Origin of the sequence: Povalibacter sp., assembly GCF_036520495.1 — a bacterium.
Classification (GTDB): Bacteria; Pseudomonadota; Gammaproteobacteria; order Steroidobacterales; family Steroidobacteraceae; genus Steroidobacter.
This window is the reverse complement of sequence record NZ_DATDJO010000068.1, coordinates 1-230,686: the sequence shown is the minus strand read 5'-3', so window position 1 is coordinate 230,686 and position 230,686 is coordinate 1. Positions and strand designations below refer to the sequence as shown.

The 230,686-nt window shown below is 61.9% G+C and carries 209 protein-coding genes, 1 tRNA gene, 1 other RNA gene, 3 pseudogenes and 2 riboswitches (1 of these 216 cut by a window edge); of the genes and pseudogenes, 114 read left to right on the top strand and 100 right to left on the bottom strand.

The genetic code is table 11. The annotated features are described in order from the left end of the window. The 3 genes from VIZ63_RS24310 to VIZ63_RS24300 all read right to left on the bottom strand — a co-directional run. Positions 1-830 carry the 5' portion of a YhjD/YihY/BrkB family envelope integrity protein gene (locus VIZ63_RS24310; RefSeq protein WP_331612414.1) on the bottom strand. It extends 475 nt beyond the left edge of the window, so only the first 830 of its 1,305 coding nucleotides appear in the window; the start codon lies at positions 828-830; the stop codon falls past the left edge of the window. Positions 831-918: 88 nt separating this feature from the next. Next, positions 919-1,971: a sensor histidine kinase gene (locus VIZ63_RS24305; RefSeq protein WP_331612413.1), complete on the bottom strand. Its 1,053-nt coding sequence runs from the start codon at positions 1,969-1,971 to the stop codon at positions 919-921. Positions 1,972-2,031: 60 nt separating this feature from the next. After that, complete coding sequence (locus VIZ63_RS24300) at positions 2,032-2,931, bottom strand: phosphoribosylaminoimidazolesuccinocarboxamide synthase (RefSeq protein ID WP_331612412.1); 900 nt, start codon at positions 2,929-2,931, stop codon at positions 2,032-2,034. A 143-nt stretch (positions 2,932-3,074) separates the two neighbouring features. On the opposite strand from VIZ63_RS24300, the gene djlA reads away from it, so the two are divergent. Together djlA and rpe are read left to right on the top strand one after the other, a co-directional pair. Then, positions 3,075-3,869 (top strand): co-chaperone DjlA, encoded by a 795-nt coding sequence (gene djlA / locus VIZ63_RS24295; protein WP_331612465.1) that lies wholly within the window; start codon positions 3,075-3,077, stop codon positions 3,867-3,869. A 31-nt stretch (positions 3,870-3,900) separates the two neighbouring features. Then, entirely contained in the window at positions 3,901-4,581 is a 681-nt protein-coding gene (gene rpe / locus VIZ63_RS24290) for a ribulose-phosphate 3-epimerase (RefSeq protein WP_349261271.1), read from the top strand. 175 nt (positions 4,582-4,756) lie between these two features. Here the strand turns inward: rpe and crp are convergent. Then, positions 4,757-5,392: pseudogene (crp, locus tag VIZ63_RS24285) on the bottom strand (cAMP-activated global transcriptional regulator CRP); the annotation flags it as partial. A gap of 108 nt (positions 5,393-5,500) precedes the next feature. Beyond that, positions 5,501-6,169 (bottom strand): 2-polyprenyl-3-methyl-6-methoxy-1,4-benzoquinone monooxygenase, encoded by a 669-nt coding sequence (gene coq7 / locus VIZ63_RS24280; protein ID WP_331612410.1) that lies wholly within the window; start codon positions 6,167-6,169, stop codon positions 5,501-5,503. A gap of 144 nt (positions 6,170-6,313) precedes the next feature. Between coq7 and rplM the strand changes: the two genes are divergently transcribed. From rplM to VIZ63_RS24260, 4 genes are all read left to right on the top strand, one after another. Continuing rightward, positions 6,314-6,742, top strand: a complete 429-nt coding sequence (rplM, locus tag VIZ63_RS24275) for a 50S ribosomal protein L13 (protein ID WP_331612409.1) — start codon at positions 6,314-6,316, stop codon at positions 6,740-6,742. Positions 6,743-6,753: 11 nt separating this feature from the next. Beyond that, the gene (gene rpsI, locus VIZ63_RS24270; protein WP_331612408.1) at positions 6,754-7,146 is read left to right on the top strand and encodes a 30S ribosomal protein S9; all 393 of its coding nucleotides are present in this window, start codon (positions 6,754-6,756) and stop codon (positions 7,144-7,146) included. Between the two features lie 18 nt (positions 7,147-7,164). Beyond that, positions 7,165-7,238, top strand: a tRNA-Gln gene (locus VIZ63_RS24265). A gap of 298 nt (positions 7,239-7,536) precedes the next feature. Beyond that, positions 7,537-8,556 (top strand): quinone-dependent dihydroorotate dehydrogenase, encoded by a 1,020-nt coding sequence (locus tag VIZ63_RS24260; protein ID WP_349261270.1) that lies wholly within the window; start codon positions 7,537-7,539, stop codon positions 8,554-8,556. A 170-nt stretch (positions 8,557-8,726) separates the two neighbouring features. Here the strand turns inward: VIZ63_RS24260 and rpiA are convergent, their stop codons facing one another. The 6 genes from rpiA to VIZ63_RS24230 form a co-directional block, all read right to left on the bottom strand. After that, a complete protein-coding gene (gene rpiA / locus VIZ63_RS24255) occupies positions 8,727-9,383 on the bottom strand; it encodes a ribose-5-phosphate isomerase RpiA (protein WP_331612406.1) in 657 nt (218 codons plus the stop codon). Positions 9,384-9,671: 288 nt separating this feature from the next. Further along, a complete protein-coding gene (locus VIZ63_RS24250) occupies positions 9,672-10,133 on the bottom strand; it encodes an EVE domain-containing protein (RefSeq protein WP_331612405.1) in 462 nt (153 codons plus the stop codon). 19 nt (positions 10,134-10,152) lie between these two features. Then, positions 10,153-10,737, bottom strand: a complete 585-nt coding sequence (locus tag VIZ63_RS24245; protein WP_331612464.1) for a 5-formyltetrahydrofolate cyclo-ligase — start codon at positions 10,735-10,737, stop codon at positions 10,153-10,155. A gap of 135 nt (positions 10,738-10,872) precedes the next feature. Beyond that, positions 10,873-11,058, bottom strand: a non-coding RNA gene (gene ssrS / locus VIZ63_RS24240) — 6S RNA. 72 nt (positions 11,059-11,130) lie between these two features. Beyond that, on the bottom strand, positions 11,131-11,439 hold the full coding sequence (locus VIZ63_RS24235; RefSeq protein ID WP_331612404.1) for a cell division protein ZapA: 309 nt from the start codon (positions 11,437-11,439) through the stop codon (positions 11,131-11,133). Further along, positions 11,436-11,666, bottom strand: coding sequence for a TIGR02449 family protein (locus VIZ63_RS24230; protein WP_331612403.1), 231 nt, complete (start codon positions 11,664-11,666; stop codon positions 11,436-11,438). Before VIZ63_RS24230 ends, VIZ63_RS24235 begins: the two co-directional genes overlap by 4 nt. A 104-nt stretch (positions 11,667-11,770) precedes the next feature. On the opposite strand from VIZ63_RS24230, the gene VIZ63_RS24225 reads away from it, so the two are divergent. The 10 genes and pseudogenes from VIZ63_RS24225 (at position 11,771) to VIZ63_RS24185 (ending at position 22,514) form a co-directional block, all read left to right on the top strand. Next, the gene (locus VIZ63_RS24225; protein ID WP_331612402.1) at positions 11,771-12,391 is read left to right on the top strand and encodes a UPF0149 family protein; all 621 of its coding nucleotides are present in this window, start codon (positions 11,771-11,773) and stop codon (positions 12,389-12,391) included. A 38-nt stretch (positions 12,392-12,429) separates the two neighbouring features. Next, positions 12,430-13,737: a Xaa-Pro aminopeptidase gene (pepP, locus tag VIZ63_RS24220; protein ID WP_331612401.1), complete on the top strand. Its 1,308-nt coding sequence runs from the start codon at positions 12,430-12,432 to the stop codon at positions 13,735-13,737. Beyond that, entirely contained in the window at positions 13,734-14,972 is a 1,239-nt protein-coding gene (ubiH, locus tag VIZ63_RS24215) for a 2-octaprenyl-6-methoxyphenyl hydroxylase (protein WP_331612400.1), read from the top strand. Before pepP ends, ubiH begins: the two co-directional genes overlap by 4 nt. Further along, a complete protein-coding gene (locus VIZ63_RS24210; protein ID WP_331612399.1) occupies positions 14,969-16,213 on the top strand; it encodes a UbiH/UbiF/VisC/COQ6 family ubiquinone biosynthesis hydroxylase in 1,245 nt (414 codons plus the stop codon). The genes ubiH and VIZ63_RS24210 overlap by 4 nt, the downstream gene beginning before the upstream one ends. A 107-nt stretch (positions 16,214-16,320) precedes the next feature. Next, positions 16,321-17,433, top strand: coding sequence for a cyclopropane fatty acyl phospholipid synthase (cfa, locus tag VIZ63_RS24205; RefSeq protein WP_331612398.1), 1,113 nt, complete (start codon positions 16,321-16,323; stop codon positions 17,431-17,433). A gap of 12 nt (positions 17,434-17,445) precedes the next feature. Next, positions 17,446-19,116: an acyl-CoA dehydrogenase family protein gene (locus VIZ63_RS24200; RefSeq protein WP_331612397.1), complete on the top strand. Its 1,671-nt coding sequence runs from the start codon at positions 17,446-17,448 to the stop codon at positions 19,114-19,116. A gap of 107 nt (positions 19,117-19,223) precedes the next feature. Beyond that, positions 19,224-20,762, top strand: a complete 1,539-nt coding sequence (locus VIZ63_RS24195; protein ID WP_331612396.1) for an inactive transglutaminase family protein — start codon at positions 19,224-19,226, stop codon at positions 20,760-20,762. A gap of 10 nt (positions 20,763-20,772) precedes the next feature. Beyond that, entirely contained in the window at positions 20,773-21,762 is a 990-nt protein-coding gene (locus VIZ63_RS24190; protein ID WP_331612395.1) for an alpha-L-glutamate ligase-like protein, read from the top strand. A gap of 60 nt (positions 21,763-21,822) precedes the next feature. Beyond that, a pseudogene (locus VIZ63_RS25735) lies at positions 21,823-22,332 on the top strand (hypothetical protein); the annotation flags it as partial. Between the two features lie 32 nt (positions 22,333-22,364). Continuing rightward, positions 22,365-22,514 (top strand): hypothetical protein, encoded by a 150-nt coding sequence (locus tag VIZ63_RS24185; RefSeq protein ID WP_331612394.1) that lies wholly within the window; start codon positions 22,365-22,367, stop codon positions 22,512-22,514. Positions 22,515-22,534: 20 nt separating this feature from the next. Here VIZ63_RS24185 and VIZ63_RS24180 read toward each other — a convergent pair whose 3' ends face one another. After that, positions 22,535-22,873 (bottom strand): 4a-hydroxytetrahydrobiopterin dehydratase, encoded by a 339-nt coding sequence (locus VIZ63_RS24180; RefSeq protein WP_331612393.1) that lies wholly within the window; start codon positions 22,871-22,873, stop codon positions 22,535-22,537. A 124-nt stretch (positions 22,874-22,997) separates the two neighbouring features. Then, a complete protein-coding gene (ispG, locus tag VIZ63_RS24175; protein WP_414703834.1) occupies positions 22,998-24,296 on the bottom strand; it encodes a flavodoxin-dependent (E)-4-hydroxy-3-methylbut-2-enyl-diphosphate synthase in 1,299 nt (432 codons plus the stop codon). A gap of 213 nt (positions 24,297-24,509) precedes the next feature. Further along, positions 24,510-24,598, top strand: a riboswitch (glycine riboswitch). A 22-nt stretch (positions 24,599-24,620) separates the two neighbouring features. Next, positions 24,621-24,727: riboswitch (glycine riboswitch) on the top strand. 66 nt (positions 24,728-24,793) lie between these two features. Between ispG and gcvT the strand changes: the two genes are divergently transcribed. The 7 genes from gcvT (at position 24,794) to VIZ63_RS24140 (ending at position 33,760) form a co-directional block, all read left to right on the top strand. Beyond that, entirely contained in the window at positions 24,794-25,876 is a 1,083-nt protein-coding gene (gene gcvT, locus VIZ63_RS24170) for a glycine cleavage system aminomethyltransferase GcvT (protein WP_331612391.1), read from the top strand. Between the two features lie 85 nt (positions 25,877-25,961). Further along, a complete protein-coding gene (gene gcvH, locus VIZ63_RS24165; RefSeq protein ID WP_331612389.1) occupies positions 25,962-26,357 on the top strand; it encodes a glycine cleavage system protein GcvH in 396 nt (131 codons plus the stop codon). A gap of 58 nt (positions 26,358-26,415) precedes the next feature. After that, positions 26,416-27,774, top strand: a complete 1,359-nt coding sequence (gene gcvPA / locus VIZ63_RS24160; protein WP_331612388.1) for an aminomethyl-transferring glycine dehydrogenase subunit GcvPA — start codon at positions 26,416-26,418, stop codon at positions 27,772-27,774. Next, complete coding sequence (gene gcvPB / locus VIZ63_RS24155) at positions 27,774-29,222, top strand: aminomethyl-transferring glycine dehydrogenase subunit GcvPB (protein ID WP_331612387.1); 1,449 nt, start codon at positions 27,774-27,776, stop codon at positions 29,220-29,222. Before gcvPA ends, gcvPB begins: the two co-directional genes overlap by 1 nt. A 17-nt stretch (positions 29,223-29,239) precedes the next feature. After that, the gene (locus tag VIZ63_RS24150) at positions 29,240-29,602 is read left to right on the top strand and encodes a diacylglycerol kinase (protein WP_331612386.1); all 363 of its coding nucleotides are present in this window, start codon (positions 29,240-29,242) and stop codon (positions 29,600-29,602) included. A 130-nt stretch (positions 29,603-29,732) separates the two neighbouring features. Beyond that, positions 29,733-32,570 carry a trypsin-like peptidase domain-containing protein gene (locus tag VIZ63_RS24145; RefSeq protein WP_331612385.1) on the top strand — a complete coding sequence of 946 codons (2,838 nt, stop codon included), beginning with the start codon at positions 29,733-29,735 and terminating at the stop codon, positions 32,568-32,570. A 146-nt stretch (positions 32,571-32,716) separates the two neighbouring features. Then, positions 32,717-33,760: an L-threonylcarbamoyladenylate synthase gene (locus tag VIZ63_RS24140; protein ID WP_331612384.1), complete on the top strand. Its 1,044-nt coding sequence runs from the start codon at positions 32,717-32,719 to the stop codon at positions 33,758-33,760. A 214-nt stretch (positions 33,761-33,974) separates the two neighbouring features. Here VIZ63_RS24140 and VIZ63_RS24135 read toward each other — a convergent pair whose 3' ends face one another. Continuing rightward, entirely contained in the window at positions 33,975-35,477 is a 1,503-nt protein-coding gene (locus tag VIZ63_RS24135) for an AAA family ATPase (RefSeq protein ID WP_331612383.1), read from the bottom strand. Positions 35,478-35,827: 350 nt separating this feature from the next. Here VIZ63_RS24135 and VIZ63_RS24130 point away from each other — a divergent pair, with 350 nt between their 5' ends. The 5 genes from VIZ63_RS24130 to VIZ63_RS24110 all read left to right on the top strand — a co-directional run bounded on the left by VIZ63_RS24130 (position 35,828) and on the right by VIZ63_RS24110 (position 39,716). Continuing rightward, positions 35,828-37,060, top strand: coding sequence for a type III PLP-dependent enzyme (locus tag VIZ63_RS24130; RefSeq protein ID WP_414703836.1), 1,233 nt, complete (start codon positions 35,828-35,830; stop codon positions 37,058-37,060). Positions 37,061-37,233: 173 nt separating this feature from the next. After that, positions 37,234-37,941, top strand: coding sequence for a 2-phosphosulfolactate phosphatase (locus tag VIZ63_RS24125; protein WP_331612381.1), 708 nt, complete (start codon positions 37,234-37,236; stop codon positions 37,939-37,941). Further along, a complete protein-coding gene (locus tag VIZ63_RS24120; RefSeq protein ID WP_331612380.1) occupies positions 37,938-38,279 on the top strand; it encodes a DMT family protein in 342 nt (113 codons plus the stop codon). Before VIZ63_RS24125 ends, VIZ63_RS24120 begins: the two co-directional genes overlap by 4 nt. A gap of 19 nt (positions 38,280-38,298) precedes the next feature. Then, the gene (locus tag VIZ63_RS24115; RefSeq protein ID WP_331612378.1) at positions 38,299-39,150 is read left to right on the top strand and encodes a VOC family protein; all 852 of its coding nucleotides are present in this window, start codon (positions 38,299-38,301) and stop codon (positions 39,148-39,150) included. A 167-nt stretch (positions 39,151-39,317) separates the two neighbouring features. After that, positions 39,318-39,716, top strand: coding sequence for a TfoX/Sxy family protein (locus VIZ63_RS24110; RefSeq protein ID WP_331612377.1), 399 nt, complete (start codon positions 39,318-39,320; stop codon positions 39,714-39,716). A gap of 92 nt (positions 39,717-39,808) precedes the next feature. On the opposite strand, the gene VIZ63_RS24105 is transcribed toward VIZ63_RS24110, so the two are convergent. Next, positions 39,809-41,890, bottom strand: coding sequence for a thioredoxin domain-containing protein (locus VIZ63_RS24105; RefSeq protein WP_331612376.1), 2,082 nt, complete (start codon positions 41,888-41,890; stop codon positions 39,809-39,811). Between the two features lie 40 nt (positions 41,891-41,930). Between VIZ63_RS24105 and VIZ63_RS24100 the strand changes: the two genes are divergently transcribed. From VIZ63_RS24100 to thyA, 3 genes are read left to right on the top strand one after another with little or no spacing between them, the layout of a single operon-like run. Then, on the top strand, positions 41,931-43,166 hold the full coding sequence (locus VIZ63_RS24100) for a class I SAM-dependent rRNA methyltransferase (RefSeq protein WP_331612375.1): 1,236 nt from the start codon (positions 41,931-41,933) through the stop codon (positions 43,164-43,166). Between the two features lie 25 nt (positions 43,167-43,191). Further along, on the top strand, positions 43,192-44,061 hold the full coding sequence (gene lgt / locus VIZ63_RS24095) for a prolipoprotein diacylglyceryl transferase (RefSeq protein WP_331612374.1): 870 nt from the start codon (positions 43,192-43,194) through the stop codon (positions 44,059-44,061). Between the two features lie 3 nt (positions 44,062-44,064). Further along, complete coding sequence (thyA, locus tag VIZ63_RS24090; RefSeq protein ID WP_331612373.1) at positions 44,065-44,859, top strand: thymidylate synthase; 795 nt, start codon at positions 44,065-44,067, stop codon at positions 44,857-44,859. A 30-nt stretch (positions 44,860-44,889) separates the two neighbouring features. On the opposite strand, the gene VIZ63_RS24085 is transcribed toward thyA, so the two are convergent. Beyond that, positions 44,890-45,120, bottom strand: a complete 231-nt coding sequence (locus VIZ63_RS24085) for a hypothetical protein (protein ID WP_331612372.1) — start codon at positions 45,118-45,120, stop codon at positions 44,890-44,892. On the opposite strand from VIZ63_RS24085, the gene VIZ63_RS24080 reads away from it, so the two are divergent. The 6 genes from VIZ63_RS24080 to VIZ63_RS24055 all read left to right on the top strand — a co-directional run bounded on the left by VIZ63_RS24080 (position 45,104) and on the right by VIZ63_RS24055 (position 49,317). After that, positions 45,104-45,595: an SET domain-containing protein gene (locus VIZ63_RS24080; protein ID WP_331612371.1), complete on the top strand. Its 492-nt coding sequence runs from the start codon at positions 45,104-45,106 to the stop codon at positions 45,593-45,595. The genes VIZ63_RS24085 and VIZ63_RS24080 overlap by 17 nt on opposite strands. Before the next feature lie 20 nt (positions 45,596-45,615). Beyond that, positions 45,616-46,113, top strand: coding sequence for a dihydrofolate reductase (locus VIZ63_RS24075; RefSeq protein WP_331612370.1), 498 nt, complete (start codon positions 45,616-45,618; stop codon positions 46,111-46,113). Further along, entirely contained in the window at positions 46,106-46,480 is a 375-nt protein-coding gene (locus VIZ63_RS24070; RefSeq protein WP_331612369.1) for a YkgJ family cysteine cluster protein, read from the top strand. The genes VIZ63_RS24075 and VIZ63_RS24070 overlap by 8 nt, the downstream gene beginning before the upstream one ends. Before the next feature lie 94 nt (positions 46,481-46,574). Next, complete coding sequence (rluF, locus tag VIZ63_RS24065; RefSeq protein WP_331612367.1) at positions 46,575-47,276, top strand: 23S rRNA pseudouridine(2604) synthase RluF; 702 nt, start codon at positions 46,575-46,577, stop codon at positions 47,274-47,276. Positions 47,277-47,330: 54 nt separating this feature from the next. Then, positions 47,331-48,245, top strand: coding sequence for a GGDEF domain-containing protein (locus VIZ63_RS24060; RefSeq protein WP_331612366.1), 915 nt, complete (start codon positions 47,331-47,333; stop codon positions 48,243-48,245). 280 nt (positions 48,246-48,525) lie between these two features. Further along, complete coding sequence (locus VIZ63_RS24055; protein ID WP_331612364.1) at positions 48,526-49,317, top strand: DUF899 domain-containing protein; 792 nt, start codon at positions 48,526-48,528, stop codon at positions 49,315-49,317. Positions 49,318-49,352: 35 nt separating this feature from the next. On the opposite strand, the gene glmS is transcribed toward VIZ63_RS24055, so the two are convergent. The 7 genes from glmS to VIZ63_RS24020 form a co-directional block, all read right to left on the bottom strand. After that, positions 49,353-51,173, bottom strand: a complete 1,821-nt coding sequence (glmS, locus tag VIZ63_RS24050; protein WP_331612363.1) for a glutamine--fructose-6-phosphate transaminase (isomerizing) — start codon at positions 51,171-51,173, stop codon at positions 49,353-49,355. A 189-nt stretch (positions 51,174-51,362) separates the two neighbouring features. After that, the gene (locus VIZ63_RS24045; protein WP_331612362.1) at positions 51,363-51,635 is read right to left on the bottom strand and encodes a hypothetical protein; all 273 of its coding nucleotides are present in this window, start codon (positions 51,633-51,635) and stop codon (positions 51,363-51,365) included. Positions 51,636-51,738: 103 nt separating this feature from the next. Then, positions 51,739-52,125, bottom strand: a complete 387-nt coding sequence (locus VIZ63_RS24040; protein WP_331612361.1) for a hypothetical protein — start codon at positions 52,123-52,125, stop codon at positions 51,739-51,741. A 114-nt stretch (positions 52,126-52,239) separates the two neighbouring features. Then, positions 52,240-53,085, bottom strand: coding sequence for a PhzF family phenazine biosynthesis protein (locus VIZ63_RS24035; RefSeq protein WP_331612360.1), 846 nt, complete (start codon positions 53,083-53,085; stop codon positions 52,240-52,242). Positions 53,086-53,325: 240 nt separating this feature from the next. Continuing rightward, positions 53,326-54,705 (bottom strand): NAD(P)/FAD-dependent oxidoreductase, encoded by a 1,380-nt coding sequence (locus tag VIZ63_RS24030; protein WP_331612359.1) that lies wholly within the window; start codon positions 54,703-54,705, stop codon positions 53,326-53,328. An 8-nt stretch (positions 54,706-54,713) separates the two neighbouring features. Further along, a complete protein-coding gene (gene kynU, locus VIZ63_RS24025) occupies positions 54,714-55,994 on the bottom strand; it encodes a kynureninase (RefSeq protein WP_331612358.1) in 1,281 nt (426 codons plus the stop codon). Positions 55,995-56,001: 7 nt separating this feature from the next. Beyond that, positions 56,002-56,514 carry a 3-hydroxyanthranilate 3,4-dioxygenase gene (locus VIZ63_RS24020; protein ID WP_331612357.1) on the bottom strand — a complete coding sequence of 171 codons (513 nt, stop codon included), beginning with the start codon at positions 56,512-56,514 and terminating at the stop codon, positions 56,002-56,004. A 168-nt stretch (positions 56,515-56,682) separates the two neighbouring features. On the opposite strand from VIZ63_RS24020, the gene VIZ63_RS24015 reads away from it, so the two are divergent. Then, positions 56,683-57,363, top strand: coding sequence for a hypothetical protein (locus VIZ63_RS24015; RefSeq protein ID WP_331612356.1), 681 nt, complete (start codon positions 56,683-56,685; stop codon positions 57,361-57,363). Positions 57,364-57,366: 3 nt separating this feature from the next. Here the strand turns inward: VIZ63_RS24015 and VIZ63_RS24010 are convergent, their stop codons facing one another. The 7 genes from VIZ63_RS24010 to VIZ63_RS23980 form a co-directional block, all read right to left on the bottom strand. Next, a complete protein-coding gene (locus VIZ63_RS24010) occupies positions 57,367-58,209 on the bottom strand; it encodes a symmetrical bis(5'-nucleosyl)-tetraphosphatase (protein ID WP_331612355.1) in 843 nt (280 codons plus the stop codon). A 92-nt stretch (positions 58,210-58,301) separates the two neighbouring features. Further along, the gene (gene apaG, locus VIZ63_RS24005; RefSeq protein WP_331612354.1) at positions 58,302-58,682 is read right to left on the bottom strand and encodes a Co2+/Mg2+ efflux protein ApaG; all 381 of its coding nucleotides are present in this window, start codon (positions 58,680-58,682) and stop codon (positions 58,302-58,304) included. 103 nt (positions 58,683-58,785) lie between these two features. Further along, positions 58,786-59,232, bottom strand: coding sequence for a universal stress protein (locus tag VIZ63_RS24000; RefSeq protein ID WP_331612353.1), 447 nt, complete (start codon positions 59,230-59,232; stop codon positions 58,786-58,788). A 49-nt stretch (positions 59,233-59,281) separates the two neighbouring features. After that, positions 59,282-60,079, bottom strand: coding sequence for a 16S rRNA (adenine(1518)-N(6)/adenine(1519)-N(6))-dimethyltransferase RsmA (gene rsmA / locus VIZ63_RS23995; protein ID WP_331612352.1), 798 nt, complete (start codon positions 60,077-60,079; stop codon positions 59,282-59,284). 5 nt (positions 60,080-60,084) lie between these two features. Continuing rightward, complete coding sequence (pdxA, locus tag VIZ63_RS23990) at positions 60,085-61,080, bottom strand: 4-hydroxythreonine-4-phosphate dehydrogenase PdxA (protein WP_331612351.1); 996 nt, start codon at positions 61,078-61,080, stop codon at positions 60,085-60,087. Between the two features lie 78 nt (positions 61,081-61,158). Beyond that, complete coding sequence (locus VIZ63_RS23985) at positions 61,159-62,469, bottom strand: peptidylprolyl isomerase (RefSeq protein WP_331612350.1); 1,311 nt, start codon at positions 62,467-62,469, stop codon at positions 61,159-61,161. Between the two features lie 131 nt (positions 62,470-62,600). Beyond that, entirely contained in the window at positions 62,601-64,787 is a 2,187-nt protein-coding gene (locus VIZ63_RS23980; RefSeq protein WP_331612349.1) for an LPS-assembly protein LptD, read from the bottom strand. 173 nt (positions 64,788-64,960) lie between these two features. Here VIZ63_RS23980 and VIZ63_RS23975 point away from each other — a divergent pair, with 173 nt between their 5' ends. After that, entirely contained in the window at positions 64,961-66,010 is a 1,050-nt protein-coding gene (locus tag VIZ63_RS23975) for an aminoglycoside phosphotransferase family protein (protein WP_331612348.1), read from the top strand. Further along, positions 66,007-66,681 (top strand): N-acetylmuramate alpha-1-phosphate uridylyltransferase MurU, encoded by a 675-nt coding sequence (gene murU / locus VIZ63_RS23970; RefSeq protein ID WP_331612347.1) that lies wholly within the window; start codon positions 66,007-66,009, stop codon positions 66,679-66,681. The genes VIZ63_RS23975 and murU overlap by 4 nt, the downstream gene beginning before the upstream one ends. A 3-nt stretch (positions 66,682-66,684) precedes the next feature. On the opposite strand, the gene VIZ63_RS23965 is transcribed toward murU, so the two are convergent. Further along, positions 66,685-67,365 carry a Fe2+-dependent dioxygenase gene (locus VIZ63_RS23965; RefSeq protein ID WP_331612346.1) on the bottom strand — a complete coding sequence of 227 codons (681 nt, stop codon included), beginning with the start codon at positions 67,363-67,365 and terminating at the stop codon, positions 66,685-66,687. 62 nt (positions 67,366-67,427) lie between these two features. Further along, the gene (locus VIZ63_RS23960) at positions 67,428-69,767 is read right to left on the bottom strand and encodes a TonB-dependent siderophore receptor (protein WP_331612345.1); all 2,340 of its coding nucleotides are present in this window, start codon (positions 69,765-69,767) and stop codon (positions 67,428-67,430) included. A gap of 195 nt (positions 69,768-69,962) precedes the next feature. Between VIZ63_RS23960 and VIZ63_RS23955 the strand changes: the two genes are divergently transcribed. The 9 genes from VIZ63_RS23955 (at position 69,963) to VIZ63_RS23915 (ending at position 77,793) form a co-directional block, all read left to right on the top strand. Continuing rightward, positions 69,963-70,577, top strand: a complete 615-nt coding sequence (locus VIZ63_RS23955) for a TonB family protein (protein WP_331612344.1) — start codon at positions 69,963-69,965, stop codon at positions 70,575-70,577. A 637-nt stretch (positions 70,578-71,214) separates the two neighbouring features. Then, the gene (locus VIZ63_RS23950; RefSeq protein ID WP_331612343.1) at positions 71,215-71,748 is read left to right on the top strand and encodes an energy transducer TonB; all 534 of its coding nucleotides are present in this window, start codon (positions 71,215-71,217) and stop codon (positions 71,746-71,748) included. Positions 71,749-71,822: 74 nt separating this feature from the next. Next, positions 71,823-72,578, top strand: coding sequence for a MotA/TolQ/ExbB proton channel family protein (locus VIZ63_RS23945; RefSeq protein ID WP_331612342.1), 756 nt, complete (start codon positions 71,823-71,825; stop codon positions 72,576-72,578). 35 nt (positions 72,579-72,613) lie between these two features. Further along, positions 72,614-73,051, top strand: coding sequence for a biopolymer transporter ExbD (locus VIZ63_RS23940; protein ID WP_331612341.1), 438 nt, complete (start codon positions 72,614-72,616; stop codon positions 73,049-73,051). A gap of 33 nt (positions 73,052-73,084) precedes the next feature. Next, entirely contained in the window at positions 73,085-73,513 is a 429-nt protein-coding gene (locus tag VIZ63_RS23935) for a biopolymer transporter ExbD (RefSeq protein ID WP_331612340.1), read from the top strand. Between the two features lie 202 nt (positions 73,514-73,715). Further along, on the top strand, positions 73,716-74,894 hold the full coding sequence (locus VIZ63_RS23930; RefSeq protein WP_331612339.1) for a tetratricopeptide repeat protein: 1,179 nt from the start codon (positions 73,716-73,718) through the stop codon (positions 74,892-74,894). A gap of 165 nt (positions 74,895-75,059) precedes the next feature. Next, the gene (gene lipA / locus VIZ63_RS23925; RefSeq protein WP_349261268.1) at positions 75,060-76,067 is read left to right on the top strand and encodes a lipoyl synthase; all 1,008 of its coding nucleotides are present in this window, start codon (positions 75,060-75,062) and stop codon (positions 76,065-76,067) included. A 19-nt stretch (positions 76,068-76,086) separates the two neighbouring features. Continuing rightward, positions 76,087-76,752, top strand: a complete 666-nt coding sequence (gene lipB, locus VIZ63_RS23920; protein ID WP_331612337.1) for a lipoyl(octanoyl) transferase LipB — start codon at positions 76,087-76,089, stop codon at positions 76,750-76,752. A 51-nt stretch (positions 76,753-76,803) separates the two neighbouring features. Further along, the gene (locus VIZ63_RS23915) at positions 76,804-77,793 is read left to right on the top strand and encodes an NADPH:quinone oxidoreductase family protein (RefSeq protein WP_331612336.1); all 990 of its coding nucleotides are present in this window, start codon (positions 76,804-76,806) and stop codon (positions 77,791-77,793) included. A gap of 54 nt (positions 77,794-77,847) precedes the next feature. On the opposite strand, the gene VIZ63_RS23910 is transcribed toward VIZ63_RS23915, so the two are convergent. From VIZ63_RS23910 to VIZ63_RS23865, 10 genes are all read right to left on the bottom strand, one after another. Beyond that, positions 77,848-78,117 (bottom strand): DUF493 domain-containing protein, encoded by a 270-nt coding sequence (locus VIZ63_RS23910; protein ID WP_331612335.1) that lies wholly within the window; start codon positions 78,115-78,117, stop codon positions 77,848-77,850. A gap of 11 nt (positions 78,118-78,128) precedes the next feature. Further along, positions 78,129-78,995, bottom strand: a complete 867-nt coding sequence (locus tag VIZ63_RS23905; RefSeq protein WP_331612334.1) for a D-amino acid aminotransferase — start codon at positions 78,993-78,995, stop codon at positions 78,129-78,131. Positions 78,996-79,011: 16 nt separating this feature from the next. Next, on the bottom strand, positions 79,012-80,241 hold the full coding sequence (locus VIZ63_RS23900) for a D-alanyl-D-alanine carboxypeptidase family protein (RefSeq protein ID WP_331612333.1): 1,230 nt from the start codon (positions 80,239-80,241) through the stop codon (positions 79,012-79,014). Between the two features lie 131 nt (positions 80,242-80,372). Then, positions 80,373-81,074, bottom strand: coding sequence for a septal ring lytic transglycosylase RlpA family protein (locus VIZ63_RS23895; protein WP_331612332.1), 702 nt, complete (start codon positions 81,072-81,074; stop codon positions 80,373-80,375). A gap of 168 nt (positions 81,075-81,242) precedes the next feature. Continuing rightward, positions 81,243-82,217 carry a lytic murein transglycosylase B gene (gene mltB, locus VIZ63_RS23890; protein WP_331612331.1) on the bottom strand — a complete coding sequence of 325 codons (975 nt, stop codon included), beginning with the start codon at positions 82,215-82,217 and terminating at the stop codon, positions 81,243-81,245. 36 nt (positions 82,218-82,253) lie between these two features. Further along, positions 82,254-83,396 (bottom strand): rod shape-determining protein RodA, encoded by a 1,143-nt coding sequence (gene rodA / locus VIZ63_RS23885; RefSeq protein WP_331612330.1) that lies wholly within the window; start codon positions 83,394-83,396, stop codon positions 82,254-82,256. Positions 83,397-83,411: 15 nt separating this feature from the next. Next, positions 83,412-85,394, bottom strand: coding sequence for a penicillin-binding protein 2 (mrdA, locus tag VIZ63_RS23880; RefSeq protein WP_331612329.1), 1,983 nt, complete (start codon positions 85,392-85,394; stop codon positions 83,412-83,414). Positions 85,395-85,505: 111 nt separating this feature from the next. Then, positions 85,506-85,985 carry a rod shape-determining protein MreD gene (mreD, locus tag VIZ63_RS23875; protein WP_331612328.1) on the bottom strand — a complete coding sequence of 160 codons (480 nt, stop codon included), beginning with the start codon at positions 85,983-85,985 and terminating at the stop codon, positions 85,506-85,508. Positions 85,986-86,027: 42 nt separating this feature from the next. Continuing rightward, entirely contained in the window at positions 86,028-87,011 is a 984-nt protein-coding gene (mreC, locus tag VIZ63_RS23870) for a rod shape-determining protein MreC (RefSeq protein WP_331612327.1), read from the bottom strand. Between the two features lie 113 nt (positions 87,012-87,124). Continuing rightward, positions 87,125-88,168, bottom strand: a complete 1,044-nt coding sequence (locus VIZ63_RS23865; RefSeq protein WP_331612326.1) for a rod shape-determining protein — start codon at positions 88,166-88,168, stop codon at positions 87,125-87,127. A gap of 143 nt (positions 88,169-88,311) precedes the next feature. Between VIZ63_RS23865 and gatC the strand changes: the two genes are divergently transcribed. The 7 genes from gatC (at position 88,312) to metH (ending at position 98,829) form a co-directional block, all read left to right on the top strand. Further along, positions 88,312-88,602 (top strand): Asp-tRNA(Asn)/Glu-tRNA(Gln) amidotransferase subunit GatC, encoded by a 291-nt coding sequence (gatC, locus tag VIZ63_RS23860; protein ID WP_331612325.1) that lies wholly within the window; start codon positions 88,312-88,314, stop codon positions 88,600-88,602. A gap of 56 nt (positions 88,603-88,658) precedes the next feature. Next, the gene (gatA, locus tag VIZ63_RS23855; protein WP_331612324.1) at positions 88,659-90,122 is read left to right on the top strand and encodes an Asp-tRNA(Asn)/Glu-tRNA(Gln) amidotransferase subunit GatA; all 1,464 of its coding nucleotides are present in this window, start codon (positions 88,659-88,661) and stop codon (positions 90,120-90,122) included. 106 nt (positions 90,123-90,228) lie between these two features. Beyond that, positions 90,229-91,671, top strand: a complete 1,443-nt coding sequence (gene gatB, locus VIZ63_RS23850; RefSeq protein ID WP_331612323.1) for an Asp-tRNA(Asn)/Glu-tRNA(Gln) amidotransferase subunit GatB — start codon at positions 90,229-90,231, stop codon at positions 91,669-91,671. A 432-nt stretch (positions 91,672-92,103) separates the two neighbouring features. Then, positions 92,104-93,033, top strand: coding sequence for an Hsp33 family molecular chaperone HslO (gene hslO, locus VIZ63_RS23845; protein WP_331612322.1), 930 nt, complete (start codon positions 92,104-92,106; stop codon positions 93,031-93,033). A 158-nt stretch (positions 93,034-93,191) separates the two neighbouring features. Beyond that, entirely contained in the window at positions 93,192-94,097 is a 906-nt protein-coding gene (locus VIZ63_RS23840; RefSeq protein ID WP_331612321.1) for a metalloregulator ArsR/SmtB family transcription factor, read from the top strand. Between the two features lie 38 nt (positions 94,098-94,135). Continuing rightward, on the top strand, positions 94,136-95,053 hold the full coding sequence (metF, locus tag VIZ63_RS23835; protein WP_331612320.1) for a methylenetetrahydrofolate reductase: 918 nt from the start codon (positions 94,136-94,138) through the stop codon (positions 95,051-95,053). A 50-nt stretch (positions 95,054-95,103) separates the two neighbouring features. Then, positions 95,104-98,829 carry a methionine synthase gene (gene metH, locus VIZ63_RS23830; RefSeq protein ID WP_331612319.1) on the top strand — a complete coding sequence of 1,242 codons (3,726 nt, stop codon included), beginning with the start codon at positions 95,104-95,106 and terminating at the stop codon, positions 98,827-98,829. Between the two features lie 147 nt (positions 98,830-98,976). On the opposite strand, the gene VIZ63_RS23825 is transcribed toward metH, so the two are convergent. Further along, on the bottom strand, positions 98,977-99,408 hold the full coding sequence (locus tag VIZ63_RS23825) for a thioesterase family protein (RefSeq protein ID WP_331612318.1): 432 nt from the start codon (positions 99,406-99,408) through the stop codon (positions 98,977-98,979). A 145-nt stretch (positions 99,409-99,553) separates the two neighbouring features. On the opposite strand from VIZ63_RS23825, the gene VIZ63_RS23820 reads away from it, so the two are divergent. From VIZ63_RS23820 to VIZ63_RS23810, 3 genes are all read left to right on the top strand, one after another. Further along, a complete protein-coding gene (locus tag VIZ63_RS23820) occupies positions 99,554-100,270 on the top strand; it encodes a CoA transferase subunit A (RefSeq protein ID WP_331612317.1) in 717 nt (238 codons plus the stop codon). Between the two features lie 40 nt (positions 100,271-100,310). Next, positions 100,311-100,946: a 3-oxoacid CoA-transferase subunit B gene (locus VIZ63_RS23815; RefSeq protein ID WP_331612316.1), complete on the top strand. Its 636-nt coding sequence runs from the start codon at positions 100,311-100,313 to the stop codon at positions 100,944-100,946. A 174-nt stretch (positions 100,947-101,120) separates the two neighbouring features. Continuing rightward, on the top strand, positions 101,121-102,245 hold the full coding sequence (locus VIZ63_RS23810) for a zinc-dependent alcohol dehydrogenase family protein (protein ID WP_331612315.1): 1,125 nt from the start codon (positions 101,121-101,123) through the stop codon (positions 102,243-102,245). Positions 102,246-102,251: 6 nt separating this feature from the next. Here VIZ63_RS23810 and VIZ63_RS23805 read toward each other — a convergent pair whose 3' ends face one another. Next, entirely contained in the window at positions 102,252-106,121 is a 3,870-nt protein-coding gene (locus tag VIZ63_RS23805) for a BTAD domain-containing putative transcriptional regulator (protein WP_331612314.1), read from the bottom strand. Positions 106,122-106,421: 300 nt separating this feature from the next. Here VIZ63_RS23805 and VIZ63_RS23800 point away from each other — a divergent pair, with 300 nt between their 5' ends. After that, entirely contained in the window at positions 106,422-107,828 is a 1,407-nt protein-coding gene (locus VIZ63_RS23800) for a tetratricopeptide repeat protein (RefSeq protein ID WP_331612313.1), read from the top strand. A 46-nt stretch (positions 107,829-107,874) separates the two neighbouring features. Here VIZ63_RS23800 and zapE read toward each other — a convergent pair whose 3' ends face one another. From zapE to VIZ63_RS23765, 7 genes are all read right to left on the bottom strand, one after another. Then, entirely contained in the window at positions 107,875-108,957 is a 1,083-nt protein-coding gene (zapE, locus tag VIZ63_RS23795) for a cell division protein ZapE (RefSeq protein ID WP_331612312.1), read from the bottom strand. A gap of 51 nt (positions 108,958-109,008) precedes the next feature. Next, entirely contained in the window at positions 109,009-110,640 is a 1,632-nt protein-coding gene (locus tag VIZ63_RS23790; protein WP_331612311.1) for an electron transfer flavoprotein-ubiquinone oxidoreductase, read from the bottom strand. A 33-nt stretch (positions 110,641-110,673) separates the two neighbouring features. Beyond that, the gene (locus tag VIZ63_RS23785; protein WP_331612310.1) at positions 110,674-112,077 is read right to left on the bottom strand and encodes a pitrilysin family protein; all 1,404 of its coding nucleotides are present in this window, start codon (positions 112,075-112,077) and stop codon (positions 110,674-110,676) included. After that, on the bottom strand, positions 112,074-113,459 hold the full coding sequence (locus VIZ63_RS23780) for a M16 family metallopeptidase (RefSeq protein WP_331612309.1): 1,386 nt from the start codon (positions 113,457-113,459) through the stop codon (positions 112,074-112,076). Before VIZ63_RS23780 ends, VIZ63_RS23785 begins: the two co-directional genes overlap by 4 nt. Before the next feature lie 40 nt (positions 113,460-113,499). Continuing rightward, complete coding sequence (locus tag VIZ63_RS23775) at positions 113,500-114,267, bottom strand: SDR family NAD(P)-dependent oxidoreductase (RefSeq protein ID WP_331612308.1); 768 nt, start codon at positions 114,265-114,267, stop codon at positions 113,500-113,502. A gap of 14 nt (positions 114,268-114,281) precedes the next feature. Then, the gene (locus VIZ63_RS23770) at positions 114,282-115,043 is read right to left on the bottom strand and encodes an SDR family oxidoreductase (RefSeq protein WP_331612307.1); all 762 of its coding nucleotides are present in this window, start codon (positions 115,041-115,043) and stop codon (positions 114,282-114,284) included. A 214-nt stretch (positions 115,044-115,257) separates the two neighbouring features. After that, positions 115,258-116,415: an isovaleryl-CoA dehydrogenase gene (locus VIZ63_RS23765; protein ID WP_414703833.1), complete on the bottom strand. Its 1,158-nt coding sequence runs from the start codon at positions 116,413-116,415 to the stop codon at positions 115,258-115,260. Positions 116,416-116,473: 58 nt separating this feature from the next. Between VIZ63_RS23765 and VIZ63_RS23760 the strand changes: the two genes are divergently transcribed. After that, positions 116,474-117,292 (top strand): FadR/GntR family transcriptional regulator, encoded by an 819-nt coding sequence (locus VIZ63_RS23760; protein ID WP_331612305.1) that lies wholly within the window; start codon positions 116,474-116,476, stop codon positions 117,290-117,292. A gap of 111 nt (positions 117,293-117,403) precedes the next feature. On the opposite strand, the gene VIZ63_RS23755 is transcribed toward VIZ63_RS23760, so the two are convergent. Both VIZ63_RS23755 and VIZ63_RS23750 read right to left on the bottom strand, forming a co-directional pair. Continuing rightward, positions 117,404-118,582 (bottom strand): acetyl-CoA C-acyltransferase, encoded by a 1,179-nt coding sequence (locus tag VIZ63_RS23755; RefSeq protein WP_331612304.1) that lies wholly within the window; start codon positions 118,580-118,582, stop codon positions 117,404-117,406. An 88-nt stretch (positions 118,583-118,670) separates the two neighbouring features. After that, the gene (locus VIZ63_RS23750; RefSeq protein WP_331612303.1) at positions 118,671-119,465 is read right to left on the bottom strand and encodes a lysophospholipid acyltransferase family protein; all 795 of its coding nucleotides are present in this window, start codon (positions 119,463-119,465) and stop codon (positions 118,671-118,673) included. Between the two features lie 236 nt (positions 119,466-119,701). Between VIZ63_RS23750 and xerD the strand changes: the two genes are divergently transcribed. Next, positions 119,702-120,649, top strand: coding sequence for a site-specific tyrosine recombinase XerD (gene xerD / locus VIZ63_RS23745; RefSeq protein WP_331612302.1), 948 nt, complete (start codon positions 119,702-119,704; stop codon positions 120,647-120,649). 193 nt (positions 120,650-120,842) lie between these two features. Beyond that, complete coding sequence (locus VIZ63_RS23740; RefSeq protein ID WP_331612301.1) at positions 120,843-121,589, top strand: DsbC family protein; 747 nt, start codon at positions 120,843-120,845, stop codon at positions 121,587-121,589. 74 nt (positions 121,590-121,663) lie between these two features. Here the strand turns inward: VIZ63_RS23740 and fdxA are convergent, their stop codons facing one another. Together fdxA and VIZ63_RS23730 are read right to left on the bottom strand one after the other, a co-directional pair. Further along, positions 121,664-121,987: a ferredoxin FdxA gene (gene fdxA, locus VIZ63_RS23735; RefSeq protein WP_331612300.1), complete on the bottom strand. Its 324-nt coding sequence runs from the start codon at positions 121,985-121,987 to the stop codon at positions 121,664-121,666. Between the two features lie 134 nt (positions 121,988-122,121). Then, on the bottom strand, positions 122,122-122,682 hold the full coding sequence (locus VIZ63_RS23730) for an NUDIX hydrolase (protein ID WP_331612299.1): 561 nt from the start codon (positions 122,680-122,682) through the stop codon (positions 122,122-122,124). 288 nt (positions 122,683-122,970) lie between these two features. On the opposite strand from VIZ63_RS23730, the gene VIZ63_RS23725 reads away from it, so the two are divergent. Further along, entirely contained in the window at positions 122,971-123,261 is a 291-nt protein-coding gene (locus VIZ63_RS23725) for a hypothetical protein (RefSeq protein WP_331612298.1), read from the top strand. A 53-nt stretch (positions 123,262-123,314) separates the two neighbouring features. Here VIZ63_RS23725 and VIZ63_RS23720 read toward each other — a convergent pair whose 3' ends face one another. Next, a complete protein-coding gene (locus VIZ63_RS23720; protein WP_331612297.1) occupies positions 123,315-123,644 on the bottom strand; it encodes a hypothetical protein in 330 nt (109 codons plus the stop codon). A 271-nt stretch (positions 123,645-123,915) separates the two neighbouring features. On the opposite strand from VIZ63_RS23720, the gene VIZ63_RS23715 reads away from it, so the two are divergent. Continuing rightward, complete coding sequence (locus tag VIZ63_RS23715) at positions 123,916-124,602, top strand: TIGR04211 family SH3 domain-containing protein (protein ID WP_331612296.1); 687 nt, start codon at positions 123,916-123,918, stop codon at positions 124,600-124,602. 81 nt (positions 124,603-124,683) lie between these two features. Continuing rightward, positions 124,684-125,409 (top strand): HD domain-containing protein, encoded by a 726-nt coding sequence (locus VIZ63_RS23710; protein ID WP_331612295.1) that lies wholly within the window; start codon positions 124,684-124,686, stop codon positions 125,407-125,409. Between the two features lie 91 nt (positions 125,410-125,500). Here the strand turns inward: VIZ63_RS23710 and VIZ63_RS23705 are convergent, their stop codons facing one another. Beyond that, the gene (locus VIZ63_RS23705) at positions 125,501-126,283 is read right to left on the bottom strand and encodes a glycine zipper 2TM domain-containing protein (protein ID WP_331612294.1); all 783 of its coding nucleotides are present in this window, start codon (positions 126,281-126,283) and stop codon (positions 125,501-125,503) included. Between the two features lie 571 nt (positions 126,284-126,854). Here VIZ63_RS23705 and VIZ63_RS23700 point away from each other — a divergent pair. Continuing rightward, positions 126,855-127,535: a DUF4328 domain-containing protein gene (locus VIZ63_RS23700; RefSeq protein ID WP_331612293.1), complete on the top strand. Its 681-nt coding sequence runs from the start codon at positions 126,855-126,857 to the stop codon at positions 127,533-127,535. A 144-nt stretch (positions 127,536-127,679) separates the two neighbouring features. Next, a complete protein-coding gene (gene tsaA, locus VIZ63_RS23695) occupies positions 127,680-128,510 on the top strand; it encodes a tRNA (N6-threonylcarbamoyladenosine(37)-N6)-methyltransferase TrmO (RefSeq protein WP_331612292.1) in 831 nt (276 codons plus the stop codon). Positions 128,511-128,554: 44 nt separating this feature from the next. Here the strand turns inward: tsaA and VIZ63_RS23690 are convergent, their stop codons facing one another. From VIZ63_RS23690 to VIZ63_RS23660, 7 genes are all read right to left on the bottom strand, one after another. After that, positions 128,555-129,022 carry a putative toxin-antitoxin system toxin component, PIN family gene (locus VIZ63_RS23690; RefSeq protein ID WP_331612291.1) on the bottom strand — a complete coding sequence of 156 codons (468 nt, stop codon included), beginning with the start codon at positions 129,020-129,022 and terminating at the stop codon, positions 128,555-128,557. 18 nt (positions 129,023-129,040) lie between these two features. Next, positions 129,041-129,697, bottom strand: coding sequence for a DUF3313 family protein (locus tag VIZ63_RS23685; RefSeq protein ID WP_331612463.1), 657 nt, complete (start codon positions 129,695-129,697; stop codon positions 129,041-129,043). Continuing rightward, positions 129,637-129,879 (bottom strand): hypothetical protein, encoded by a 243-nt coding sequence (locus tag VIZ63_RS23680; RefSeq protein ID WP_331612290.1) that lies wholly within the window; start codon positions 129,877-129,879, stop codon positions 129,637-129,639. The genes VIZ63_RS23685 and VIZ63_RS23680 overlap by 61 nt, the downstream gene beginning before the upstream one ends. 615 nt (positions 129,880-130,494) lie before the next feature. After that, positions 130,495-131,283: a GGDEF domain-containing protein gene (locus tag VIZ63_RS23675; protein WP_331612289.1), complete on the bottom strand. Its 789-nt coding sequence runs from the start codon at positions 131,281-131,283 to the stop codon at positions 130,495-130,497. Further along, positions 131,276-132,766 carry an ATPase domain-containing protein gene (locus VIZ63_RS23670; protein ID WP_331612288.1) on the bottom strand — a complete coding sequence of 497 codons (1,491 nt, stop codon included), beginning with the start codon at positions 132,764-132,766 and terminating at the stop codon, positions 131,276-131,278. Before VIZ63_RS23670 ends, VIZ63_RS23675 begins: the two co-directional genes overlap by 8 nt. Further along, positions 132,763-133,242 carry a hypothetical protein gene (locus tag VIZ63_RS23665; protein WP_331612287.1) on the bottom strand — a complete coding sequence of 160 codons (480 nt, stop codon included), beginning with the start codon at positions 133,240-133,242 and terminating at the stop codon, positions 132,763-132,765. Before VIZ63_RS23665 ends, VIZ63_RS23670 begins: the two co-directional genes overlap by 4 nt. A 517-nt stretch (positions 133,243-133,759) precedes the next feature. After that, positions 133,760-133,993 (bottom strand): hypothetical protein, encoded by a 234-nt coding sequence (locus tag VIZ63_RS23660; protein ID WP_331612466.1) that lies wholly within the window; start codon positions 133,991-133,993, stop codon positions 133,760-133,762. On the opposite strand from VIZ63_RS23660, the gene VIZ63_RS23655 reads away from it, so the two are divergent. After that, positions 133,886-134,740, top strand: coding sequence for a HAMP domain-containing sensor histidine kinase (locus VIZ63_RS23655; RefSeq protein WP_331612286.1), 855 nt, complete (start codon positions 133,886-133,888; stop codon positions 134,738-134,740). The genes VIZ63_RS23660 and VIZ63_RS23655 overlap by 108 nt on opposite strands. A gap of 152 nt (positions 134,741-134,892) precedes the next feature. On the opposite strand, the gene VIZ63_RS23650 is transcribed toward VIZ63_RS23655, so the two are convergent. After that, the gene (locus tag VIZ63_RS23650) at positions 134,893-135,642 is read right to left on the bottom strand and encodes a sulfite exporter TauE/SafE family protein (protein WP_331612285.1); all 750 of its coding nucleotides are present in this window, start codon (positions 135,640-135,642) and stop codon (positions 134,893-134,895) included. A gap of 208 nt (positions 135,643-135,850) precedes the next feature. Here VIZ63_RS23650 and VIZ63_RS23645 point away from each other — a divergent pair, with 208 nt between their 5' ends. The 3 genes from VIZ63_RS23645 to VIZ63_RS23635 all read left to right on the top strand — a co-directional run bounded on the left by VIZ63_RS23645 (position 135,851) and on the right by VIZ63_RS23635 (position 141,842). Next, complete coding sequence (locus VIZ63_RS23645; protein ID WP_331612284.1) at positions 135,851-136,549, top strand: DUF899 domain-containing protein; 699 nt, start codon at positions 135,851-135,853, stop codon at positions 136,547-136,549. A 920-nt stretch (positions 136,550-137,469) separates the two neighbouring features. Continuing rightward, positions 137,470-139,491, top strand: coding sequence for an AAA family ATPase (locus VIZ63_RS23640; RefSeq protein ID WP_331612283.1), 2,022 nt, complete (start codon positions 137,470-137,472; stop codon positions 139,489-139,491). Between the two features lie 227 nt (positions 139,492-139,718). After that, positions 139,719-141,842, top strand: coding sequence for an ATP-binding protein (locus tag VIZ63_RS23635; protein WP_331612282.1), 2,124 nt, complete (start codon positions 139,719-139,721; stop codon positions 141,840-141,842). Positions 141,843-142,163: 321 nt separating this feature from the next. On the opposite strand, the gene VIZ63_RS23630 is transcribed toward VIZ63_RS23635, so the two are convergent. Both VIZ63_RS23630 and VIZ63_RS23625 read right to left on the bottom strand, forming a co-directional pair. Beyond that, complete coding sequence (locus VIZ63_RS23630; RefSeq protein WP_331612281.1) at positions 142,164-142,538, bottom strand: response regulator; 375 nt, start codon at positions 142,536-142,538, stop codon at positions 142,164-142,166. Further along, positions 142,535-146,071: a chemotaxis protein CheB gene (locus tag VIZ63_RS23625; RefSeq protein WP_331612280.1), complete on the bottom strand. Its 3,537-nt coding sequence runs from the start codon at positions 146,069-146,071 to the stop codon at positions 142,535-142,537. The genes VIZ63_RS23630 and VIZ63_RS23625 overlap by 4 nt, the downstream gene beginning before the upstream one ends. A gap of 572 nt (positions 146,072-146,643) precedes the next feature. On the opposite strand from VIZ63_RS23625, the gene hfq reads away from it, so the two are divergent. Then, positions 146,644-146,847, top strand: a complete 204-nt coding sequence (gene hfq, locus VIZ63_RS23620) for an RNA chaperone Hfq (RefSeq protein WP_331612279.1) — start codon at positions 146,644-146,646, stop codon at positions 146,845-146,847. Positions 146,848-147,126: 279 nt separating this feature from the next. On the opposite strand, the gene VIZ63_RS23615 is transcribed toward hfq, so the two are convergent. Together VIZ63_RS23615 and VIZ63_RS23610 are read right to left on the bottom strand one after the other, a co-directional pair. Then, positions 147,127-148,113 (bottom strand): Ku protein, encoded by a 987-nt coding sequence (locus tag VIZ63_RS23615; protein WP_331612278.1) that lies wholly within the window; start codon positions 148,111-148,113, stop codon positions 147,127-147,129. Then, positions 148,106-148,885 (bottom strand): Ku protein, encoded by a 780-nt coding sequence (locus tag VIZ63_RS23610; protein WP_331612277.1) that lies wholly within the window; start codon positions 148,883-148,885, stop codon positions 148,106-148,108. Before VIZ63_RS23610 ends, VIZ63_RS23615 begins: the two co-directional genes overlap by 8 nt. Before the next feature lie 492 nt (positions 148,886-149,377). Here VIZ63_RS23610 and VIZ63_RS23605 point away from each other — a divergent pair, with 492 nt between their 5' ends. Then, the gene (locus VIZ63_RS23605; RefSeq protein ID WP_331612276.1) at positions 149,378-149,977 is read left to right on the top strand and encodes an alpha-ketoglutarate-dependent dioxygenase AlkB; all 600 of its coding nucleotides are present in this window, start codon (positions 149,378-149,380) and stop codon (positions 149,975-149,977) included. A 178-nt stretch (positions 149,978-150,155) separates the two neighbouring features. On the opposite strand, the gene VIZ63_RS23600 is transcribed toward VIZ63_RS23605, so the two are convergent. From VIZ63_RS23600 to VIZ63_RS23590, 3 genes are all read right to left on the bottom strand, one after another. Then, positions 150,156-151,475, bottom strand: a complete 1,320-nt coding sequence (locus tag VIZ63_RS23600) for an NAD(P)/FAD-dependent oxidoreductase (protein ID WP_331612275.1) — start codon at positions 151,473-151,475, stop codon at positions 150,156-150,158. Between the two features lie 6 nt (positions 151,476-151,481). Further along, complete coding sequence (locus tag VIZ63_RS23595) at positions 151,482-151,793, bottom strand: hypothetical protein (RefSeq protein WP_331612274.1); 312 nt, start codon at positions 151,791-151,793, stop codon at positions 151,482-151,484. Positions 151,794-152,041: 248 nt separating this feature from the next. Continuing rightward, the gene (locus tag VIZ63_RS23590) at positions 152,042-152,167 is read right to left on the bottom strand and encodes a hypothetical protein (protein WP_331612273.1); all 126 of its coding nucleotides are present in this window, start codon (positions 152,165-152,167) and stop codon (positions 152,042-152,044) included. Positions 152,168-152,652: 485 nt separating this feature from the next. Here VIZ63_RS23590 and VIZ63_RS23585 point away from each other — a divergent pair, with 485 nt between their 5' ends. Then, positions 152,653-153,660 (top strand): ATP-dependent DNA ligase, encoded by a 1,008-nt coding sequence (locus VIZ63_RS23585; RefSeq protein ID WP_331612272.1) that lies wholly within the window; start codon positions 152,653-152,655, stop codon positions 153,658-153,660. 229 nt (positions 153,661-153,889) lie between these two features. Here VIZ63_RS23585 and VIZ63_RS23580 read toward each other — a convergent pair whose 3' ends face one another. Continuing rightward, complete coding sequence (locus VIZ63_RS23580; RefSeq protein WP_331612271.1) at positions 153,890-154,486, bottom strand: hemerythrin domain-containing protein; 597 nt, start codon at positions 154,484-154,486, stop codon at positions 153,890-153,892. A 423-nt stretch (positions 154,487-154,909) separates the two neighbouring features. Next, positions 154,910-155,152: a hypothetical protein gene (locus tag VIZ63_RS23575; protein WP_331612270.1), complete on the bottom strand. Its 243-nt coding sequence runs from the start codon at positions 155,150-155,152 to the stop codon at positions 154,910-154,912. Positions 155,153-156,364: 1,212 nt separating this feature from the next. Between VIZ63_RS23575 and VIZ63_RS23570 the strand changes: the two genes are divergently transcribed. From VIZ63_RS23570 to VIZ63_RS23535, 9 genes and pseudogenes are all read left to right on the top strand, one after another. Then, positions 156,365-156,793 (top strand): hypothetical protein, encoded by a 429-nt coding sequence (locus tag VIZ63_RS23570; protein WP_331612269.1) that lies wholly within the window; start codon positions 156,365-156,367, stop codon positions 156,791-156,793. A gap of 64 nt (positions 156,794-156,857) precedes the next feature. Beyond that, positions 156,858-157,310 carry a tetratricopeptide repeat protein gene (locus VIZ63_RS23565; RefSeq protein ID WP_331612268.1) on the top strand — a complete coding sequence of 151 codons (453 nt, stop codon included), beginning with the start codon at positions 156,858-156,860 and terminating at the stop codon, positions 157,308-157,310. Positions 157,311-157,526: 216 nt separating this feature from the next. Continuing rightward, positions 157,527-157,820: pseudogene (locus tag VIZ63_RS25730) on the top strand (DUF4259 domain-containing protein); the annotation flags it as partial. 106 nt (positions 157,821-157,926) lie between these two features. Continuing rightward, the gene (locus tag VIZ63_RS25535) at positions 157,927-158,373 is read left to right on the top strand and encodes an HIT family protein (protein WP_349261262.1); all 447 of its coding nucleotides are present in this window, start codon (positions 157,927-157,929) and stop codon (positions 158,371-158,373) included. 911 nt (positions 158,374-159,284) lie between these two features. Then, positions 159,285-159,839 carry a cysteine hydrolase family protein gene (locus VIZ63_RS23555; RefSeq protein ID WP_331612266.1) on the top strand — a complete coding sequence of 185 codons (555 nt, stop codon included), beginning with the start codon at positions 159,285-159,287 and terminating at the stop codon, positions 159,837-159,839. An 18-nt stretch (positions 159,840-159,857) separates the two neighbouring features. Beyond that, positions 159,858-160,427, top strand: coding sequence for a demethoxyubiquinone hydroxylase family protein (locus VIZ63_RS23550; protein WP_331612265.1), 570 nt, complete (start codon positions 159,858-159,860; stop codon positions 160,425-160,427). 1,067 nt (positions 160,428-161,494) lie between these two features. Then, positions 161,495-162,349 (top strand): LytTR family DNA-binding domain-containing protein, encoded by an 855-nt coding sequence (locus VIZ63_RS23545; protein WP_331612264.1) that lies wholly within the window; start codon positions 161,495-161,497, stop codon positions 162,347-162,349. Between the two features lie 95 nt (positions 162,350-162,444). Continuing rightward, on the top strand, positions 162,445-164,250 hold the full coding sequence (locus VIZ63_RS23540) for a PQQ-dependent sugar dehydrogenase (protein ID WP_331612263.1): 1,806 nt from the start codon (positions 162,445-162,447) through the stop codon (positions 164,248-164,250). Positions 164,251-164,513: 263 nt separating this feature from the next. Beyond that, positions 164,514-164,945, top strand: a complete 432-nt coding sequence (locus tag VIZ63_RS23535; protein WP_331612262.1) for a YybH family protein — start codon at positions 164,514-164,516, stop codon at positions 164,943-164,945. 367 nt (positions 164,946-165,312) lie between these two features. Here VIZ63_RS23535 and VIZ63_RS23530 read toward each other — a convergent pair whose 3' ends face one another. Continuing rightward, positions 165,313-165,978: a hypothetical protein gene (locus VIZ63_RS23530; protein WP_331612261.1), complete on the bottom strand. Its 666-nt coding sequence runs from the start codon at positions 165,976-165,978 to the stop codon at positions 165,313-165,315. A 249-nt stretch (positions 165,979-166,227) separates the two neighbouring features. On the opposite strand from VIZ63_RS23530, the gene VIZ63_RS23525 reads away from it, so the two are divergent. Both VIZ63_RS23525 and VIZ63_RS23520 read left to right on the top strand, forming a co-directional pair. After that, entirely contained in the window at positions 166,228-168,774 is a 2,547-nt protein-coding gene (locus VIZ63_RS23525) for a TonB-dependent receptor (RefSeq protein WP_331612260.1), read from the top strand. A gap of 191 nt (positions 168,775-168,965) precedes the next feature. Beyond that, positions 168,966-171,104 carry a prolyl oligopeptidase family serine peptidase gene (locus VIZ63_RS23520; protein ID WP_331612259.1) on the top strand — a complete coding sequence of 713 codons (2,139 nt, stop codon included), beginning with the start codon at positions 168,966-168,968 and terminating at the stop codon, positions 171,102-171,104. Between the two features lie 65 nt (positions 171,105-171,169). Here the strand turns inward: VIZ63_RS23520 and VIZ63_RS23515 are convergent, their stop codons facing one another. From VIZ63_RS23515 to VIZ63_RS23485, 7 genes are all read right to left on the bottom strand, one after another. Beyond that, entirely contained in the window at positions 171,170-173,026 is a 1,857-nt protein-coding gene (locus tag VIZ63_RS23515; protein ID WP_331612258.1) for an asparagine synthase-related protein, read from the bottom strand. Between the two features lie 9 nt (positions 173,027-173,035). Further along, complete coding sequence (locus VIZ63_RS23510; RefSeq protein ID WP_331612257.1) at positions 173,036-173,740, bottom strand: lasso peptide biosynthesis B2 protein; 705 nt, start codon at positions 173,738-173,740, stop codon at positions 173,036-173,038. Positions 173,741-174,497: 757 nt separating this feature from the next. Beyond that, positions 174,498-175,427: a transposase gene (locus VIZ63_RS23505; RefSeq protein WP_331612256.1), complete on the bottom strand. Its 930-nt coding sequence runs from the start codon at positions 175,425-175,427 to the stop codon at positions 174,498-174,500. A gap of 11 nt (positions 175,428-175,438) precedes the next feature. After that, positions 175,439-176,347 (bottom strand): phytanoyl-CoA dioxygenase family protein, encoded by a 909-nt coding sequence (locus VIZ63_RS23500; RefSeq protein WP_331612255.1) that lies wholly within the window; start codon positions 176,345-176,347, stop codon positions 175,439-175,441. An 11-nt stretch (positions 176,348-176,358) separates the two neighbouring features. After that, a complete protein-coding gene (locus VIZ63_RS23495; protein WP_331612254.1) occupies positions 176,359-176,982 on the bottom strand; it encodes an acyl-homoserine-lactone synthase in 624 nt (207 codons plus the stop codon). Between the two features lie 110 nt (positions 176,983-177,092). Then, on the bottom strand, positions 177,093-177,866 hold the full coding sequence (locus VIZ63_RS23490; RefSeq protein ID WP_331612253.1) for a LuxR family transcriptional regulator: 774 nt from the start codon (positions 177,864-177,866) through the stop codon (positions 177,093-177,095). A gap of 626 nt (positions 177,867-178,492) precedes the next feature. Continuing rightward, positions 178,493-179,752, bottom strand: a complete 1,260-nt coding sequence (locus VIZ63_RS23485; protein ID WP_414703835.1) for a ferredoxin reductase family protein — start codon at positions 179,750-179,752, stop codon at positions 178,493-178,495. Between the two features lie 266 nt (positions 179,753-180,018). Here VIZ63_RS23485 and VIZ63_RS23480 point away from each other — a divergent pair, with 266 nt between their 5' ends. Both VIZ63_RS23480 and VIZ63_RS23475 read left to right on the top strand, forming a co-directional pair. After that, positions 180,019-180,567, top strand: a complete 549-nt coding sequence (locus tag VIZ63_RS23480) for a DNA starvation/stationary phase protection protein (protein WP_331612251.1) — start codon at positions 180,019-180,021, stop codon at positions 180,565-180,567. Positions 180,568-181,074: 507 nt separating this feature from the next. Then, on the top strand, positions 181,075-181,380 hold the full coding sequence (locus VIZ63_RS23475; RefSeq protein ID WP_331612250.1) for a DUF2934 domain-containing protein: 306 nt from the start codon (positions 181,075-181,077) through the stop codon (positions 181,378-181,380). Between the two features lie 130 nt (positions 181,381-181,510). Here VIZ63_RS23475 and VIZ63_RS23470 read toward each other — a convergent pair whose 3' ends face one another. Beyond that, a complete protein-coding gene (locus VIZ63_RS23470) occupies positions 181,511-183,136 on the bottom strand; it encodes an AAA family ATPase (protein ID WP_331612249.1) in 1,626 nt (541 codons plus the stop codon). A 477-nt stretch (positions 183,137-183,613) separates the two neighbouring features. On the opposite strand from VIZ63_RS23470, the gene adhP reads away from it, so the two are divergent. Then, positions 183,614-184,639, top strand: a complete 1,026-nt coding sequence (adhP, locus tag VIZ63_RS23465) for an alcohol dehydrogenase AdhP (protein WP_331612248.1) — start codon at positions 183,614-183,616, stop codon at positions 184,637-184,639. An 11-nt stretch (positions 184,640-184,650) separates the two neighbouring features. Here adhP and VIZ63_RS23460 read toward each other — a convergent pair whose 3' ends face one another. Continuing rightward, positions 184,651-187,161 (bottom strand): cation-translocating P-type ATPase, encoded by a 2,511-nt coding sequence (locus VIZ63_RS23460; RefSeq protein WP_331612247.1) that lies wholly within the window; start codon positions 187,159-187,161, stop codon positions 184,651-184,653. 244 nt (positions 187,162-187,405) lie between these two features. Here VIZ63_RS23460 and VIZ63_RS23455 point away from each other — a divergent pair, with 244 nt between their 5' ends. From VIZ63_RS23455 to VIZ63_RS23445, 3 genes are all read left to right on the top strand, one after another. Further along, on the top strand, positions 187,406-187,828 hold the full coding sequence (locus VIZ63_RS23455; RefSeq protein ID WP_331612246.1) for a cytochrome c: 423 nt from the start codon (positions 187,406-187,408) through the stop codon (positions 187,826-187,828). Continuing rightward, complete coding sequence (locus VIZ63_RS23450; protein ID WP_331612245.1) at positions 187,803-188,309, top strand: cytochrome c; 507 nt, start codon at positions 187,803-187,805, stop codon at positions 188,307-188,309. The genes VIZ63_RS23455 and VIZ63_RS23450 overlap by 26 nt, the downstream gene beginning before the upstream one ends. A 516-nt stretch (positions 188,310-188,825) precedes the next feature. Next, on the top strand, positions 188,826-189,257 hold the full coding sequence (locus VIZ63_RS23445; RefSeq protein ID WP_331612244.1) for an Hsp20/alpha crystallin family protein: 432 nt from the start codon (positions 188,826-188,828) through the stop codon (positions 189,255-189,257). A gap of 151 nt (positions 189,258-189,408) precedes the next feature. On the opposite strand, the gene VIZ63_RS23440 is transcribed toward VIZ63_RS23445, so the two are convergent. Together VIZ63_RS23440 and VIZ63_RS23435 are read right to left on the bottom strand one after the other, a co-directional pair. Then, complete coding sequence (locus tag VIZ63_RS23440) at positions 189,409-190,032, bottom strand: response regulator transcription factor (protein ID WP_331612243.1); 624 nt, start codon at positions 190,030-190,032, stop codon at positions 189,409-189,411. A 14-nt stretch (positions 190,033-190,046) separates the two neighbouring features. After that, positions 190,047-190,868: a HAMP domain-containing sensor histidine kinase gene (locus tag VIZ63_RS23435; protein ID WP_331612242.1), complete on the bottom strand. Its 822-nt coding sequence runs from the start codon at positions 190,866-190,868 to the stop codon at positions 190,047-190,049. Positions 190,869-191,022: 154 nt separating this feature from the next. Here VIZ63_RS23435 and VIZ63_RS23430 point away from each other — a divergent pair, with 154 nt between their 5' ends. After that, positions 191,023-191,361, top strand: coding sequence for a TraR/DksA C4-type zinc finger protein (locus VIZ63_RS23430; protein ID WP_331612241.1), 339 nt, complete (start codon positions 191,023-191,025; stop codon positions 191,359-191,361). Positions 191,362-191,508: 147 nt separating this feature from the next. Then, positions 191,509-193,035 (top strand): ATP-binding protein, encoded by a 1,527-nt coding sequence (locus VIZ63_RS23425; protein WP_331612240.1) that lies wholly within the window; start codon positions 191,509-191,511, stop codon positions 193,033-193,035. On the opposite strand, the gene VIZ63_RS23420 is transcribed toward VIZ63_RS23425, so the two are convergent. The 3 genes from VIZ63_RS23420 to VIZ63_RS23410 form a co-directional block, all read right to left on the bottom strand. Continuing rightward, the gene (locus tag VIZ63_RS23420; protein WP_349261266.1) at positions 193,024-193,995 is read right to left on the bottom strand and encodes a zinc-dependent alcohol dehydrogenase family protein; all 972 of its coding nucleotides are present in this window, start codon (positions 193,993-193,995) and stop codon (positions 193,024-193,026) included. The genes VIZ63_RS23425 and VIZ63_RS23420 overlap by 12 nt on opposite strands. 94 nt (positions 193,996-194,089) lie before the next feature. Next, positions 194,090-194,764, bottom strand: a complete 675-nt coding sequence (locus VIZ63_RS23415) for a phosphoribosyltransferase (protein WP_331612238.1) — start codon at positions 194,762-194,764, stop codon at positions 194,090-194,092. Positions 194,765-194,908: 144 nt separating this feature from the next. After that, positions 194,909-195,709, bottom strand: a complete 801-nt coding sequence (locus VIZ63_RS23410; protein WP_331612462.1) for a CHAD domain-containing protein — start codon at positions 195,707-195,709, stop codon at positions 194,909-194,911. A gap of 216 nt (positions 195,710-195,925) precedes the next feature. Here VIZ63_RS23410 and VIZ63_RS23405 point away from each other — a divergent pair, with 216 nt between their 5' ends. The 5 genes from VIZ63_RS23405 (at position 195,926) to VIZ63_RS23385 (ending at position 199,331) form a co-directional block, all read left to right on the top strand. After that, positions 195,926-196,207 (top strand): hypothetical protein, encoded by a 282-nt coding sequence (locus tag VIZ63_RS23405; RefSeq protein WP_331612237.1) that lies wholly within the window; start codon positions 195,926-195,928, stop codon positions 196,205-196,207. A gap of 56 nt (positions 196,208-196,263) precedes the next feature. Continuing rightward, positions 196,264-196,485 (top strand): hypothetical protein, encoded by a 222-nt coding sequence (locus VIZ63_RS23400; RefSeq protein WP_331612236.1) that lies wholly within the window; start codon positions 196,264-196,266, stop codon positions 196,483-196,485. After that, positions 196,482-196,634 carry a hypothetical protein gene (locus VIZ63_RS23395; protein ID WP_331612235.1) on the top strand — a complete coding sequence of 51 codons (153 nt, stop codon included), beginning with the start codon at positions 196,482-196,484 and terminating at the stop codon, positions 196,632-196,634. The genes VIZ63_RS23400 and VIZ63_RS23395 overlap by 4 nt, the downstream gene beginning before the upstream one ends. A gap of 503 nt (positions 196,635-197,137) precedes the next feature. Continuing rightward, entirely contained in the window at positions 197,138-198,586 is a 1,449-nt protein-coding gene (locus tag VIZ63_RS23390) for an ATP-binding protein (RefSeq protein ID WP_331612234.1), read from the top strand. Between the two features lie 58 nt (positions 198,587-198,644). Further along, entirely contained in the window at positions 198,645-199,331 is a 687-nt protein-coding gene (locus tag VIZ63_RS23385) for a hypothetical protein (RefSeq protein WP_331612233.1), read from the top strand. 221 nt (positions 199,332-199,552) lie between these two features. Here VIZ63_RS23385 and VIZ63_RS23380 read toward each other — a convergent pair whose 3' ends face one another. Beyond that, a complete protein-coding gene (locus tag VIZ63_RS23380; RefSeq protein WP_331612232.1) occupies positions 199,553-199,963 on the bottom strand; it encodes a hypothetical protein in 411 nt (136 codons plus the stop codon). A 321-nt stretch (positions 199,964-200,284) separates the two neighbouring features. Between VIZ63_RS23380 and VIZ63_RS23375 the strand changes: the two genes are divergently transcribed. Next, positions 200,285-200,731 (top strand): hypothetical protein, encoded by a 447-nt coding sequence (locus tag VIZ63_RS23375; protein ID WP_331612231.1) that lies wholly within the window; start codon positions 200,285-200,287, stop codon positions 200,729-200,731. A gap of 54 nt (positions 200,732-200,785) precedes the next feature. On the opposite strand, the gene VIZ63_RS23370 is transcribed toward VIZ63_RS23375, so the two are convergent. After that, positions 200,786-201,199 (bottom strand): UrcA family protein, encoded by a 414-nt coding sequence (locus VIZ63_RS23370; protein WP_331612230.1) that lies wholly within the window; start codon positions 201,197-201,199, stop codon positions 200,786-200,788. Positions 201,200-201,287: 88 nt separating this feature from the next. On the opposite strand from VIZ63_RS23370, the gene VIZ63_RS23365 reads away from it, so the two are divergent. Beyond that, positions 201,288-201,455, top strand: coding sequence for a hypothetical protein (locus VIZ63_RS23365; RefSeq protein WP_331612229.1), 168 nt, complete (start codon positions 201,288-201,290; stop codon positions 201,453-201,455). Between the two features lie 333 nt (positions 201,456-201,788). After that, a complete protein-coding gene (locus VIZ63_RS23360) occupies positions 201,789-204,620 on the top strand; it encodes an ATP-binding protein (protein ID WP_331612228.1) in 2,832 nt (943 codons plus the stop codon). A 536-nt stretch (positions 204,621-205,156) separates the two neighbouring features. On the opposite strand, the gene VIZ63_RS23355 is transcribed toward VIZ63_RS23360, so the two are convergent. The 4 genes from VIZ63_RS23355 to VIZ63_RS23340 all read right to left on the bottom strand — a co-directional run bounded on the left by VIZ63_RS23355 (position 205,157) and on the right by VIZ63_RS23340 (position 211,008). Then, positions 205,157-205,759: a response regulator transcription factor gene (locus VIZ63_RS23355; protein ID WP_349261265.1), complete on the bottom strand. Its 603-nt coding sequence runs from the start codon at positions 205,757-205,759 to the stop codon at positions 205,157-205,159. Positions 205,760-205,791: 32 nt separating this feature from the next. Beyond that, positions 205,792-208,911: a sensor histidine kinase gene (locus tag VIZ63_RS23350; protein ID WP_331612226.1), complete on the bottom strand. Its 3,120-nt coding sequence runs from the start codon at positions 208,909-208,911 to the stop codon at positions 205,792-205,794. A gap of 128 nt (positions 208,912-209,039) precedes the next feature. Beyond that, a complete protein-coding gene (locus tag VIZ63_RS23345; RefSeq protein ID WP_331612225.1) occupies positions 209,040-210,245 on the bottom strand; it encodes a cytochrome P450 in 1,206 nt (401 codons plus the stop codon). Positions 210,246-210,459: 214 nt separating this feature from the next. Then, entirely contained in the window at positions 210,460-211,008 is a 549-nt protein-coding gene (locus VIZ63_RS23340; protein WP_331612224.1) for an acyl-CoA thioesterase, read from the bottom strand. Positions 211,009-211,462: 454 nt separating this feature from the next. Between VIZ63_RS23340 and VIZ63_RS23335 the strand changes: the two genes are divergently transcribed. The 5 genes from VIZ63_RS23335 to VIZ63_RS23315 all read left to right on the top strand — a co-directional run bounded on the left by VIZ63_RS23335 (position 211,463) and on the right by VIZ63_RS23315 (position 215,141). Beyond that, positions 211,463-212,086 carry a LysE family translocator gene (locus tag VIZ63_RS23335; RefSeq protein ID WP_331612223.1) on the top strand — a complete coding sequence of 208 codons (624 nt, stop codon included), beginning with the start codon at positions 211,463-211,465 and terminating at the stop codon, positions 212,084-212,086. A 33-nt stretch (positions 212,087-212,119) separates the two neighbouring features. Continuing rightward, positions 212,120-212,296, top strand: a complete 177-nt coding sequence (locus VIZ63_RS23330; RefSeq protein ID WP_331612222.1) for a hypothetical protein — start codon at positions 212,120-212,122, stop codon at positions 212,294-212,296. 458 nt (positions 212,297-212,754) lie between these two features. Then, positions 212,755-213,234, top strand: coding sequence for an AraC family transcriptional regulator (locus tag VIZ63_RS23325; RefSeq protein ID WP_331612221.1), 480 nt, complete (start codon positions 212,755-212,757; stop codon positions 213,232-213,234). 113 nt (positions 213,235-213,347) lie between these two features. Further along, positions 213,348-214,145, top strand: coding sequence for an alpha/beta hydrolase (locus VIZ63_RS23320; protein WP_331612220.1), 798 nt, complete (start codon positions 213,348-213,350; stop codon positions 214,143-214,145). A gap of 99 nt (positions 214,146-214,244) precedes the next feature. Then, a complete protein-coding gene (locus tag VIZ63_RS23315) occupies positions 214,245-215,141 on the top strand; it encodes an MBL fold metallo-hydrolase (RefSeq protein ID WP_331612219.1) in 897 nt (298 codons plus the stop codon). A gap of 380 nt (positions 215,142-215,521) precedes the next feature. Here the strand turns inward: VIZ63_RS23315 and VIZ63_RS23310 are convergent, their stop codons facing one another. After that, positions 215,522-216,040, bottom strand: a complete 519-nt coding sequence (locus VIZ63_RS23310; protein ID WP_331612218.1) for a cytochrome c — start codon at positions 216,038-216,040, stop codon at positions 215,522-215,524. A gap of 291 nt (positions 216,041-216,331) precedes the next feature. On the opposite strand from VIZ63_RS23310, the gene VIZ63_RS25530 reads away from it, so the two are divergent. From VIZ63_RS25530 to VIZ63_RS23280, 7 genes are all read left to right on the top strand, one after another. After that, the gene (locus tag VIZ63_RS25530; protein ID WP_349261261.1) at positions 216,332-216,451 is read left to right on the top strand and encodes a helix-turn-helix domain-containing protein; all 120 of its coding nucleotides are present in this window, start codon (positions 216,332-216,334) and stop codon (positions 216,449-216,451) included. 144 nt (positions 216,452-216,595) lie between these two features. Further along, positions 216,596-217,531: an alpha/beta hydrolase gene (locus VIZ63_RS23305; protein WP_331612217.1), complete on the top strand. Its 936-nt coding sequence runs from the start codon at positions 216,596-216,598 to the stop codon at positions 217,529-217,531. Between the two features lie 124 nt (positions 217,532-217,655). Then, a complete protein-coding gene (locus tag VIZ63_RS23300) occupies positions 217,656-219,233 on the top strand; it encodes a GMC family oxidoreductase (protein ID WP_331612216.1) in 1,578 nt (525 codons plus the stop codon). Positions 219,234-219,489: 256 nt separating this feature from the next. After that, positions 219,490-219,900 (top strand): hypothetical protein, encoded by a 411-nt coding sequence (locus tag VIZ63_RS23295; protein ID WP_331612215.1) that lies wholly within the window; start codon positions 219,490-219,492, stop codon positions 219,898-219,900. 607 nt (positions 219,901-220,507) lie between these two features. Next, positions 220,508-221,719, top strand: a complete 1,212-nt coding sequence (locus VIZ63_RS23290) for an efflux RND transporter periplasmic adaptor subunit (RefSeq protein ID WP_331612214.1) — start codon at positions 220,508-220,510, stop codon at positions 221,717-221,719. A gap of 11 nt (positions 221,720-221,730) precedes the next feature. Continuing rightward, positions 221,731-222,933 carry an ABC transporter permease gene (locus VIZ63_RS23285; protein ID WP_349261264.1) on the top strand — a complete coding sequence of 401 codons (1,203 nt, stop codon included), beginning with the start codon at positions 221,731-221,733 and terminating at the stop codon, positions 222,931-222,933. Continuing rightward, positions 222,926-223,642, top strand: a complete 717-nt coding sequence (locus VIZ63_RS23280) for an ABC transporter ATP-binding protein (protein WP_331612212.1) — start codon at positions 222,926-222,928, stop codon at positions 223,640-223,642. The genes VIZ63_RS23285 and VIZ63_RS23280 overlap by 8 nt, the downstream gene beginning before the upstream one ends. Before the next feature lie 61 nt (positions 223,643-223,703). Here VIZ63_RS23280 and VIZ63_RS23275 read toward each other — a convergent pair whose 3' ends face one another. The 4 genes from VIZ63_RS23275 to VIZ63_RS23260 form a co-directional block, all read right to left on the bottom strand. Beyond that, positions 223,704-224,006 (bottom strand): hypothetical protein, encoded by a 303-nt coding sequence (locus VIZ63_RS23275; protein WP_331612211.1) that lies wholly within the window; start codon positions 224,004-224,006, stop codon positions 223,704-223,706. 141 nt (positions 224,007-224,147) lie between these two features. Continuing rightward, positions 224,148-225,269 carry an ABC transporter permease gene (locus VIZ63_RS23270; protein ID WP_349261260.1) on the bottom strand — a complete coding sequence of 374 codons (1,122 nt, stop codon included), beginning with the start codon at positions 225,267-225,269 and terminating at the stop codon, positions 224,148-224,150. Between the two features lie 3 nt (positions 225,270-225,272). Then, positions 225,273-228,026 (bottom strand): ribosome-associated ATPase/putative transporter RbbA, encoded by a 2,754-nt coding sequence (gene rbbA / locus VIZ63_RS23265; protein ID WP_331612210.1) that lies wholly within the window; start codon positions 228,024-228,026, stop codon positions 225,273-225,275. Beyond that, positions 228,023-229,066, bottom strand: a complete 1,044-nt coding sequence (locus tag VIZ63_RS23260; protein ID WP_331612209.1) for an HlyD family secretion protein — start codon at positions 229,064-229,066, stop codon at positions 228,023-228,025. Before VIZ63_RS23260 ends, rbbA begins: the two co-directional genes overlap by 4 nt. Positions 229,067-230,686: the final 1,620 nt, after the last annotated feature.

Here is a 230,686-nt window from a genome sequence, read left to right as displayed (position 1 = left end):
TGCACCCAGATCAGCGCGACGATCACGATGGCGAAGCCTGCGTAGATGACCATCGTGCCGCTGGATCCCTTGACGAAGGAGGCGAGGATCATGCCCATCGCCACCCACGCGAAGCCGGCGACGGCGCCGCCGATCAACGCCGGCACGACGCGCACTCGCGTATTCGGAATGAATGCGTACAGGAACGTGAACACGCCGACGACCAGCAGATATGGGCTGAGCGTTCCCAGCAGCGCCAGCAGCCAGCCGAACGGCTGGTAATGCGAGATCGTCTGCATCACTGAACTGCTGTTCACGGAGGCGAGCAGACCGATGGCGCCGACGAGCACGGCCGGGCCGATCACCATCACGCTCAGATACTCGCTGAAGCGTCGTCCGAAGCTGCGCGGTTGATCGACGCGCCAGACGAAATTGAAGCTCTCTTCGACCTTCTGCACCATCGAGATCACGGTGTAGAGCAGGAAGATCAGGCCGATGGAGCCGAGCACTCCGCCGCGCACGTTGTCGACGAACTCCATCACCTTGGCGGTGATGTCGTAAGCCTTGTCTCCCAGCGGTTCCAGGAAGGTGTAGAGCACCGGTTCCAGTTCGCGGTGATATTCCAGGCCCTTGAGCACGGAAAAGGACAGGGCAATGAGCGGCACGATCGACAGCAGCGTCGTGTACACCAGGCTCATCGCGCGCAACGTGAGATCGTCGCGCAGCACATCGCGAATCAGCGCGTAGGGATAACGCAGGATGCGGGTGAGCTGCCAGATCGGCTTGCCGATCAGCGATTCGGGTGGTTCGAACAGCCAGTGTTCGATGCGCGAGGCCAAAGCGTCGATCATCACGCAGCCAGCCTGACATGCGGCTTGCCGGGCGGCAAGCGAGAGACGCTGCAGCGTCGCAGGACAGTCGGTTCAATCTGCAGCGCCGTCATGGGCGCGGCGGCGGACCCAGAGTGAAGTAGAACGTCGCGCCGTGATCGGGCTGCGCTTCTGCCCAGATCCGTCCGCCGTGCCGCGCGACGATCCGCTGTACCGTGACGAGCCCGATGCCTGTGCCCGGAAAATCCGAGTCCGCATGCAGGCGCTGGAACGGCCCGAACAGCTTGCCCGAATACGCCATGTCGAATCCGATGCCGTTATCGCGCACGAAGAAAACCCGTTCCGGCCCGCTTTGCTGACAGCCAATCGTGATCTGAGCGTGCTCGACGTGGCCTGTGTATTTCCAGGCATTGTCGATCAGGTTTTCCATGGCGATGCGCAGCAGTCGCGTGTCTCCCTCGACCATCATGTCGGGCGCAATGGTGAGGGTGACTTCGCGTCCCGGATAGAGATCGCGAACCGTGGCCGCTGCTTCGGACGCGATCTGAGTCAGGCTCGCCGGCCGCAACGTCATTTCACTGCGACTGATGCGTGACAGACTCAGCAGGTCGTCGATGAGCGCCGACATGCGCAGGCTGGCATCGCGGATGCGTCGCAGGTAGTCGAGGTTCTTCTCATCGAGCTCGGGAGGTGCGCTCTCGACCACGATCTGGCTGAACCCCGACATGCTGCGCAGGGGAGCGCGTAAATCATGGGAAACGGCGTAAGCGAACGCCTCGAGCTCGCGATTCGCCGACTCCAGCTGCAGGGTTCTGGCGGCGACCCGGTGCTCGAGGTCCGCATTCATGCGTCGCACCTCTTCCTGCGATTCGAGCAGCCGGCGTGTCGACTGCCGCGCATTGCGTTCATACCGCCGCAGCAGAATGTAGAGGAGGGTGGCGGAACCGAAGATGTACAGCCAGCCCTTGGTAGTCTGCATCTGCAGAATCGCCTCAGGAGGAATCTGCAGCCAGACCAGTGCGCGATCCGTGAAGAAGATCCAGAGGATGCCGAAGACCAGATAGGCGAGTGCAACGGTCAGCGGCATGTGCCGCATGCGCGGCGATTCGAGCGGCAGGGCAGCGGCGGAGTCTGGAATACCGGTCGACGCGGGTTCAGTCACGTGCTGCCTCCGAACGGTGGTGCGCTTGACGGGTAGCCGCTGCGCAGAACGAAATGATCCTCAGGTAATCAGGCGGCGTAAGGCCTCAGCGTACTTCTCGCTGGTCCTGGTCAGAATCTCGGCCGGCAAGGCGGGGGCGGGAGCGCGCTTGTTCCAGTCGAGGGTCTCGAGATAGTCGCGCACGAACTGCTTGTCGAAGCTCGGCGGGCTGCTGCCGACCTGGTACGTATCAACCGGCCAGAATCGTGAGGAGTCCGGTGTCAGCGCTTCGTCGATCAGCGTCAGGTGACCAGCCTCGTCGACGCCGAACTCGAACTTGGTGTCGGCGATGATGATGCCACGCTTCAGCGCGTACTCGGCGGCGAAGCCGTAGAGTGCCAGCGACGCCGCGCGAATCTGTTCGGCCAGGCCCTGGCCCACGGTCGTTACCACTTTCTCGTAGTCGATGTTCTCGTCGTGCTCGCCCTGCGGCGCTTTACTCGACGGCGTGAACAGCGGCTGCGGCAATCGATCCGCCTGTCGCAGGCCATGCGGCAGGGAGATTCCGCACACGATGCCTGTCTGCTGATAGTCGCGCCAGCCCGAGCCGATCAGGTAACCACGCACCACTGCTTCGATCGGCAAGGCCCTCAGGCGCTTCACGACCATGCTGCGATCGGCAATCAATGCGCGCTCCGCGGCATCGGGGACGGCGCGCTCGAGCGGGTAGGCGGTCAGATGATTCGGAATCAGGTGCTGCGTTTTGTCGAACCAGAAACGCGAAATGCGCGTCAGAACGCTGCCCTTGCCGGGAATCGGATCGGGCAGCACGACATCGAATGCGCTCAGTCGATCGGTGGTCACGATCAGCATGTGCTCAGCGTCGATGGCGTAGATGTCGCGCACCTTCCCCTCATGAATACGCTTCAGGGAGGTCAGGTTCGAGTGCAGCAGCGGGGGGGATGCGGTGGTCGCGGACATCGGGAGACCTTGCGTGTGTGCGGTCGTAAGAATCGCGGTCCGGCAATCGGGCCGCTGCTAACATTGAAGATGCTGTCAGCCGCAGCGATTGTCGCAGCGGGTAGGGTGAGCTTCAAGTTTCGACAGTCGAGGTGCAGTTGAACATGATGTGGCAGGGCAAGGCATTGGGAGCGGTCGTTGGCATATTCGCCGCCGGTCCCGTGGGTGTCCTGTTCGGTGCATTCATCGGTCATCTCTTCGATGTCGAAGCGGAAACGCGTCTGCGTGGCTCGCGGCCGCGCGAAACGGCGATCGGCGTCCAGGAGGCGTTCTTCCGCGCTTCATTCCAGGTGATGGGGCATATTGCCAAAGCTGACGGTCGGGTGTCGGAAGAAGAAATCCGCGCCGCCCGCGCGATGATGGGCGAACTGCGCCTGGGCGAGCGCGAAGTGCGACTCGCCATCGAACTGTTCAGGCAGGGCAAGGCAACCGATTTTCCACTCGAAGCCACGCTGCAGCAGCTCCACCGGGCCTGTCGGAACCGTCCCGACCTGTGCCGCATGTTCATGCAGATCCAGTTGCAGGCCGCATTGTGGAGCGGTGGGGTGCATCCGTCGGCTCGGCGGGTTCTCACTCGCGTTGCTAATGCGCTGGATGTTTCGGCCTACGAACTGGTGCAGATGGAGGCGCTGCTGCGGATGCAGCGGTCGACACGTCAGTCGGGCGAGGCGCGTAGTGCTGTCGATCGCACTGCGCAGGCCTACGAAGTGCTCGGCATGCAGCCGTCGGCGTCCGACGCGGAGGTCACCAAGGCCTATCGCCGGCTCATGAACCAGAACCATCCGGACAAGCTGCACGCCAAGGGCCTGCCGGAATCGATGATGAAAGTGGCAGAGGAAAAGACACGGCAGATTCGCGCGGCCTACGAAGTGCTGTGCGCTGCGCGTGGCATGAAATGAGTATCGTCGGAGCATTGCAATGAGTTCACAGATCAAACCCTGGATCGCACCCTCCATCCTGTCCGCCGATTTCGCGCGGCTCGGCGAGGAGGTGCGCGCGGTGCTGGACGCCGGCGCCGACAGCATCCACTTCGATGTGATGGACAATCACTACGTTCCCAATCTGACGATTGGTCCGCTGGTCTGCGAAGCGCTGCGCAAGCATGGCATTACTGCACCCATCGACGTGCACCTGATGGTGCGTCCCGTGGATCGCATCATTCCCGATTTCGCGGCAGCGGGCGCCACGTGGATTTCGTTTCATCCGGAAGCGAGCGAGCACGTCGATCGCACGCTCTCGCTGATTCGCGAGCACGGCTGTCGTCCGGGCCTCGTGTTCAATCCGGCGACGCCGCTGAACTGGCTCGATCACGTCATCGACAAGGTCGACATGATCCTGCTGATGTCCGTGAATCCCGGCTTCGGCGGTCAGAAGTTCATCCCGACGGCGTTGCAGAAACTGCGGCAGGTTCGTGAGCGCATCAAGGCGAGCGGGCGCGAAATTCGCCTGCAGATCGATGGCGGGGTGAAGGTCGACAATATTCGCGAGATCGCCAGCGCCGGCGCCGACACCTTCGTCGCAGGATCAGCGATCTTCGGTGCGAAGGATTACAAGGCGACTATCGAGGCGATGCGGGCAGAAATTGCGAAAGCGGGCGAGGGGGCTGGCTGAGTCAGCGACCGGGACACTGATGAAGTGTCCCGGTACCAGACGGGACGATTTACTCGTCGTCCTCGTCGTCGAAATCCTCGTCTTCGTCTTCATCGACGCGACGATTGTTGGCGACCGGGGCGCGACCGGCAGTAGCGGCGGCCGCTGCCAACGGTGGCTTCGTCTTCATCTTCGGACGGGCGCCATAGACCACGATGGTCTTGCCGGTGGCGCGCAGCAGGCCCTGATCTTCGAGCACTTTGAGCACGCGTCCCGCCATTTCGCGCGAGCATCCGACCAGTCGCGAAAGCTCCTGACGGCTGACCTTGATCTGCATGCCTTCCGGATGCGTCATGGCGTCGGGTTCGCCGCACAGGTCCATGATTGCGTGAGCAACTCGCCCGGTGACGTCGACGAAGGCCAGGTCGCCGAGCTTGCGATTGGTGCGATCGAGGCGCGTGGCAAGCTGGGTTGCGAGTTCAAACACCAGGCCGGGGCTTTCGGCAGCGAGCTGACGGAAGCGGGGGTAGGTCATTTCGGCCAGCTCGCACTGCTGGCGGGTGCGGACCCAGGCGCTGCGCGTTGGCTGTTCGTAGAACAGGCCCATCTCGCCGAAGAACTGTCCCTTGTTGAGGTAGGCGAGAACCATCTCGTTGCCTTCCTCATCCTCGATCATGACTTCAACGGAACCGCTGACGATGTAGTAGAGGACGTCGGGCAGATCGCCCGCGTGGATCACCACCGTTTTCGAAGGCACCGTGCGAATGCGGCAGTAGCTCAGAAATCGGTTGATCGCTGGTATGTCGCTCAATGGCCGTGCGCCCTCTTCCATTAGTCACCCCTGGTGCTGTCGTGATTAGCTGGGCAGTTCGATGCGAATTCTATTGCCGAACTTTTAATACAGTATGCAGTGTCACCGCAAGTTTCTGATTATTCGTGACTAGATCCAGCGGGCGGTCCGTGTCATCACTCCGGCCGTCAGTTTCATGAGGGCTCGTGTCAGTGGCGGGAGTGCGGCGCCACCGGCCTGCATGGCGTTGTGTCCGTGCCGGGCTTCATCGGCGCTCATCTGATTGACGATCTCTCGTGTGCGTCGATCATCATGGGGCAGCTCTGCGAGGTGACCTTCGAGGTGCTCGACCACCTGGCGTTCGGTCTCGGCCACGAAGCCAAGGCTCGTTCGGTCTCCCGCGAGGCCCGCGAGTGCGCCGATCGCGAACGAACCGGCATACCAGAGCGGATCGAACAGGCTCGTGCGGCCACCCAGTTCACCGATGCGCTGTGAGCACCACGCGAGATGATCGGCCTCTTCGCGGCCGGCTTCGAGAAGAGATTCGCGCAGGACGGGATTGCGGGCTACGAGGGCCTGCCCCTGATAAAGAGCCTGCGCTGCCACTTCCCCCGAATGATTGATGCGCATCAGGGAGATGACCTTGCGGCGGGTCGCGGGTTGGTCGACTGTGTCGTCGATCCCATCCGCGGGGTAGGAGCGGGTAGACTGATGGACCCTGAAAAGGGTCCGTAGTCCCTGATCTGCGGGTTCGACCAGCCGATCGATCAGGGAAAGTACCCGGTCATTGCCGGATTCGGGGGGCGGTACTGTGATCATGGGCTCATTATATATATCGATATATATGTCGACCTTTACGCCACTCGGGCGGCTTCGTTTTCGATCGGTTTGCAATGCCCGGAGTCGTCCATTAGACTTGCCGGCCTTTTCGCCCCCAGGGCAGAGATTTTCCCGGAGAATTCAATGAGAACCGTATTCGCCAACGAGGCGACGGTGCGCCGCGACTGGTTCGTCGTGGACGCGTCAGGCAAGACGCTCGGCCGTCTGGCAACGCAACTTGCCATGCGTCTGCGCGGCAAGCACAAGGCTTCCTATACGCCGCACGTGGACACGGGCGACAACATCATTGTCCTCAATGCGGGCAAGGTGCACGTCACCGGCCAGAAGCTGACCGACAAGTTCTATCACCACCACACTGGCTACATGGGCGGCCTCAAGACCACGAGTCTCGAGAAGCTGTTGCAGAAGCACCCGGAGCGCGCGATCGAGTTCGCGGTGAAGGGGATGTTGCCGAAGAACACGCTCGGCCGGAAGATGTTCAAGAAGCTGCATGTATTTGCCGGTGGCGAGCACCCGCATGCTGCTCAGCAACCGAAAGCGCTCGAGATCTAAAGGCATACCACATGGCAGTTTCGACGAATTACGGCACCGGCCGTCGCAAGACCTCAACCGCTCGCGTTTTCCTTCGTGCGGGCGCGGGCAGCATCACGGTCAACGACCGTCCGCTCGACGAATTCTTCGGCCGCAAGACCGCGCGCATGATCGTGCGTCAGCCGCTGGAACTCGTGCAGCTCGACACCAAGTTCGACGTCAAAGTCACGGTCAAGGGCGGTGGTACGACCGGCCAGGCCGGTGCGATCCGTCACGGTCTGACCCGCGCCTTGATGGAATATGACGAGACCCTGCGCAAGCAGTTGCGCGATGCCGGTTACGTCACTCGCGACGCCCGCGAAGTCGAACGTAAGAAGGTCGGTTTCCGCAAGGCACGTCGCGGTACGCAGTTCTCGAAGCGTTAATCGCTTTGATCCGCACCTTGGGGGATCGTCTAGCGGTAGGACTACGGACTCTGACTCCGTCAACCTAGGTTCGAATCCTAGTCCCCCAGCCAAACAAAAAGGGCCCGGTCTTCCGGGCCCTTTTTCGTTTGGCTGATCTGACTGGGTTGAGGCATAGGGGATCCAGGTTCGACCAATTCGCAACCGCGAATTGAACACCGCGGCGATCGGCGGATCTTCGCGCTGGCCCCGGCGGGGTGAGTGCAAAGCACGAATCATCCTGGTCCCCCCGCGCGGCGAGTCGGGCTCGATGCCCGGTTCGCTGCTCTCCGGTTGAAAGCTGCATTGGAAGTCATGATTCACGCGGATCCTCTCCGCATCAAACTCGCCAACCCACCGAAGTTTCACCGCATGTCCGTCGATCTCTATTCCGCGCTACGCCCTCTGTTCTTCGCGATCGCCCCCGAGCGTGCCCATGCTCTGGCGTTGTCTTCACTCGATCTCATGCATCGCTTGCATGTGCTGCCTGGCGTGACCAATGCAGCTGCGGCGCGTGTCGAGTTCATGGGGCTGTCCTTTCCCAATCGCATTGGTCTCGCCGCGGGCCTCGACAAGAACGGTCGCCATATCGATGCACTCGGGGCACTTGGTTTTGGTTTCATCGAGATCGGCACGGTCACGCCCCAGCCGCAGCCGGGTCAGCCATTGCCTCGCGTCTTTCGGTTGCCGAGGCAGCAGGCGCTGATCAACCGCATGGGTTTTCCGAATGAAGGTGCCGACGCAGTCGTTGGCCGATTGATGCGACGCAAGTATCGCGGCGTTCTCGGAATCAACATCGGCAAAAATGCGTGGACGCCGCTGGAGAGCGCCATCGACGACTACGTCACCTGCTATCGCAAGCTGGCGCCACATGCCGATTACGTCACAGTGAATGTCTCCTCACCGAATACGCAGGGACTGCGTCAGCTGCAACAGGTCGACAACCTGCGACCGATCCTCTCGGCGCTGATGGAGGAGCGGCATACGCTCTCGGTGCAGCAGGGTCGCACGGTGCCGTTGCTTGCCAAGGTATCGCCTGACTTGTCAGAGGATGAGCTGAGGGCGATCGCACACCTGCTGATCGAGTTGAACGTCAGCGGCATCATCGCGACCAACACCACGACGACGCGACCTCCTGAGGTCGCCAGCGCGTCGTCGGAAGCCGGAGGATTGAGCGGAGCGCCCATGCTGGGACTTGCTCAACGAGCCGTTGCCATCCTCAAGGCGGCTGCGGGAAACCGTTTGACCATCATTGGTGCCGGCGGTATCGGGTCATCGTCCGACGCGATCGGTACGTTGCGTGCCGGGGCTGATCTCATTCAGATCTACTCGGGTCTGATCTATCGCGGACCCGGACTGGTCCGCGAGTTGCGCGAAGCGATTCGCAGCTAGGCGAGTGCGCTCACCCCGAGAGCTACGGCAAGGAATCCCACGGGGAGCGCGGGGTAAAAGGACATGCGCTGTCTGACGGGATTTCTTGCGGACCCACGGAAATCTTCGGCTGTCCTTCCTCGCCAGTCCTTACTGCGGCGCTTGATGAAGCGCCATCGTGCCTGGAGGGATCAGGGCAGGATTTTCGGGCCTGCGTCAGTGCCCAGGATCAATACATCGGCGGGTCGACGCGCGAACAGTCCTACCGTAACGACCCCCGTGATCTGGTTGATCGCATCCTCCGTGGCAATCGGGTCCGTGATCCGCAGGTCATGCACGTCGAGAATCTGGTTGCCGTTGTCGGTGATGACGCCTTCGCGCCAGAGTGGTCGCCCGCCGAGTGCCCGCAGGCGCCGGGCTACGTAGGAGCGCGCCATTGGAATCACTTCCACCGGTAAGGGGAACCTGCCGAGCACGTCCACCAGCTTCGAATCATCGGCGATGCAGACGAAGCGGCGCGACGCTGCGGCTACGATCTTCTCTCTCGTCAGTGCGGCACCGCCACCTTTGATCAGGCGTAGCTGACCATCCGACTCATCGGCGCCGTCGATATAAACGTCCAGGTCACCCGTCGAGTTCAGGTCGAGAACATCGATGCCGTACTTCTTCATTCGCTCGGTCGAGGCTTCCGAACTCGACACGGCACCCCGAATGCGCAACTTCTGCGCAGCCAATGCGTCGATGAAGTGATTGACGGTGGAGCCGGTACCGACGCCGATGACTGAGTCCTCTTCGACGTAGGCGAGGGCGGCGACGGCTGCCTGCTGCTTCTTCTGATCGGCGTTCATGACTCTGATCTCGCTGCGCGCATGTGCGTGAAATGCCGGTTTTTCCAGCTCCGAAAACGACTGTGCCCGCTTTCGCGGGCACAGTCTTCATCTACATCAACAAGAAGCAAACTTACTTCTTCTTGGCAGCCTTCTTCTTGGTTGCCTTCTTCTTTGCTGATTTCTTAGCTTTAGTTGCCATAGTCATTAATCTCCATGTCGAGTTAGTCCGGGCGCAGTATATACATAAATTGAAAATGGCTAGCAAGAGGTGTATGCGAAATTGTTGTTCGGGTCACAACGCGATGCTCATGCGAGCGATGCGATGAACTCGAATTCGACCTTCGTCACTGGTGTAACGGAGAGTCGATTGCCTCGCTTCAATACGATCATGTTCTTCAGTTTGCCCTGCTCATGCTTGCGCAGTGCTTCGAGCGAGACGACCTCATCGAACTTGCGTTCGAGCTGCACGTCGACCGAATACCAACGTGGGTTGTCGCGCTTGCTGCCCGCATCGTAGTGATCGTCTTTCGCATCGAAGGCCGATGGGTCGGGATAGCCTTCACGGACGATCTTCACGATACCCGCCACGCCGGGAACAGCGCAGCTCGAGTGATAGAAGAATGCCAGGTCGCCCTTTTTCATCTCGCGCAGGTAGTTGCGCGCCTGGAAATTGCGAACTCCGTCCCATCCCGTCGTGCTTTTCTTTGCGGCGGCGAGGTCGTCGATACTGAAGGTGCCGGGTTCGGACTTCATCAACCAGTAGTTCATGGGCTTCTCGATATGCGTTTCAGGCGAAAGGACGATGTGAAGGGTAGAAGGCGCGCTCGGTGACGACCGCATCGAGCGGAACGTCCCAGGGTTGGGGGCTGAGGATCGGCACTCGTTGGAAATCGTAAGCGATACCGATCAGCTTCGGCCTGCGCCAGCGACGACCCGAGCGCAGATGATTCAGGCGTCGATCGTAGAAGCCGGCGCCGCTGCCAAGGCGCCACCCTCGTACATCGACTGCGACCAGCGGCAGGAGTACGGCATCGAGTCTGCGTACGGCGATCCTTGGGGATGTGCGCAGTTCAGGTTCGTATATGCCGAAGCGGTTGCGACGCAGCGGCTGACCCGCATCGAAGCGCACGAACTGCATCGAGCCCTTTTCTATGCTCACGATGGCAGGCAGATAGAGCCTGCAACCCGCCCGACGCGCACGAGTGATCACTTGAGCCAGGTCGATCTCTGCCCCATGCGCCAGGTAGACGGCGATGTGAGCGCCGGGTCGCAGGATTCTTTTGCGGGAGAGGATGCTGGCGAGGGACCGGGCAGCTGCGGCGCGAGTCGATGCGGGTAGCGCGCGTCGGCGCTTACGCATTTCGAGGCGCATTTCTCGGCGAATTTCCTGGCTCACTTGGTGGTGCGTCTCGCGGCGCAGGTTGCCGCGGTCGTCGGTCGCTGTGGAGTCACCGCACGCGACCGACTGAATGCCAGGGTTGGATGTCTTCATCCAGAGAGGAGGGCGGCGCCACCCGCATGTGCCGTTGGTGCCATTGCTCTCGACACGGAGCAATAGGTGGGGCGCAGCCACGTCAGATCAGGCTTCCCGTCGGAGACGGACATGCTCAATACCGACGCTATGCCGCACCCCTGGGTATTAACGTTAGGGTCGAGAGGTTTCCCGACACCGTGTCGAACACCGCAGGCGGCGCCATAGAAATCAAAAAACAAACAAGCTGCAGACGATCCGGGTTCCTCCTGATGAGGGCGTACCGGGCCATTACTAGTCTAGCTGACCCTTGGCGAGCGTCGCTTCGACCCGTTCGCGCATCTGGCGCACCCGGGGAGTGACTTCACCATTACCACCACCGTCCTGCTTGCGGATGCGCAGCAGTTCGTTGGCCAAGTTCAGTGCCGCCATCACCGCAATGCGATCCAGTCCGATGATATTGCCGGCGTCGCGTATCTCGCGCATCTTGAGATTGAGATACTCGGCCGAGTCGAGAAGTTCCGAGCGCTCCTCGGGCAGACAGGCGACCTGGTATTCCTTTTCGAGAATCCGGACGCTGACTCGTACCGTTCGATCGTTCATGCGCCGTGCTCCATCGCCTTGAGGCGGCCGATCATGGCTTCGACCCGCGTGCGCACCTGCTCGTTCTTCTGCAGCAGATTCGCGCGCTCGGTCGTCAGTCCATCGAGACGCTGTCGCAGCGCCCGATTCTCTTCCCTGAGCTGCGCCACGACGGTGACGAGTTCTCCGAGCCGTTGCTCGAGGAGTTCCAGTTCACGGTCGGCGGCATTTGGTCTGGATTCGCTCACGGCCCGATTATGCGGCGGCGAAGAACGCACGGTCAAACGCATGATTGATGCTCGTATATGCGGCGAAGAAACGCTGGCGCGACGACCAGTGATACCATAACCCCATGTTGCATGTGACATTCCCCGAAATAGTGAGCGTGATGCAGGGCGCAGGTTCGACGGTTTCTGTCGCCGAAGGGCATGGATGCCTGTGCGGCGCGCTGTGTATCAGCGATGACTGCACGCTCGAACGCTGGCTGGAAGAACTGATTCCGGAGGAAGAGGGCGTTCCCGTCGCGGACGATATCAAGCAGACCATGTACCTGCTGTACGCCGATACATTGCGCGCGCTGCGCGGCGACGAGATGGATTTTCAGCCGTTCCTGCCCGACGATGCCGTAGCGCTCGAGCAACGCACGACCGCGCTGTCGCAATGGTGTCAGGGATTTCTTTATGGACTGGGTACTGCCCGTCCGCTGCAGCCGGAACGAATGCCCAAGAGCATCGATGAAGTCCTGCTGGACTTCACCAGCATCAGTCGCGCAGAAGCCGATCCGAGCGGCGATGCGGAAGAGGACGAAGAGGCCTATACGGAAGTCGTCGAGTACATTCGCGCCGCGACGCAGCTGATCCATGACGAGCTCGATGCGGTGCGCAGCGATAGCGACGTCCCGTCAGACGATGACGGTCTGGACGATGGTCCGGACGATGATCTCGATGACGAATTCGAATCCCGGCAGCATTGATCCCCCAGGTTCGCGACGCCCGTCCGTTCAAACACTGCATGCGTAAAACCGAATTTGCCCGCCGCCGCCGTCAGCTCATGAAAATGATCGGCAAGGGCGGCATTGCCATTCTGCCAGCGGTTCCCGAAAGCACTCGCAATAGCGACGTCCTGTATCACTACCGCCCCGACAGCGATTTCCACTACCTGACGGGCTTTGGTGAGCCGGAGTCGGTGGCCGTATTGATTCCGGGCCGGACTCACGCCGAGTACGTCCTGTTCGTGCGCGACCGCGATCCGACGCGCGAAACCTGGGATGGACGTCGCGCCGGACCGGAAGGGGCGACGCGGGACTACGGCGCGGACGATGCATTTCCCATCGCCGACATCGACGACATTCTTCCCGGCCTGATGGAGAACTGCTCGCGGGTCTACTACACGATGGGTCTGCACCAGGATTTCGATCAGCGCGTGATCGGTTGGGTGAATCAGCTCAAGAACCAGGGTCGTAGCGGTGTGCAGCCACCTCAGGAATTCGTCGCGCTCGATCATTTCCTGCACGACATGCGGCTGTACAAGACGCGGCCGGAGCTCGAGGCAATGCGTCATTCCGCCCGCATCGCTGTCGCGGCGCACAAGCGCGCCATGCAGTTCACTCGCCCGGGACGGATGGAATACGAAGTAATGGCGGAACTGCTGCACGAATTCCGGCGCAGCAATGCGGATATTTCCTACCACCCGATCGTCGGTGGCGGCGCCAATGGCTGCATCCTGCACTATCACGAGAACTCGGATGAGCTGAAGGATGGCGACCTGCTGCTGATCGACGCCGGCTGCGAGTACGAGTTGTATGCCTCCGACATCACCCGCACGTTTCCGGTCAGCGGGCGGTTCACGCCCGAGCAGCGCGCCCTCTACGACGTCGTCCTGGAGGCGCAGCATGCGGCCATTGCCAAGACCAGGCCCGGCAATCACTGGAATGATCCGCACGATGCAGCGGTGAAAGCGATTACGCAGGGGCTGGTGAAGCTGGGGCTGCTGAAGGGCAAGGTGCCCAACCTGATCCGCGATGGCGCGTATCGCAAGTTCTACATGCATCGCACCGGTCACTGGCTCGGGATGGATGTGCATGACGTCGGCGACTACAAGGTCGGTGAGCAGTGGCGCGTTCTCGAACCCGGTATGGCCATGACGGTCGAGCCGGGCGTCTACATTCCGTCCGGAACGCCCGGTGTCCCGAAGCGTTGGTGGAACATCGGTATCCGCATCGAGGATGACGTCGTCGTGACTTCTGATGGGTGTGAAGTGCTGACGGAAGGACTGGTCAAGGACGCCGACGGTATCGAAAAGCTGATGCAGGCCGCATGAAGGTCGACGTCGCCATTGCCGGCGGGGGACTCGTAGGCGCCAGTCTCGCGCTGGCGCTCTCCGCGTTGAAGCTCAAGGTCGTGCTGATCGAGGCGCATCCCTTCGGCAGTGTCGATCAGCCGAGCTTCGATGATCGCACCACGGCGCTGTCCAATGGCAGCCGCCGGATTTTCGAGGGGATCGATGTCTGGCCCCTGATCGAGCGCGAGGCCACGCCGATCAAGCGCATTCACATCTCCGACCAGGGGCGCTTTGCCTTCGCGCGGATCGATGCGCAGGAACAGCACCTTCAGGCGTTGGGCTTTGTCGTCATCAACCGGATCATGGGTGCGGCACTGTGGCAGCGATTGCAGGAGGAGGCCGTCACCTTGCTGGCGCCAGCCCGCGTCGTCAGCTCGGAGCTGAAGGGCGCCTGTCGCGAGTTGCGGTGCGAAACCGGTGCCGACGCCTCAGTGACCATCCAGGCCAGGCTGGTCATCGCGGCAGACGGAGCGAAATCCGTTGTGCGCGAATCCGCGGGCATCGGCGCCACGACCTGGGACTATCAGCAGCACGCGCTCGTGACCAACGTCTTCACGCAGCGTTTCCACGACTACGTGGCCTACGAACGCTTCACGCCCGAAGGACCGCTTGCATTGCTGCCGGTGTCGGAGGGGCGGGTCGGTCTCGTCTGGAGCTTCAGTCCCGGCATGGCGGAGCAGGTGCGTGACCTGAGCGATGCCGAATTTCTCGATCGACTGCAGCAGGCGTTTGGCTTTCGCCTTGGCCGCTTCACGCGCGTCGGCACACGCCACCTGTATCCCTTGTCGCTGACGCGCGCCGATGAACACGTGGCGCCGCGTCTGGCGGTCGTCGGCAATGCGGCGCAGGCGCTGCATCCCATCGCAGGACAGGGTTTCAATCTAGGCTTGCGCGATGCCGCCAGTCTCGCTGAAGTTCTCGCTGATGCGCTGGACGCCTCGGGTCAGGCGGCCGAGTTCGATTGTGGCGACGGGCTGCTGCTGGAGCGCTATCGCGGCTGGCGCGCCGCGGACCGCGAGAAGATCGTCGGATTCACCGATGGGCTGGTTCGTCTGTTCACGCAACCACTGGGCCTGGCGAAGCTGGCGCGCAACGTCGGCCTGCTCGCATTTGATCTGCTGCCTGCAGCCAAGGATGCGCTGTCACAACTCTCGCTCGGCGCCGCAGGTCGCATTCCACGTCTGGCGCGCGGCGGTCGTCTGAGGCCTCCATGAAACCTGACTTCGACCTGCTGGTGATCGGTGGCGGCATGGTGGGCGCCTGCTTTGCGGCGCTGGCAGCCAGCGATCCGGAATTGTCGCGCCTGCGGATTGCCGTGCTCGAAACGCATCCGCCGACCAAGCCGCCGGTCGGCGCTGATGTGGATCTGCGCGTGTCTGCAATCTCGCGCGGCTCGCAGCGAATCCTCGAGTCCATCGACGCCTGGTCCCGCATTCCACCGCAGCATGTCTCCGCCTACTCGGAGATGACAGTGTGGGATGCGCGTGGACGACCGCGCGGCGCGGGTTCGTTGCATTTTTCGGCGGCGCAGACCAGCGAGCCGAGTCTCGGCGCCATCGTTGAAAACCGACGCGTGCAATGGGGTATCTACGAATCGCCTGCCATGCGCAGTCGCGTCACGTTACTGCGCGCGGAGCTCGCCGGACTGCAGGTCAATGTCGATGAAGCTTTCGTCACGCTGGCAGACGGACGTCGAATCGGCGCGGAGCTGATCGTCGGTGCCGATGGCGCGGGGTCGCTGAGTCGCAAGCTGGCGGGCATCGAAACGCGCGGCTGGGAGTACGATCAGCATGCCTTCGTGACGCACGTCAGCACGGAATATCCGCACGCGCGCACGGCGTGGCAACGCTTTCTTCCGTCCGGACCGATCGCCTTCCTGCCGCTGGCCGATGGCCGCAGTTCCATCGTGTGGACGACGACACCCGATCACGCACAGTTCCTGGTCAGTTGCGAACCGGAGCAGCTGGCGAGCGAGCTGACAGAAGCGCTGGGCGGTGCGCTCGGGCAGGTCGGCGTTTCGGGTCCGCGAGCGCAGTTTCCCTTGCGGCTCACGCACGCCCTTCAGTACTGCAAATCACGTTTCGTATTAGTGGGCGACGCGGCGCATGCCGTGCATCCACTGGCGGGGCAGGGAGTGAATCTCGGTTTTCTGGACTGCGCTGCCCTGGTCCAGACACTGTCGTGCGAGCTGGCTGGCGGCAGCAAGCCGACGGATCTTGGCGAGACGCGGGTGCTGCGTCGGTACGAACGTTGGCGCCGCAGCGAGAACGCACTCGCCCTTGGATTGATCGACGGGCTCAACCGCCTGTTCAGTAATTCGAGTTCCCTGCTCGGATGGGCGCGTCAGGCCGGGTTGTCGGTCGTGGATCGAAGCGCACTGGCCAAGCGCTTCTTCATCGGCAGGGCCATGGGCACCGGTGGCGATGCGCCAGCCATCGTGAATCGCGCGCGCTGATCTCCCCTGCTTGACACGTGGCTACGGCCGGAGTGAGGCTGTAATCCACGCGCGTCGCGACCCGCAGTCGCCGACGTCACCGACTCTCTGAGCTTCGGGACGGCCCTATGACTTCATATCGTGCCGCTGTCGAATCGCTGTTGAACGGGACCAATGTCGCCATCGACGGCGTTCACCCCTGGGATATCAAAGTCCGCGATCCCGGCTTCTTTCGTCGTGTCCTGTCGCAGGGTTCGCTCGGCGTCGGCGAGGCCTACATGGATGGTCAATGGGAGTGCGAACGGCTCGATGAAATGCTGTTCCGCGTCTTCCGTGCGCAGGCTGATCAGCACTTGCCCACGTTGCGCCAGTTCTGGGCCGCGCTGGTGGCCACCGTCATGAACCCGCAAACGCCCCGCCGATCGTTCCAGGTCGGCCAGAAGCACTACGACATAGGCGACGATCTGTATTCGCGAATGCTGGATCCGCGCATGATCTACAGCTGCGCTTACTGGAAAGATGCGCAGACGCTCGAGGCGGCGCAGGAGGCCAAGCTCGATCTGGTGTGCCGCAAGCTGCGGTTGGAGCCGGGGATGAGGGTTCTGGATATCGGTTGCGGCTGGGGCGGCGCCGCGCAGTTCGCGGCGCAACGTTATGGCGTCAGCGTGACCGGCGTGACCGTGTCGAAGAATCAGGCGGCGGCCGCCACGGAACGCTGCAAGGGACTGCCCATCACGATTCTGCTCCAGGACTATCGCGGCCTGACCGGTCAGTTCGACCGCATCTATTCGCTCGGCATGTTCGAGCATGTCGGCTTTCGTAACTACCCCACCTATTTTTCGACGGCTGAGCGGTTGCTGGAGCGCGATGGGCTGTTCCTGCTGCATACGATCGGCAGCAACACGACGCAGGAAGCGAACGATCCCTGGATCGAGCGCTATATTTTTCCAAACTCGCTGCTGCCCTCGATGGCGCAGATCGCGCGTGCGGCGGAGGGGCATTTCTGCGTGGAGGATTGGCATTCGTTCGGAGCCGACTACGACAGGACGCTCCTCGCCTGGTTCGATCGTTTCCGCGTCGCCTGGCCGGAGCTGTCGGGGAAATATGGCGAGCGCTTCAGGCGCATGTGGGAGTTCTGGCTGCTCTCATCAGCCGCGGCTTTCCGGGCGCGGCGTACCCAGTTGTGGCAGGTGTTGCTCTCGCCTCGCGGCGTCGCCGGTGGACTGGCGGAAATCAGGTAGCGACCCATGGTCATGCCCGATCTCTTTATCCAGTCGCCGCCGCGCCTCGGCAATCAGTACAGTGACGATGCTTTTCTGCGTTCCTGGCTGCGACGCAAGTTGCCAGTCGAGGTGCTGCAGGACATCGAAGGTGAGCTGCAGCAGATGGGTGCGGTGACAGGCGATGAACTCTATCGCCTGCAGCTCGATGACCGGCTGCGCGAACCGGCATTGACGCAATGGGATGCCTGGGGCAATCGCGTCGACCGGATCGAAGTCACGTCGCTATGGCAACGCGCTGCCGACATCGCGGCCCGTAGCGGCCTCATCGCCATTCCTTACGCACGCAGGCACGGACGCTTCTCACGCATTCACCAGTTCGCCCTCGCGTATCTGTTCCATCCCTCGTCCGATGTTTACACCTGTCCGCTCGCAATGACCGACGGTGCGGCGCGCACTTTGACGGTCACAGGCAACACCCGTCTGATCGAACGCGCCGTGCCGCATCTCACGAGCCGTGATCCGGCGCAGGCGTGGACCAGCGGCCAGTGGATGACGGAGTCCACCGGCGGCTCCGACGTGGGCTTGTCCCTGACGCAGGCACGTCGCGAGTCCGACGGACGCTGGCGTCTCTACGGCAAGAAATGGTTCACATCCGCCATCACCTCGCAGATGGCGTTGACCCTGGCGCGACCCGAAGGCAATGGTTCCGGCGGCTCTGGCCTCGCCATGTTCTATGTCGAGACGCACGGTCCCGATGGCCGGCCGAATGGTATTCGCGTCGAGCGACTCAAGGACAAGCTGGGGACGCGCAAAGTGCCGACGGCCGAGTTGTTGCTCGACGGAGCATGGGCAGAGCTGGTAACGGCGGATCCGCGCAATGGCACCCGCGCCATCGAACCCATGCTGGTGGTTACGCGGGCCTGGAACAGCGTGACCTCGGTGGCGTTCATGCGCCGCGCGGTTGCGCTGGCGAAAGCCTATGCCGCACAGCGCCGGGCATTCGGAGCGACGCTCGATGCATTACCGCTGCACGTCGACACCCTGGCGGGGCTGGAGGTAGAGACACGCGCAGCGTTCCTGCTGGCGTTCGAACTGGTCGAACTCATCGGTTGCCAGGAAGCGGACGACATCGACGAGCAGCAACGTGTGTTGCTGCGGCTGCTGACCCCTATTGCGAAGCTGCTGACGGCGAAGCAGGCGGTGGCGACCGTGAGCGAGGCGATCGAAGCCTTTGGCGGCGCCGGTTACGTCGAGGACACGGGCCTGCCGCAGCTGCTGCGCGACACGCAAGTCCTGCCGATCTGGGAAGGCACGACCAACGTGCTGGCGCTGGATGCGCTGCTGCGCGGCGATGCGGCAACGGGACTTGAGGCCTTGGGCGAACGTGTCTCGTCGTGCCGCTCGCAGCTCCAGGATCCCGAACTCGCACGTCTCGTGAACGTTGCCGGCGATGCGCTCGTTCACGTGGGCGCCTGGGTGAGTCGCAACGGCGATGCGGCAGTGTTGCAATCTGGCGCACGGCGCGTGGTCATGACGATTGGCCGCGCATGGCAGCTCCTGCTGCTGGTCGAGCATGCGCACTGGAGTCTGGAGACGGAGCACGAACGGTTGGGCATCGCTGCTGCCACCCGTTTCGCGTCGACGCCGATCGATCTGCTGGCTGATATCTCTCCCCGGGACTCTCGCGACTTGCTCGCCTGAGTAGCGACGCCGTTTGAGGCGGCCGCGTAAACCCGTTACGCTCTCGCCCGCCTTGCAGCAGGCACAAGTCGTCGCGATCGGGGATACCAGGCAATGCACACGCCTGAATGAACAACCGTCATATCTACTTACTCGCAGCGCTACTGACGACGCTCGCTCTGTCCCTGTTCGCGTACAAGGCGAAGGTGCTTGGCTTTCCCGTCATGCCGAAGTCCCAGACCCAGATCTGGACGATCGAGGCGGCGGTCTCGTTCACGCCGGGTCCGGCCGCTGTCAAAGTCACTTTGCGCGTCCCTGCGCTGACTCCCGGCTATTCGCTGATGGATGAGAACTTCATCTCGCGCGGTTTCGGTGTCACGACGCGACCCGCACCTGCAGGTCGTGAAGCGCAATGGGCCGTGCGCGAAGCCAGCGGCGAGCAGACCGTCTACTACCGTGCACTGGTTTATCGGGATCCCGCTCGCAAGGCCGAGGATACGACGCCGCCATTCCCGGAGGTGCCACGGCTCGATCAGGCCTCGCGCATCGCGATGGAAGGACTGATCGCGGATGTGCGCCGTCAGTCGGCCGACGTGGCCAGTTTCACCACCGAACTGCTGCGCCGGATCGGGCAGGGCCAGAACGATGCGTACGTGCGCCTGTTTCTGGACCGCACCGCGACCGTGGCGGATCGCGCGCACCTGGCCACGATCTTTCTGGCCGGCGCCCAGATTCCAGCGCGCATCGCCCACGGCGTCGCCTTGCGTGAGCGTTCAGGGCCGGTGCAGCCGGAGGTGCTGCTCGAAGTTCACGACGGGGTGGAATGGCTGTACTTCAACCCGCAAACGCTGCAGCAGGGGCTGCCGCCCGACTTCCTGATCTGGTGGCGCGGCGATGAGAGCATCGCCAGCATCGAGGGCGGGTCGAATCTCGATGTCTCGCTCGCAGTTCAGCAGAGCCTGCTGGATGCCATGCTGGTGGCGGAACGCCGCGCGGAGCGCAGCGGTTCGCACTCGGCCGAGTTCTCGCTGTTCTCGCTGCCGATCGCCACGCAATCGGTTTATGCCGTGCTGCTGATGATCCCTGTCGGCGCACTGGTCATCATGGTTCTGCGCAACTTCATCGGTATCAAGACGTTCGGCACCTTCATGCCGGTGCTGGTGGCGCTGGCCTTTCGCGAGACACGGTTGCTCTGGGGCGTGGTGCTGTTCGCGATCATCGTGTCCCTGGGCCTCTTGATCCGCTTCTATCTGGAAAAACTGCGATTGCTGCTGGTGCCACGGTTGACCTGCGTGCTCACGGTCGTCGTGCTGCTGATGGCCGGCATCAGCGTGCTGAGTCATCGTCTGGGATTGCAGCCCGGTCTGTCGATCGCACTGTTCCCCATGGTCATCATCGCCATGACCATCGAGCGCATGTCGATCGTCTGGGAGGAGCGCGGCGCCTATGAAGCCATGCAGGAAGGTGTCGGCAGCCTGATCGTGGCGGCCGTTGCGTATCTAGTCATGGGGATTTACTGGCTGGAACACCTCGTATTCGTGTTTCCGGAAATGCTGTTGCTGGTCATTGCGGCCGCATTGTTGGTGGGGCGCTACACGGGTTATCGCTTGCTCGAGCTGCGTCGTTTCAAGGCCCTGAAGATCGAAGGCGCGGAGCTGAAGTCGTGAGGCGCACGCCGTGCTGAGTCGATACCGCTCACTTCGCGATGCCGGCGTGCTCGGCCTCAACCGGCGCAATGGCGACTACATCTTGAAGTTCAATCCGCGGCGGCTGTACCCGCTGGTGGACGACAAGCTGCAGACCAAGCGGCTGGCATTGCAGGCAGGGATTGCCGTGCCCGAGTTGTACGGCGTCATCGAAACCCAGCACGACATCCGCCGACTTCCCGAGATCGTGCGCGACCGGCCTGAATTCGCGCTCAAGCCGTCGCATGGCAGTGCCGGTGATGGCATCGTCGTCGTGGCGGGGCGCAGTGCCGGACGCTATCGAACGATCAGCGGCGCGCTGCTGGATGACGAGTTCCTGTCGCATCACCTGTCGAATGCGATCAATGGCCAATTCAGTCTGGGCGGCGTGCCTGACGTCGTGATCGTCGAATACATGGTGCGATTCTCGGCGCTGTTCGAACGCATCAGCTTTCAGGGCGTTCCCGACGTGCGCGTCATCGTCTTTCGTGGATTCCCGGTCATGTCGATGGTTCGCCTGCCGACACGCGGATCGCACGGCAAGGCAAACCTGCACCAGGGTGCCGTCGGCGCGGGGATCGATATCGCCAATGGCGTGACGCTGGATGGCGTGCTCGGTACCCAGGTCGTCACGCATCATCCCGATACGTCCAACGCCATCGCCGGCCTGCAGATCCCGGACTGGGACACCATCCTCGATATCTCGGCGCGCAGCTACGAACTCACCGGATTAGGTTACATCGGCGTCGACATCGTGCTGGATCGCGATCTCGGCCCGCTGGTGCTGGAACTGAATGCGCGGCCGGGGCTTGCGATCCAGATCGCCAATCGGCAAGGATTGCTACGCCGGTTGCAGCTGTGTGAACAACGAGCAGATTTTTCGGCGTCGCCGGCACAGCGCATCGAATTTGCCAAGAGAGAATTCAGTCATCCGGTCGGACCGATCATGGAACCGGCCGAGATGACCGTCGATGCGGCATGAGCTGAGTGATTGGGTGGACAAGGGAGGCATAAAAATGAACAGGTTGTTCGCAGCCGTCGCGTGCGTGGGCAGTTTCATGGCTGCTCCCGTACTCGCGGCAGACTCGGGTTTCTCTTTCGGCGCCTTCGGCGGCAGGCGGATTACGAGTTCCATCGACCTGCGCCAGTCATCATCGGGAATCCCACGCTGAGTTTGAATCCGGATGTGATTCTCGGCGGGAGGATATCGCCGATTCCGTCGGTCCCCAACTCAGGTCTCGTCTTTCTTCCAGCGGGTTGGTTGCCGATCAGCGAGGGTGACGACGCAACCGCGTGGGGTGTAACGGCAGGCTATCGCCTCATGCGCTATGCAGCGGTTGAGTTGACGTATCTCGATCTGGGCGAACTGAAACAGTCGGTTCCGATATTTGCGGGCACGCCATTCCAGCCGAGTGAGTTCCGCCAGCAGTTGCGGACCTCTGGCCCTGCGCTCTCCGCTATTGGCACGTTGCCGCTCGGTGCGGGCTTCAGCCTCTACGCCCGAGTCGGCGTCCTGTTTGCAGACATGCAGGCGAAGACCAGTACCGCGGGCCTTTCCGACGAACCGCGTTCAGCTCGCAAAACATGCTTTGGGGTGCGGGCGCTCAGTACGACTGGGGCGATCACTGGTCGGTCCGTGTGGATTTCCAGCGATTCGAGAATCTGGGTGAAGACTTCGAGCCGGTGAAAACTGACGTCGATCTGCTGACGCTCGGCGTGCTCTATCGTCTCTGACTCGTCGCAGCACTCCTCAGCTACTGTCTCGGCAGCGCGTCGACCTTCGCTGCGCAGATGAAGTCGTTCTCGCACAGCCCATCGATGGCGTGGGTCGAGTATTTCATCCGGCAGTAGCCATAGCCCACCTCGAGATCGGGGTGATGGTCTTCGGCGTTGGCGATATGCGCCACGGCATTCACGAAACTCATCGTGTGATAGAAGTTCTTGAACTTCCAGTCGCGATGCAGGCTCTTGCCATCATCGGACAGGCGCCACTCGGGCTGCAGTTGTTTCAGCAGCGACTCGGCCTCGATGCGGCCTATGGGCTCGACGCCGCCTTCGCAGGGGACGCATTTCTTATCGACTAGTCCTGTCATATCCAAGTACTCCGGATAAGAAGCAAGAACTCCACGGGGAACACGGGGATCACAGGGCCTGAGGAGTCAGATGATCGGACTCTTGACCCCGTGCTCCCCGTGGAGCTCTTTGTTTTGCTGTTTCCTAAATCGTCCTCGCCGCGTATGAACGTGCGACGTAGTCTTCGACCAGGGTCTGGAATTCTTCGGCGATGTGATCGCCCTTCAGCGTCGGACCTTTCTCGCCATCGATGTACACAGGTGCGACCGGGCGCTCGCCCGTGCCGGGCAGACTGATGCCAATGTTGGCGTGCTTGCTCTCGCCGGGGCCGTTCACGACACAGCCCATGACAGCCACCGTCATTTCTTCGACGCCGACGTAATGCTTGCGCCACTCGGGCATCTGATGCCGGATGTGTGTCTGGATCTTCTGCGCCAGTTCCTGGAAGTAGGTCGAGGTCGTGCGGCCGCAGCCCGGGCACGCAATGACCATCGGCGTGAACGAGCGCAGCCCCATGGTCTGCAGGATTTCCTGCGCCACGATGACTTCCTGGGTGCGATCGCCGTTGGGTTCAGGCGTCAGTGACACACGAATGGTGTCGCCGATGCCTTCCTGCAGCAGCACGCTCATGCCGGCCGTCGAGGCCACGATGCCCTTGGACCCCATGCCTGCTTCCGTCAGGCCGAGGTGCAGCGCGAAGTCGCAGCGCCTGGCCAGGTTGCGATACACCGAGATCAGATCCTGCACGCCGCTGACTTTGCAGGAAATGATGATGTGGTTCTGCGGCAGTCCGAGTTCGATCGCACGCTTTGCGGACTCCAGCGCCGAGACCACGAGCGCCTCGCGAGTCACATTGCGCGCATCGAGCGGTTCAGCCTGCTTCGAGTTCTCATCCATCAACCGGGTCAGCAGATCCTGGTCGAGGCTGCCCCAGTTGACGCCAATGCGCACGGGCTTGTTGTTCTGACAGGCGACATCGATCATTTCGGCAAACTGCGGATCGCGCTTGCTGCCGCGACCGACATTGCCCGGATTGATGCGGTACTTGGCGAGTGCTTCTGCACAGCCAGGATGTGCCTTGAGCAGTTTGTGTCCGTTGAAATGAAAGTCACCGACGATCGGCACGAATACACCGGCCTTCGCCAGGCGGTCACGGACATGCGGCACCGCGGCGGCGGCCTCATCGGTATTCACCGTGACGCGCACGAGTTCCGATCCGGCGCGGGCCAGATCGCGAATCTGCTGCACTGTCGACTCGATGTCGGCGGTATCGGTGTTCGTCATCGACTGGACGACGATGGGTGCAGTCCCGCCAACGGTGACGGAACCAATGCGAACGGGAATGGAGGAGCGGCGGGTCACGGTGTAGTCGAGGAGTCGGGGAGGGGACGAAATTGTAACGCACAGATGCAGTTGTGCCGTAAATGTCATCGTGCGCTGCACATCAGCGACCCAAGATTGAAGAAGAGATCTCCACGGGGGACTCGGGGATCACGGGGTAAAGGATGACGGATCAGGAATTGATCAGACCTTCCTGGAGAGAGTTTGTCTCGGCCCCGTGTTCCCTGTGTCCCCCGTGGAGATCCTGCTCCGATTCGATCGGGTAAATTCCCGGGCAAGCCCATAAGGCCTCGGCTACCATACCGCCACCCATCGCAAGGTGCGGCCGGAGAGAGCGAGTTTCAGTCTCGCCGCCGAAGGCGCAACCGCCCGGAAACGCTCAGGCAAATGAACGGCGCATCATGTAACGACTTACTCAGTCGTTGCTCGAGGGGCTCTGGAGAGTAGTCGCGTCATCCAAGACCCGGCTCACCGAAGGGGAGAGGCGACTGCAGGTTGCCGGATCTCTCAGGTCGCAGGACAGAGGGGCGCTGGATCGTGATCAACGGTCCGACGCAGCCTATGTTTTTTCAGCGAACTCGTGTTCACCGGAGCGCCCGATGGGATTCAAGACACCTCTTTACGATACGCACGTCGCGGCCGGCGCTCGCATGGTCGACTTCGGCGGCTGGGACATGCCCGTCAACTACGGCTCCCAGATAGAAGAGCATCACGCCGTGCGCCGTGACGCCGGCATGTTCGATGTCTCCCACATGCTCATCGCGGACGTCACCGGTGCGCGGACCCGCGACTACCTGCGCTATGTGCTCGCGAACGATGTCGCCAAGTTGAAAGAATCCGGCAAGGCGCTCTACAGCTGCCTGCTCAACGAGGCCGGCGGGGTCGTCGACGACCTGATCGTCTACTACATCAATGAGAACTGGTTCCGCGTCGTCGTCAATGCAGGTACGCGGGACAAGGATATCGCCTGGCTGAAGCGTTTCTCGGGTCCGTTCGGTGTGGATATCCAACCGCGGACCGATCTGGCCATGATCGCCGTGCAAGGCCCGAACGCACGTGCGAAGACCGCTGCGTTGCTCGGCTCGCATGCCGCTGCGGCGCAGGACCTCAAAGCATTCGTCGGCCGCGAGTTGGGTCCTTATTTCGTCTCACGAACCGGCTATACCGGTGAAGACGGTTGGGAAATCGTGCTCCCGGTCGGTGATGCATCCGGATTCTGGGCCGACCTCAAGGCGGCCGGCGTTGCCGAATGCGGTCTCGGTGCGCGCGATACGTTGCGCCTCGAAGCAGGCATGAACCTGTACGGCAACGACATGGATGAGAACGTGTCGCCGCTCGAGTCCGGTCTCACCTGGACCGTCGCATTCGATCCTCCGGAGCGCGATTTCGTCGGTCGCGCTGCGCTCGACGCCCTGAAGAAGGGCGGTGTGCCGCGCAAGCTCGTCGGCCTCGTACTGGAAGATCGCGGCGTACTGCGCGGTCATCAGAAAGTCGTCGTCCCCGGCGTGGGCGAAGGTGAACTGACCAGCGGCACGTTCTCGCCGACTCTCGAACGCTCCATTGGATTCGCGCGTGTTCCCGCTGCCACCGGCGGGCAGGTTCAGGTCGACATTCGCGGCAAGCTGCTCAATGCGCATGTCGTGAAATACCCGTTCGTCAGGAACGGCAAAGCATTGATTTGAGATTCATGGGTGGCGAAGGTCATTGCTCCTTCACGCCCGTGTCACCTTCGTCACTTTCGTCATTTTTTTTCCGCAGGAAAAAACCATGTCCTCCATTCCCGCCAACCTGAAGTATCTGGATTCCCACGAATGGGCCCGGCTCGAGAGCGATGGCACCGTGACCATCGGCATCTCCGATCATGCGCAGAGCGCACTGGGCGATCTCGTGTTCGTCGAGGTGCCTGAAGTCGGCAAGAGCCTGAACAAGGGCGGGGCTGCCGCCGTCGTCGAATCCGTCAAGGCCGCATCCGACGTGTACAGCCCGATTTCCGGTGAAGTGATTGCATCCAACGAATCGCTCGGCTCGGCGCCGGAGCTGGTCAACCAGGATCCCTATGGCGAGGGTTGGCTGTTCAAACTGAAGCCCAGCAACAAGGGCGAACTCGATCAGCTCCTTGATGCCACGGCCTACGGCGAGGCACTGGAAGCAGAAGGGCACTGAGCCATCGCCCGGCGCTTCGCTTTCGATTATCAACTGTCAATTATCAACTACTTCCGTCATGCCCTTCATTCCCCATACCGACTCCGACGTCCAGGAAATGCTGGCCGCGATTGGCGCGCCGGCGATCGACTCGTTGTTCGAAGAAATCCCAGCGAACCTGCGTATCCAGTCGCTTGCGGGCATTCCCGAAGCGCTGACCGAAATGGAGATCGGCCGGCTCATGCAGACACGCGCACTACGTGACGGCAGGCCACTGAACTTCATCGGCGCTGGTGCCTACGAGCACCACATTCCCGCAGCCGTCTGGGCAATCGTTACGCGTGGTGAGTTTTACAGCGCGTACACGCCGTATCAGGCCGAGGCCAGCCAGGGCACGCTGCAGCTGCTGTATGAATATCAGACGATGATGGCGAGTCTGACGGGCATGCAGGTGTCGAATGCATCGTTGTACGACGGTGCATCGGCGCTCGCCGAAGGCTGCCTCATGGCCGTACGCGCGCATCGCAAATCGAAGTCGGCGCGAATTCTGGTCCCCACCACCGTCAATCCGACCTATCTCGAAGTGTCGAGGGCGATTGCCGAAGGGCAGCGGCTGAATTTCGAAACGGTTCCGTACACGCCCGGCTCCGGTACGACGGCAGCGGCGGCCTTCGATGCCTACAAGGGGCAGGACATCACTGCGGTGGTGATCCAGCAGCCGAACTTCTTCGGTCTGCTCGAAGACGTCGATGCGATCACCGACTGGGCGCATGCGAACAATGCGCTGGTGATCGCGGTGGTCAATCCGCTGTCGTTGGCAATCCTCAAGCCGCCGGGCGAGTGGGGTGCGAAGGGTGTCGACATCGTGGTGGGCGACGGTCAGCCGCTGGGCGTTCCCCTGTCATCGGGCGGTCCATACTTTGGCTTCATGACGACGCGCATGGAATACGTGCGCCAGATGCCGGGCCGAATCATCGGCCGCACGGTCGATCTCGATGGCAAGCCTGGCTTCACGTTGACACTGCAGGCGCGCGAACAGCACATCCGCCGCAGCAAGGCGACGTCCAACATCTGTACGAACCAGGGGCTGCTGGTCACCGCAGCGACCATTCACATGTCGCTGCTCGGAGCGACGGGGCTCGAGCAGGTGGCGGCCTCGTCGCAGTGCCAGACGTCGGAGCTGGTCAAGGCGCTGACGAAGGTGCAGGGTGTGAAGCTCGTGTTCAGCGGTCCACGCTTCCACGAGGCCGTGCTGCAGCTCGATCGCCAGGTCGACGAAGTCCTCGAAGCGCTCGCTCAACGCGGCGTCATCGGCGGTTACGACCTGTCGCGCAGCTACCCCGAACTCGGCAATGCACTGCTGGTCTGTGCCACCGAAACCCGAACGAACGAAGACATTGCGGTCTATGCGAAGGCGTTGGCCGAGGTGATGAAGTGATGCGCGAACCCCTTATTTTCCAGCACTCCCGCACCGGTCGCAGTGCTGTCGCCCAGTATCCGCACGATGCGAAGGCCGACGTACCGGAAGCGCTGCGGCGCAAGCAGCCTGCGAAGCTGCCCGAGGTGTCGGAGTTGCAGGCAGTGCGTCATTTCACGCGTCTGTCGCAGTTGAACTTTTCCATCGACACGCACTTCTATCCGCTGGGCTCGTGCACGATGAAGTACAACCCGCGCGCGTGTAATCAGTACGCGATGCTGCCCGAGTTTCTGTCGCGTCATCCACTGGGTCCGAATTCCGCTGGACAGGGCTTCCTCGCCTGCATGTATGAATTGCAGGAGATGCTCAAGGAAGTGACGGGCATGAAGGGCGTGTCGCTCACGCCGATGGCCGGCGCCCAGGGCGAATTTGCGGGTGTGGCGATGATTCGCGCGTACCACAAGGCACGCGGCGATCTCGATCGTACCGAGATCATCGTCCCCGACGCCGCGCACGGCACCAATCCCGCAACCGCCACCATGTGTGGCTGCAGCGTGATCGAAATTCCGTCGCTGTCGAACGGCGACATCGATCTGGATGCACTCAAGCTGGCCGTCGGTCCCAGGACCGCCGGCATCATGCTGACGAATCCGTCGACGCTGGGTGTGTTCGAGCGCCGTATCGAAGAAGTCGCGCGCATCGTCCACGAAGCCGGCGGCCTCTTGTACTACGACGGTGCCAATCTCAACGCCATCCTCGGCAAGGTGCGCCCGGGCGTCATGGGCTTCGACGTGATTCACATGAACCTGCACAAGACGTTCTCGACGCCGCACGGCGGCGGCGGTCCGGGCTCGGGCGCCGTCGGCGTCAATCAGCGCTTGCTGCCGTTCATGCCGATCCCCGTGGTGGGCAAGGAAGGCGATGTTTATCGCTGGCTCGATGAGCGCGATCTGCCGCAGACCATCGGCCGCCTGTCGGCGTTCATGGGCAATGCGGGTGTGTTGATCCGCGCCTATATCTATATGCGGATGCTCGGCCGGGCAGGCATGCAGCGGGTTGCCGAGTTCTCGGCGCTGAACGCGAACTACATGATGGCGCGGCTGAAGCAGGCGGGCTTCGATGCGGCGTATCCGGATCGACGCGCCAGCCACGAATTCATCATTACGGTGAAGCGACAGGCGAAAGAACTGGGCGTGAATGCGATGGATTTTGCCAAGCGCCTGCTCGATTACGGCTTCCATGCACCGACGACGTATTTCCCGCTGCTCGTGCCGGAGTGTCTGCTGATCGAGCCCACCGAGACCGAGAGCAAGCAGGAGATCGATGCATTCGTCGATGCGCTCGTGGCGATCCAGAAGGAAGCGGAAGAGGATCCGGCAAAGGTCAAGGGTGCCCCGTATACTCTGCCGGTGCGTCGCCTGGACGATGTGAGGGCGGCCAAACAGCTCGACCTCGTCTATCAGGCATAGTTTTTACGCGGAGTTCTATGGATCGGCCGAAACTCTCCGGCTTCCGCCGGTTGCTGCTTGCGTTCGTCAATTCATGGAAAGGATTCAAAGGGGCCTTCCGCTTCGAGGCGGCCTTCCGTCAGGAGGTCGCCCTCGCCGTGGTGCTGATTCCTCTCGGGGTATGGCTGGGTAAGACCGGAATCGAGCGCGCCCTGCTGCTCGGTTCCGTCGTCATCGTCCTCATCGTCGAGCTTCTCAATACGGGTATCGAAACGGTCGTCGACCGGATCGGCCTGGAACGCCACGAATTGTCAGGGCTCGCCAAGGATGTCGGGTCCACTGCAGTGCTGTTCTCGTTCGGGCTGCTGCTCATCGTCTGGGGCTTCGTCCTGTTCGGCTGACTCACGATGTCAGCCATTCGATGGAACCCGGGCCGGAAGATCTGCACTAACTGGTAGTGCTCCCACTTGCATACCGTGCGCCGTCCCGGCGATAAGACCAACCACGTCATCAAGACTGACAGAATTCCACATGAAAAAAGTCCTTGGCGCTGCCTGCCTGCTGCTCGTTGCTTCTCATCTGCTCGCTCAGGAGGACGCGCCACCGCCGGCGGCCGCACTGGTGCCCGTGCCGCAAGTCGAGGATTCGCGCTGGACCCGTACGCTGGAACGCGTCGCCAGCGGCGTTGTGACCATCCAGGTCGATCAGACGCGCGCCTTCGATACGGAATGGAACATGTCGAGCCAGGCGACGGGCTTCGTGGTCGATGCGAAGCGCGGGCTGATTCTCACGAATCGCCATGTAGTGACGCCGGGCCCGGTCACCGCGCAGGCCGTGTTCCTGAATCGCGAAGAGGTCACGCTGTATCCGGTTTATCGCGATCCGGTGCATGACTTCGGGTTCTATCGCTACGACCCGTCGAAGCTGCGCTTCATCAAGCCCACCGAACTCAAGCTGCATCCGGACGGTGCGCAGGTCGGGCGCGAGATCCGCGTGATCGGCAACGATGCGGGCGAACAGTTATCGATCCTCGCGGGCACGCTGGCGCGACTCGATCGCGAGGCGCCGAACTACGGCCTCGGCAAGTACAACGACTTCAACACGTTCTACTACCAGGCGGCGTCCAGCACCTCGGGCGGGTCGTCCGGCTCGCCGGTGATCGATGTCGAAGGCCGCGTCGTGGCGCTGAACGCAGGCGGCAGTTCGCAGGCGGCTTCGAGCTTCTATCTGCCGCTCGACCGCGTCGCACGCGCGCTGAAACTGGTTCAGGACGGCAAACCGGTGCCGCGCGGCACGCTCGAAACGGTCTTCAAGTACACACCCTACGATGAAGTGCGACGTCTGGGTCTGCGTCCCGGGACGGAAGCCGACATGCGCCGCAAGTTCCAGAACAACACCGGTCTGCTGGTCGTCAGCGAAGCGCAGGTCGGATCAGCCGCGGAAAAAATACTGGAGCCGGGCGATCTGTTGATCAAGGTCAACGACGCGCTCGTCGGTGGCTTCGACGATCTGGCCGAAGTCCTCGACAGCGGCGTCGGCAAGAGTGTGAAGCTCTCCCTCGAGCGCGGCGGCCAGCCGCTCGAGAAAGTGATGACGATCGAAGACCTGCATGCCATCACACCCGATCGCTACCTCGAATTCGGCGACGCTGTCGTGCATACCCTGTCGTGGCAGCAGGCGCGTCATATCAATTCGCCGATTCGCGGTGTCTACGTCGCCAATCCCGGTTATGTGCTCGGGGCGGCGGCCGTGCCGCGCGGCGCGGTGATCACGGAAATCGGCGGCAAAAAGGTGGATGTGCTGGCCGACTTCGAGGCGGCCATATCGCCGATGAAAGATGGCGAGCGGGTCACGGTACGGTTCTTCACCCTCGACGATCCGTCCACTGCGCAATGGCGCGTCATCCGCATGGATCGCCGCTGGTTTCCGGCGCGCTCGTGCCATCGGGACGATGCGCAGGGCGTCTGGCCGTGCGACACGTGGCCTGAAGACGGTGTCGCAGAGCCACCGAAGCCTGCGTCCACCAGCTTCGCCAAGGCGGCGGATCCGATCGTCAATCGACTGGCGCCATCCATGGTGCTGGTGAACTTCGATATGCCGTATTCCGTCTCCGGCATCACCGAGCGCAGCTACTACGGCACGGGCGTCATCGTCGACGCGCAACGTGGGCTGGTCGTCGTCGACCGCAATACCGTGCCCGTGGTGATCGGCGATGTGCGGCTGACGTTTGCGGGCACGATCGAAGTGCCCGGCCGGGTCGAGTACGTCCATCCGCTGCACAACCTCGCGATGATTTCCTATGACCCCGCATTGATCGGCACGACGCCGGTGCACTCGGCGGTATTCAAGGCGACCGATGTGCAGCCCGGCGAGCAGGTGTGGGCGGTCGGCGTGCGTCCTGATGGCAAGGTTCAGTCGCGCACGGCCACGGTGGCTTCCGTCGATCCCGTGTCCTTCCCGCTGTCGCGAACGTTCCAGTTCCGGGATACGAATCTGGAAACCATCAAGTTGATCAACGGGCCCGACGATTACGACGGCGTGCTCGCCAACAAGCAGGGCGAGATCGTCGCGACCTGGGCCAGCTTCGCGTACGAGGCGGGCCGGGAAATCGCCCAGGAAAACCGGGGCATACCGGCCGAGCAGATTCTCGAAATGCTGCCGCTGGTCCGCAGCGGCGCAACGCTGCATTCGCTCGAGGCGGAACTCATTCCCGTCCCATTGGCCGGCGCGCGCAAGCTGGGCCTGACCGATCGTTGGGTGCAGCGTCTCGAGCAGCACAGTCCGGACCGTCGTCAGGCGCTCAGCGTCTCGCGCCTGGTGGGGGGCTCTCCGGCATCGAAGCTGCTGCGCTCGGGCGATCTGATTCTGGATATCGATGGCGTGATCGTGAATCGCTTCCGTGAAGTCGAGCGCGCGGTGCAGAAGCCGCAGGTTCGCATCACTGTGCTGCGTGACAAGGTCGAGCAGGTCATCGAGGTACCGACGGTCGCGCTCGGCGGGCGCGATCTCGACCGCATCCTCGTATGGGCTGGCGCGGTATTGCAGGAACCGCATCGCGCACTTGCGGCGCAGCGCGGCATTACTCCCGACGGCGTATTCGTCGGTTACTTCTCGTACGGTTCACCGGCGACCCGCTATCAGTTGTGGGCAGGGCGGCGAATCGTCGAAGTCGACGGCCAGCCGACGCCCGATCTCGATCACTTCATCAAGGCCGTGGCGGGGCGTCCGGATAAATCGTCGGTGAGACTGCGGACGATGTCGTGGAACGGTTCGATCGACGTGATCACGCTCAAGCTCGACAACCGTTACTGGCCGGCCTACGAGCTCAAGCGCACGCCCGCTGGCTGGACGCGCACATCGCTCGAGTGAATGCAGTGAACCAGGTAACGTCCTGCTGCCGGTAAATTCCCGAATGGCAGGTCAGGGCGCTGCGTGGTTTGTCGGAATCCCGACGCTCGCAGCGCTCACGGCCGATTAGTAGCCGACCTCACGGGTGGCCTTGCTATGATGCCTGCATGGTCATCGGACGAGTGCTGCAGGAACAGGTGCAAGAGGCGGTCGAGGCGCTGCGTGAAGGCGATCTCGTGGCGTTTCCGACGGAAACGGTCTACGGGCTCGGCGCCAATGCCAACAACCCGGATGCCGTCCGCAAGATCTTCCGCCTGAAGGGCCGTCCCTCCACGCATCCCGTCATCGTGCATATCGATCATCCGCGCTACCTGCAGCGCTGGGTGCGTGACATGACGCCGGAAGCCAAGAAGCTGGCCGACGCATTCTGGCCGGGTCCATTGACGCTCGTAGCCAAGCGCGCACTCGCCGTGAACGACGTCATCACCGGCGGCCAGGACACGGTGGCCATTCGCGTCCCGAACCATCCGATCGCCCAGCAATTGCTCAATGCATTCGGCGGCGGCATCGCCGCGCCGTCCGCGAATCGTTACGGCCACGTCAGCCCCACCCGTGCCGAGCACGTGCGCGAAGAGTTCGGTGACGAACTGAAACTCGTCCTCGATGGCGGCGACTGCAAGGTTGGACTGGAATCCACCATCGTGTCGTGCCTGGGCGACGGTCCGCGTGTGCTGCGACCAGGCAGCATCAGCCTGAGTCAGTTGCGTGCTGTGGCGCCGAACATCCAGACCGGGCCGAATCCAGCCGCGCCGCGCGTGCCGGGCTCGACGACACGCCACTATTCACCGCAAACGCCGGTCAATGTCGTGCCGAGCCGGCGCCTGGACGTCGTCATTGACGAACTCAGCGGCGAACACGAGAAGGTAGCGGTGCTGGCCATGCGCCCGCCCGCAAAAACCACGCGCTACATGACCTGGATCAATGCCGGCATTCGTCCCGACCTTTACGGACGTCAGCTGTACGCCAATCTGCGCACGCTGGACAAGTCGGGCGCCAAGATCCTCCTCGTCGAGGAAGTGCCGGAAGGCGAGCGCTGGGACGCGGTCCGCGATCGCCTCAAGCGCGCCGCCTCTGCCGAAAACATCGTTACCTACGATCAGGACATTGCCGCCTGGGTGGCGGATTTCGGTGACGAAGGCGAGATGGTCTGAGTGATGGCGGATGGCCGCCTGCGTCGGCAAGGAGGCCTGACGGCAAGCGGGCCGGGCAGGAAAGCCGCGAGGACGCGGCAAGCCCGACGTTCACTACGCGAGCCTCCATATCTCCTTCTGCATTTTGACTGCCGCGCTTCGCGGCCCGCCTGCTGCGCTTCGCAGCCTGCTTGCCGTCTGGCCGTCCTGCTCGCAATGCGAGCCTGCTCCAGCGCTAGTCCGCCGCCACTGTCCTCTCCGCAGCCCAGGTCTGCAGTTCCGCGATTCTCTCCGCCATCACCACCGAGAGCGGTCGCGTCGACTTCAGTTCGTTGAGTACGTGGGAGGCGCCGGCATCCACATCGCCGGCATGGGCCGCGTAGAGCGCGGATACCACAGCCTGTTCGATCTCGGCGCCCGAAAAGCCGTCGCACGCTGCCGACAGCTTCTCGATGTGCTCCTCGCTGAGGTGCAGCGAACGTCGACCCGCGTGAATGCGCAGGATGTCGGACCGCACCGCCGGCTTCGGCAGGTCGACGAAGAAGATTTCGTCGAAGCGACCCTTGCGGATCAGTTCCGGGGGCAGGGCGGAGATGTCGTTGGCGGTGGCGATGACGAAGACGCGCGTTTTTTTCTCCGCCAGCCACGTCAGGAAACTACCCAGCACCCGGCGTGAGGTGCCGCTGTCACCGTCGCTATTGGCGATGCCTTTCTCGATCTCGTCGATCCACAGTACGCACGGCGACATGATGTCGGCGGTGGCCAGGGTCTCGCGCAGGTTGCGCTCGGATTCACCCTGATACTTGTTGTGGAGAGCAGCGAAATCCAGGCGCAGCAGCGGCACGCCGTAGATGCCGGCAGCCGCACGGGCGGCCACGCTTTTGCCGCATCCCTGCACGCCGAGCAGCAACAGGCCCTTGGGCGAGTCGAGGTGCGGCGCGGAACCATCGAACGCCGGCCGGCGCTGCTTCAGCCAATCCTTCAATCGCGCCATGCCGCCGAGATCGGCAAATTCTGCGGTGTCGTACTCGAAGCTCAGGACGCCGCTGCGGTTGAGAAGGGCGTACTTGGCCTGCATCAGGCCCGGCAGGTCGTTCGCCTGCAGCGCACCGTCGTCGAAGATGGCCTTGCGCGCCAGACGCTCGGTGTCGGTCGTCGACAACCCGCTGAGATTCTCGATGAGCAACTCCAGCGCCTTGCGGTCGGAGCGCACGCGACTGCCGTGGGTCCGGGCCCAGTCCCCTGCCACCTTCTCGACGATGCTCTGGCGCTCGGCGCGGTCCGGGAAGGCGAGATGGAAGCGGGCGGTGAAGTGCTCCAGCTCGCGCGGCAGGGACAGCTCGTGACTGATCAACACCAGTGTGCGCGGCGTCTGCGCATATCCCTGGCAGATGTCCTTGAGCAGCCGCACGTTGATGGGGTCGCTGAGGAACGGGTGGAAATCCAGCAGCACGTAGATGCCGCCCTTGTCGGTTGCGCGGATGGATTTGAGGACGTCCGTCGGCTCGGAATTGTGCTTCTGCGCACCGCCCAGATCGATGTCGATGCGGCGCAGTCCGTCCGTCACAGTCCACTGGAAGACGGGCGTATGCGACGGTCCCTGAAGCTTGACGGCGAGGCTTGCGAGCAGCGCGAGCGCGCGCGGTTCGTCGCGGGTTTCGATGAGCACCAGCGGAATCCGGCTGCGCAGCAGCGTCGCGAGCTCCGTGCGTGTGTCTGGCGGGACGGGTGCGGTCATGTGTTGCTGTGTCTGCGGGAACGGTCGCCCGGCGCTAATCCTGCGGAATTCACGTGAGCATAACGTTGCCTCGCCGGCGCGCCCGGGGCCGGCGCGAAAATCTGCGACGCAGTTCTTGCATCACGGATCATTTTTGATACATTGCGCGCGCCTGTGTAAGAGAGCACTCAGAGTCCTTGGTATCCGGGTTCGTCGGAGCAAGGGTCCCCCGGAAGAGGGATATCGCGAAAGCTGCAAGTGCCGCTCGACCAGAACTTGTGAGAGTGATCGGACGTTGATTGAAGTCTGTTGCTCTTGTTGGCTCGGTTGTTCGGTTTCAAGGCTTTTCGCTTTAGAGGTGCACCTACGTGTTGCCACGTGCCGCTCGTCAAACACACACGGTTTCTCCCGCCCACGCCTTCGATTCGACCACGCTCACGGAGAGTGAGATTCGTGGCCTCGCGGCCCGATTCGGCTCGCCGCTGCTGGTGGTCGATTGCGAACAGGTGCGTGGGCAATATCACTCATTGAAGGCCGCGCTTCCAGGCGTCGACCTGCACTATGCATTGAAGCCGCTGCCGCATGCCGCGGTGGTCGCCTGCCTGCGTGACGAAGGCGCGTTCTTCGACCTCGCCACGACCGGCGAAGTCGAACTCGTGAAGGCTCAGGGCATTCCTGCCGAGCGCTGCATCCACACGCACCCGATCAAGCGCGACAGCGACATCCGCGACGCGCTGCGCTTTGGCGTGAAGATCTTCGTGGCCGACAATCCGGACGAGGTCCGCAAGTTCGCCCGCTATCGCAAGCGTGCGGAACTGTTGATCCGCGTGTCGTTCCGCAGCCCCGACGCCGTCGTCGACCTGTCGCGCAAGTTCGGCTGCGAGCCGGGCGCCGTGCTTGGAATGATCGAGCAGGCCCGCCGACTGGGCATCCGCGTGCGTGGCCTGTCGTTCCACGTGGGTTCGCAGGCGACCGAGCCGACCAAGTACATCGAGGCCATTCGTGCCTGCACGGACCTGATCGCCGAGGCGTTGCTCGCCGGCCTGCCGTCGCTCGACATCCTCGACATCGGCGGTGGCTTCCCGGTGTCGTACAACGAGGAAGTGACGCCGATCGACGAGTTCTGCCGTCCGATTCGCGAAGAACTCGCGAAGTTGCCGGCTCATGTCCGGGTGATTGCCGAGCCGGGCCGGTTCATCGCCGCGCCGGCGGCCATCGCCATCTCGAGCGTCATGGGCAAGGCGAAGCGCGACGGTCGCTGGTGGTATTACCTGGACGACGGTCTGTACGGCTCGTACAGCGGTCAGTTGTTCGACCACGCCAAGTACCCGGTCACGGCGCTGCGTCAGGAAGGTGAGCTGTTCCCGAGTGTGCTGGCGGGGCCGACGTGCGATTCGATCGACGTGATCGACGACGACATCCAGCTGCCGGAGCTCGAAGTCGGCGATCTGGTCGTCGGCCGCATGATGGGTGCTTACACCTGGGCGAGCGCGACCGACTTCAACTTCTTCAAGCGCGCCAAGGTCGTCGTGATGCACGAACGGCCGGCGGATGCGAAGCGAGTGGTCTCGCTGAAGTCGGCTGCGGGCCGCAGCGCCGCCTGACGTCCTGCGGGGCGTGATGTTCTGAAGGCCCGGCACAGCAATGTGCCGGGCCTTTTTGTTGTCCCAGGCTGACGGCGGTCATGTGTTCATCTGCTAGGCTTCTGACGTTCAGCGGCGAAGTGGGGCGTAGCGTGAGAGAAAGCGGGTCAGCGCATCGCGCACCGGACGTTCGCGTGGTCGACTTCGTCGACGGGGCGCGCGAGGCGCTCGGCCTGGCCGTCGTCATCGACGTGTTCCGCGCGTTCTCCGTCGCGTGCTACGCGCACGCGCAAGGTGCATCCAGAATCATCCCGGTGGCTTTGATCGAGCGGGCCCGCGAACTGCGCGCCGCCATCCCGGATTCACTGCTGATTGGTGAGCGCCATGCGCGGCCGTTGCCGGGATTCGATTGCGGCAATTCGCCTACTGAGCTCGCGCAATTGGATCTGCAGGGTCGCACGGTGATCCACACGACACATTCCGGCACCCAGGGCCTGACTCAGGCACTCAGGGCTGACGGGGTTATTTCCGGGTCACTCGTGAATGCGGGGGCGATCGTGAACTACATCCGCAGCCGCGGTTTCGAGCGCGTGACATTGGTGCGTATGGGGCATGAAGCCCGCGAGCGCTGTGCCGAGGACGATCTGTGTGCAGACATTCTGCAGCAGCGTCTCGCTGGCGGCAGTCCCGACGTCACGCAGGTTCGCGAACTGTTGCGGGCGGCAGAGAGTGCGCGCAAATTTTTCGATCCGGAGGCGACCTGGGCGCCGGAACAGGATTTCGAATTGTGCACCCGGGTCGATGTCTTCGATTTCGTGTTGCAACTACAGGTGCAAGCGCCGGTGCCGTATCTGAAGGCAATCGCCGTGCGCTCAGCGGATACCACGGAGAGCATTGGATGAGTCCTGTCGTCCGCACGATCATTCTGCTGACGCTCTCGAATGTCTTCATGACATTCGCCTGGTACGCCCATCTCAAGCACATGAACCAGAAGCCGTGGATCGTCGCGGCGCTGGTCAGCTGGGGTATCGCGCTGTTCGAGTATCTGCTGCAGGTTCCGGCGAACCGCATCGGTTACACGGTCATGACGCTGCCGCAGCTCAAGATTCTGCAGGAGGTCATTACGCTGACCGTGTTTGTGCCGTTCGTACTCATCTACATGCGTCAGCCGCTGAAGCTCGATTACCTGTGGGCGGCGCTGTGCATGCTGGGCGCGGTGTATTTCATTTTCCGCAAGTGATGCCTGTCGAGAAAGGACGATGACTACTGCCATTCACCGCCTGGTCGAATCGTGTCGCCGCGGCGATGACCCATCGGTCGTTACGCGCATGGCGTCCGGATGGGCGGTGATGGGGCGGCGGCAGGTGTTGCGTGGTTACTGCCTGCTGCTGCCGGATCCGGTGGTGCCGCATCTCAATGCGTTTCCTGCCGCTGCGCGCGAGCAGTTCATGATGGACGTGTCCGTGCTCGGCGAGGCGGTGCAGCGCGCCACCGGTGCGTTGCGGATCAACTACGCGATCTTCGGCAACCTGGAGCCGGCGTTGCACGCGCACGTGCACCCGCGCTATGTCGACGAGCCTGAAGCCATGCGGACGGGAAATCCCTGGTCGTACGACTGGTCACAGGCCCCAATGTTCGATCCTGCTTTGCACAGTGAGCTGCGTGACCTGATTCGTCATAACGTGCAGACACAGATTCAGGAGCGCGCGAGAGAGAGATCCGCGCCGGGCGCGCTGCATCACCTCGATCTCACGGTGTCGGATATGCAGCGATCGACTGCATTCTACGATCGCTGGCTGCCGATGATGGGGCTGCGGCGGATTGCAGATTGTGCCGAGGGGCCATTGTGGCGCGGAGAACAACTGGAACTGGGATTGCAGCAGACGAAGTCGTCCGTACTGCACGATCGCAGCGCGCCCGGTTTGCACCATCTGGCGTTCGCAGCGGCGGATCGCGATGCTGTCGTACGCCTGTACGAGGCGCTGTGTATGGGTGGCGCGACAGTGCTTGATGCGCCGGCGGAGTATCCGAGTTATGCGCCGGGGTATTTCGCTGTTTACTTCCCGGACCCCGACGGTATCAAGTTGGAGTACGTCTTCACTCCCGCATAGTGTGAAGGGTGTGTGTTTACACGCTGCCTGTGCAAGGTACACTTTCGGTCCTGCGACGCAGGACACGGAGCGTCGCCCAGTGAACGGCTGTCAGCGCAGCTGTTGAAGAACAAGCTCCAATCGCGCACAGCGGTGCGTGAGCAGTACCAGGAAGTGGGGTGCTCGATATGCGGATCAAATCGAGCCTTGCCGATCATGTGGCAGAGCAGCTGTCATTTCTCGGCACGATCTCGAATCGTGCGATTTTCGGCGCGGTAGGCATTTTCATCGACGATCGTCTGTTGGGGATCGTGTCGGACGATGTGCTGTACCTGCACACCGGGCCATCGAACTGCGACGATTATCTGTCGCGCGGCTGCCTTCAGTTCAAGCCGTACCCGAACGCCTACAACCTGACGACGGATCATCATCAGGTGCCCGACGAGATTCTCAACGATCCGGCGATGCTCAAGGCATGGGGCGAGCGCGCGTTAAAGGCCGCCATCGAGGCAGCGCGCATCAAGCAGCTTGCAGGCATCGAGCGCTCACGACACGCGAAGCAGGCGAAGAAGAAAAAAGACAAGTAGACGGAAAATTGACAATGGACAGTTGATAGTTGTGGAGTTGAAGAGTCGGAGACTTCTCTGTAACTATCAATTTTCAACTATCAACTGCATCATCAATTTCCGTTCGTCAGCGCCACGAGCGCACTCAAGGAACGCAGCGGCTCCGAACAGGTCATGCCGCGACAGATATAAGCCACGGTCTTCGGCATCGCGGCCTTCGACAGCAGGGCAGCAGGCAGATTGACTGCATCCGCTGGAATCGCGAACGTCAAGCGACGGGGCGCATAGATCTTCGCCAGCTCGTCGCGCCATGCCGCCGCTTCGGCGCCGCGCACAATGATGATCTCTGGTGGTTCGAGATGTTCGTCGAGCGCTATCAGCATTGCCGCATGCCCATGCGGATAACGTTCCACCGACGGCCACGCGGCGCGCAACGTGCGCGCGGCAGCATCGAGGTAGCGGGTTTCACCCAGCAACAGTCCCAGGCGCGTCAGTGACTGCGCCGCCAGGGCATTGCCGGAAGGAATGGCTTCGTCGGCAAACGAGCGTGACCGATGGATCAGCGCTTCGTGATCGTCCGCCGTGAAATAGAACCCGCCTTGCTCTTTGTCCTCGAACCTCGCGAGCAGGATGTCGGCCAGATCGATCGCGAACTGCAGGTGCTCGCTGCGCCAGCAGGTCTGCAGCAGTTCGAGTACGGCATCGAGCAGGAACGCATGGTCATCGAGGTAGGCGGGAAAGCGCGATTGCCCATCCTTGTGGACGGCCAGCAAGCGGCCATCGCGCCACAGATGCATGCGGATGAAATCGAGTGCGCGTGTGGCGGACTCTGTGAGATCCGGTCGTTGCAGTGTGCGCGCAGCGATGGCCATGCCGGCGATCGCAAGGCCGTTCCACGCCGTCAGTACCTTCTCGTCGCGACCTGGCCAGATCCGCTGGTTGCGTACGGCGAGCAAAGTTGAGCGCGCTGCATCGAGCCGGCGCTGTGCCTCGTCGACAGGAATCTGCAGCTCCGCGGCGATGTCTTCCAGCGAACGATATACGTGCAGATGCCATGCGCCCTCGAAGTTGGCCTCGTGGTCGAGACCGAATCGGCGCGAGAACACCTCATACGCTGGCGGTGGCAGCAGCTCGCGAACCTCCGCATCGTCCCAGACATAGAACCTGCCTTCGTGACCTTCCGAGTCGGCATCGAGCGTCGACCAGTAGCCGCCGGCCGGCGATTGCAGATCGCGAATGATCCAGTCCGCCGTCTCGTTGGCAATGCGTCGAAACAGCGGATCGCCCGTGGCGATCGCGCAGTGTGCGGCGAGGGCCAGCAGCGGACCGTTGTCATAGAGCATCTTTTCGAAGTGCGGGATCATCCAGTACTGATCGACCGAATAGCGGGCGAAGCCGCCGCCCAGTTGATCGTAGAGGCCGCCTTCGGCCATGCGCGTCAGCGTCAGGGTTGCCATGTAGAGCGCGCGCAGATCGGGCTCGTCGCTCGTCGCCGATGCGCGCCACACGCGCAGCAGGAAGGCGATGTTGGTCGGATGGGGGAACTTGGGTGCGCCGCCGAAGCCGCCGTACTCTGAATCGAACTCGCGCGCCAGCATCTCGCGCGCCACCACCATCGGTTCAGCGGTCAGCGCGGTCCCGGCTGGCGCAGCCGGGGGTGAGAGTTCTGCAAATGCTGTCTGCAATGCCTGGCTTTGCTGCGCAATATCCGCGGCGCGCGTGCGATGGAATTCTGCGACCCGCCGCAACAGGTCCTCGAATGCCGGCATGCCCTGACGCGACTCTTTCGGAAAATAGGTACCACCGAAGAATGGTTGCTGATCCTGTGGCGAGAGGAACATCGTCAGTGGCCAGCCGCCGCCGCGCTGAATCAGCATCTGGTGGGCGATCTGGTAGATCTTGTCCAGATCCGGGCGCTCCTCGCGATCGACCTTGATGTTGACGAACAATTCGTTCATGACCGCGGCCGTGGCCGGATCGTCGAACGACTCGTGCGCCATCACATGACACCAATGGCACGCGGAATAGCCGATTGACAGCAGGATCGGTTTGTTCTGCTGCCGCGCCAGTTGCAGCGCTTCCGCGCCCCAGGGATACCAGTCCACGGGATTACCCGCATGCTGCAGCAGGTAGGGGCTGGTCTCGAGGGCCAGGCGATTGGTGTGGCCGCTGCCGGAAGTGTTCGACGGGTGCATGAGGAGAGCGTCACTCAGCTAGAATCGACGCACTATAGCGATGAACACACTCAACACCACCCATACGGCCGATCCGGCCGACATACCCGAGCTGCGCCTCAAGCGCGGCGAGGACCGACGTATTTCCGCGGGACACCTGTGGGTGTTTTCCAACGAGGTCGATACCGCACGTACGCCGCTGACTGCGTTCCAGCCCGGCGCGCTCTGTCGCGTCGTCAGCGATCGTGACAAGTTCCTCGGCTACGGTTACGTCAACCCGCATTCGCTGATCAGCGCGCGCATTCTTGGGCGGGACCCTGCTTTGCTGTCCGGCAAATCACCCATCCAGTCATTGCTCGTGCACCGCCTGCAGGTCGCCTTGTCCCTGCGGCGGGCGTTGTATGAGCGGCCGTTCCACCGGCTCGTTTACGGCGAGTCCGACGCACTGCCGGGCCTGGTGCTGGATCGCTTCAATGACGTCATCGTCGGGCAGATCGCTACCGCCGGGATGGAAGCGCTCAAGGGCGAGATCGAAGCAGCCGTCCGCAAGGTGCTGGCGCCCGCCGCCATGCTGTGGAAGAACGACAGCGGCGCGCGTGAAATGGAAGGGCTGCCAAGCTACGTCGAAACAGCGTTCGGCGATGTGCCTGATGCGGTGACGGTCGAAGAGGGCGGCGTCGGCTATCGGGTACCGATGAGCGAGGGACAGAAGACCGGATGGTTCTACGATCAGGCCGCCAATCGCCTGGCGCTGCGCAAGTACGTGGGCGGCGCCCGTGTGCTCGATGTTTTCAGTTATCTAGGTGCCTGGGGATTGGGCGCACTGCGTGCGGGTGCAACCGAGGTCACGTGCGTCGATTCGTCCGCGCCGGCACTGGAACACCTGCAGGCCACTGCGAGGGCAAACGGGCTCAAGCCCAACGTGATGCGCGGCGATGCCTTCGATGTCATGGAATCGCTGCACGCCGAGAAGCGCCGTTTCGACGTGGTCGTGATCGATCCGCCGGCCTTCATCAAGCGTCGCAAGGACATTCCGAAGGGCGAGGCGGCCTACAAGCGTCTCAATCAGTTGGCGATGCAGTTGCTCGAACGCGAAGGCGTCCTGGTTTCCTGCTCGTGCTCGTACCACCTCGAGCCCGACAGCCTGGTCGCCGCGATTCAGCGCGCAGCGCGTCACGTTGGTCGTTTCGTGCAGATCGTCGAAGTGGGCGGGCAGGCGCCCGATCATCCGATTCATCCGGCGATCGCGGAAACACGCTATCTCAAGGCGTATTTCTGTCGCGCCGTCCAAGAGTGATGCGGCAGCAACCATCGAGTCAGGAATGATCCAGTATCCCGCGATCGATCCGATCATCGTCTCCCTCGGCCCGCTGGCGATCCGTTGGTACGGCATGACCTATGTCATCGCTTTTGCGGTGGCCTGGTGGCTCGGCCGCCGGCGCGCGGCGCAGCCGGGATCGACCTGGAAGCCGACCGACGTCGACGATGTGATCTTTTACGGTGCGCTTGGCGTCATCCTCGGCGGCCGTATCGGCTGGGTGCTGTTCTACGGGTTCGAGCGGCTGCTCGACGACCCGCTGATGCTCCTGCGCATCTGGGAAGGCGGCATGTCGTTCCACGGTGGCCTGATCGGCGTGATCATCGCGCAACTGCTGTTTGCGCGGCGGCAGCGGCGCAGCGTCGTCGATGTCCTCGATTTTCTCGCGCCGTTACCGGGCATCGGCATTCTCGCGGTGCGTTGCGCCAACTTCATCAACGGCGAGTTGTGGGGCAAACCGACGCAGGCGCCGTGGGGATTCATCGTCGACCCCGCCACGCTGCATCCGGCTCAGCGGGCCGAAGCGCTGCGCATGTGCGACCGCTTCAACATCGACCCGTGCGTCCTGCACGTTCACGCCTCTCAGCTCTATGAGGGGCTGCTCGAAGGCCTGGTGCTGTTCGTGATTCTCTGGATCTACACCTCGAGGCCCCGGCCGCGCCTTGCGCCGGCGGGACTGTTTCTGCTCTGCTACGGCGTATTCCGCTTCGGAGTCGAGTTCGTGCGCGTGCCAGACGAAAATCGCGGCTACCTGCTGTTCGACTGGCTCACCATGGGCCAGATACTCTCGACGCCGATGATCGTGGCCGGTCTCATCATGATGATCGTTGCCTATCGCCGGAACGAGCCGAGCGGCAATTTCGTGGCGAAGTGATCCATGCGCCCTTATCTCGAACTGCTGCGCCACGTCCGTGAAACAGGCGTCCGCAAGGACGATCGGACCGGTACCGGCACCTTGTCGGTGTTCGGTTATCAGATGCGTTTCGATCTGGCCCAGGGCTTCCCGCTGCTGACGACCAAGAAGCTGCACCTGCGCTCGATCATTTATGAGTTGCTGTGGTTCCTGCGGGGCGACACCAACGTCAAGTACCTGCGTGACCACAACGTGACGATCTGGGATGAGTGGGCCGACGAGCGCGGCGAACTCGGGCCGATCTACGGCAAGCAGTGGCGCTCCTGGCCTGCACCGAACGGGAAGGTCATCGACCAGATCAGTCGGTCGGTCGACCTGATCCGGCGCAACCCTGATTCGCGCCGCATCCTGGTCAGTGCCTGGAACGTGGCCGAGCTGGAGCAGATGTCGCTGACGCCCTGCCATGCGCTGTTCCAGTTCTGGGTCGCCAACGGCAAGTTGTCCTGCCAGCTCTATCAGCGCAGCGCCGACATTTTCCTGGGCGTGCCATTCAATATCGCCTCGTATGCGTTGCTCACTCACATGTTCGCGCAGCAGTGCGATCTGCAGGTGGGCGACTTCGTCTGGACCGGCGGTGATACGCATCTGTACCTGAATCATCTCGATCAGGCCGACGAGCAGTTGCAGCGCACGCCGTACGCCACGCCGCGGCTGGTCATCCGGCGCAAACCACCGTCGATCTTCGAATACGAATACGAAGACTTCGACGTCGTCGATTACCAGGCGCATCCGGCCATCAAAGCCCCGATCGCCGTGTGAGACCGGGCCGGCGGGTCTGCGGGCCGCTGGTCAGAGAAGAATCCCCACCCATTGGTTGAAGTTCATGCCAAAGAAATCGCCTCCGAAGAAAGCTCCGCCGAAAAAGGCTCCACCGAAGAAAGTCAAGAAGGCTCCAGCCAAGAAGGTTCCGCCCAGGAAGGCTCCGCCCAAAAAGGCTCCGCCGAAGAAGGCGCAGCGCAGCAAGCCACTCAGGAAATCCCAGCCTGCGTTCGCAACCTCGCCATTGATCGAGGCGCGCAACTCGCCGATCCATGGCCGGGGCGTCTATGCCATCCAGCCGATCAAGAAAGGCGCCCGCATCATCGAATATCTCGGCGAGCGCATCTCGCACGGCGAGGCGGACAGCCGCTATGAAATGAAGGCCGACGATGACGGTCACACGTTCCTGTTCGTCGCCAGCAATCGCACCGTGATCGACGGCGGCGTGAACGGCAATGACGCGCGCTTCATCAATCATCACTGCAATCCGAACTGCGAGACCGTCATCGAAGGCAGCCGCGTGTTCATCGATGCGGCACGCAGCATCAAGGCGGGTGAAGAGCTCGGGTATGACTACCAGCTCACCTGGGACAGCACCGACGAGCCCGAGGAACTTGCGCTCTACGCCTGCCGCTGCGGTGCCAAGCGGTGCCGGGGCACCATGCTCGATCGCGAGCCGCTGGATAAAAAGAAGGTCGCCAAGAAGACCAAGAAGACCAAGAAGAGCAAGCGTTGAATTAGCCAGTCAGCCACCGCATGTCCTCTCTCACCATCGTCGTCGCCGCGGCCGAGAACAACGTGATCGGCCGCGGCAATCAATTGCCCTGGCGGCTGCCGGACGATCTGAAGCGCTTCAAGGAAATTACGATGGGCAAGCCCGTCGTAATGGGTCGCAAGACCTGGGAATCGATCGGCAAGCCGCTGCCCGGGCGCACGAATATCGTGGTCTCGCGGCAGCCTGACCTGAGCATCCCGGGCTGCGTAGTGGTCGGATCGATGAATGCCGCGCTGGTGGCGGCCCGCGGCGCGCCCGAGATCATGCTGATCGGCGGCGCACAGCTGTATCGCAACGCACTGACCATGGTTCATCGCATCCACCTGACCCGCGTGCATGCGGGCCTCAATGGCGATACGCTGTTCCCCATCCTGGACCCTGCGCAATGGCGCGAAACCGTTGTTGCGACGCATCCTGCCGACGAGCGTCACGCCTACTCATTTACTTTCATCACCCTCGATCGCATCCCTCATGAGTGACAAACTCCGCTTCGATTGCAGCAAGTGCCCGGGCTATTGCTGCAGTCACGAGCGCATCGCAGTGAGCGAGTACGACATCGCGCGACTCGCGAAGCATTTCGGTCTGACGAACGCCGAGGCGAAGCGGCGCTTCACGTATCACTACAAGACCAAGGAAGCGGACGAACAGATCCTGCGACACCAGCGCGATCACGTGTACAAGAGCATCTGCCGCTTCTTCGACACGGAAGAGCGTCGCTGCACGGTTTACGAAGCGCGTCCGAATGTCTGTCGCAAGTACCCGTACGGCACCCGCTGCGGTTACTACGAATTCCTGAAGTTCGAGCGCGAACACCAGGACGATGATGAGTTCATTCCGTCGGCATGAGAGGCAAGTTGATAGTTGAGAGTTGATGGCGAAGAGGCAGGACTCAGAGTCCTCACGCTTTCAACTATCCACTATCAACTATCCACTTCCCTTCATGCGTCTCAATAAGTTCATCAGCGAGACTGGCGCCAGTTCACGGCGCGAGGCCGACGGCTGGATCGAGGCCGGTCGCGTGACCGTCAACGGTCAGGTGGCGACTCTCGGTACCAAGGTCGAGGAGGGCGATGTCGTCTGCGTCGACGGGCGCCAGATTGGCGCTGCGAAGCAGCACGTCTACATCGCGCTCAACAAGCCCGTGGGCGTGACCTGCACGACCGAGCGTGACATCCGCGGCAATATCATCGACTTCGTGCGTCACCGCGAGCGCATCTTCCCCATCGGTCGCCTCGACAAGGATTCGGAGGGGCTCATCCTGCTCACGAATCACGGCGACATCGTCAACGAGGTCCTGCGTTCGGAGAACGAGCACGAGAAGGAATACCTGGTCACCGTGGATCGCCCCGTGACGGAGATCTTTCTCGACGGCATGGCAAGCGGCGTCCGGATCCTGGGCACGGTGACCAAGCCCTGCCGCATCCGCCGCGAAGGCCCGGCCACCTTCCGGATCATTCTCACCCAGGGCCTGAACCGCCAGGTACGACGCATGTGTTCGTTCTTCGGTTACAGGATCGTGCGCCTGCAGCGCGTGCGGATCATGCATATCGAGCTGGGTGCGCTGCCGATCGGCCGGTGGCGCGACCTGACCCGTGATGAGGTTCGCGGATTGCTCCGGGACTCGGGACTCACGACCGGCTAGCCCCAATGGTCCGCTGGCGATCTGCGGCAGGGAGCATTACCCTTGCCGCCAGTCATGGCAGCCTGTTCGAATCGCGTGGATTCCGAATACGACCTCAAAACCCGCGTCACCGGCCTGGATTCGCTGCCCTTGCCGCGATCGGGAGCGGACTGTCTGGTCGTCATCTACTCGCCTGCCCATGCCGAACTTGGCCGACGGCATATTCTCGACCGGCCGGTCACGACGATCGGTCGCGGCCGCGACAACGATATCGTGCTGCCCAGCGACTGCGTCTCGCGCCGTCATGTCCGCCTGGAACATCGCCCCGAGGGACTGGTGCTGGTCGATCTGGAGTCCACCAATGGCACGTTCGTGAACGACGATACCCGCGCCAATGGCGAACACCCCCTCAAGCGCGGTGATCAGCTCAAGGTCGGCGATACCATCTTCAAGTTCCTGTCCGGTTCCGACGTCGAATCGCAATATCACGAGATCATTTTCCGCATGACCGTCACCGACGGTCTGACGAATCTGTCGAACCGCAAGCAGCTCGACGCGATGCTCGCGGAAGAGATTCCCCGCGCGCTGCGGCACGGGCGGCATCTGGCCGTGCTGATGCTCGACATCGATCATTTCAAAAGCATCAACGACACGCATGGGCACCTGACCGGCGATTCGGTGCTGCGCGGACTGGCGTCGATCCTGCAAAAACGGCTGCGGCCGAACGACAAGCTGGGCCGGTACGGCGGCGAGGAGTTCTGCGCCATCCTGCCGGAGACCGATCTGCCGAATGCCGTCTTCATCGCCGAAGAGCTGCGCACGCTGATTGCCGCGCACAAATTCGCCGCGGAGAGCAAGGAAGTCCAGGTGACGATCTCCATCGGCGCGGCCGTGCTCCATGGAGAGATGCAGCCTGACGGCTTGTACAAGCGTGCGGACGACAAGCTCTACGAGGCCAAACGCAGCGGTCGCAACAGGGTTTGTTACTGAAGCGTGCCGAGAGATCCGCAGCGCAAGTAGTTCAGTGGGGCCTGCGGATACCGAGGACTGCTACCAGTCCTGCAGATGATTGGCGCACGGCGCCTTGTACCCATGCAGGCAAGTGCTTGCCTCATCCTCGAAGTGTTCGACACATATCCCGCCACACTTGTCACTCCCACCCTTCGATGTCCGGCGGCAACACTGTCCCGAGACCAGACGGCGTCGATCGGGATTGAGCGGTGATGCGTTCCCCCCGAAGACACCAGAGCGCGTGAATTCGGAGGTGGAGATGAGTACGACGAGATCACCAGAGCAGGGCCGGGAAGACGGCCATCAGATCATGAACTCGCCTGCGATCGTGTCGCAGCAAGAGTGGGAGGCGGCGCACGCACAGCTTCTCACCAAGGAAAAGGCGCTGACACATGCCCGCGACGCGCTCGCCGCTGAGCGACGGCGGATGCCTTGGCTTGCCGTGGGAAGGCCTTACATGTTCGACGGGCCCAACGGCAAAGTGAGTCTGCTCGAGCTGTTCGAAGGCCGCCGTCAGCTCATCGTCTACCGCGCTTTCTTCGAGCCCGGCGTTCATGGCTGGCCGGAGCACGCGTGTGTCGGCTGTTCCATGGTGGCCGACCAGGTCAGTCATCTCGCTCATCTCAACGCACGGGACACGACGCTCGTGTATGCGTCCCGTGCACCGCAGGCGGACATCGCCCGTCTGAAGGCGCGGATGGGTTGGGACAGAATTCCCTGGTACACCATCACCGACAGCTTCGACACCGACTTCGGCGTGAGTGAATGGCACGGCCATAACGCATTCATCCGCGACGGCGAGAAAGTGTTCCGCACGTATCTGATCAACAGCCGTGGCGACGAAGCAATAGGCACGCTCTGGAGTTACCTCGATATGACGGCGCTCGGACGTCAGGAAGTGTGGGAGGACTCGCCGGCCGGCTACCCGCGGAGCCGGCCCTACAAATGGTGGAACTGGCACGACAGTTACGTTCCGGACGCCGCGCCCGATCCGAAGTGGGTCGAGGTGTCGGATGCCGGAGAGGCTGCCTTCCGGGAACACGATGAGTAGCTCGTGTGAGCGACTGATCGCTCACACGATTCGTCTCATTCCACCGTCACCGACTTCGCCAGGTTGCGCGGCTGATCGATGTTGCGATCACGCGCCAGAGCGACGTGATAAGCGAGCAGCTGCAATGGAATGCTGACGAGCAGGGGATCGAGTGCGGGCTCCGACTTCGGCACTTCGATGGTCGCATCGACGTTCATCGGCAAGGGATCGCCGGGCTGTGTGATCACGAACGTCGGGCCGCTGCGCGCCCGGATCTCCTCGATGGTGGACAGGTTCTTTGCATAGAGATCGTCGCGGGGCATGATGACGACGGTCGGTGTCTGCGGGCTGATCAGCGCCAGAGGGCCGTGTTTCAGTTCGGATGCCGGATAGGCTTCCGCATGCAGATAGCTGATTTCCTTGAGCTTCAATGCTCCTTCCATGGCGATGGGGTAGCAGGCCGCCCGGCCCACGAAATACGCGTTCTCGTACCTGGCGAAAGTGCGCGCCAACGTCGCAATCCGCGCCTCCTGATTGAGGATGGTGGCCACCTGATCGGGTAATGCCTGGAGCGCCGTCAGCAGGCGCGCGCCCTGGGCCGTCGACAGATCCTTGAGTCGTCCGAGGTGAATGGCCAGCAAGGCGAAGGCGACGACCGTGCAGGTGAAGGTCTTGGTGGACACCACTGCGATTTCCGGACCCGCGTGCAGATAGATGCCGCGGGCGCATTCGCGGGCGATGCTGCTGCCGACGACATTGACGATGCCGAGCACGCGTCCGCCTTTGCGTTTCACTTCCTGTACGGCGGCCAGGGTGTCGAACGTCTCGCCGGACTGGCTGACCGCGATATACAACGTGTCCTGCTCGATGACCGGATTGCGGTAGCGAAACTCCGAGGCCGGCTCGGCGTTGGCGGGAACGCGCGCCAGTTGTTCGATCAGGTGAGCGCCCAGGCTGCCGGCGATGAACGCCGAACCGCAGCCGAGGATCTTGATGCGCTTCACTTCCAGCAATTCGCGAGCGGCCATCTCCAGTCCGCCGATGTGCGTCGTCTGGAAGCGCGGCTCGAGACGTCCGCTGAGAGTGCGGCGGATCGCCTCCGGCTGTTCCGCAATTTCCTTGCGCATGTAGTGCGCGAACTCGCCCTTGTCGAAGGCCTCGTCGGACCACGTGATCGTCAGGGGTGTTTTGGCGGTCGCACCGCCGTCGAGTGTCGAGGTTGCATAGCCATCGGCCCGAACTACGGCCAGTTCACCGTCGTCGAGATGGACGACGCTCTGTGTATGACGAACCAGCGCGGCGGGATCCGAGGCCACGAACATTTCGTGATCGCCGATGCCGATGACGACAGGGCTGCCGTTGCGCGCAATCACGATGGAATCCGGTCGCTGTGCGTCGAGGACGGCGATACCGTAGGTGCCGGTGACCAGTTTCAGAACGGCTCGCAACGAGTCTTCGAGCTTGTCTGTCGGGAACGTGGCGAGCAGGTGTGCGATGACTTCCGAGTCGGTCTCGGAACGAAAGACCACGCCGGACGCCTGCAGCTTCGCACGCAGCGAGCCGGCGTTTTCGATGATGCCGTTGTGGACGATGGCGAATCGTCCCGTCGCATCGGTATGCGGATGCGCATTGGCATCGCTCGGCTCGCCATGCGTCGCCCAGCGCGTGTGGGCAATGCCCGTCGTGCCTTTGATGCGTTCCGGCAGGATGCGCTCCAGATCACGCACCTTGCCCTTGGTCTTGATGACCTGCAGCTTGTCGTTACGCGCCACTGCAAGACCCGCGGAGTCATAGCCGCGATATTCGAGTCGATGCAATCCTTCCATCAGGATCGGCGCGGCGTCGCGCTTGCCGATGTAACCAACGATTCCGCACATCAATTGCCTCCGGCGGCCAGGCGGCCAACTGGGTTACTGGCCGACTGGCCAGCGGTACAGGATCACTCTGGCCACCAGACCAGCAGACCAGCAGGCCAGTCAGCCAGCTAGCAAGTTGGCCAGTTGGCCAGTTGGCCAGCAGACCATCTAGCCAGCAGACCAGCTAGCCAGCAGACCAGTTAGCCAGCGTCACCCATAAATCACCCGTCTGATCTGTCGTTCGCTGAAGTCGGACGCGCGGAATCGCCATTGCGTGAGTTCGGTTGCGAGCCGGGAAAAAATCTCGGTGTTGGAGCAACCGCTCGACTGCAATTCCCGGTGGCGTCGTCGAATGAAGTCCTCGGGCGTCTCGTCCAGGAAGTTCAGGACTTCATGCACGACACGCGTGGCTTCGGCGGGCGTCAGTCGGGTCGTCCGGCTCAGGTACGCGATGAGTTCATCGAGGTCGGTCTGATCCGGCATGGGCGCGCACTCTGCCTGAGGAGCTGGGAAATCCTCAACCAGTTTGCCCGAATACGGGCAGGATCAGGCCTGAAACGAGAGGCGGATCGGCACGCCCGCGTCATTACTGACTGTTGTGGCTCAGGTAGAGATAGATGTAGCCGGTGACGAACAGGACGGTCAGGCCGCCAGCGAACAGCACCCCGGCACCTGCTGCCATGATCGACAGGATTCCCGGGGCATCTGTCGGCGTTGCGCCGCACAGCATGATGAGGGCGAATGCAGACGCGCAGTTGCACGACCACTTCAGCAGATAGCCGGGAAGATAGACGCGCATCCGCCGGTTATGCAGATAGGCGGCAGACCGTGCAAAGCGATCGCCCGTCGATGCATTCTTGAACAGCCAGAACGGCCACAGATACCGGAACAGAACCTGCGCAAACGGCATGTCGTCGTAGGCCGAAATCTGCGCCGCCGTCGTGCGTGTGGGAGGGGCAACTTGCTGCGTCATTGGCCTCATCCTCTGTCGAACACCGTCGCCGGACGGTGTGTCGACGATAGATGGATGAGTCGTCGCGTTGGTTCCGTAGTTATCCGTATCCCGAAAGGCTACTCAAGGCCTGGCTCAAAGGACGATCGAGCCGCGGCCGATCTCGATGGCATCACCGCTGACCAGAATGCGGCGGTCCTCAGTCACATCGAGAAACAGCGTCGATGGGCGACAGGCGTACTCGCCCTGCGAGATCTGGAATCGTTGCGGCAGACCACGCCCGGTCGCGATCATCCAGCCACCCAGGTTCGCTGTAGCGGAACCGGTCGCGGGGTCCTCCAGGATGCCGCCGTTGCTGGGAAAGAAGTAGCGCGCGAGCAGTCGCCTCGCTGCAGTTTCTGCAAAGACATACGCGTTGGATTGACCTTCCTCGTTGGTGATCGCGGCGAGTTGCTCGATCATCGGTCGTGCACGACGCACCGCCGCTTCGCTGCGCAAAGGAATGACGAGTTGCTCCTTGCCGGCCTTCACCCACAGCGGGGCATCGCCAATGTCGTCGTCATCCAGCCGCAACGCAGCAGCGAGTGCGTGACGTGGCAGGCGGACTTCGCGCCACGTCGCCAGGTTGGCCTGCAAGGTCCAGCGATTGCCCACAGCGCTGACTGGAATGATTCCCGCGCGCATCTCGAGCGTCAGCGAATCGCCGCCACGTTTCAGCGCGCGACAGACGAAGGCCGTACCGAGCGTCGGATGGCCGGCGAACGGCATCTCGAAATCCGGCGTGAAAATCCGCACGCGGGCATTGGCCTGTGTCGAGGGCAGGATGAAAGTCGTCTCCGACAGATTGAACTGTCGGGCCAGCGACTGCATGGACGCGTCGTCGAGTGTCGAGCCATCCTCGAAGACGCACAACGGATTTCCCGTGAATTTGTCCTCGCCCTGCGTGAAGACGTTGATGATCCGGAACGCGAGTGAAGTCATGCGGCACCTCTCTTCGGCAGGTGCGCAGTGTGGTGGATGTTGCAACGGCGGGTAAATGCACAGTGCTGCGCTGGCAACGCCGACACAGGCAGGAGGAGCCGGGTTTCACACGAAGATCACGGAGGGCACGGAGTTTCGAAGGCAGAGAACGCAGAGATCCACTGTCGTCTTCTTCGTGTAGGAAGCGGCTTCAAGAATACCGATCCTCTCGATCTCCGTGACCTGCGTGTGAATCCTTCCTCACGTCCCCGCAATCGGTTCCAGGCGCTGCTGGATGAGCTGTGCCGCGAGATCGAAGTCGATCTGGTCGAGCGTGGTCACCTTCCGGGTGAGCAGATCGAGGATCTCCTGCTGGATGCGGCCGCGTTCGTAGGCGAGCGCATAGGGAATCGAGTCATGAAACATGACCATGGAATAGCGGGGCACGAAACGATCCGGAAAGCGCAGCTCGAGTTGCAGCGACAGGGTTTTCTGCAGCTGAAATTTCGGGTGACGCACGCTGTCGCGCATCTCTTCGTAGTTCTCCAGCGCCATGGTGGCGATGGCGTCGGTATGCGGATGGCGTGTGCGATCGAATGCCGCGAAAGCCTCGTCCCAGTTGGAGTGCTGCTGCAGCAGGGTGTCGAGTTCGCTGCAGTCCTCGAACGCGCAGTTCATGCCCTGGCCATGAAAGGGTGTGATCGCGTGCGCGGCATCGCCGATGAGCAGCAGCCGGTCCTGATGCGACCAGCGCTCGCTGCGCACAGTGGCCATGCTGCCAGTCGGATGTTCCAGGAATTCCCTGGCGAGCTGCGGCATGAGCAGTGCGGCGTCCGGGAAGTGACGCTGGAAGAAGGCATTGATGCCGGGCTCGTCCTGCAGCGTGGCGAAACTCTCCGGACCCTGCCGCGGCAGGAACAGGGTCACGGTGAAGCTGCCGTCGATATTCGGCAGGGCGATCAGCATGAACCCGCCGCGCGGCCAGATGTGCAGGGCGTTCTTGTGGAGGCGATGGTTGCCGAACGTGTCGGCTGGCAACGTCAGCTCCTTGTAGCTGTGCTCGAGCCAGTCTTCGCGAACGCGGCTTTCGAGGCCGTGCGCCAGGGCGCCGCGTAGCGGTGATCCGGCACCGTCGGCGGCGATGACCCGATGCAGCGGCAATTCCCAGGAGTTGCCATTGCTTTCGTCACGCATCAGCAGACGCTGCGCACGCAGATCCACATCCACCGAACGCTGTCGGAAATGCAGTTCCACACCGACGGCCTCGGCAGCGTCGAGCAGCAGGCGGTTCAACCCCGGTCGCGAAACGGAGTAGATCACTTCGTGATCGTGCTGCCCGTAAGGCAGGAAGTTCTGGGCGCCGTCGGGCAGATGCAGCAAGCGGCCGGGCATCGGGATCAGCAGCGGCAGAATCTGCTGCATCACGTCCGCCCGTTCGAGCGCCGCTATGCCGCGTGCCGCGAGCGCCAGGTTGATCGAACGCCCCGCGGGAATGACTTCGCGACGCTGATCCGGCAGGCGTTCATACACGCGAACACGATGACCGCGTCGCGCCAGCAGGATCGCCAGCAGCGTGCCGGCGAGCCCCGCGCCGATGAGGGTGATGGGCGAATCGTCGGCAGCAGAGGGGGTGCTTGGCATGCGCTGGTTCAAGTCGGTTCGTCGAGCGATGCCGCCAGCGCCTCGACGAACTCCGACGCTTCGATGAAGGTGTTGTAGAGCGGCACTGGCGCCACGCGGATGACATCGGGTTCGCGCCAGTCGCAGATATAGCCGCGCCGGGACAGATCCCGATGCACGGCACGGGCTTCCGCGGCAGTTCGCTGCAGGCGCAGCGACAGCTGGCAGCCGCGTGCCGCTTCACTGGCAGGCGTCAGGATCGACACCGCGTGCGGCAATCGTTGCTGCAGCATCCCGGCTAGAAAGCCAGTAAGCGCGATCGATTTGGCGCGCAGGCGCTGGATGCCCGCGGCATCGAACAGCGCGAGCGACGCGAGCAGCGGCGCGGCGGCGAAGATCGAAGGATTAGACACTTGCCAGCCTTCGGCGCCGGGCAACGGCTGGAATGCCTCCGGCATGTCGAAGCGCGATGCCTTGTCGTGACCCCACCACCCTGCGAAGCGCGGCAGATCGAACGAATGCGCATGACGTTCATGCACGAAGCAGCCGCCGATCGCACCCGGTCCACTGTTCAGGTACTTGTAGCTGCACCACACCGCGAAGTCCGTATTCCAGTCGTGCAACTGCAACGGCACGTTGCCGATGGCATGCGCCAGGTCGAATCCCACGGTCGCTCCCTGGGCGTGCGCACATTGCGTAATGGAGGCCATGTCGAAGCACTGGCCGCTCAGGTATTGCACGCCGGGCAGCATGACCGTGGCGATGCTGCGGCCTTCGCGTTCGATCAGCGTGCAGATGTCTTCATTGCGCAGGGAGACTTCGCCGGGACGCGGCGCGATTTCGATCAGCTGGGTGCCGGGATCCAGTCCGCGCTGCGCGATCTGCGAAGCGACGGCATAGCGATCGGACGGAAAGGCGCTCTTTTCGATGAGGATGCGCGAGCGCTGCGGCGTGGGCCGATAAAAGCTCGTGAGCATCATATGCAGGTTCGCCGTCAGCGAATTCATCGCGACGACTTCCGACTCGAGCGCCCCGGCGAGCCGCGCCAGGCCCGGCGCGAGTCGTTCGTGATAGGTCAACCACGGCCGCGCTGCTTCGAAATGACCTTCGACGCCCAGAGTGGCCCAGGCGGCCAGTTCTTCGTTCAGGATCTGCGCGGCGCTCTTTGGCGCGAGCCCGAGCGAATGGCCGCAGAAATACACCGCGGGGGAGCCGTCCTGCCGGACGGGTAGATGAAACTCGGCGCGAAAAGCGGCGAGTTCATCGTGCGCATCGAGTCGTTGCGCCGTATCGCGATCGACGCGAGTCATGTCCGGTTCATCGCGGCGGTGCCACAGTGCCGCAGGCCTGGCACGTGCGGTTCTGCAACGAGCTGTGGAAGCGTTCGAAGACTGGCGGCAATTGGTGCTCGATATCGCTGATGTGCAGGTATTCGGCGTACAGCGGGTATTGACAATAGTTGCAATACCAGAGGAAGCCGTCCTGTTCTTCGGGGCGCCGCTGGCGTTCGATCACGAGCCCGACGGTATTGGCGAAGCGTTGCGGCGAATGCGGCACGCGCGCGGGCAGCAGCAGGATCTCGCCTTCGTTGATCGGGATGTCGACTCGTGCGCCTTCCTGGATGGTGCGCAGAACCATGTTGCCTTCGAGCTGGTAGAAGAATTCTTCGCCCGGGTCGTCGTGATAGTCATCGCGGCTGTTGGGACCGCCGACGACCATGATGATGAACTCGGATTCGTGGAAGACCTGCCGGTTGCACACGGGCGGCTTCAGGAATTCGCGATGGGTATCGATCCAGTCGCGAAAATTGAAGGCTTTGAGTGCTTTCATCCAGCGTCTCCGGCAAAGGCGGGGTGACGGTCCGGGTATATCATCGCCGCAGTCGAGCGCATTACCTGGACAGACCGCGCGAGTATAGCCGCCCATGCTGCGCGAGGCGACGCAAGGTGGGTTCGCATGGTTGCGTGCGCAATCGGTTGCACGCAAGGAGACGGAATGATGAACATCAGAAAAAAGACGATGGGGGGAGGTCGTTCGGTGCTGGCGCTGATGGTGGGCATTGCGCTATGGATCGATGGGCTGGCCGCCGCCACGCCTGCGGACGCCCCGGTCGAAGAAGTCCAGGCTATCTGGAAGACACAGCAGATCAGCTTCTACTTTCACAGCATCACCACCTTCTATGCGTGTCAAAGCCTGGAAAGCCGGGTGGGTACGCTGCTGGCCGAACTCGGTGCCAACAAGGACGTCAAGGTGCGGGCGACGAGCTGCTTCGGCAACGAAATTGCGCGCTCTCCCCATCTCAGAATTACGGTGACGTCGCCCGTCGAGGCCACGCCCGAAGCGTTGGCGGAACTCGAGAAAACGCGCAGCACGCGCGAACTGACTGCACGCGTGCGCGGCGAGCGTGCGAGTGAGGCGACCGAGCAGTTTCCGGCGTACTGGAAGCCCGTATCTCTGTCTCGCGGCAGTCTGCGGCTGGAGCCGGGCGACTGCGAACTCATCGATCAGTTGAAGCGCAATGTATTGCCCAAGCTTGCGATCCGGATCGTCAAGGATGGACTGTCATGCAGTCCGAACCAGATTTCGCCAAACCAGCCCCGGCTGGAGGTCGAGGCGTTGACGATGATGCCCAGGGCAGACGACAAGGCTGAGGCACTTCCCGGGAAGGGTGACCAGTAGCGGCTATTCGCTCTGCGGCGACAACCCGGAAGAACGGCAGGGCACGGTAACGGGCGGTTGCCGTTGATCCAGCCGCACAGCACACAGCGTGCTGCCCCAGACGCAGCCGGTGTCGATGCTGAGCACGCCGTCGCCATCGTGGTAGCCCAACGCCGACCAGTGACCGCAGACGATCCGCAATTCGCGCGATCGCCGCTTCGGTGCACGGAACCACGGATAGAGATGCGCCGGGGTATCCGCCAGCGTACCTTTGAATTTCAGATCGAGATCGCCGTCGGCGCTGCAGAAGCGCAGTCGCGTGAGGCAGTTCGTGATGAAACGCAGCCGTTCGAATCCCTGCAGATCCTCCGACCAGCGGCGCGGCTGATCGCCATACATATTGGCGAACAGCGCGCGTGCGCTATTCACATCGCTCAACGCGTGTTCGAGTTCGCGAGCGCACGACTGTGCCGTAGCGAAATCCCACTGTGGCGGCAGTCCGGCATGAATCATCGTGAAGCCGAGCGATGCATCGTGATGCAGCATCGGACGTAGTCGCAGCCAGTCCAGCAACTCGTCGCGATCCGGTGCGTCGAGAATTTCCTGCAGCGTGTCTTTACGCTTCAGTTTTTCAGTGGGCGACAGTGCAACCGCAAGCAGGTGCAGATCGTGGTTGCCGAGCACCGCAATCGCGGCGTCGCCGAGCGCGCGGACTTTACGCAATACATCGAGTGAACGCGGCCCACGGTTGACGAGGTCGCCGACCAGCCAGAGCCGGTCACGGGCAGGATCGAAGCGCAGAAGGTCCAGCAATTCTTCGAATTCGTCGCAGCAGCCCTGAATGTCGCCGATGGCGTAGGTGGGCATGGGCAGAAGGTGCTAGGTGCTAGGGACTAGGCGCTGGGGATTGCAGGAAGGGAAGTGCATTTCGGCTAGTCACCTGGAGCCTGGGGCCTTTCCTAGTGCAGCATCCCCGGCATCGCCAGCCGGACCGGCGCGATCGGCGCATCGAAGTGCGCGCCGTCGTCTGCCACCATCTGGTAACTGCCTTGCATGGCGCCGACGGGTGTTTCGAGTACTGCGCCGCTGGAGTAGCGGAATCCCTGGCCGGGCATCAGGTAGGGCTGTTCGCCAACGACGCCTTCGCCGCGCACTTCCTTGACCTTGCCGTTCGCATCCGTGAAGACCCAGTGCCGCGTCATCAGCCGCGCCGGAACTTCACCTTCGTTGCGAATGGTGATGGTGTACGAGAAGACGTAGTGGCTCTCGTCGGGCTTCGACTGATCGTCGACGTAGTTGGTGCTGACGTCGACGCGGATCTTGTGGCGGCTCTCGGTCATGATGACGGACAAGTGATGCGGCGGGCTGATTGTAGCAGCGCGCGGTATCCGTCATTGCCCCGAAATCGGGGACGGCATGAGACGAATTTTATGTAATCCCTGGCTACGGGACCCGCACAGCCAGCACGTCGCAAGGCGCCGCGTGCAGCACGGTGTCCTCGGTGAAGTTGAGGAGGATGGCCAGCCCGTGACGCTCGCGGCTGCCGAGCACGATCAGGTCAGCGCCCATGCGCTGCGCCGTGCGCACGATTTCCGACTTGATGCTGCCGGTCTCCACGAGTTGCTGGGATTGCGGCAATGATTGTTGCTGCGCCAGTTCACCGAGTTTGGTGCGGGCCCGATCGACGAGTTCGCTTTCGATCTGCACCGCCGGCAGCAGCGCCTCGCCCATCGGTTCCACGGGTACGTATTCGACGACGTGCAGCAACGTGATTGCGGAGTCGTAACACTTGGCAATGGCCTTGGCACGCTCGACGACCAGCGGACTGTTGTCGGAGAGGTCCACTGCCAGCAGGATTTTCCGGTATCCGGTCGTGGTGGCTGCTGTCATGGCTGCTCCTTGAGTTGCGTGGCGCGGGGCAGCCGTGAGTATAAGCGCGTCAGCTGTGAACGGGTGCCCGGGCAGGCAAGGCGGCCAGGGCAGCGAAGTCCGCCGGTGCAATCACTTCCGCGCGTGCGCCCGGATCGACGCCTGCACTGAGAATCTGTTCCGCGCTCAAGAGCGACTTCAGCGCGTTACGCAAGGTCTTGCGCCGTTGCGAGAAGGCGGCGGCAACGACCGCTGCAAAGCGTTGCGCATCCGCGATGACGAAGGGCGGCTGGGGATGTGGTGCCAACCGCACGAGTGTCGACATGACGCGCGGCGGCGGCCGGAAGGCGCCAGGGCCGATGTCGAACAGCGGTTCGATCCGCAACCAGGGCGCCAGCATCACGGAGAGTCGACCGTAATCGTCATCGCCGGCACCGGCGGCCATTCGGGCGACGACTTCCTTCTGCAGCATGAAGTGCATGTCGTGAATGTGGTGGCGCTGCGCGATGAGCCGGAACAGCAGCGGTGTGGAGATGTTGTAGGGCAGGTTGCCCACCAGGCGCAGCGGCACGTCGCGCAGCGAGCCGAAATCGAACCTGAGCGCATCGGCTTCGTGAATCTGCAGAATGCCACGCTTCTGCGTGGTGTCGGACGTGATCTCGCGCAGATGCCGAATGGCATCACGATCGATTTCGACCGCATCCAGCTGGTTGAGGCGTTGCAGCAGCGGCAGAGTGATCGCACCGAGGCCAGGACCGATCTCGACCATCGGGTCGTCGGGCTGCGGCGCGATGGCATTGACGATGCGTGCGATCACGCCCGGGTCGTGCAGGAAGTGCTGGCCGAAACGTTTGCGGGCGACATGCATGGAATTCAGCTCGCGGTCGGCCGTTGGATTGTCATTTCGATGGCCATCTCGATGGCGGCGATGAGGCTGCCGGCATCCGCCTGTCCGGTGCCCGCCAGCGATAGCGCCGTGCCGTGATCGACCGAGGTGCGCACGATGGGCAAGCCCAGCGTGACGTTCACGGCATTGCCGAAGCCGGCGTACTTGAGCACCGGCAGTCCCTGATCGTGATACATCGCGAGCACTGCATCGGCCTTTGCCAACTGGTGTGGTGTGAATGCCGTATCCGCGGGAACCGGGCCGATAAGGTTCATTCCCTGCGCAACGAGATCCGCGATCACCGGTGTGATCACTTCGATTTCCTCGCGCCCAAGGTGACCGCCTTCGCCTGCGTGAGGGTTCAGGCCGCACACCATGATGCGTGGTGCCGCGATGTGAAAGCGCTGGCGCAGGTCGGCGTCGAGAATGCGCAGCACCTGTCGCAGCAGTGCGGGCGTGATCGCCGGGCTTACGGCAGTCAACGGCAGGTGCGTCGTGGCGAGCGCCACACGCAGCGTGGAAGAGGCCAGCATCATGACGGGCAGCACTGCATGCGTGCGCTCCGCCAGGTACTCGGTATGACCCGAGAAGGCGATGCCAGCGTCGTTGATGATGCTCTTCTGTACAGGGGCCGTGACCATCGCATCGAAAATGCCGCTCAGGCAGCCGTCGGCTGCGATATCGAGCAGTTGCAGAACGTAACGCGCATTGGCGACATCGAGTTTTCCCGCCAGCACTTGCTGCTGCAGCGGCACGTGGAGCACCTGCAGCGTATTGGCCGGTGCTGGTAATCCGGGAGTGTCGAGACCGACACGCGCGATGCGTAGCGGGCGCTGCAGCTGTTGAGCCCGTTCTGCGAGCAGATCGGCGTCAGCGGCGATCACTATCCCGCATGGCCAGGATCGTTGCGCCACCTCGATGCAGAGGTCGGGCCCGATTCCAGCAGGTTCACCGGACGTGAGGATGAGGCGTGGCTGAGTCATGAAGCATGCAACGACTCGGCGCTGGTCCGGGATGCGTCAGGCGGCCTGCGTCATCCCCAGCGCCGGCCGTACCGGATGTCACATCCGGTAGTCGACGAAGGCTTCGTCGCGCAGGCGGCGCAGCCAGAGTTCGGTTTCTTCTTCGGCCTTCGATTCGCGCAACTGCGCGTACACCTGCTGTCGCTGCTTGTCTTCCGTCACATCGTGCGTGCGCCGGCCGAGCAGCTGGATGATGTGCCAGCCGTACTGGGTGCGGAACGGCTTGCTGATCTCGTTCTCGCTCAGCTCGTTGAGCTGTTTCTCGAACTCGGGAACGAAGGTGCCCGGGCCGGCCCAGCCAAGATCGCCGCCGTCCGCGGCGGAGCCTGGATCCTGCGAGGTGACCGCAGCGATGGCGCCGAAGTCCTCACCGCCGGTGAGCACGCGCGTGCGGATGTCGTTGAGTTTCTGTTCGAGCGTCTGATCGTCTTCGAGCGGGTTCGGGGTGAGCAGGATGTGCCGCGCATGCATTTGCGTCACGACAGCTTGCTCGGTACCGCCACGGGTTTCGTTCAGGCGGAACAGGTGGAAGCCGCTGGGTGTGCGGATGGGCTGGGAAATCTGGCCCGGCTGCATCTTGACGACCTGATCCGTAATGATGGAGGGAAGCTGCGAGCCCCGGCGCCAGCCCAGTGAGCCGCCTTCGATATTGGTCGCGCTGTCGGAGTAGGTAAGCGCCAGCTGCGCGAAATCCTCTCCTGCCTTGGCCTTCTCGTAGGTTTCCTGCATGCGCTTCTCGCGGGCCTCGATCTGTTCCGGTGTCGCCGTCACCGGGACCGAAATCAGGATGTGCGAGATGTTGTACTCGGTGTTCTGGTTCGGGGAGTTCTTGGCGCGCGCCATGGCCTGGTCCATTTCACGCGGCGAAATGTTGATGCGCCCGATCACATCGCGCTGGCGCAGCATCTGCAGCGTCATCTGGCGACGGATTTCGTCGCGATAATCGCGATAGTTCACACCCTGCTGCTCCAGCATGCGCGGCAGGTCGGGGAAGGCGATGCCATTGTTGCGCGCAATGTTCTCGAGCGCGCCGTTCAGCATTTCGTCGGAGATCTGCAGGCCGAGCTTGTCGGCCCGCTGCATCTGGATTTCTTCCACCACCAGGCGTTCGAGAATCTGGCGGCGCAGCACGTTGCGGGGCGGCAGCTCGGTGTTCTGCTGACGCAGGCGCGCGGTGATCTCCTCGGTCTGCTGGTCCAGCTCACTATTGAGGACCACACCGTCGTTGACGACGGCGGCGATCCGGTCGAGCGGCACACCGCTGGTCGACAGATCGCGCGTCTGTGCGAGCGCATCGACGGATACCAGCAGGGACAACGCCAGGAGGGCAACGGAGAGAGCGTTTTTCATGGGCTTCAGGTCGGTCACGCAGCGGCTTCGCGGCGCAGGTCAGTGGACATTCCGGAGGCGCATCCCGCCGGTTGATTACTCAGTCTGGGACTTGCCCGGCCTGGGACTGGATCGGCACTCGATTCAAAGGCTTAGTTCGACTCGCCCGGCCGGTTGATCGAGTATCCCCGAATCGAGCGTTCCAGGAAAGCATCCGCGCCCACTCCGACACTGGATAACCCGTTAAGTTCAAGCTGCACCAGGAAGCTGGTGTCCACATCGCCGTCCCGGTTGCTGACGTAACGGCGGCCAACGAACCGCAGGCGCCAGCAGCAGGAGCGGTACTCCAAGCCCGCGAACTGGTCGAGCGTCGTGTTTTCCTCGAGCGAATAGACCATGCGCGCATAGGCGCCCCAGCGGTCGCCAATCGGCCAGGCCACGGAGCCATCGACCTGCTCGATATTGTCGCGGCGGAAGCGATAGCCGAGGTTCGCGACCCGGTCGACTTCCGGGCGGTACTGAAGATTGATATCGCCTTTCTCGGAGCGCATGTCGCCCGGATCCCATTGCACACCCATGCTGACGTTCCAGTCCTTGAACGTCGTCAGTTCCAGTTCGGCGACGATATCCGAGGATTCGGTGTCGTCCAGCGGCATGCCGGGAAGCGTCACCGTGGGTTCGTCGAAGTAGATGGCCTGGCCGATCGTGCCGGCGATGAACTGCTGTCCCGTGGCTGTATCGAGCAGCCGCGAGGTGAAGCCGATGCTGACCTGGTTGGCATTGCTCAGTCGGTCGGCGCCGATGAATCGATTGGTCCGGAACAGTTGCACGGGATTCAGGTCGGGTTCGTCCGTGTCGAAGACCGGCAGGGCGTCCTGATTGCGGTAGGGCACGTACAGATAAAGAGCGCGCGGTTCGAAGGTCTGCAGGCGCTTGCCACCTTCGCCCCAGTTCTTTTCGAAGGCGATGCCACCATCGAGGCTGAATATCGGTGCCGAGCGACGCGGAGAGCGATCGGCGCCCGGCGCGGTGTCGTCCAGATCGTAAGCCGTGTAACGCCAGCTCGCGGCGGGTTCGAGGTACAGGCCTGCTCCGCGCAGCGGCATCCGCAGTTCCGGGGCGACATCCAGGCGCATTCCGGTGACGCCATCGTTGCGCAGGAAGTTCGACAGTTCGCCGTCGAAATTCAGCGTCAGGCCGAACGGCTGTCCGGGTGCATGGGCATGTACTGCGAGTTGCGGCAGCAGCGTGTAGGGGCGATCGAAATCATCGATGGTCGAATCGATCACCTGGAAATTCTGTGCCAGCAGCGAGGCGAACCAGGTGTGGTCCAGATAGATCAGGTTCGCCGAACGATTGAGGTAGCTGGCGCTCGTGCCTTCGGGGCCGAGGCCGAAGTCCTCGAACCAACGATTGTCGCTGACATTGGCGGCATCGATGTTGAGCCGCAGGTGCTGGGAGAATTCGGACTGATCGGCGAAGTGCGCGAGCAGGCGCGAATCGCCGAACTCCTGATCGTCGGGCAGGTAATCCGCCGTCAGCGTGCCGCGTCCGAACGGCGAGAGGTAGCGCAATTCGCTGTCCAGCCGCGCGCCGCGCTTCGAGTACCAGGTCGGCAGAAGAGTCGCGTCGTACTCAGGCGCGATGTTCCAGTACCAGGGCACACCGATCTCCGTGCCGCTGCGCGAGGAGGTGCCGAAGGTCGGAAACAGAAAGCCGGTCTTGCGCTGATCGCTCACCGGAAACGAAATGAACGGCGTGTACAGGATCGGTATGCCCTTGAAATCCAGGCGCACGTTGCGCCCCGTGCCGATCCCCGACTTCTGGCTGATATCGATGTCCGATGCCTTCAGGATCCAGTCGTCATTGCCGAGCGGGCAAGTGGTGTAACGCACGGCATCGAGACTGAGCTCGCCGTCCTTGTTCGCACGGATGCGGGCGGCGGAACCGCGGGCCGGTTGCGCTGGAAGCTCGAATTGCGCTCCCTCGAACGTGACCGAGCCGTTCGGATCGAAGTCTGCGCTTGAGCCCTGAACTTTCATGCCAGGGTCCGAATAGGTGACGCCGCTGCGCGTCGAGAACGTCTGCTTTTCGGGATCGTAGGTGGCGTCGGAGGTTTTGATCTCGCGATCGCCCTGCTTGATGCCGACGTCGCCTTCCAGGTTCCACAGACCTTCGCGCGTAGCCTCGAAGCTGTCCATTTCGAGCTGGATGTCTTGCTGCTCGTCTGGAGCAGTCGTGGCGGGTAGCGCGGCTGCCGATTGCAGTTTCACCGGCTCCGGGCAATCCTCACCCATGGCCGGGCCGGGCAGGACGCAAACGCCTGACACAGCCAGCATCGTCGGCGTGAGGGTACGAAGGCGACGAAGAAGTGCATGTGTTGTCGAACGTGGGCCTGGCATCGGCAGCGATTATAGTTACGACCGTCTCCAGGGTTTCAGATTATTTGGGTATGGGGCTGCAGTTGGTTCGAGTGTCATGAGGAAAAGAGAATTCATGAGCGGGTGCATTCGTGATTAGCGTTGATGATGGGGCGCAGGCCGATCCACGACTCGAGCAACTCCAGCGATGGTTGTCGGTATTGTTCGGATCGCGGGACTTCGGCATCGCTCCGGCCTCGGCGGATGCCAGCTTTCGTCGCTACTTTCGTGTAACGCGCAACGGCCAGAGCTGGATCGCGATGGATGCGCCGCCCGAAAAGGAGAACATCGAGCCGTATATCCGCGTCGCGAACATGCTGGTCGCGGCCGGTGTCAATGCCCCGCACATCATCGAGACGAATATCGCCGAAGGTTTCCTGCTGAATTCGGATCTCGGCGGCCGGACCTATCTGGCCGAGATCGATAGCGGCGGCGATGCCGACCGGCTGTATCACGACGCCATGGATGCGCTGGTGCAGATCCAGGTCAATGGCCGCGAGCACGCCGTGGAGCTGCCTGCGTACGACGACGCATTGCTGCGTCGGGAAATGACACTGTTTCCGGAATGGTTCTGGGGCAGGCACCTGCAATTGACGCTGGATGCCGCGACTACAGCGGGCCTGCAGGGCGTATTCGATGCGCTGACCGCTGATGCGTTGTCGCAGCCGCGGGTCTTCGTACATCGCGATTACCACTCGCGGAATCTGATGGTCGGCGGCGGCAAGCTCGGCGCCAATCCAGGCATCCTGGATTTCCAGGATGCCGTGTACGGGCCGGTGACCTACGACCTCGTGTCGCTGCTGCGTGACTGCTATGTCGCATGGCCGATCGAGCGTGTGCATGGGTGGCTAGTGCGATTCCGTGATGTCGCGAAGGCAGCGGGCGTCGATACCGGATCGGACCAGAAGGCGTTTCTGCGTTGGTTCGATTTCATGGGCGTACAGCGGCACCTCAAGGCGATCGGCATCTTTGCGCGTCTGTGGCACCGCGACGGCAAGTCCGGCTATCTGAAAGACATTCCACGCACCTTGAACTATGTGCGCGTCGTCAGTGGCAGCTATCCGGAACTGCAGTTCCTGCGTGAGCTGATCGATGGGCGGGTCATGCCCTTGCTGAATCAGGCGACGCCGGCGCTGCGATGAAAGCGATGATCCTGGCCGCAGGGCGCGGCGAACGGATGCGGCCGTTGACCGACTCGGTACCAAAGCCCCTGCTGCCGGTCGCCGGCAAGCCGCTGCTTCAGTATCACATCGAGGCGCTCGCGGCGGCGGGCATCACAGACATCGTGATCAATCTCGCGTGGCTCGGTCATCTCATTCGCGAAGCCCTGGCAGACGGTTCGCGGTTCGGCGTGCGTATCGCATACAGCGACGAAGGCGATGCTGCGCTCGAAACCGGTGGCGGTATCTTCGAGGCGCTGCCCCTGCTGGGACCAGAACCCTTCCTGGTCGTGAGTGGCGATATCTGGACGGACTGTTCGCTTGCGCGAGTCAGCAAGAGCCTCGCTGCGAGCGATGTTGCGCATTTCGTCGTGGTGCCGAACCCGAAGTTCCATGCGCGCGGTGATTTCGCCCTGAAGGACGGTCGGCTGGTGGCAGCCGGCGAACGCCTGACTTACGCCAACATCGGCATATTTCGCAGCGAATTTTTCGCGGGCTGCAGCCGGGGGCGCTTCCCACTGGCGCCACTGATGCACGAATGGATCGGCAAGGGCAGGGTAGGCGGGGAATTGCACCACGGGCGCTGGTGTAACGTCGGCACGCCAGAGCAGTTGCAGGAACTGGATGCTTCCTTGCGCGCAGACCGACGCTGAGGCTTAGATCTCGGCCCAGCGTCGCAACAGATTGTGATAGACGGCGGTGAACTGCACGGCGCTCGGATGATTGGGTGATTCGCGATTCAATCGCTGGATCGCCAGATCCATGTCGAATAGCAGCGCGCGCTCGCCATCGTCGCGCACCATGCTCTGAATCCAAAAGAATGAAGCCACGCGTGCGCCTCGTGTAATCGGCAGCACTCTGTGAAGGCTGCTCGCCGGATACAGCACCATGTGGCCCGCGGGCAGCTTGATGGTCTGCGGCCCGTACATGTCCTCGACGATCAGTTCGCCGCCGTCGTATTCCGCGGGGGCGGACAGGAACAACGTCGCGGAAAGATCCGTGCGGATGCGATGCGGTGTGCCGCGGATCTGTCGCACGGCGTTGTCGACGTGAGTGCCGAACGAATGCCCGGCGCTGTAGCGGTTGAAGAGGGGAGGAAGGATTTTCGACGGCAGCGCTGCGGACACGAACAGCGGATTGCGCTCGAGCGCTGCGAGGATGACTTCACCGAGTCGGAGCGCCAGCGGTGAGCCCTCGACCAGTTGTTCGTTGTCCTTGACGCGCCCGGACTGGTGACCTGCCGTTACGCGGCCATCGATCCACGCAGCAGTGTCCAGTTGCTGTCGTGTTTCGGCGACCTGCTCAGCCGAAAGCACGTTGGGGATGGCGAGAATCACGGCGGCAGCTTACTAGGGTCATGAGCGAATATTGGGGCTCGGGCCTGTCGCCCAGCGGCCGATCAGAAGCTGTAATTCGCGGCCAGGACGAAGGACCGGGCCTCGCCCGGAGTCGCCCACGCCTGTTCCTGGGTTCGTACGCGCACCAGGTACTCCTTGTCGAACAGGTTGTTGGCATTCAGCTGGAGATCCAGGTTGCGCGTGACACCCCAGCTCACCATGGCCCGATGCACGATGTAACCCGGCGCGGTGTAGAGCGGTCCGTTTACATTTGTCGAGCTGTGCTGGGTCACGTAGACCTCGTCCTGGTAGGTCAGTCCGTAACCCACCTGAATGCGATAGGGGAGGTCATACGCTGTCCACAGACTGAGTGCGTTCCTGGGTACATTCGTCAGCGGGTCGCCCCTGGTGTAGTCCTCACCGCGCGACGAGGCAAAGGCAGAGGCGCCCTGCAGCACTTCGCTGTCGAGATACGTGTAGTTCAGAACCGCAGCCCACTTGTCATTGATCTTGCCGGCGAAGCCGACGATGAAACCATCCACGCGCGCTTCACCGTCCAATTGCTGCTGGCCGGAGGGATTTCCCGGGTTGCCTGGATCGTTGACGCGATAGTTGGTGCGCTCGTTTCTGAAAATCGAAGCCGTTGCCAGCAGGCGCGCCTCAAACAATTCCCATTTGATGCCCAGCTCGTAATTGACGGCTTCCTCCGGATCGGTCGTGCAATTGGCATTGCCCTGCAGCTGACCTACGTTGCTGGGTGACTGTATGAGCTGGCAGGAGCCGTTCACCGACGCTTTCGACGGTGTCTCCGAATTGCCGTAGGCCACATAGATGCTGCCGGTTTCGACCGGCTTGTAGACCAGCCCGACACGATAGGAAAACAGCTTGTCGGCATTCTCGGCCGGTGGGCTGGCAGTGCGTACGCCATCGGTTGCGTATGCGACAGTCGTCGTGTTGCCGTCGTTGTTCTCATAGCGCACGCCGCCATTCAGTTCCCAGTGGTCGCTGAAGCCGAGTGTGTCGAAGACGTAGATCGCCTGATTGTCCAACTCGCCATCCTGCGTCTGTGATCGCACGTAGTTTCGCGGCCCCCCATAAAGGTGGTCGGGATTCTCGATGCTCATCAGTGGCAAAACGGGATTCGGGGTCGCACCGCCCGGATTGCGCAGGACATTACCCGTATCGAGATCGTAGGTTTCGTGCGAAATAGCGAAGCCTGCGACCAGGGTGTGCGCCACGGAGCCCGTGCTGAAGGTCTTGGTGAAGTCAGTCTGGTTCACGATGAGCGTATTGGTCGTGTCGCGCACATTGCCACGCGGGCCGCTGGGCTGATAAGAGCCGGGTGGCAGGCCGGCAGCACACGCTGCGCCTGACGGCGCCGTTGCGGATGCGAGGCAGAAGGTGCCCTGCGGCGGATCGACGATGGCCATCTGATCGACTTCAGCCCAGCGAGTCAGATTGCGAACCGAGAACGTGTTGTCGAAGCGGTGATCGAGCACAGCGGTAAAGCTGTCGACATCGATCTCCTGGGTGTCGATATTGCTGTAGCCGTAGTAGTTGCTGTATTTCGCCCCGGGCATGGTGTGGCCACGGAAAGTGGGCACACCGTACTGAGGTGTGTTTTCGTCTTCCTGATGCAGATACGCCAGTGATAACGACGTATCGGTGCCGAGACCGAAGGCAATCGAAGGCGCCGCACCCCAACGCCTGTTCTCTTCGACGTCGCGTCCCGGCACGTCGTTCTGGTGGGCCATGACGTTTAATCGCACGGCAGTGCTCTCGCCAATGGTCTGATTCACGTCACCGGTAATGCGTCCATAGGAATCCGTACCCGCAGCAGCCCCGACCTGATTGAATGGGTTGAGGGTGGGAGTCTTGTTGACCAGGTTGACTGTGCCGCCAACGGCACCGGCGCCCGAATACACCGAGTTCGCGCCGTTGATCACTTCCACCTGCTCGAGATTGAACGTATCCGAGCGCGTGTACTGCGCGCTGTCGCGAATCCCATCGGTGGTGATGTCGTTGCTGCCGGCGAACCCCCGCAGTGTCAGGCTGTCGCCGTAGCCGCCACCGCCTTCACCGGCGCCGAATGTGATCCCGGGGACCGTGCTGAGTACGTCGCGCAGCGATAGCAGCTTCTGATCGTCGATCACCTGCCGCGTGACCACCATGATGTTCTGGGGGATGTCGATCAGCGGTTCGGAGTACTTCGGCGAGGAGACGACATCAGCCTTGTACGAGGTTGCTGCCTCTTCTTCTGCCGCCGCCGCACCCACCGAAATTTTTGGCAACTGCTGTGGCTTTGCGGTCTCCGCAGACAGAGCATGCATCGACGTTGTCTGTAGAGATGCGAGGACGGCAGCAGCCAGCGGCGTACGCCGCGACACGTTCGAAATCCGCATGGACAGAAGCTCCCTGAAGGGTGGTGAGGGCAGCGTTCGCTTCTTCCTCCAGGCGAGCAGCTGTCCGATCGAGGGATTGCCAATAGGAATATAAGTGAGAAGCATTCGCGTTTGCAATGGACCTGCGAATGGGTGCATGATTCGATGAGCTGGCAGTCTGGCAATGTTCGCCAAGGTCATTAAAGAGTCATTCGAGTGCTTCGTCAGAACCGCTCTCGTCATGTGACCGTTGCCGCGGCGATCTTGTCCGCCCATATAGCCGTGATCTATGGGCTGCTCTCTATTGCTCCTCGTCTCGAACTGGGTCTCGAATCCACACCGGTAGCGGTACGCTTTATTTCTGCGCCGGCAACACCGAAGCAGTGGACCCCACCAGAGGTTAAGGTCGTCGTTGCGAACATCATTGCTCCCATACCGGAAGCTCCGTTGATTGAAATCCCGGTGGGACCACCCTCCGAGCAGGCGCTAGGTGTCGCTGTGCGAACTGATGTGGCGCCGACCGAAGGTGACTCGGCGACACCCAGGCTGATTTCGAGTGTCGAGTATCTGCGCGAACCCGTGCCACGCTACCCGCCCGCGTCGCGCAAGCTGAGAGAGCAGGGCCTGGTAATACTAAGAGTGCTTATCGATGAGCACGGTGTCGCATGCAGCATCGAAATCGAAACATCCAGCGGCTTCAGCAGACTGGATCATGCGGCGCGTGAAGCGGTGGAGCGTGCGGCGTTCCGCCCTTATGTGGAAGACGGTTCACCGCGGCGTGCGTCCGTCCTCATTCCCATAGAGTTTTCACTGAACCGCAGTTCAGCGTGACCCTGCAATAATCGTCATATTCCGGTCATTGCGCAGTGCGACAGCACCGTTGTTCAATGACAGCCATTGCGGAACAAATGTTGCCGATAGTCAGTCCTATGGGATCAGCCGTCTGGGATCAGCCGTTGGCAAGCATGTTGAGAGATCAGCGAAAGAGCTGCCTTCGATGCCTGAGCCTTCGGCAAATTCGCAGTCGTCTTGACTCGTTTTGATGCCCTCCCAGCGAGTAACTTGCCAAAGCGGTGCGTGCAAAATTGATGACGACGAATTCAAATTTTGAGGTAACGATTCCTTCTCTCCAGTGCTTGCCTTCCTTCGGGAAACTTTATACCTTGCGCGGCGTTCTGCGGTGTGCGTGGACTGTAATGTCAATCCCTTTAAAGGGATGCGCAGGCATTAAGTCGACCCAATCGACCCGGGGAACGGGACGTATGCGTTAGACGCATATGCGGGCGACACCAAGATAACGGTTACGCATTCAGAATTTACGGGGCTGATTCAGACTCCGTTATTAATCCGAGCGCACAGCATGGCCTACGCACCAGCAGCAACGTCATCTTTCCTCACCCGACGCGGGATCGTCTTCCTGTTAATCGTCGCCCTGCACGCGGCCTTCCTGTGGCTACTTGCAAGCGGTATGTCCCACCGAGTGATCGAAGCGGTGCTTGGTCCGATCGAAACCCGAATCATCGAGGACGCGCCGGTGCCGGAAGATGAACCGCCACCGCCGCCGCCCAAGATCGAAACTCCGCCTCCATTCGTGCCGCCACCTGAAGTGGCGATCGAAGTCCCAATGGACGCTGCGCCGACGACTGCAATTCGTCAGACTACGACGCAGGCTCCAGTTGCGCAGCCACCACCGGCTCCGGCTCCGGTAGCGGTGGCGCGTACGGCGCCGAAGTCAGATGCTCGCCGTCCGCTCACGCAGCCGGAATACCCGCCGTCATCGCGTCGTGCAGGCGAGACCGGCACAGTCGTTCTCGAAGTCTATGTGCTGGAGAACGGACGTGCCGGTGACGTCAGGATCAAGCAGTCCAGCGGCTTCCCGAAGCTCGACGAGGCTGCGGTGCGTGAAGTAAAGCGCTCATGGCGTCTGGTGCCAGGAACAGAGAATGGCAAGCCGACTCCGATGTGGGGTCAGTTCGCTGTTACGTTCAAGCTCACGGATTGACACACGGCATAGTTTTAGCGGTTTCCTAACTCTCAACTCAGGTCACAGGCTTTCTAAGTAGAGGACATTGTTCCATGGCTCCAGCAACATCCAACCAGGTCGCAGAAAACCCCTTTGGCCTTGAGGCGTTCTACAGGCAGCTCGATACAGTCGGCACAGGCGTGCTGTACCTTCTGGTCATCATGTCGCTTGCCTCCTGGTACGTCATTCTCACCAAGTTGTGGGATCAGCGTCGCCTTCGCAAAGACTACGTCGAAGTGCACAAAGGCTTCTGGACCGCCGGCAATCTGCGCGACGGCATCAGCAAGCTCAGCAAGGAAAGTGCATTCAAAATGGTTGCTGAAGACGGCGTCCGCGCTGCCCAGCATCATGAAGGTCGTCTGACGGATCAGATCCCCCTGCACGAATGGATCACGGTCTCGCTGTACCGCTCGACCGACTCGGTCACCAGCCGTATGACCAATGGTCTGTCCCTCCTCGCCACCGTGGGTTCGACTGCACCCTTCGTCGGTCTGTTCGGTACGGTGTGGGGTATCTACAACGCCCTCATCTCGATCAGCTTGGCCGGTCAGGCCAGCCTGGACAAGATCGCCGGCCCGATCGGTGAAGCACTGATCATGACCGCGCTTGGTCTGTTCGTCGCCGTTCCTGCCGTCATGGGCTACAACTGGTTGCTGCGTCGCAATAAGGACATCTCCGAGAAGCTGAAGTACTTCACGGCCGACCTGCATTCCTACCTGGTGAGCGGCGCACGCGTCGAAGGCGCGTCTTCAGGTAGTGCTGCTCGTCCCGCTGCAGGTGCTCCTGCCGCTGGCGCGGTCAGAAAGTAAGGGTTCGTAAACTCCCCTTATTCCGGAGCTGAACGATGAGTGCATTTACGGACCTCAATACACATGTGGACGAAGACGATCGTCCAATGAACGAAATCAACACGACGCCGCTTGTCGACGTCATGTTGGTGTTGCTCATCGTGTTCATGATCACCATTCCGGTGATCACGAAAACGGTTCCGCTCGACTTGCCGCAGGTTCGCAATCAGCCCACGCAGACCAAGCCCGAGAACATCAGCATCGCCGTGAACCGGGATGGCCAGGTGTTCTGGAACGCGGGCCTGGTCGCCGACAACAATGAGCTGTTGAACAGGCTGAAAGAAGTGGCCGTGCTTGTGCCTCAGCCCGAAGTCCATGTTCGCGCGGACCAACGTACCAAGTACGAGTACGTTGGCCGCGTGATCCTGGATGCTCAGCGGGCCGGAATCATGAAGGTTGGCTTCATCACTGAGCCGGACTCAGGCGGTCGTTGACCTGCCTTCAGATAGAAAACCGAGGTAACGACTATGGCAATGAATGTAGGCGGCGGCGAAGAAGGCGCGCCGATGATGGAAATCAACACGACGCCGTTGATCGACGTCATGTTGGTGTTGCTCATCATGTTCATCATCACGCTCCCGGTTATGACGCATGCGGTAAAGCTGGACATGCCGCGTCCAACGCTGAATCCACCGCCTCCGCCCAATGAGGTGCTCGAGCCGATCCGTCTCGATATCGATTGGGACGGTTCGATCATCTGGAATGGTTCGCTCGTGCAGCTTTCGACGCTCGAGGGCTACTTCCAGGTCGAAGCAGCGAAGAATCCTCAGCCGGAGCTCCACGTGCGCCCTGACCGTCGTGCCAATTACGATACGGTGGCCAAGGTGCTGGCGATGGCGCAGCGGAACGGGATGCAGCGAATCGGCTTCGTCGGTAACGAACAATTCCTGAACTGACGTTGCCGGACATTTCCCGACGGGGTGAACTTCTTCACCCCGTCGTTCGTTTCAGGGGCTGTTAAGCATTGAATCGCGAGTATCCACTTGCGATGCCAGATCGCCAGATACAGACAATTTGGGAAGCGCTATGACCCGAGTAAGAAGCATTGCAGCTGCCATCAGCGTAGCTATCGGAATGATCTCCACCGCAACTGTCGTTATGCCAGCGGCTGTACAGGCTGCCGAGCAGGAGAAACCGAAACTCAGTAAGGCTGTTGCCACTCCGCTCGCGGCTGCGCAAAAGGCCATGGCGGCCAAGCAGTGGGACGCAGCGCTCGCTGAAATCAAGAAGGCCCAGTCCGTCGAGAAGCGCACGCCGGCTGAGGACTACCAGATCGACGAATTCCTGGGCTATATCCTCGTCCAGCAGAAAAAGTACGGCCAGGCAGCGCCGGTCTTCGAGCGGATGTTGAATTCGGGATTGGTGCCGGCGGATCAGGTGAACGATCGCACCAAAGCCGTCGCCCAGATGTATTTTCAGGAAAAGGACTATCGCAAGTCCTCCGAGTGGGCCAAGAAGTGGCTCGCCAAGAACCCGGCTTCCGAAGACATGTCCGTGCTCCTCGGCCAGGCTAATTACCTTCTCGAAGACTACAAGGGTGCTGCGACCGTGATGTCCGGCGTCGTTGCGAACGCCGAAAAGGCGGGGCAGGTCCCGAAGGAAAACTACATCCAGATCGTCCTGAGCTCGCAGTTCAAGCTTGATAACAAGGACGGTGTGGCGGAAGCCCTGAAGAAGATGGTTCGCTATCATCCGAAGCCGGAATACTGGGATCAGCTCACTGACGTCTATCGCCGCAAGCAGAATGGCGATCGCGTAACGCTGGGCTACTACCGGCTCATGAGCGACGTCGGTGCTCTCAAGGCCAAGGGTGACTACGTCGAAATGTCGCAGCTCGCAATCGAAGCAGGCGTGCCTGGCGAAGCCGAGCAGACCATGCAGAAGGGCATGGATAGCGGTGTCCTGAAGACCGACGACAAGACCGAGCAGGGTCGTTTCACCCGTCTTTACGACGCGGCGAAGAAGCAGGCGACCGCGGATCGTGCATCGCTGGCTCAGCAGGCCAAGGAAGCTGAGAAGGCTCCCCAGGGTCAGGCAAGTGTCGGCCTGGGTCAGGCGTACATCAGCTACGGCATGTATGACGAAGCAATTGCCGCGATTCAGGCGGGCATCAAGAAGGGCGGCGTCACCGACCTGGACGAAGCCCAGGTCAGCCTCGGACTGGCGCAGATGAAGAAGGGCCAGAAGGATGCTGCCCGTCAGTCGTTCAAGGCCGTCAAGGCCGATGGCAAGTGGGCGGATCTGGCCAGTCTCTGGACGCTCCGCACGTACTCCTGAGCGACGACTCGAGACTCCTTCTCCTGAAAAGCCCGGCTCTCGCCGGGCTTTTCATTTGGGGAACCCTGTCGCGGCCGTTAGAATGCCGGTCCACCGACGGTTTCGACACTGCGCACCCTCGTGACTCAATTCAAAGGTATCCCCATCGTTCTCTCCGCTGACGATCTGCCGGTTCCGGCCGCTCGCAGTGGCGAGAAATACCGCACGCCGCAGGGATTCTCCGCCATCAAGGACGGGATCAAGGCCGCTGCAGGTTCCGATCCTCTGGTGCTCGGCCGCAAGCCACAGTGGCTGCGAGCGCCGATGCCTGCGGGTCCCAAATTCGATGGGGTGCGCGCCTTGGTCAAGGAACACCGACTCGCCACCGTGTGCGAGGAGGCCAAGTGCCCGAACATCGGCGAGTGCTGGAATGCCGGCACGGCAACGATCATGTTGATGGGCGCAGTGTGCACCCGGGCCTGTCGTTTTTGTTCGGTCGATACGGGCAATCCGCGGGGCTGGCTGGATCAGGAAGAGCCGCGCAACAGCGCGCGCACCGTGGAGCTGATGCGTCTGAAGTACGTCGTGCTCACGTCGGTCAACCGCGATGATCTGGACGACGGTGGCGCCGCGCATTTCGCTGCCTGCGTGCGCGAGATCAAGCAGAAAAATCCTGCGACGGCGGTCGAAGCGCTGACTCCGGATTTCCAGGGCAATCTCACGGACGTGGAAACCGTGGTTGGCAGCGGTCTCGAAGTGTTTGCCCAGAATGTCGAGACAGTGCGGCGATTGACGCATCCCGTGCGCGACCCGCGCGCCAGTTACGAGCAGACGCTGAAGGTTCTCCAGCACGCGAAGAAATTCCGTCCTGATGTACTTACGAAGACGAGCCTCATGCTGGGTCTCGGTGAGACAGATGACGAGATCGCCGACACGATGGACGATGTCCGCGCTGCCGGTGTCGACATCCTGACGCTGGGCCAATATTTGCGGCCGACGCCGAATCACCTACCGATCGAGCGCTGGGTCACGCCGGAAGAGTTCGAGCGCTATCGCGAATGGGCGCTGGCGAAAGGATTCCTCGAGTGTGTGTCCGGACCGCTCGTCCGGTCGAGCTACCGCGCGGAGCGGGCGCTGGAGCGCAACAACGCAGGTCTTGGCGACAAGCGGTCAGCGGCGCTCAACAACGGTTGATCCGCAACGTGCAGCCGTCATGACCCTCCGTGCTGTGGCGAGCGATCCAGGTGCTTCCAACGTGCAGATTCGCTGGCTGGGATGCGCGGAGTACGAGCCCACCTGGCGCGACATGCAGTCCTTCACGGACACGCGCACGGACGCCGACGCCGACCAGCTCTGGTTCCTCGCACATCCGCCCGTTTTCACGTTGGGAATGAACGGCAAGCACGAGCATGTGCTCGCGCCGGGTGATATTCCGTTGGTACAGATCGACCGCGGTGGCCAGGTCACTTATCACGGCCCCGGACAGCTCGTCGTCTATCCGCTGATCGATGTCAGAAGACTCGGGATCGGCGTGCGTGATCTAGTCGTCGCGCTCGAGAATGCAGTCATTGCCTTTTGCGCAGAGCGGAACGTTACGGCGCTGGGACGTCGTGATGCGCCTGGTGTCTATGTCAACGAACGCAAACTTGCGAGTATCGGTCTACGGATACGTCGCGGCTGCAGCTATCATGGCCTCGCGCTGAATGTCTCCATGAACCTGGAACCGTTCCGCCGCATCAATCCTTGCGGGCTCGCGGGTCTGCAAGTCACCGATCTCGAGGCGCAGGGAATCGCATTGAGCGTGCAGGACGCTGCCCGCCAGCTGGCACCGCACCTGCTCCGTGAACTGGGTTTATCGGACGCATCGACCTGGGTGTGATCGTCCCGCCGGTTCACGCATCGGCCACGTTTCATCAGTCGGGAAATCGTCATGCGCGCAGTCGTTCTTCGCAGCTACGGACCGCCTCCCCAGATCGGCGTTGAGGACGTTCCGGCTCTGTCCTTGCCGCCTGGCCATGTGAAGCTTCGCGTCCATGCAGTGGGCTTCGGTTTTCCCGACGCGCTGCAGGTCGCTGGCAAGTACCAGGTCAAGCCAGACGTGCCGTTCACCCCCGGCAACGAAACAGCCGGCGTGGTCACGGAGGTCGCCTCGGACATCCTGCATATCCAGCCCGGCGCGCGCGTGCTGGCGATGGCCTCCACCGGCGGTCTGGCCGAAGAATGCGTGGTGAATGCCGCCAATCTGATTCCGCTGCCTGACTCCATGAGCATGAGCGCCGCCGCGGGATTCCTCGTCAACTACGGCACGACTTATCACGCGCTGGTACAACGCGCGAACCTCAAAGCGGGCGAGACCTTGCTCGTGCTGGGCGCTGCAGGTGGTGTAGGCATCACGGCCATCGAAATCGGCAAGGCGCTGGGTGCGCGCGTGCTGGCCGCGGCGAGCTCGGATGAGAAGCTGGCGCTGGCAAAGGAGCGCGGGGCCGATGCGGTGTTCAACTACACGAAGGACACGATCAAATCGAAGGTCATGGAGTTCACGGCGGAGCGCGGTATCGACGTCGTCTACGATCCGGTCGGCGGCGACTACGCCGAACAGTGCGTGCGCAGCATGGCCTGGAACGGTCGTTATCTGGTGATCGGGTTCGCTGGCGGCAAGATCCCGTCGATCCCCCTCAATCTGGCGCTACTGAAGGGCTGCTCACTGGTCGGAGTGTTCTGGGGAGCGCACACGCGGCGCGAGCCCGAGATTCACGCAGCCAATCTGAAGGCGCTGTTCCAGCTCTTCGAGGAGGGCAGGATCAAGCCGCACATCACCGAGATGAATGGCCTGGACAGCTTCACGCAGGCTCTGGATCTGCTGAATGGTCGACGCTCGACTGGCAAGGTCGTCATCCGCGTCGCTTCAAGCGAGGAATGAGCGGAGGAGCGTTTTCACGGGAAACCGCGGAGATATCCCGGTTTCTCGCTCTCCCTACAGCGCCACCAGCACCCGTTCGCAGGATGTGAGGTCCTGGTAGATCGCATCGAGCTGCGCCTTGCTTTGCGCGTTGATCGTGCAGGTGAGGCTCAGGTAGTTGCCATCCTTGCTGGGGCGCTCCTCGATCTTGTCCGGCAGTACCGCCCCCGCGTGTTTCTGCACGATGCCGAGGACCAGGCTGCGAAAATCATCGCTATGCCGTCCCATGACTTTCAGCGGGAAGTCGCAGGGGAACTCGAACAGGGTATCGGTTGGATTCGACATGGGATCTCCCGTCACAGTGCACGCGTGCCGGCGAGCTGAAGACGTGATTGCTCGAACGCCGCGTGGATTTTCTGCCAAAGCGGACCGGGTTTTCCGCTTCCGATGGGGTTGCCGTCGACGCTTGTGATTGGCGCTATGTCGCGCGTTGCTGCCGATATCCACACTTCGTCGGCGGCCAACAGTTCGGCGAGGGCAATGGCGCGGATCTCGACGGGCATCACGCCCGTCGCAAGTTCCAGCGTCGCATCGCGCGTCGTGCCGGGAAGAATGCGATGGCTGTTCGGTGGCGTCACCAGGACGCCATTGCGCACGATGAAGACGCTGGTGGACGCACCTTCCAGCACTTCGCCATCGCGGGTGATGATCGCTTCCTGCGCGCCCGCATCCGCTGCCTGCTGTTTCATCAGCACATTGGCCAGCAACGCGGTGGTCTTGATATCGCATCGCCCCCAACGAAAGTCCTCGACTGTGATCGCGCTGAGTCCCTGTGCGCGTTGTTCGGCGGTGAATGTCGGCAGCTGGGACGCGAGTGCGAACACGGTCGGCCTAACCTGCGCCGGAAACGTATGATTGCGACCGAACTCCATGCCGCGCGTGACCTGCACGTAGACATACATGGTGCCGCCGCCGTTGCGCTCGATCAGAGCTTCGAGCAGCGCCAGCCACTCTTCGTGGGAGTGCGGAGACGGTATGCGGATCTCACTCAGACTGCGCGCCAGCCGATCGAAATGTTCGCGAAACCGGAACATGCGGCCGTCGAACACCGGCAGCACCTCATAGACGCTGTCGCCGAACAGAAAGCCGCGGTCGAGCGGTGAAATCCTTGCCTCCTGCAGGGGCAGGAAATCGCCGTCGAGATAGCAGACCTGAAATGGCATGTCGGAGTCCGTTGGCTCAGTGCATCCAGAGTTTCACGTCGTCGATGATGCGTCCGAAGAAGCCGGCTTCCTGCACTTCCGCGAGCGGATGCAACGCATAGGTGGCAATGGGCCGGCCATTCTGGAGGACGCGCAGCTTGCCGACGGTGCGTGAGGGGGAAAGCGGGGCGAGCAGCGGCTCGGGGACGTCCGCCGCCGCGCTCAGGGTGTTTTCCTGGCCGCGCGGGAAGGTCACATAGACATCCTCGATCACACCTATGCTGGCTTCATCGGCCGCGCCTCTCCAGACGCGGGTAGAGACGACTGTTTCACCGGGAGTGAACAGCCGTCGGGTCTCGAAGAAGCGAAATCCGTAATTCAGCAGCGCCGAGCTCGCGTCTTCGCGCGCGCGGATGTTGGGAGAGCCCATGACCACGGACACGAGTCGCATGTTGTCGCGCTTCGCGGAGGACACCAGGCAGTAGCCTGCGCTTTCGGTGTGGCCGGTTTTGAGTCCGTCGACCGTGGGATCACGGTCGAGCAGGCCGTTGCGGTTGGGCTGCGTAATGTTGTTCCAGGTGAACTGACGCTGCGAATACCACTTGTAGTACTCGGGATATTCGCGGATCAGCGCGGCGGACAGCATGCCGATGTCCCGCGCGGTCGTGTAGTGCTCGGGGCCGGGCATGCCAGGTGAGTTCTGGAAGTGTGTGCTCGACATGCCGAGCTTCTGCGCATACTGGTTCATCAGATCGACGAACACCGGTTCGCTGCCGGCGACATGCTCGGCGAGCGCCACCGTTGCATCGTTACCCGATTGCACGATCATTCCCTGGATCAGATTCTCCACGCTCACCTGCGTGCCCACGTTCACGAACATCCGCGAACCTTCCTGCGAACGTGCGTACGGACTGATCGTGACCATGTCGTGGAGGGTGATGCGACCATCCTTGAGTGCGTGAAAGACCGCATACGCCGTCATCAGCTTTGTGAGGCTGGCGGGCTCCATGCGTTCGTTCTCATTGCTGGCGGCGAGGATCTGGCCGCTGACGTAGTCCATCAGAAAATAGCCGCGAGCCTTCACTTGCGGCGCCGCGGGAATCGGCAGCGGCGCGGTGGTGGCAGGTGGTGCGGCAAGGATATTCGGAAGCTGCGCCGCGACGCTGGTCGTCTGCGTGGGGGTCGAGGAGTCCGAACAGGCGCTGAGGACAAAGGCGGAAGCTGCGATGAAACTCGCCAGCAACGTGCGACGGAGGCATTCGGACATGATCGAGATCACCATTTCTGCTTGAGCTGAGGCCGGGCGGATTCTAACCAGCGCAGTCAGCGGAATGTAGACAAATCCGGCCTGCAAAATGGCGGGACGATGGCGGCAAAATGGCTGAATCCTGGCCGTCGTCAGTCGAGCGCAAGGCGGGCATCGGCGATGCCGAGCGATTTCAGGCGCGCGATGATGCGATCGAATTCGCCCACGGTAGGGATAGGGCCGATGCGGACGCGATACATGGGCTTGCCGTTGATCGCATCGGTCCGCACGAATCCCTTCGAGACACCCTGGGAGCGCAGCTGCGCCACCAGGTTGGCGGCGTTGTTCTCAGCGCTGAACGCTCCTGCCTGCACGTACATCTCGTTGGTAGGCGCGATCTGGGAAGTATCTGTGCCAGGCGTCAGCGCGCGAACTTCGACGAACGTGGTGCCGTCGCGCAGCATGTCGAGCTTGGCGGCTGCGGTGTACGACAGGTCGATGATGCGACTGTCCTTGAACGGGCCGCGATCATTGACCCGCAACACGACACTACGGCCGTTCTTCAGATTGGTCACCTGCACGTAGGACGGCAGCGGCAGGGTCTTGTGGGCCGCCGTCATGGCGTACATGTCGTATGGCTCGCCGTTCGAAGTAGTGGCCTCGTGAAACCCCGGGCCATACCACGACGCTACGCCGCGCTCGAGATAGCCCTCGGCGGTCGGCAATACGAAGTAACGCTTGCCCAGAACGTTGTAGAACGGTGGATTGCCGCGTGCCGAGCGTGGCTCGGGCTTGGGAATGGCATCGGGGATGGCGCCGAGATCCTTCGGCGGTGGCACCGTCGGCGGTGGCACAGGGACATGCTTCGGTTCGCCCGGTGCGCGCGGCGGGCGTGGCGTGGGTGTCGTACAGCCCGCGAGAATGGCCGCGATCAATGCAAGAGCCGATGCGCACCGCAGCGCTGGACGCCAGACTGTCCGGGGTGGATCGTCGTTGGGTCGCATCCCCGCGGCGAAGTGCATTTATCGCGACGCTCCGGCGACGGCGTCGCCAAGATCGTGAACGGCCATCGCGTACATGGTGCTGCGGTTGTAGCGCGTGATGACGTAGAAGTTGTTGAAACCGACGCGGTACACGGGACCGTCCTTGCCTTGCGCGACCACGAGCATCGCAGGCGCGTCGTCAGGCATGCGCGTTTCGAACTGCACGCCTTTGGTCCGCAGCGACTGGACGGTTTCGTTCATGTCGATTTGGTTCGTGTTGAACTGGCTGAGGTCGGTATCTTTCAACGACGCCGCAACGACGACTTCGGCGTTCTTCTGCCAGCCGAAGGCCCGCAGATAGTTGGCCACGCTGCCGATGATGTCGTCCCAGTTCGACCAGAGATCGCGCCGTCCGTCGCCGTCGGCATCGATGGCGTACTTGCGATAGCTGCTCGAAATGAATTGCGGCGAACCCATCGCACCGGCATACGAGCCCAGCGCTGTCAGCGGATCCACTGCCTCTTCGCGAGTCAGGAGCAGGAACTGCTGCAATTCACTGCGGAAGAAGGCGCCGCGCGGCGGATAGTCGAACGCGAGGGTGGCCAGCGCGTCGATGACGCGGAATCTGCCGGTGATTCTGCCGTACGAGGTCTCGACGCCGAGAATACCCAGCACCGTGTTCGCCAGCTGCGGGTCGTCGATCGCCTCGAGACGGTCCGGATGCTCGTCGCGAAAGCGCGTGCCGTACTGGATGCGCAGAGCGTTGATGAACTGCTGCCGGTACTCGTGCCATGGAACGACGCGTTCGGCCGGTCGGCTGATGGCATCGAGAATGTTCTGCCTGGTCTCGGCCCGCGCCAGCAGTGTCGTCAGGTCATCGCGATCGAACTCGTAGTCACGATGCATCTCGTCGATGAATTCGCGCACCTCGCTGCGGTTGCTGTCGAGCGCGAGTGCGGGACTGCTCAGTGCGAGGCACGCAAGAATGGTGGCGGCTGGAGGCGATTGAATCACGTCGTTGGGACAGCGTTGAGGTTCAAAGGTTGCAAGTCATCGACCCACGAGTTTGCGCTTGGCACACAGCGACATGAGGATGCCGAAGCCGGCCATGAGGGTCACCATCGAGGTGCCGCCGTAACTGATCAGCGGCAGGGGGACGCCGACGACGGGCAGGAGTCCCGTCACCATGCCGGCATTCACGAACACGTACACCGCGAAAGTCAGGGCCAGGCTGCCTGCAGCGAGTCGGGAAAATGTGTCCTGTGACTCCGCCGCGAGATACAGCGAGCGACCGATCACGAACAGATACAGCGCGATGATGGTCCCGAGGCCGATGAGACCCCATTCCTCGCCGATCACGGCGAAGATGAAGTCGGTCGAGCTTTCGGGCAGGAACTCGAGCTGCGCCTGGCTGCCATTCAGATAGCCCTTGCCGAACAGGCCACCGGATCCGATCGCAATCTGCGACTGGATGATGTGATAGCCGGAGCCGAGCGGATCGGTCTGCGGATCGAGAAAGGTCAGTACGCGCTGCCGCTGGTAGTCATGCAGCAGATATTCCCAGGCGACATACACCGTTGGAATCAGCAGTGTGACTACACCGGTGATGAGTTTTCCGGAAAGGCCCGCGAGCAGGATGACCATCGCCCCGCCGGCCGCCACCAGCAGCGAGGTACCCAGGTCCGGCTGTTCTGCGATCAGGATCGTCGGTACCAGGATCGCGACGGCGACGATGACCACCGATGCAAAGCTTGGCGGCAACGGCCGTTCGTTGAGATACCAGGCGCAGGCAAGCGGCACCGCAATCTTCATGAGTTCGGACGGCTGGAAGCGCACGAAACCCAGATCGAGCCAGCGCTGCGCACCCATCGCGATGTGGCCCGTTACCATCACGACCAGCAAAAGTATCAGGCCCAGCAAGTAAGCCCACGGCGTCACGCCGCGGATCAGGCGCGGCGGAATCTGCGCGAGCATGACCATCGCCAGCAGAGCCAGCGCGAAGCGCGCGAGCTGGGCTTCGAGCATGCCGAAGCTGCGACCGGAGGCGCTGAAGCCCACGACGATGCCGATGCCGGCGAGCATCGTCAGCGCGATGAACAACGGTCCGTCGAGATGCAGTGCGAACAGCAGGCGTGCCGAACCTGTCAGCGTGCGCTGCGTGCGCGAGGAGTCGAGTGATGAGCCGATTTCCATGGAGTTGCGTCGCTGTCAGTCAGCCCGTGCCGGCCGTGAAGCCGCGCGTTGTGCAGCGGCAGCCGCTGCGGCCTTGCGCTTGGTTTCCTGCTCTTCCCACTGTTCGGGCGTGAGGAGGTAGGAGTCGACGATACGACGAGCGATCGGGCCGGCAAAGGCGCCACCGCCGCCCGGTGCATTTTCGACGACGACGGCGACCGCGATCTTCGGCATGGGAGCGTCGGCGGGCGCGAAAGCGACGAACAACGCATGATCGCGCAGGTGTTCCTGCAGCTCACCGGCCTTGCGCACGCGTTGATTGGCTGCGGCCTTGAAGACCTGTGCGGTGCCGCTTTTGCCGGCGATCTGGTAAGGCAGGTTGACGCTCAGGGCGCGCGCCGTGCCGTAAGGCGCGTTCGTCACGTCGATCATGCCCTTGATCACGACGTCCCAGGCGCCAGGATCGGCCGTCTTGGCCGGCGGGAGCATCACGGGCGGCAGCTTCTTGATCTCGCCGGTTCTCACATTGCGGATGGCGCCGACCAGTCGCGGCTGGAAGCGCTCGCCGCGCGCGGCAATCGTCGCGGTGAAATGCGCGATCTGCAGCGGCGTTGCAGACATGTAGCCCTGGCCGATGCCGACGCTGATCGTATCGCCGGGATACCAGACCTTCATTTCGGGCTGGCGGAAGTTGTTCCGCTTCCAGGCCGTCGACGGCAGGATGCCGGTCTTCTCGCCGGGAATGTCGATTCCGGTCGGCGAACCCATGCCGAACTGCGCAAGGTAGTCGTGAATGTGGTCGATACCCAGCAGGTTGGCGACGTCGTAGAAGTAGACGTCGCACGAGGTGGCGATCGCCTTGCCCATGTCGACGGTGCCATGGCCGCCCTTGTCGAAGTTCCAGTCGCGCCACGGCCGGCTCACGCGCGGCAGACGGAAAAGGCCGCGGCAGAATTCGGTGTGCTGAGGCGTCACGACGCCATACTCCAGCGCTGCGAGCGCCATCAGCGGTTTGATCGTCGAGCCCGGTGGATACACGCCGCGCAATGCGCGGTCGAACATCGGTCGCTCGGGATTGTCGGTGAGCGCGACGTACTGGGCACGGCTGAGTCCGCGCGCGAACAGGTTCGGGTCGAAGGCCGGCGTGCTGACGAAGGCCAGGATGTCGCCGTTGGACGGATCGATGGCGATGGCGGAGGCGCGCTGGCCGCGCAGCGATTCTTCCGCGATCTGTTGAACGTGCTGATCGATCGTCAGGAACAGATCGTTGCCCGCGATCGGCTCCTTGCGCACCAGATCTACCTGGGAGCGGCCGATGCGGTCGACCGAGCGGCCCTGCGCGTTGACCAGCAACTGCTGCAGTCCGGTCGTGCCGTGCAGCTCTTTCTCGTATTGCTTCTCGACGCCGTTCTTGCCGGTCAGCGTGCTGCCAGCGTAGTCGTCTATGTTCAGCGACTTCTTGTCGTCCTCGCTGATCGCACCGACGTAGCCAATGGCATGCACGCTGCTTTCGCCCAGAGGATAGAAGCGCGTGAGTCGCGGTGTGATGTCGACGCCAGGATAGTCGTAACGCCGTGCCGCGAACCGGGCCAGTTCCTCGTCGTTCATCTGCAGCTTGATGGGCACGGCGTCGAAGATGCGACGGCCGCGGATGTCCTTCTTGAGCGCCGGAATGTCGTCCGCATCGATCAGGCCGATGCCGGCCAGTCCCTGCAGCGTTACGTCCAGGTCGGGGACCTGTTCGCGGCGCAGCTCGAGCTGATAGGAGGGCGCATTGGTGGCGAGCGGCACGCCGTTGCGATCGAGGATCAGCCCGCGATTCGGCGGAATCGGCTCGATCTTGATGCGGTTGCCCTGTGACAGATTGACGAAGTAGTCGTACTTGACGACCTGCAGCCAGACCAGGCGGGCGATGACCGCGCAGATGGCCAGAGCAATGAGGATGGCGGCCGCGATTGCGCGCTGGACGAACAAGCGCTGTTCGGCGTGATGATCCTTGATGCGGACGGGACGGGACATAGATGTAAAAACGCTAACTGGCGTACTGGCCAACTGGCCAGCTGGCCAGAGGCGGTGTGGTCTCTTCCGGCCAGCTGGCCAGTTGGCCAATTGGCCGGTTGGCCTCCAGGATCATCGTCTCGCCCTGCTCCAGCTGTCGAGGATACCGACGAGCAGCGGCCACAACAGCGCGCCGGTGACGACGGGAGTCCAGCGCATCCAGTCGGTGACAGCGGGGCCGATGATGCCGTCGATCCAGAAGACGATGAATTCGTACAGCGCCAGCAGCCAGAAGACCGTGAACGTCTGGTGGTAGATGGGATACAGACGCATGCGCAGCTGCAGCTTGTGGGTCAGGTACGCGATGAGCAGGTAGGCGATGGCATGCTGGCCGAAGAGCGGTCCCTGCACCACGTCGATGGCGAAGCCGCACATCCACGCGAACATCAGTCCAGCGATACGCGGGGCGCTCAGCGACCAATAGATGACCAGCAGCAGCAACAGCGGCGGCTTGGCCTGGTTCACCAGTTCGGGCAGCGGTGCGATGGCGAAGATCAGCGCCATCAGAGTCGTGATCGTGATTCGCAGCCCGCTTGATCCACTGTCAGCCATGGCTGCGTTCTTCTTGCGGGATGAGCAGGGCCGGGAGATGCATCATGGAGGTGGCGGTGTCGTGGGTGCGGTCGTTGCCGGCGTTGCAGTCGTCGGCGCAGTCGTTGCAGAAGCGGCGGATTCCACCGAGGGTATCGCTGCGGGTGCGAGCGTGGGGGGCGTAGCGGGCTGCACCGGCAGTGTTGCGGGGTCGACCCACAGCAACAGCACTTCGCGCGAACGGTCGAGCTGCGCAAGGGGGCGCGCTTCGACCACCGCAAAGGTTGCCGACGGGTCGCGCTCGACCTTGGTGATCATGGCCACCGGATAGCCCGCGGGAAAAATTCCGTCGAGGCCGGACGACACCAGCAGATCGTCCGGCTTGACGTCGGACTCGATGGTGAGGAAGGGGAGGGTCAGTCGATTGATATCGCCGCTGCCCACCGCGATGGAGCGGATGCCATTGCGGTTCACCTGCACGGGCGTCGCATGCTCGTCGTCGCTGATCAGAATGACTTCGGCGCCGATGGCATCGACGCGCGTCACCTGGCCCACGATGCCGAAGGCATCGAGAACCGGCTGGCCCTTGAAGACGCCATCCTGGGAGCCTTTGTTGATCCGCACGCGGTGACGGTAAGGGTCGAGGTCCACGCGCATGATCTCGGCAATCAGCGTCCGCTCGCCCATGCCTTGCGAGGCATTGCGGATCGCGCGCAACCGACGGTTCTCTTCAGTCAGCGCATCGAAGCGCAGCAGCTTCACGCGGGCAGCGCGCAATTCTTCCGAGAGTTGCGTGTTCTCGGTTCGCAGGCGGCCGCGATCGGAAAAACCACCTGTCATCCAGTCCCACAACTGCCCGGGCAGTTGCACCACGGCGTAGAGCGGGTTGACCGCGGTGTGCAGCCACGAGCGTGTCACGTCCATGTAGCCGCCGCGATGGTCGAACACCATCAGCGCGATGGATGCTACGGCGAGAACGAAGAAACGGGCTCCGAGCGGTGGTCCTCGACCGATGATCGGGCGACTGTCGGAACTGAGGGTGACCACTGATGAGGCTGCTGGCGGCTGGCTACTGGCCGTTGGCCAGAGAGGAGGGAAGCAGGGCGGTCACTGAGGAACGCCCTGCCATGGAATCACGAGAAGCGATGAATGCCCGGCAATCATTCCAGGTTGAACAGAGCTGGACCGTGCTCGTCGATCAGCTCGAGCATCCGACCGCCGCCGCGGGCAACGCAGGTGAGCGGATCTTCCGACACGACGACAGGCAGGCCGGTTTCCTCCATCAGCAGCTTGTCGATATCGCGCAGCAATGCACCACCGCCCGTAAGGACGATGCCGCGTTCCGCAACGTCGGCGCCGAGTTCGGGCGGCGTCTGTTCGAGTGCGACCTTCACCGCGCCGACGATGCCGGCCAGCGGTTCCTGCAGTGCTTCGAGGATTTCGTTGGAGTTCAGCGTGAAGCTGCGCGGCACGCCTTCCGAGAGATTGCGGCCCTTCACCGAGATTTCGTTGACCTGCTGGCCGGGGTAGGCCGAGCCGATTTCGATCTTGATCTTTTCCGACGTCGCTTCGCCGATGAGGATGCCGTAGTTGCGACGGACGTAATTGATGATCGCGTCGTCGAAGCGGTCGCCGCCGATGCGGACCGACGATGCGTAGACGATGCCGTTCAGGGAAATGACCGCAACTTCAGACGTGCCGCCGCCGATGTCGAGGACCATCGAGCCACGGGCTTCGTGGACCGGCAGACCGGCGCCGACGGCTGCGGCCATGGGTTCTTCGATCAGCCGCACCCAGCGCGCACCGGCGCCTTCTGCTGATTCCTGAATCGCGCGACGCTCGACCTGGGTCGAGCCGTAGGGTACGCAGATCAGAACGCGGGGGCTCGGACGCATCATGCGATTGCCGTGCACCTTCTCGATGAAGTACTGCAGCATCTTTTCCGTGATGGTGAAGTCGGCGATGACGCCGTCCTTCATCGGGCGGATGGCAGTAATGTGTCCCGGCGTGCGGCCGAGCATGTTCTTGGCTTCCTGACCGACGGCCTCGATCTTCTTGCCGGCACGGCCAGGTTCTTCGCGAATGGCAACGACCGACGGCTCGTTCAGAACGATGCCACGACCGCGCACGTAGATCAGAGTGTTTGCAGTACCGAGATCAATCGACAGGTCGTTCGAGAAATAGCCGCGTAGGTTCTTGAACATGGTTGTTGTGCAGGCGAACGACAGGGGCAAAAAAGGTGCGGTACTCTATCAACGGGTAGGAATTTGCACAAGGCGAGGTGTATGATTACGCGCGCTTTTTTCCGGGATTTTTCCCTGTTTTTTGTCCTTCGCGGAAACCGTCAATGAGCCTAACCCGTAAAGACGTCGAGAACATCGCTCATCTCGCGAGACTTGCGATCACGGAAGCCGAGATGCCCGAGTACGTCGACCGATTGTCGAAGATTCTGCACATGGTCGAGCAGCTCGACGCAATCGACACATCGAGCGTCGAGCCGATGGCGCACCCGCTCAAGGGCCAGGTGCAGCGCCTGCGGGCCGATGAAGTCGTCGATAGCGACCAGCGCGAGAAGTACCAGCGCAATGCCGTCCGGGTCGAAGCCGGCCTGTACCTTGTGCCTAAAGTCATCGAATGAGCCTGCCGCTGGACCGCTACAGCGCCCGACCGATCACTGCCAACGCCACTTAGACAATGACAGAACTACACCATCTGACGCTTGCTGAACTTGCCGTGGGCCTCAAGGCGCGCCGGTTTTCGAGCGTGGAGCTGACGCAGCACTTCCTGTCGCGCATCGAGCGCTTCAATCCGGCATTGAATGCCCTGATCACGGTCACGGGCGAGCAGGCTCTGCAGGCCGCGGCGAAGGCGGATCAGCGCCTCGCTTCCGGAGCTGCCACGCCAATGACGGGCCTGCCGATCGCCCACAAAGACATCTTCTGCACGGACGGCGTGCTGACCACCTGCGGTTCGAAAATGCTCTCGAACTTCATTGCGCCGTACGATGCAACGGTCGTCGATCGACTGTCGCAAGCTGGCGTCATCACGCTGGGCAAGGCCAACATGGACGAATTCGCCATGGGCTCGTCGAACGAGACGAGCTGGTATGGCCCGGTGAAGAATCCCTGGGATCTCACGAAAGTCCCCGGTGGCTCGTCAGGCGGCTCCGCTGCCGTCGTCGCCGCTCGCATGGCACCCGCATCGACAGGTACCGACACGGGCGGATCGATTCGCCAGCCCGCCGCGCTGACGTCGCTGACCGGCATCAAGCCAACGTACGGGCGGGTGTCGCGGTACGGAATGATTGCCTTCGCATCGAGCCTGGATCAGGCGGGCACGCTGACGTTGTCGGCCGAGGATGCGGCGATGATGCTCGGCGCCATGGCCGGGTTCGATCCTCGCGATTCGACGAGTGTCGATGCACCCGTCCCGGACTACACGGCCTCACTCGACCAGCCGCTCGCCGGTCTGAAGATCGGCCTGCTCAAGGAATTCTTCGAGAAAGGGCTCGATGAGGCGAACGGCAAACTGGTTCGCGATGCGCTCAAGGTCTACGAGGCGCTGGGTGCGAAACTGGTGGAAGTCAGTCTGCCGAACCTGCCGCTGTCGGTGCCGACCTACTACGTCGTTGCGCCTGCCGAGTGCTCATCGAATCTGTCGCGTTTCGACGGTGTGCGCTTCGGCTATCGCTGCGAGAAGCCGGTGGATCTGCTGGATCTCTACAAGCGCTCGCGAGGCGAGGGCTTCGGTGCCGAGGTCAAGCGCCGCATCATGACGGGCACTTATGTGCTGTCGGCTGGTTACTACGACGCTTACTACCTCAAGGCGCAGAAGATCCGTCGCCTCATCGCCGATGATTTCGAACGCGCCTTCGGCGAAGTCGACGTGCTGATCGGACCGACGTCGCCCACACCGGCCTTCGATATCGGCGCCCAGACCGACGATCCGATCACGATGTACCTCAACGACATCTACACGATCGGCGCGAACCTCGCAGGTCTGCCGGCCATGTCGATTCCCTGCGGCTTTCTCGGCGGATTGCCGGTGGGGTTGCAGATCATCGGGCCGCATTTCGCCGAAGCGAAACTCCTGAATGTGGCGCACCGCTACCAGCAGGAGACGCAGTGGCACAAGCAGATCCCCGCCGGCTACGAGTAGCCGGCGAGGCGCTAGGGCCTAGGCGCTAGGCTCTAGTTCAAGAGGTGAGTTTTTGTTCCTGATCCGACTAGTGCCTGGCGCCTAGTCCCTAGAGCCTAAGAGAACCATGTCCTCTTTCGAAACCGTCATCGGCCTTGAAATCCACGCCCAGCTCGCGACGAAGACCAAGATCTTCTCGAGCGCATCGACCGAATTCGGCGCAGCGCCGAACTCGCAGGCGAACCTCGTCGACCTGGGTTATCCCGGCGTCCTGCCCGTGCTGAACCAGGAAGCGGTGCGCATGGCGACCAAGTTCGGACTGGCGATCGGTGCGACGGTGGCGCAGCGTTCGGTGTTCGCACGCAAGAACTACTTCTATCCCGATCTGCCGAAGGGCTACCAGATCAGCCAGTACGAGAAACCCATCGTCGAGAAGGGGCAGATGGACATCCTGCTGGAAGACGGCACGCTCAAAACGATCGGCATCACCCGCGCGCACCTCGAAGAGGATGCGGGCAAGTCGCTGCACGAGGATTTCCACGGATTCAGCGGCATCGACCTGAATCGCGCCGGCACGCCGTTGCTGGAGATCGTGTCCGAGCCCGACATGCGCTCGGCGCGAGAGGCCATCGCATACCTGAAGAAGATCCACACGCTCGTGCGCTATCTCGAGATCTGCGACGGCAACATGCAGGAAGGTTCGTTCCGTTGCGACGCCAACGTGTCGGTGCGGCCGGTCGGTCAGGAGAAATTCGGCACGCGCTGCGAGATCAAGAACCTCAACTCGTTCCGCTTCATTGAAAAGGCGATCAATTACGAAGTCGTGCGCCAGATCGACATCATCGAAGGCGGCGGCACCATCCGTCAGGAAACGCGTCTGTACGATCCCGACAAGGGCGAGACGCGGGCGTTGCGCTCGAAGGAAGAAGCCAATGACTATCGTTACTTCCCCGATCCGGACCTGCTGCCGGTCGTCGTCGACGCCGCATTCATCGAAGGCGTGCGCAGCACGCTGCCGGAGCTGCCGGACGAGAAGGCCGCGCGTTACATCCAGAAGTTCAGCCTGTCTGCCTACGATGCCGGTGTGCTGACCGCGAGCCGCGAGATGGCGGATTTCTACGAGGCAGTGCTGGCGGCACTCGGCGCCGGCAACGAGAAGCTCGCGGCGAACTGGGTCATGGGCGAACTCTCCGGGGCGCTCAACAAGGACAGCATCGACGTCACTGCATCGCGCATCGACGCCAGCCGCCTCGCCGGTCTGCTGAAGCGCATCGTGGATGAGACGATTTCCGGCAAGATCGCCAAGGAAGTCTTCGAGGCGATGTGGGTCGAAGGGAAGGATGCCGACGCCATCATCGAGGCGAAGGGTCTCAAGCAGATCACCGACACGGGCGCCATCGAGAAGGTCATCGAGGAGATCATGGCGGCCAATCCGAAGCAGCTCGCTGACTATCGTTCGGGCAAGGACAAGCTGTTTGGATTCTTCGTCGGCCAGGTCATGAAAGTGACCGCGGGCAAGGCCAATCCGGCGCAGGTCAATGAGCTGCTGAAGAGCAAGCTGGCGGGCTAGCGAAGAGCGCCGGCTGGTGAGATCGCTCGCCAGCCGGTTTCTGCATCAGAACTTGTACGACAGTCCGAACGACAGCACTGGCCAGTACTTGAGGTCGTCAGCGGTGGCCTGCAATTCGGCCTGCGCGGCGGCAGCGTCGCTTTGATGCTGCCACACAACACCGGATCGACGCCGGCGCTGCAGGTGACTGCAGCCTGATATCAGGGAAGCCGGTGAAGGTGACGCCAAGTCTGCCGTGAATGAGAAGTGGCTGTCCTTGCTCCGGATGCTTGAGTTGCTATTGCGCAAATGAGCAGCGATCCGCGCGGCGCGCTTGCGGAGGGTGGAGATGCTGAGTGCTGGTTGGGGGTTTCCCGCAGCCGTCATTGGCTCTGGAATTGCCACGCCGACGCCCCATAATCATCCTGCCGCTGCGTAGCTCCTGGTTCATTCATGCACGATCGCGACTCACTCCATCGTTTCCTGTTCGAGCATTACCCGATCCGCGGACATATCGTGCATCTCGATGCAGCGTGGCGTGCGCTCCTCGAACATCACGACTATCCCATCGCTATCCGCAAGGCACTCGGGGAGGCAGTGGCCGCTTCCGTGTTGCTGGCGGCGACGCTCAAGTTCGAAGGCACGCTCAGTCTGCAATTGCAGGGCGACGGTCCCATGCACCTGTTGCTGGCCCAGTGTTCGAATGAATTGGGTGTCAGGGCCGTGGCGCGCTATCGCGAGAGTCCGGAAATCACGGATCCCAATGCGGATCTGCTGGCATTGGCAGGCACGGGCAAGCTGATGGTCACGCTCGAGAACGAAGACCTCTCGCAGCGCTATCAGGGCATCGTGCCGCTCGAAAGCGGCGGTCTCACCGCCAGCCTGCAAGGCTACTTCGAGAATTCCGAGCAACTGCCAACGCGCCTGTGGCTGCACGCAGACGACACGGGTGTGTCGGGAATGCTGCTGCAACGGTTGCCGGACGCCAGCTTGTCCTCGCGCGGTGGCCCGGTGCTGGCGGGCGAGACGCGTCCGGATTTCGACGATGCCTGGCATCGCGTGCAGCTGATGGCCGACACCCTCAAGCCGGCCGAGTTGCTCGATCTGAACGACCGGGAGATCCTGCGACGGCTCTTTGCCGAGGATGACGTGCGGATCTTCGACACGTCCCCGGTGTTTTTCCGCTGCCGTTGCTCACGGGAGCGGGTGGTCGGAATGTTGCGGGGTGTCGGGGCGGACGAGATCCGGTCGGTCCTGCAGGAGCGGGGGAGCGTCGAAGTCCGCTGCGATTTCTGCAATCGCGCCTACCAGTTCGATCCGGTGGACATGGAACAGATCTTTGCTGGCGCACCGCCCGGTGGTGCCAGTGCGTCGATTCATTAAGGCCAATAACCACAAGCAGATGAACGGACTGTCCCGGTAATCCGAGAGACAGTCTTTCTTCCTGGTAAACGAGGCATATACCTCTGCGCCCTTGCTGGCGCGCCAGGGTGCGGCGTACTCTCGCCGACACATAAACATTTCCTTATGTCCTTATCTGCATGGGCTTGTCCTTCCAACCCGCGATTACTGTCCTGAAAGCGGCCGCCGAGCCGACCCGGCTAAGGCTGCTGGCCCTGCTGGCGCGCGCCGAGCTGACCGTCGGGGAGATCTGCGAGATCGTCGATCAGAGCCAGCCGCGCATTTCGCGGCATTTGAAGGTGCTGAGCGACGCCGGGTTGCTCGATAGATTCCGGGAGCAAAGCTGGGTTTACTACCGCACGCCGTCACGCGGCGCGGGGCGCGAGACCGTCGAACAGCTCCTTACCTTCGCCAAAGACACCGATGAAGTGCTCCTGCGGGACCAGCGGCGGCTGAATGCCGTCATCGGCGAGCGCGGACGGCGCGCTGCGCAGGTGGCCCAGTCGTTGGCGCTGCCGGTGGAAGTCGATCGCATCCTCGTTGCGGAACTGGGTGCCGAACCCATCGGTGCGCTGCTGGATGTCGGTACCGGGTCGGGGCATGTGCTTGGTTTGCTGGCAGGCAAGGCAGATCGCGCCGTCGGCATCGATATATCGAGCGACGCCCTGCGCGTCGCGCGCACTCACGTCCATGGCGCCGGTCTCAGCCACTGCGAACTGCAGCGCGGCGATATGTATGACCTGCCATTCAGCGCACCGTTGTTCGATACAGCGATTGCCGATCGCGTCCTCGCTCAGGCCGAGCGCCCGGTCGCCGCGTTGCTGGAAGTAGCCCGCACGCTCAGGCCCGGCGCGCGGCTGATCATCGTCGAAGACTTCGAGCACCTCGCTGCCTCGACGTCCAAATCCAATCCGATTGCAACGCTGCGCGCCTGGTTGTCGAAGGCGGACTTCGAGTGTGATCGCATTCATCCGGTGGACACGGAGCACGACCTGCTGGTCGTCGCAGTGGCGCGCCGCATTTCACCTGTCCACGTGGCCGCCTGATTCGCGGTCCGTTTCAAAGAACGAGAAGGAATCCAGTCATGTCTGCGGAACAACTCAAGGATCGCATCACCAACGGACTGGCGAATCTGCGCGGCCGGCCGATCGTGTCGTTCGAGTTCTTTCCTCCCAAAGACGAGCAGATGGAAAAGACGCTGTGGGAGTCGATCCAGCGCCTGACGCCGCTGCAGCCGCGCTTCGTGTCGGTGACCTATGGCGCCGACGGTTCGACCCGTTCGCGCACACACAACATCGTGACGCGCATCCAGAGCACGACGTCGCTGACGGCAGCTCCGCATCTGACCTGTGTCGGGGCGCCGCGCGAGGAAATCCTCGATATCGCGCGTGAGTACTGGGCGCACGGCGTGCGTCACATCGTGGCATTGCGCGGCGATCCGCCGCAGGGGTCGACGACCTATGTGCCGCATCCCGGCGGCTTCGCGTACGCAGTCGATCTGGTGCAGGGCCTCAAGTCCGTCGCCAATTTCGAGATCTCGGTCGCCGGCTACCCGGAAGTGCATCCGGAGGCGCCGAGCGGTGTCTTCGATCTGGACAATCTCAAGGCCAAGATCGACGCCGGTGCGGATCGCGCGATCACACAGTTCTTCTTCGACACCAGCTGTTTCCTGCGCTTTCGCGACCAGTGCGCGGCCGCCGGCATCAAGGCGTCGATCGTGCCGGGTATTCTGCCCATTACGCGCTTTCCGCAGCTGCAGCGCATGGCGAAGACCTGTGGGGCCGGAGTGCCGGACTGGCTCGCCGACCGTTTCGATGGACTGGATCAGGATGCGGACACACGCCGCCTGATCGCCGCGGCCGTCGCCATCGAACAGGTGCAACAGCTGCAGCGCGAAGGCGTCGACGAGTTCCATTTCTATACGCTCAACCGCTCCGAACTCACCTTCGCCATCTGTCACGCGCTTGGTGTAAGACCCGCCGCCCTTGCCGCTGCAGGCTGATGCGGCTTCCTCTGCCCCTAGTCCCTAGTCCCTAGTCCCTGGCCCATCCTATGACCCGCAACGAACGAATCGCCGCATTCCGTCACCTCCTCACCGAACGCATTCTGGTGATCGACGGCGCCATGGGCACGATGATCCAGAATCGCAAGCTCACCGAAGCGGATTATCGCGGCGAGCGCTTCAAGGACTGGAAGTCGGATCTCAAGGGCAACAGCGATGTGCTGGTGCTGACGCAGCCGAAGATCATCGGCGAGATTCACACCGAGTACCTCGAGGCGGGCGCCGATATCGTCGAGACGAATACATTCACGGCGAATTATTCCTCCCAGGCCGACTACGGCATGGAAGACCTGGTCGCCGAGATCAACTTCACCGGCGCCCAGATTGCACGCAAGGCGGCCGACGATTTCTATGCGAAGACGGGTGAGCTGCGCTTCGTGGCGGGTGCACTCGGTCCGACGAACCGCACAGCGTCGCTGTCGCCAAGCGTGACCGATCCGGGATTCCGCAACATCGACTTCGACCAGCTCGCCGCCACCTACCTGATCGGGGCGCGCGCCTTGATCGAAGGCGGCGCCGATCTGTTCCTGATCGAAACCATTTTCGACACACTCAATGCCAAGGCAGCGATCTTTGCCATCGGTCGGGCAATGGAAGAAGCTGGTGTGGATCTGCCCGTCATCATCTCGGGCACCATCACTGACGCGTCGGGTCGGACATTATCGGGACAAACCACCGAGGCGTTCTGGAACTCGGTATCGCACGCCAAGCCCATCGCGATCGGTCTCAACTGCGCACTCGGTGCCAAGCAGCTGCGGCCTTATATCGAAGAGCTGTCGCGCATCGCGGATACCTATGTGAGTGCCTATCCGAATGCCGGCCTGCCCAATGCGTTCGGCGAGTACGACGAAGCGGCCTGCGAAACCGCCGAACTGATCCGCGAGTACGCGACCAGCGGACTGGTGAACATCGTCGGTGGTTGCTGCGGCACGACGCCGGACCACATCCATCACATTCGCGAAGCCATCCAGGGGATCGCGCCGCGCCAGCCGCCCGTGATCGAGCCACGCTGCCGGTTGGCGGGACTCGAGCCATTCAACATCGGCGCGGACAGTCTGTTCGTCAACGTCGGCGAGCGCACGAACGTCACCGGTTCGGCGAAATTCCGCAAGCTCATCGAGGCCGACGACTACAACGCCGCGTTGGACGTGGCCCGCCAGCAGGTCACCAGCGGCGCGCAGATCATCGACATCAACATGGATGAGGGCATGCTGGATTCGGAAGCCGCGATGGTGCGCTTCCTGAATCTGATCGCCTCCGAGCCGGATATTTCCCGTGTGCCGATCATGATCGACTCGTCGAAATGGTCGGTCATCGAAACGGGTCTGAAGCGCATCCAGGGCAAGGGCGTGGTGAACTCGATCAGCCTCAAGGAGGGCGAGGAGGCTTTCCTGGAGCACGCTCGCAAAGTTCGTGCTTATGGCGCCGCTGTCGTCGTCATGGCCTTCGACGAGAAGGGCCAGGCCGACACCGTCGAGCGCAAAGTCGAGATCTGCAAGCGTTCCTACGACGTGTTGACGCAGAAGGCTGGCTTCCCGCCCGAAGACATCATTTTCGACCCGAACATTTTCGCGGTCGCCACCGGCATCGAGGAGCACAACAACTACTCGGTCGACTTCATCGAAGCCACGGCGAAGATCCGCAAGGCGTGTCCGCACGCGCACATCAGCGGTGGCGTCAGCAACGTCTCGTTCTCGTTCCGCGGCAACGACCCGGTTCGCGAAGCGATGCACTCGGTCTTCCTGTATCACGCCATCAAAGCCGGCATGACCATGGGCATCGTGAATGCCGGCCAGCTGGCAATCTACGAAGGCATCGGCGCGGAACTGCGCGAGCGCGTCGAGGACGTCATTCTGAACCGCCGTGCCGATGCGACGGAGCGCCTGCTGGAAATCGCTGGTCGCTTCAAGGGTGGGGCAGGGCAGAAAAAGGTCGAAGACCTGGCGTGGCGCAGCCTGCCTGTGGTGAAGCGCCTCGAACATGCGCTGGTCAAGGGCATGGACGAGTTCGTGATCCAGGACACCGAGGAGGCGCGCCTGCAGTTCGAGCGTCCGCTGCACGTGATCGAAGGTCCGCTGATGGACGGCATGAACGTCGTCGGCGACCTGTTCGGCGCCGGCAAGATGTTCCTGCCGCAGGTCGTGAAGTCGGCGCGCGTCATGAAGAAGGCCGTCGCGCATCTCATTCCCTTCATCGAGGAAGAGAAACTGGCCAGCGGCAACGTGTCGCGCTCCAACGGCAAGATCGTGATGGCGACTGTCAAAGGCGACGTCCACGACATCGGCAAGAACATCGTTGGCGTCGTGCTCCAGTGCAACAACTTCGAGGTCATCGACCTCGGTGTGATGGTGCCCTGTGAGCGGATCCTGGAAACCGCACGCCGCGAAGGCGCAGACATGATCGGTCTCTCCGGCCTGATCACGCCGTCGCTGGATGAGATGGTGCACGTCGCGCGCGAAATGCAGCGGCAAGGGTTCGACAAGCCGCTGCTGATTGGCGGCGCGACCACGTCGCCTGCGCATACGGCGGTGAAGATCGATCCGCAATACAAGGGTGTGGTCGTCTACGTGAAGGACGCGTCACGGTCGGTCGGTGTCTGCCAGCAGCTGATGACGCCGGAAACCAAGGCCGAGTTCGCGACGAAACTGAAGGCCGATCACGCCATCCGACGTGAGCAGCATGCGGGCAGGAAAGTGAAGGGGCCGCAGCTGACGATCGCACAGGCTCGCGCCAACAAGTTCAAGGGTGGCTGGGATACCTACGAACCGCCGATTCCCAAGTTCCTGGGCATCCGCACCTTCGACGATTATTCGTTCGAAGATCTGACGCGCTACATCGACTGGATGCCGTTCTTCAACGCCTGGGAGTTTGCCGGCAAGTTCCCGGACATCCTTACCGATCCGGTGGTGGGCGAGCAGACGAGCAATCTGTACGCCGATGCGCGCCGCATGCTCAAGCAGGCCGTGCGCGAGCGATGGCTGACTGCGCGTGCCGTCGTCGGTCTGTTCCCCGCCAACAGCGTCGATGACGACGATGTGGAGATCTATACCGACGAATCGCGTACCCAGGTTCTGCACCGGCTGCATTTCCTGCGGCAACAGAAGGGCAAGCCCGACGGGCAACCGCACGACTGTCTGGCGGACTACATCGCGCCGCGGGATTCAGGACGTCGCGACTACATCGGATCGTTTGCAGTGACCGCGGGCATCGGTATCGAGCCGCACCTGGAACGTTTCGCAGCGGCGTACGACGACTATTCCAGCATCATGCTCAAGGCACTCGCCGATCGTTTCGCGGAAGCATTCGCCGAACGGTTGCATGAACGCGTGCGACGTGAATTCTGGGGTTACGCACCCGAGGAACGTCTGAACAACGAACATCTCATCAAGGAAGAGTACCGCGGCATTCGTCCGGCTCCGGGATATCCCGCGTGCCCGGATCACACCGAAAAGGCGACGTTGTGGAAGCTGCTCGATCCGCAGGCGAATGCCGGGATCACCATCACGGAGTCGTTCGCCATGTATCCGACCGCGGCGGTGAGCGGCTGGTATTTCTCGCATCCGGGCTCACGCTACTTCGCCGTCGGCAAGATCGACCTCGATCAAGTCCGCAACTACGCCGCCCGCAAGAAGATCACGCTGGAAGAAGCCGAGCGCTGGCTGTCACCGAATCTGGGGTACGACCCCGATGCGAAGTCGGGCGCTGACGCGGCGTGAGATAAGGCAAAGACAAGGGCACAAAGGAGCACAAGCAAGAACACAAAAGAGCACAAAGGAAAAAACTTCGTCAGCATGCAAGCTATTCGAATTTTTTCGTGCTCGTTGTGTCTTTTGTGCTCCTGTGTGTGCCTGCATCCTCGGGTCTTATAACCTCTCAAGCGCCGCACGGATGACGGGAGGGATCGGCACCGGGCGGCGGGTCTTCTGATCGACGTAGACGTGGACGAAGCGGCCGATGGCGGAAGGATCGGTGTCGGTGCCACGAAATACCACCAGCTGGTACACCACGCTGCTGTTGCCCAGTTTCTCCAGCCGCATGCCGATGTGGAGTACATCGGGGAAGCTGATCTCCTTCACGTAACGGCAGCTCGTCTCGGCCACGATGCCGATGGCCGACAATTCCCGCGTGTCCGAGGCCGTGGCTTCCATCAGGTAGCCGTTGACTGCCGAATCGAAGTAAGAATAGTAGGCGACGTTGTTCACGTGGCCGTAGTGGTCGTTGTCCATCCAGCGCGTCTGCATCGGTCGCAGGACCTTGAATTCGCCGCGCTGGGGAAGGGGTTGGTTCGCTGACATCGCTGGTCTCGTTGTTCGGTCCCTGACATAGTCCGGGGGCGATTGTGCCAGTCACCGGCGCCAAGCGGGAGCCACGCGATGCCGGGCTGTGGGTATAATTCCCTGAACGATGAATTCGAGCGATGAATAACAGGGGGTCGATTCGATGGCTACTTCGTCCAAGGTGTACGCGAATGCGCAGGACGCGCTCGCCGGGGTCGTACGAGACGACCAGACCGTCATGTCCGGTGGTTTCGGACTGTGCGGCATCCCGGAGAATTTGATCCTCGCTTTGCGCGACTCGGGCGTCAAAGGTCTGACAGTCATCTCCAACAATGCGGGCGTCGACGACTTCGGTCTCGGCCTGCTGTTGAAGACACGACAGATCAAAAAAATGGTCTCGTCGTATGTCGGTGAGAACAAGGAATTCGAGCGCCAGTATCTGTCGGGCGAGCTCCAGCTCGAATTCAATCCACAGGGCACGCTGGCCGAGCGCATTCGTGCGGGCGGGGCGGGCATCTACGGTTTCTATACCCGCACGGGAGCCGGTACGCTCGTCGCCGAAGGCAAGGAACAGCGCGTCGTGAACGGCGAGACGTTCGTTCTCGAAACGGGTCTGGTGGCGGACGTGTCGCTGGTGAAGGCCTGGAAGGGCGACACCGAAGGCAACCTCATCTATCGCAAGACCGCCCGCAACTTCAATCCGATGATGGCGTCGGCGGGTCGGGTAACGGTCGCGGAAGTCGAGCATCTGGTCGAAGCCGGTACGCTGGACCCCGATCAGATTCATACGCCGGGCATTTTCGTCCAGCGCATTTTCCAGGGCACGAACTACGTGAAACGAATCGAGCAACGCACGGTGCGCAAGCGCGCCGCAGCGTGACTCTTACGTTTCCTCAACCCAAGTTTCCTTCGGAGTAGTCATGGCCTGGACTCGAGATGAAATGGCGGCTCGTGCCGCCCGCGAATTGCGTGATGGTTTCTATGTGAATCTCGGTATCGGAATTCCGACACTGGTGGCGAACTACATTCCGCCGGGAATGAAAGTCGTGCTGCAGTCCGAGAACGGCATGCTGGGCATGGGCCCGTTCCCGTTCGAGGGCGAGGAAGATCCCGACCTTATCAACGCCGGCAAGCAGACCATCACCGAGCTGCCGATCTCCTCGTATTTTTCGTCATCGGACAGCTTCGGCATGATCCGCGGCGGCCATATCGATCTGTCGATCCTCGGCGGCATGGAAGTAAGCGAGCAAGGCGATCTTGCCAACTGGATGGTGCCCGGCAAGATGGTGAAGGGCATGGGCGGCGCGATGGACCTCGTCGCCGGCGTCAAGCGCGTCGTCGTGGTCATGGAGCACAACTCGAAAGATGGCGCGGCGAAATTCAAACCGCAGTGCGATCTGCCGCTGACTGGTGCGAACGTGGTCGACATGATCATCAGCGACCTCGCCGTCTTCGCGCGTCCCGATCGCAGGTCACCTTTCAAATTGCTCGAACTCGCCCCCGGCGTCACAGCGGACGAACTCAAGGCCAAGACCTCGGCGAACTTCGTGACCTGAGAAGCAGAGTAACCGCAAAGAACGCATAGAACGCATAGAACGCATAGAACGCATAGACAGCGGGAAACACCCCGCAAAAGAACGCAAGGCCGCGGGCCATTTGCGGCTATTTTCTTCCATCTATGCGTCCTGTGCGTTCTATGCGGTTACGTTCTATGCGGTTACTCTTTATGGATGAAGACTCGAGTCGCCATCCTGAATGAAGCCGGCTTGCCGCGGCCCTACGCGCAGAGCCGACCGTTGCAGATCGTCGAAGTGGATCTCGATCCGCCCGGCCCGCGCGAAGTGCTGGTGCGCATGCGTGCCGCGGGCCTGTGCCATTCGGACCTGTCAGTCATCAATGGCGATCGTCCCCGTCCGCTGCCGATGGCGTTGGGACACGAAGGCGCGGGAGAGGTGGTCGACGTCGGCGCCCAGATCAGTGATCTGCAGGTCGGTGATCATGTCGTCGCCGCCTTCGTGCCGTGTTGCGGCACGTGCGAGCCCTGCGCCAGCGGACGGCCTGCATTGTGCGAACCAGGTTTGCGCGCCAACACCGCAGGCACGCTGCTGCAGGGCGATCGCCGCCTGCATCAGGGGGCGGTCACCATCAATCATCATCTCGGTGTCTCCGCGTTCGCCGAATACGCGGTCATGGCGCGCGAATCGCTGGTCAAGGTCGATGCGACGCTGCCATTCGATGAGGCCGCTATCTTCGGCTGTGCCGTCATGACTGGTGTTGGCGCCGTCACGAATACGGTGCAGCCGCCACCCGGCTCCAGTGTGGCTGTGGTCGGTCTGGGTGGCGTGGGGCTGTCCGCGCTGCTCGGGGCGAGACTCGTCGATGCGGCGATGATCGTCGCCGTGGACTTCAGCGAGACCAAGCTGGCGCTGGCGCGGGAGTTGGGCGCGACTCACACGGTCAATGCCGCAGCGACCGATGCGGCCGAACAGATCCGCGAACTGTCAGGCGGCGGCGTGCATTTCGCCTTCGAGATGGCGGGAGCGGTGAAGGCGATGGAGCTGAGTTACCGCATCACGCGTCGCGGCGGTACGACGGTGACCGCGGGTCTGCCCAATCCGCAGCACATTTTCGCGGTCCCTCACGTGGGCATCGTCGCGGAGGAACGCACGATCAAGGGTAGTTACCTCGGCAGCTGCAATCCGGCACGCGACATTCCGCGCTACATCCAGATGTATCGCCAGGGACGGTTGCCGGTCGACAAGCTGCTGAGCGAGCACCTGCCGCTGGAAGACATCAATGCGGCCTTCGATCGGCTGGCGGATGCCCAGGCCGTGCGTCAGATCGTCACTCTCTGACGCGCGTCATACCTGGACACTGCTGAGTCTGCTCAGCGCGGCATCGATGCCTGCGAGCGGCAGGCGCAGATCGAGCGAGTTGCATTGCGATCGCAGTTCCTGCAGTTCGCGGGCGATATCGTGGTGGCGATGTCCCCTGCCCAGGTCAGCCAGGCAACGACCGCGCTTGATGAGCAGTTCAGTCCACACCAGCGGTTCGTCCTGCGTGTAGGCCGCCAGGGCATCCGCGTAGCGATGCGCATCCGACCACAGACCCTCGCGCACGCTCACTTCGATGGCGTGAAAATAGAACTCGAAATAGCTGTGGCTGACACAGCCGGACGCCAGGAGCTCTTCCCCCTCGCGCAATGCCTGCCGGCGTTCTTCCGCGAGCGTCGTCGTACGTGCCAGGACGCCGAGCAGCGCGGGACCGCAGTAATTCATGCTGGTGGCGCGGCTGAGTTGCAACGCTTCGCGCACCAGTTCGTCGGCTTCGCTGCGACGTTCCCGCGCGAGCTGGCAACTGGCCTGCAGGCTCATCGCTTCGGCCTGGAAGCGGCGCGCGCCGAGTTGTTCGGCAAGGTCCCTGGCGCGCCTGGCGAAGCCGTCGCTGACATCGATCCGTCCGCGCATCAGCATGGCCCATGACGTGACGAGTTGCGTCAGCAGTTCGCTGCGTGCGTCGCTGAGGCGGCGTGACAGTTCCAGCGCTTCGTCCAGTGATTGATCCGTGCATGCCGCGTCCCCGCAATACAGTCGCGTGAGCGCCAGCATCGGCAGGTTGGCCATGCGCACGGCCGGAAGATTGTGATTGCGCGACTGGGTGAGGCAGCGGGCGAAGTATTCGCTCGCAGTGCGCATCCGGCCTCGCTGATACCAGGCATCGCCGAGTCCACTGTAGGCGCCTGCCAGGTCGGCCGGCGAATTCGACGCGGAGGCCAGTTGCATCGCGCGTTCGTGTTCGCGCAGACAATCCGCGATGCGCCCCAGCGGAAAGCAGAGATTGCCCCGCAGCGTACTGATCCGGACCCGTACCTGGATATCGTCGTTGTCGCCGAGCGCATTCTCTGCACGATCCAGGGCCTTCAGGGCCTCGATGTGCCGGTCCATGACCCGCAGCGCCGATGCCACGCCGATCCACGCGTCCACCTGCCTGCGTTGATCGGACGCGAAGTCGATGGCTTCGCGGAAGGCGGCGAGCGCGTCATGAGTTCGCCCCAGTGTCAGCAGCAGTTCGCCCAGCAGACATTGCGTGCGATGCAACTGCGAGGGATCACGTGCCACCGTGCAGGCCTTGTTGGCGAGCATCAGGGCGCGTTCGAAACGCGATGCCGTCTGTTCCGATCGTGCGGCGGTGAGATAGGCGGTCGCGGCATCCGGATCCTCCGCGGCGGCGAGGTGGTCGGCGCACAGGGCCAGATCGTGAGTCGCGAACCAGTCGGCCGCACGCCGGTGCAGTTCGCGGCGTCGCGAACGCAAGGTCGATTCGTAGATGGCGTCGCGAAACAACGCGTGGGTGAACTCGAAGTCGTCGTCCTCGCGCAGCAGCGCTGTCTGGATCAGCGCCTGCGGCGTGAAGTCGGTGTCGTCGATGAGCCTGCGCAGGGCGGCGCTGGAGAATCGCTGTCCCAGGACGGCCGACGCCTGGAGGGCATCGCGATCCGGTTCCGACAGCCGCTCGGCGCGAGCCAGGATCAGTGCACGGACCGATCCGGGCAGGCAGTCATGACCATCGAATGCTGCACGGAAGAGCTGATCCAGGAACAGTGGATTGCCTTCGGCCCGCGAGATGCAGGCGGCCACCACCTCGGGCGACAGATTGGCGTAGTGACTGGCCAGGGTCTGCGCCTCATCGTCCGCGAGCGGTGCGAGGTCGACAGTTGTGACCGGACAGCCGCGAGCGCGTGCGCGCCACACTGCACCGATCGGATCTCCCTCCGGCCGTGTCGTCATGATCAGCAGGGCCGGGCAGTGCGCAATGATCGCTGCGATCTCGCCGAAACGCGCGAGCTCATCCTGATCGGTCCAGTGCACATCCTCGATGACGAGCAGCAGCGGCGATCGACTGGCTGCCGATTCGATCAGGTGCGCCAATGCCAGACATCGTCCACGCTGGCGCGTAGCCGTATCCATGGCGTTCTCGAGCGCTGCGAGTTCGCTGTCGAGCGGCGCATCCACCAGGTCGCTGAGAAAAATCAGTTGATCGATGCCGCCCTGGTTTGCCTGAATGACCTTGGCGACGGCGGCCGCTCGTGCTTCGCCAGTTGCTTCCGCGCCCAGGCCGAGCAGGCTGAGTGCGAGAGTCGTCACCGGTCTGCGGCCAGGGGACTGTCCGAAGTCGAAAGCCCCGGAGGCATGCACAGCGGCATCCGTTTCGCGGACAGCCGCGATCACCGCGTGAATCAGTCGGGTCTTGCCGATGCCGGCCTCGCCGCGCACCACGACGGCCCGGCCATGCCGGCCCGATCCGCAGCGATCGAACATCGCCACCAGCATCGCAAGTTCAGGACGCCGTCCGACCAGCGGTGCGTGTCTGCCATGGCCATCGTCCCGCAGCGATTGCAGCAGCCACACGCCTTCATTGTCAGGTGAGCCAGTCCCGGACAGCGCCTCCGCATCGATCATTGCGCCGAGCGAATTGTGGATCGTCGGGGCAATGCAGATGCCGTCATCCGTCGCGAGCGATGCCAGTGTGTGGGCCGTATGGATCGGCCGTCCCGTCAGTGGGAACAGAGCCGGACTCACGAGCACCTGGCCCTGCGCAATGCCCATGCGCAGCGACAGGTCTTGCGGCAGACACCAGTGTCCGTCGTTCACGCTTTGCCGCAGCGCCAGGCTGGCGCGCACGGCTTGTTCGGCTTCGTCGCCGCGCACCTGCGTCGCACCGAAGACGACCAGCACACTCGATCCGACACGCCGATCCGCACAGCCCTGGTACTGCGCGGCGATGGCTTGTACGCGCTCCTGGAAATCCAGACCGATACGGTGTGCGTCTTCCGGCTCCAGCGTGGCCTCGAGTTCGATCAGCCCTTCCAGACGCACGACCAGTACTGCCGCATCGCGCAGTCCGGTGCGGCGTACACCAGTGGACGCGTCGATTCGCGCAGGCGCGGCCTCGGTGTGCTGCAGTTCCAGCGACTCCATGGTGGCAGGTACAGCGGCGGTTCTGCGTCGCCGCATGAGTTCACGGTACAACTGCTCCGTGGCAGGCTCGGGTGCGACGTCCAGCTCACGGCGCAGGATGTCGCGACAGATCTGGTATTGCCGCAGCGCATCGGCATAGGCATGGCGCCGTGCATGCAACTCCATCAGCGTGCGGTGCGCGGCCTCGTTGAGCGGTTCGAGCGAGACCAGTCGCGCGCTCGCGCTCAGCGCGCCCTCGACATCGCCCTGCGAGGAACACAGCACTGTCAGTTTCTGCAACGCCTCGGCGAGCTGACGTCGCAGCGACTGTCGCTCCGTGCTGAGCCACTCGTCATAGGCGGTGGATTTCGCATCCATGCCTTCGAGGAAGTCGCCACGATGATGCGTCAGTCCGTCCTGGAGCGCTGTGCGCGTGCCCATCGACAGCGACCTGCGCAGCTGCGCGATATCCGTGTTGATCAGGCCAGGCTCCAGCCGCAGCGAATCGGCATCGCTCACCAGCGCGGATTGAGTGTCGGCCGGCAGGACTTTGCGAACCGCCGCCAGCGCCTGGCGCAGGCTCGTGCGCGCGAGTTCCTCGTCCGCTTCTTCCCATAACAGGGCGGCCAGCCGATCGCGGCTGTGTGCTTGCCCGGCCCCCGCTGCCAGAAAAGCCAGCAGGGCGCGGCCCTTGCGCGAAGTGATGCGGATTTCCATGCCAGCCGTGTCGCGCACGGCGAAGCGTCCGAGCAGTTGCAGCACCAGTTGCGTCAAAGAAGACCTCCCTGATCCCACATCATCGGCCTGGCGTGGCTCTGCCGCTGCTGCGGTTGGAGTCGATCCGACCCTGACTTTGGTCAGGTGCAGCTGCGTGCTGTCATCCCCCCGAAGGCGAGGATCCATCTTCCAGAGAATGGATCCTCGCCTTCGCGGGGATGCTTTGCGCCGGGCGATTCGCCCTGCGCAGAGCATTTTCACGCTTTTTTCACGGCTGTCGAGACTGACGACTCACGCGGCCCGGCTACAAAGGCTGCCACGAGGCTGGCAACGGGTGCCGGCAGGAGGGATTCGGGTATGACGCTTCTTGATTCACGCGGTATGACGGTGTCGACACACAGTCGTGAGGCATTGCAGCAATACGAACAGGCCGTCGAGCTCTCAGCCGGTTACTACGTCGATCCGATGGCAACGATCCGGGTGGCACTCGACGCCGACCCGGACTTTGCCATGGGTCACTGCCTGCGGGCGGCGCTCGTTGTCATGTCGACGGATCGATCAATGGTGCCGATGCTGGGTGCGAGCGTCGAGGCGGCCGAAGCCATCGGTCGGCGCGCCAACGACCGCGAGCGCATGCATGCGGCGGCTGCGCGGAAGTGGTTGCAGGGCGACTTCGCTGCATCGGTCCGGGCGTACGGCGACATCGTCGTCGAGTATCCGCGCGATCTGCTGGCTTTGCAGGTCGCGCATGTCGGCGACTTCCTCATGGGTTCCTCGACCATGCTGCGCGATCGCATTGCGCATGTCCTGCCGTACTGGGACAACTCGGTGCCCGGGTATGGCTTCGTGCTCGGCATGCATGCCTTCGGTCTCGAAGAATGTGCGGCATATTCACAGGCCGAGGACACCGGTCGTCGGGCTTTGGCGATCAACCCCCGCGATCCCTGGGCGGTGCATGCGGTCGCCCATGTCATGGAGATGACGGGGCGGGTCCGCGAAGGTATCGACTGGCTGACGAGTCGCGAAGATCATTGGGCGCACGACAACGGCTTCGCATTCCACAACTGGTGGCACCTTGCGTTGTACTACCTGGACACCGGTGACGTCGGTCGCGTGTTCGAGTTGTTCGATCGTCGTATCCGGCCGGTGGCGTCGGCGGTACCGATGGAAATGATCGATGCGTCGGCACTGTTGTGGCGTCTGCATCTGCGCGACATCGATGTCGGCCCGCGCTGGCTGGAACTGGCACAGTCCTGGGAAGCATTCGCCGAGCAGGCGTACTACGCCTTCAACGACGTGCACGCGGTGATGGCATTCGTCGGTGCGGGACGATTCGATCTCGCGCAACGCACGATCGCCGCACTCGAGCGCAAGGCAACGGGCACCGATACCAACGCGATGATGTCACGCGACGTCGGCTTGCCGCTGGCGCAGGCATTGCTGGCCTTCGGCATGGATCGCTACAACGACGTGATCAACCTGCTGGCGCCGGTGCGCACGATTGCGCATCGCTTTGGTGGCAGTCACGCACAGCGGGATCTCGTGCATCTGACCCTGGTGGAAGCCGCACTGCGTTCCGGCAATGCGCGTCTGGCGCGAGCGCTAGCTGCCGAGCGGACACAGCTGAAGCCGGCGAGCCCCTGCAACTGGCAGCTGACCGCACGTGCACTGGATCTGGCCGGTGATTCGATGGGTGCGGTGAAAGCCCATGAGAAAGCCGAGATTCGCCGCAAGGTGCAGCTGGGTCTGCGGCAGGTGGCGTGAGGAGGAGGCGAACGAGAGCGAGGGCCGAGGGGCTAGGGGCTAGAGCTTACGGCTTGTGCGGTCGCGCCAGATATTCCTGTGACTGCATCTCGATCAGTCGGCTGCCGGTGCGCTCGAACTCGAAGGCGAGTTTCGATCCGCGATAGAGCGCCGTGACGGGAGCCGCCGAGGAAATGATCAGTTTGACGCTACGGTCGTAGAATTCGTCGATCAGCGTGACGAAGCGGCGCGCCTGGTTGTCGAGTTCGGTGGTCAGTACGGGGATGTCGCTCAGCACGACCGTATGAAAGCAGCGGGCGAGTTCGATGTAATCGGCTTGCCCACGCGGTCCATCGCAGAGCTCCTTGAAATCGAACCAGACGACATCTTCGGCCAGCCGTATCGGGTGCAGTCTGCGGTGGTTCAATGTCAGTGTGGCATGCGCGCCCGCATCGCCGGCCACGGCTTCGAACAACTGCGCGATGGCCGCGGGAGTCGCGGGATCGTTCGCATCGAAGGCCGTCGATGCACGCTCGAGTGCACGCATCCGGTAGTCGGTGTCGCTGTCGACATGCACGACGTCGGTGTTTTCCTTGAGCAGTCGAATGGCGGGAAGGAATCGTGCGCGCTGCAGTCCTTCCTTGTAGAGATCGTCGGGTGGCACGTTGGACGTTGCCACCAGTGTCACGCCGCGATCGAACAGTCCGCGGAACAGATTACCCAGCAGCATGGCATCGCCGATGTCGGCGACGAACAGCTCGTCGAAGCACAGCACACGGGTCTTCTTCGCGATCTTCTCGGCGACGAGTTCGAGCGGATCGGCGCGGTCCTTGTGCTTCTTCAGTTCGTCATGCACCGATTGCATGAAGCGATGGAAGTGACTGCGCTGTTTGTCCTTGAACGGCAGGCTATGGAAGAACTGATCCATCAGCCACGTCTTGCCGCGACCGACACTGCCCCAGATATACAGGCCGCGCTCGAGTTCGCGCTGGTTGCCGGCGAACAATCCTTTCAGCAGCCCCCTCGGTTTCGGCTGGATGAGCCGTGAGCGCAGCTCATCGAGCAGCGCCACGATCCGTTCCTGCACCGGATCGGGCTGGTAGCCGAGGCGGGCGCATTCGCGCTCGTAATGGGCAGCGACGCTGTCCATCAGGTCTGCAGTTCCGCCAGATCGCGGCAAGGTTGCAGTGTCTTTGTGCGCTTACAGATTCTGATAGTTCGGCCCGGAACCGCCTTCCGGCGTCGTCCACGTGATGATCTCGTACGGGTCCTTGATGTCGCACGCCTTGCAGTGAACGCAGTTGGCTGAGTTGATCTGCAGCTTCTTGCCCTTGTCGCCATCGGGGACCATTTCGTAGACGCCAGCCGGGCAGAAGTTCTCGCACGGATTGCCGTACTCGACCACGCAGCGGGTCGCGCAGATGGATGTATCGGCGACCTTCAGGTGAATGGGCTGCGCTTCATCGTGCACGTTGCCCGCGAAGAACACGGAGGCCAGGCGATCGCGTGGCGGCAGGGAGCGGTCCGTCCAGCCGCGATCCGGCGAGGCGTAGTCGCCCAGTTTTTCCAGCGCCGACCAGTCCGCGGTGTTCTTCAGGGTCCAGGGCGTCTTGCCCTTGAGCAGCGATTCGATACCGCCGTTCAACATGGCGAAGTAGAGACCATTCTTGAACGCCGGTTTGAAGTTGCGGACCGAACGCAGTTCCTGGTGGCCTTCCGATGCGCGCCAGCGCGCGTCGAAGCCCTCACTCTTGCCTTGCTCGGCGAGGTGTTCGGCCGCGAGCATGCCCGAGCGGATCGCCTGGTGAATGCCCTTGATCTTGAAGACGTTGAGCGTGCCGCCGGCATCGCCGATGATCAGGCCGCCCGGCATGTCGAGTTGCGGCAGCGACTGATAGCCGCCGGCAGCGATCGTGCGTGCGCCGGCAGACAGAATTTCTCCGCCTTCGAGCAGCGGCTTGATGCGCGGATGATTCTTGAATTGCTGGAACGCCTCGAATGGCTTGAGGCGGGGATCCTTGTAGTTGAGCCCGACGACATAGCCCACGTACACGCGATCGCCGTCCAGGTGATACAGGAAGCTGCCCCCGTAGGTCTGCGTGTCGAGTGGCCAACCGAAGGCGTGTTCGATGCGTCCGGGCTTGACGCGTCCGGGAGGCAACTGCCACAACTCCTTGAAGCCGAGACCGAACGTCGGCGGATCGGCCTTCGCCTTGTCGCGCAGATCGAATTTCTTGATGAGTTGCTTCGCGAGCGAGCCGCGCGCGCCTTCGGCGATCACGGTCGTGCCGGCGTGAATTTCGATGCCCGGCGTGAAGTTCGGACCCGGTTCGCCGTTGCGCTCCAGTCCCATGTCGCCGATGCGCACGCCTTTCAGCGCGCCATTGTCGTCATACACGGCGTCGGCCGCGGCATAGCCGGGGAAAATATCGACGCCGAGCGCTTCGGCCTTCTGCGCGAGCCAGGGCGTGAGCTGGCCGAGCGAAATGATGAAGTTGCCGTGATTGTTCATCGGCGACAGATTCACCGCCCAGTTCGGTAGCTTGTACGAGCCCGTCTTCGTCATCAGGCGCACGTCGTCTTCGGCAGCCGGCACCTTCATTCCGGTGTATTCGGCGCGCCATTCCGGCAACAGCTTCTCGAGCGCTGCGGGTTCAAGCACCGCACCCGACAGCGAATGGGCGCCCACCGCGGACGCTTTTTCGAGCACGCAGATGTTCAGGTCGCTCTTGAGCTGCTTCAGTCGGATCGCGCACGCGAGGCCGGATGGGCCCGCACCGACGATGACGACGTCGTATTCCATTACTTCTCTTTCGATCGTGGCTTCACTCATACGTGCTTCTTGGATGGCGTATCGATGTGGCTGTTACTTGTCTGTTTGCCGGGCTGGGGCATCGCGCAGCGAAGGGATGGCGTCGAGCTGCGGCCGTACGGTCTTGAGGTCGCCAACGACGACGACAGACATTGCGGCGGGATCCAGATGATCCCTGGCGGCCTTCGTGACCTGTGCGGGCGTCACTGCGTACATACGCTGCGGAAATGTCGTCAGCCAATCCGGTGGCAGACCCTGGAGATCGATCTGCATCAGCTGGCCGATCAGGCCGCCGCGTGTCGCGGTGGACATGACGAAGACGCCGTTACGGTAGTTCTTGATAGCGGTGAGTTCGGGGTCGGTCGGCGACTCGACGCGCAGCAGCTCGATTTCCTTGAATACCTCCGCAACCGAAGGTCCCGTCGATGCCGATTTCACGTCGGCATTCTCGATCCACGTGACCTCGTGGTACTTCGTTTCCAGGCCGCTGTTGGGCGAGTAGGCCCAGCCTTTGTCTTCGCGCAGGTTCATGGTGATGCGCGACATGAGCACGCCGCCGAGCAGCGAGTTGGTCACGGACAGCGCCATGAAATCGGGATGGCGCATGTCGACGACGCGCTTGCCGATCCGCAGCGTCGACTGGGGTGCGTCGGGACGGTCGATCAGCTTGACCTGGCGAGGACCCGGGCTTGCCGGTGCGAGTTCGAGCGGGGCAGGGCCTTCGCGCCATGACCCGAGGCTGGTGCGGATCGCCTGCTCGGCCTTCGCGCGGTCGAACTTGCCGGCGACATAGACCTGCGTACGCCGTGCGCCGAAATTGCCGTCGTAGTACTTGCGAACGTCACCGATCGAATAGCCCTGCAGCTGTTCCTGCGTGGGAAACACCCTGCCGTACGGATGGTCGGGATACAAAAGCGCGGCCATCGCCGCACCGGCGAGCGCCTGCGGCTGAGTGAGCGCGACGCTGAGATTGCGTGAGTAGTCCTGACGGATGCGGGCCAGCTGGTTCTCCGGCAGCTTGGGCTGCGTGAGGATTTCGGCGAGCAATGCGATGGCGTCGGGAACGTATTCGCCGAGGACATCCAGCTGCAGGTATGTCTGATCCGGACCGGCGCCGATGCTCACTCCACCGCCCATCAGCGTGGCTGCGTCGGCGATCTGCTGTGCCGTCCGCTGGTTCGTGCCTTCCTTCAGCAGGTCGGCGGCGAGATCGGCGAGCCAGGTCTGTTCGCCTTCGTTCAGATTCCCGGTGCGCACCGTGATGGAGATCGTCGCCTTGGGTACGACGCCAAAGTCGACGAAGGTCGCCTTGAGGCCGTTTGGCAATGCCAGTGTCGTTGGCGTCGGAAGCTGGAATGCACGAGGAGGGCCCGGGCGCGGCGGTGCGTCCTGTGCCATGACCGGGTGGGTTGCCAGTGCGGCGAGAGCGCCGACGAATACGCATTGCAGCCGGTTCATTGCGCGACCTCCGCCGATGTCTTGCCGGGCTCGACCAGCAGCACGGTGCGGTTGCCTCGGCGCAGGTATTCCCGGGCCGTCTTTTTCACCAGAGCCGGCGTGACCTTTGCGAACTCCGCTTCGATGCGGTTGATGCGCGCCGGGTCGTCATCGAAGAGGGCGAAGCACGCGAGCAGATCGACGAGTCCCAGTCGCGTGCTGGAGCCGACCAGATCGTAGAGCTGTGAACGGATCGTGCGGCGTGCGCGATCCAGTTCCGCCTGCGTCACCGGCTCGTTGCGGATGCGTTCGATGTTTTCATCGAAGGCCGCGAGAATCTGGTCCGTGGTGGTGGAGGGATCGTGAATCAACGACGCCGACCACAGCATCGGACCGCTGTAGTTGAACATGTTGCCCAGCAGGTTGATGCCGCCGGACACGCTGTCGGTGTAGCCGCGTTTCTGTACCAGATCCTGATACAGGCGGGACGACTCTCCCTGCAGCAGCAGTTCGTCGATCAGGCCGAAAGCGAAGTGCTCGGGCGTCCAGCGCTTCGGCACGTGATAGCCGATGGCGAGGGCAGGGCGCGGAGCGAGTGCGTCGGTCTGGCTGGCGCGCTTTTCCCTGGCCTGGCGCGGCTCGGAAATATCCGGCAGCGCAGGCGCGGAACCGCGCGGGATGTTGCCGAAGTACTGCTCGATCCACTTCCTTGCCTGCGGTCCTTCGAAATCGCCGGCGATGACGAGGACGGCGTTGCTGGGGACGTAGTAAGTCTTGAAGAAGGCGCGGGCATCTTCCAGCGTCGCGGCGTCGATGTGCTGCAGGTCGCCGTAGAAGTTATGCGCGTTGTACCAGTTGGTGTTGGCGTACTGCGGCAACTGCAGCCACGGGAATCCGCCGTAAGGCTGGTTCAGTACGTTGACCTTCACTTCCTCTTTGACCACGCCCTGCTGGTTCACCAGGTTTTCCTGAGTGATGTCGAGGCTGCGCATGCGATCGGCTTCCGCCCAGAGCATGGTTTCCAGCGCATTCGAGGGGAAGGCTTCGAAGTAGTTGGTGAAGTCGAAGCGCGTCGAGCCGTTCAGCGTGCCGCCCAGTCCCTGCACCAGTTTGAAGAACTGTCCCTTGGCGAGATTCTTCGAGCCCTGGAACATCAGGTGCTCGAAGAGGTGCGCAAAGCCCGTGCGATCCTTGGGTTCGATGCGAAAGCCGATGTTGTAGTAGATGCCGATGGTGGCCACCGGCACCGAGTGATCCTCGGAAAGCACCACGCGCAATCCATTGCCGAGCTTGTAGTACTCGACGGGAACGTCCAGCGCCGCGACCGGCGCTGCGTCCTTCGCCATCGCCGGTAATGCGTTCGCGGCGAACACCATGAACAGGCAGATGACGAAATTTTTCATCGGGTTGTTTCCATTGGATCGTGCAGGGCGGTGCGTGAGATCACTTCGGCGACATGCGGATCGCGCCGTCGAGGCGAATGGTTTCGCCGTTCAGCATCGAGTTCTCGCAGATGTGCGCCACCAGCGCAGCATATTCATCGGGACGACCGAGACGCGACGGGAACGGAACCTGCTTGCCCAGCGAGTCCTGCGTTTCCTGCGGCATGGCAGCCATCATCGGCGTCTTGAAGATGCCGGGCGCCACGGTCATGACGCGGATGCCGAGCGACGACAGATCGCGCGCCATCGGCAGCGTCATGCCGACGATGCCGGCCTTGGAGGCGGAGTAGGCGATCTGACCGATCTGGCCATCGAACGCGGCAACCGAGGCAGTCATGACGATGACGCCGCGCTCGCCTTCTTCGTTCGGCGTATTCGCCTGCATGATCGCTGCGGCAGCCTTGGCCACCTGCATGGTACCGATGAGGTTGACCTCGATCACCTTGCGGAAAGCATCGGACGGAATGGCGCCTTCCTTGTTGATAGTGCGACGGGCCGTGGCGATGCCTGCGCAGTTCACGGCCACGTTGAGCCCGCCCATCGCGCTGTGCGCGGCGGCGATCGCGGCGTTCACAGCGGATTCGCTGGTGACGTCGACTTTCTCGAAGCGTGCGTTGCTGCCGAGCGCCTTGACGGAGGCTTCACCGGCTTCCTGGTTGACGTCGAGCAGTGTCACCTGGCCGCCGGCAGCGACGATACGTGCTGCGACTGCATTGCCGAGACCCGAAGCACCGCCTGTGATGACAGCGCGCACCTGATTCAATTTCATGCGTGATTCCTCGATTAAATACGTTGCCCGCCATCGAGTTCGATGACGCGCCCAGAGAAAAAGTCGTTCTCGGCGATGAACAGCGCGGCGTGCGCCATTTCGGCGGGCTCGGCCATGCGCTTGAGCGGCACGGCGCCGACGGCGCGTTCGATCATTTCTGGCCGCATCGCGTCGAGAATATCCGTGCGGGTGAAGCCGGGTGCAATGGCGCCGGCACGAATGCCGTAACGCGCCAGTTCCTTCGCCCACACCACCGTCATTGCCGCCACGCCAGCTTTGGCGGCGGAGTAGTTCGACTGGCCCATGTTGCCGGCGCGGGAGATGCTCGATGTACTGATGATGACGCCGCCGTTGCCCAGCGTGATCATGCGTACGGCCGCTTCGCGTGCGCCGAGAAACACGCCGGTCAGGTTCACGTCGATGACGGCCTGCCATTGATCCTTCGACATCTTGCCGACGACCTTGCCATCCTGGACTTTGACCAGCAAGGCATCCTTGGTGATGCCGGCGTTGTTGATCATCACGTCCAGGCGGCCGAAGTCGTTGACGACGGCGTCGAGCGTGGCGCCGACATCGTCCTCGCGGCTCACATTGCAGGTGTAGGTGCGGGCTTGCACGCCGTTGGCTTCGCACAGCGCGCGAGTGGCGTCGAGATCGGCCTGGTTCAGGTCGAGAAGTGCAATGTTGGCCCGCTTCTGCGCGAACGCCAGTGCCATGGCGCGACCGATGCCGCGCCCACTGCCGGTAATCGCCACCAACTTCCCGTCGAGCTGCATTGCCTAACCTCAAACCTCTGCAGGGCGCCGGATGGTAGCCGCTTTCTTGCGACGCACAAAGCCCCCGGAGCCATCGATTGCATCATGGAGAAAACAAGGCGAATCCTCCAGACCAGACGGGCTGACCCGTCAGGCGTGGGCGACGGAGGATTTGCTGCGCGCAACACAGGGGCAGGCGATTCCCACCCCTGGATCGAGCGCGATCGAGCTGCGGTCATGCGCTGGCTTCGAACAGCTCGCGCCCAATCAGCATGCGGCGGATTTCGCTGGTGCCGGCGCCGATCTCGTAGAGCTTCGCATCGCGCAGCAGGCGACCGGTCGGATAGTCGTTGATGTACCCATTGCCACCGAGAGTCTGAATGGCCTCCAGCGCCATCCACGTGGCGCGCTCCGATGCCTGCAGGATGCAACCCGCAGCGTCGAACCGTGTGACCTGCCCGCGATCGCACGCGCGCGCGACGGCGTACACATACGCCCGGCACGCATTCATGCCCGTGTACATGTCGGCGACTTTTCCCTGCATGAGCTGGAACGTGCCGATCGCACGGCCGAACTGCTTGCGCTCGTGAACGTACGGCAGTACGTAATCGAGACAGGCACGCATGATCCCGAGCGGACCACCGGCGAGGACCACACGTTCGTAGTCGAGGCCGCTCATCAGCACCTCGGCGCCGAAGCCTTCCTTGTGCAGGACATTGGCCGCAGGCACGAAGCAATCCTTGAACACGAGTTCACAGGTGTCCGAGCCACGCATCCCGAGCTTGTCGAGCTTCTGCGCCGTGCTGAAGCCCGGCATGCCGCGCTCGATGATGAACGCAGTGATGCCGCGCGCAGCGAGGGAAGGATCGAGCGTTGCATAGACGACGAGCGTCTCGGCAACGGGGCCGTTGGTGATCCACATCTTGGAACCATTGAGCACGAAGCCGGCGTCGCGCTTTTCAGCGCGAGTGCGCATACCCACGACATCGGATCCTGCGCCGGGTTCGCTCATCGCCAGCGCACCGACATGCTCACCGGAGATCAGCGCCGGCAGGTACTTCTGCTTCTGGGCAGTCGTGCCCCAACGCCGCAGTTGATTCACGCAAAGATTGGAATGGGCGCCGTAGGAGAGGCCCACCGAGGCGGACGCGCGGCTGATTTCTTCCATCGCGATGACATGGGCAAGGTAGCCCATGCCCGCGCCGCCGTATTCCTCTTCTACCGTGAGCCCATGCAGGCCGAGTGCGCCCATTTCGGGCCACAGTTCCCGCGGAAACTGATTGTTGCGATCGATGTCCGCAGCGAGCGGCGCAATACGGTCGCGCGCGAACTGCGCGATTGTGGTTCGCAGGGTATCGATGTCATCGCCAAGTCCGAAGTCGAAGTCTTCCACGCAGAGCCTCATGGGCAAGAGTTGTGAACAATGTCCCATTGTCGGACAATCCGTCACCATGTCAACGCGCACAAAACCTGTTTCCCGTGCCAAGCCCCGCCGCGGCAATGCAGCAACGGCCGTGCAGGCCGATGCAGTTGTCCCGCTCGCAACCAATCTTTTCGAGCCTGTGGAGCGCGAACCCGCGTACTTCCGGGTCTCCGCTGCGATCGAAGCGAAGATCCTCGGGCGGGTGCTGAAGGGCGGCGATTTATTGCCGCCGGAGCTGGATCTCGCGCAACAATTTCGCGTGCATCGTTCGACGGTGCGCGAGGCGCTGCGACAACTGGAGAACTCCGGTTTGATCACGCGGCCGCCCGGCGCCAAACGGATGGTGGTCAGTCGTCCGCACGCCGACAAGGTTGCATCAGGCATGCGCCAGGCGCTGGTGCTGCATGAGGTCACGTTCGTCGATGTCTGGGAAGCGATGATGATCATCGAACCGGAAGTGGCGGCGTTGGCGGCGACGCGGCGCACGCAAGCCGACATCGAGGCGTTCGTGCGTGTCAGTCAGGCGTTCGCGTCCACCAGCCAGTCAGAACCGGCGGTGGATCTCGTGGTGGATTTCTTCGAATTGCTGGGTGTCTGCGCGCGCAACCATGTGCTGGTGCTGGCCAAGCATTCGCTGGCGCAGGTGCTGGCGCCTTCACTGGCGCAGATGGTCGATCGGGTGCCGCAGGCGCGCTCGCGCATCATCGCGGCCCAGCAGAAAATCATCAGTGCATTGCAGAATCGCGACGCTGACGAAGCGCGCAAGTGGATGTCGAAACATGTCCGCGACTTCAGGCGCGGTTATGAAGTTGCGGGAATCCCACCCGGGGCGGTGGTGTCAGCCTGAATCTGCGGAAAGGCGCAGAGCCGCAAAAGACCGACTGAAAGACCGCTGAAGATCGAAAGTACGGGAGATTTCTCTCCCGTACTTTCGAAGTGCTTTGCGGCTTCTGAACGCTCAGACCAGTTCGATTGCCAGGGCAGTCGCTTCGCCGCCGCCGATGCACAGCGAGGCCATGCCGCGCTTGCCGCCACGATCCTTGAGCGCATGTACGAGCGTCGTCAGGATGCGTGCGCCGGTTGCGCCGATCGGGTGACCCAGCGCGCAGGCGCCGCCGTTGACGTTGACGCGTGCGTGATCGAGGCCGAGGTCATGAATCGCCGCCATCGCCACGACGGCGAAGGCTTCGTTCACTTCGTACAGATCGACATCGCCCGCCTTCCAGCCCGTCTTGGCCAGCAGGGACTTCATCGCGCCGACGGGGGCGGTGGTGAACCACTCCGGTGCCTGCGCATGACTGGTGTAGCCGACGACTCGCGCCAGCGGCTTCAGGCCGCGCTGCTTCATGAGCGTTTCGCTGATCAGTACCAGCGCGGCGGCGCCATCCGAAATCGATGACGAGCTGGCAGCGGTCACCGTGCCGTCCTTGTTGAACGCCGGCTTCATCGTCGGGATTTTCTTGATGTCGCAGCCGAAAGGCGTTTCGTCCTGTTCGAGCACGCGCTCGCCTTTGCGATCCTTGATCGTGACCGCGGCGATTTCGCGCTTGAACTTGCCCTGCTCGATGGCGGTGAGAGCGCGTTGCACGGATTCAGCGGCGAAAGCGTCCTGCTGTTCGCGCGTGAAGCCGTACTTGAGCGCGGTCTGATCGGCGAAGTGGCCCATTGCCTTGCCGTCGAAGGGGCTCTGCAGACCGTCGAAGAACATGTGGTCGAGAATCTCGCCGTGGCCCATGCGCAGGCCGGCGCGAGCCTTGGGAATCAGGTACGGCGCATTCGTCATGGATTCGATGCCGCCGGCGAGCACGGCATGCGCGGATCCGGCGCGGATCTGATCGCACGCCATCATCACGGCCTTCATTCCCGAACCGCACATCTTGTTGACGGTCGAGACCGGTACGCTGAGCGGCATATTGGCGGCCAGCACGGCCTGGCGACCAGGAGCCTGGCCGATACCCGCCATGAGTACACAGCCGATGATGGCTTCTTCGATCTGCTCGGCGCTCAGGCCCGAGTCATCGATGGCGGCACGAATCGCGGCAGCGCCAATCTGCGGTGACGTCAGTGGCGCAAGCGCGCCCTGAAAGGAACCGATGGGCGTGCGGCGGGCCGATGCAATGAAAACTTCGTCGCTCATGCGTATATCCCGGTCAGCTGGATCAATGTAAGGAGGCGGGCTTGTAACCAATGCTGCAAGGGGCGGTCAAGTTCTCCCTGCAGCAAAGTCATCCTTTGCGTGGCGTCTGCAGATCGGCGAGCCCATCGCTTTCGCCAAGATCGGGCTCGTTCAACGCAGCAAGGATTCGCGCGCGCGCAACATCACGAGTCATGGTGATAGTTGCAGTGGAATCAAGGTCCGCGGGCGCGCGCACCGCTGGCAGGATGCAGATCTCGATCCGTCCCGGACGAGGCAGGAAGTGGCCGCTTGGCAGGATGTGGCGCGTGCCGCGGATTGCCAGGGGAACGACCGGCAGTTTGGAGCGCGCAGCGATCGCGAAGGCACCGGTATGAAACTTCCCGAGGCCAGGCTGCGCGACGAAGGTTCCTTCCGGAAAGAAGGCCAGAGCCTGACCGGAATCCGCCGCCTTGATGAGGCGGCGCGCATCCATGCCGCCGGCATGTCGGTTGAACCGGTCGACGAATTCCGCGCCGATGCGCCGCAGCAGCAATCCGGCCAGGGGCACGCGACTGACTTCTTTCTTGATCACGAAGCTGAAGCGTGCCGGCAGCATGCCTTTGAGAACGACGCCGTCGAGATAGCTCGCGTGATTGGCGACGACTACGCACGGTTCGTCGGGCAGTTCCTCTGCGCCCAGCACACGGATGCGGATGCCGGCGACAGCAAAAAAGCTGCGCGCCGTGAAATGCGCGATCGAGCGACGCGCCTTGATGTTCAGTCCGGGCACCAGGGTGACGAGGATGAGGGTCGCCGATCCGAACATCAGGAAAAGGAGGAGTGCATAGACGCCGTAAACGGCCTCGAGCAGGCGGTAAAGCAGGGGCAGTGGATTCAACGACATCGTGTCGGCATGTGCTCAGGAGGTTGATATCTCAGGGATTGAGGCGCGGCGTCGCTATCTTTGCGGCGTCACACCGCGGATTTTCTGTGAACTGGTTCTCTTTATGTAAACACCAAAATCGTTCTGTGATAACAGTCACTCCTTCAGGAGGGAACGCCTACGCATACTGGCCGCACTGCAAGTCCGGGCAGCACCGATTCCGATCAGGTGTCCGCTTGCGCAATCTGCCCAAGGCGATGAGTACCGTTACGAAAGCATCAGTTTACGCGAGGTCTGGCGAAGGCACGCCCGAGACGCCATCCCTGCCGGCAATCGACCGCTTCCTCGATGCCGTGTGGATGGAGCGTGGGCTGTCGCCCAATACGTTGTCCGCGTATCGCGCGGATCTCACGGCGCTCGATCGCTGGTTGCAGGTACGTGGCGGCACTGCCGTCGGCGCCAAGCGCCCCGATGTTCTCGCGTTCATTGCCTGGCGTGTCGAAGCGGGCGCGCGTCCGCGCTCGACGGCGCGTCAGTTGTCCAGTTTTCGTCGTTTCTACCGTTATCTGGTGCGTGATGGCGCGATCACCGAGGATCCGACCGCACAGATCGCGATGCCGAAAATCGGCCGTTCCTTGCCAAAATCGCTGACCGAAGAAGAAGTCGAAGCGCTGCTGGCGGCTCCCGAGGTCGAACAGCCTCTGGGTCACCGCGATCGCGTCATGCTGGAGGTGCTGTACGCCACCGGACTGCGCGTTTCCGAACTCGTGAATCTCAGGGCCGGCCAGGTCAACATGAACCAGGGCGTGCTGCGCATCGTCGGCAAGGGCGACCGCGAACGGCTGATTCCGCTCGGCGAAGAAGCCGTGGAATGGCTGCAGAGATTCATCGGTGGTCCGCGGCTCGAGATCCTGCTCGAACGCCAGACCGATTTCCTGTTCCCGACCCGTCGCGGCGATCGTATGACGCGCCAGGCGTTCTGGCACATCATCAAACGCTATGCGCAAAAGGCCGGCGTGCAGAAGGCGTTGTCGCCGCACACCTTGCGACATGCATTTGCAACCCATCTGTTGAATCACGGCGCCGACCTGCGTGTGGTGCAGATGCTGCTGGGTCATAGCGATCTGTCGACGACCCAGATCTACACTCACGTTGCCCGTGAGCGCATGAAAGATCTGCACGCGCAACATCACCCGCGCGGCTGAGCGGGTGGCCCCTCGATAAGCTCGTCCCTGTCGCGGATCGGCTTACGTCCGGTCTGCGCACCATGCCGGTCGTTGGGGCAGGGTTCGATCCTGTGCATCCCTGCTAGACTGCGCCGCCCCCCCCCCAACGCTTAATGAACCCCGACGGCCTTTCGCTATCCAACCGATGTATCCGCCGTCATCTGGAGTGTCGATGAGCAAGCTGATCAGCCATGTTTGCGCCCTGGTGTTGTTCGCTGTGAGTACTGCCGTGCTCGCCGCCGACACCGACAAAGCTGCCGAGGCCCGTACGGCCATTGCAGCAAAATTTCCTGGCGTGAAGCCTGACCAGATCAAGCAGTCACCGGTGCCGGGGGTCTACGAGGTGGGCATGGGCGCCGATACCGCGTATGTCAGCGCCGACGGCAAATTCCTGTTCAGCGGCGATCTGTACGAAGTCGAAAGCCGTACCAACCTGACGGAAGCGGGTCGTGCAGTGTCGCGCGGCAAGACGCTCGCGAAACTGGATGAGCGCGAGATGATCGTCTTCGGGCCCGCCGCGGCGAAGCACACGATTACGATTTTCACTGATGTGGAGTGCGGGTATTGCCGCAAGCTGCATGGCGAGATCGATCAGCTCAACAAGCTGGGTGTGCGGGTGCGTTACCTGGCGTATCCGCGAGCCGGCCCCGGCACGGACGACTGGGCCAAGATGGAAGCTGTCTGGTGCTCCAAGGATCGCAATAGCGCCATCACCAAGGCGAAGCAGGGGCAGCCTGTCGATGCGAAGTGCGCCGCCAATCCAGTCGCCAGGCAGTTCGAGCTGGGTGAGGAAATGGGCGTCCGCGGCACTCCAGCCATTTTCACCACATCGGGCGACTACATTGGCGGGTACCTGCCACCCAAGGACATGCTTCGCGAACTCGATCAGCTGAAGGCCGGGGTCGCCAAGACCAAGTAAGCCGACTCAACCTTTCCGGACAAGAAAAAGCCCGCAGCGATGCGGGCTTTTTTGTGGTCGATCAGGCGTGTCGGCTAGCGTTCCAGCAGTTTCAGCTTGTCCGGCTTGCCGTCCCAGTCCTTCGCGTCGGTCGGCGCGGCTCCCCGCTCGGTGATGACGGGCCAGGCTTTGGACAGCTCGGCATTCAGTTCCTTGAAGTGCTCCTGACCGGCCGGCAGTTCTTCCTCGGAGAAAATCGCTTCGGCCGGGCATTCCGGCTCGCACAGCGTGCAGTCGATGCATTCGTCCGGGTCGATCACCAGGAAGTTGGGTCCGACGTGGAAGCAGTCGACGGGGCAGACTTCGACACAGTCCATGTACTTACACTTGATGCAGTTTTCTGTGACGACGAAGGTCATCGATGGCTCCGGCCGAAGGGATTGCGGCAAACGCCGCAGTGAGGTCGGTATTGTGCCAAAGTGGGGCGGTCGATAGAAGCTGGAATGGCGTCGCCGCGGAAATGCGGCGGGGATTTCTTCGGTCTTCCTCGACGTCAGCGGTCTCGGGTGATCACTTTGCCATCCTGCCAGTCGATGTCGCGAAAGTGTGCGTCTTCCCGCCCCGCGCGCCGGTCGTCCAGATAGCGACGCAGCGCGAAGTCGACGCTCAGGAATGCCATGTCCTGCCAAGGAATGTCGGCTTCGTCATAGAGCTGGACCTCGAGGCTCTCCGGCCCCACGCCGAAATTCGTATCGAGCAGTCGCGCGCGAAACATGATGTGAACCTGGTGCGCGCGAATCACGTTGACGATGGCCAGCAGCGAGCCGATCTCGACGTTGGCGAGCGCTTCTTCCATCGCCTCGCGGGCAGCACCATCCTGCAGCGCTTCGCCGTTTTCCATGAAGCCGGCCGGGATGGTCCAGTAACCGCGCCGCGGCTCGATGGCACGCTTGCAGAGGAGGATTTTTCCCTGCCACTCCGGTACGCAGCCCGCGATGATGCGGGGATTCTCGTAGTGGATGGTCTTGCAGGCCGTGCAGACGTAGCGCGGCAAGTGATCGCCATCCGGGATGAGCCGCTCGACGGCTGCGCCGCAGTTGGAACAGAACTTCATTGGCGATGATTGCCTAGCACGACGGCATGGTAGCAACTTCGTCCATGCCGCGAAATTTGTCTCGTCATCGGCTGATCCCGATGCACATGCGCGTCCTGTCCGGATCGAGGCGAGAGATCCAGCGGAGCCAGCTCGCCATCGCTGTGAGTATGCGAGTTGCCGAGGCGAAGACCCGGCCGTATAAAGGCTTCGCTGGGCATCGAATAACAACGAATCGTCAGCGGCTAGCGGAGATCATAAATGGGGTCCACCCCATCGAATCCAGTGCTGCGGCACCGAGCTCGTCCCTTGTGGTTGCGATTCATTCTGTCGTCTGTCTGGGTGATCGTGCTGCTGATCATCCTGATGCTCGGAATGCGGATCACCACGGACATGGGCCTCATCGGGTTTGCAATCGCGATTGCAGCGTTCCTCGCCCACATGGCGGCCGGTATATACGTAGGTGTCGTCGATCTGACGCCGCGGCCGCGCGGTCTGGTGGCGGCACAGCGATCGGATTTCGCAGCCGAGCAGTCAGACGAGAATCGGCAGGTGGTGGACCCGCCGGTGACCAATTCCAGGCGGGAGCTCGTTGACTGAGGCTGGGCGTGCGCGCCACGTGATGCGGCGAAACGGTCGACTGCCGCGCGGCTTCAGTCCCAGATCGCGCTCACCCAACTGCTCAATTTCGAGGACCAGTCGGCCGGCTTCTCGCAGGCATAAGTCGAGGTCAGGTAGCCCTGCGAGTCCTTGCGGCTGACGGCCCGGCACTGATTCCTGGCGATCACGACTTCCAGCGCTTCGCGCGATCCGCAATGCAGCTTCTGTTCATAGCCGGAAAGCGCTCCCTCCTTGTTCGAGAGCTGCACGAGGCTGCCGAGGTTGTTGCAGGCGGCTTGGGACGGGACGCCGGTCGCCTCGATCATCTCGACATGGCCGGAGGCTTGAGAAATCAACAGGACGACGAGGTAAAGGTCGCTCACGTAGGGATCTCTTTGCAGCAGTCAGTTCCGACAGCTTACGGTCGGGATTCATCGCAAAATGTGAGTTCGATCGCGAACCTGGCCGGCGCCACCGCGACGTGCTCCACGAAATCGGATCAATGTGGGTTGCCTCATCAACAGTGAGTGTCGGCGGGAACAGGCCGATCGGTCGGTCAATTTTCGGATCCGGTAGCGACGTGGCTCTCCCGCGGCCCAGGTTGCCCATTGGTTCTGACTCTGAAAACATCGCCCGCATGAAAACCCGTCAACCATGTCACTTCGTGCTCATCGCATCAGCGCTGGCCATGTGTCCCTGGGACGCCATTGCTCAGGATGCGCTGAACCGCAGCCTGGGGCGGAGCAGGCGCAAACATCGGAGCTGCCCCGACGATATGTCTCGGACAAGCTCGTTCTGACCGTCTACGCCGAGCCCGAGCCGGCCAGTGCGCGTGTCGCGACCATCGAGACGGGAGATGCGGTCGATGCGATCGCAAATAGTGGCAGCTACATGCACGTGCGTCTCGAAGACGGTCGCGAAGGCTGGGTCGGCGCCAGCTATCTGACCAGTGAAATGCCCGCGTCCGCACGCTTGCGCGAGCTGCAGAACAGGCAGAAAGATGCGGGAACGTCCGCAGAGAAGAAAGCGGTTGATGAGATTGCGCGGCTGAAGAACGAGGCCGCGGCATTACAGTCGCAACTGAACCAATTGCAGGCAGCGACGGTGACAGCAGCGGCGGCTTCCGAAGTAGCACCCGCCCAGGCGAAGATCGCTCCGCAGGTCGCCAGCGAGAACCAGGGCGAGCGCCAACCCAGGACGGAGCGGCGGGAAAATCGCTGGAATACCGTGTGGAACCGGTCGTTCGCTTTCGTGCTGGCCATTGGTGTGGGATTCACTGCCGGCTACCAATCGCTCGCTCGCAGGATTCGCAAGCGCTACGGCGGACTGAAGATCTACTAGAACTTCCGCCCCAGCATAGGTCGGTGACGGTGTCCGCCGCGTGGCCACAACCAGCAGTTCGCAATCGAGGAGGGCAGTCGCATGTCAGTGAGCAGTCAGAAGCGCTTCGCGTATCCGGTGGCCCTGGGGTCGTTGATCGCGCTCATCGCGACTGTCGGTATCGAAACTACGGCCTGGTCCGCGGAGGCTGCGAAACCCACGATCGAGAGCACGGGAGACTGGCGCGCCGACGTGCTTCGATTCGCGCAAGTCAATTTGAAGCATCCGGCATGGGGTGCATCGCATTCGGTCCGTGACTACGAACTCGCCAGGGAGCTGGCGGCGGCAGATGGAGTCACGCTTGATGACGATGTGCTCTACGCGGCGGCCTACTTGCACGATGTGGCAGCGTTCGCGCCCTTCAGCAAGGCGGGCGTGGATCATCAGGACGAGGCGGCGAGCATCGTGGAGTCGATGCTCGCGGGCACGGGTTTCCCGATGTCGAAGATCGAGGCGGTTCGCGGTTCGATACGCACGCACATGTACGGGCGTGATCCCACCGGGCCCGAGGCCATCTATCTCCACGATGCGGACGCACTCGACTGGCTCGGTGCAATCGGCGTCGCGCGTGTCTTCGGACTGGTCGATCCGAATGGCGGTGCTCCGGATGGACCGACGGTCGTGAAGCGATTGGAAAGCAATCTCGCGCAGGTGCCTGCGCGTATCGTTTCGAAAGCGGGCAAGGCGCGTGCTCCGCAACGCGTGCGTGAGCTCGAGGAGTTCCTGCGTGACCTGCGTTCTGAATCGGCGGATTTCCGGTCGCTCTAGCGGCGACTGATGTGTCGGGCTGCGGTTCATGCCCGCGTGCCGGATGGGTCTGCTGGCCATCCCGCCAGCAGACCACCGGTCCAAGGTGGCTTTACTTGCTCGCGACCACGAAGCCTTCGCTCAGGGCAATCGTGAGCTGAGAGCCCGCTGGCAGCTGCACTTCCGTGCCTGTGTTTCTTGCGACGACGGCGCCGGCTGCGCCGCCGAGAAGGCCGCCGATCACCTTGCCCTTGGTGCCGTCCTTGATCTGATGGCCGATCACCGCACCGGCAGCTGCGCCGCCGATGATCTTCGCTGCGTCACGACCTTTCTCGCTGTTGCCCGTTTGCTGGATCTCACCGCGAATCGGCACGCTGCGTCCATCGCCCAGTTCGAGCTGATCGAAGCGCAGAGCAATCGTCGGCACCGCACTGATGGCGCTGCTGCCGGAGACGACGCCGGTAATCGTGCCCGTGACGCGCGAACCTGCTGGTGCCACGCGACGATCATTGCTCATCAGATCGGATACCAGACGTGCCGCAAACGCATCGCCAATCCTGGCTGTCTTCGTCGACAGCACCGAGTCGAGTGCGACGAGCAGTTGTGTGCCGGCCCGAACTTCGAGCGGCGGCTGTGCCGTTACTGGAGTCGTCGCTGGCGCGCTCGCCGCTGCTGCCGGTGCTGACCGTGCTGCCGATGCGGCAGCAGCCTGGCGCGCCTGCGCCGCCTTCTTCGCGGCTGCCTCTTTGGCAGCAGCTTCCTTGGCAGCAACTGCTTCGGCGGCTTCGCGTTCAGTCGCTTGAGCGGCAGCCTGACGAGCCTCTTCCTGTTGTTTGATTTCAGCTTCGCGCTGAGCGAGCTGTTGTTCGCGCGCTTCGAGCTCAGCTGCCTTCACGGCAGTCTGTTCGGCGGCGGTTTGCGCTGACTGCGAAGAATCGCTCGAACCGCAGCCTGCAAGCGCCACTGCAACTGCGCAACTCAACACGGAAACATGTAGACCACTAAACTTCATCAGATACTCCTCGGTACGGGAACAGGTCGCGTGTGATTTTACTGGCGACAAAAAATACGGTACTGCGACGCGGTGTCCCGGCACGCGCGTCACGCTATTCGATGCGAGTGCACACAGTAGCGTGATCCACCGTGGTGTTGCCAAGCACTTCATGAGTAGAAGTCGCCCGCTGCAGACAAGTTCGGCGAAGGGCGCGGTGTCAAGCAGTGAGCGGATGAAAATAGTCTGCGCGCTGCCGTGTCGGCTCTGGCCGTTTCCTGGACACGATGGGGACAGATCTGGCGTTTCAGACCCCGACTTTTCCCGGACGCTGGGCGTACGAGGGAATTGCGGCTGCGGAGCCGCGAAAATCAGGCCCGCTTATGTGATCAATTGCTCCGGCCCTCGCGCGAACCGTCTATACAAGAACGACAGTCAGTGGGTCTGACACAACCAGATACGTGGCGGGATAAAAATGGATTTCACGAAACTGACGAATTGGACCGTCCGGCTTCTCTATCTTCAGATCGCGATCAGCGTCATCGGCCTCATCACAGGGGCCATGGAACATAGTGTTCTGCGCGACATACAGAACGGCAACTTCGTCGCTGAGACAGAGCTCATACAGGCGGGGGAGGCCAGCGATACTCGGCAAGGAATTGTCGGCGGCTGCCAATTCCTCATCTATATCGTCTCTGGCATCTGGATTCTTCGGTGGATCTACGTCGCCAGTTCGAATGCGAGAGATCTGGCAGCCGGTGCCATGAAGTTCTCTCCCGGCTGGGCCGTTGGCTGGTATTTCATTCCCTTCCTGAATCTGTGGAAGCCGTATCAAGCCATGAAGGAGATCTGGCGTGTCAGTGCGAATCCGCGCAATCCGGATGCCGAGCCGGATTCCGGGCTGCTCGCTTCCTGGTGGTTTTTCTACATCGTGTCTTCGCTGAGCGGGAACGCAGCCTTTCGCCTGTCGTTGCGCGCAGATGAAATCCGCGAACTGCTCGCGGCAAACTTCGCAACGCGAGTGTCGGACATCGCCGGCATTCCGCTCGCCATCCTCTTCATGGTCGTGGTCCGTCGCATGCATGCCAATCAGGAGTTGGCTCGAGCGGCGACGGATGCTGCGGAGCCAGGGAGCATCGTGAGCACGACGGCTTGAAGCGGCCATCGTTCACTCGGCATAAAGACGAAGCCGTAGTAAACCGAGTCTCGGAGGATGGATGAAAGACTCCTGGAAGCCTTAGTGTGTATCTGCTGCTGACTGCTTGCGACTGAAACGACGACGTTGGCGTATCCTGCGCCCATGTCTTCGCTGCAAAACACAGATCTGTCGCGCCTCGTTCTCGAGCCCATCGGCATCGTCCGCAGTTCGCTCGTCACCAAAGTCGAAGCGGCGCGTCAGCCGCGGGCCGCGCAGGGTGCGCCTGCGCGCATCGAACTGCTGCCGGGCCGTAATTTCGAACACGCACTCGACGATCTCGCGCGCTGGAAATGGATCTGGGTGATCTTCTGGTTCCACCACAATCCCGGTTGGCGTCCCAAGGTGTTGCCACCCCGAAGTACCACGGGCCGCAAAGGCGTCTTCGCGACGCGCTCGCCATACCGGCCCAACCCTATCGGCCTGTCAGTGGTGCGGTTGGACAAGGCGGACGGCTTGAATCTTCATGTCCTCGACTCCGACATGCTCGACGGCACACCCGTTCTCGATATCAAGCCGTACATCGCTTACACGGACTCCCATCCTGATGCAGGCAACGGCTGGCTGGATGATGCTGAACCCGTCAGTGGCTCGGCGCAGCCAGCAGATCCGGTGACCGCCTATGCAGTGACGTTCGAGCCGGTGGCCACCGAACAGGGGCAGTGGATCGAAGCGCGTACGGGCCTCGCGCTCGAGGAACGAATCCGCTCAACACTCACGCTCGGCCCGGAGCCGCATCCGTACCGGCGCATCCGTCGGCTGGATGACGGGATGCAGCTTGCGGTCAAAGAGTGGCGCATTCGCTTCAGCGTCGAGGGACGCGAGGTGCGCGTCATCGCGATCGCGTCCGGGTTTCGTGCGTCACAGCTCGCATCAGACGAGAACGATGCAGGGCTGCGGGTGCATCGGGAGTTTCGGGAGCGGTGGGGTGGGTAGCTTTGGTATGAGCAGCGTGCGAGGGTTGCCGCGCTCCTGATGAGTCACGGTTGAAACAACGGCAGATCCGCCAGAGTCAGGATGGCGACTGCGAATCTCCGCGCCTTTTTTCGCAGTTTCAGCACAGCTTTGTCTTTGGTGACGAGGCCGTCCGCGCGTGCGTGATAGGCGAGGGCGAGGAATGTCTCGTCGTCGCGGTCACGACAGCGCGGGAAATGAGGCGGCAGCAGCAGATCGTCGCGACTGTAGCCGTCGGGCATCGATGTCACGGCTGCCACGGCACGATAGCGATCCAGCACTTGCAGTTGCGCGGTGGCGGCGAGGTGGCATTGCGGATATGCGAGCACGCGTTCCAGTTCGTCGAGTGCATGCTGGTGAACGAGCGCCCGCACGCGCCGCGCCTCTATCGCCGCCGCCAGATCACGCGTCGCGGAATCGTGGAACACCAGCCAATCGAGAACGATGTTCGTGTCCAGCACCAGTCGGGACGGCGATAGGTTTTCAGATGGCATCCCTGAAGTTTTGCATATTTACACTGCTGCAAGACCTGAGTCTGCGGTGGGCCTGGCCTGGCGCCGACCGTGCATCCGCATTGTCCTGTGACGCAGCATGCAGGCATGAGTGGCTGATGCCGCGTAACGACTGACCGCTACCTGGCCGGTGCGCTGGCGCGAGCCATCCTGAAGATGCGTACTCAGCAGGTCGGCCCATTTTTTCAGCATGCGATCGGCATCTGAACGATTCGTGACACTGTTGCGTACGCTGACGAAGCCCATGTCGCCGACTTCCTCGGCATCGTAGATGCGCGCCAGTAGCTCGCTGGTGACTGAATCATAGAGTTCCAGGAACAGCGTTGCCTGGCCGGCCGAAGCCGAGAACGTGTGGGTGATGCCGGGCTGCATGGTATCCGGCGCTTGCACCTCGAGATTGATGATGGCGGGCCGCAGGATCAGAACGTCGGGGCCGGTGGTCGTGACCACGGCCATGCCCTTGGCCGTCAGTTCCCTGGTCCATACCTTCTTGAATTCGTCCGCCAGTTCAGTCTTGGTCCTTTCCATGTCGCTGTCCGACAGCTTGAACGGGTCCATGCTGTCGTTCTGATCGCGTTTCCAGTTCTTGCGGAATGCTACGTAGCAATCGAGGACGGCGAACTTCGTGTAGCCGCCGAAGGTGACGCCATCGCGCAGATAGACTGCGAGACCTTGGTCCTGGGCACGAGCTTCAAACCTTCCGGCGTTTCTTCCGGCAATTTTTTTCTGGCATCGGCCGTGTCGCTGAAAGCTGCCGCGCCGAGGGCCAGCGCAATAGTGAGGAGTCCGGCCAGCAATCGAGTCCAGTCAAGTCGAACGACAGCTGTTGGACGGATCATGACGGTGCCTGTTGATGAGTTAACACAGGTCGGCGCCGCGAACTCTGCCTCTCCGCGGATGGTGGCGCCATGAGTACATAGGGCAGTGGTGTCGCGAATGTTGCTTGACGGGAGGCGGGCTGTCCGCCAATTCCGTCGACATGGCTCAAAGGATGCGCCTCGGATGATGCGTTCCTACGACGTCGCCTCCCAAACCAACAATGGCCTATGCAGTGACGTTCGAGCCGGTGGCCACCGAGAGGCGCAGTGGATCGAGACGCGTACGGGCCTCGCGCTCGGCCCGGAGCCGCACCCGTACAGGTTCATTCGTCGGGTGGATGCCCGGATGCAGCTTGCGGTCAAGGAAGGGCTCATTTGAGTCAGCGTCGAGGGAGCGCGACGTGCGCGTCATCGGTATCGCGTCGGGATTCAGAGCGTCGCAGCTTGCCTCTGACGCGAACGATGTCGGGCTTCAGGCACACCGCGAGTTTCGCGCGCGCTGACGCTCGCGCAATGAAACCGCTCGTACAGTGGTTGGGACGGGTCATTGGCATGAAGCTAGCCACCCGACCGTGTTATCGCGCCTGCTCGGAGGGATGGCGGACCTATATCAATGGCTGCCTGCGTGATCCTTGTTTAGTCGCTGGCCGTGTGCTCATTGAAAAAGTCGAAACTGCTTCCCGCCTGCCTCTTCGCGCGGTACATGGCAGTGTCAGCCCGGTCGATGAGCGTGCTCGCGTCCTTACCATCCTCCGGGTACACGGCAATGCCGATGCTGGCGATCAAATCGATCTCGTACCCGTCCACTTTGGCAGGCGCGGCAAATGCGGCAAGAATCTTCTCGGTGATCAGCGCTGCATCCGTCGCTTGCGAGATTTCCGACATCAGCACCAGGAACTCATCTCCCCCATGACGAGCCACTGTGTCGGAATTGCGCACCACCGACTCCAGGCGACGTGCCACCAGTTGCAGCGTGGCGTCGCCGACCGCATGGCCCAGCGTGTCGTTGATTTTCTTGAAGCCGTCGAGGTCGATGAACAGAACGGCGACACGCGTTCCATGCCGCTTTGCCAGAGCGATCGCACTTTCCATTCGATCGAGCATCAATGCTCTGTTCGGTGTGTCAGTCAGCGTATCGCGCTGTGTGGAGCGCGCGAGGTCGCTCAGGCTGCTCACGGCAGCATCGGCGATGCCCTCTGCGTGCAGCGCCGCGAGAACGAGTTTCTCGTTGGCCTCCCGCAGTTGAACCGAACGCTCCGCCGTTATCCCCCGCTGCACGTCGGTGAGCTCTTGCCGCAAATGCGCCAGCTCTACACGTATGCTGTCCGCCTGCTCGTTGAGCAGTGCAAGCGTCTGCGCCGCGTCGACGTTCTGTCGTCGGGCTGCTCCATCGGCCGCACGTTGCTCGTCGTCGAGATCAGTCATCGTCAGCACTGCCGGGGTCGCGTACCCGGCCGCGCCGGGTAGGCCGACCGCCGAGCAAGCCCTCATAGCTCACGAGCTTCTGCCGGATCTTGATGCCGTCGTTATCGATGTCGAACAAGCGTAGATCGTTCGAGTGGTTGCTCGCGCGCACCTTCACTACGGCCATGACCCGTTTCAACTGGCTTTCGACTTCAATGTAACGCTGGACGATGATCGAGTCGGTCAGGAAAGCAGTGCCATACGGGCTGAAACGCAGATCGTCGTACCGGTCTTCCAGCTCCGAGGTCATCAGTACGGTGGCACCGGTGGTGGCCAGCGCCGATATCATGCGCGCTAGAGACTCACGAAAGTCATCGCGGAATGTGGGCGCCAGCGCCAGCTCGAACCCGGACAGCGAATCGATGACGACGCGGCTCGCCTTGAGGCGATGAATCTCTGCGATGAGCAGAGCTGTAATTTCGTCGACGGACACGTTCAAGGCGCGCGTATCGATCACACCTACACGGCCGCTGTCGATGAGTTCGGTGATCGCGTGCCCTCGGGACTTGTTTGGACGCTGCTCGAAGGCGGCAATGACGCCAGTTTCCCCGCGACGCCCGCCGTCTTGCAGAAACGCCCCCGCAAGAATGCTCTTGCCGGACCCCGAGGGGCCGGCGACCAGCAAGGAGTAGCCGCGCGGTAGACCCCCGCCGAGCATCTCATCCAGCTCCGGGACGCCGAGGCTCAATCGGGTCGGTACCAGCGATGCCGGGTCCGAGTCAGCTCCTGAGTTCACACCCAGGGGGGGCGGTGCGAATACATGGATGCCGCCGGGAGTGATGCGGAACGTGTGAAGTCCGGCGAGCGTTGCGGCTCCCCGCATCTTTGCGATTTCCATTTTTCGAACCACGGAATTGCGGTGAACGCTCTGGCGCAGCCAGATCATTCCATCGGCAACAGTGAAGACGGGGTTCGGATCGTTCTCCGCAAAATATTCGCCGATGAGGAACGTCGTGGCCTGCCAACTCGTCATGAGAGTGCCGAGCTGCTGGATGAACTGTTGCAGGCCGAGGAACGAGTTCTTCCCACTTTGCTCCGCGAGAACCACTGAGCGAAACGAATCGATGAACACCAGCGATGGAGCGTACGTCTCGACTTCGCTCGAAATCCGTCTGAGTACCTGGCCCAGGTCGCCAGAAGCTATGTCCTCGCTGAGATTGAAGAAGTGGACTGAGCGGTTGACCTGCTTGCTATCGAAGAAATCGAACTGCTGTTGATAGCGGAGCATTTTCAGCGGCGGCTCGCCCAGCACCGTGAAGTAAAGGGCAGGTCGCTGCGCAGTGGCCATTGCAAACATCATCTGGTGAGCAAGCGTCGTTTTGCCGGAGCCCGGCGATCCGGCGATGATGTTGAACGAATACTCCGGAAGGCCACCGCCGAGAATCTCGTCGAGTCCCGGTACGCCAGTGTGCAGGCGGTTGATCAGAGCTTTGCCGATTGTCATGACGAAGTTTCCTGCACGGCGCCGTCGCTTGAAGGGGTGTCGGGAACGGAGCGGAGCAGGCGCTCTGTCAGCGACTCGCCGATCAGATTGGTCAGAAGATCGACGAATTTCTGCAGCAGAGCATCATTCGTCGCGATCGCGGTCTCGCTTGACTGCCGTTCCAGCGTAGCGCGTAGCGCGCCGAAGTCACTGGGGGCATCCACGTCCGCGTGCGCCGTCAGCAAAGCGGTATGCGTCGGGACAGTCAGGAGGAGGCTGCGTCTCAAAAGGGCTGTAACGCCACGGTGGCCGATGATTGGAGACAGAGCAGCATCGACATCGGACCACATCGACACCGCCCTGTCAGCGATGCGCCGGGCATCGGCACCGGTCGCAGCGAGTTGCGTCAGGCTCGAACGGGCATGTTGTACGTAGTTCGGCATGACGACCGTTTGATTGGCTTTGTGCTTTTGCTCCGGAAACGGCAGAAAAAGCATTGCCCGATGAGCGAATCGGCCAACGCGTCGGCCAACGCGACAGATGAAGCCTGCGCATTCTGACGGATAGACGAAGCCGATGCCTCGGTAACTCCCGCCATGTCTGTGGTCGTGCCGATTTGCAGGGTTTCACTCAGATGGCTGAAGGCGCCAAGAGCGTACTGTAGACCTGACTGGTCACAGGCAGATCAACGCTGACTGCCTATTGTAGTTCCACCATACGCTGCCTATTGTGGTCCCAACGTGCGTGCGGCGCCTCGGCCAGCGCCCATTCGCTCGCAATAGTCACCCGACGGACTTCTCAGGGGGCATCAGGGTCAATGGACGAGCTGCATAAGTAAGGAAGCATGAGATGGGACAAACGATCTTCGAGGCTGATCAAGGGCGAGCCTATACCGACGCCAGCCTGGGAGCAGAACGCGCAACATCGGATATGGATGATCATGCGCACGCTGTGGACTCGCGACGAATACTCGATGACCTCATCGAGCGCGATCGCATATTCGCTGACACCAGATTATCCAGGTTCCGCGACGGCGCTGACCGCACCGTTTCGCGCGAGCGGTCCGAAGCGCCTTCTGTCGATCCAAAGGTCTCCGACGAAAGAGATTCTGCTGATCAACTCAAAAAGGTCGAGCGGGAAATGGCGGACATGATGCTGCTGCGCGAGCGGCAGCGATCCGATGTCGCAGTCGAAGCGGAACGCCGCGAACACGACGCTCTGCGAGTCGACATGCGGCATCTCCGACAAGCGACAGATGATCGGTTGTCATACGAGCGACAACGGGCAGACAGCACAACGGAGGCTCTGATACGCGCCCGGGCCGCAAGTGGGCCAGGAAATGAAGTGCTGGCGATGGTGTCGCATGACCTGCGCAGCCCCTTGAACGTGATTTCACTCAACACTGAAAGGATCGCCGCGACGACGTTGGAGCCCGCGACGCGCACTTCAGCCAATTCTGTGATGCGGGGCGTGGCGCGCATGGAGCGGCTTCTTTGCGATCTGCTCGACCTCGCACGGATCGAATCAGGCACGCTGAGTATCGTGCGGCGGAAACACGACGTCGGTGCGCTCCTGCTCGAAGTATTGCGAACCTATGAGCCGATGTTCGCGAGCAGAAATATAACCTTCACGGTCGAGATACCCGTCGGCAGCGTCGACGCATTCTTCGACCACGACCGCATCGTGCAGGTACTGTCGAACCTGCTCGGCAACGCCATGAAGTTCACGCCAGGCGGAGGTGCTGTCAATCTGCATGCGGGGCGACAACCGGGTCACGTCGCGTTCGCGCTGTATAACGACGGTCCCGGCATCTCGCCTTTGGCGTTGCCACACATATTCAAGCAGTTCTGGCAGGTCGATGACAATTCGCGTCGTGGTCTGGGTCTTGGATTGAACATCTCTCGTGCGATCGTCGAGGCTCATGGAGGCCGGATATGGGCGGAGAGTGACATCGGCAAGGGTGCAATGTTTCGCTTCACGCTCCCAATCCGCTGAGATCTGACGAGCGGATCCCGGGCTGGATGGCAGACGACAGCAACGACCGTCGTAAAGTCGTCGGCACGAGTACCTTCTCGCGCTTCCGGAGATGCCGGGAGTTCTCATGTGCCGCATCGGCAGCAGCGCGCAATTGCTCAGTGCTCGCGCTCCTACGACATCGCTTCCCAAAGCAACTGCGCGCCCACCAGGATCATGAGCGAGTAGATGAGCGTGTAGAACTTCTCTGCGTTTACCCTGCGCACGAGCCACACGCCTGCCAGCGTCGAGGCGACCGCGATGGGCGTCAGTACGGCCGCTGTGATCAGGTTCGCGCGCGTGAATTGTCCAAGCGCGAAATAAGCTGGAACCTTCAGCCAGTTGATCACACCGAAAAAGATCGCTGTCGTGCCTACCAGGATGGGTGGTGGCAAGCCCTTGGGCAGCACCCACATCTGAAAAGGCGGCTGTCCTGCATGCGCGATCTGCGACGTGAAGCCTGACGCCACGCCAAGTGCTGCACCGAGGATCGCAGATGCATTGCGGGGTGTGGATACTCGCCCGCCGCGGGAAGTCCACAGGCGGTAACTGGCAAAGACGATGGAAATGAATCCCAGCGCAGCAAGCACGCCGGAGGCTGATACCTTCGCTGCCAGCAAGTAGCCGAACAGAATTCCCATCGCGGCGGATGGGATCATGAGCGTCAGTATCTGTCGGTCCCAGTTCTTGCGAAACGCCCAGATCCCTACTGCGTCCTGCAGGATCAGCAGCGGCAGCAATATCGCCGCCGCCTGGACTGGCGGGATCAGCAGGGCGAGCAACGGCATTGCTATCGCACCGACACCTGCAAACCCGCCTTTCGCGAGGCCCATCAAGGCAACCGCGGGGATCGCGACTAAATAGAAGAGCGGGTCGGTCAGCATGCGGCCTTGGAAAAAATCGCTCAGAGACGAATGGGAGTCTAGCTGTTCATCGGACGGCTGATGTGCAGACTCAGTTCCGCTCGAGTCCGCAGGGCATTTGTCGCTCGCAGGGTCGGAAATCCTGCGCAAAGGGGCGCCAGTTTTGTCGGATCACCGCGCTCAGGCCCGTCCTGGAGTTGAATCGCCAACGGAGACGAAGGAGCAAATGATGTCTCATCCAGGTAAACATCTTCCCACGGATCCTCCACCTGTCGTTTCGTCGAAGGAATGGGAGGCCGCGCGCCAGCAACTCCTGTCGAAGGAAAAGGCGCTGACGCGAGCCCGGGATGCACTGGCCGCTGAGCGTCGACGGATGCCATGGGTTGCCGTGGACAAGTCGTACGAATTCGATGGCCCCACGGGTCGGGTGAGCCTGCTCGACCTGTTCGACGGGCGTCGTCAGCTGATCGTCTATCGCGCCTTCTTCGAGCCGGGCGTGCGCGGCTGGCCCGATCATGGATGCGTGGGCTGCTCGTTCCTGGCCGATCAGGTTGCCGACGTAACGCATCTGAACGCACGTGACACCACGCTCGTCTTCGCGTCGCGTGCGCCGCAGTCAGACATCGAACGACTGAAGCTGCGAATGGGATGGAAGATGCCGTGGTACACGATCCGGGACAGCTTCGATGCCGACTTCGGTGTGGGGGAGTGGCACGGCACGAACGCATTCATCCGCAATGGCGACAAGATGTTCCGTACTTACTTCATCGACAGCCGCGGCGACGAGCAGATGGGCAATACCTGGAACTATCTCGACATCACTGCGCTCGGTCGTCAGGAAGAGTGGGAGGATTCGCCGGCAGGCTATCCGCAGACTCCGCCATACCAGTGGTGGCGTTGGCACGACGAATACGGCAAGGATCCTTGAGCACCGTAGATTGCTGTTCGTCATCTCCCGACGGGGTCGCTGCAGTCTGGCGGAATGGTGACGGCGCAGTCGCGCCAGCGGCGCGGCACCGTCGTACACGCGTTATCGCCTGTACGACGCCAGCGCCGCATCGCTTCTCGACGGCCTCGTTCAGCAAAGCGAGCGCGCGTTCGGTGTCGTCGAGGCTCAGATACGCGGCGGCCGATTCGTAGGGACAGGTGTAGACCCCGAAGCTGGCGGCTTTCTCCAGCAACGGCAGCACCTTTTCTTCTTTCTGTCCGGCATACCCGTCCCTGAAGCTGGGCCAGCAGGCAGCGAGTCAGCAATAGGGCAATCCCGCACGACCGGTGCGGGATCAGGAGCCAACCCCGACGCCTGCACCAGCAGAAAGGCGCACCGGCGTACCCGCTGTTCGTTATTTGCTGGCCAGAGCACTGTCGTCATCCCAAGGCATGAATCTTTTTCATTTGCATGCATTGTCCGGAATGGCAGCGGGTGTGCCTGCCGGTTGCGCAAGCGGGGTTGCAGCGGATATCCACAGTTGCGGTGGATAACTTCTGCATAAGCGCACCTTGACTTCGGGGGGGTGCGGAGAATTGCGGCGCTGCTGTCAGATTGATCGAATTTCGTACAGATGACGCGAAAACCGGTTTGGAGGATGTTTTTCAGGATGTCACATCGCTCGCGCCGTCAAGGTTTGCGCACGCGATCGGCGCACACTCGCGTGCGATCGGAGCACCGCCGCACGCGAGCCTTGACGGCGAGAGCGATGTGACAAAGGAATTCCGAAGACACTCTCGCCAGTTCACTCAGCCGCGGCCGTGATCTTTGCGCACTAATTACCCCGGTCGCGTTGCAGAGCGAACCTTTAGTGAGGACTACAGCCTAGAATCGGGTACTGCTGAGTTTGAAAGTCCATCATGGTTAGAACCGCCGCCACCCTGTATCTGCCGATCAGTGACCGATTGCTGGGACCGATCCTCGATGAAGCGGCGAGCCTCCAGGATGCGATCGCCGGCCTGACGGTGTCGCAGATTGCAGCTCTGATCGTGCTTCAGTACCTGCCGAAGAAGAGACAAAGCCGTTCGCTGTCGCCGGATCTCATCCTGAGCGAAGTGATCAGGAACGGTAACGCGCACGTGCAACGGGACGGCCTGGCGGGTTTTATCGCTGAAGCGCTTCGCATCCTTGAGCGCAACAAGATCCGCGAAGGCCATCGCTTGCTCATGCACTTCGGGATAGCGCTTCTCGACGACAAGGCACTGGAGCAGCGGGAATACCTGACCGTCGATGGCCAGTGGGACACCGGCTTCCCGGAGCGGCATCGGACGCGGCTGGCGGAGCCTCTGCAGCGAATTCAGCTGCCAACGGGTGAGCCTGGCGTCCTCACGGCGGAGCAGAGTCGCATATTCAGGGAGGTGAAGGCGCAAGCCGACGACCACCTGCACGTTCAGGGGTATGCGGGGACGGGCAAGTCCTATCTGATCAAGTCCCTGCTGACGATGCTCGAGCCTGCTGGCGCCAGAATCCTGGTACTGGCCGAGCGCCAGCGGCAACTGGAGGCGCTACTGGAGGGTATGGGGCAGATCGCGCACGTGTACCCGCGCAGGTTCGGCATGCTCGTCAGCGAGATGATTCCGGCCGATCTCACCGACCCTCTCAATCGGCACATGAGGCGTACCAATTTCTCCGCCGTGACCCTGCCGGATGACGCCGTCATACGGCATCTTGGGATCCAGTCGAGTGGCGAGTTCCTGGCGCGCGACATTGTCAGAGCCGTTCGCAGCACCGTCGCCGGGTTCTGTTACAGCGGCGATGACGAAATCGACGTGGGGCATATTCCGGACTGGTGCTCGGTCTCGTTTGACGAATCAACGAGGCAGCTCGTACTGCACCATGCCACTGAATTCTGGAAGGTGATTCTTCTGCCGCCCTCGCGTGATTTCCAACCGCCGGTTCGCGGATATCATCGGGTCAAATGGGCGGCGCTCAATCGCTGGACCATCCCGGCGCGCTATACGCACGTGCTGATCGACGAGTGCCACGACCTGGCCAAACCGATGCTGCAGATTCTCGACCGCAGTCCGCAGGCCGTGATCAGTCTTGGCGATGAGTATCAGAATCTGCAGGGACGGCCGCAGCTGCGATCCAACGTCATCCGTCAGCGTGTCGTGACGACTTCCGTCCGCTCGGGGCAACTGATCGAGGGGATGGTCAATCCGATCATCGCGATTCATCCGGGCGGTACCAAGTTGTCGTTTCACGGCAATCCGTTCAACCAGACGGAAATTGCGTACTACGACAAGGCCGAGCTCCCCGACCAGCCTGCTGCGATTCTGGTGAGTGACACCTGGGGCCTGTTCGAGTGGGCGCAACGTCTGGCAGCACAGAATGCGGACTTCGAACTGATGAGCAGTCGTGATGACCTCACCATGTTCGTCAATGACTGCATCGAACTCTATCGGCATGGCACGCGGCCACGCCATGGTGAATTGTTTCGTTTCGGGTCATGGGACGCGCTGGTCAATCGCTACTGCGACAATGGCGGCTTGCAGCGCATCGATCGGATGCTCAAGAAAGGCTACGACAACAAGGATTGGAGCAGGACAGCCGCCCGGTTCGTCAAGCAGAGCGGGCGCGGCTCGGCGCTCGGTTTGATTGAAGATGTACGCAATCGCGAGTTCGATACGGTGATGCTGGTGCCCGACGCCGTGGACCGTGCCTGGAATACGAAACACGGCGCGTTCGCTGCCGCCAGTTCCGCCATCTACGTCGCAGTCACGCGGGCCCGACGCCGGCTGATCGTTCCCGGCCGATTGAGGAGCTGGATCGAGGAAATTTCAGGCAGGCGGGGCAGCGTGGCCGGAGCGCAATCGTCGCCTGCGGGCCCTGGAACCGGGCTGCAGATTCCTGAAGACAGTCGCCTTCATAAAATCAGTTGATCTCCCGGCGGGTCTATTCTGCCTCGCTGCTGAATGTGCGGAGATTTCCGCGCCGGTGTCGGGTTTGATCGAATCCCGTTCAGCTAGCGCGTGAACGGGCCTGGACCTCGGCGAAGCGCTGCATGTTCCCGGCCGCAAATATGAGGAAACATGCCGCCGTGCCGTGCGTTGTGGGTGGGTTCGTTTCCTCATCTCACAGCAGCCCAGGACACTCGCAGCATCGTTCCATGTTGTTCCCCCTGCAGCGCGAACCCCAGTCCGCATTTCTCCTTTCGCTCGAGGATGCTATCCGGCCCTTGGCCGATCCCGCCGACATCACGGCCACGGCGGCTGCGGCTCTCGGGCGGTATCTGGCGGTCAACGGCTGTGCCTATGCCGATGTGGAGGACGACCAGGACACGTTCAATCTGACGGGAAATTTCAGCGACGGTGTGGTCAGCATCGTCGGTCGCTATACGTTCAGCGCGTTCGGCGAAGAGTGCCTGCGCCTCATGCGGGCTGGCGAGCCCTACGTGGTGTCCGATTCGGGTACTGACCCGCGAGCGGCCGAGGTGCGCGAGTTGTATCGGCGGACCGAGATCCGCGCGGTCATTTGCGTTCCGCTCCACAAGGCGTCGCGCTTCGTCGCCGCCGTGGCCGTGCACCAGTCGCAACCGCGGCAGTGGCAAGAGTTCGAGATCGCGCTCGTAGAGCAGGTGGCCAGTCGCTGCTGGGAATCGATCGAACGTACCCGCCTGCACCGGCAACTGCAAGCGTTGAATGCCGACCTCGAACAGCAGGTGCAGCGCCGGACGGACGAACTGGTGCAGTCCGAGCGACAGCTGGCGCAACTGATCAATGGCATTTCCGATTGCGCGATCTTCCTGCTCAGTCCGAGCGGCAGGGTCGGCTCCTGGAATCCCGGTGCGGCGCGCATCAAGGGTTATTCAGCCGAGGAGATTATCGGTCGCCATTTCTCCGTCTTTTACTCGGCTGAAGACAGAGCTCAACAGATGCCGCAGCGTGCGCTCGAGATCGCCCGGACAACGGGCAAGTTCGAAGGCGAAGGCTGGCGCGTACGCAAGGACGGCTCGACCTTCTGGGCCGTCGTCCTGATCGACGCCATCCGTGCGCCCGACGGCACCCTCACCGGGTTTGCCAAGATCACCCGTGACATGACCGAACGACGGGTGATGCAGGAGCAGCTGAATCAATCCCAGAAGATGGAAGCGATCGGCCAGCTCACGGGCGGTGTGGCGCACGACTTCAACAACATGCTGACCGTGATACTGGGCAATCTCGATACGATCTATCGTCGCGTGCCGCGCGACGACGAACGCCTGCATCGCGCGATCGACAATGCCACGCAAGGAGCAGAGCGTGCGGCCGCGCTGACTCACCAGTTGCTGGCCTTTGCCCGCCGGCAGCCGCTGCATCCCAAATCCACGGACGTCAATCGGCTGATCAGCGGGCTGCTCGATCTGATCCGACGCACCTTGCCCGAGAACATCACGGTGGAGTCGACGCTCATGCCAGAAGTGGGCTGGGTTCAGGTCGACCCCAATCAACTGGAGAACGCACTGATCAATCTCGTGGTCAATGCGCGCGATGCCATCGAGGGGCCTGGAGCCCTGACGATTCAAACCGTATCCATCGAGATGGAGGCGCGGCTGGGTATGGCACTCGGTCAACTGCCCGCCGGCCCGTACGTCGTGATCTGCGTGAGTGATACCGGGCGAGGCATGGCGCCGGAGGTCGTGGCGCGCGCGTTCGAGCCCTTCTACACCACCAAGCCGCCTGGTCAGGGAACGGGATTGGGCTTGAGTCAGGTCTTTGGCTTTGTAAGGCAGTCCGGCGGGCGCGTTCGGCTATATAGCGAAGTGGGTCAGGGAACGACCGTCAAGATCTACCTGCCGCGCAGCGACGTCAGACCGCCAGCGGCAAAGGTGGCGCACGAGGAAGGATGGGTGCAGGCAGCCCCCGACGAACTCGTTCTGGTGGTGGAAGACGAGGATGACGTTCGCGAATACACCGTCGATTGCCTGGAGGAGCTGGGCTTCACCGTATTGCAGGCCCGGGATTCCGACGCTGCATTAAGCCTGTTGCGTGCCGAGCCTGGCATCCGTTTGCTGTTCACGGATGTCGGCCTGCCGGGGCGCAATGGCAGACAGTTGGCGAATGAGGCGTGGGTCTTGCGGCCGCGCCTGCCGGTGCTTTTCACGACAGGCTATGCACGCGATGCCGTTTTCCATCACGGCGCCGATCACATGGCCGATCTGCTGACCAAGCCATTCACGCGCGCACAGCTGGCGAGCCGTGTGCGCCCGCTGCTTGATCGTGCGCGGGCGGAAGTCTGGGGACGACCTGATTGATTCGAGATTCGTCATTCCCGATAGGTCGCAGCAAGGTCGCCGGACGAGGTGAAGCGCAAAGCGCGCTGCGGTTCGATGTGGCAGTGAAACGCGACACGCTGCGCTAAGCGCAGCTCGAATTGCGGCACTTCGGGTATCACTTCCCGTCGATCCGATTCGCGACGTCCTGAATGAACTGCGAACCACGCGATGTCCCGCATCGGGATTCTTGCGCGCCGACCGGGGCGCTCAAGGCAGGTATGGGCTCCGCCGTAGGACGGCGATCGATGTGTTCTCCGCAGGGCTCAACGGCATGCTACGTCCGTTGTTCCGCAGCAGCCCTCAGCGTTGAAGAATCGTTTCCATGACCTTCGCGAGGTCGCCGCCGTTGAATGGTTTCATCAATCGGGGCAGGTCACGCCAGTGTGCGGGCAGGGCCGAGTCGGCGTAACCGGTGGCGAGAATAAAGGGGATGCTGCGTCGCTGCAGTTCCACCGCGACCGGAACGCTCCATTGCCCGTCCAGGTTGATATCGAGGATGGCGGCGTCCAACGACCGGTTCCGCGCCAGATCCAGCGCTTCCGGGAGGGTGCCGACGGGCCCGACAACTTCATAGCCCGCGTCACGCAACAGATCTTCGATCTCGAGCGCCACGATCATCTCGTCTTCGACCACAAGAACCTGCAGCCCGCGAAGGTCCGTGGTTTGCATACTCATGGGGTGCTCTCTGTCATTAGATAGCCCGTCTTATCCGTCAGCGGGAATTCGATCGAGCAGTGCACACCTGCGGCGAGAAAGTCGCGTTGCACGGTGGCCTGAAGCTCGTAGTGGACGATTCTCTCGATCAGCTGGCTGCCGAATCCGCGGCGGGTAGGCGGCGAAACCGGCGGGCCACCGCTTTCGCTCCATTGAATTTTCAGCCGCGGAGGATGCGCTGAGTTTGCGACATGCCAGCTGATCTGGATCGCGCCCTCCGCAGTCGAGAGCGCCCCGTACTTGGCGGCGTTCGTGCACAGTTCGTGAAACGCCATCGCGAGCGTCTGGGTGGCCTTTGCCGTCAGGCATACCCGTGCCCCGTCGTCGATGACGACCCGACCATCCTTACCCGCGCCAAACGCAGCAAGCTCGCCGGCCACGACCGCGCGCAATTCAGCGTGAGTCTGATCGTGAAGATTGAGCAGATTGTGTACCCGGCTCAGTGCCTGGATACGTCCTTCGATGATCGCGCCGAACGCCGCCGGCGAGTCGGTATGGCGGATGGTCTGGGCAACCAGTGCGCTGATGATCATCAGTGTGTTCTTTACGCGGTGATCGAGCTCCGCGAGCAGCAGGTTTCGCTGATCCTCAGAGTACTTACGCTGCGTAAAATCTCGCGCGATGGTCGAGGCTGCGATGATCTGTCCGGTGTGATCCTTGATCGGAGAAATGCTCAGCGAGACTTCGATAGGCTGACCGTCCTTGCACAACAGCTCGGTTTCGAAGTGCTCGATGCGCTGACCGCCGCTTACACGCTGAAGAATTCCCGCTTCTTCGCTCGGGCTGTTTGCCGGCACCAGCACGTCGATGCTTTCGCCGATGATTTCATCGGCAGAATACCCAAACATCCTTTGCGCGCCGCTGTTCCAGCTCGTGATGGATCCGTTCAGATGGTGACCGATGATCGCATCCTGCGAAGAATCGACGATGGAGGCCAGTTGTGCCCGCGTTGCTTCGTTGTGCTTACGTTCGGTGATATCGACGAAGGTGATGACTACCCCGTCAACTTTGTTGTCGACCGTGCGATACGGTCGGATACGCATGAGAAAAAACAGATGCCGCTCGAGGATGCTGACCTCGCGCTCGACGACCGCCAGGGTACGCAGGACCTTGTCCACGTCCTGCGACAGCTCCGAGTAATTCATGCGTGCGGCGAGGTCGGTGATCGGCCTGCCGCGATCTCCCTCGCGCAGGTGGAAGAGGTCAGTCATTGCCGGCGTGAATCGCTGGATATGCAGCGAGCTGTCCAGGAAGATGGTCGGAATCTGCGTGCTGTCGAGCAGGTTCTTCAGGTCGCTGTTGAGATGCGTGAGCTGGTCGTTCTTGCTGACCATTTCCGCATTGATGGTCTGCAGTTCCTCGTTGACCGACTGCATTTCCTCCTTGGCTGTTTCGAGCTCCTCATTCGAGGACTGCAATTCCTCGTTGACCGACTGGTACTCCTCGTTGGCCGATTTCATTTCCTCGACAGAGGTTTCCAGTTCGTCGATGGTGGAACGCAGCTGCGCCTTGGTCGTCTGCAGTTCCTGCTCCAGTTCCTCGACGTCAGGATGCGAGGCGTCGCTGTGAGCCCTGGTACGCGTCGCAGAGGCTGCAAACGGAAGCTCCTGGAATGCCACGATCCAGTAGTCATCGTCTTTGCCGCTGCTGTCGTCGATGGATTCCGCCGACAGGGTAACCGAGTGAACCTTGCCGGCGATCTTGATCGTGGCGTGCTCCAGTGCCGGTCGTTCAGTTCCTTTCGCGGCACGTCTCACCACCGAACGCACGGCGGGTCGCAGGGATTTGCGCACGATCTGCAGCAGATTCAGGCTTGCGGTGCCTGGCGAGGGCTCCAGATAGCGGCCGATCTCGCCCCCGGAGAAGCGCAGGATCTCGTGATTGCGGTCGATCACGACATAGGGCGGCAGATGCTTCTCCATGATGCGCCGCGCCTCGGCGTCCACTGGATCCATCGCCCTCTGAACGGCACGAGCAACTGGCGGCTCTGCCCTGGCTGCTGCAGGTATCGACATCGAACCCGGCGCAGCGGTTGCCGTGTCCCGGCGCTGGAAAATCCTGTTCTTCTTGTCCAGAGCGGAAAAGAGATTCGTCTTGCGTGCAATGGTCTCGGACTGACCCAGGCAGAGATAGCCGCCGGGCCTCAAGGCATAGTGAAATGTCTGCATGAGGCGATCCTGCAGATGCGGCTCGAGGTAGATGAGCAGGTTGCGGCAGGAGATCAGGTCCAGTCGCGAGAAGGGTGGATCCTTGATGGCGCTGTGGGTCGAGAAGATGCACATCTCGCGGATCTCCCGTACCGGGCACAGGTCATCGCCGTCCTCTATGAACCAGCGCTCGATCCGCTGTGGCGAAATGCCCGGCATTTTTCCCGTATAGCGGGCCGCGCGTGCGATGGTCACCGCCGCATCGTCGATGTCCGTGCCAAAGATCTGCACCTTGAGCTGCAGCCCCTGACGTTCCAGCGCCTCCCGGATCAGAATGGCTATCGAGTAGACCTCCTCACCCGTGGCGCACGCCGGAACCCAGATGCGGATCGCATCGTGGTCGCCCTTCTGCTCCAGCACTCGAGGGATAACGACTGTCTCCAGCGTTTCGAAGGCTCCGGAGTCACGGAAGAACTGCGTCACGCTGATGAGGAACTCGCGAAACAGCAGGTCCAGTTGCCGGGGCTCCTTGTTCAGCCGCTCCACGAACGCCGGTACGGTGTCGATCCGCAACACCTGCATGCGGCGCTGGATACGGCGTAGCAAGGTACTGATCTTGTAACCCGCGAAGTCATGGCCGGAACGAACCCGCAGCAACGCGCAGATCTCCGCCACATGTTCGGGCATGTCACGTCGCGTGCCGTCGCCATCTTTTTGTGGCGCGACCCGATGCAAGTGCTGCTGATAGTCGAGCAGCAACGCCGGCATCTCGGCGACGGGAATGATGTGATCCACCAGTCCTGTCGCCGCCGCACTTTGCGGCATGCCGCTCATGGCGGTGGAATGGTTCCAGGCCTGCGCCAGGGTCAGTCCGCCATGCTCCTTGATCGCGCGCACGCCCAACGTGCCGTCGCTACCGGTACCGGACAGTACGATGCAGATCGCGTGCTCGCCCTGATCCTCGGCCAGCGACTCGAAAAAAGTATCGACGGGTCGGCGGCTTTCCCGCGGAGGCGCGGGCTTTGACACTCGCAAGGTCCGGCCTCGCAGCGTCAGCGTGGCATTCGGAGGAATGATGTAGAGGTGGTTCGGTTCCACCCGAGCCCCGTCCTTCGCCTCCGCCACTTGCATGGCGGTGTGACTGGCGATCAGCTCGACCAGCATGCTTTTGTGGTGGGGATCGAGATGTTGCACGAGCACGAAGGCCATGCCCGAATCCGGCGGCATATGGCCGAAGAATGTCCGGAATGCTTCCAGGCCACCGGCAGAGGCGCCGATTCCAACCACCAGGGGAGCAAGCGCGGGCGTGGCCGGACGCACACGCGCCTTGGGGACACCGCGAGCCACTTGTTTTTCAGGTGTCTTACGCTTGCCCCGACGATCCGTCTTCTGCTCGCGCCCAGCCATATAATGCATGCCTCAGGAACGGGCGCTGCCGCTCCTGTTTGAATGTTGGGCGAGCGCGACTTGCCGTTCCCCATGCCTCCCAAGGCACTGATGTGTCGGCTGAAGCGTACACCACAAAAATCGAATCGTCGCAGCGAGTTACGGTGGCGGGTAAACAATTACATCGGTGACGGGCTGTCGGGGATCGCAGAAGCAGACTTCACGCCGGTCGGCAGCGAGAAGTGCCTGTGTTCCGCCATTTCAGAGCCTGCCTGCGCGCCCGTGGATCTCGCGACACGCATGCGCTGGATTTGTCGCTGTGCGTCCCGGTCATATCGGGTCTTCCCTCGTCGCGCCTCTTGCCACGAGAGAATGTTCCCGGAAATGATGCAGTTCGACCCGCTCATTCGATCGTTACTGGTACCCTTCGCTTCTTCGTTCGAACTCCTCGACAGGATGCAATGGCCGCAACGCAAGCGAGCATTGTCATCGGCCGGTCGCAGTGAGTAGTTGCATCCGCGGGAAATAGAGTCGTGACCATAGAACAATCGTCGCAAGACCAGATCTTGGGCGCGCTTCAGAATGCGGGCACCCCCGTGTCGATCTACCTCGTGAACGGGATTCGGTTGCAAGGGGTGATCGTCTCCTTCGATCGGTTCGCGGTCATGCTGGGGAATGGCGTCGTTCAGTTCGTGTACAAGCACGCGATTGCCACCGTGGTGCCGCTCAAAGCGTAGATTTGTCGGCGCGGGCCAGCGTCATCAACGAGTTGAATCATTCAGCTGGCCAGGCGAATGGCCGACTGCGCGTGATAGCGAGTTGCGCGCGAAGCGTCACCCGGGGTGTCGACGCTCGCAGATTTCTGAACCTCTGCCCGATGCATCGGGATTTTAAAGGTCTTCCCGCAAGTAGAAAGTGATCGATGGCGGATTCGATCCGAAACGCCATGAGGGGCTATCGCTCTCTCGAGTGAGCATGGGTTCGGGGGCAACATCGATGAATCTGGATTCAGAGCGTCAATGTTTTGCGGATTTGCGTTTTGCGGATTTGCGTCGCGCGCCCGGCGCTTTGCGTCTGTCGCTCTTTGCCTTCGCCTTCAAGCGGCGCGCGCGATGCACCGCCAGAGAGACGGGCGGGCTGCTTGCGCCACTCCTGACTACGACGTCCTTCGCGAGACTTTTTCGCAGCACGTCCATCAGGTCGATGATCTGGGCGCTCGCGCCAGCGCGTGGCTCTGCGTCTTCCAGGTCGCGTCGATGAATCACGCGGTCTTCATCCGTGCGCTTGGACCTGGCAAGGTTCTCGAGCGCCTCGGCGTCCCGATCTTCCAGCTCCGACAGGCTCAGAGTGCGGTGCTTCAGTGCCTCGATGGCCTTCACGAAGCGAGTGACTTTGCCGGCGGTTATGCGGGCAAGCTTTGGCAGCCCGATCGAACCGGGAGAGCGAATCTCATCCGCGTAGCGCAGAGTGTCCGCGCGCAGGACGCCGTGATCGGAGAGGATGGCCACCAGATATTCGTGACCGCGCATGATGAAGCCGCCGATCCCGACACGTCCGGTGCGCTCCATCGTTGCGGCGAGCAGGTGATACGCCTTGCTGGATTTGCCGGAGGGCGCCAGAAAATACGGCTTCTGAAAGTACAGCGCCGGAATGTGTTCGAGCGGTACGAAACTGTGCAGATCGATGTCGCCTGACATTTCTGGTGCGACCGATTCGAACTCGGCGTCGGTGACGGGCAACATCTTGCCCGAGTCGGTTTCGTAACCGCGCACCAGGTCATCGTTATTGAGCTTCTTGTCATCCCTGGAGCAACGAAACTGACGGCCCAGCGCGTGACCGTCTTTGTCGACGAGCTTCATGGCCGTATGTCGCGGCTGCACTGCCGACAACAGATCCACGGGAATACTGACCAGCCCGAAGGTGATGGTTCCGCTCCAGATCGAGCGGACGGGGGCGGTGTGCGTCCCATCGCTCGCGGCAGATGAGCGGGTGCGTCTAGGCAACGCGGCGCTCCTTCACGGCAGCGAGACTCGCCTTCAGGCTCGCGGCAAGATCCGCTGACGGACGCTTCTTCGTGGCTTTGTGGGCGGGCGGCTTCTCGCCGCGCGCCTTTGCCTCGATCATTTTCCGCAGACGTGCCCGGTACTCGTTCTGCCATTGCTGAGGATCGAAATCCCCTGAGATCGACGACACCAGTTGCTCGGCGAGCTTGAGTTCATTGGCGCTCGGCGCGGCCGACTTTGCCGGCTGCACCCCCGAGAAACTCAGCACCTGCTCGGCCCGCCGCAACGTCGTGAGCGCCAGATAGCCCTGGGTTGCCGTCAACGCACCCAGGTAGCGCTTGTTGCGCATGACCCAACGTGCGATGCCGATGAGGTTGCTGTTTTCCAGTGCCTGCGCGAGGGCAAAATAGTCCGCAGTGTTTCGTTCCGGGCCCAGGTAATAAGGCCTGTCGAAGAACTGATCGCTGATGGCATCACGAGGCACAAAGCGACACAGCTCGATGTCACGCGACTCCGGCGGCACCAGGGTGGCCAATTCGTCGGGCTCCAGAATGACCGCAGTATCGCCAGTGATCGCAAACGCCTTGCGAATGTCCTCCTTCGGCACATCCTTGCCAGTGTCCTTTCTCACGATGTGCTGTTCCACCGGGGCCTGGTCGGTCCGATGCAGCAATCGAAAGTGAATGCTTCGATCCTCGACCGCTGAGTACAACTTGACCGCGAGCGTCTGCGCGCCGATGTGAAGCACGCCTTTCCACATCGCTCTAGCCACGCGGACGCTTCCCGGATCTGGCTGTACGCCTGGCGTTCACCCGCGCCTGATTCGCACAACCTGAACAGACATGGCGATGACCGTCTGCGTGCAGTTCTGTGCAATTCACGCATCCTGGACCATCGCATTCGGTGCACAGGAACTGCAGTTCATACACATATGACTCTCCGCAGTGCGGACACACTTCTTCTCCCGGTCCGAGCCACCAGGGGACTACTGAGAGGGGTGTGGGGCGGCGTATGGGCATACAGGTCAACCTGTGTCATTAAAGCCAGGAATTCGACGATTGTTCCGGGGGATGCCGGTCGGCGCAGGCGAATGCGTCGTCCCATCAATCAGCGCGGTCGCGACCCGAATTGCGGTTGCTCTTGTGATTCGCAGCGACCGGCCCAAGGTTGAAACCTGACTCCCGTGTCGTTGTTCCTCGAATCCCCATCACCGCCAGCGGCATGGAACGTCATCACCGAATCACCCACTGAACCACCTTGCCGCATGCAACAAAGCGATCTGTTTCCCCGGGAGCATCCTGATGAATGGCCGCAAGGCTTGTCGTACCGGAACGATTTCCTGTCTGTGGATGAAGAGCGCTCCCTGCTGGTGGTCATCGCCGAGCTGCCGTTCGCGCACTCCCGCTATCGTCAGTACCTCGCGCGGCGCCGGACGGTGAATTACGGTGCCGGCTACGATTTTCAGCAGCAAGTGCTCACACCGGCGCCGGACATCCCGGCATTTCTTGAGCCAGTGCGGCGTCGCGCTGCCGGCTTGATCGGCGTCGAGCCCGCGGCATTCGTGCAGGCCCTGGTCTCGGAGTATCAACCAGGCACGCCGCTCGGATGGCATCGGGACGTACCTGAATACGAAAGCGTCGTCGCCATCTCACTATTGTCCGCGTGTCGGATCCGCTTTCGCCGCTATCCCTGGAACCCGGCGCAGAAGGCCGACATCTTCGCTATCGAACCTCGGCCACGGTCCGCTTACGTGTTGAGCGGCGACGCACGCTGGAAGTGGCAGCACAGCGTGCCCGCGGTCCGGCAATTACGCTACTCGATCACATTCAGGACGCGTGCCGCCGGCTTCGGGGCGCGTGGATGATGCGGCACTTTTGGACGGAGCGACCAGTGGATCGATGAGCAGACTTCGATCATTGTCTGCGTAGCGTTTTTCCACACCGGGCAGTCGCGGCAGGAACATGCGGCGACGCGCAAGGTCAGGATGGAACCTGTGCGAGCGGATTTTTCCGTTGTCGGATGCGGGTCATGGGTCACACAGCTCATGAATCTTCCGAGCGCAGTACTTCGATTGCCGCGCGACGACCGCTGCCGATGGCACCGCCGACGCTCGCCGATTCGTTCTCGCTCGTAGCTTCGCCAGCGAAGAACAGCGTATTGCTGACGGGGCGCCGCAGCGACGCTCGGGCGCGTGCGGCACCCGCGAGCGCATAGCTGTAGGCGCCGCACGCGTACGCGTCGTGCTGCCAGTCGTGCCAGTGAACGGATTGCAGATGTCGTTCCAGCGGCACGGAATGGCCGAACAACATGCGCAGCGTCTGCAGAGCACGACCGAGCAGTTGATCCTGGGTCAGCGACATCAACTCGACCGCCTTCGGCCCGCCGGCCCAGGCGACCAGTAGCGGCGCGCGAACCGGCAGGGACGTCCAGATGGTTGGAAAGGGCGCGTCGGCGGCGAGAAGAAATGCGGCTTCCCGATACCGCCCCCTGGCGATCTCGAACCAGAAGGCGTGATCGAATCGCAGCACCAGCTTGATCACCGCGCCGACGGCGAGTTGCCGCAACGCGTTGCGCTTCTGTCCGAGCTCCGGCAGGAAAGTCACGGCAGGATCGGCTTGCTTCGACAGCTGCAACACGCCGAGTGGCAGCGTGATGATCGCGCGGCGCGATTGGATCCGCACCGCACCGCCATGGCGGGTAGCGTGGACAACCACCCGACCATTGCGCCATTCGATGTGTCGGACGATTGTCCCGAGTCGCAAACTGACGCGACGCGGATCAAGTGAGGCATGCATCGAGTCGATGAGCGCGCCATAGCCGCGACCTGGCCGAAATGTTGGCCCATCCGCTGCCGCTCCACCCGACCATTCCTGCAGTAATTCCAGTGCGGAAATACGTTGTGGGTCCGCCGCGTCGAAACCTTCGGCCAGCATGCTTGCGAGAGCGCGCACGGAAGGAGATAGCGAGCTGCGATGCTTGTCCAGGAAAGCGGCGAGCGATACGTCGACGCGTGGCTTTCGGACTTGCCGCAACTGCCGCTTCAATGCGTCGAAGACGACGTCGGCGGGACGCAGGTGTCGGTCGCGCAGTATCCAGCGACGCAGCGGGACATCGATGGCCACATCGCCCGCGGCACGCAGTTGCCCGAACGTGCATGCCGATTCGCCATGGATGAATTCGGCTCCGAGTTCGATGGGTACGGATGTACCCGACTCGTGCACAGTGAATACCCGTCCGCCGATTCGATTGCGGGCCGCGAGCACGCAGACAGACCTCGCATGCCTGCACAGTTCATTGGCGGCGGCCAGCCCTGCGGCACCCGCGCCGACGATGACGCAGTCGACAGTACCTGACTCGACCACGGACAACTAATGGGCCCGATGCTCGTGCTGTTTGCGGGTCTTCGCTGCCTTGCGCGCTGAGGCGGAGCGGGCTGACGCCGGCCGCGCGGCAGAGGCAGCAGCGCCGAGACGACCACCTTTGCGTGCAGACACATGGGTGTCCCTGACGCCCCGGCCGGACCCCGACTTGTTGCCGCCACCGCTCTCCTTGTTAACCGTGGCCCAGGCCCGGCGCTGTGCTTCTGTCTTCGGCACACCCGCGTGCTCGTAGCCTGCTTCGATATGTTGCGCCTTGCGTTTCTGCTTGGCGGTGTAACTGGATTTATCACCTTGGGGCATGGCGAAATCTCCTGTGACTCATGCGCCGTGAAACGCAGTGACATCCCGCAACGTTCCTTCGAGCTTCCTCGGTCGCGTCGATGAATGACGCGGTTTCATTCTTGTGCCGGCCTTTCGAGCGCTTCGGCTTTCCGATCTTCCAGCTCGACAGGTTCAGGCAGGTGACGTATTCGCAGGGGTCAACTGACCGTCATGCCCGCGCGTCTGCGAAGCTCATCATCTGCTACGCGCCAGTCGGCACAATTCCCTCAAGCACCGGTCAGCACGGGAACTTCGGTCTGAACTTGCTTCTTCGTGATGACGAAGACTTCATCTCCTGATTTGCGGAACTCGAGATCGATCGTTGCCATCGCCGACCGCCAGATCCGTGACATGAAGGGCTTCTATGCCTTACCGGCCGCGTAATGTGGACGGTTTTGGAGCGTCCATCGACACACAGGCCGAGGCTCGCCTGCAAGAGCAGGAATGCGGCGCCGGCGGCCCATGCTTGCGGCAGGCAGGCGACGGGGTAGGGGACGGGTCCTTGCCCCCCACTCTGGGAAATCCGCAATACAGTTCCGGCAACCTTTGATTCCTAAGGTCGGCTGCACTGCCGTGTGCACCGTAGCGGGCCATGCCCACGGCACAACATATGGATGTGTCGTGAGGCCAGCGTGCATATGCCCCAACCACTACAGAAGCGGTGGGACAGAAGCTGCGCGGTTGATTCTCGCTGACACCAGACGGAACTGATCACAGCGAGCCACGTTTTCATCTCATCCCCGAAGCGGGAGTCAAGCCAAGGGACCCTATGCCCACACGCCACTCCCCTTCGCAGCCACGTAAGCAGTCAACGTTGACGTTGGCTGGGATCCGTCCGATGGAAGCGAAGCGAGTGTCGGAACTGCCCCGCGATGATGGCTGGCAGTTCGAGCCGAAGTGGGACGGCTTTCGGTGCCTCGCATGGAAGGATGAGGGCGCGGTCGCCCTGTGCGGAAAATCGGGAAAGTCCCTGGCGCGCTATTTTCCGGAAGTAACGCAAGCCTTGCTTGCCCTTGCGATCCCTCGCTTCTGTATCGATGGAGAACTGGTGATTCCGTTGGGGCGGGAACTGTCCTTCGATTCTTTGCAGCAACGATTGCACCCTGCGGAAACTCGCATTAAGAAGCTGTCGCAGGCGACGCCCGCGTTGCTGATCGCTTTCGATTGCCTGATGAACGCCCGTGGGACCAATCTGTTGCAACGGCCGCTGACTGAAAGGCGCGACGCGTTGGAGCGGCTCTTCGCCAAGGTTCCGTCGGATAGCGGGCTACGACTGAGCCCCTTCACGCGCGAGTACAGGCAGGCCCAGCAGTGGCTGGATCGCAGTAGCAGCGCGCTCGACGGCGTTATCGCCAAACCGGTGGACGGTGTGTACCGCTGCGGTGAGCGTGCGATGCTGAAGGTCAAGCCGTTGCAGACGGCAGATTGCGTTGTGGGCGGATTTCGATATGGAGCAGGGACCAGGCAGGTGGGGTCGCTGTTGCTGGGGTTGTACGATGAGAGTGCGCGGCTGCATCACGTCGGATTTACGTCATCGATTGCCTCGGCAGATCGTGCTGCGCTGACGCGTCGTCTCCAACCCTTGATTGAACCACCGGGATTTACCGGTGATGCTCCTGGCGGACCGAGCCGCTGGAGCACCGAACGCTCGGCACAGTGGCAGCCGCTGCGGCCGACCCTGGTCGTCGAAGTTCTCTACGACCAGGTCACCGATGGACGCTTTCGACACGGTACGCGATTGTTACGCTGGCGTCCCGACAAGCCGGCTGAACAGTGCACCTGCGATCAACTGCGGCCACCCGCAAGACCGTCGGCATTGATCAAGCGAATCGTGGCAGGGGGCTAGTGTCGGATACGTGAGGTCGTGCAGCGGGCGACTGACTTACCGCAGGGGTAGCGCTCGCGGCCGTTTGCTGATCTCTCGTCAGCGGTACGCATCCTGATAATCAAGGTGCCAAAGGCCGGGACAAGCAAGGGAGCAGGAGGCGGCTGCGGCCGCCTCCTGCATTCCAGTTGGTGTGTCGTGACCTTGCGGTCGCCTCAACGTTCCGCTGCCGCAGGGCACTGGCCCCCCCTCAGCGTGCTGCCGGTGGTCGCGTGCCGGCTTTCGCTCGGGTGGCTCGCCGCCCGCTGGGCTGGTCTTCATCTGTATCGTCGTCCTCCTCGGCAGCCACATCCATGGTCTCGGCAAGGCCGATGTCCGCCTCGAGCTGCGCCTTCCGCCCCTGGAGCTGTACCCCCAGATCCGCGAGATCGATACCGGTCTTCTTCAGCTTCGGAAAAAGCTCGTTCTCTTCCTCCTTGACGTGATGTTTCACGTATTCCCCCAGGACTTTGACGGTGGCCCTGAAGAGCTCGTCATCCTCCGTCATCGCTTCGATCCGGGCGATGAGTTCCTTGGCGCTGGCGTGCTCGACGTTGGCTTCATTGACCAGTTCCAGGTCCTCTTCGTCCTCGAAGGCCTCCTTGGCCGCAGGGTAGAGAATCTCTTCTTCGATCTCGGCATGAACCGTCAGCATCTGACAGACCTGTTCAGCAATGGTGCCTGCTTCACCGGAAGCGGCGTCCTCGAAGTTTTCAAACAATGTCTCGACTTCTCGATGGTCCTGTTTCAACAAAGTGATTGCGTCTGCTGCCTGGCCCGACGCGCGGGGCTGGGTTGCTCTGGCCATGGTGTTTCACCTGATGTTTAGGGGATCAAAGGCGCAAACGCGCGGGTGCGCGTGCGATGCGTAATACGCGATTCTGTGACTGTGTTCCGCAGACGTGTGGGGATTAACCGAGTCCGGCGAATCAAGCCGACGCGAGGTGGAAACGCTCGCAGCAAGCTATGTCCAGGCGCTGATGTTGCGTTGCACGTGCGGGCCAGCCTTGCATTGCAGACCGTTGTCGGTGCCCAGTGCACGTTGGCGCCGGCCGTCTTCACCTTGTGGTCTTGTTGATCGCGTACCCAGCAACCGACGTCGGCTTCGACCGGACGCTGCTGCAATACCGCATTCAGCAGTTCCGACGATTCGCGAGTCAGCCATTCGATCAGACGAGGCAGACGCTGCCGATTCCATTGACCGATTCCATTGACATTGAAGATGGCAATTTCATCGCTCCCAAGGCCGTTGCGACTCGCCGCGGCTCATGATCAGGCCAAACAGAAACCCGATACCTGCAGCAGCGACCAGTGCTCCCCAGGGGTTCGCGCGTACCCAGTCCTCGCCAGCGTCGGCGATATCCAGAAGCGTTGTCGGTGCATAACGTTGCTCCGTGGCAGGTTCATTGCTGCGTCCGGGCCCGCCGCTGAATTTGTCGGGATCCGGGGTGGGATGGATTGATGATGTGGACATTGCACCTCTCCGCATAGTTCGAGGAAGTCGGCCGGCCCTTTCGGGCACGTGGTCCCGGCATTGCGATATCGCCACCAGATGGCTGCTTTCTCTCTACGCGCAGCGAGAACCAAAGTTCGATACGCGCGACGGCCCGGTGATGCTCGGTGTGATTCGCTGCGTCATCAATCAAACGAAGCGAGGATGCAGATGGAGAAACGGGGGTTGATTCCCGGTCAGCACGCAGCATGGCAGCGCCACCGCCGGTGGCGCTGCACTGCGATGCGCGTGAACACGAAATCAACGATCGCGGATGTCACAGCCCACAGGCGGACCTTCGGGCGGTCCTTCGCTTGAGGGCTTCAATCTCGCGCCAGCTGATCGACATCCGCGCGTGAGGGTTGCTCAGTCGTAGGCGGTGAATCCTGCGAACCCAGCAATTCCGCATCCGGCGGCTGGTCGGCATTCAGTGTAATGACCATCCCGCGCTTGCCGCACTCACGACATGGAAGTGTCGATAGGCTGTCGAGAGACGCGGCAGTCGGATCAAAGTAAACGTCCCGCTGGCAATGGCTGCATGTGCATCGGATGGCACGTCCCATGACTTACCCCTCCGTTTCTTCCGTTACGGTGCAGAGTCGGCCGCCATGCGGATATCACGGACCCTGCGGGTCGATCTCGTCAGCGGATTTGATTCTCAATGCGCGGCTCGACGGCGCTTGCAGCCACGAGCGGACGTGGAAGATGAGGACACCTGCCACGGCTGCGGTGTTCACGGCCATGAGTGCCGACGTGCATGTCATATGGTTCAGCACTCGCGCAACTTCATCCACCGTGAGGACCACGGGCACGCGGTACCGACGCTGAACTCTGCGTAACCCGGTCAGCTCGCCCAGCGGCTGCACAAGCCGTGGGTGTAGCTTGCCGTGGAACAGAGTGACTGGCGAACCCGGTACCGACTGGCTTCGATCGTTCGTGGCTGTAGTGCCAGCGGACACAGACGGTGTTGATCAGGCAAGCGCGGAGGCTGGGTTGGGGCGGTATGCCAGAAGTGGTCGCTCCTTGTGTGGACCACAAATAGCGGCAACTTCCGTGTTGACCGAATCTTGTGGATAGCCGTTAATATACGGACAGCAAACAACGAGAACGTTTATGAAACAGGCGCCTAGATCTGTCATCAATAACAAGAACGTCCGGACGACTCTGTCGTTCTAATACCTGTTAGCAACTCGAATGAGCAGAACCAAAAGACTATTGCTAGCTGTCGAGGTTGCCGTCTGCTTCCTGCCGCTTGCCTTTCCGCTGTTGTGGATGCTGGCCGTTGTGGTCATGACCCCTATTTTCATGGTGCTGTCGGGCCATGAGGCTCAGTCATCATCGCAGGGTTGGTTGGCACTCTTCGGCGCAGCTCTTGGAATCCTTGCTCTCGTGAGCATGCTTTCCTTCGTATTCGGTGGTCGAAGGCTCCTGTCCAGAGGAAAAATGGCGGCTCTCTACAGCGTGGGCCTTCTGACCCTAACGTTGGGCTGGATCGATGACGGCTCATTTGATCGTGAAGCCATCTTGTACTTCGTGCTTCCGCTCTTTTGTGGGCTACACCTTCTCTACTTAGGGCGGTCGTACTTCCACGTTGCTAACAAAACAATGGAGCCGACGCGGTGAAACCAAGGCTCGATTTGACGTGTAGCGCCCGCGCGGCTCATTGTTATCGTTGGGCATGAATGGCATGGAACACGATTCCTCATTTGCTCGGGACCTGTTACTTCACGTGGAGCTATCCGGAACACTCCAGAGCATCGAGATTGCCGTTTGGCTGATCTTTGCGCTGCTGCTTATCTCAAAAGTCTTGGCCTACGCGGACGCACGTAAGAGCGAAAAGAACAAAGCAAAGGGTGGCTTGGAATGGAGCGCACTGGCTGAGAGTGCTTACGACCGTGGGCGGTATCAAGAGGCACTGGAAATACTGGGAAACAGTGAGTTGTTCTATCCAGGATCTGCTCTCATAAAATTCTGGCAGGGTCGGTGCCATTTTCGACTCGAAGCATGGGAGAAGGCGGTGGAGAAATTTCAGGAGTCCTGTCGCCTTGAGCCCTACTACCGCAAGTCCGTGAAAGACTATATGGCCTTCATCGAGCTGAACGTGCTCGTTCCTGGCGTTGAAGGTTATCTAGACAAGTAGTCATGCCAGAACAGAGGCCCAACAAGTGGGTGAAGTTCGCGCGCGCTGCGCGACTCACAAGGTGCAATGCACCTTGTTTGCGGCTTACCCACGGCGGTTGGGCAGTAAGACAATGAAAGCAACGCTACTGGTAGTTCTGTCTTTACTCGCTTCATATACTTTCGCAGGCGCACGGGGCGAAGGCAACTTCGAGCATGACGACGCGCGGATTGGGTTGCCGAATGCGCGGAAGCAAAGGACATCACGCCAGTCGCACAGGTGCTTAATGCAGTCCTTAAGCCTGACTATGTCGAAGCACCCGAAGGTTCAGCGGCAATCGCCGCAGCTGAGGTTGTTGCGGCCGCAGTCGGCAAGCCAAACCCTGATCTTCCGTCTGAACTTCGCGTTTGGATACAGAGACAACAATCGGTCGACCTTGCGAAACTCGCGCCTTTGGCGAAGAAGGCGCTGGTGCGAATCCAAGACTCAGAAATCCCAGAGCTGAAGCAGCTCTGGTCTCAGGGCAAGTAGCGATGCATTGGCAGATGTCCAACAAGCGAATCAAGCCCGCACGCCTTGCGTGCTCGACTCGCACAACTCGCGTTCTGCTCGAAGCTTATTCGCGACGTCGGGCATCATGAAGAACGCACCGATCGGTTATGAGTGCCCATTCTGCAGCGTAGCTGCGTCCCTGCCGATGCCAGCTCCAGAATCAGCCGTTATCTTGGTGGAGGCGAATGTGTTTTGCTTTGTTCCGCTGCATCACTACGGAGGTTTGTGGGGCAATTGCCTGATCGCACCGCGGCTTCATTACGAGAACGTGCTGGAAATTCCGGATAACCTTGGCAGTGACTTCTTTCGAGCGACCCGTCTTGTAGCGGGCGCGATGCGGGAGGCATTTGGGTGTGAGGGCATCTCCACGCGTCAGCACAATGGGCCTGCCGGCGATCAAGACGTGTGGCACTTCCATCTTCACGTGTTCCCGCGTTTCCGCGGTGATGGTCTTCATGGAGGGAATAAGACGCTTTACCGAGCCGAAGAACGTCTCGAAATGGCTGGCCGTCTCCGGGCGGCTCTCCGGTAGTGTCAGAGCCCAACAACACGTGTATGGACTCCTCCCGCAAGTTTGGAGCTGTGCTCGTGGGTCTGGCCCTCGTCCCGGAATGCGCGTGTTGGGTTCACGCCGGGCGCGGCCTGAGATGGAGGCAACACCGAGCGTAGTGATCGGCAATAACTTTGGAGGTGTGAAATGACGAACGGTGAACAAAAGATGCTTTGGCGTGGAGTCGCGGCTGGTTCGCTTATGGGCCTGGCCATCGGCGGCATGATCGCACTGTGCATTGCGATGAAGCCGGAACTCTTTGCCGGACTAGTGCACTAGCTGGCGTTTCGAAGAGCCCAACAACATGCTCAACGCCGACGCCCCAAAGGCTAGCTCCTGTGGGTCCGCACCGCGCGCGGTGCCGGCGGGTTAGCGTGAGCGTTTAGCCCTCAACAATGCGCGACGTAGTCGTAAAAAGCTTTTGCGATGATTGGCGTCGGTCTTTGCTGTGCCTGCGAGTCTCGGAGCGCTGCTGCGATTCCTGATGACCCAGTTGAATACACTGGTTGCATCAGGTTGGGATTCGAAGAGGCATTCTTTGTTCCACTACCCAATAATCCGCTGGAAAAATGGTGGATCGTGGCTGCTCCTCCTGACTTCGAAGCAATGATTAGCGGAGTGCCGGAAGTCGGCGGTAGCCGAATCATGTTCGCCCGCGTGTACGCCACGCTTGGGCCCCGCGGACAATTACGGCCATCTCGGAATGGCAAACCGGGAAGTGGCGATCGGCGCAATTATCGAGCTGCGTCAGTTCGAAGAATCGGACGGAACTTGCCACGTTGAGACACCGCCGCCGCCAGTGCCGCCACCGGAGGATAACCAGCGGCTGGTTCCGACTCACACCGGCGAGGCGCCGGTATTCGCGGCACGGCCGCAGCGTTGGAGCGCAAGAGATGCACAAAGAAATACCGACTCTGGTCATTATCGACATGCAGAAAGGTATGGCCACGTCATCAGCAGGTCCTCGCAACAATCCGGAGGCAGAACGGAACATCGCAGCCTTGCTTGGAGCTTGGCGCAAGGTTGGTGCTCCGCTGGTACACGTCCGGCATATTTCCAGAACCGTCGGTTCCCCCTTTTGGCCAGGTCAGCCAGGGGCAGAGTTTCAGGAAGCGCTCGCTCCTTTGCCAGGCGAGCATGTGGTCGAGAAGAATGTCCCGGACGCACTCATAAATACGGCGCTTGAGAGATGGCTTCGTGTGCGCGGTATTACGAAGCTCGTTATCGTTGGGGTCAGCACGAACAGTTCCGTCGAGGCGTCTGCTCGCACTGCCGGAAATCTCGGCTTCGACACCCAGGTCGCATCGGATGCCACTTTCGCTTTTGACAAGGTTGACTACGCTGGAACCAAACGAACTGCAGAAGAGGTTCATGCAATGGCACTTGCCAACCTTGAAGGCGAATACGCAACCATCACAACTACGGATCGCTTGCTCAGTGCGCTCTGACAACGCGCTGCAGTCGACGTGCAAGGACGCACGCGCCTGAGCATGAACAGTGGGCGTAAGCACCAGATGGCGAATGTCCAGACGGTAGATCGGATTCTTCGTGTGGATCACGCGGGTGAGTGCGGCGCAATCCGGATCTATCGGAGCCAGATCGCGATTGCGAAGATTCTCCATCCTGACTGTGTCCCTGATTTGAACAGAATGCTCGAGCACGAATTGCGCCACTTTCGAACGTTCGATTCTCTCCTCCAGGCGCGCGGTATTCGATCGTGCTACGCGCTACCTTTATGGATGGTCGGCGGTTGGATGCTGGGCGCCTTTACAGCGCTCCTGGGGAAGAAGGCGATTTGGGTATGTACCGCAGCCATCGAGAATACCGTCAATCAGCATCTGGACCATCAGGTTGCAGTTCTCTCAAGGGCTGATCCAGAAGCCTGGGCCGCCGTCGAGTCGATCCGCCGGGACGAGGAAGAGCATGAGGATCATGCGGTCAAGAATGGGGGGGAGGGTCGGGGCCTTTACCGGGTACTGAGGTGGCTGGTCAAGGGAGCTACGGGGTTTGCCATATGGCTTTCGACCAAGTTGTGAGGCGCCCAACAATGCCATGCATGCGACGTGCGAAGACGCACGGGCGTGATGACGGACGCAGGCAGAGAGTCACGATCACTCCATCTCGTATCGCAGTGGGCGCTTCATGTGCGGTGGCAGTGGCCGTGGTTGTAACCAATGGCATCGTCGGATCGCTGGTCTAGCATCTCCCTCGGCTTCGCTGCCGGAATGGTTGGATTCAACGGTCGCAGGAGCGCTGGGTATTGGTCTTCTTGTATGGGTTGGCGCGTACTTCGGTGCATGCTTTTCTCCTCCCTATCGGAGGAATGAACGACTTGTATGGCTGGCTATAATCGCCTTCGGTGTGCTCGGAGTTCTGCTGTCTCTGCCAATCAGGACGCACGCGGTCAGGCTGGACACGCCTGCCGCTGGTGACGCATCAGCTGCCCAGTTCATGCCTCTACTCGTCCCACTTGCTCTCATCGCGGCAGTCGTATTAGCGTCCGTGTTCATTACGCGTGCGCTGACGGCGGTGTCAGGGTCAAGAGTGGCCTGCCAAGCGAATCGAGTTCGCGCTGTTTGGATGCCCGACTCGCACAAGCGATGCGATTTTGCTCGCGGTACAGCGGCGGCGTTATAAGTGCAGAACTACAGACGGGAGCCAGTCATGAATCGAGTCTTTACCTGGAAATCCTGGAGTGTTGCAGTTGGGGTAGTTCTTGCTGCCGCTTTCGCGTGCCTCGCCAGCGGGAACTCGGATATGGCGTCGGCCTTGTTCGTGTTGGCCGCGATTGAAGGGGCGCTTGGAGCAATCATTGTTGGTGTTGTGCGGAGCAGGCAGAAAGAAGGTCATCCAACCGCGCTCTGAGTGGCTGGGCCTTCCGATGTCGTGCACTGATAACAAGGCGCTCGTTCCGGCTCGCAATGGCGAAGCGCCGTTCTATTCAACGCCAGAGGCGCGAATCGTTGCGTGTCCCGCCTAACCTGCCTTGCACGTCAACACCGGGTGGCACCGCCATCTGATCTGCGTTGTCTGGCCGGATCGAGCGCACATCTGTATATAGGTAGGTGCCAGGTCTGGCTCAGACTCCACTGGACGCGCGTTGATGAGCGGCACTGTGTCGACGAGATTTTCGAGCCTGTTTACCGAGCAACTGGGGCCGAGTAGAGAAGAGATCAAGTTCGGTGTCATGGCCGTTCTGATCTTCATTGCTGGAACATGCCTTTACTGCCTCTCCTATCAGGTCTGGGTAGCGGCAATCACACCGAACCTGACGCGAACGGCCGCGCTCTCTTTCAGAGAATGGGGTGTCTGGTTGCCATTGACGCCTTTGGCCTTTCGCATGTTCCGCAATCTGGATGCGCGAGCCCCATGGCACCAGCAGACCCTGGCGGGCGTTGCGCTCGCCTTCATCGCTGCACTTGCACCCACTGCGATCGATCAACTGACCGGTACGCGACCGGTCATCTCGAGTCTTGCGCTCTTCTGGCCGCGCTTCGTTGCGATGGCACTCGTGATCTATTTGCTGTGGCGAGTTCTCTTGAGACGAGCCCCGCGGGCTTCGATCGAACCACCTGCAACAGCTGCCCGCGCGCAGCCCTCACGTCCGGAGACGCTACTCGTGAGCAAGGGAGCGGATCAGTGCCTGATCCGGCTGTCTGATGTCCAGCACGCCAGCGCTGCCGGAAACTATATCGAGCTCTGGGCGGGCAATCAGCGCTTCCTGGTTCGCAGCACCATGGGGAAACTCGAGGAGCTACTGCCACCCAGTGACTACGTGCGCATCCATCGTTCGCACCTGGTGCGAGTGGACCAGATCGCACGAATCCGGACGCACCGATCGAGCAACGGCACCGTCCATCTGAGATCGGGTCATACGCTGCCGCTCAGCAAGGGCTGTCGCGCCGAACTCCTCGGGCACAATCAGGAACTTGCAGCCGGCATGGATTCATCCCGCTGAGCTTCGATTCGTCACACCGCACTCGATTCCCTGCAGCGCTTTCAGGATCTTGGACGACGACCGCCTTGGTCGTCCCCTACAAGACGTGATCGCCCATGAGACCGCTGCTACTGCCGTTTGCCTGCCTGATCCCGTTCCTCCTCCATATACAGACCGCATTCGCCGACGCGTCGGCCAGGTACTCGGAATTGTGCGCCGGCTGCCATTCAGCGAACCCGGCAACCCACTTTCGCGATTCGACCCTGATCCAGGCAGCCGATGACCGGCGAACGGCACAGACGATTCTCAGCGGTCGCACGAACCGGGGCATGCCTGCGTTCAAGCGGGCGCTGAACGACCAGCAGGCGCTGGAACTGGCGCGGTTCATACGCATCGCGAGCACTTCTACCCCGATGATCGGACGAACGATCGAAGCCGAAGCCTTGCGCGCCGATCGGTCGGCCGGGTACGCCATTGCGCAGGAGGGCGACACGCGGTTCCTGCAGTACGTCGATCGCGGCAGCCATCTCTGTTACGACGGCATCGACTTGAGCGGCGTTCGCAGCATCGAGTATCGCTACGCCAAAGGTGAAGGCGAGCCTCCCCGACGCTTCGCGCTCGTCGCGTTCTCCGCGGATTTCGGCAATGGAGCGCGCACGCCGCTCGGTGAAAAGATCACATCGCTGACTGGCGGATGGACGCAGTTCAAGACCGAGCGGATCGGTCTGTCACGCGAGCTGCAAGGGGTGTATCGCCTCTGCATCATCGGGATGGAAGGCGGCGGCGTGTTCAATCTCGACAGTTTCACGATGAGTGACGCGCTAGGGACGAACGATGGCATCACACAATCATTCGACGTGTCGAACGAGGTGGTACACGCAGCCGACCAGCGTTTTCACGTGGAGAAAGTGGCCGAGATCGATGGGGAATTCTGGTCTCTCGAGTTTCTCGACGAGCGATCCCTGCTGGCCACACAGAAGAGCGGTCTTCTGTGGATGCTTCGGGATGGGCACGCCATGGTGTCCATCGAGGGAACACCGCGCATACGGTTTGCAATGGGCGACCAGGCCGGGCTGTTCAGCGTGAAGAAGCACCCGCAGTACGCATCGAACGGCTGGATCTATCTCAGCTTCGCCGAGCCGCATGGCGAAGACGCAGCAGCGACTACCATCGTCCGTGGACGAATCCGCGGCACACGATGGGTCGACGAACAGTTGATTTATCGTGCTGCCCCTGAGTTCTTCATCAGTTCAGGCGCGCACTACGGTGGCCGGCTGGCCTTCCTCGGTGACGATCTGTACTTCAGCATCGGCGAGCGAGGCCACCAGGAGAACGCGCAGGATCTCAGCAATCCGCTTGGCAAGATCCATCGCATTCGGGACGATGGCCGGATCCCGGTCGACAATCCGCTCATTGGCGACCCCAAGGCGGTGCCCTCCATCTGGAGCTGGGGTCACCGCAATCCTCAGGGACTCACGATCGATCCCGCCACACATGAACTGTGGGAAACCGAGCACGGCCCGAAAGGCGGCGACGAACTCAACCGGATCCTGCCGGGTCGCAACTACGGCTGGCCGCTCGTCACTCACGGGACTAATTACGATGGCACGATCATCAGCCACGAATCGGAGCGAGATGGCATCGAGTCGCCGCGCGCTCACTGGAGTCCCTCGCCCGGTGTCTCAGGACTCACTTTCTACTCGAGCAATCGTTTCCCCAGGTGGAAGAATCGTCTGCTGATCGCCACGCTGGCTCAGCAACAACTGAAACTGCTCCGCCTGGACAATGGTCGCGTCGTTCACGAAGACGTGCTCCTCGGGAACGTGGGTCGCATTCGCGACGTGGCGGTCAGCCCGGACGGATTGCCCTACATCGCGTTGAACCAACCGAACGGGCGGATCTATCGACTGGTGCCGCAGTGAGGCACATCGCGAATTGGATGCGCGGCCCTGGCGCGCAGTCCCCTGCAGATCATCAGTGCGTGTACCCACTTCGACAGCGAGCATAGACTCCGCTCCACGATCGGATACATGACGCCTGAGGTGTATGAGCAGAATCTCTCATGCAAAGGTGTCAACTAAAGCGGGGACGATCTAGCGCGAAACGCGCGCCTGCAGAGTGACCTCAGGCACGAGAGCAACCCCTGGTCTGATACTCGGAACCCTCACACTGGAGCAGCGAGAAGATGGATGTAGATACGCCAATGGCCATTCTTGAATCCTATAAAGCAGCGGTCTATGACCAAAGCGTGAACGCATTCTTGCAGCTCTACACTCAGGATGCGCGCGTGTACGATACGTGGGGAGTCTGGTCCTATGAGGGAACTGCCTCGCGGAGACAGGCTATCGAGGGATGGTTCGCGTCGTTGGGTGAGGAGCGCGTCAGAGTAAGTTTCGACGAAGTAAACGTTGTCGTCGCTCAGGAGCTGGCCGTGCTTTCAGCAACGGGTCGATATGCCGCCCACTCGACGGATGGCCTGGAAATTCGCTCGATGCAGAATCGGCTCACCTGGGCACTCCAGCGAAAAGACGATCGCTGGTTGATCGTCCACGAACACACCTCTACGCCAATTGGCTTCAGTGACTTGAAGGGAATCCTGCGGCGCGACGATGCCTGACCCTTGCATCGCGGCTCGACAGCGTGCGGTCCGCGCTTGGACTGATACACGATGAGGCTCGCCCCAAGGGCGCAGCACGCCGACGACCGCGGACGTCGCGCGACGCTGCTTTTCGATGCGGAAGCGCACGACTTTCGCGATTTCGCGATCGTCGATCGTCGGAGCGCGCTGCGAACTCAGTTCTGGGGGAGTCGGCACGTCCGCCGCGTGAATCGCCGGCGTACCGAACGTGACGAGAGCAACCATACCCAGTCGGATTGAAACGTTTGTCCGTCGTGTCACGCGATCAAACTCCAGTTCGCCAGTGAGGCCAGTATACGTGGCGGACAGATCCGCATTGGAGGCGCGCGAGTACGGCTCGGTCAGTTCACAGCATTCCAAGCAACACGTCATCGATGCAGGCGAGCAGCAGCTCGCGGACGTGAACGGGGGAGTGGCGCAACCAGTGTGCGAATTCTTCGCGCTCGAAGTAGCCAAGTGCGCCGTAGTGCAGTGTCCAGAAGGCGGCGGACTTGGCTTCGTTGAGTGGTGGAAAGAGAGTGTTCGTACTGTCTCTTTTGCCGTCGCAGTCGTTGTCGTCACTCTCGCGTTCACAGCGCATCAATGCGCGGGCCTGCGTCAGATAGGTTACCTGCAGCGGCGGCAGATCCAGGGTGGTGGGATTGATTCGGTTGCCGGACGTGAGTAGTTGCTCCAGTGCAGCGCGATGTGGGCCGGGAAGACGGGTGATGTATCTGCGTAGCTGGTCGAGCAGGTGTGCAACATGCAGCGGCTCGCGTTGGAGAGGCAATCCTTGAGTGGCACGTCGAGCCATCCGCGATGACAGCGTGATGACGCATCGCCAGGGATCGGCGACGAGGCAGCGCACGTCGAGGCAATGCAGGCGTTGATGCAGTGATCCGGCGAGCGGGTCCAGCTTTCGGGGGATTTTCCAGTGTTGCAGCACGACACTGATGACGTTGCGATGCATGCGATCGGCAGCAATCGCCGATGAGACCTGCGCTGATGAGGTGCGGACGCAAGACCATTCCATCGTCTCCCTCCTGGTGTGCGCGTTTCCGCGGCGATCTGTCGTAGTCGTGGTGCGCAGCGAAAATGGGGACAAGAGAAGAGAGAAATACTTCGTCCCCCATCTGATCAATTGGTCCGACTCAGTCTTCCAGTCGCGCATAGCACGCGCGGCACCTGGACATGACCAGGCACTACAACAGGGGAGAACGGAATGAGATCAGTGGGACGGCCGATGCGGTGGATGATGCTTGTCGTAGCAGGCGTTGCTTGCGTGAGCAACCCGTTCGCCGCTAGCGAAGATACGCGGATCGAGCTGGAGGAAGTAATTGTCACGGGGTCGCGTTTGCGCGGTGAGGGGGCCGCACTGCCGACGACGGTGTTCGATCAGGCCAGGATCGAGGAACTGGGGATCTCGACGGTGCCGGAACTGCTCAAGTACCTTCCGCAACAGTCTTATACACGGGGTGAGGATTTTCGATTCGGCGGTGCTCAGTTCGTGGAGCTGCGCGGTCTGGGGACGGATACGACGCTGGTGCTGATCAATGGGCGACGTGCATCTGTAACCGCGGCCAATGCAGCATCAAATGCCTTCGATCTCAATACGATTCCAGTCTCTGCGATCGAGCGGGTGGAAGTGCTGTCGGATGCGGCATCAGCCGTGTACGGCGCAGACGCCGTTGGTGGTGTGATGAACATCATCCTGAAGCGCGATCTGGACCGTGTTGATGCAGACCTGCGCCTGGGTTCGGCGTCGGGCGGCGCAGAGGAGCGACGTGCGTCGATCGCCGGTGGCCTGTCGAGTGAGCGCTTCAGCGGAACGCTGGTGCTGGACTATTTCGAGCGTGAGTTTCTCCTGGGCGAGAAACGCGATCGGTGGCGCGATCAGAATTTCACCCGTTTCGGAAGCACGGATCAGCGCTCGGCCAATGCGAATCCCGGCAACGTGACCTCGCGCAGTACGGCCAATCTGCCTGGACTGACCTCCACGCGTGCCGCGGTGCCGGATGGCAGTTCGGGTGTAGGACTGACACCGGCGGATTTTTCGTCGACCAGCGGGCAGCGCAATCTGGAGAGCCTGGCGCGTTACGCATCGGTGATGCCGGAGTCTGAGCGTGCGAGCGCGATGGGAACCGCGGAGTTTCGTTTCACGCAATCCGCAAGTGCTTTTGTGGAAGCACTGTATACGGACCGTCAGCAGACGACGCAGTCACCGCCGTCGGCGCTGTCCAATGTGTTGGTGCCGGCCACTCATCCGTTCAATCCTTTTGATGTCGCCGTGAATTCAAACTTCCTGCTGACCGGGTTGGGTCCGCAGCTCGCCGTGGTGGACTCGGAGTCGCTGCGCGCAGTAGCGGGCGTGCGTGGTGCGCTCGGCTCGTGGGACTGGGAGGTGGCTTACCTGAACGGTCAAGAACGGTCGAGTTCGTGGACGCAGAACGCTGCCAGTGCAACGCGGGTGGCTGCCTCGCTCGCATCAACCGATCCGTCATTGGCCCTCAATCCGTTTCAGGATGGGCCGGGCGGCTCGCCGCAGTTGCTGGCGTCGCTGCTTGCCGACCCGGTGATCAGCCGGTACGAATCGGATGCGGAGCACTGGAGCGCATTCGTCCGCGGATCGCTTGCGACATTGCCGTCGGGTGATCTGGACGTTGTCATCGGGGGTGAGTACCGGGCCGAGAGCATCCTGTTCAACGGCCTTGTCTTCGTCGATCACGGCCGCGAAGTGAAGGCAGGATTTGCGGAAGTGCGTGTACCCCTGGTCAATGCGGCCATGTCGATCCCCGGCGTGCAGGGTTTGTCACTCAGCCTGGCAGCACGCCACGATGAATACAGCGATTTCGGCGGCACGTTCAATCCGCAGGCGACCCTGACCTGGTTACCCACCGATAGCGTGAAGGTGAGGGCAACGTACGGCACGAGTTTCCGGCCGCCGTCACTGTTCGAGCTCTACAGCCCGCGACGCACGGTGCCAGGATCCACGGTTGTCGATCCACGGCGCAACAACGAGACCGCAATCATCACGGTGATCTCTGGCGGCAATCCTGACCTCGCGCCAATCACCGCGGATTCGTGGAGTGCCGGGTTCGTGTGGTCACCGTCGGCGTTCGGTGGCCTGCAAATCGGTGCGACGTACTGGAACATCGCGCTCGATGACCGGGTGCGCATCTTCTCGCAGCAACTGGTTCTTGCGAACGAAGCATTGTTTCCCGAACGCGTGGTGCGGGCGGCGCCGACACCAGCGGATACTGCGGCCGGCGTCGCAGGAACATTGATCAGCGTCGACAGCTCGCGCATCAACTTCGGAACACTCGAGACATCGGGCGTGGATCTGGCGGCGCACTGGTCGCTCACTAGCGCCTGGGGCGATTTTCTGCCCAATCTCACGCTGACTTGGGTCGATAGCTACAGGGCAGGTAGCGCGCCTGGTGCGCCGGCAGTGGACCGCATGGATGTCGCGAATGCCGATGGCACGATCACGTCGTGGCGAGGGGTGGTGGGTGTGAGCTGGCAGCGCGGTCCATGGGGCACGTCACTGTCCGGCCGCTACATCCCCTCCTATGACGATGCGACATTTACGGGCGCGCGGACCGGACGCGAAGTGCAATCGCAGTGGCTCACGGATCTGCAGGTGAGTCTCGACTTTCGGCGCGGTGAGTGGAGTCCCTGGCTGAAAGGCTTCGCGTTGCAGGCCGGCGTCTCCAACCTGTTCGATGAGGAACCGCCGTTCTCCGAGATCGGTACGCCGTTGGGCTTTGATCTGTCGCAGGGCGATCTGCGTCAGCGATTCGGCTACCTCAATCTGTCCAAGCGTTTCTGATCATGCAAAGAGATAGCAGCAAGCGCCAGTCGCACGGGCTGGCGCGACGTAGTGGATTGGCTCTGGTTGCAGCACTGATGATGATTGGGAGCAACGCTCCTCAAGCGGAGGGAACTGCCAGCGGTCTCACTGTCGCGGAGGGGATCGAGACGACGCGATTCATGACGGATCGCGGAGGTCAGGGAGTGTTCATGTCACCGGACGGACAACGGTACGCAATTCTGTTGGTGACGGGAGATATCGCGCGCGATGGGGTCTGGTTACAGCTCCTTGCAGGCACACGTGCGTCATTGGCTCAGGCACGTCCGCGTCCGCTGGTTCGCCTGTTCACGCGCGGGCTGGGCGTCGGATACGCCAGGCGCTTCGGCTCCGACCAACTCACGACCGCAGGGAATATCCCGGTGTGGCTGGATAATCAGACGATCGGATTTTTCTGGGAGGACGAAGCCGGAGTGCGGCAGGTCATGCAGGTCAACGTGGATGACGGACACGCATCGCCGCTGACTCGATCGCATACCCCGGTCATTCGTTTTGCGGCCGCTTCAGGCGCGCTGCTCTACAGCGCAGCGGTGCCCCGGGATGCAGGCCGTGGGGAAGTGCGGCAACGGGAGGGCTTCGCGGTCAACGACAAGGATGTGCTGGAGTTGTTGAATGGCGGGGTGCGTGGGGCCTGGGACTGGATGATGCACGATCGCTTCCTGATCACGCCGTCGCATCCGATGCCGCGGCGCGTGGCATTCGTCGGCGGTGAGATTGTGAGTCGCTACCTGCCGTTGGTGGCGCCTGTGTACTCGCCGGACACGCGCTCGATCGCGACACCACACACCGTGTCTGACCAGCAAATCACGGCAGAGTGGGTGCGCTACACGCAGCCGCATTTTCGTGACATGTGGACGTCTCGCCAGAGTGATCCGGAGTCGTTCTATGCGCGGCAGTTTCAGAAATTTTTCGTCATCGATGCGGCGACCGCAACTGCGCGCCCGCTGTGGGACGCACCCGTCGATGGGTTAGGTCGCACGCGAATGGCCTGGGCACCCAATGGACGGCACCTCGTGTTGGGCCCCACGTTCCTGCCGCTTGTGCAGGCGGATGTATCGGGTCTGGCCGGTGACGCTGTCGCCGTTGTCGACGTGGCAACCGGACGGTTCGAACGGTTGCCGCTGCCCGATGAAGCTGCGCGACAACTCCGCGAATTGACATGGACGGCGCCGAACCAGATCGAGGCTGTACTCGTCGGCGGGGAGCGCATGGTTTGGCGTCGATCGGGACGCGGTTGGAAGCTGGACGCAGCGACGAAGAGTCCACCGGATGAAGCCTCGGAGATCCTTCACATCGAAATACGACAAGGCTTGAACCAGCCGCCCCGTCTGGTGGGTCGGGATCGCACGGGTGAGGCGGTTCTGTTCGACCCCAATCCGCAACTAAATGAGGCGCGACTCGGACGGGTGGAGTGGATTCGGACGAAGACCGGCGATGGTCGGGCCTGGGAAGGGCGTTTGTATTACCCGCTGAACTACCGGCCCGGGCAACGTTATCCGCTGGTCGTGCAGACCTACGGATTCACTCCGCGCGAGGAGTTTTCGATTTACGGGCATGCAGGACCGCCATTGGGGCCCGGACGGTCGGCCTACATCGCACAGGCTCTGGCGGGTCGCGATATTTTCGTGCTGCACGGCCCCTCGCGTGGCGAAGCGATCGAGGACATTTCACAGGTGCTCGACGATCTCGAAGAGCAGATCGAGCACCTGGTGGCCAGCGGGATGGTTGAGCGGGCGGCGGTGGGCATCATGGGATTTTCAGCGTCGGGCTGGATCACGACCTATGCACTTACGCGCGGCGGCTTCACCTATGCGGCCGCATTGACCGACGACAACAAGGATGGCAGTTACCTGCAGGCGGCGATGTCCAACTGGGACTTTGCGTCGGGACAGGAAATGATTGGCGCACCACCGTTCGGCGAAGGGCTGAAGCGTTGGCTTGAGCACTCGCCAGCGATGAATACGGAGCGCATACACGCGCCGCTGCTGATCACCCGCTCATCGCCGGGGTTGCCCTTGAATGGCTGGGAATTGTTCAGCCGTCTTCGATACCTGCGAAAACCAGTGGAGTACTACTTCGTCCCCGATGTCGAACACGGCAGTCACGGACTGCAGAATCCGAGGCAGTTGCGCGCGCTGCAGGAACGGGCGCTCGACTGGTGGTGCTTCTGGCTGAAGAAGGAACGCGACTCGCATCCGATGAAGCAGGCGCAGTACGCGATGTGGGAGCGGTTGCGGATCCTGCACGACAAGCACGTCACGAGCTCGCTGCTTCGCGCCGACCCGCGCTGAGCCGAGGGCGCTCGCACGGCTTGCCGTGGCTGCGACCCCGTCGGGTCGTGCGAGTCAGCCTTCGTTCACGCTTCCAATGGCCGCTGCGCATGGGGTGTTGCCGCCCGTGCGACGTCGTCCCAGGTGCGAAGCCAGATTTCCGTATCCATATGACGAAGAATCTCGCCGGGTAGCGTGTGCGTTCGGGTCAACCCACTCGAAAGCGCAGCGTCGACACGACGGCGGTCTAGCAAGCCCCTCTGTGCCAGCCGTCCTTCCATCAGAAGCTCGCGCAAGTAGTCGCGATTGTTCTCAATCAGCGTGTCGAAGTAGCCGGTGGCGCGGTCCTTCCATTGCCGCTCGTAGATCGCTGCGGGCAGCTCCTGCACGAATGCGTGACGCGCGAGTCCCCGTTCGCGACCGTCAAACAGCAGGTACTGAGGGACACGCAGCAGCAACTCGACCACCGGCTGAGCGTACAAGGGTGAGCGGATCACCGGGACGGACGCATCGAGGTTGAGCAGTACATCGTAGTGCTGAGGAGGATAGAGCAGGGCGCCCAATCGTCGGATCGTGCACCACGGAATCTCAGCCCGCTGGTCAAACCAGGGGTGGGGATAACGCTGCTGTGGCCGCATCGGCTCTCGCAGCGATGGCTCAGCCAGCGTGCTGGCTTCGCTCTGAAAAGCGAGATCTTCCTTCATCCGGGAGGCGAGGAGCCAGCGTCGGAGCGATCGTGCCAATACATTCCAGAGCGAACGGTCGCTGTATCGTGCTATCCGCGCCGCAATGCGTATGAACTCCAGGCTCGGGCCATGATGACGCAGGAACTCCAGGGCGGTGAGCCCGATCGAATCGCCGCCGAACACCGAGTCGCCACCAAGTCCCGTGAACACGGCACTCGCCTGCAATTCAGTCGCGAGAGCTCGCTCGAGTCGGCCGCGTTCGAGTGCGGACATGAGAAACACCGGACCGACGGAGGGTTGCACAGTGCCGAGGTCCGACAGCCGCACACGGGCGCCATCGCAGGCTTGTTCCAGGTGTGGCAGTCCGAAATGTTCGGCGGCGATGCGCGCCCATCGGCGCTCGTCGTTACGGGCCTGCAGATCAAAGTAGGTGTAGCAGTGGATGTGATGATCGGGGCGTGCCTGAGAGAGGCAGGCAGCGATGATCGTTGAATCGAGTCCGCCAGAGAGCCGGTGCAGGACATGATGGTGTCCATTCAGCGCAGCGCGGGTGCAGCAGCTCACCGTGTCGTGCAGTTGCGTGGCCGCGCACGAAACATCGTCGATGCGTGCCGCCGGCTCCGTGAAGGCGTCAGGATGCCAATAGAACTGGCGTTTGAGCTGCAGACTGTCGCCTGCGTCCCGTAACGTGATGCACTCGCCACGATGTACGGGCCAGATCTGCTGCAGTGGGTGCGTCTTCGCATCGGCGCCGCCGCTCAGGATACGCTGCACAAGATAACGTTCCTCGATGCGCGCTACGAAATGCAGCAAGTGCACGAGGTCAGCGATGCATGAGAAGAACAGGTACAGGTCGCCGTGGCGCGTGCAGTGGCAAGGCAGATCGCCGACCGGGTCTTTGATGATGTGGATTGAGTCGGCGGACCGCGGGCGGACGAACGCGATGTAGTCGCCCCATTTGGTCTCGATGAGCTCCCGGCCATCAGTGCGTGCGATGCGTTCAACGGTTCCTTCCGGCAGCGCCACCTGCGCGTCGGAGTCGGCAAGCCAACCCAGGATCGCGCCCTCATCGCCGAGCGGGAAGCAGCGGGGTTCGCCAATGGTACGACCGGCGCCCGTGTACCAGATGTGCGCGCCATTGGCCTGCACAGCGTTGATCCACCCTGCAGCGCGTGACAGCTGGTGCATCAGCGCGTGGGCCTGCTGTTCCGCTCGTGCGGACGCCGTCGGCCAGACCCAGGCGAGATAGCGAAACACGACTGTTCACTAACTTATGAGAATCGGTAGGAATTCGTGGACATGTTCGGGTGTGCTGTCGAGAACGGCAGGCCCGTATTGAGCCCAGCTGTGCGCTTTCCAGGGTCTCAGTCGCACACCGATCACCCAGACGGCAGGAACGTCGTGATGGATCAAGAATCGAGTGAGTGCCAGAGCGTGAAACAGACATCGATCGCGCGCCGTGAAGGTGAGGCGTCGGCACTGTCCGAAGATGGAGATGAGGTCGGCCACTTTGTCCGTCGTATCGACGCGGCGCTCGGCGTGCGATAAACGCAACTCACGCACGCTGCGTGCTGTCGACTCCAATGAACTGTATTTCAGAGCCCACAGCGCCCATGCGCAGGCACCGGCAAAATGCATCAGCGTCAGCGCTGTGATGGCGGATGGGGATTGTGTCGCCTGTACCGCGGTGAGCGGTGACTCGAGCCTGAGGGGCGGTGGCAGGGGCAAGGGCCGGTCGGCGTCGAACCGCACGAGCAACCCAGCATTCAAGAACTGCCGCACGCTGGCAGGCTCGTGATCGCTCGCACAGCCTTCATGCAGCAGGCGTTCGAGAATCAGTGCATCTGTCAGGCTCAAGCCATAGAAGCGATTGCGCTGCAAGCTGAGCAAGACGGCGCCAGATGATCCGAAGCAGGCGCGCGTGGCCGGCGAGAGTGCGAAGCGAGACCTGGCTGCGGCGATGTTGTCCATGGCGCTGTGTCCGATTCCAAGCTGCGTCTGATTCGTTGAGGACCGGGATGCGCAACCGCACCCCGGTCGCAGCACGACGTCAGTCAGCGACGAACAGTGCTGGTTCGCCGATGCTGTCTTCCTTGGGTCCCGGCTTCTCGCGGGTTTCGACAGTTGCATCACCCAGGTCAATCAAAGTCAGTTCGTCGTTCATGACACATCTCCTCACTCAGCGTTGATGGATGCCATCCGCGGTGGCGGGTTAGACGCTGCAGTGCTTGGGAGGACGGTGCAAGCAGGTCTGCACGAACGTGGAGTGTGCGTACTGCCGGAGTTGGTTGCGACGTTTGGGGCGAGCAGGCCGTAGGGCCATGACCGCTGGTGCGAGGTCCGGGAATTCAAGAGGTTGGAGTGGAGGAGCGAACACTCAGAATGTCCGAGATCGCGGTCGACCGGTAACTTTCGTAGCCAGACGGGAAAGTCCGGCGATGGTGACAGAGCTGGCTTATTGTCTATTGAGACGGAGAGCCCGCTGGGCGGCGGCAAGCCGCGTGTACAGTGACGTGCATAAACAGAGCCCCGCTTCGCAACTGCATTGGCCGGCGAAGCACGGCCGCCTGCGACGCATTGAATCGAACTCCGATAGGCACGGCTCTTTCCGGCGTCAGGCATGATGCTGATGACAAATGAGCGGGGCTCTGCGTAAGCGTCGATGGAAGCGGGCAGATGCCGTTCCGGTGCGCTGATCGCCTGGGGCGGGGCGAGCGAACCCTGCGAACTATCCCAGCGGTTGTAAATGCCTCAATGCATCGAGGCGAAACAAATCCGGATGCTGCACGCGATTTCGCGCGATGACTTTGGAGAGCGTAGAGGGATCGCGTCGCAGAGCGCGCGACACGGCGGTCAAGGTGGCGATGCGACGCTCAGTGGCATGCCAGGCGATCAGCGAGCGGGCGAGTGCGGTGCGGCGACTGCGGGAGATCGACAGGATGTGCTCGCGCGGGATGTTCTGGGCGACGGCGACGGCATCGATCAGTTGCGCGACGGTGAGGCGTGGTGGTTTCGGGCGATGCGCGTGCGGCAGGCGCTGCGCGAATTCGGCATCGCCGAGAAACCGCGTGTGACATTTGCCGTTGCGACTGAGCAGGTCGAGCTCCTCTGTCGTCGAGCCGGTTTCGAAGTAGGCCGTGTGCTGTGAATCATGTGAATGGCCTTGTTCGCGCAGCAGGCGCGGCACCGTGTCGGTATCCAGCCAGCCGATGCGGCGTTCGCCGACGAAGGCCCCGTGGCTCGAGTGCGGGTAGTCCCTGGGATGGGTGCACAGACCTGCGCGCACTGGTGCGTGATGGATGTAGCGCACCAGCGCGGGCAGCCAGGCTTGCGGATCGATCAGCACCGACTGGAAGCGATGGGCGAACAGGTGGCCGCTATCGTTGCTGTGGCCATGCACGTACTGGGCGTAGCGGCTGGTGAAACCCTGCATGAAGCGGCTGACTGGTGTCTCACGGGTGCGCACCGCCAGGTGCAGTGTGTGGGGCAACCAGCAGAAGGCGTACACGGTCGTGTGGGTGCGGAGGCCGGTGCGGGCCAGCAGCGACTCGAGGTGCGCGTAGTCACTCTGTTCATGGAACAGAGGATGGTGATGCCCGGTGGACTGCAACACGTAGTAGGTCCCACCCGGAATCTGTATTCGGGGACGGCGCGACACGAGGGGGCCTGTTACTCAGCGTGGGCCGCGTAGTACTGCCGCAGCTCCTCGGCGATGGCCGGTGGCAGGGCATCGGTCATCGCCATGGTGCGCGAGTGCGGTTCGAGTGCCACGGATGGATCGCGTCCCTCGTAGTGGCCGAGGTTCGGACGATGCAGGCGATAGCCGATGAGATCGCGCACCGCAGTCGGGAAGGTGCGCGCGATCTCGGGTGGATAGGCGAGCGAGGAGTTCTCATAGGGGCGCAGCCAGCCCAGGCTGTAGCTGAAGACGAGGCCGGTGCGCGGTTCAGTGCTGCGGTTGGCGCCGCCGCAGTGGGTGACCGAGCCGAGATAGATCAGGGCGGAGCCGGCCGGCATGGAGGCAGGGATTGCATCGCGAGCGTCCGCGCCCCGTGGCATGACGCGATGCTGGCTGCGTGGCCAGATCCGCGTGGCGCCGTTCTCATCGGTGAACTCACTCAGTGCCCAGAGCACATTCACCAGGTATTCCGCGCCGTGTTTCGGACTCGGCCACATCTCATCGTCGCGGTGCGGGACTTGCTGGCGCTCGCCGGGGTGCAGGCGGATGGCCTGCGAGAGATTGAGCTGGTAAGACTCGCAATGGGGTCCGAGGATCTCGCACATCAATGCCGTGATCCTGGTATGCAGAAGCAGTTCGTGCGAGCGGCGTGATTTGAGGAGGATCGAGTTGAGCCGGGTGGTGCGATGGCCGTAGAAATCGCCCTCGCAACGCGGCGTCGCCGCGAACCAGGGATCGAGCTCCTCGTTGATGCGCTGGATCGTCGCGAGTGGCGCCAGCCGTTCCACGATGAGATAGCCCTGCGCGCGCAATTGATCGAGCGTGGCGAGCGGGGTCGATTCAAGCGGGTCCGGGTCGACAGAGGAAGCATCGGCAATGCAGGCAGAGGGAGTGGCCATGGCTGCGTCTCCTAGGCGGCAATCTGAAATGGGCTGATGAGGCGGGTGATGGGGCTGTCGATCCGGAAGCGCCGGCGCAGGGTGCGCAGCCCCGTGAGTTCAATGTCGACGCCGATGGCGGTCATAGTGTCGGCCCCGTCGGCGAGCGTCGGGCCGAGACGACGCGACTGCCAGCCGCACTCGAGCGCGAGTGGCAGGAGCGCGGAGTTCGCGGTGAAGATCACCTGCTCGATGTCATGGAGCAGGGCAGTCTCCATGATTCCGCAGAACACCTGCCACAGAACGTCCAGGCGCTCGCGTCGACGCAGTGTCGGCATGGCGCAGAAGCGCGAGGCTTCCCAGACGTTGCGACCGCGTGGCGGTCCATCCACGCAGGTCGAGGCGAACAGATCGCTCATCAGGTGCGGCCCGCTTGTGGGGAGCAGGCGCGCCGAACCGAGGACAGGGGCAACGTCGTTGGTGCGAGCGATCAGGTAGAGCGTCGCGTCGCCGTCGTAGGCGTCGATCTCCTCATCGGCGATGACCGGAACGCGCCAGCCGAGGCGATCGACGAAGGTGACCTTGCGGTGTCGATGCATGGCCGCGAGATCCGCGTGGAAAAGGCCGCGGTTCTGAGCGTTGACGATGTAGATCATGGCGCGTCTCCCAACCCTGGCGCTGCAAAGGTTGGGAGGGCGACTCGCCTTTGTGAATTATCCTGATGAGGCTATTTCTGATCAGACTAGTTCTGTTGTGAGGGAGAACGCTACTTATCGCGTCGGCGCTGATGCACGAATCGCAGCAGGGGACGGACCACTTCTTCGAGACGGATCTGGCGAGTGGTGAGTGCGTACATCAGCACCTGCGTGCGCGTTGACAGGCCTGTCTTCTTTATCGCGTTCTGGATGTAGATGTGTGCCGTGTGCTTGCTGATACCGAGGAGCACGCCCATGGCTGCGTCATCCTTGCCGTGGGAGACCAGCGCGAGACATTGCTTCTCGCGCGGGCTCAGCTCGATGATCTGCTGCGGGCAAAGATTGAGGCATTGCAGCTCGGTAATCCGATCGAACAGGCGGTGCGCCATGAGTTCGACCGCCAGGTAAGACTTCGGTGACAGCTTCAGCGAGTCGGGGATCACCGAACACGAGGAGGCGTACATCGGACCGTGGATCGGGATCGTGAATCCATGAGCTACGCCGTGGTGTCGTGCCAGCGTCTGCATCTTGCGTTGTTTGCGCGACATCGATGCCAGGAACAGAGCCTCGTCCCAATGGAACGGTGTGCGACTGAGATCGGCACGGCGGAAGACCGGATCGATCAGGTGCAGTTGCAGCTCGCTGTAGCACTCGATCCATTCCTGGGGATAGTTCAGCACCATGATCCCCTGCTCGGGGTTGAGTGGATCGACATGCGAGGAGCAGGCGAAGTAGCGGAAGCCCAGGTGCTCCAGATTGCGCTGGAAGGCGATGCTCAGATCGCCGATGTGATTTGCGCGTGCGCAATGTTCGATGAAGTACTGGGCGAGATCGAAGGGATCCATGGCGCGTCCTTGGCGTGTGCGTCCCCATAGAGACGAATCCCTCCACCTGGTGCCCGGCCAGGTGACGTAAGAGTACGAAGACGAGGCGTGGTGTGAGTGCGCAAATTCCGAGACGGGCTTGGGTTCCTGCCGCGATGTTCTTGTCATATCGCGTGGTGCTTCCGGCGGTGCTTCGATTGGCACCTGATTGGTGCGCCGAAGATCAGACGCTGAAAGGGCGTTTTCAGCGATGTGCACTCCCTGGACATCGCATTCGACATGCAACGATCAATGAAAACGCCTCTTCAAGCTTCCAGCCAGTAGGCACGCAGACGTTGGGATTCTTCACTGCGCATCGTCTGTAGCAGATGTTCGAGCGGCTCGTGCCGTCCGAAGGCATAGCCTTGCGCGTGATCCACACCCATGTCCTGGAGTCTTCCTGCCAGCGCCTCGCTTCAACGTATTCGGCGACGCAGTCCATCTGGAACTCGCGGGCCAGACTCACCACGCTTCTGATCAGGGTTACCGACCGCGGATTCGTCAGCATGTCCTGGACGAAGCTGCCATTGATCTTGGGTCGGCAGGGACTTCAGGGACGCGAGCGTGCTGTCGTTGCTGAGCGGTGAGTCGCTGGCCTCGCAGCGCTCTCATCTGAATTCAAAGTACTCGTGCCTGAGATTCGACATCGGTATGCCGAGCTCGCTCATGCGCGCACGAATGACCTGCAGCAGGCCCTTCGGTCCGCAGAAGCTGATCTCGACCGCGTCCGCGCCCGCACCACGAACTATTTCGTCGAATCGCGTAGTGAACCCGGGGCTTCCCGGTCCGTTCGATATCGGGACAAGTTCCAGACCGCGCTGGCCAGCCATGTCAGTCAGCACGTCGATGGAAGGAAAGTCGCGACCTGGCGAGAAGAAGTAGAACAGCGTCACCCTGTCGAATCCGGGCGCAGATCGATCGCTCAGCCACGCAATGAACGGTGAGATGCCGACTCCGCCGCCAATCCATATCTCCCGCTTCGCCGTCGCAGGCCGCTTGAACCGGCCCCATGGCGCATAGACGTCAACACGCATGCCGATCTTTGTCTCATCGATCAGCCTCTGCGTGTAGTCGCCGAGCGAACGGATTACGAAGTGCACGTGGCCGTTCGGATCATTGCCACTCGCAATCGTAAACGGATGCGGTTCGCGCAGCCCATCGTGCTTGATGGATATGAATGCAAACTGTCCCGGCCTGAATGAAATGGCGCGGGCGACCGGGGCAAGCTCCAGATGAACCGCTCCGGCACCGGGTGAAACCGCCGCGACCTGGTACTCGGCATGACTCGAAAGCGTTGGAAACAGCAGCAGTTTGTATGCGGCAGCCGCTACGCCCAGCGTGGCAAGGATGGCAAGCCAGATGCCGGCGGGATCGTCGATCGCAATGGGCGACTTGATACTCAGCCAATGCAGGACGACGATCAGAAACAGCGGTCCGGAGAGCTTGTGCCACCAGCGCCAGGTGCTGTAAGGAATCATTCGATTCAGCGCAAGGACAATGATCAGCATCAGTGCGATGAAGCTCAGCTGTCGCACCAGTCGCGTGTAGAACGGGGACAGCGCCATGATGGGGGTGGCGTCCCAGCCTTGCATGCCGGCTCTGAAGGCGAGATGAAAAGATGCGAACCCGAGCGCCCACACTCCCAGCCACTTGTGCGCCAGATAAACGCGATCGAGGCCGCCGAACAGCGCCTCGATGAATTTCCAACGACCGCCGAGTATTGCAGCTGCTGCCATCAGCGAGAATGCCGCTACTCCGGCGGACAGGCTCAGACCTGCCAGCGTGAACCAGTCGGTCCGGGGAATCTCGACCAGCGCCACGGCGGCGCTGACTGTCGCCAGAAATCCGATCGCATGCCAGGGTTTGATGAACATGGCAATGCATGGTCCGACGTTACCCCTGATGCGGGAACTGAGGAATGATCGGATCCGATACGTGTTCGCCGTAACCCCGACAGCCTGCCGCATCTCTCTCGCGGCGGTCGTGCTGACTCATGACGCTGTGTCTCTCGTAGCCGCAAATACCGAATGGTTAAGCGGACTTCCTGATGTGTGCAATACCAATGAAGCGTTCAATGTATGCAGCCGCCCATGGCATGCGAGAACGCCGATGGCTTTTCACAGGAGGCTTGATCGTGGCTACCAAAAATCCCCCTTCGCGAGATGAGCTGACTCGTCGCCGCCAGGCGGCGCTCGTCACGCCCACTGACTTGCGGCCAGACGCGACTCGCGACATCGTCGCGGCAATGAACGCTGTGCTCGCAGACGTGTTTGCCCAGTATCTGAAAACCAAGAATTTCCACTGGCACGTGAGCGGTCCACACTTCAGGGACTATCACCTGATGTTCGATGAACAGGCGAGCCAGATCCTTGCCATGACCGATGCGATTGCTGAGCGCATCCGCAAAATCGGCGGTATGACCCTTCGCTCGATCGGTCACATCGCACGTCAGCAGCGAGTACAGGACAATGATGCTGATTATGTCGATGCCGCTGACATGCTCGCTGAGCTGCGCGAGGACAACAAGGCGATGGTAAGCCGGCTACGCGAGGTCCATGACTTGTGCAGCAAGCATCGGGACTCTGCTACCACCAGCATGATCGAGGCCTGGATCGACGAAACCGAGCGACGTATCTGGTGGCTCTACGAAGCTGGTCGACATGGTGATCGTGGTGGTCATTGAGGGGGATGTCAGGGTATCGATGCGCAAGCGCACAAATGCTTCCACGATCATGTAAGTCCAGAATGCAAAGTTTCCCATTCCGAAGCGTTCGCTCACGCGTACGAAGGCCTGCGCGTTGGCTGTGGGCCATGCTCGCACTGCTGGTCGCATTGCTGCTCGTCATTTCGTACTCGGCCTCCGCTCAGACGGAGCGTGGTCTTGCGACGATCGAACGTGCTTTGGCCGCACCGCCGGACGAACATGCGGGAGCCAGGTTGTATCGACAGCCGTGTGCGTCCTGCGCAGGCCTGGGTGATGCACACAGGAGCTGGCGGGGTATTGCGGCACATGCGCAATTGTCTGGAATGCACTCCGCGTCGACGTAGTCCACAACCACGTAGTGGTTACGGCCATCCCCGCATAGTGAGCGACAGCAGACGCGTAAACACTGTAGCGGCGCCTCAACCGCATGCGTGAGCAGACGCCATGGGAGCCGTCGCCCACGCTCTGCAACCTCAGGAGTGTTCGATGAATACCCAGGGATCGAAGAAGCAAAGTAGTACGCGCCGCCAGGTGTCGCGAGGCCCCGGCAATGCCCAAGCGTCGGGCGACGGACGCGATGTCGAGGTCCCCGGCATGGTGGTGGACGAGGTGACCGGACGACCCACGGAGTATCGGAAGCAAGTCGCGACGGCAGCCTACTACCTGGCTCTGAAACGCGGCTTCGAACCCGGACACGAACTCGAGGATTGGCTCGCAGCGGAGAGGGAGCTCGGGAAGGCACAGACCTCGGTAGGTCAATCGAGCCAAAACGGGAGCACGTCGGATTTCTGACGGTCTATCAGGATGGTGACGAACTGCGCCGACCGATCGGAGTGCTGACGGGACCGCGATCTGGTGATCTGCCTTCTCGCGAGTGACGTCGGCCCGCATGCCGTCTCGGTTCCAGGGGGCGGGCAGGATCTCATCGAGGCCGAATACGACCCGCAGTGCGGTCCGCGGGAAATACAGTCCGGCAGCGTGCCCGAATGGCCCGCGTCGCATGCTGGAGTGCATCGGGTGCAGTCGTATCGACAGCAACGACATCGGGTTGCTCCTCCCGCGCAAAAGGTCCGATCTCACGCAGTTGTGCGTCGAGCACCGGCAGGCGTGCATCCGAAGGGTCGTTGTGACCGTGGCGCTCCAGTACCCGGTTAGCCAGCGTGATGGGGTCAGCCTCGCACGAGACGATGACGCACTGCGCCGCGAGCCGCCGGGCGAGAACACGAAACTGTTCTCGGGCGGCTGCATCGAGAAATGCCGCATCGACGATCACCGTCAGTCCTGCACGCAGGCAGGTCTCCGCACAATCTGCCAGACGGTTGTAGGTGCGATGACTGAACTGCGGCGAATAGATGCCTTGGCGAATCGGAGCGGCGGCGGTTTGCGCCGCAGGGATTCCAGCCAGGCGCTTGCGCTCCAGATCCGAACGTATACGCACTGCCGCAAGCTGCGGCACCAGTCGCGCGCTCAACCAGGACTTTCCCGAGCCGGAAACGCCATGCATCAGAATCAGCGCCGACTCGCGCGGCGAGGTCCAGGTCAAGGCAGCCTGGACCCGGTGCTGGAGACGATCACGGAACTCCATCGCGCGATCGGGGACCAGTTCCGCGGTCGCTGCATCGACCTTCGCACGCACCAGCGCGCGGTAGACAGCATAGAACGGCAGCAGGCGCACGCCGTCGTAATCGCCAGTGACTTCCAGGTAGTGACTCAGGAACGTGATCGCGAGATCAGCGCGCTGGTGGCTCATGAGATCCATCACCAGGAATGCGACATCGTTCATGACATCGATCCATCGCAGGGAAGCATCGAAGTCGATGCAGTCGAAAGGGATCAACCGGCCTTCCAGTCTGACTATGTTGGCGGCGTGGAGATCGCCATGGCCCTCGCGGATGAAGCCGTTCTGTTCGCGCTGTCGAAAGATCGTTTCCAGTTCACGGGTGCGCTCGCGGGTCCACGCAACCAGCCGGCGCACGCTCGACTGCGACTCGGTCGGGCCGAGACGCGCAAGGAGTTCGACCGCGTTTGTGACTACCGACTCATGTGTTCGCGGTGTTTTCCCCGACATGTCCGGGTCTGTCCAGACAGCGGCGTTCAGGTGAAACGTCGCGAGGAGTTCGCCCAGTGCGTCAAAGAGTGCACTGTCGATGTTGTTTCCGGAAAGAAGCGCCAGGAGTTCCTCCGAGGCGGAGAACTGCCGCATCTTCACGGCGTACTCCAGGGCGGTTCCGTTGCCGCCCACCTCGAGCTGGCCGTCTTTGCGAGTGATCGGAACGACATCGATGTACAGGTTCGGCGCCAGGCGGCGGTTGAGTCGCACTTCCTCGTCGCAGTAATGACGACGGCGCGCCAGCGTCGAGGCGTCCACGAATTCGAGTCTCACCGGCTTCTTGATCTTGTAGGCAAACGGCCCCGTCAGCACGACCCATGATATGTGCGTCTCGCGGAGCGAGATCCCGGACACCGCGTGCGGGAACGCCGCGGCACACAGCAGCTCATCGATGCGTAGCGCACTCGGCTCCGGCGCAGCGGGTGTTGGCAGAAGCATGGCGGAATCACTCCGCTGTCCGCGCCGGGCGCCCCATGTGCAGCCATGTGCAGCCATGCGCTCCAGCGCCTGCGAAAGATCCTCGGACTCGCTGGGCGTGGCCTGGCCGCGTGATGCGAAGGTCCAGCCCCAGGCTAGAGTACGCGCGCGCGGCCCGCGGCTACCTCGCGTCTTCCCGAGACCGGCTAAGCGGGGTTCCGGATATGGGAGTGTTCGCGCCGGGGCTACGCTGCCAAGGGATGAACCAGCAGGGCAGCCATGAAACCATTCCCCCATGGGTATGCGGTTACCGCCGCTGCCACGACCGGCGGTGACGTGGTGCAGCAGGCGACCGCATTGCCGCCACTGGCAGTTGCTCCGCCACCTGAGCTGTCTTGTCGCCAATTCGTTGGGATGTCGACGGGAGTGGCAGATGCAAATCGTCAGGCCTGCTTCGGTCGATGAACATGAGGCGGATCGAGAAGGCGGAGCAAACTCATGAACAGGCTCATGAAAGCGGCGATTGCAACATCTTTCGGCCGACCATTGGTATTGAGCGACATCCCGGTGCCCACGGTCGGGCCGGGTGAACTGCTGGTCAAGGTGGCCGCCTGCGGCGTGTGTCACACGGACGTACATGCCGTCGATGGCGATTGGCCGGTCAAGCCGGAGCTGCCGTTCATTCCGGGTCATGAGGTCGTCGGACACGTGGCGGCGCTGGGGCAGGGCGTGACGAAATTCAAGGAAGGCGATGTCGTCGGTGTAGCGTGGCTGCACGATACCTGCGGTGCCTGCGAGCCGTGCCTCACGGGTTGGGAGACGCTGTGCGCGAGCCAGCACAACACCGGATACAGTGTCGATGGCGGCTATGCCGAGTACGTGGTCGCCGATGCGGACTATGCGGTCCGGATACCGGGCGCACTGGATCTGATCGCGGCGGCTCCGATTCTCTGCGCGGGCGTGACGACCTATAAGGGCATCAAGGAAACGGATACCAAGCCGGGTGACTGGCTCGCCATCAGCGGCATCGGCGGACTCGGGCACATTGCTGTTCAGTATGCGAAGGCCATGGGGCGGCACGTCATTGCGATCGACGTGTCGGAAGACAAGCTTGCGCTGGCGAGGAAGCTTGGCGCCGACATGGCCCTGAATGCGAGTCAACCTGATCTGGTGGATGAGGTCTCGAGAGCGACCGGTGGTGTGCACGCGGCGCTCGTCACCGCCGTCTCCGCGCCTGCATTCGCACAATGCCTGGCGCTATTGCGGCCGAAGGGCACGATGAGCCTGGTCGGACTGCCGCCGGGTTCGTTTCCGCTGCCCATCTTCGAAGTCGTGCTGAAGCGGCTGACTGTGCGCGGATCGATCGTGGGTACGCGCCAGGATCTGGCGGAGTCACTGGCCTTTGCGGCCGAGGGAAGCGTTCACGCGCAAGTCGAGACGCGCGCACTCGAGCAGATCAACTCGACATTGGCAGAGCTGAAAGCTGGCACGGTGCAGGGCCGGGTCGTGCTGTCGATCGGCTGAATCGGCTTTCATCACGGATGGCGAGAAGCCCATCCGCATGCCAGGACCAGCGTCATTGCCGCTCCCACGACCATCGTTGTCGCCGTCGATGGTGGAACTGCGAACTGGAACGCGGCCGCAATGCCTGGCACGCCGATTGCGGCTGCGAGCGCGAGACTGGCGAGCCCGACAATCCACCAGTAGATGCGATTCGGTTTGACGAAAACTGTCGTCAGGCTTTCGCTGCGCGCCCGGCTCACGAATATGAGTGCCAGATTGGAGACGACGACGGCGATGAATGCCAGCGCCCGGGCTTCGCTGTCGCTCAGCATCCTCAGCGCAAGCCCGTATACCGTTATACAGAGCAGCAGCACGCTGATGCCCAGCACCACACTGCGTTTGAGCATGGCGGCGGAGAAGAGCGATTCATTGGTTGGTCGAGGCTTGCGTTTCATGATGTCCGCGGCCTCTGCGTCAGCCTCGAATACGAAGGCGCAGGCCGGATCGATGACAAACTCCAGGAACAGGACGTGCAGCGGAAAGAGCAGCAGCGGCCAACCGAACAGCACGGGCAGTAAGCCAAGACCGGCCAGCGGGATGTGTACGGCGACGAGATAGGTCATGGCATGGCGAAGGTTGCTGTAGATGCGTCGTCCGAGCCGCACAGCCGCGACCAGTGAGCCAAAATCGTCGTTCACGAGTACGAGCGCGGCCGCTTCACGAGCCACGTCTGTACCGCGGCTGCCCATTGCAACGCCTATGTGCGCGCCTTGCAGCGCGGGTGCGTCATTCACTCCGTCGCCGGTCATGGCGACGATTTCGCCGTTCGCTTTGAACGCGCGCACCAGGCGCAGCTTGTGGTCGGGCCTGGCTCTTGCGTAGATGTTGATCCGCTGCGCCAGCCGCTGCAGTTCATCTTCCGGCAGCGACTCGATCTCGGCGCCGGTGAGTACGCCGGCCCGCGTATCGAATCCAGCCTGAGACGCAATCGCCAGAGCGGTCCCCGGATGGTCGCCGGTGATCATGACTACACGAATACCGGCCTCGGAGCATTCGTGCAGCGCGGTCGGGACGTCATTGCGCAAAGGATCGGCCAAGCCGATGAGCCCCAGCAGTTCCAGCCGAAAGCCACGAGGCGTATCCGGAAGCGCATCGCTATCGCAGGTACCGCGTGCGACGGCGAGCATACGCAGGCCGTCGGTCGCGTGTGCTGCAACGCGCCGGAGCAGAGCTGCGCGCTTCTCATCATCAATACGGCACAGGCCGAAGACTGTTTCCGGGGCGCCCTTTACTGCGACTTCGAACATTCGGTCTTCGCGTCGCCGCCACAGGTGGGTTACTGCGGGCAACTCGGGAGTAAGGTCGTACTCCTTTGCAAGATCCATCTGCGCAAGACGTGCGACCGCCACAGGAACGTGCTGGCGGGCCGCTTCATGAATGGCGCGTTCCATCGGATCGAATGCATCCCGCTCCGAGGCCGCCAGCGCCGTTGCCAGCACGGTCTTGGCACCCTCGTCCAGACAGGCAGCGGAACGACGCAGATCGGTCGAAACGTCATTCGCTTCGATGAGTGCCACCTGCATTCGATTCTCCGTCAGCGTGCCGGTCTTATCGACGGCGAGCACTGTTGCGGCCCCGATCGATTCGACGGCCGGCATGCGTCGCGTGAGGACGCCTGCCCGTGAGATGCGCCCGGCACCCATCGCGAGAAACACAGTGAGCACAACGGGAAACTCTTCGGGGAGAATGCCCATCGCAAGCGTGATGCCGGCGAGTACGCCGCCGAGCCAGTCGGAGCGTGACGCTCCATAGATCAGGGCGATGGCTGCGCACAGCGTCACCGCGGCGACGGCGACCCAGCGAACGATGCGGCGGACTTCGGAAAAGAGAGGGCTCGTTTCTGCCTGCAGCGTGGTGAGCGACCGACCAATCTTGCCGATCTCCGAACGCACACCGGTTGCGACCACCTCTGCGCATCCGAAGCCACGCACTACCAGACTGCCGGAGAACACACGCTCGCCGTCGGCAGACGTGCTTGCCGTCTTCTCGACGGGTAACGACTCGCCGGTGAGTATCGATTCGTCCACGCTGAAGGCAGTTGCTTCGCGCAGGATTCCGTCGGCTGGTACACGATCCCCTTCGCGCAACAGGATGAAGTCGCCGGTCACCACTTCCCGGCCGGGAATGCGTCGTTCGACCCCATCGCGGATGACGAGCGCCCGGGGACTGGAGAGGTCACGTAACGCAGCGAGCGCATGTTCGGTGCGGTGTTGCTGCAGGGTCGTTATGGCGATCACGATGACGATGGAACCGGCCAGAACGAGCGCTCCGCGCGTATCGCCGAGCACGATGTAGATCGCAGCCGCGGCAATCAGGAGCAGGAACATCGGTTCCGTCAGCACTTCGCCGGTGATCGCAAGCAGATTGCGCGGCCGCTGACTGGGCAACTCGTTGGGTCCCTCGTTTCGCAGGCGCTGCTCTGCTTCCGTGGAGGTCAGCCCTCGGTGACGTTCACGGTTCGCGATGGAGGCTGCTACGGACAAGGGCTTGCGGTATGCAGGTATAGGATCCCCTCTCAGTCTTGCATAGGCAGTTCTGCGTGTGACTAAGAGGTAGTCCGGAGTGGGGCGCGACTATCCCGGAGTCCGCGACACCGCGCATTACCTGGTCGCGATTCCTGCGCCGTTTCCGGTGATCCACCTAGTACGTTGTGAGCTTTCACGATGTGTACGCGTGCAGCGGATGCCACTCTTGCCTGCATGTCGGTGCCAACGTGGAGTACTACCGATGCCGCACTCGCAGATTTTCGTGGGACTGATTCTGGCGGCATCGATTGCCGGTTGTGCCAGCTCTCAATCCGACCCGCGCGCGCTCTCCGGTTTGTCCGGAGCGGAAGCATTTCAGCAGCTCTGCGTCAGTTGCCACGGACCGCAAGGCAAAGGCGACGGACCCGTGGCGCCGACACTGAAAGTTCCAGTGCCCGATCTCACTGGTCTCACCAGACGCAACGGCGGCGCGTTTCCCACCGAGGTCGTGCGCAGCACCATCGATGGCCGCTCCAACCCTCCTGCACATGGCCCACGCGAGATGCCCGTATGGGGATGGCGGCTTGTCGATGGGTTCAATGTGGACGAGGCCGGCGAACGCAGCAGGGTTGACTCGGTGATAGCGCGGCTGGTTAGTCATGTGCAGTCGATTCAGGAACCGTGATCCCGATCATGAAGAAGGGAACGAGCAGATCCGCGCCGACACGCAGCGCGCTGCCGGACCGACGTTGGGTCTCGCACTGATCGTTCCCTTGCTGCTCCTTGCGCTCACGGCTTGCACCACCACCGATACGCCCGAGCGCGAGATTCATCAGCTGTCGGGCACTGAGATCTACGCACGATTGTGCTTCAGCTGCCATGGTCCCTCCGGTCAAGGCGATGGCCCCGTCTCGTCATTGATCGCCATTGGCGTGCCGGACCTGACCCGCATTGCCCAGCGGAACGGCGGCGAATTCCCCACGGAGGATGTTCAGCGGACGATCGACGGTCGATGGGATCGACGTGCTCATGGTGCGCGGGACATGCCGGTCTGGGGTTGGCAGCTGTACGATGCGAGCTCCGAAAACGACGTCGAAGAGCGGGCACAGGCGGATTCGATGATCGATCGCCTCGTGGGCTATCTGCGCAGCATCCAGGTGGAGTGAGCATGGTGCGCGGTTCGGCCGCGGCCCTCGTCGCTTTCTGACGCTGACACATGGAACACGCACGAGGCCGGTCCGTGCGGGGGATGTCGGCCGTTCCAGGCTCGGCGACCCCAGTGCTTCTGGAGGCCGCTCATGCCGCGGTGCGGCAGATTGGCGGACGCGTCGCCGTCGTGCATGCATACGACACACCCGCGGGTTCGGCTCCACTGCTCCTGACAGGGCCAAAGCAATTGCACAATTCGGTACAGGGTGTACGGCAGCTTCTGACGGCAACTGTCGGTCCAGGGTCTGGCTGAGCAGTACGACATATGCGCTGCAGAGTTCACCGTGCGAGGCGGATGAGCGTACGGGTGTACAGGCAACGCTCACAGCAATTCCGGAAGATGCAGTCAGCGGCGGCATTGAAGCCCCCTCCTTAATCACGTAGCGCTTACGGCCATCCCCGCATGGTGATGGTTTCGGCAAGGGAGAACACTGGACGCGTAGTACCAACCAGATTTGCACAGGAGATCCAGGATGAACATCACGCGTTGGGAACCTTTCCGCGAGGTCGAGGAGATGTTCCGTCAGTACTCGCCATTCTTCGGTCGTGCAATGCGTCGAAACGCAAACGATGGCGACTGGACGCCGGTGGCCGACATTACGGAAACGGACAAGGAGTACGTCATCAAGGCCGAGCTTCCGGAAGTGAAGAAGGAGGATGTGAAAATCACGCTCGAGAATGGTGTCATCACCCTGTCGGGCGAGCGTCGGCAGCAGAAGGAGGAGAAGGGCGAGAATGAGATCCGGATCGAAAGCTACTACGGCACCTTCTCGCGCAGCTTTTCATTGCCGGAGAACGTCGATCCGAAATCCGTACGGGCCGAGAGCAAGGACGGTGTCGTGCGTATCCGAATTCCGAAGATGCCCACGGCCACTGCAAAGGCCGTGGCCATCGAAGTGAAGTGAAATTCCACTGGCGCCGCGGGCGGATGACGCAGTCGCCCGCGTCCAGCCTGGCGGGGACGTGTTTGCCGTTTCTACGCGAGCTTTTCTGCGATCACGTATGGCGCGATTGCGAAATTGCTGCCGGGGACGTCGGCAACGGATGCAGCGGCGCTTACCGAGCCTCCCCACCGAGGATCAGGTTCATTTTGACCAGATGAGCCACGGAGCGTGCGTCCATCTTTTCCATCACATTGGCACGATGTATCTCGACGGTTCGCTCGCTCAGGCCGAGATCGATCGCGATGACTTTGTTCGCCTTGCCGTCCACGACGAATGTCATGACCTCCCGCTCGCGAGGCGTGAGCGACTCCGAGCGTTGCCGCAGATCCGCCAGGCGGTCGATACTCTCGCGATTCCTTGCGTCCAGCCGCAGTGCCTCATTGATGCGATCCAGAAGGTCCTGGTCGCGAAACGGCTTTTGCAGGAAATCGAATGCCCCATCTTTCATCGCCTGCACGGCCATGGGTATGTCGCCGTGGCCTGAGATCAGGATGACCGGCGACATGGAGCCGTTGCGATTGAGGTGCTGCTGGACCTGCAGGCCGCTCATCTCTGGCATCCGCACGTCGAGTATCACGCAACTGGGACTGTTCGCGTCGTGCCGGGCGAGGAACTCGCTCGCCTTGCCAAATGGGATCGGCTGGAAGCCCACGGATATCATCAGAGCCGTCAATGCTCGACGCATCCCATCGTCGTCGTCCACGATGTAGATGAGCGGTTTGTGCCTGGTGTTCATCCCTGTTGTCGTGTTCAATTACGCTGCTCCCCATTGCGCGGCGCGGCTGCAGGCAGCTGTACCCAGAAGCATGCCCCGCCGCCCGGTAGGTTTTCGAATCCGATCGATCCTTCATGCGCTTCGACGATTGCGCGACACGAGGCGAGCCCGAGCCCGGTGCCCTGCGCCTTGGTCGTGAAGAATGGATAGAACAGGTGCTCACGCGCAGAAGCCGGTACACCCGTACCATGATCCTGCACCGATATGCGCACTCCGTAACGATCGCCCGCGATACCGATCTGCACATCCGGAACGTTGCCGCAGCCCGTTGGCGCCTCCAGGGCGTTCTGAAAGAGTGCCAACAGAACGTGCTGGATACGCAGACGGTCTATCGAGATTCTGGGGAGACCCGGTGTTGCGGAAAGAATGAGTTGAGTGCCGCGCCGCTGCGAAAGCAGATTCAGCACCGGCAGTAGTTCCTGGATGACCTCCGCGAGGTCGCATTCGACGCGGCCGTCTGGGTGGCCATTGAGCAGGCAGCGGATCCGGCGGATCCCATCGGCAGCTCGCAGGGCCTGCTGGCCGATCTGCTCAAGGACCTCAGAGGTCGACCGCATCATGGGGTCAGGCCGATTCAGCATTCGCTGCGCCGCCTGCGCGAACATCGTGATCGCACCGATCGGTTGATTGAGTTCGTGCGCAATGCCGCTGGCCAATTCCTGAAGCGCAACGATCCGCCCCAGCTGGAGCAGTTGCTCGAGCAACGCCGGAGTGTGGGGAGCCATCTGTTCTGACGTAGGGCCGGTCATCCGGGGTGCCTGCAGGGTGGGGCTCTGCTCGAGAGCTGTGTTCTGCATGACTCGAGCATCGTCGTGGACTGAGCATGCGCCTTGCAAGCGCTGTTGCCACCGAGAAATCCACGGACGAACCTGTGCCTATTCCGTAGAGACTTTGGGGAAGGTGCGGAGCGATCTTGGCGTCTCCAACGGCGGATCCAACGGAGAGTGTTCCATGAGCGACCCGAATCCTGACGTCAGTCGGGTTCGACAGCTGCTTGGCCTGCGGCGCGCTGCGTTGAAAGAGCGACACGAGGGCGTCGAGCGCGACTTGGCGCGCAGCAATGACCCACTGGCCGCCGACTCGAGCGATCGAGCCATCCAGCTGGAGAATGATGAAACCCTGCTGGCAATTGACGAAGCCGCCAGACAGGAGATTGCAGCAATCGATGAGGCCCTGCAGCGACTCGACATGGGCTTGTATGGAATCTGCAAGCGTTGTAATGGCCGGATCGAAGCTGCGCGACTGCTGCTGGTACCGCAGGCTGTCGTGTGCGCCGGCTGCCTGGCCTGAGACATGGTTACTGATTCGCTCTGCACCCGGTTCATGCGATGCAGCATTCGTCACTCTGACGGGACGGGCGCATACTGCGCCCGGATGCCAACGAACGAGTCAACGTACTCTGCCAGGCGATAGTTTCCAGGCGGGCCGATTCGCAGGATGGATGAGCTTCGACAGATTACGGAGCATCTGCTCCATTTTTCGCCGGATGCGCTGATTGTCGTGGACGACAGCGCGCTCATCCGCTTTGCCAACGAAACGGTCATGACCTTGTTTGGCTACGCACCGGACGCTTTGATCGGGCGGCCGGTGGATACGCTGATTCCGGAGCGCCTGCGCCTGCACCATGGCTATCACACCGCAGACTACCTGCGCGAACCCGTCAATCGGGAAATTGGCGCACGTATCACCGAGCTGTTTGCCCGACGGGCGGACGGAACGGAGTTCGCGGCCGGTATCCGGCTCGCGCCGTTTCGTATCGAGGGCAAACTGTTCGTTGCCGCGGCCATTCGTGACAGCACCGAAAGGCAGCGCGTAAACGACGAACTGGTTGCGGCGCGCAAGGATGCCGACCGTGCCAATCGTGCCAAGAGCCGCTTTCTCGCCACTGCCAGTCACGATCTGCGCCAACCCCTGCAGGCCATTCGCCTGCTGAACGCTGTGATGCTGAAAATGGTGCCGCAACCCGAAATCCGGGAGCTGCTCACGCAGCAGGGCCAGGGGATCGAAAGCATGACGCGATTGCTCAACGCGCTGCTCGACATCAGTCGGCTGGAATCCGGAGCGATCGAGCCCGTCAGCGTCGAAGTGAGTGTCGGCGATGTGTTCGAAGAGCTGCAGAACGAATTCGGTTCGCTGGCAAGGATGCGGGACCTGGACCTGCAGGTAGGGGAGGCAGGCGTCGTGCTGTCGACGGATCGCACGCTGTTCTACCAGCTGCTGCAGAATCTGCTCGCCAACGCGGTCAAGTACACGGATCGAGGCAGCGTGCGCCTCAAGTGCCTGGACGAACCGGACGGCGTCACTATGTCGATCGAGGATTCGGGCATCGGCATTCCGGACGACAAGCTGGAGCGCATCTTCGATGAGTACTACCAGGGCGACGCGCCTGGCGCGAAGCGCCCGGGTGTCGGGCTGGGGCTCGCGATTGTGAAGGAGGTCGCGCGTCTGCTCGGCTTCTCGGTAAAGATCCTGTCGAAAGTGGGGGTCGGGACGCAGGTCATGCTGCGTATTCCCAGCCAGTATCGGGTCGCTGCGACTGCGAAGGTCGGCAATGTCGCGGCGGGGGCCCGCATCACATCCAGGCACAAGACCCGGCTGATTCTCGTGGAGGACAATGACGGCGTTCGCGTTGCGACGGAGTTGTTCCTGAAACTGGAGGGGCATGAGACGCTGAGTGCTCCCACGCTCGCGGACGCGGAGGTTCTGCTCGAGCATCTCCAGCCGGGCGATCTCGTCATTGCGGACTATCACCTGGACGACAAGAGCACAGGGCTCGACATGCTGATGCGCCTGCGCGAGCGCAGGGGCTACGACGTACCGGGCATCGTACTGAGCGGCGACCTGCCCACCGTGTTGCGGTCGGTCAGAGCGCCCATTGCAGCGTGTCGTTTCCTGAGCAAGCCGGTCGATATCCGCGCACTCGTCGAAGCGATCGACGAACTCAGCGCCGCATCAGGGAATTAGCACGGCGGCGCCGTTCAACTCGCCGGCGCGCAGCCGGCCCAGAGCCACGTTCGCGTCCGCAAGAGAGAATGTCTCTACCTGGATGTGCAGGGGCATCTGCCCGGCGATCCGGAGAAACTCGGCGCCATCACTGCGGGTGAGGTTTGCGACGGAACGTATCGAACGCTCTCCCCATAGCAGCGCATACGGCATTGCCGGCACATCGCTCATGTGGATGCCGCCGCAGATCAACGCTCCGCCCTTCCGCAACGCCTTCAGCGCGAAAGGTATGAGTGCACCGACGGGTGCGAAGATGATCGCCGCGTCGAGACGATCGGGCGGTGGCTGGTCGCTGTTGCCCGCCCAGTGCGCGCCAAGCGATAAGGCGAAGCGTTGCGCCGCGACATCGCCAGGGCGCGTAAATGCATACACGTCCTGGCCATGCCAGCGCGCGACCTGCGCCACGATGTGCGCGGCCGCACCGAAGCCGTAGAAACCGACGCGGCGTGCGTCCCTGACAAATCGCCACGATCGAAAGCCGATCAGCCCCGCACACAGCAGCGGCGCCGCATGTGCGTCATCGAACGCCTCCGGCAGCTCGAAGCAGTAGCGTGCGTCTGCCACCGCGTACTGCGCGTAGCCGCCATCGAGCTGGCAGCCCGTGAACAGTGCGTAATCGCAAAGATTCTCCTCATTCCGCTGACAGAACTCGCACTGCCCGCACGTGAACCCGAGCCAGGGCACCCCGAGACGCACGCCGGGAGGCAGCGATACACCGGGTCCGCACGTTACGACTTCGCCAACGATTTCGTGACCCGGGACGATCGGCAGATGCGCATCGGGCAGTTCGCCGTCGACCAGATGCAGGTCCGTGCGGCAAACGCCGCAGGCGCGCACCTTGAGCAATACCTGGCCAGGTCCCGGGTCGCGCACGATCAGCGGTTCCCAGACGAGCGGTTGCCCGATGCGATGCAGTCGCATGCCGTGAGATGACAAAGCACTCACGCCGGACTCGCGAACCAGTGGGCGGCTACGCAGGGTATCGCGATGGCAAAGGCAGTCGCATGTACGGACATCATGAATGGCCAGCACTGCTGAGCGGATGTTGCAATCGGTTTCGGGCTCGATCGAGCAGTTCCAGGACTTCCCGATCGGCGGTCTGAGAAAAATCCCGATACCACTCACTGACCGACACGAGGTAGGGGGGCGGAATCGTGCACACCACTTCGTCGGCTTCGTTGCGCAGCAGTGCAAGCGCAGTCACCGATGCGACGGGCAAGGCGGCGACGATCCGTCCGGCGCCGAGTTCGCGAACGGCGCGGACGGCAGCACGCATGCTGGCGCCCGTCGCAGCGCCGTCGTCAACCAGGATGCAGGTCATGCCCCGGACCGGGACCGGTTGTCGATCCTGCCGGTAAAGCAATTCGCGCCGGCGCAGTTCCGTTTGCTGTCCCGCGATTTCGTCGGCGAGCTGTCGCAAATGTCGGGGCGGTTCCATGTCCTCGGCGTTCATGACTGTTACTCCGCCGGACGAAATGGCGCCGAGTGCAAACTCCGGTGCACCGGGCGCCCCGAGCTTGCGGACCACGATCACATCCAGCGGCGCATCGAGCATGTGCGCCACTTCGAACGCCACCGGGACGCCGCCGCGGGGCAGTGCCAGTACGACGACGTCGCTGCGTCCGCGATAGTGGATGAGCAGCGTCCCGAGCTCGCGCCCCGCAGAGGTCCGATCAGCGAATCGGTTCATGTGCTGAACACCTGCGCAGAGCATGCGCTCCGGCGATATGGTTTTCGCGTGCGCCTATGAATGTGTGCATCCGGGCCCGACCAGTCTAGCCGCGGCAGTCGCAGGCGAAAGCGCGTGAAACCCTGAGCCTGTCGGGGGTACTGCTTAGGGTTGGGGTCTGGCGCGACGCCCGAAGGTGTCTTTGCCAATCTCGAATGCACGAGCCTGGAGGCGACGTCGCCTGCGCCGGATGGATCGCGCCAACGGGTCCAGGTCTCCTGCCAGCGAATCCTCCGGATAGCCACGGCGGAATTTTCGGATTGCCTGCCGCAGCATCCACAGATCGTGATCGACGCCCAGAAGTTCGCTGATTCTGTGCACCCTGCGCTGCAGGCGCGAGCCAGCCGGGAGCACGTCGAGCTGATACTTCAGGCACTGCACTCGCCGACGCCACCGGTGGAGTGTCGCGGCGGTGCGCTTTCTGCTCGCTAGTTTCATGTCGCGACCGGTCCGGCGGCAGGTCCTGCGCATCCCGCGCAGCAGGTCGCGTGGGCGCAGGTTGGTATCGCTGCGGGCGATGCCATCCGCGGCGCGCATCAGATCCCGCCCCAGACTCACAAGATCACGAGACAGGCCGTCCGGGACGCGGTCACGCTCATTCAGCAGAGCCTGGCGCAGGCCGCGCACGCCAGCGTTGACATGCACATGCTGCTCGCGCAGCAGATGCTCCAGGGTGTCGGAAACGACTTTCGCATCGCGCGCTTTGGCCAATGAGCTCGCCAGTTTCCTGATGCCGTGTTTCTGACTCTTGTAGTTGGCTGTCGGCAGCCCGGTGCGCAGTAAGCCGAGGGCCGCGCGGGCACGCTTCAGGTTCTTGCGGGTTTCGTGGACCGCTTCGTGGTCCAGCGCGTCGGGGCGCAACAATGCGCGGACCGCACTTTCCACATGCTGCCGATAGGCATGCATGACGATCTGAGGGGATGAAGACTTCATGGGACTGGTTGCGGCGAGCGTCGACAGTTAGGGGAAGCGCTCTTTCGGATGACAGGATGTGTCTTTCGCAGTCGCCGGCACTCGGGGGATCTACGTGGCCGCTGGGGGTTTGTGCGGGTCGGCGCCGAATCTCGCCCGCGCTGAGCTGATGGTGCGATCGAGTGCGCCGCAAGTGTGTGCATCCATCGCGTGAATTCACAGCAGATCGGTGTCGAGGAAGGCCGCAAGACGTTTGCGAATACGCTCAGGTACATTCTTTCGATCACCAGCGCCAATCTGAGCAACATGCCGTTCCTGCCGCTGATCGCAGGGCTGCTGCTGTGGGTGTTTGACGCATCGCAACCCTCGCTGTCATTACCGCTGCATATGTCGCCGCTGCCGAGCGACCAGGCACTGGTTCTATCGCACCGATCCACGTATGTGACGGGCGCGCGAAATTACCTATGTCTTCGCAGTATCCCTGCTTCTTGAACCAGCCGGGCAGGTGCAATCTATCGGCGGCTCTCATTCAAGAAGAGGAGAGAAAGATGACGATCAATCTCAAAGCATCATTGCTGCTCGCGATGGTTGCGCTGTTCGCGGGCCCGATAGCTGACGCCGACACACCGGCTGCCGTGGACGAAATCAAGGCGGCTGTGACGCCAGGTGAAATCGCGCTCACTGGCAGTGAAACGAAGACGATTCACAAAGGAAGCGAGGCGAAGAAGTATCGAATCTGTGTAAAGACGGAGAAGGATGCCGCCCCATGAAGGTGATGTACGACGGCCACGAAACCATTCTCAATCCGGGCGACTGCCAGGACGTCACGGGCAGGAAGATCGAGGCTACGCCGGAGCACGCACTGATGGGCGACTCGCACATTGTCGCCACGTTCCACCATGTGAAGGACAAGAAGTGAACGATTCGAGACCGGCGCCTGGAGCGTCGGTCTCGTTTCCCGGTTCGTAAAGCCAATGGTCGGTGTCGCATTTCGATGCCACGCGTCGCCTGATCAAAACGACCACGAAGTTCGATCGATGTTCGGCCGGCCCCGATTCATGGAATTCACGAAGGAGCATAGTTCTTTGGGGGTAAAGAACTCTACGTAGATAGTAGATTTGAGGGATCTGCTATCGGTGATAACGTCGACATGCTGCAACCGGGCAGTACTCCACGCCGGGATTTGTCTGCATGTCGATCTCAACCAGAAAGAATCCATCACCTTGCGAAGGCTCCGACGATTTGCCGTCTGGTCGAGACAATTTCGTCGGCGAGCGCGCCACTGAAATCATCAATTCGGCGCCCAGGATCCAAACCATGCGCGAAGTGCACCAGACAGCGGACGAGCGCATCGTCGCATTTGGTCCGTTTCAGCTGAACCGGACCACGTGCACTCTGTCGAAGGGAGGCACTACGATCCCCGTGCGCAGCCGCGCCATGGGGATTCTGATGGCGCTGACCGACAAAGCAGGCGACATCGTGAGCAATCGTGAGTTGCTCCGGCGCGTATGGCCGAATGTGGTCGTGGAGACCGGAACCGTGCGCGTCCATGTGGCGCAGCTGCGTACAGTCTTGAGAAAAGCGGATCCCGGCAACGACTACGTGCACAACGTGACCGGGCTGGGCTATCGATTCGTCGTGCCCGTCGTTCGTCAGCGTCGCTTCGCGGACGATGCAGTGATTCAACTGTTCGATCAGGCGACGCACAAACCGCCGCCATCGCAGCCGGGGCGCAGAAGCAATCTTCCGCAGCGAATAACGTCCGTGCTGGGGCTCGATCAGGCGAAAAGTGAGTTGCTGGGGCTCCTGGCGAATAGTCGTTTGACCACTGTGACCGGGCCCGGCGGCATCGGCAAGACGACAGCGGCGATCGTCTGTGCGGAGTCGATCGCCCAGATCCATGCGGATGGAGTTCTCTTCCTCGATCTGGCGCAAATCGAGCGATCGGAACAGATCTGGACCAACCTTGCCGCGATGCTCGGCATGTCTGCAGCGACTGCCGCGCTTCAGACGGAGGTCCTGACTTGCCTGGCCAGACAGTCGCTATTGCTGGTGCTGGACAATTGCGAGCACGTTGTCGATAGCGCCACGCGACTCGCTGAAAGCGTGCTGCGCGCTTGTCCACAGGTGAGAGTACTTGCCACTAGCCGCGAACCCCTACGCGCCAGCGCGGAGGTTGTCTATGAACTTGCGGGCCTGGACTTGCCGGCGGCATTGGATGGTCGGTCCCGCGAAGCATTGATGCGCTATCCAGCGATCCAACTGTTCGTGGAGCGGGCAGGTGCGGAATTCAATGAGCAGGAATTATTGTTGGTCGGGCAGATATGCCAGCGTGTGGCGGGCAATCCGCTGGCTATCGAGATCGCAGCGGGGCACTGCCGGTGGGCGGGCCTGACGGCTCTCGCGGTGGATCTTGACGATGAAATGTATCTTTCCATGGAGGGACGGCGAACGTCTCATCTGCGGCACCAGACATTGCGTGCCAGCCTCGATTGGAGCTGCGGCCTGTTGACGAACGAGGAACAAACCACTCTCCAACGCTTGTCGGAATTGCCCGGCCGCTTCAGCGTTGGTCGTGCCGCGGCGGCCGTCGCGAATGAGCATCTTCCGCGTCGAGTCGTTGTCAAATCTCTCCTTAACCTGGCTCGGAAGTCACTCCTCGTCAGGGATACTTCCGGCCAGGATGTCATGTATGGAATGCACGATCTGGCCCGTGCCTATGCTCGAAGCAAGCTTCATCAGGCGCAGGAGAACTCGTTCAGCAAAGGCGGCAGAGCGAACATATCGCTCGAGGCGAATGTCGAGCAGAGCCGCAAGTTTGTCGGTCTGTGGCAGTCGTCGGACCGACAGATTTCAGTAAGCAGCTCGTAACACCTGTTCTAACTGCCTGGAGGCATCATGGCGGCGTCTTCTTTGAGGAAGCCTACACATGTTTCGACCTGAGCTGCCCGATCCGCCTGACAAATTCTTGTCGTACAAGGCGTGGATCCAGCTTTCGAACTCCGCAATGAGTGGCTGGCAAGCTCTGTGGATCGGTCGTGACAGGGTGCTGAGCAATCTCGATGGTGCCATCGAGTTTCACGAGCGAGAACACGCGCAGCTCGCAGCAGCGTATGAGGAGGAGCGTCAGCGATACCGGAAGGCCCATGCAGCATTCGCAATTGTCAGTGCCGGGTCCAACGCAGAACGCGACTCCGTGGCGGTCGCGTATCGGCATCTGCAAGCAGCGGTCTGCGTCTATGACAAATTGATCGATCGCCGGCTCAAGGTCGAGAGGAAGTTCGAGGTGTGGATGGATCTGCATGGCTTCGCAGGCAAGCCCAAAGGGCGCGACGCAAACCGAAAACTCTCGCAACGGCGCCTGCTCCTGCGTCAGGAGCGGGAGAACGCGTTCAACGATCGACTGACGCTAGGCCGGATGCTGGTGAATATCAGGAAGCGATTGGAAGAATGCGATCGGTGCCTCTCTGAACAAGGAACACCGGGCGGCGCGGTAGTGGCGCGCGGAAGCGACGGCGCGTTCGGGAACATCGGCGAGCTCAACGAATACCTCGCGCGGTTCGCCTCGGCTTCCGACTCCGTTGTAGTAACCGACTGTCGGCAAGTCGAACGCTGACCTTCTGGAGCACGGCCAGCGACATGACAAATGGCTCCGATCAAGCGTCGCCGGAGACGATCGACGACCTCATGGTCTTTGGCCCGTTTCAGTTGGACCGCACGCGCTATGAACTGCTCGAGGTTGGTGCCTGCATTCACCGAAGGGTACGAAACCGCCGAGCTGATCGCTGCGCGAGAGCTGATTCAGCAGTTGGCGTCGGTAGATTGTTGAGTCGCATGTCAGGGTCGTGCGACGGAGCCGTTGCCCAGCGGCGGAACTTCACACCTGTTAAAGCCCTCATCGAGCAGGATCTGCGTATTCGACGCGGATGGTTGCATTCGCGATTCACCCAATCTTTCCATGGAGAAGCAGTCATGAATATCAGTAATCGCATGCGGGCGTGGAGCGTTGTCGGAGCCGCGTGCGCGGTGTTCAGTCCGGTGGGGACGATCATTCAGGCGGAAGAGATCCCAGTTGCAGCAGATACGGATGGATGCCGCGCGGAAGTGTGGCGCGTAGTCGTCCCATCGATGGGCGGCAACCCCAGGTTCACTCCACCGCCGCGGATCGAGGTTCGCAGCGTACTGGTTTGCGACGATACGACCTTTGTGGAACTTCAACAGCGCGCGGGCAATGATCGCTGAGGTCATGCCCCGCCAAGGCGTGCGAATACCTTTATGCTGATGGCCAACTGCCTGTGCGGCCAACTGATCGAGTGAAACACGAGCGATAGATCACTTCCGTCTTGACATGGGGTTGCGCTGGCATCAGATGAATCGATCTGGCTGGGGAAATAAGCCGAGCGCAGTCAGCCGGTGCTCCTGGTTCATCAGCGCATGGGCGCGTGCGCAAGCGAATGTTCGAAGTGGCGCGCAGGTGCAGCCCGTTGCTCGTGAGATGTTTGTGCGATATTCGCCAATGTCGTGTTCGCCCGCATGCTGTGCGTGTTGCCAGAAGTGGATATATGAGCGATGACGACGTACGAACTGTTGGATTGCATCGCGGATTCGGTCAATCCAACGCTCGGACTGCTGGCGCTGTCAGTGCCATGGCTGCGAGACTATCGGATACAACGTCCATCGTCAGGGACGCGAATCGCAGGCGCAGTGATGTGTGTGGGCATCGCATATGTCGGTCAGGCGATCGATCGATTCACGGGAATCTGGCCGGCGCTCGGCCTCGACTACAGCGCTCACTCCGCCGTATGCGTGGCGTTGCTGGTTTCACTCGGTCACCTCAGTGGTCGATGGAGACTCGCGAGTGTTGGCGTCGGAGCGGCCTATGCTGCTGTGATGATGTATCAGGGCTATCACACCTTCGCCGATATCGTCACAACAGCGATGCCGATCGGTCTCGCGTGTATGGTGGTGTGGCGCTGCAGGCTGTTACGCGATCGACCAACACGTTCGATGAGGTGAGGCAGCCGCTGGAAGCTGGCGGCGGCATGCCGCCAGCTTCTGTTCGTCAGCAGGTCAACGATCGTCACCGGATCGCGCCGGCGCAAACGCGTCGTCCTCAATGCCGAGCTTCGCCAGCGCGTCCTTGAGAGCCCTCTCCCTGCAGTTTTTATACGATGAGAGCACCGGTCGATCGTTGCGCGCGGCGACCGTGCATACGCGACGGGCAGCCCGGCCTATGCGCTCGCGCAGTTCGGCGCGGTCTGCTGGCGATTCCATGCTGAGATCCTTGTAGCGTACGGTCTCCGTCACCTCTTCGGTGTTCCTGGCGCTTGCGAGGCTGCTGATAGTGCTCAGCGCGCCTGCAGCGAGCGCCGTGCATGCTATTGACAGCGCTCTGAGATAGTTTCGTTTCGTTCGGAAGTTCACGATGGTTCCTCGGTTGAAATCAGCAGTGTCCCGGTTGCCGACCTCGCGTTCGGCGGACACATAATGCGTCGAGTGATGTTCAATCGCCGTTAAGAGCGGTGAAGGGTTGCAGATGCACTGTTATGGTTGAACCAGCAAACAATCGCCGATGCGTACGTTGCTGCCCGACGAACTCGCGAACGAAATCGACTGGCCAGGCATCTCCACCGTGGTGGGCAGGTTCGTGCCGGAGCGGATGATCGAGGAGCGTAGTCAAGGTGTGGGTTGTCTGGTTATGGCCCAGGCTGCGCAGTTTGGAGCTGATGGCGTCTGGTAAGAGTTGCAACGACGGGTTGTTTCCAGCTCTTAACACTTGTTGCCTCCGGGCCAACGCATGCTGTGCACGAGTGGAGGGGCAGGCTGGTGGCTCATCGTTCAAGGCGCTTCGCAGCTGTCCGCGAACGCGTCGAGGTTGGTGTGGCTGCGTTAGCGAGATTGTTGCGGGCCTTCGGCTCGCTGGCGAGTCGTGCGCTGCCGCCTTCACCACGATATCTGCCGTCGGCATCGTTTCGTGAGCATCTGGCGGGATGCATTCCTGCCTCGCCGCTTGTCATCGTTCAGACGCACTGTGGATTGAAGCAAGGGTTGATCGTCGATGCGCGGACCTGACATGACTCCGACCTGCAACGAATCGTGGCCGCTGCCCGGCGACAGCATCATCGCCTTTGGTCCGTTTCAACTCGATCGCATCCGATACGATCTGCGCAAGGACGGAGCGTCGATTCCCATCGGTGCGCGCGCCATGGCCATTCTGCTCGAACTTACGCGGAGCCCAGGCGAAATACTCAGTACTCGTGAGTTGCTGCGGCGGGTATGGCAGGACACTGTCGTAGAAGAAGGCACGGTGAGAGTGCATGTGGCATTGCTCCGTAAGAGCCTGCGCAAGGCCGACCCCGGCGAATATGTTCAGAATGTGACCGGCCGCGGCTACCGCTTCATCGCTCCGCTGCGGGGACGGAATGAGGCTGTAGCTCGCGAAGGCGGCGATCCGCTGGAGCCAGAGCCGCCGGTCCGGGTACACACCCTTCCTTCACGAATCACCTCCGTCATCGGGCGCGAGCAGGTGATTCTCACGTTGGTGGAGAAGGTGTCGGCACACCGCTTCGTCACCATCACCGGCACGGGTGGCAGCGGCAAGTCTACTGTCGCGATGGCAGTCGCGCAGCAGCTCGCCGCGAGGTATGCCCATGGCGTATGCCTGGTTGACCTGGCTGCAAGTACGGAAGCTCGTTTCGTCGCTAACGCGCTCGCATCAGCACTTGGCGTGGCGCCACTAGCCGCGGATCCTTTGCCCCATGTGCTCGAGTGTCTGTCGAAGCGGTCGTTGCTGCTCGTCCTGGATAATTGCGAGCACGTGATCGAGGCAGCTGCCCGGCTCGTCGAAACAGTGCTGCGCAGCGCATCGAGAGTTCACATACTGACGACCAGCCGCGAGCCGCTGCGAGCAGCAGGCGAAGCGGTTCATGACCTTGCCTCACTCGAAGTGCCGGCGGAACATCGTTCATACACGCGCGCTGCGCTGCTGCGTTTTCCTGCCATTCAACTGTTCGTGGCGCGGGCGGAAACTTATGCCGGCGTCGGCTTGAATGACGAGGAGTTGCGCCAGGTTGCGGAGATCTGCCGGCGGCTCGACGGCAACCCGCTCGCCATGGAGATCACGGCGGCGCACGTGCGATTGATCGGCGCGAGCTCGTTGGTGGGGAGCCTGGGGAATGAACTGCTGTTGTCGATCGACGGACGCCGTACTGCGGAGCGCCGGCATCGCTCGTTGCGAGACACTTTCGACTGGAGTTACGGCCTGTTGTCCTTGGCCGAACAGGCAACCTTTCGCCGACTGGCGGTGTTCGCAGGCTGGTTCGACGTCGATTGCGCCGTTGCGACGGTCGCCGACAGCGCTCTGACCGAGGTCGCAGCCTTCGAAAGCCTGATGGGTCTCGCGCGAAAATCTCTGGTGCAAGTCGATACCCGTGGTGAGGCGGCTGCATATCGACTGCTCGATCTGCCTCGGACATATGCACGCGAAAAGCTCGTCGAAGCGGGCGAAGCGGATGTTGTTCGCCACCGGCATGCACGGATGTGGTGCTCAGTCGGCGCAATGCAAATTCACGGCCACGTGCGGCGCGGGGCTGACTGGGTTGGTGTGTTCGGCCCGCGCATCGACGATCTGAGAGCTGCGACGCGATGGAGCTTCGGGGCCTCATCCGGCAGTTCCCTGCGCGTCAAGCTGACCCTCATGTCGCTGTGGTTCGAGTTCGTACTCGCGGCGGAGTCTCCGGAGCAACCAGTCTGGCCCGATCTGTACGCGTACATCCTGCGGGGCGGCGAAGGGTCATTGCTGTCCGGCCTCGGCGAGTTTCTGCAAACTTCACGGTGCTGGAAGGAAACACCCGTGCAGGGACTCACGGTGTTACAACAGATCGATCACGGCCGGTCGGAGCAGAAGAGCGCATTGTGGAGTCTCTGGTTCGAGCGTGTGATCAAGCGCGATTATCGAATCGCCATCAATCTCTCCGCTGCGCTTCGCGAACGCGGCAGTGACGGGCGCCCTCACGAATCCCCGCTAATGGATTGCCTGCTGGCGCTGGCGTGGGGCTACGCGGGTGACCAGGGATCGGCATGCCGGCACGCGCAATGGGCGCTCGCCACGTTGTCATCGGGAACGAACGTGGGGCCTGCGGAGATATTGTTGAAGTGTCACATCTACACTGTTATCGCTCGTTCTTTGTGGCTACGAGGTTTCCCGGATCAGGCCATCGAGGCCGTGGGGCAGGGCGTTGAGGCGGCGCTGCTCGCGGGCAACCCGAGCATGCTATGCACGACGCTGCTGATTGCGACCTCTATTGCGATCTGGTGCGGCGATACGGTGTCAGCCACGGAGTATCTCGAGCGCCTGCACGTGCAGGCCTCGGCTCACTCGCTGGAGTACTACGAGCTATGGGCGGACTGTCTGCGCATGATCGTGAACACATCCTGCGGTTCTCAGCCGATCGAGTCACTGCAATTGTCCGTGGACCCGCTCAGCACTTCGCAATACCTCGATATCCTTGCATCGCTGCGGGAAGATCTCGTCAGTCGCGATGCGATGGTGCGCGCAGAGGCGGGGCGAAGTGGCTGGTGCACGTCGGAGATCCTGCGGGTGAAAGCCGAGCGTCTGATCAGGGACAGCGGTCACGAAGCTTTCTCATGCGCGGAAGCGTTATTGACTCGGGCTCTGGAGATCGCGCGACGTCAGCACGCGCGCTCATGGGAGTTGCGAGCGTCGATGAGTCTTGCACGCTTGTGGAAGGATCAGGGACGGGTGCGAGAAGCGCAACAGCTGCTGACTGCGGTGTATTCCATGTTCACCGAAGGGCTCGGCACCGCCGATCTGAGGGCGGCACGCCAGGTGATCGGGCAGCTGGCGGAAGAAACAGCGAAGCCAGCGAGTGTTCACACCTGTTAATGCTCTTCTCCCGGATGATTCGGAAAGACCCGGATCATTCCAGGAAGACGTAGAGGAGCATTGCAATGAAACGATTGTTGGCCGCAGGTTGTCTGCTGTTTGGATTCGCCGGGACCTCACCGCATGCCGCCGAGGACGTGAGTCAGGGCGATCGGATGAGGTCCTGCCGAGAGGAAGTGTGGCGCGTGTACGCGCCTTCGAACGGCCCGAAGAGTAACTGGTTACCCCGCTCGCAAAAACGTACCGTCCTGGTGTGCAGCCAGCGGGTCTTCGCGCAGGGCGCAGATCAGGTGTCCGGCAACTCCCGGCAAGGGGAGGATCGATAGCCGATCGGATGTACAGTGTTTCCGCCCGTCGCGACGAAGATGACGGGTGTCAGCTCGTCGAGGCAGCTGTCACGGGGCGCGCACATTCCACCCGTTCGTGCGCGGGACGACCCACGTCGGCGCGGAGTCCCCGCGAAAGGCCGATCAGCTACACGACGAGGCGACGGGCGGAGCCTTTCCCAGTGCCATGTCCTCACCACGCGGTTCTCCTCAGACTTCGAGGATGCCGCGTTTGAGCGCTAGCATCACGGCATGGGTCCTGTCCTTGGCGCCGAGCTTTGCGATGATGCTTTTCATGTGCGCCTTCACCGTGCTTTCCGTGACTTTCAGGGTCTCTGCAATCTCGCGATTGGCATTGCCGCGCGCAAGTTCCCTCAGGACTTGTACTTCGCGAGGCGACAGGACGTCGTCGCCGGCGTGCTGCGCGAGTTCGAACGCAATCTCGGAAGGAACCACGCGTCGTCCGGCGTACACGGAGCGAATCGTTTCGCGAAGTTCCTTGCGCATCATCCCCTTGAGCATGAATCCGCGGGCCCCGCTCTTGAGTGCGCTCATTACTTGCGCATCGCCGCGATAGGTGGTCAGGATCACGATCCGCGCATCGGGCCATTCTGTCAGGATCTCCCGAAGCGTCTGCAACCCGCCCATGCCCGGCATCCGCAGATCCATGAGCGTGACATCAGGGCGGTGCAATCGGAATTGCTCGATGGCGTCGCGGCCGTTCATCACTTCGGCGATCAGTTTCATGTCAGGCTGCTCGCTGAGGGCAGCTTTGATACCGTCGAGCAGCAGGGGATGATCGTCCACGGCCATTACGGTGATGACATCCGGGATATCGCTGTCGGTCACGTCGGATCCTCCATGGTCGCAGCGCCATAGTGCTTGCGCCTGTTCCAGCGCGGGCTGGCGGCCTTGCGATAGGCGAGCTTCGAGGGAATGTGCAGCTCGAGCGTCGTGCCAACGCCCGGTTGACTGGAGACGAGGAGCTTCCCATGGATTTTCTCAGCGCGTTCTCGCATCCCTTGCAAACCCCAGCGACCGGGTTTGTCGTGCGACGGGTCAAAGCCGCAACCGTCGTCAACCACCCGCATCTCGAATCTGCGGCGCCCGAACACGACTGTCGTGGCGATGTGGGTGGCGCTTGCGTGACGAAACGCGTTGATCAGCGCCTCGGTCCCGATGCGGTACACTTCTTCCTGCACCGCCGGATTCAACTCGCGCGCTGCTCCATCGGTTTTTGTCTGATAGCTCACCGCGTAATCCCGAGACAGTTCGTTGCCCACCATGGTGAGGGCCTCGGTCAGTTTCAAGCTGGAATGGGCGCGTAGTTCGGAAACCTTGTCCCGCCCCTCGGCCAGTATCCGATCGCCGCGATCCAGCGATTCCTCCATGAGTCTTCGGGCAGGGTGCCCTTCGGGAATTCGCTCGGTCGCGGATTGAAATCTCAACATCAGGCCATGAATGCCTTGTAGAAACGTATCGTGCAACTCGCGCGCGATGCGTTCTCTTTCGAGCAGGCGCTCCTCGTTGCGCGATTGCAGCCGAGCTTTCACCTGGCGCATTCTTGATGCGAAGAGTAGCCACAGCACCGCCGCGCCGCTCGCCACGCACACCACGATGAATTTGCGAGACTGCAGGAACGTTGGCGGGATCTCGAAGTCCACGCTCGCTCCGGTTTCGTTCCAGACATCGGAGTCATTCGAGGCAATCACCTGAAACCGGTAGGTTCCCGGGGGCAGTCCCGTGAACTGCGCCTCTCGGCGCCTGCCCGCGTCCTGCCATCCAATCTCGGAACCTTCGAGGCGGTATCTGAAATGCACGCGTTCGGGAATTGCATAGCTCGTAGCGGTGTATGCGATCTGCAGCACGTGGGGCTTGGTCGAGAGTTGGAGTGTTGCAGTACCGGGCGCTCGTGCATCGACGCGGGTACCATCCACGGTCATCGACTTGATGTACACGCTGGGAACAATGGGATTGGGGGAGGGCCATCGCGGTGCGTGAGACACCACACCGTTGCTCGTGGCGAACCAGATACGCCCGTCACTGGTTTCGACCGCGGATGGCAGGGGACGCACATCGGCGCCCGCGCCCGGCACGCCGTCGAGGTAGTTGAACAGCCGGAATTTCGGCGGGCGGCCGGCGGAAATGTCTCGGACCCCGGTTGCCGGAATGAGCACAGCGCCCTCCGTCGTATTCAGCCACAGATCACCGACGGCCTGCTCGACGATGCCATTCACAAGGGCAAAGGCATGCCCTCGTTCGCCGGCTACTGAATGAAACCTGCGACCATCGAACCAGTTCAATCCTTTCTCGCCGCCTATCCAGATATTCGAGCCGCGAACACTGGTCACCAGCACGGGTCCGACCGACAAACCATCGGCTGCGTCGTAGATGTTGACCTGGTCGTGGTCGACCACTGCAAGCCGATTGTCGGGGTAACCAAGCCATAGGCGTCCCTTGGAATCCACCGCGAGCGTGGTCGCCGTATCGTGCGGCAGATCGGCGAGCCCGCCCCACAGCGTCCAGCGGTTGTCGACCACGCGATATACGCCGACCCTGACTACGGAAACCCACAGTGTCCCGTCGGGCTGGCTGACGATCGCTGATATGCCCCCGGCATTTTCCGCATCGTCGGGGCGCCACTCGATCCATCGATCGCCCTGTCGGTGGTAGATGGAGCCGTTGGATCCGCCGAGCCACACCTTTCCCGTGGCGTCGCCGTGCAACGCATCGATCTGCGATGCCGGCGAGCTCATCGACTCCCGCTTCACGTCGCCCTCGAAGCGGTGAAGGTCCCCGGTGAACGTACCGATCCATACGGAACCATCCTTCGTCGCGGCGAGCGCCGCGGTGCCATAGGAGGTGTTCGCCAGGGGCATTTTCACGAACGCTGACGAGCGAAACTTGTCCACGCCGCCGCTGGAGACAGCCCAGACATTGCCCTCGCGGTCTTCAAGCATCGCACCGGTCAGTTCCCCCGCCAGGCTCAACTGATCGATGCCATCGGGCGTCGCCCTCGCAGCGCCCGTCAGCGGCATGCGCTTGACGACGCCCCATGCGGAAATCCATAGGTTTGAATGCCGATCGATCAGGATGTAGGGCAGTGCTGCTTCGGAGTCGAAGCCATGCGTCCGCCACTGCGGCCGCACCGGCGTGCCCGGCTCAGGCAGTTGCAGCTGCGTCAGTCCGGTGCCCGCATGCGCCAGCCAGGCCAAACCATCCGGTGACGTCACCAGGTCTCCGCTCCAGACCGTGGAGGTGAGCTCCAAACCCTTCTCGAAGCGGAGGCTGCCAGCTCGTAAATAGAACAAACCTTTTGTCGACAGTACCCAGAGCGTGGCGTCACGGTCCACGGCCAGATCGATGATGGCGATTTGCGGGATCTGCCAATTCTCGTCCATCGGGACCCATTGCTCACCTTGCAAGCGCAACAATCCACGAGTCGTGGCCACCCACATCTGGCCGTTGCCATCCTGGGCCATGCTCGTCCAGGAATGTGCCGGCAGATCTTCGTTCAGCGAGTATGTGCGAACTGTGCCGTCGCCGATGAACGTCGCGCCACCAAACACGTACGAGACCCATAGTCCATCGCCGGGCGGCGCCCAGATGTTTGCGATTTTCTTCGAAGGCAACGGCGTTGCACCGACACGCTCGATGTGCTCAAACTCGACCCCGTCGAAGCGAAACAAATCGCCATTCGCCAGAATCCAGATGTAGCCATCGCGGGTCTGGACGATCTGGCGTGCGTTCGCCGGTGCGCCGTTCGGTACCGTCCGTTGCGAGTGGTGCAGCTGGGAAAGCGGTACCTCGGGATACAGTGCGAAGGCGGGCGAGCATGACAACAGGCTGAGCAGCAAACCGTACGTACGAGCCTGCACCCCGGGCCGCCGCTTTTGCTTGTGGGTCGGATGCTCGCCATGCAGTGGGGTCGATGAGGGCGAGCGGGAGCGGATGCTGTTGATCATGACCCTGGGGAAGCGATGTGAATTCTCACGGCCCAATCTACCTGCAGTGGGTCAGCTCAACATTACCCTTTTGAGCAATCGGTTCGTTGCGGGGAAGTTGAGGCGCCATCCGTGGCCTCGAGACTGACTTACGCCCTGGCGCAGGCCCATCGTACGCGCAAGCCTTGCACCGTGCGAATACCCGAGCCGCCACGAACCACGAGGGGATTGCCGTCGAGCTCCAGACTCGGCAGGCGCCGGGTCAGCGCCGCGAGTCCTTCCTCCAGCTCGAGCTTCGCCAGAGCTGCACCCAGGCAGCGATGCACTCCATTGCCGAAGACGAGATGACGGCGAGGCAGGTCGGAGCGCCGGATGTCAAACCGATCAGGCTCGCTGTAGACATCCGGATCGCGCATGGCCGCCAGCGTCGACAACGAGAGGATCTGCCCACGCGGCAACGACCATCCATCCAGGGCGATGTCATCGAGGGTCACGCGCGGCACGGATCCCACGAAGGGCTCGTACCGCAGGCATTCAAATACCGCGGCTGGAATGAGCGCAGGGTCGCCGCAGACGGCTTCCCATTGGTCCCTGTTCTCCAGAAGCAGTGATGCCTGGATCGCAAGCGCACTTCGCGTGGTGTCGCTGCCGCCGAGCAGGATCGTCATCATCTGCACCACTGCCTCTACGTTCGACAACTTCTCGGACGTGTCGAGCGCGAGGGTGTAGGACGTGAGAAAGTCCTCGCGCGGACGCTGGCGACGGTCCATCAGCAAGTCGTCGACGTACGCGCTGAGGTCTCCAGCGGCGTGCTGCATGTCTGGAACATCCTCTTTGGTGAACGTGGAGCTGAATGCGCGCGAGAGGCTGTACACGCATCGCGTGAACTCGGGTATGTCGGATTCAGGCACGCCCAGGATGTGGCAGATGACGCGCGCAGGCAGCCAGTTGGCAAAGTCCGCGATGAAGTCCATCTCTCCGGTCTCGTAGCGGGCGTCGATGAGTTCTTCGGCGATAGCACGCACGCGTGGGCGAAGGTCGCTGATGAACTTGTGCGCGAAGGCCCGTGCGAGCGGCAGGCGTCGTTGCCGATGCGCAATGCCATTGCTCAGGACCATCGTGTACTGCAAAAAATCGCGCAATGGACCGTCGACGACGCCGCGAGTCTCGGCGATCTCCGTTTCCATTTGCCTGGTGCGTGGATCGGTGAGCAACTGCTCCACGTCGCGGGCGCGGATTGCGATATAGATGCCGTCGTCTCTCTTCAACAGCGGTGTGAGTGGACGGTAGCGACGGAAGATCTCATGAGCGTGCGAGTGGAGATCGGCGGCGCTTACGATAATTGGCTCGGACATGGGAAATCTCACGGTTGGTTTGAGTCGCCCGATGTGGCATTGGGGGCCAAGGGGCGGCGATGGAGCTGCGGCTGCCACACGAGCGGTGGGGCGCGGCTAATGTGCCCGCCTGCGATGATCGACGCGCGTTAAGAGGCGTGAAGTTCTGGGACGCCGCAAGGCGCGGCCAATCACACTCTTTGCGAGTTGTACCCGGCACGAGACCAGGAGTCGCTCACACGACCTCGCGTTTATGTTCCAGCCGAACCTGATCGAGCGATCGCGCCCAGCCTGCTATCCAGTCCGGCATCGGTTCCGGCGGGACGATGTTTCCCAGTGCAGCGACTACATCTGCGGTTGCGATGGTCCCGGCGGAGTTGCGTATCACAGCCCGCACGGCGGCCTGGGCCACAAGCTTGCGGTTTGCGTCGTTGCGTACAACGCGGTGGTGCACGAAGAACGTACGCTCGTCCCAGCCGATGAGCCGAGTCTCGATGACGAACCTTCTGAATGGCAGCAACGAGCTGTAGAACTGAATCGTCCCCGCCACGACCACGGGCCACCACGCCTGGCGGCGGAAGATAGAAACGTAGCCGGAGCGGATCGCGTGGTCCGTGCGCGCGACATCCATGAGCGAAAAGTACTTGCCGTTGTTCACATGCCCAAGCAGGTCGATGTCGCTGGGCATCACGATGAACGGGGTCGAGCAGCACTCGGTCACGAGCATGCGTGAACGGCGCCAGCCGAGTGCAAGTATCAGGAGCAGACGGATCCAGAGATTCAAGGTAAACCTCGCACGCTGCGATTGAATGGGTCCGCGGGGGGAAACTCAGCGCGGCGTTTTGCACGCCCCCGTGCGGCATCGAGAGGAAAATGATTGAAGCCAGGCTTCGGTGGACGACCGCCAGGTCATCGCGACGAATGTATCTGCGCCTGCCGTCGCGGGCATTACCCCAGCAGCGATCATCGGCTTACCCTTTAGAGCTATCGGCTGCGGGCATGTGCATCGTCGTTATGCGTCATACGCCTGTCGTTACGCCTCTTAACACCTGCTGCGGCGAGGCGGACGTACCTTCCTTCGAGTCGAACTCGAAACGATGGAGCGAGGAAGCAACGCGCACGGCAGTACGTCGCCGGACCTGCTTGAACGTTCAACCGTACTGAGCACGACAACAGCACAAAGGAATTCATCACCCGGCCGCTCGACACGGTCCGCTTCTTGAGACTCCGGCCCCATCATGATCCGTGCGAATCTGCTCGCCTTCATCGGCACCGCCTTCATCCTGACGGTAACACCGGGTCTCGATACCGCCGTTGTGCTACGCACGGCGGCGCTGGAGGGGGCGCGGCATGGCATGGCTGCCGCGCTCGGCATCGGCGTCGGATGTCTATGCTGGGGCGCGGCAGTAGCACTGGGGCTCGGGGCCATCCTGCTTACATCGCCGGGCGCGTTCCTCGCATTGAAGCTCACGGGTGCCGGTTACCTTGTCTGGTTCGGTGCCACTCTGTTGCTCCGGCCGCGGCGGTCAATGTCGGCGGTGACCGTAGCAGACATCTTGCCGAGCAGTTCGCTTTGGCTATCGGCCAGACGCGGCTTCACCACGAACATCCTCAACCCCAAGGTGGGTTTGTTCTATATCACTCTGCTTCCTCAGTTCGTTCCCGCTGCGGCGTCAACGGCAACGTATTCCTTGCTGCTTGCTTGCGCTCACGTCGTGCTGGCGGTGGTGTGGTTCATTGCGCTCGCGGTGATGGCCGACTCCATGCGTCGGCACCTGGGCCGACCCGGCATGCTGCCATTTATGGACCGGTTGACGGGCGGCGTGTTCGTCAGCTTCGGATTGCACCTGACTCTCACTTAGGGGCCTGGGTCAGTCTTGGAAACGGAGATGCAAATGCTTGCTTCGATTCGACGAAATATCCACCGCCGGGTCGGCATTGCGCTAGTGGGGCTGGTCGTCAGTCTGTCGTTGCTCGATGCGTTCCTTCAGTTCACTGGTCCGCCGGCGCTGGTGGAGGCGTTCATGCGAACCGGGCTGAATCCGAATTCGGTCCAACGGTGGCGCTCGTGACCCCCAGTTGTGCGCTCCTGTTGGCCTTGCCCGGAACGTCGACTCCGGGTGCGATCCTGACCACCGCATTTCTTGGTGGGGCCATCGCTACTTACTTCCGCATCGGCGAGACGGCTCGGCACCTCAACTTATCTGCCTTGCGCTGGGTGTCGTTCTGTGGGCGGGGCTGTACCTACGCGCCAGGTGGTTCGTCGCGCGGCTGTGGTACAGGGGTTCGACAGGGGCGGTTTGGGTCCATGGGGTAGCATCGCATGCACGATTACAGCCACCAAGATCAGTTCGAACAACGGAGGTCTCCTGAGCCACGTGCGATTGCCTGTGCACTGAATCTGCAGGACGCACAGGTCTTGCATCCGCGTATCCCGCGCAAGACTCTCGCTGCACTTGCCGAAGATGCGAACGCGCCGCTAATCGACGAACGTCACCTTGAGTCGGGCGAGGCACAGCGAGATCCGGTTGTGCGACATCTCTTGCTCGCGATTCGGCCGACGTTGTATGCGCAGGGCCACGCCAGCGAAGTCACCCTCGACCGTCTCGTCATGGCCCTTGCAACTCACGTAGCGCATACCTATGGCGGCATGCGCGCGAGATCGGACGCAAAGATTGGCAGATTGGCGCGCTGGCAGGAGCAGCGCGCCAAAGAACTGCTCGCTGCGAATCTGACACGCGGTATCACGCTCGCGGATCTGGCGAAGGCGTGCGAATTGTCGATCCGCCATTTCACACGCGCATTTCGTGGATCGACGGGCATGTCGCCGCACGGGTGGCTGTTACAGTTGCGGATCGAGAAAGCGAAGGGGTTTCTGACGGGCTCCCGTCGCATGTTGGCAGACATCGCACTCGAGTGTGGTTTTGCGGACCAGAGCCACTTCACCCGCGCATTTCAGCGCTCAGTGGGCTTGAGTCCAGGCGCGTGGCAGCGCCAGCATCGGCGCTAAGAACGCTGGCGAAGCCACGGCCCGTTTGTTCAACGAGCGTCCCGTTCGTTCAGGATGGACGAACCTCGTTTCGCGAGCATCTCCTCTCCGCAACAACAAACCGGAGAAGCGTCATGAAGAACACTCGATCCATCCTCGCGGGCGTAGTGGCAACGGCTACGCTGAGCACGGCAGCTGTCGCGCAATCACCGGCAGCCTCACCGAACGGCGGTCCCGCCCGGAACGTCGTGCTGGTGCACGGTGCCTTCGCCGACGGCTCCGGCTGGCGTGGGGTCTATGACGAACTGACCCAGCGCGGCTACCGGGTCACGATCGTGCAGAACCCGCTGACTTCGCTCGGCGACGACCTCGCTTCGACGCAGCGCGTGCTCGATCGACAGGACGGCCCGACCATTCTCGTCGGCCACTCCTGGGGCGGGACGGTCATCACCGAAGCCGGCACGCACTCGAACGTGGTTGGCCTGGTCTACGTTTCCGCGCTCGCGCCCGATGCCGGCGAGTCGACGGCGCAACAGTATCAGGGGTTCGCATCGACGCCGGAGTTCGTCATCGAAACGCACAAGGATGGGTTCGGATTTCTGAGCCTGCAGAAGTTCAAAGCTGGTTTTGCGCACGACGTCAGCGATGCGGATGCGGCATTCCTGCGGGACTCGCAGGTGCCGATCAATATGTCGGTCTTCGAGACCAAGGTCAAAGCCGCGGCGTGGCGAACCAAGCCGAGCTGGGCGGTGATCGCCAGCGAGGACAAGGCATTCGATCAAGCCATGCTGGTTCATATGGCAGAACGCATCGGAGCGAACATCACGAAGGTGTCCGCCAGCCATGCTGTCTTCATGACACAGCCGAAGGTGGTCGCGAGCACGATCGACCGCGCCGCGAAAGAAGCCGGACTGAAGGTGAAGCAGAAGTAGTCAGGACCTGGGCTGGCGCAGGCGGAGTCGCTCGGCTCCGCCTCTCGTGCCCGGGGCGACGCATCCCGCTGCTGCCGTGCTCATTGAAGGAAGATCGCCATGAGTGCCTTGAACCGCGCGCTGACTGCGACCGCAGTGTCTATCGCTCTTGTGCTTGCCGCCTGCAGCGCGACGCGCTCGATGAGCGAAACCCGGGGCGCTCGCGACCGCGCCGGTGTGGTCGGCTTTCAGCTCATTCGCAACGCCACGGTCAAGATCGACTATGCCGGCACGACCTTTCTCGTCGATCCGATGCTCGCCGACAAGGGGGCTTATCCGGGGTTCCCGGCAACTTACAACAGCCACTTGCGCAATCCACTGGTCGAGTTGCCTATCCCATTGAGCACGGTGATGGACGTGGATGCAGTGATCGTCACGCATCTTCATCCGGACCACTGGGACGATGCAGCCAGGCGTCAACTGCCGAAGTCCACGCCGATCTTCGTGCAGAACGAGCAAGACGCTGAGACGGTACGTAAGGACGGCTTCACCGACGTTCGCGTCCTCGCAAACGTCGGAAGCTTCAACGGCACGCGCCTCATTCGCGTCGGCGGACAGCACGGCACCGATCAACACATGGCCAAACTCGGGCACCTGCTCGGAACCGTGTCGGGCGTGGTGTTCGAGCGTCCGGATCATGCAAGTTTATACATTGCAGGCGACACGACCTGGCGTCCGGAGGTCGAGGCCGCGATCGAGAAGCATCGCCCGGATGTGGTCGTGCTGAACACCGGTTATGCACACATCACCGGATTCGACGGCTCGATCATCATGGGCAAAGAGGATCTCGCGCGGGCACGCAAGCTGGCGCCGGATGCCGTGCTGATCGGCGTGCACATGGATGCCGTGAACCACGCAAGCCAGTCGCGCGCCGAACTGATTCACTACATCGCGGAGCAGAATCTGGACGCAACCCGCACCCGCGTGCCCGCGGACGGAGAATCGTACCGCTTTTAATGAGCAGACGATTTTCTCCCCGCTCGCCCTGAGCGCCGTGACCGCAGGGAATGGTTCACCCATCAAAGGGTGAACGCTGCAACGCAGAGATTGGCGCACTGGTCCCGTGATGTACGTCGATGGATGACCCATATCCCTCTGGTGGTCATCCTGCGGGAAAATCGGACCCACAAGCACAATCATGCTGCGACTGGCCAGGCCGATCGCTTGGTTCCTTGAGCCACCTTAGAGGGATGCCTGCAGCAGGGGAGTACTCCGTTGACGAGCCGCGGTGGCAGGACTTGATGGGTGTCCACGGAGGACCGCATTCGCGGAGGACAGCAGCGATTCGATGGAGTGCAGCTCGCTGCACGCGAGTCTGCACCCGGAAGAACTCACGGTCAGCGGGCGACGCTCGTCTTAGCGGGCGGCGTCAGTTGCATCACGAACAGACCCGGCGCTTCGCTCGCAGAGAACGGACCCGGCACTTTGTTCTTGACCGGCCGCAGACTCTTCAAGAAGGCGATTAGCGCGTCCATATCCTGCGGCGTGAGATTGGCGTACGCGGGCCAGGGCATGATCCCAGACAACACGCGACCATCGGGCCGAATGCCGGTGCGCAACGCCTTGGCGATATCCTCTGCTGTCCAGCCCCCCAGACCTGTCTGCAGATCCGGCGTCAGATTCGGGCCGACGACGACACTGCCGTCGGGTGCTTTAAAGCCGACGTCAGAGCCGCCGAGATAACGACTGTCGGGCTTGCCGGAGAAGTAGCCCGGCGTGTGACAGTCGGTGCAGCCACCCAGTTGCGCCAGATATTTACCTCGCGCGATCTGTGATGCATCTGCATGCGCCGCATCGCTCGACAGTAACGCCGCGATCAACGCACATGCTGCAAGGGAGTAATTGTCTCTGGCCATATTCATCTCTCCTGAGGGTGGAAGATGCATCTTGCCCGCGCACCCGTTAAACAGGTGCTACGTAATGCAGACGCTCGCCGCAATAGTTGTTCAAAGAAGGGCTTTGCGCGCCACCGGCAAATTTCGATGCGGACAGAGCGCGCCTCGCCACGAACGGTCAGGTAGGGTGCGCGGCATATAGCTGCCTGGGATTTTGGATTAGATGACGGGCAATCAGCCCGAGTCTTTTCATTGGCGCGATGGGAATGGCCACTTCGATTCCGGAGGAGATGAAATCTGCTCAACCTGCAGATGCAAATAGCAAAGCAGGTCCTTCTGAACTCCAGCCACACGCTGGCCGACATCGGTCTTGATTGCGGATTCGCAGATCAAAGCCGCTTTACACGCGCTTTCCGCATTCCGTCAGCGTGAGTCCAGGCGAGTAGTGACGCGTAGATCAGGTTAAACCAGCGAGACTGCGGCCCGATCGTTCAACGAACGTCCCGCTCGTGCAGGAATCGCGTCGCTCGCGTCGGCAGCATGCCTGCGCGTAACAATCACTCGAGGAGAAAGACCATGAAAGAGTCCATCCGTAATACAGCCGTGGGTGTCGCGGCAGCGCTTTCCCTGGCGACGGGCCTCGGTACGGCGTCCGCCTCGGAGCCGAACATCGAGCGCACGGCCAACTACATCAGTACGCGTGACGGCGTGCAGCTCTATTACAAAGACTGGGGTCCGAGAAACGGTCCCGTCGTCACGTTCAGTCATGGCTGGCCGCTGAGCTCGGATAGCTGGGAATCGCAGATGATCCATCTCGCGGAGAAAGGTTATCGCGTCGTGGCGCACGACCGCCGGGGGCATGGCCGCTCGAGCCAGTCCTGGGTGGGCAACGACATGGATCACTATGCCGACGATCTGGCAGCGGTGATCGAGGCGCTCGATCTGCGCGACGTCACTCTCGTCGGCTTCTCCACAGGAGGTGGCGAAGTGGCGCGCTATATCGGTCAACATGGCACGAGCCGTGTGAAGAAGGCCGTACTCGTCAGTGCGGTCACACCACTCATGCTGAAGACTCCGGACAATCCAACGGGGGTGCCCATCGATGCGTACGACGGCATGCGCAAGTCGGCGCTCGCGAACCGCTCGCAGCTCTATCGCGACATCGCATCGGGTCCGTTCTTCGGCTTCAATCGGCCGGGCGCGAAAGTGTCGCAAGGGTTGATCGATTCCTTCTGGAGTCAGGGCATGCAGGGCGGCCACAAGAACACCTTCGATTCCATCAAAGCGTTCTCGGAGACGGATTTTCGGCCAGACCTGCAGAGATTCGACGTGCCGACGCTCATCGTGCACGGTGATGATGACCAGATTGTGCCTATCGATAACAGCGCGCGCGCCGCTCACAAGATGGTCAAGGGCAGCAAGCTCGTCGTCTACAAGGGCGCTCCGCACGGCATAGCCGATACGCACAAGGATCAACTGAATGCGGATCTGTTGAAGTTCCTGCGCGAGTGAGTTCACTCAATCGATCCGTGCAGCATGGCTTGCATCTGTCGCCCGTTGCCACAGAGGTTCTTGCTGCTGCTCGCAGATATGTCTTCATTCATTCTCGATCGGCGTACCGCGCCAGGTAACTAACATGTCGACGACGTCCGATGTAACCATTCCCTTAGGGGTCCCTGCAGCCCGATACGATTTCATCGTCTGCGGCGCGGGGCCGGCGGGCTGCGCTCTCGCAAGCCGTCTTGCGGAGAATGCCCGCGTCAGTGTCCTGCTGATCGAGGCAGGCGGTAGCGATGACGTTCCCGAAGTACTCATGCCAGGGCAGTGGCCGCTCAACCTCGGGTCCGATCGGGACTGGCAGTTCGTTGCACAGCCGAACCCGCACCTGAATCAACGCTCGATTCCGCTCAACATGGGCAAGGTGCTTGGTGGGGGCTCCAGCATCAATGTGATGCTGTGGGCGCGCGGTCACCAGAATGATTGGGAACACTTCGCGCAGGAAGCGGATGACCAGGCATGGGGATACCGTTCGGTCCTTGATATCTATAGGCGAATCGAAAATTGGCGAGGTGTGCCCGATGCGGCTCGACGCGGTATCGACGGCCCCGTGCACGTCGAGCCGGCAAGTAATCCGCAGCGTGTGGCTGTTGCGATGGTCGAGGCCGCGGAGTCGATCGGCATACCTGCGTTCGACAGTCCCAACGGATCGATGATGGAAGGTCGCGGCGGCGTGGCGATCAACGATCTGATCGTGAAGGACGGGCAGCGCTCATCGATCTTCCGCTCCTACATATTCCCGAAACTGGACCAGCCCAATCTCACCGTCCTGAAACACACGCAGGTCAGTAAGCTGGTCCTCAGCGGTACGTCCGTCACCGGCGTGGAAGTCATTCGGGGTTCGCATCGCACGCAGATCATGGCGGATCGCGAAGTGATCCTGTCGATGGGCGCCATCAACACGCCGAAAGTGTTGATGCAGTCCGGCATCGGACCGGAAACGGAACTGCGTCCGCACGGCATTCCCATCATCGAGGACCTGCCTGGTGTCGGACGCAACCATCAGGATCACGTGTCCTTCGGTTGCATTTTCGAGTCCGAGGAACCGCACGCAGTTGGCAACGGCGGGTCCGAGGCGACGCTCTACTGGAAGACCGACCCGAGCCTTAGCGTCCCCGATGTGTTTCATTGCCAGCTCGAATTTCCGGTCGCCACGCCGGAAACAACGCACCGTGGAGTGCCTCAGGACGGCTGGATGGTATTCGCCGGGCTGTCGCATCCGAAGAGTCGAGGATCACTGCATCTCACGGGTCGTGACCCGCACGACGCCATTCGCATCGAAGCCAACACTCTTTCGCATCCCGAGGATCTGCGCAGCGCCATGGCGACGATCGAGATCGGCAGGGAAATGGCGCATGCGCCAGCGTTCAGGAACCTGCTGAAACGCGAAGCCATGCCGGGCAATCTCGGTGCGTCTGAGATGGAACGTTATGTGCGCGACTCGGCGGTGACGTTCTGGCATCAGGCCTGTACCGCGAAGATGGGGCACGACTCGATGTCCGTCGTCAATGGTCGGTTGCAGGTCTATGGTATCGACCGATTGCGAATCGCGGATGCCTCGATCATGCCAAACGTCCCGAGTGGCAACACGATGGCCCCCTGCGTCGTGATCGGCGAGCGGGCTGCGGAAATCATCAAGAAGGCGCACCGCATTTGATGCGGAAGGATTCTGCTATAGCCGGCGCGCTGACGCCCGTCGAGGGGCTAGACTACGGATAAAGCCAGGTGAGCTTCCTTGGCTTCAGCATCAACAGCGTTATCTTGGCTTGTCGTTTCGGCGCCAGCGAACGACGGAGGTTCAAAAAATGCACAGGCTTTGCGTGACCCTCAGTGTGACCGGTTTTCTTTGGGCTCAGTTGGGGATCGCTGCGGAGCCTTCTGTTCAGAACAGTCCCTATCCCGGCGCCGTTGCTTTGGCACAAAGCCCCGCAGGGGCGTGGGGTTATAAATCGTTTCCGCAACTTCTGCCGCTCTACATTTTCAAGGGCGAGCCAGCGGGTCGTTCGCTGTGTGATCGAGGTTGCACGGCCGTGTGGCCCATCGTTTCAGCGGATAGCAACGACGAACCGGTGGGATTGTGGAGCATTGTGAAGCGCGACGATGGCCGCCTGCAGTGGGCATACAGGAACAGTCCGGTCTACACCTATTTCGAGGATCGCCCCAACGATGCGAAAGGAGGCGGCAAGAACATGGATTGGTATCTGGACGAGCACGCGTATGCCTATCTCTTGAGCGTAGGCGTGGCAATGCCGCCTCCGCCTGCAGGTGTGCAAACGGGGAAGGATAAGAAAGTTGAGGCAGTCGCGGAGCTGCTGCAGCCGTAGAGAGAAGTCGATTCTCCGGGGTGTGCGAAGGACACAAGACTGCATCAGGTCCGATCGTTCGATCTGGCCGGCTACTCAGGAGAAAGATTTGCGCTGTCAGCCAAGGCCAGCTGTCGTAAATATCATGAGCAGAATCGCCGTGAACGAAACGTGCGTGACGCGGCCACCTGTGTGTGACGAGACTCCTCGTTAGCAGAATTGCCTGGTGTCGTCAGTCGACTCGCCTTCCGGCATGTCATGAATACTGCCGCTTGGTTTCGGCTGCGCGTCGTCTATGCGTATACCAGTGCCTCCCCGGTCTCGAGCAACAAATCATGGGTCGGCCCGGCCCTGCAATGCTCTGACGTTGCCGAAGGAAATACCTCTCGCTCGAGCCGCGTTGAGAAGCGTCCCGTCAGCTCGAGCGATCATTGCCAGGCGCAAACATCATTGCGATTCGTGCGGTCCTGGACTACTCCACGAGGGTTCACTGGTTCTGCGTGAAGAGAAGCAGGTTCGGAAGGAATGAATACGGAGCGCTGCTGGAACATCGAGGTCTTCGGATAATTGTGGCCCCCAGGCGACGTTATGATAGAAGGTCTTCTACGGGCGAATTACGGGATTGTGCGTGCTACTGAAGTCGAGATCGCGTCTCATCCAGATCGTTGCTGTTGCGGTGCTGATCGCTGGTATTTTCGCCTTGCTGGCCATGCGTGGGCAGAGTGTGCCGGGCTATCGGGTGGAGGCACGGGCGCTCACTCAGAGCATCGTGGCGACGGGACGGGTGATCAGTGTGTCCCGCGCTCAGGTGGGTAGCGAAGTGACCGGAGTGGTGCTGGAACGGCGCGTCCAGGAGGGTGATGTCGTTGCGCCTGGTGATGTCCTCGTCGTGCTGCGTGCTGATGATCTGGCCGCGCAGATGCGTGCCGCGGAGGCCGCGCTCGCACGGCTGCGGGAATCGACGCGACCGCAATCACAGGTGGCGCAGCGGGAAGCGCAGGCGCGGCTCGATCAGGCACAACGAGAAGTGGAGCGGCGACGTGATCTGGTCGCGCGCGGCTTGATCGCACGCGAAGTCATCGAACAGGCGGAGCAAGCGGCAATTGTCGCGCGGGCGGCAGCACAGACCGCGCGGCTCGTGGCCGAATCCCTCGCCGCAGGCGGACCGGAAGAGCGAGCGTTGCAAGAACAGCTCGCCGCGGCGCGCGCAGCCCTGGCGAAGACCATCATTCGTTCGCAAGTGGCCGGTGTCGTGCTGACTCGCAATGCCGAGCCGGGCGATCTGATCCAACCGGGCCGCGTGTTGTTTGACATCGCACGGGAGGGCGACACGGAGATCCTGGTGCCGTTCGATGAGAAAAACCTCTCCGTCCTACGCGTCGGACAGCGAGCTAACTGTATTGCCGATGCGTTCCCGAATGACGTTTTTCCTGCGGAAATCACCTTGATCGCACCCCGGGTCGATCCGCAACGTGGCACGGTGGATGTGCGCCTGAAAGTGCAGCCGGTGCCCGAGTTCCTGCGCCAGGACATGACCGTATCCGTGACCGTCGAAACAGCCGCACGTGAGCGTGCGATCGTCGTTTCGAACGATGCGCTGATGGATGTCGCGGGCGAGCAGGCGCATGTATGGGTCGTGCGCGATGGGCGCGCACGGCGTGTGGCGGTGCGCCTGGGATTGCGCTCGTTGACGATGAGTGAGGCGGTTGAAGGGCTCAGCGCAGGGGATTGGGTGCTCGCGCAAGGCGATCTGGCCGTGCGCGATGGCGACCGAGTGCGCGTCATTGATGAGCCGCTGCCTGGCCCAGTCGCACCGCCCACAGTGAACTCGGACGACTGATCATCGTGAACTTGTGGATCGAGTGGACGATCGCGCTGCGTTTGCTGCGCGAAGGTCGCATTCAGAGCGTGCTCATCGCGGTGGGCATCGCCGTGGGTGTGGCTGTGATCGTCTTCATCACTGCGCTGATCGGCGGGCTGCAGGCGAATACGGTCGAACGTACGCTTGGCACGCAGGCGCATGTGCGCGTGGAACCGCCGGAGGAGATCAACCGAACCGCGCCTGCGCCCGCCGGCAGCGTGCACATGGTCATGGAGGATCGCCGTGCGCAGCGATTGCGATCCATCAACAACTGGCAACAAGTGCTGGCGGCGCTGGATGCCTTGCCCGACGTGACGGCTGTGTCGCCCGTGATCTCCGGCCCGGGGTTTGCACGCCGGGCGGAGGCGCGCGAATCAGTCGCCTTGCTCGGAATCGATGTGCCTCGCTACCTGAAAATCGTCCCGGTTGATCGGGACATTCAGGCGGGAGAGTTTCGTGTCGGCGCGGGCGATGCGGTTATCGGTCGCACGCTGGCGGGTAATCTTGGCGTGCGCGTCGGCGATAAGATTCGTCTGGATGCGGGCGAGGGCAGTGGGGTGGTCGTCAATGTTGCCGGCATCTTCGAGCTCGGCGTTCGCGAACTCGACGAACGCTATGCATACATCGATCTGAAGCAGGCGCAGTCGCTGCTCGGATTGCCGGGAGGTGTCACTCTCATCGATCTCAAGGTCGAAGAGATATTCTCCGCAGATCGTGTGGCCCGTCGCATCGCGCGGCTCACTGGTCTCAAGGCGCAAAGCTGGATGGAAACGAATTCCCAGCTGCTCAATGCGCTGAGCGCGCAGAGCCTGTCCACTGGCATGATCAGCTTCTTCGTCGCGGTGTCGGTGGCATTCGGCATCGCGAGCGTCCTGTCGGTGAGTGTCGTTCAGCACACGCGCGAGATCGGCATCCTGCGCGCCATGGGCGCGACACGGCCAAAGATGCTGCGCGTTTTTCTCTTGCAGGGAGCAGTGTTCGGGCTGATCGGTTCACTCGCGGGAAGCGCTCTCGGCTACGGCCTAGTATGGAGCTTCAACGCCTTCGGCCCGCGGCTATTCACCGTTCCCGTGTCGATGCCGTTGATTCTCTCGGCAGTGACGCTCGCCACGGTCACCGGCGTGATCGCCGCCGCCGTGCCGGCGCGACGTGCGGCTCGACTCGATCCTGTAGCAGCCATTCGTCATGTCTGAGAGCAGTGATCAAGAAGTGTTACGGCTTGCGGATCTGCGCAAGTCCTACAACGTGGGCGAGCCCACGCAGATCGAGATTCTGCACGGGATCGATCTGACGCTGCGCCGTCGTGACTTCGCTGCACTGATCGGGCCGTCGGGTTCGGGTAAGAGCACGTTGCTCAATCTCATCGGCTTGCTCGATCAGCCGGCGAGCGGCGAGTTGCTCGTCCTCGGTCAGGCGACAAGCGGGCTCGAAGACTCACGGCGCACTCAGCTGCGGGCGCACACGATCGGGTTCGTATTCCAGTTTCATCACCTGATCGAAGCCTTCACGGCGCTGGAGAACGTCTTGATGCCGTGGATGGTTACGAACGGCAAGCCCGACAAGCGCATGCTCGATTGGGGGCGCAGCCTGCTTGACGCGGTTGGGCTGGCCAACAGCGAGGGCAAGAAGCCCCGTGAGCTGTCGGGCGGTCAACAGCAGCGCGTCGCTGTCGCACGCGCTCTCGTCACCAGGCCCGCATTGCTGCTGGCGGATGAGCCAACCGGCAATCTGGACACACGCACCGCAGAGGGCGTGTTCAAGTTGTTCCGGCGCTTCAACGAAGAGATGGGATGCGCGGTGCTGCTGGTCACCCACGACCCGCGCCTCGCTCAGTCTTGCGATCGAGTGATCGAACTGGTCGACGGCCGGATCGTGCGCGATGAGGTGAGTAAAGCTCGGTGAGTTCCCCTGGTCCTGTGATAGCTGCACGGGCATTGCTGCGGCTCGCGCAACCAGGCTTCTCTCACTCCTGCTTCGGCATCATCGCGCGTTTGTGTGTGCTCATGCCCATCATCGGACAACCTTTCTCGCCCATCACCTGCGCGCAACTCTGATGCATTTGCTGCTGGCATGCGCTGAACGCCTTGTCGGAGCGCAAGCAGGCCGCCATGTTCTCGTGGATCGTTGCCATTTCCGCGCGCATTTCCTTCGACGGCGCAGGCGGGGCCGTCGCGGGTTCGGCCGCGAGTGTCATCGCGGTGCCGCTCAACAGAGCCATCGCAGTCAGCGATCGAATCAGCGCGCTCAGGAGTGGTGAGGTGTTCATGGCCGGTTCTCCATCGCAGTCACCGTGTCTGGATTGACCGTACGCTGCCTGGGCGTGTGAGCATATGCGGGGAAGTGGAACGAGACTGCGTACTGGCCCGGAGGGGCATGCAGATCCGGTGTTCGAGCGTCTCGGAGAGACTCACGCCATCTGCGCCAGCGTCCTGCGAAAGCGCGCGAGTGCAGCGGCAAAGAGCGTGGCGCCGATCGCCACGATCGCGAGCAGTTGCGGCCAGACGACGCTGAGTCCGGCGCCTCGATAGAGGATTGCCTGGCTGGCCGCGACGAAATGAGTCGTCGGTGCGGCCAGCATGAGTGTCTGCGCCAACTGCGGCATGCTTTCGCGCGGCGTCATGCCGCCTGAGAGCATTTGCAGGGGGATGATGGTCAGTATCAGCAGCAAACCGAACTGCGGCATCGTGCGTGCAACGGTGGCCATGAAGATGCCCATGGACGTCGTAGAGAACAGGTGCAACAGAGCAAGCGCGAGGAACAGCACCCGCGAGCCTTCGATGGGTACGCCCAGCACGCCTTGCACGATGAACAGCAGTGAGAATCCCGTCGCCGTCAGGACGACCAGGTCCATCGACCAGACCTTCGCCAGCATGATCTCGGTGGGCACGACAGGCATCACGAGCAAATGCTCGATCGTGCCGTGCTCGCGCTCACGGATCAGGGCCGCGCCCGTCAGCACGATCGATAGCAGGGTCACCATGTTGATGATCTCCATCACGCTGCCGAACCATGCGCGTTCGAGCTCCGGATTGAAGCGCATGCGTAGCGCCAGCTCTACGGGTGCTGACGTCGCGCCACGGAAGCGCCGCACGAACTCGGCGACCTCACCCGTCACTATCTGCTGTACGTAGCCGCTTCCGGAGAATGCCTGGCTCATGCGCGTGGCATCGACGTTGAGCTGCACGCTCGGCCGCCTGCCCGCCAGAACGTCCCGTTGAAAGTCCGGCGGGATGTTCAACGCAAATGTGAATTTGCCGGCGTCCATGCCGGCATCGACTTCAGCGGGAGAGATCATTGCGGGCGAGCCGAAATGAGGAGGGTAGAACGCCGTGGCGATGCGGGCAGAGAGCGGCGACTGATCCTCATCGACGATCGCGATGGGCACCCGGTGCAGGGTTTCCGGCAGCGCCGTGGCGGCGGTGTAGATCGCGAGCGTGAACGAATAGGCGATGAGTACCAGCATCATCGGATCGCGCCACAGGCTCCACAGCTCCTTGACGCCGAGACGATAGATGCTCGACAGGCTCATCAGTCAGCCGTCCTGCTTCTTCAGCAACACGATGCACAGAGCCATTACCGTCGGGCCAGCGATCAAGAGTGGCCAGAACGCGGCGTGCAGCTGCGCGAAATCCAGCCCTTTGCTGAATACTCCCCGGCTGACGATGAACATGTACGTTGCGGGCGATATCGTGCCGATGAACCGGCCGGGGCCTTCCAGGGAGGTCACGGGATTGAGCAGTCCGGAGAACTGTATTGCGGGAATCATCGTGCCGATCATCGTGATGAACATCGCCGCCACCTGGCTGCGCATGAACGTCGAGCACAGCAGTCCGAAGCTGGTGGAAAACAGCAGGAACACGCCCGTCGCCGTTGCCAGCACGACGAACGGACCGGAGATCGGTACGCCGAACACCACGACGGCGAGCAGCGACATCGCGAGGAAGTTCACCATCCCGAGCAGCAGATAGGGCAACAGCTTGCCCACGACGAATTCGCTGCGCAGCACTGGTGTGACGTAGAAGTTGACCATCGAGCCGAGCTCCTTCTCGCGCACGACCGACAACGCGGTGAGCATCGCCGGAATCATCAGTAGCAGCATTGGGATCACGGCTGGCACGACCGCCGGCAGACTGCGTACGTCGGGGTTGTAGCGGAAGCGCGTTTCGATGCCGATTGCCGCGGCCGGTGCATGCCCAAGGGTTTGCGTCGCTCTCTCGATCAGCCATGCCTGGTGTATGCCCTGTACGTAGCCCTGTACTGTCTCGGCGCGCTGTGGCATGGCTCCATCCACCCATGCGCCGATCTGCACGCTGTCGCCGCGTTGGACGTCGCGAGCGAAGTCGGCTGGAATCTCGACCGCCAGCGCCAACTCTCCACTACGCATACGGCGGTCGAGGTCGGCATAGTTGGAGAGGGGCGGGCGCTCGATGAAGTAGCGCGACCCCGATAGATTCAGGGCGTAGTTGGAGCTCAACAGGCTCTGGTCGCGATCCAGCACGGCGAACGTGAGATCGTCGACGTCCATGTTGATGCCATAACCGATGATGAACATCATGAGCAGACTGCCGAGCAGCGCCAGCGCTCCTCGCGCAGGGTCGCGTCGCAGTTCCAGGCTTTCGCGCAGCGTGTAGCTCAACGCACGACCAACACTGAAACCTCCTGCGCCGGACCGAGTGACTTCGGCAGGTCTCACGCGAGCCGGCGCGACGGGCATCTCGGAAGGAGGTTCGGCAGCAGTACGTGCGGCGTCCTCCAGATAGGCGATGAACGCATCTTCCAGGGTCGCGGCCTGGCGTGCCCGTATGAGCGCGGCAGGCGAATCGGTGACCAGCACCTTGCCGGCATGCATGAGGGAAATCCGATCGCAACGCTCGCCCTCGTTCATGAAATGCGTGGAGATGAAGATGGTGACCTGATCCTTGCGGGACAGATCCAGCAGCAGTTTCCAGAAGCTGTCTCGCGCAATCGGATCGACACCGGACGTTGGTTCATCGAGGATCAACAATTCCGGGCCGTGCACCAGGGCGACGGCGAGTGATAGGCGCTGGCGCATGCCGAGCGGCAGACTTTCGGGGAGACTGTCGTGCGCTTCCCTCAGGCCGAAGCGCTCGACCATTTCGGCCACGCGCGATGGGATCCGCTCCTCGGCAACTCGAAACAATCGTGCGTGCAGTACCAGGTTCTGCTCGACCGTCAGCTCGTTGTAGAGCGAGAATGCCTGCGACATGTAGCCGACACGCTGCCGTGTCGCGATATCGTGAGGGTCGATCTTGCGGCCAAACAGCCACGCCTGGCCGTCGCTGGCCGGCAGCAGCCCCGTCAGCATCTTCATCGTCGTGGTCTTGCCGCAGCCGTTCGAGCCAAGGAAGCCAAAGATTTCGCCGCGGGGAATGCGAAAGCTCACGTGATCGACCGCCACGAAATCGCCGAATTGCATGGTGAGATCGCTGGCTTCGATCGCTATATCGGCATCCCGATCACGAGGCAGCGGCGTGTACACCACAGGCTCATGAGTTCGCCGCCTCTGTGCTGGCAGCAATGCAAGGAAGGCGGCTTCGAGCGATGCCGCACCCGTGCGTTCGTGCAGTTCGCGCGGCGTGCCGGTGGCAAGGATTCGGCCACCGTCCATGGCCAGGAGCCAATCGAACCGACTCGCCTCATCCATGTATGCCGTCGCCACGAGCACGCTCATGCCTGGGCGGTCGGCGCGGATGCGCTCGATCAGATCCCAGAACTGACGGCGTGCGAGCGGGTCCACGCCGGTCGTTGGCTCATCGAGAATGAGCAGTCTTGGATCGTGGATCAGCGCGCAGCACAGCCCAAGCTTCTGTTTCATGCCGCCGGAGAGCTTGCCTGCGGGGCGCGACAGAAATGGATGCAGGCCGGTTGCGGACGTGAGCTCATCGATGCGTCGGCGTCGTTCGGCCGCGCCATGGTCGAACAGGCGGCCGAAGAACTGCAGGTTCTCTTCCACCGACAGCGTGGGATAGAGATTCCTGCCGAGTCCTTGTGGCATGTAGGCGATGTCGGAACAGATCGCACGCCGATGCCGGGCACTGCCCATGTTTCCGCCAAGCACGTGCACCGTCCCCGTTTGAATGGCGCGTGCCCCGGCGATCAACGACAGCAGGCTCGATTTTCCGACGCCGTCGGGACCGATCAGTCCGACGGTGCGCCCGCTCGGCAGCGTCAAATCGATGTGATCGAGCGCAAGCTTCTTCCCATATCGCAGCGTCACACCGGCGAGCGTTGCTACGGGCAGGGCGTCTGCGGCGCCGTCGCTCATTTGGGGAGCCTGATGGCGAGATTCTCCGGCCATTGAGCCTGCGGATCGAGCTTCAGCCAGGCCACGCCGGGCAGTCCGGTCTTTACCTGCTTGATGTAACGTTCGAGCAGCGCGCGATCAGCGTGGGCCCGCACGCGAAACATGAGTTTCTGCCGTTCGTTGGCGGTCTCCACGGTCTTCGGCGTGAACTGTGCCGTATCTGCTACGAAGGAGACCCGCGCCGGGAACACGTACTGGGGGGCAGCATCGAGAATGACACGAACCTCGCTGCCCAGAGCGACGCGACCGGCAACTGTCTCGGGCAGAAAGAATGTCATGTAGACATCGCTTACATCGATCAGGTTGAGAATGGGGGCGCCCGCACTTACGACTTCGCCAGGTTGCACGATCAGATACTGCACCCGGCCCGCGCGCGGCGACGTGAGTGTGCTATCGGCGATATCCGCATCGATTCGTGCGACTGTAGCCTCGCTCGCGGTCACGTTGGATTCGGCGCCGATAACCTGTGCACGTCCTGCTTCGACGGCGGAACGTGCAGCTACGGCTTGCGCCTGGAGTGCTGCCACGACAGCGCGAGCAGAGCGAACGCGTGCGCGGTCGTCATCGAAATCCTGCAACGATGAGGCGCCTTCTTTGGACAGCGCTTCCGATCGGGCCAGGCGGCGTAGCGCCGCGTCGAGGTCGCTCTCGGCTTGTACGATGTTTGCCTGCGCCGCCGCGAGCTCACTCTGTCGCATGGCGAGCTGTGCCTTGGCGGTTTGCACGGCAGTGATGGCCTGCTGGTGCATGGCGCGTGCTTCATCGCGCTGCGCCTCCAGGACGGTGGTCTGCATCCGCACCAACGGTGCCCCGGCAGTGACGAAATTGCCCTCGCGAACCAGTATGTCTTCCACGCGACCGGCAAGTTTCGCCGAGACATTGATCTCCGTGGCTTCGATTCGGCCGTTGCCGCTGATGAATCCTTCGCCAGGCCCGGAAGGCCGCAACACCAGCCACAGCGATACTACTGCCGCCACTGCAACGGCGATGCCTGCGAGCATCAGAAGTCGCTTTCTGAGCTGTTCGTTCACAGTACCTCGCTTGATCCGGATCGACACGTAGTGCGAGTGGCGAGAGGCGTTCGTGCTATTCGCACGCTCCGAGCACACCGTCGCCCACCGCTGCGAAGAGTCCGACACGGCTCGAGTGCAGCGCGCGCTGCACCTGGACCCATTCCTGTCCGGCCGATAACAAATCGCGTTGAGCGTCGAGCACTTCCAGGTGTTGCGGTGAGATGGCGCCGCACCTGCGCAAGGTCGGGATTCGAGCGCGCTCGCGCCTCCTCGACGCGCAACATGGCTGCCCGCAAATCGCGATTGTTGCGCCAGGATTCTTCGATCAACGCCTGCAAGCCCGCATCGATGAATATGTCACGCCAGTCGAGCGTCCCAACGCTGCCGGGCACCGTCGGCGCGTCGGCAGGGTATTGGTCGGCGACCGGCAAGGGCGGGGCGCGATAAGGTGGGGACATGGACATGCATGCCGTGAGGGCAAGCGACGCCGTAAGCGCCGTCAAAGAACGAGCACGAACGTTCCATCCATCACATGGCATGGGAATCAGCATGGTCGTGGCGCCAGTATTACTCCCGCCGTTGCGTCCGAGTACACGAGTTTCCCGTTAGCTCAGCGTGGGTTCTCCGGTTGAATCCTGGCAAAGCGGCCGGCGCGGCGCTGTACGCGGGTCATTGCGGCAGCTGGCACGGTACCGATGTGCTGGGCAACTCGTCGCAGGAGATTCCGCATTGGCGGGGCAGGGCTGTGCTTCCGTGATCAGGAAGCTCGCGGATTCGCCGATTGCAGCGTGAAGCCCGATCGGGTGCGCTTCTTCGACAGTCCGGAAGCAGATGAGCTGACGGCGGGTGGCTGACTGTTGGTCGCGCATGCAATGGTCGGGTCATCTGCGAAGAGGGAAGGGCGGCTCATTGATGCGCTCGCCGTGGTTGCTCACTCAGACACTCCACTATCTCCCGCATCAGTTACGTGGCGAGATAGGCGGTATTGGGCTACGTTTGGACTCACGTTTCACGACGCCAAGTGCAAGAGCGAGAGAAGAGAGATATACGTGCTCTATGAATCCGAGACCAATACGGCCGATATCCAGGATTGGTGCGTCGACGAATAGCCAGGGCGAGAAACCAAGAGACATGATTCATCACATTGACTTCGCAGTGGCTGACCTCGTCCGAAGTCGGGAGTTCTATGAGCGTGCCCTCGCACCGCTGGATCCGAGACGGCGAACCAACGCGCGGGCATCTGCATGTCGCTTTTGCGGCACATTCACGCGAAGCTGTTGACGCATTTCATGCCGCAGCGATACAAGCTGGTGGCAAGGACAATGGCGCACCGGGTCTTAGGCCACGCTATGCAGGGCACTGGTACGCCGCATTTGTCCTGGATCCGGATGGACACAACATGAAGCCGTGTGTCGTCACCCAGAGCCCGACAAATTGCTCCAGGCGACGTGCGAAGAACCACGCGCGTGGGGCCTGTCTGAAATTCTGTGTTCGAGGCATATCATGACCGAGAGGAGTCGATATGCCGAGAAAGAAAAAGCACGAGACGCAGAACGATGCACAGCGCGCCGCTGAGCCCAAGATCCCGAAGGAGCTGCTTGACCAGCT

Bases quoted from the DNA above. Each gene is read 5' to 3' on its own strand.
- VIZ63_RS23800 (WP_331612313.1), top strand. From the start codon at position 106,422: ATGACGCTTCTTGATTCACGCGGTATGACGGTGTCGACACACAGTCGT.
- VIZ63_RS24030 (WP_331612359.1), bottom strand. From the start codon at position 54,705: ATGCCAAGCACCCCCTCTGCTGCCGACGATTCGCCCATCACCCTCATC.
- VIZ63_RS23345 (WP_331612225.1), bottom strand. From the start codon at position 210,245: ATGTCCGAGCCAATTATCGTAAGCGCCGCCGATCTCCACTCGCACGCT.
- VIZ63_RS24045 (WP_331612362.1), bottom strand. From the start codon at position 51,635: ATGCCGGATCAGACCGACCTCGATGAACTCATCGCGTACCTGAGCCGG.
- VIZ63_RS23980 (WP_331612349.1), bottom strand. From the start codon at position 64,787: ATGCTGGCTGTGTCAGGCGTTTGCGTCCTGCCCGGCCCGGCCATGGGT.
- VIZ63_RS23750 (WP_331612303.1), bottom strand. From the start codon at position 119,465: ATGTCGTTGAATCCACTGCCCCTGCTTTACCGCCTGCTCGAGGCCGTT.
- cfa (WP_331612398.1), top strand. From the start codon at position 16,321: ATGACTTCATATCGTGCCGCTGTCGAATCGCTGTTGAACGGGACCAAT.
- VIZ63_RS23260 (WP_331612209.1), bottom strand. From the start codon at position 229,066: ATGCTCGCAGGCATCGCCGTTGCAGTGGCGGCAGTAGTATCGCTGTGG.
- VIZ63_RS23675 (WP_331612289.1), bottom strand. From the start codon at position 131,283: ATGACTGATCTCGACGACGAGCAACGTGCGGCCGATGGAGCAGCCCGA.
- VIZ63_RS24100 (WP_331612375.1), top strand. From the start codon at position 41,931: ATGAACACACTCAACACCACCCATACGGCCGATCCGGCCGACATACCC.
- gcvT (WP_331612391.1), top strand. From the start codon at position 24,794: ATGGGATTCAAGACACCTCTTTACGATACGCACGTCGCGGCCGGCGCT.
- VIZ63_RS23415 (WP_331612238.1), bottom strand. From the start codon at position 194,764: ATGAACCGATTCGCTGATCGGACCTCTGCGGGGCGCGAGCTCGGGACG.
- rpsI (WP_331612408.1), top strand. From the start codon at position 6,754: ATGGCAGTTTCGACGAATTACGGCACCGGCCGTCGCAAGACCTCAACC.
- VIZ63_RS23470 (WP_331612249.1), bottom strand. From the start codon at position 183,136: ATGCTTCTGCCAACACCCGCTGCGCCGGAGCCGAGTGCGCTACGCATC.
- VIZ63_RS24300 (WP_331612412.1), bottom strand. From the start codon at position 2,931: ATGTCCGCGACCACCGCATCCCCCCCGCTGCTGCACTCGAACCTGACC.
- VIZ63_RS23820 (WP_331612317.1), top strand. From the start codon at position 99,554: ATGGCTACTTCGTCCAAGGTGTACGCGAATGCGCAGGACGCGCTCGCC.
- VIZ63_RS23315 (WP_331612219.1), top strand. From the start codon at position 214,245: ATGAGTGCCTTGAACCGCGCGCTGACTGCGACCGCAGTGTCTATCGCT.
- mreD (WP_331612328.1), bottom strand. From the start codon at position 85,985: ATGGCTGACAGTGGATCAAGCGGGCTGCGAATCACGATCACGACTCTG.
- VIZ63_RS23440 (WP_331612243.1), bottom strand. From the start codon at position 190,032: ATGAACACCAGGCACAAACCGCTCATCTACATCGTGGACGACGACGAT.
- murU (WP_331612347.1), top strand. From the start codon at position 66,007: ATGAAAGCGATGATCCTGGCCGCAGGGCGCGGCGAACGGATGCGGCCG.
- VIZ63_RS23565 (WP_331612268.1), top strand. From the start codon at position 156,858: ATGGAACACGATTCCTCATTTGCTCGGGACCTGTTACTTCACGTGGAG.
- VIZ63_RS23810 (WP_331612315.1), top strand. From the start codon at position 101,121: ATGAAGACTCGAGTCGCCATCCTGAATGAAGCCGGCTTGCCGCGGCCC.
- VIZ63_RS23760 (WP_331612305.1), top strand. From the start codon at position 116,474: ATGTCAACGCGCACAAAACCTGTTTCCCGTGCCAAGCCCCGCCGCGGC.
- VIZ63_RS24120 (WP_331612380.1), top strand. From the start codon at position 37,938: ATGAGTCCTGTCGTCCGCACGATCATTCTGCTGACGCTCTCGAATGTC.
- gatB (WP_331612323.1), top strand. From the start codon at position 90,229: ATGTCCTCTTTCGAAACCGTCATCGGCCTTGAAATCCACGCCCAGCTC.
- djlA (WP_331612465.1), top strand. From the start codon at position 3,075: ATGATGTGGCAGGGCAAGGCATTGGGAGCGGTCGTTGGCATATTCGCC.
- VIZ63_RS23935 (WP_331612340.1), top strand. From the start codon at position 73,085: ATGGCAATGAATGTAGGCGGCGGCGAAGAAGGCGCGCCGATGATGGAA.
- VIZ63_RS23530 (WP_331612261.1), bottom strand. From the start codon at position 165,978: ATGGAATGGTCTTGCGTCCGCACCTCATCAGCGCAGGTCTCATCGGCG.
- VIZ63_RS23275 (WP_331612211.1), bottom strand. From the start codon at position 224,006: ATGAACACCTCACCACTCCTGAGCGCGCTGATTCGATCGCTGACTGCG.
- mrdA (WP_331612329.1), bottom strand. From the start codon at position 85,394: ATGTCCCGTCCCGTCCGCATCAAGGATCATCACGCCGAACAGCGCTTG.
- VIZ63_RS23450 (WP_331612245.1), top strand. From the start codon at position 187,803: ATGTGCAGTCGATTCAGGAACCGTGATCCCGATCATGAAGAAGGGAAC.
- VIZ63_RS23425 (WP_331612240.1), top strand. From the start codon at position 191,509: ATGGATGAGCTTCGACAGATTACGGAGCATCTGCTCCATTTTTCGCCG.
- VIZ63_RS23960 (WP_331612345.1), bottom strand. From the start codon at position 69,767: ATGCGGATTTCGAACGTGTCGCGGCGTACGCCGCTGGCTGCTGCCGTC.
- VIZ63_RS23320 (WP_331612220.1), top strand. From the start codon at position 213,348: ATGAAGAACACTCGATCCATCCTCGCGGGCGTAGTGGCAACGGCTACG.
- pepP (WP_331612401.1), top strand. From the start codon at position 12,430: ATGCGTAAAACCGAATTTGCCCGCCGCCGCCGTCAGCTCATGAAAATG.
- VIZ63_RS23580 (WP_331612271.1), bottom strand. From the start codon at position 154,486: ATGGCCAGAGCAACCCAGCCCCGCGCGTCGGGCCAGGCAGCAGACGCA.
- rpiA (WP_331612406.1), bottom strand. From the start codon at position 9,383: ATGAACGCCGATCAGAAGAAGCAGCAGGCAGCCGTCGCCGCCCTCGCC.
- VIZ63_RS23640 (WP_331612283.1), top strand. From the start codon at position 137,470: ATGGTTAGAACCGCCGCCACCCTGTATCTGCCGATCAGTGACCGATTG.
- VIZ63_RS23410 (WP_331612462.1), bottom strand. From the start codon at position 195,709: ATGCATGCCTATCGGCAGCATGTGGAAAGTGCGGTCCGCGCATTGTTG.
- lipB (WP_331612337.1), top strand. From the start codon at position 76,087: ATGACCCTCCGTGCTGTGGCGAGCGATCCAGGTGCTTCCAACGTGCAG.
- rsmA (WP_331612352.1), bottom strand. From the start codon at position 60,079: ATGCATGTCGCCCGCAAACGTTTCGGCCAGCACTTCCTGCACGACCCG.
- VIZ63_RS23605 (WP_331612276.1), top strand. From the start codon at position 149,378: ATGCAACAAAGCGATCTGTTTCCCCGGGAGCATCCTGATGAATGGCCG.
- VIZ63_RS23755 (WP_331612304.1), bottom strand. From the start codon at position 118,582: ATGAGCGACGAAGTTTTCATTGCATCGGCCCGCCGCACGCCCATCGGT.
- VIZ63_RS23645 (WP_331612284.1), top strand. From the start codon at position 135,851: ATGTCTCATCCAGGTAAACATCTTCCCACGGATCCTCCACCTGTCGTT.
- VIZ63_RS23630 (WP_331612281.1), bottom strand. From the start codon at position 142,538: ATGAGTATGCAAACCACGGACCTTCGCGGGCTGCAGGTTCTTGTGGTC.
- VIZ63_RS23350 (WP_331612226.1), bottom strand. From the start codon at position 208,911: ATGATCAACAGCATCCGCTCCCGCTCGCCCTCATCGACCCCACTGCAT.
- VIZ63_RS24115 (WP_331612378.1), top strand. From the start codon at position 38,299: ATGACTACTGCCATTCACCGCCTGGTCGAATCGTGTCGCCGCGGCGAT.
- VIZ63_RS24075 (WP_331612370.1), top strand. From the start codon at position 45,616: ATGTCCTCTCTCACCATCGTCGTCGCCGCGGCCGAGAACAACGTGATC.
- VIZ63_RS23825 (WP_331612318.1), bottom strand. From the start codon at position 99,408: ATGTCAGCGAACCAACCCCTTCCCCAGCGCGGCGAATTCAAGGTCCTG.
- VIZ63_RS23785 (WP_331612310.1), bottom strand. From the start codon at position 112,077: ATGAACCGGCTGCAATGCGTATTCGTCGGCGCTCTCGCCGCACTGGCA.
- thyA (WP_331612373.1), top strand. From the start codon at position 44,065: ATGCGCCCTTATCTCGAACTGCTGCGCCACGTCCGTGAAACAGGCGTC.
- VIZ63_RS23700 (WP_331612293.1), top strand. From the start codon at position 126,855: ATGGATTTCACGAAACTGACGAATTGGACCGTCCGGCTTCTCTATCTT.
- VIZ63_RS23330 (WP_331612222.1), top strand. From the start codon at position 212,120: ATGCTTGCTTCGATTCGACGAAATATCCACCGCCGGGTCGGCATTGCG.
- apaG (WP_331612354.1), bottom strand. From the start codon at position 58,682: ATGACCGAGAGCCGCCACAAGATCCGCGTCGACGTCAGCACCAACTAC.
- VIZ63_RS23840 (WP_331612321.1), top strand. From the start codon at position 93,192: ATGGGCTTGTCCTTCCAACCCGCGATTACTGTCCTGAAAGCGGCCGCC.
- VIZ63_RS24250 (WP_331612405.1), bottom strand. From the start codon at position 10,133: ATGAACTACTGGTTGATGAAGTCCGAACCCGGCACCTTCAGTATCGAC.
- gcvPB (WP_331612387.1), top strand. From the start codon at position 27,774: ATGCGCGAACCCCTTATTTTCCAGCACTCCCGCACCGGTCGCAGTGCT.
- VIZ63_RS24105 (WP_331612376.1), bottom strand. From the start codon at position 41,890: ATGCACCCGTCGAACACTTCCGGCAGCGGCCACACCAATCGCCTGGCC.
- VIZ63_RS24055 (WP_331612364.1), top strand. From the start codon at position 48,526: ATGAGTACGACGAGATCACCAGAGCAGGGCCGGGAAGACGGCCATCAG.
- VIZ63_RS23455 (WP_331612246.1), top strand. From the start codon at position 187,406: ATGCCGCACTCGCAGATTTTCGTGGGACTGATTCTGGCGGCATCGATT.
- VIZ63_RS23945 (WP_331612342.1), top strand. From the start codon at position 71,823: ATGGCTCCAGCAACATCCAACCAGGTCGCAGAAAACCCCTTTGGCCTT.
- VIZ63_RS24225 (WP_331612402.1), top strand. From the start codon at position 11,771: ATGTTGCATGTGACATTCCCCGAAATAGTGAGCGTGATGCAGGGCGCA.
- xerD (WP_331612302.1), top strand. From the start codon at position 119,702: ATGAGTACCGTTACGAAAGCATCAGTTTACGCGAGGTCTGGCGAAGGC.
- adhP (WP_331612248.1), top strand. From the start codon at position 183,614: ATGAACAGGCTCATGAAAGCGGCGATTGCAACATCTTTCGGCCGACCA.
- VIZ63_RS23575 (WP_331612270.1), bottom strand. From the start codon at position 155,152: ATGTCCACATCATCAATCCATCCCACCCCGGATCCCGACAAATTCAGC.
- rluF (WP_331612367.1), top strand. From the start codon at position 46,575: ATGCGTCTCAATAAGTTCATCAGCGAGACTGGCGCCAGTTCACGGCGC.
- VIZ63_RS23670 (WP_331612288.1), bottom strand. From the start codon at position 132,766: ATGACAATCGGCAAAGCTCTGATCAACCGCCTGCACACTGGCGTACCG.
- VIZ63_RS24195 (WP_331612396.1), top strand. From the start codon at position 19,224: ATGAACAACCGTCATATCTACTTACTCGCAGCGCTACTGACGACGCTC.
- fdxA (WP_331612300.1), bottom strand. From the start codon at position 121,987: ATGACCTTCGTCGTCACAGAAAACTGCATCAAGTGTAAGTACATGGAC.
- VIZ63_RS23435 (WP_331612242.1), bottom strand. From the start codon at position 190,868: ATGCAGAACACAGCTCTCGAGCAGAGCCCCACCCTGCAGGCACCCCGG.
- VIZ63_RS23940 (WP_331612341.1), top strand. From the start codon at position 72,614: ATGAGTGCATTTACGGACCTCAATACACATGTGGACGAAGACGATCGT.
- VIZ63_RS23915 (WP_331612336.1), top strand. From the start codon at position 76,804: ATGCGCGCAGTCGTTCTTCGCAGCTACGGACCGCCTCCCCAGATCGGC.
- ubiH (WP_331612400.1), top strand. From the start codon at position 13,734: ATGAAGGTCGACGTCGCCATTGCCGGCGGGGGACTCGTAGGCGCCAGT.
- VIZ63_RS23360 (WP_331612228.1), top strand. From the start codon at position 201,789: ATGACTCCGACCTGCAACGAATCGTGGCCGCTGCCCGGCGACAGCATC.
- VIZ63_RS24135 (WP_331612383.1), bottom strand. From the start codon at position 35,477: ATGACCGCACCCGTCCCGCCAGACACACGCACGGAGCTCGCGACGCTG.
- VIZ63_RS24040 (WP_331612361.1), bottom strand. From the start codon at position 52,125: ATGACGCAGCAAGTTGCCCCTCCCACACGCACGACGGCGGCGCAGATT.
- rodA (WP_331612330.1), bottom strand. From the start codon at position 83,396: ATGGAAATCGGCTCATCACTCGACTCCTCGCGCACGCAGCGCACGCTG.
- VIZ63_RS24210 (WP_331612399.1), top strand. From the start codon at position 14,969: ATGAAACCTGACTTCGACCTGCTGGTGATCGGTGGCGGCATGGTGGGC.
- VIZ63_RS23270 (WP_349261260.1), bottom strand. From the start codon at position 225,269: ATGAGCCTGTCGAGCATCTATCGTCTCGGCGTCAAGGAGCTGTGGAGC.
- zapE (WP_331612312.1), bottom strand. From the start codon at position 108,957: ATGGACAGCGTCGCTGCCCATTACGAGCGCGAATGCGCCCGCCTCGGC.
- VIZ63_RS24010 (WP_331612355.1), bottom strand. From the start codon at position 58,209: ATGCCCACCTACGCCATCGGCGACATTCAGGGCTGCTGCGACGAATTC.
- VIZ63_RS25535 (WP_349261262.1), top strand. From the start codon at position 157,927: ATGAAGAACGCACCGATCGGTTATGAGTGCCCATTCTGCAGCGTAGCT.
- VIZ63_RS23380 (WP_331612232.1), bottom strand. From the start codon at position 199,963: ATGACCTCAGCGATCATTGCCCGCGCGCTGTTGAAGTTCCACAAAGGT.
- VIZ63_RS23305 (WP_331612217.1), top strand. From the start codon at position 216,596: ATGAAAGAGTCCATCCGTAATACAGCCGTGGGTGTCGCGGCAGCGCTT.
- VIZ63_RS23375 (WP_331612231.1), top strand. From the start codon at position 200,285: ATGACGACGTACGAACTGTTGGATTGCATCGCGGATTCGGTCAATCCA.
- VIZ63_RS23355 (WP_349261265.1), bottom strand. From the start codon at position 205,759: ATGGCCGTGGACGATCATCCCCTGCTGCTCGACGGTATCAAAGCTGCC.
- VIZ63_RS23910 (WP_331612335.1), bottom strand. From the start codon at position 78,117: ATGTCGAATCCAACCGATACCCTGTTCGAGTTCCCCTGCGACTTCCCG.
- VIZ63_RS23815 (WP_331612316.1), top strand. From the start codon at position 100,311: ATGGCCTGGACTCGAGATGAAATGGCGGCTCGTGCCGCCCGCGAATTG.
- VIZ63_RS23500 (WP_331612255.1), bottom strand. From the start codon at position 176,347: ATGGCCACTCCCTCTGCCTGCATTGCCGATGCTTCCTCTGTCGACCCG.
- VIZ63_RS24145 (WP_331612385.1), top strand. From the start codon at position 29,733: ATGAAAAAAGTCCTTGGCGCTGCCTGCCTGCTGCTCGTTGCTTCTCAT.
- VIZ63_RS24185 (WP_331612394.1), top strand. From the start codon at position 22,365: ATGCTTTGGGGTGCGGGCGCTCAGTACGACTGGGGCGATCACTGGTCG.
- VIZ63_RS23585 (WP_331612272.1), top strand. From the start codon at position 152,653: ATGGAAGCGAAGCGAGTGTCGGAACTGCCCCGCGATGATGGCTGGCAG.
- VIZ63_RS23900 (WP_331612333.1), bottom strand. From the start codon at position 80,241: ATGTCCGAATGCCTCCGTCGCACGTTGCTGGCGAGTTTCATCGCAGCT.
- VIZ63_RS23555 (WP_331612266.1), top strand. From the start codon at position 159,285: ATGCACAAAGAAATACCGACTCTGGTCATTATCGACATGCAGAAAGGT.
- VIZ63_RS24020 (WP_331612357.1), bottom strand. From the start codon at position 56,514: ATGAAAGCACTCAAAGCCTTCAATTTTCGCGACTGGATCGATACCCAT.
- VIZ63_RS24140 (WP_331612384.1), top strand. From the start codon at position 32,717: ATGGTCATCGGACGAGTGCTGCAGGAACAGGTGCAAGAGGCGGTCGAG.
- glmS (WP_331612363.1), bottom strand. From the start codon at position 51,173: ATGTGCGGAATCGTTGGTTACATCGGCAAGCGCGACGCCGCGCCGATC.
- rplM (WP_331612409.1), top strand. From the start codon at position 6,314: ATGAGAACCGTATTCGCCAACGAGGCGACGGTGCGCCGCGACTGGTTC.
- VIZ63_RS23690 (WP_331612291.1), bottom strand. From the start codon at position 129,022: ATGCCATCTGAAAACCTATCGCCGTCCCGACTGGTGCTGGACACGAAC.
- VIZ63_RS23595 (WP_331612274.1), bottom strand. From the start codon at position 151,793: ATGCCCCAAGGTGATAAATCCAGTTACACCGCCAAGCAGAAACGCAAG.
- gatA (WP_331612324.1), top strand. From the start codon at position 88,659: ATGACAGAACTACACCATCTGACGCTTGCTGAACTTGCCGTGGGCCTC.
- gcvPA (WP_331612388.1), top strand. From the start codon at position 26,416: ATGCCCTTCATTCCCCATACCGACTCCGACGTCCAGGAAATGCTGGCC.
- VIZ63_RS23770 (WP_331612307.1), bottom strand. From the start codon at position 115,043: ATGCAGCTCGACGGGAAGTTGGTGGCGATTACCGGCAGTGGGCGCGGC.
- VIZ63_RS23680 (WP_331612290.1), bottom strand. From the start codon at position 129,879: ATGATCCGTCCAACAGCTGTCGTTCGACTTGACTGGACTCGATTGCTG.
- VIZ63_RS23495 (WP_331612254.1), bottom strand. From the start codon at position 176,982: ATGATCTACATCGTCAACGCTCAGAACCGCGGCCTTTTCCACGCGGAT.
- VIZ63_RS23510 (WP_331612257.1), bottom strand. From the start codon at position 173,740: ATGGACAACATCGCCGCAGCCAGGTCTCGCTTCGCACTCTCGCCGGCC.
- metH (WP_331612319.1), top strand. From the start codon at position 95,104: ATGACCCGCAACGAACGAATCGCCGCATTCCGTCACCTCCTCACCGAA.
- coq7 (WP_331612410.1), bottom strand. From the start codon at position 6,169: ATGATCACAGTACCGCCCCCCGAATCCGGCAATGACCGGGTACTTTCC.
- VIZ63_RS24110 (WP_331612377.1), top strand. From the start codon at position 39,318: ATGCGGATCAAATCGAGCCTTGCCGATCATGTGGCAGAGCAGCTGTCA.
- gatC (WP_331612325.1), top strand. From the start codon at position 88,312: ATGAGCCTAACCCGTAAAGACGTCGAGAACATCGCTCATCTCGCGAGA.
- VIZ63_RS24150 (WP_331612386.1), top strand. From the start codon at position 29,240: ATGGATCGGCCGAAACTCTCCGGCTTCCGCCGGTTGCTGCTTGCGTTC.
- VIZ63_RS23545 (WP_331612264.1), top strand. From the start codon at position 161,495: ATGAGCGGCACTGTGTCGACGAGATTTTCGAGCCTGTTTACCGAGCAA.
- VIZ63_RS24015 (WP_331612356.1), top strand. From the start codon at position 56,683: ATGAACATCAGAAAAAAGACGATGGGGGGAGGTCGTTCGGTGCTGGCG.
- pdxA (WP_331612351.1), bottom strand. From the start codon at position 61,080: ATGACTCAGCCACGCCTCATCCTCACGTCCGGTGAACCTGCTGGAATC.
- VIZ63_RS23570 (WP_331612269.1), top strand. From the start codon at position 156,365: ATGAGCAGAACCAAAAGACTATTGCTAGCTGTCGAGGTTGCCGTCTGC.
- VIZ63_RS23740 (WP_331612301.1), top strand. From the start codon at position 120,843: ATGAGCAAGCTGATCAGCCATGTTTGCGCCCTGGTGTTGTTCGCTGTG.
- VIZ63_RS23430 (WP_331612241.1), top strand. From the start codon at position 191,023: ATGAGCGACCCGAATCCTGACGTCAGTCGGGTTCGACAGCTGCTTGGC.
- VIZ63_RS23865 (WP_331612326.1), bottom strand. From the start codon at position 88,168: ATGTTCAAGAACCTACGCGGCTATTTCTCGAACGACCTGTCGATTGAT.
- lgt (WP_331612374.1), top strand. From the start codon at position 43,192: ATGATCCAGTATCCCGCGATCGATCCGATCATCGTCTCCCTCGGCCCG.
- VIZ63_RS24235 (WP_331612404.1), bottom strand. From the start codon at position 11,439: ATGAACGATCGAACGGTACGAGTCAGCGTCCGGATTCTCGAAAAGGAA.
- VIZ63_RS23365 (WP_331612229.1), top strand. From the start codon at position 201,288: ATGCGTACGTTGCTGCCCGACGAACTCGCGAACGAAATCGACTGGCCA.
- VIZ63_RS24060 (WP_331612366.1), top strand. From the start codon at position 47,331: ATGGCAGCCTGTTCGAATCGCGTGGATTCCGAATACGACCTCAAAACC.
- VIZ63_RS23790 (WP_331612311.1), bottom strand. From the start codon at position 110,640: ATGAGTGAAGCCACGATCGAAAGAGAAGTAATGGAATACGACGTCGTC.
- VIZ63_RS23985 (WP_331612350.1), bottom strand. From the start codon at position 62,469: ATGAAAAACGCTCTCTCCGTTGCCCTCCTGGCGTTGTCCCTGCTGGTA.
- VIZ63_RS23395 (WP_331612235.1), top strand. From the start codon at position 196,482: ATGAAGGTGATGTACGACGGCCACGAAACCATTCTCAATCCGGGCGAC.
- VIZ63_RS23475 (WP_331612250.1), top strand. From the start codon at position 181,075: ATGAATACCCAGGGATCGAAGAAGCAAAGTAGTACGCGCCGCCAGGTG.
- VIZ63_RS24200 (WP_331612397.1), top strand. From the start codon at position 17,446: ATGCCCGATCTCTTTATCCAGTCGCCGCCGCGCCTCGGCAATCAGTAC.
- VIZ63_RS23905 (WP_331612334.1), bottom strand. From the start codon at position 78,995: ATGCCATTTCAGGTCTGCTATCTCGACGGCGATTTCCTGCCCCTGCAG.
- VIZ63_RS25530 (WP_349261261.1), top strand. From the start codon at position 216,332: ATGCAAATAGCAAAGCAGGTCCTTCTGAACTCCAGCCACACGCTGGCC.
- VIZ63_RS24035 (WP_331612360.1), bottom strand. From the start codon at position 53,085: ATGACTTCACTCGCGTTCCGGATCATCAACGTCTTCACGCAGGGCGAG.
- VIZ63_RS23730 (WP_331612299.1), bottom strand. From the start codon at position 122,682: ATGAAGTTCTGTTCCAACTGCGGCGCAGCCGTCGAGCGGCTCATCCCG.
- VIZ63_RS23780 (WP_331612309.1), bottom strand. From the start codon at position 113,459: ATGAAAAATTTCGTCATCTGCCTGTTCATGGTGTTCGCCGCGAACGCA.
- metF (WP_331612320.1), top strand. From the start codon at position 94,136: ATGTCTGCGGAACAACTCAAGGATCGCATCACCAACGGACTGGCGAAT.
- VIZ63_RS23635 (WP_331612282.1), top strand. From the start codon at position 139,719: ATGTTGTTCCCCCTGCAGCGCGAACCCCAGTCCGCATTTCTCCTTTCG.
- VIZ63_RS23490 (WP_331612253.1), bottom strand. From the start codon at position 177,866: ATGGATCCCTTCGATCTCGCCCAGTACTTCATCGAACATTGCGCACGC.
- VIZ63_RS23520 (WP_331612259.1), top strand. From the start codon at position 168,966: ATGTCACCGGACGGACAACGGTACGCAATTCTGTTGGTGACGGGAGAT.
- VIZ63_RS23665 (WP_331612287.1), bottom strand. From the start codon at position 133,242: ATGCTTTTTCTGCCGTTTCCGGAGCAAAAGCACAAAGCCAATCAAACG.
- VIZ63_RS23310 (WP_331612218.1), bottom strand. From the start codon at position 216,040: ATGGCCAGAGACAATTACTCCCTTGCAGCATGTGCGTTGATCGCGGCG.
- VIZ63_RS24245 (WP_331612464.1), bottom strand. From the start codon at position 10,737: ATGCGCCTCGAAATGCGTAAGCGCCGACGCGCGCTACCCGCATCGACT.
- VIZ63_RS23400 (WP_331612236.1), top strand. From the start codon at position 196,264: ATGACGATCAATCTCAAAGCATCATTGCTGCTCGCGATGGTTGCGCTG.
- rbbA (WP_331612210.1), bottom strand. From the start codon at position 228,026: ATGAGCGACGGCGCCGCAGACGCCCTGCCCGTAGCAACGCTCGCCGGT.
- VIZ63_RS23535 (WP_331612262.1), top strand. From the start codon at position 164,514: ATGGATGTAGATACGCCAATGGCCATTCTTGAATCCTATAAAGCAGCG.
- kynU (WP_331612358.1), bottom strand. From the start codon at position 55,994: ATGACTCGCGTCGATCGCGATACGGCGCAACGACTCGATGCGCACGAT.
- VIZ63_RS23445 (WP_331612244.1), top strand. From the start codon at position 188,826: ATGAACATCACGCGTTGGGAACCTTTCCGCGAGGTCGAGGAGATGTTC.
- VIZ63_RS23420 (WP_349261266.1), bottom strand. From the start codon at position 193,995: ATGCGACTGCATCGCATCGGGCAACCGCTCGTCTGGGAACCGCTGATC.
- VIZ63_RS23280 (WP_331612212.1), top strand. From the start codon at position 222,926: ATGTCTGAGAGCAGTGATCAAGAAGTGTTACGGCTTGCGGATCTGCGC.
- VIZ63_RS24070 (WP_331612369.1), top strand. From the start codon at position 46,106: ATGAGTGACAAACTCCGCTTCGATTGCAGCAAGTGCCCGGGCTATTGC.
- VIZ63_RS23655 (WP_331612286.1), top strand. From the start codon at position 133,886: ATGGCGGACATGATGCTGCTGCGCGAGCGGCAGCGATCCGATGTCGCA.
- VIZ63_RS24260 (WP_349261270.1), top strand. From the start codon at position 7,537: ATGTCCGTCGATCTCTATTCCGCGCTACGCCCTCTGTTCTTCGCGATC.
- VIZ63_RS23650 (WP_331612285.1), bottom strand. From the start codon at position 135,642: ATGCTGACCGACCCGCTCTTCTATTTAGTCGCGATCCCCGCGGTTGCC.
- tsaA (WP_331612292.1), top strand. From the start codon at position 127,680: ATGTCTTCGCTGCAAAACACAGATCTGTCGCGCCTCGTTCTCGAGCCC.
- VIZ63_RS23335 (WP_331612223.1), top strand. From the start codon at position 211,463: ATGATCCGTGCGAATCTGCTCGCCTTCATCGGCACCGCCTTCATCCTG.
- VIZ63_RS23590 (WP_331612273.1), bottom strand. From the start codon at position 152,167: ATGTCACGGATCTGGCGGTCGGCGATGGCAACGATCGATCTCGAGTTC.
- VIZ63_RS23950 (WP_331612343.1), top strand. From the start codon at position 71,215: ATGTCCCACCGAGTGATCGAAGCGGTGCTTGGTCCGATCGAAACCCGA.
- gcvH (WP_331612389.1), top strand. From the start codon at position 25,962: ATGTCCTCCATTCCCGCCAACCTGAAGTATCTGGATTCCCACGAATGG.
- VIZ63_RS23775 (WP_331612308.1), bottom strand. From the start codon at position 114,267: ATGAAATTGAATCAGGTGCGCGCTGTCATCACAGGCGGTGCTTCGGGT.
- VIZ63_RS23930 (WP_331612339.1), top strand. From the start codon at position 73,716: ATGCCAGCGGCTGTACAGGCTGCCGAGCAGGAGAAACCGAAACTCAGT.
- VIZ63_RS23715 (WP_331612296.1), top strand. From the start codon at position 123,916: ATGTCACTTCGTGCTCATCGCATCAGCGCTGGCCATGTGTCCCTGGGA.
- VIZ63_RS23540 (WP_331612263.1), top strand. From the start codon at position 162,445: ATGAGACCGCTGCTACTGCCGTTTGCCTGCCTGATCCCGTTCCTCCTC.
- VIZ63_RS24000 (WP_331612353.1), bottom strand. From the start codon at position 59,232: ATGACAGCAGCCACCACGACCGGATACCGGAAAATCCTGCTGGCAGTG.
- VIZ63_RS23300 (WP_331612216.1), top strand. From the start codon at position 217,656: ATGTCGACGACGTCCGATGTAACCATTCCCTTAGGGGTCCCTGCAGCC.
- VIZ63_RS23385 (WP_331612233.1), top strand. From the start codon at position 198,645: ATGTTTCGACCTGAGCTGCCCGATCCGCCTGACAAATTCTTGTCGTAC.
- hslO (WP_331612322.1), top strand. From the start codon at position 92,104: ATGCACGATCGCGACTCACTCCATCGTTTCCTGTTCGAGCATTACCCG.
- VIZ63_RS23710 (WP_331612295.1), top strand. From the start codon at position 124,684: ATGTCAGTGAGCAGTCAGAAGCGCTTCGCGTATCCGGTGGCCCTGGGG.
- VIZ63_RS24180 (WP_331612393.1), bottom strand. From the start codon at position 22,873: ATGACAGGACTAGTCGATAAGAAATGCGTCCCCTGCGAAGGCGGCGTC.